We start from the raw sequence: 230,686 nt of genomic DNA, 5'->3' as shown, positions 1-230,686 counted from the left end.
GGTGGCGACTTTCTCGATCTGCCGCGCCACCACTTCGCTGTCGGAAGCCGCGGCCAGCAGCCGGTGAAAGCGGCCATTCGCTTCGACATAGCGGGAGAAGGTTTCTTCGCTCAGCTCGCCCACGAGCAGTTCGTCGATCTCGTCGATGCAGTCGTGCAGGTCGCGGAACATCGAATGGGTGATGCCGCGCTCGGCGGCAAGGCGCGCAGCCAGCCCTTCGAGCGTGCCGCGCAGTTCGATCGAGTCGCGTATTTCATTTTCCGAAAACGAGCGTACGGCATAGCCGCCGCTCGGAATCGGCTCGAGCAGCCCTTCCTCCTGCAGGCGCATGAGCGCCGCGCGCACCGGCGTGCGCGAGACGCCAAGGCGCTCGACCACGCCCAGTTCGGAAATGCGCTCGCCCGGCGCGAGTTCGCCGCCGAGTATCAGTTCTCGCAGCCCGAGCTGGGCCTTGACGGTCTGCGAAGCGGCGGAGCCGGCGCGCGTGCTGGCGGGGGTGTCGTCGATGCCGTTCATGCGTAAGGAAGTGGTGAAAAGCGAATGGAGAAGCGGCCAGAGACTGCACCACGATGTGTACAGATTGTATACAGCGAATCGATCTATTCAATACAACTGTCGCGAAATACAGGGTAAACGTGGAAAAGTAAGCGGAAAGTAAAGAGAAATTGTGTACAACGAGGGTCTTTTTTGATTGACATCACTAGGTCAGGTTTCCTACGATCTCGCTCGAAGTTCGATAAACGAAGCGTAGTTCGTAATGCGAACACGCAAGACAGCCAAGGAGACAAACATGACGAGGCAGGCCCAATCACACCATCCGCACGAAGCACACGATCTGAAAAACGAACGCAGGACGCTGGTCCTGCTCGCCATCGGCTTCGGTCTGGTCGGGCTCGATCGCTGGATGATCGCGCCGCTCTTTCCCCACATGATGAAAGACCTCAACCTGAGCTACCAGCAGCTCGGCCAGTTGATCGGCATTCTCAGCATTGCGTGGGGCGTGTTCTCGATCCTCATGGGCCGCCTGTCCGACCGCATCGGCCGGCGCAAGATCATGATCGCGGCGATGGTGATGTTCTCGCTGCTCTCCAGCTTCTCTGGTTTCGCGACCGGCTTCGCAAGCCTGCTGCTCATTCGCGCGCTGATGGGCGTCGCGGAGGGCGCATTCACGCCCACCAGCGTGGCCTCCGTGGGCGAGGCCTCGCATCCGTCGCGCCGCGGGCGCAACCAGGGGCTGCAGCTCAGCATGTTCGCGCTGATGGGCCTGGGCCTCGCGCCGATCATCGCGACGCAGTTGCTGCGCGTCGTGCCGTCGTGGCACTGGGTGTTCGCGGTTTCCGCGGTGCCGGGCCTCATCGTGGCCGTGCTGATCGCGACGATGTTGCGTGACGCGCCGCAAATCAAGCCGGTGCACGCGGCGGTTGCGCACGCAACGGGCGGCCCGCGCTGGAGCGCGCTCTTCGCCAGCCGCAATGTCGTGCTAGCCATGCTGGCCACGCTGTGCGCGATGGCGGGTATCTTCGTGATCGGCGCGATGGTGCCCAACTATCTCGTGGACTATCTGCATCTCGACACCGCGCAGATGGGCTTTGTCGTGTCGGCGATCGGCTTCGGCGGCTTTCTCGGTGAGTTCGGCCTTGCCAGTCTCTCCGACGTTGCAGGGCGGCGGCTGACTTCGGTCGTCTCGTTCGCGGGCGCGGCGATTTCGCTCTATGTATTCGCCCGCGTCGGCGCGAACCCGTGGATGCTCTTTGCCGTCCTGTTCGTCGTGTCGTTCTTCGCGCTTGGCATGCTGGGCGTCCTCACCGGTCCGATCGCGACTGAAGCTGCGCCGGCGGGTCTCGTCGCCTCGGCCATCGGCATTACTTCGGGTGCCGGCGAGATTTTTGGCGGCGGCATCGCGCCGGCCATTGCCGGTTATGTCGCGCAGCACGACGGCATTCAGTTCACGCTGCAGTTCGCGCTCGGCGGGCTCATTTGCGGCATCTTCGTTTCGATGTTCCTGATCGAAACCGCACCGCGCGCGCTGGCACGCCGGTCGGCTCCGGTCGCACTGCAATCCGACTGATGTCGCGGTGACGGCGCCCCGGCGCCGTTACGGTTTCCCGAAGTTCGACGATTATTTCAATTAATAAGGCATCCGTAATAAAAGGATGCCGACAAAGAGATCAAGGTAAAGGAGACGTCAATGAAGAGCCTCGCACTGTGGTGCACGGCGGTATCGGTCATGGCTTGCGCCCAGGCACATGCGGAAGGCGGCCCGGCGGGCGACAGCGTGTTGCTGTACGGCATGGTGGACGCGGGCGTGTCGTGGGTCAGCAACCAGGGCGGCCACTCGGTGGTGAAGTTCGACGACGGCATTTTCACGCCGAACCTGCTTGGGATACGCGGGCGCGAAGATCTGGGCGGCGGCTTGCACGCGGTGTTCGATCTCGTCGATCAATTTTCGATGGGGACGGGCTCGATCATCTCGGGACAAGGAATCTTCGGGCGCAACGCCTACGTTGGCCTCGACAGCGACCAGTACGGCAGGCTCACGATGGGCAATCAATACGACTTCATGACCGATTCGCTGTTTTTCGGGCACGACGATGCAGCGATGGAAGTCGGGGGCCTCTACAACTTCCGCGCGGGCCCGTTTGCGAAGATCGCGATTCCCGGCAACCCGCCCTTCGCGCAGCAGTTCGACTGGGACCGCATGGCCGGCGCCACGGTCGAGAACTCGGTCAAGTATCAATCGCCGAAGTTTGCCGGATTCAGCTTCGGCGGCCTGTACGGCTTCGGTGGCATTCCGGGCGCATTCGGACGCGGCAATACGGTCAGTGCCGGCGCGAATTACACCAACGGCGCGTTCGGCATGGCGGCCGCGTACACCGAAGCCAAATATGTGGAGACCGGCGAACCCGATGTCGGCATTCGCAACTGGGGCGTGGGCGCGCACTACGATTTCGGCAAGGTCATGGCGACGCTGCTGGTGACGACCGTGCGCAACACCTTCAACGGCGGCGCCATTGCCCAGGCCGAGGCCGGCGCGAACTGGCTGCTCGCGCCAGACTGGGCGATTGCCGCCGACTACATGTACATGAAGGGCAACGCGTATCTCGACAACAATCACGCGCACCAGATCACGGCCATCGTCGATCACTTCCTGTCCAAACGGACGGTCGTGTATGTGGAGACCGTGTATCAGCGCACGAACGCCGGGGCTCAGGCGCTGATCAGCGGCGTGCTCGACCCCAACGGTACGTCGAGCGGTCCTAACCAGTTCATCGCCCGCGTTGGCGTGCAGACGCGGTTTTGAACCCAGGCGCCTGCGAGCGCCTCGCTTGACTTGATGGACCGGTTTTCCAGCAATTCCTCACGGGGCGCTTTCCCGGCGCCCTTAGTCTCCTGTCCAGTGACCAGCAAAGCATCTATTCGATGCCTATATTGTCCCCAGAAAAATATCGTTTATTTTTCCGGCTCTGAAATGACATAATCACCGCCCCGCCGGCCCGCGCGAGGCAGGCCGCGTCACATTCCATTCATAACCCTTTTGTCGACCCCGCTAATCGCAGGGCCGCACGCGATGCTTTATTTGATGTTAATTTAAACGTCATTCCCGATTGACCATTTAAGCGGCGATTTTCCCCATTTTTGGTGCGAAATTGCCGAACAATGGCTTTTATTATTCGCCACACACAAAACAGTCATCGAAACATGAACGACCGTTCTCCCAATCTCGCGCCCGCGCCGCTCGAAGAGACGACACTACGCCAGTGGCTGTCAGTCTTTGCCGTGGCGATCAGCGCATTTGCGTTCGTGACGTCCGAATTTTTGCCGGTCGGTTTGCTCACCGAGATCGCCCGCGACCTCGGCGTGACGCCGGGTACTGCCGGACTCATGGTGACCACGCCGGGCGTGATGGCGGCGATCTTCGCGCCGGGCCTGATGATGTTTGCCGGCCGCATGGACCGGCGTCAAGTCTTTCTCCTGCTCACGGCCATGCTGCTCGCGTCGAATATCGTCTCCGCGCTTGCGACGAATTTCGCGTTCATGCTGGTTGGCCGCGCGATGCTCGGCGCGGCGCTCGGCGGATTCTGGACGCTTGCGACTGCAGCGGCGGGACGCCTCGTGCATACGAGCGACGCCCCGCGCGCAACGGCCATCATCCTGACCGGCGTGACCTTCGCGACGGTGATCGGCGTGCCGCTCGGCACCTTTATCGCGGGTTTCGCGTCGTGGCGCATGTCGTTCTTCGTGACGGGCGGCCTCGTCGCGCTCGCGCTCGTTGCGCAGGCGCTGCTGGTGCCAACGCTTCCTTCCGCCGCCGCATTGCGTCTTGCCGATTTCGCCACGCTGCTGCGTCGCCCGCAAGTGCGTCTGAGCATGCTGATGGTGGCGCTCGTGTTCGGCGCGCATTTCTCGACGTACACGTTCATCGCGCCGCTGCTCCAGCAGGACTTCTCGATGAGCGCCATCACGCTGCTGCTGCTCGCGTTCGGCGTGATCGGCTTTTTCTCGAACGCGCTGACTTCGGCGGTCGTTGCCACGCGCCTGAAGCTCGCCGTGGCGACGATGACGGCGCTGCTGTTGTGCGCGCTCGCAGCGATGATTCTGCTCGACCACGTGCGAATTGGCGAGATCGCGGCGATGCTGATGTGGGGCGTGGCGTTCGGCGCGATTCCGCTGTGCTTCTCCGTGTGGATTCAGCGCGGCACGGCCGATCTTGCCGAAGCGGGCTCGGCGATGTTCGTGAGCGTGATCCAGGTGGCGATTGCGCTTGGCTCGTCAGTGGGCGGCACGATCGTGGACCGCGCGGGCATACGTGCCGATCTGGTGCTCGGCTGCGCGCTCGCCGTGTTCGGACTCGTGACGCTGCATCGGCTTGCGGCAATGGAGCGGCCGGCGCGGGTCGCGGCGCTCGAATGCGAATGCAGCCCGTCGCTCGATTGAAACGATCGCAACGATTGATTCGAAAGCGACGCAAGGCGGCGAGCCATCGACCTCGCCGCGCCGCGCTCCGGGTCTGCGCAAAGAGACCCGCTGCCATTGCACCACGTTAGCGCATCGCGCCGCGCTAACGTTTGCGAACGGGCGTGATCGTTCGTCCGCAAGGCTCGCCAATTGTCGCGTGCCACGCTCACGCGCAACCCCCTCAAGTGACGCCCGGTTTCGGCCGATATGCAATGTGGTTCCCCTGCGTTCCGCGGGGTCCGCCATTCCCGAACTGAAAGCGAGCGTTACGTGCACGGAATCAAGTTTGCCTGGCTGTGGTCCGGTCTGATCGGCATGCTTTTGCTCCTGGGTTGCGATCAGCAGAACGGCGCCCAGAGCAGCAAGGCCGCGCCGGCACGGACCACCATCACCGCGCTGATCTGGGCGCCGGACTGGCCGGAGGAGATGCTCCAGATCGCCGCCGGGTTCGACAAGCTCAATCCCGATCTGCACGTGAACGTGCAGTTCATGGTCGGCAACTCGATCGAGGAGAACATCAAGCCGCGCGTGGCGGCGGGCACGCTGCCCGACCTCGTCAGCATCAATCCGAACGCCTATGCCGCCGAGCTGGCCGACCAGGGCGTCCTGACCGATGTCCGCCAGAGCGCCGCATGGAAGAACATGCTCGATCCACTCAAGGCTGACTGGACCAGTCGCGAAGGCAAGGGGTTCGGCATATCGGGCGGCGTGGCGACGACGATGATCTATTACAACCGCGCCATGTTCGCCAAGGCCGGCATCGACACGCTGCCGACGAATTTCGATGAGTTCCTGGCGGTGTGCGCGAGGCTCAAGCAGGCGGGCATGATTCCGGTGATGTGGAGCGGCGGCTTTCCGAACATGCTCGGCAACGGGCCATTCGCTTCAGGCTTTGCCAATGATGTGGTCGCGCGCGAGCCCAACTGGAAAGAGAAAATGGCGGACGGCACGCTGAACCTCGATACGCCGGAGGCGGCCGATATCTTCGCCAAAATCGCATTGATCCCGGAGCGCGGTTACGCGCAGCCGTCGTTCATGACGACGGGGTACGACGAGGGCATTCGCCTTTTCAAGGAAGGCAAGGTGGCGATGGCGTTCCAGGGCAGCTGGTCAGCAGGACTCATGCTGCATGGAAACGATTTCTCGGTGGGCGTGTTCGTGCCGCCCTGGAACGCGCGCGGCGAACGCGTCGTGCCGGTGCTCGGCAGCGAAACGGGCTTTGCCGTTTGCGAAACGCCCAACAAGGCCGCGGCCATGCGTTTTCTGGAATTCATCGCCGGCAAGGGGTTTCCGATTCTTCAGCGGAAACGCCACAACATTTCGCCGTTCCAGAAAGGCATGGGGACCGTGGTGAGCGACGTGGAGATCGTCGACTACACGAACGCGCTCAGCCGTTATCCCGTCACGGCAAGCCCCTATTATTCGTCGCTTCCTTCCAATACGATTGAGCTGGTGCATGAATTGATGCAGGATGTGCTGCTCAGGAAAATTACACCCAGGCAGGCTGCGCAGCGCCTGGGTAACTCGGTCAAGACTGAAGCGAAGATGCACTACAAATGAATGCAATCTCCGCACTGCTGCGACGCGCTTTCGACTACCTCTGCCAGGATTTGCTTCGACGCGTCGAGATTCGCTATCGACTGATTGCCGCTTTCATTCTGTTGGCGCTGTTGCCCATTATCATTTCGGGCTGCATTTCCTATGTGAAGTCGATCGCGGCGATCAAGGAAAATGCGGAGATATTTTCGAAAGAGGTGGTGAGGCAGGTTTCGAGAAATGTCGAGCTGCGCATGCACGAGATCGAAACGGAAAGCAATCTTCTCGTGCTTTCGGACCGGGTCCAGGGCGCACTGGCGAGAGCGGCGAGCGGCAGTGCGATGGAGCAGAGCGAGGCGCGCGAGGACATGACGCGTTTGCTGCTCGAGCATTATGGGTCGGTCGATTTCATCAACCAGAAATATTTGCTCGACCAGAAAGACCGGATTCTGGATACGCAGGCATTTGCGCAGTTGACTTCGGGTGTGACGGCGCTCGTCGGCATTGCGGAAGAATCGCATGAACGCACCTACTGGGGCAGCTACGACGATGGCGTGGGCCAGCAGAACCTGGGAATGGTGCGCGCCATCTACAACAAGAGCGACAACGCGAAGATCGGCAGTCTGGTTCTGGTCGTTCGCCCTGAATACTTCTCGACGATTTTCAACGACGTCGCCACGGGCAGCGGAACAGAGATTTACGTATTCGATGCGAGCGACAACAAGATCATCGTGGTTCCGAATCACGCCTCGTCGCCCAACCCGGGCGCCGCACCCGAGCCCGGCCTGATCGAGGATATCGCGCGCCACCGCGTATCGGGCGAGTCGAGCCGGTTCGTCAATTTCGCGGCAAAGCGCGGCGGGCATTATCTTGCCGCCTACGCGCGCATTCCCGGCACGAGCTGGTTCGTGGTCAGCACGATCGCCGAACGGAATCTCACCGCGGAGGCGCAGGCCGTACGCAACCAGATCGTGGTGGTCGGCATTTCCGGGTTTCTGCTTTCCATTTTCCTTGCCTACTTTATTTCGTACAGCATTTCGGCGCCGCTCCAGGATCTGGTGCGCCGCATGCACGACACTGGCGAGGATGCCGGCGCCGTCGAGGACGATGGCAAGGACGGGGAAGGCCCGCCTGGCGGACCGGACGAACTGGCCCGGCTGGCGCAGCGCTTCGAGCGGATGCGCACGGCGATCAGGCAGAAGATCCACAAGATCAACGAAATCAATGCGTCGCTCGAACAGACTGTCGTCGACCGGACGGCGGAACTCGTCGCCCGCGAACGGGAGTCGCGCACGCTGATCGAGAATTCGCCCGATACGATCACGCGATATGACCGCGAGCTGCGCCGCATCTTCGCCAATCCGGCCTTTTGCACGTCGGCGGGATGCGATCTCGCCAGCGTGCTCGGCAAGCGGCCTTCGGAGCTTCCCGGCGGCGCCAATGCGCTGGTCTACGAAAGGAAGATCGGCGAAGTCATCGCGACGGGAAAAAGCGCGCAGTTCGAACTGCGGTGGGCAGGAAAGGACGGGCAGGAGCAATGCACTCACATTCGCATCACGCCTGAGATCGATCGTTCCGGCCATGTCACTTCGGTGCTGGCAGTCGGTCGCGACCTCTCCGACCGGATGGCGTTCGAGGCGACCATCTGGAAGCAGGCCAATTTCGATGCGCTGACGGGTCTGCCTAACCGGCAGCTCTTTCACGATCGTCTTACCGAGGAGGCCGCGCTCGCGCGCCGTTCGCAAAGGCGCGTGGCCCTGATGTTGATCGACCTCGACCGCTTCAAGGAGGTCAACGACTCGCTGGGGCACGACCGCGGCGACGTGCTGTTGATCGAGGCTGGTCGCCGCATCAGCGCGTGCGTGCGCAATCTGGATACCGTCGCGCGACTGGGCGGCGACGAGTTCACGGTGATCTTGCCCGATCTCGAAGACATGGACGCGGTCGAGCAGACCGTGCGCAATATCAATCGCAAACTGACTGAACCGTTCAAACTCGGCGCGGACGAGGTCTACATTTCGGCGAGCATTGGCGTCACCGTTTTCCCCGACGACACCGTTGAACTCGACGCATTGTTCAAGAACGCAGACCAGGCCATGTACGCGGCCAAGAATGCCGGACGCAACCGCTTCAGCTACTTCACGCCCGACATGCAGCTGGAGGCGGAAACGCGCTTGCGCCTGACCAGCGACCTGCGTTCAGCGTTGCCTCGCAATCAGCTTCGGCTGGTTTATCAGCCGGTCGTCGACCTGGCAACGGGCCGGGTCTGCAAGGCGGAAGCCCTGTTACGCTGGCTGCATCCGGAGCGCGGCATGATCAGTCCGCTGGAATTCATTCCGCTGGCCGAAGATACCGGCCTGATCATTCCCATCGGCGACTGGGTGTTCAGGCAAGCCGTGCAGCAAGCGCGCATCTGGCGTGAGCAATACGATCCGTCGTTCCAGATCAGCGTGAACATGTCGCCGGTGCAGGTCCGCCAGGACAGCACGGTCGGCGTGCGGTGGCACGACTATCTCGATCGCGAGGGCATGCCGGGGCAAAGCGTGGTGGTGGAAATCACCGAGGGGCTGCTGCTGCAGGCCGAATCGAATATCGACGAGCGGTTGCTCGATTTCCGTCTCGCGGGCATCGGTATTTCAATCGACGACTTCGGCACCGGCTATTCCTCGCTGGCCTATCTCAAGCGCTTCGACATCGATTACCTGAAAATCGATCGCTCGTTTGTCCAGAACCTCAGCGTGGACGAAAACAATCAGGTGCTATGCGAGGCGATGGTGGTGCTCGCACACAAGCTGGGAATCCAGGTCATCGCCGAAGGCGTGGAAACCGTCGAGCAACGGGATTTTCTCAAGTCGATGGGCTGTGATTTCGCGCAGGGCTATTTGTACTCCAGACCGATCGAACCCGAGCAGTTCGAACAGGTGGTTTGGCCATTGATCGCGGAAGGCGCGGCGGCCGGGCAGGAGCGAAGCAATCGCAAATGAATCGATACGGCAGCATCGTATCGACTCACTGCGGAACGATACGAAATAATCAGCCAACACATAAATCGGCACGCTCAGGTGTTCTGTACGAAGACGTACGGAATACGCACGCCATGAAACTGCGGCGCATGGCGCGCGATTGACGCGTCGTACGTCGTTCGCGCGCCGCTGCCGTTTTTACTGCGCGAGCCAGCCGCCATCCACCTTGAGTTCGGCGCCGCGCATCTCGTTCGCCGCTTCCGAGCACAGGAAGGCCGCTACGCCACCGATTTGCTCGACCGTCGCAAAGCTTGCCGACGGTTGCTTTTCGCCGAGCAGTTTCAGCGTGGCGTCTTCGACGGAGATGGCCTCGCGGTGAGCCAGGTCATCGATCTGCTTCTGTACGAGCGGCGTGAGCACCCAGCCCGGACAGATCGCGTTGACGGTCACGCCGCTGCGCGCGGTTTCCAGTGCGGCGACCTTGGTGAGCCCGATCACGCCATGCTTGGCCGCGACATAGGCCGACTTGCCGACCGAGCCGACGAGCCCATGTACCGACGCGATATTGATCACGCGTCCCCAACCCGTTGCGCGCATGATGGGAAGCGCTGCGCGCGTCGCGTGAAACGTCGCGCTCAGATTGATCGCGATGATCTGGTCCCAGCGCTCCACCGGGAAGTTCTCGATCGTTTCGACGTACTGAATGCCCGCGTTGTTGACGAGAATATCGAGCCCGCCGAACGTGCTTGCCGCGAAAGTCACGAGGGCTTCGATCTCGGCAGGACGGCTCATGTCCGCGTTGTGATGCACGGCGCGCACGCCGGTCGCTTCGATTTGCGCGAGCGCGGCCGCCGGATCGCCGAAACCGTTCAGGACGATATTGGCGCCAGCGCGAGCCAGCGCCGTCGCAATGCCGAGACCGATGCCGCTGGTCGAACCGGTGACGACGGCGGTCTTTCCGGCGAGGGAGAGCGTGTTGGGGAGATGCATGGGTGGGCCTGGTGTAGTTGCCGGTTAGACGATGCCGGTCAGGTAGAACACGGCGATGACGAAGAAGACCGCGAGCGTTTTGATGATCGTCACCGCGAAAATGTCGCGATACGACTCGCGGTGCGTGAGGCCCGTAACCGCGAGCAGCGTGATGACCGCGCCGTTGTGCGGCAGCGTATCCATGCCGCCGCTCGCCATTGCCACCACGCGGTGCAGCACTTCCATCGGGATGTGCATGGCCTGCGCGGTCTTGATGAAGGTGTCCGACATGGCGGCGAGCGCGATGCTCATGCCGCCCGATGCGGAACCCGTGATACCCGCGAGCGCCGAAACCGACACGGCCGCATTCACGAGCGGATTCGGAATGGCCTTGAGCGCATTGCCGACCACGAGGAAGCCGGGCAGCGCCGAGATCACGCCGCCGAAGCCGTACTCGGATGCCGTATTGAGCGTGGCGAGCAGCGCGCCGCTCACTGCGGCCTTCGTGCCGGTCGCGAAGCGTTCCTTCACGCGGCCGAACGCCGTCACGATGACGAGCAGAATGCCGAGCAGCAGTGCGCCCTGCACGGCCCAGATGGCGACGACGCTCTTCACGGCCACCGTCACGGGCGCGTGCATGCCGGGCAGCACGTCGGGCGCGACGGTGAAGCTTTCGCCGTACCACTGCGGAATCCACTTCGTCAGCAGGAAGTTGGCGACGCCAACGAGCACGAGCGGCGCGATGGCCAGCGCCGGATGCGGCAGATTGCCGGTCTCGACGCGCTCCGGTTCGTTCACGAGCGACGTGCCATAGCCTTCGCCCTTCGCCATGGCGCTGCGGCGGCGCCATTCGAGGTACGTGAGACCGACCACGATGATGAAGATCGAGCCGATCAAGCCGAGCCAGGGCGCGGCCCACGCGGTGGTCTTGAAGAACGTCGTGGGAATGATGTTCTGGATCTGCGGCGTACCGGGCAGCGAATCCATCGTGAACGTGAACGCGCCGAGCGCGATCGCACCGGGCATGAGGCGCTTCGGAATGTTGCTCTGGCGATAGAGTTCGGCGGCGAAGGGATACACCGCGAACACCACGACGAAGAGCGAGACGCCGCCATACGTGAGCAGCGCGCAGACCGCGACGATCACGGCATTGGCGCGCGAGCGGCCAATGTAGCGGATCGCGGCGGCCACGATCGCCTCGGAGAAGCCGGATAGTTCGATGACCTTACCGAACACGGCGCCGAGCAGGAAGACGGGGAAGTAGAGCTTGACGAAGCCGACCATCTTTTCCATGAAAATGCCGGAAAACACGGGGGCGACGGCGGAGGGATCGATCAGCAGCACGGCGCCCAGTGCGGCGATGGGCGCAAAGAGAATGACGCTGTAGCCGCGGTAGGCCACGAACATCAGGAACGCCAAAGCGGCGATCACAATCACAAAGGACATCTTGTCTCCAGTTGGTTTATTCGTGCAGGTCTGTTTGTTGTTCGCGCGCGCCGAAGCCGGCGCGACCGCGCAATAGAGCACGATGTGTGCCAGCGGGCGGAGAGCCTTGCGCGAAGCGGCGGGCGAACCCGCTGCGCGGGGCGCAGGGGTGCGCCGGGATGCTTGCGGCGGCTGCGAGTCGCAAAACTGAGACGAGTTAGGCGAAGAAAGCGCGGCGCCGCTTGCCATCCCCGCGCGCCAAGCCGGGAAATTTCAGGGGACGTGGCGCAATCTCATTTCTGGGATAATGCGTCCCGCAAATGAGAATCCACTGGTCGTGACGGGCTACGTCAGGGCCGCGATCCAGGAAAAGCACCGAATGGAAATTGAAACGACCGCGCTGCTGGCCGACTACGACCACGTGCGCAAGCTGGCGATGCAATCGCTCTTTCGATCACTCGACAAGTTCAGCGAAGGCACCGTGATCGTCGATCGCAACGCGCGCGTGGTGTGGATCAACCGGGACTACGCGGCGCGCTTCGGCTTTGACGACCCCACAGCCGTGATCGGTCTCGATTGCGAAGCCGTCATTCCCAACAGCATGATGCGCGACGTCGTGAAGGGGGGCGAGCCCATTCTGCTCGACATTCTCGAGACCGATCGCGATCCGATCGTCGTCACGCGTTTGCCGATCAAGGACGACAACGGCGAGACGATCGGTGCTGTCGGCTTCGTGCTGTTCAACGAACTCAAGGGACTGTCGCCGCTCTTTAGCCAGTACGCACGGCTGCGAGCCGAACTGATCAGCACGCGTCAGTCGCTCGCGCAGGTGCGTCGCGCGAAGTACAGCTTTTCGAGCTTGATCGGCACGAGCGCCGCAAGCCTCGAAGTGAAGCGCCAGGCGCGCCGGGCCGCGCGTCTCGCCTCGCCGGTGCTGTTGCTTGGCGAAACGGGCACGGGGAAGGAGCTGCTCGCGCACGCCATCCACGGCGCGTCCGGACGCGCGGACAGTCCGCTCGTGACGGTGAACGTCGCGGCGATTCCCGACACGCTGCTGGAACTGGAGTTCTTCGGCGCGGAGGCGGGCGCGTACACCGGCGCGGAGCGCAAGGGGCGCATCGGCAAGTTCGAGCTGGCTCAGGGCGGCACACTCTTTCTCGACGAGATCGGCGACATGCCGCTCGCGCTGCAGGGCAAATTGCTGCGGGTCTTGCAGGAGCAGGAGTTCGAGCCGCTCGGCTCGAATCGCATCGTGCGCACCGACGTGCGCATCATCGCGGCGACCTCGGCGGATCTGCCCGCACTCGTGGCGCAGGGCCGGTTTCGTGCGGACCTCTACTACCGGCTCAACGTACTAATGATTCGTGTGCCGCCGCTGCGCGAGCGCCTGGCGGACATCGAGGCGATGGCGTATTCGATTCTCGACAAGCTCGCGGTGGAGAGCGGCGCGGGGCATCTCGAACTCGACAAAGACGCGCTCGCGGTGCTGTGTGCGTATGGCTGGCCAGGCAACGTGCGTGAGCTGCGCAATACGCTCGAGCGCGCGGTGTTGCTATCGGACAGCGAGCGCATCGATGCGCGCTCGCTCGCGCGCTTCATCGGCGATGGGCGTGGGCAGCGCCGCGACGAAGAGACGGGCACTCAGCACGATACGCAGGACGACACCGGCGTGCCGCAGTATCAGCAGTACGACGAAGCAATGCGCGATTACGATCGCCGCTTCCTGACCGAAGCGTTACGCGCGGCCGGCGGCCAGGTGACGAAAGCCGCCGCGCAAATCGGCATGGCGCGCGCGACGCTGTACCGGCGCATCGTCGCGCTAGGTATCGAGGCGTGATGCGCAAGAATCGCGTCGCGGGCCACCACCGCGCCGGATTCGTATAGAGCCGGTGCCCCACTACGGCCGGCCCCCAGTAATCGGGGCCATATTGTCCTGCGCATCCGGTTATACCCTGGGTCTATTTCACACGCGTGAGCACTCTGGTATAACTGCGCTCCCAAGCTGATTACGTTTTAGCACGGCAAAAAACCGCAGGCGCGGCAAGCCGTCGAAAGGGAGTGCAATGGCGCGCGTAGTGGTGGTGGGCAGCATCAACATGGACATGGTCGTCACGACCGACACGTTTCCCCGGCTCGGCGAGACGCTGTTCGGCACGCATTTTTCGACCCATCCGGGCGGCAAGGGCGCGAACCAGGCGGTCGCGGCGGCGCGCCTTGGCGCCGAGGTGACGATGATCGGCTGCGTCGGCGCCGATGCGTTCGGGGGCGAGATGAAAGCGACGCTGGCGCGCGAAGGCGTCGATATCGCGCATGTGAGCACGGGGCGCGAGGCGACCGGCATCGCGTCGATCACACTCTCGGGCGGCGATAACGCGATCATCGTCGTGCCCGGCGCGAACCACGAGCTTTCGCCCGAAGACATCGACCGTGCAAGCGCCGCGATCGCGCAGGCCGACGTCGTGCTCGCCCAACTCGAAGTGCCCTACGCAACGGTGCTGCATGCCGCGCGGCGTGCCCGCGAACACGGCAAGCCGTTCTTTCTCAATCCCGCGCCCGCAGTCGAACTGAGCGGCGAACTGCTCGAACTGACTACGCTGCTCACGCCCAACGAGCATGAACTCGCCACCGCGCTGCAAACGCCGGAAGGCGCGTGGGGCGAGGTCATCGCGCGCTCGCCAGTGCGCATCGCCATGACGCACGGTAAAGACGGCGCGTACTACGCTGACGCCAATGGCGCGCTCGTGCATCAGCCGGGATTCACCGTCGAAGCCGTCGATACGACCGGCGCCGGCGACACCTTCAACGGCGCACTCGCGGCGTTCTGGCATCTCGGCATTGGCGAGGCCGTGCGGCGCGCGAACGCGGCAGGCGCGCTCTCGGTGACGCGCGCCGGTGCGCAGGGCGGCATGCCCACGCTCGCCGAACTCGAAGCCTTTCTGAACACGCAAGCCCGAGATTCGCAGTGAAAAAACACGGACATCTGAATCGCGACATCGCACGCGTGCTCGCGCGCATGGGCCACACCGATAGCCTCGTGATCGCCGACTGCGGGCTGCCCGTTCCCGACGGCGTGGAATGCATCGACGTTTCGCTCGCGGTGGGCGTGCCCGACTTCTTCGCCGTGCTCGACAGCGTGCTCGCCGACTTCAAGGCCGAGCGCGCGGTGTTCGCGAGCGAGGCGCAGACGCATAACGCGGCCGTGGTGGCGCGCAGCCGCGAGATGGCCGCCACGCACATCGCCGTGGAAACCGTGCCGCACGAAGAATTCAAGCGCCGCTGCCGCGAGGCGAAGGCGGTGATCCGCACCGGCGAGTGCAGCCCCTACGCGAATGTGATTTTGCATTCGGGCGTGATCTTCTGAGAGGTCCAGGATGCAAGTGATGATGCAGGGGATCGGCAAGGCGTTCGGTCCGGTTCGGGTGCTCGAAGGCGTCGATTTCCGCATCGAGGCGGGTGAGATCCACGCGCTGATGGGCGAGAACGGCGCCGGCAAATCGACGCTCATGAAGATCCTGAGCGGCGTGTATCAAGCCGATGCAGGCGAGATCCTCGTCGATGGGCGCGCGGTGCAGATCCGCAGCACCGTCGAGGCCGAACGCGCGGGCATTGCCATCATTCACCAGGAATTGAACCTCATCGCGCAGTTGACGGTGATGGAGAATCTGTTCCTTGGCCGCGAGCCGAGCCGCTTCGGCATGGTCGATGTCGCGACGATGCGTAAAGAGGCGCGCAAGTGGCTCGACAAGGTCGGCGCGCAGCGTATCGATCCGCAGACCGAAGCAGGGCTGCTCTCCATCGGTCAGCAGCAACTCGTGGAAATCGCCAAGGCGCTGTCGCTGAACGCGCAAGTCCTCGTGATGGACGAGCCGACCGCCGCGCTCACGAACCGCGAAATCGAAACGCTCTTCGAGATCATGCAGTCGCTCAAGGCGAGCGGCGTGGCGATCGTCTACGTTTCTCACCGCATGGAAGAGATATTCCGCGTGTGCGACAAGATCAGCGTGCTCCGTGACGGCCATTTCGTCGGCGAACGCGCGATTCGCGACACCGGTTTCGACGAGATCGTGCGCCTGATGGTGGGCCGCGAGATCGGCGAGCGTTTTCCGAAACGCAGCCATGCACCGGGCGACGTGCGCATGCGCGTGGCCGGTCTGGCGGATGAAGGCCATATCGAAGGCATTACGTTCGACGTGCGCGCGGGCGAGGTGCTCGGTATCGCCGGACTCATGGGCGCCGGGCGCAGCGAGATCCTGCGCACGCTGTTCGGCGCGAACCGCAAGAGCGCGGGCACGGTCACGCTCGACGGCAAACTGCTCGAGGTGCGCGACGCGTCCAGCGCGATTGCGGCGGGCATTGGCTTCGTCACGGAAGACCGCAAGCGTCAGGGGCTCGTGCTCGGCATGTCGGTGCGCGAAAACGCGACGCTCGTGCATCTGGATCAGTACGCCACTCTCGGCTTCGTCAACGAGCGCGCGGAGCGCAGCGCCGTCGACGGTCTCATCGAGCAGTTGCGTGTGCGCACGCGCGACGCCGAACTCGACGTCAAGGCGCTTTCGGGCGGCAATCAGCAGAAGGTCGTGTTCGCGAAGTGGCTGGCGCAGCCGCCGAAGGTGCTGCTGCTCGACGAGCCCACGCGCGGCGTGGACGTGGGCGGCAAAGCCGAGATCTACACGATCATCAATCAGCTCGCGGCGCAGGGCGTCGCCATCGTGATGGTGTCGTCCGAGTTGCCCGAAGTGCTGGCCATGAGCGACCGCATTCTCGTCATGCATCAGGGACGCCAGAACGGCATCTTCGAGGCGGCCACGGCCACTCAGGAACTGATCATGACGGCGGCAGCCGGCGGCCAGGCGAGCGCTGCGCAAGCCGTGGCGGTCTGAGCGAAGGCGCTTACTCATACACTACAAACTAGCGAGACATGACATGTCGCAAGTGACCCTCACCCCCGGCAGCCGGGCGACGCTGCAAAAGCTCGGACCCTTCGTAGCACTGCTGATCATCTCCGTGGCGCTCTCGATCGTGAGCCGCGATTTCCTCACGCTCGACAACCTGCTCAACGTGATGCGCCAGGCGTCGATCAATGCGCTGATCGCGTTCGGCATGACGCTCGTGATTCTGCTCGGCGGCATCGATCTCTCGGCGGGCTCCGTGCTCGCGCTTTCCTCCGTGATCATCGCGACGCTGCTGAGCACGGGCACGCCCGCTATCGTCGCGACGCTCGCCGGCCTCGTGGCTGGCGGCCTGATGGGCTTCGCCAACGGACTCGTCATCAGCAAGGGCAAGGTCGCGCCGTTCATCGCCACGCTCGGTTCGATGACGGTGCTGCGCGGCCTCGCGCTCGTCGTGTCGAACGGCAGCCCGATCAGCAGCTTCAACAGCGACTTCTTCTCGCTGCTGGGCGGCGGCTATGTCGCGCGCCTCGTGCCGATTCCCGTCGTGCTGATGCTCGCGATGTTCGGCGTGTTCTGGGTCCTGCTGCGCAAGACCGTGTTCGGCCGCCATATTTACGCAACGGGCGGCAATGCGGAATCGGCGAAGCTTTCGGGCGTGAAGGTCGATCGCATCCAGCTGTGGGTGTACACGATCGCGGGCGTCATGTCGGCGCTCGCGGGCGTGGTGCTGACTTCGCGCCTGAACTCCGCGCAGCCGACCGCGGGCACGGGCTACGAGCTCGACGCCATCGCAGCGGTCGTGCTGGGCGGCACGAGCCTCACGGGCGGCCGCGGCTGGATCTTCGGCACGCTCGTGGGCGCGCTGCTGATCGGCGTGCTCAACAACGGCCTGAACCTGCTCGACGTGTCGTCGTTCTATCAGCAGGTCATCAAGGGCATCGTGATCCTGCTCGCCGTGCTGATCGATCGCGGCAACAAGAAGTCGTCGTAATCCCCAGGCTGCGCCACGCTCGAATCGCGTGGCGCGGCAGTTTGGCATCAATAGGTATCCTGAGATTTTATCTCCACACACTCCACATATAACGAGGAGGAAGACTATGCATAAGCACAATTCGCCGTCGATTTCGAAACTCTTTGCGGCGCTCGCCGCCGGTTCGCTCGTGCTGGGCCTCACGGCCTGCTCGAAGGAAGGTCCGGGCAGCACGGCCGATGCTGGCGCGTCGGCGGCGCCGGCTTCGGGCGGCGCGGTCACAGTCGGCCTGTCGATCTCGACGCTCAACAATCCGTTCTTCGTCTCGCTGAAGAAGGGCGCCGAAGACGAAGCGAAGAAGGATGGCGTGACGCTCATCACCGTCGACGCGCAGAACGATCCGGCGAAGCAGCAGGCGAGCGTGGAGGACCTGATCGAGAAGAAGGTCAACGTCATCCTCATCAACCCGACCGATTCTTCGGCCGTGGCCAACGTCGTGAAGGAAGCGACGAGCAAGGGCATCAAGGTGATTTCGCTCGACCGCAGCGTGAACGGCGCGGAAGTCAGCTCGCATATCGCTTCGGACAACAAGGCAGGCGGCAAGATGGCTGCCGGTTTCCTCGCCGACAAGTTGGGCGGCAAGGGCAACATCGTCGAGCTGCAAGGCATTCCGGGTTCGTCGGCGGCCAACGAGCGCGGCGCCGGTTTCGACGATGAAATCGCGGCAAAGGGCGGCGTGAAGATCGTCACGAAGCAGCCCGCCGACTTCGATCGCGCCAAGGGCCTTTCGGTGATGGAAAACATCATCCAGAGCAACAAGGACATTCAGGGCGTGTTCGCGCAGAACGACGAAATGGCGCTGGGCGCGGTCAAGGCGCTGCAGGCTGCGGGCCTGAAGAACGTGGCCGTGGTCGGCTTCGACGCCACCGACGACGCGATCGCCGCCGTCAAGTCCGGCCAGATGGCCGCGACCGTGCAGCAGCAGCCCGAACTGATCGGCCAGTATGGCGTGCAGGCCGCGAAGAAGGTGGTCGACGGTCAGCCGGTCGACAAGTTCATCCCGGTGCCGCTGAACCTGTACAAGCAGTAAGCACGTTTTCAGGCGCGCGCGAGCGTAGTACCATCGGACGCGAAGACTTCGCGACCGCGCGCACTTGAGAGTGACTGCGCGCCCCGTGCCACACGGGGCGCTTCGTTTTGGGCCTTGCCCTGGCTCGCAGCCGCGTCGCCCGCTCTTCGCTCCCGCGTTCACCCGATCCCCAACCCACATCCAGCAGGAACGCCGCGTGTCCCAGTTCGAGCGTCTGACTATCGACGACATTGCCCGCCTCGCGGAGGTTTCGCGCACCACGGCCAGCATGGTGCTCAACGGCAATGCCGAGCGCTACCGCATCTCGGCGGCCACGGTCGAGCGTGTGCTGCAGGTGGCGAGGGACCATCATTTCACGCCGTCGCAATCGGCGCGCGCGCTGCGCTCGCGGCGCAGCAACACGATCGGCCTCGTGATTCCCGATCTGACCAACTCGGCGCACGCCGCGCTCGCCCAGGCCATGGAATGGCAATGCCGCGAGCGCTACCGTTATCAGCTCGTGATCGTGACGAGCGACGAAGATCCGGTGCGCGAGACCGAGGGTCTTGCGCATCTGGTCGCGCAGCAGGTGGATGGCGTGGTGGTCGTCCCGTGCACGGCCGAAGCGCCGCGCTACGACAAGTGGGTGAAGCGTCTGCCGATCGTGTTCGCCGACCGCCGCGTGGCGACGAGCGCGATTCCCTATGTGATTACCGACGCCGCCGAAACGGTGGCGGCTCTGGTGGGCGAGACGATCGAACAGGGCGCGCGGGAAGTGGTGTTCTTTGGCGGCCAGCCGGAACTTTCACCGAGCCGCGACCGCCTGGCGGGCTATCGGCTCGCGCTCGAGCGGCACGGCATTGCCGAGCAGGCCGACTGGGTTTTTCAGCGCGACTACCAGCGAGAGTCGGGCTATGCGCTGATGAAGGCCTGGTTCGAAGCACATGGGCGCTACCCCGAGGCGCTGTTCGCCGGTTCGATCACGCTGCTCGAAGGCTTGCTGGAGTTCGTGAACGAAGCGCATCAACTGGCCCAGGCGCCGGGCCGCGTGATGACCTTCGACGATCATCAACTGCTCGACTGCCTGCCGCTTCGCATCGACGCCATCGTGCAGGACAGCGCGCAACTCGCGGAACATAGCCTGCGTTGCGTGTTTTCACTGCTCGAAGGCGAAGGCGCGCCCGAGTCCATTCAGGTGCCCGCGCAGATCCATTACCGGCAGCGGCGCGGGCGGCCCGAGCCCCGCTAACCCTGCACGCACGTAAACAATTTCGCGATGTTCACGTCGCCCGCGTCTTTCGACTCGCTTTCTGGCTGCTCCGCGCCGACGGGAGTATCGTTGCGCAGATGATCCACGAGGGTAGGACAACCGATGACGCGTCTTCACAGCCCCATCGATGCGCAGCGCGTCGACGACGAATGGCTCGAAGCGGACGGCGCCGGCGGATTTGCATCCGGCACAGTCGGCACCGCGCGTACGCGCCGCTACCACGCGCTGCTGCTCACAGCTATGCAGCCGCCCACGAACCGCGTGGTGCTCGTCAACGGCATCGAAGCCTGGCTCGAGGACGGGGAGCGCAAGACCGCGCTGACGATGCAGCGCTACGCCCCCGATCTGCTCTATCCCGATACCTCGGGGCGCATCGCGAGCTTCGACACCTCGCCGTGGCCCACGTGGCGCTACCGGCTGGACGGCGGCGCCGTGCTCACGGCGGAAGTGTTCGTGGCGAAGGCGAGCCGCGAAACCGTGCTGCGCTGGCGGCTCGATGCACCCTTCGGGGCTGGCGTTGCCGTGCTGAAAGTCCGCCTGCTGATCTCGGGCCGCGACTATCACGGGTTGCACCACGAGAACCCCGCGTTCGACTTCAACGCCCAGATCGACGGCGAGCACGTGCGCTGGCAACCGTACGGCGATCTGCCCGCCATCGTCGCGCGCTCCAACGGCTGCTATACGCATGCGCCGGACTGGTACCGCAACTTCTGCTACCCGCGCGAACGCGAGCGAGGGCTCGACTACATCGAGGATCTCGCGACGCCAGGCGTATTCACGTTTGACCTGGGCATAGGCGATGCGGTGATACTGTTGCACGCGCAACCATCTTCGGGTGTGCCGGATGCCTCGCTCGACAGCAACGATAGCGCCGCGAGCCGCGCGCAGCTGCTCGCCGGCATCGAAGAAGCGCGCCGGGCGTCGCTCGGCTCGCGTCTGCAGCGTTCGGCCAATGCCTATGCCGTTGCACGCGGCGAGGGCCGTACGATCGTCGCGGGCTATCCGTGGTTCACCGACTGGGGCCGCGACACGTTCATCGCCATGCGTGGCCTGCTGCTCGCGAACGAGCGCTGCGAGGAGGCGGGCGCGATCCTGCTCGAATGGGCGGCGACCGTTTCTGAGGGCATGCTGCCAAACCGTTTTCCCGACGCAGGCGGCGCGCCCGAATACAACTCCGTCGACGCATCGCTGTGGTTCGTCGTGGCGGTGCACGACTACTTTGCGGCCGGGAACGTGCCGCACGAAGCGCGGCATGCGCTCCAGGGCGCCGTCGACGCCATCCTCGAAGGCTATGCGCGCGGCACGCGCTACGGGATCGCAGCCGATCCGCGCGACGGCCTGCTGCGAGCGGGCGTGCCGGGCGTGCAGCTCACCTGGATGGATGCGAAGGCGGGCGACTGGGTGGTCACGCCGCGCATCGGCAAGCCGGTGGAAATACAGGCGCTGTGGATCAATGCGCTGCGCATTGCCGCGGCGTGGGATACGCGCTGGCGCGAATTGGAAGCGCGCGCAAGCGCCTCGTTTGCCGGGCGCTTTGTCGATCCGTCGACGGGCGCGCTGTTCGACGTGGTCGATCTCGATCACGTGGACGGTACGGTCGATTGCTCGATTCGGCCGAACCAGATCTTCGCGGCAGGCGGTCTGCCGTTCGCGCTGCTCGAAGGCGATGCGGCGCGCGCGGTCGTGGCGCAGGTCGAAGCCAACCTGCTCACGCCCATGGGGCTGCGCACGCTCGCGCCGTCTGACCGCGCGTATCGCGGGCAGTACCGTGGCGAGGTGCTGCAGCGCGACGGCGCCTATCATCAGGGCACCGTCTGGCCCTGGTTGCTCGGCCCCTTCGTGGATGCCTGGCTGCGCGTGAACGGCGATACCGCGGCGCAGTGCGCGCTCGCTCGCGAGCGGTTCGTCACGCCACTGCTCGCGCATCTCGACCGCGCCGGGCTCGACCATGTTTCCGAGGTCGCCGATGGCGATGCGCCGCACCAGCCTGGCGGCGCACCGTTCCAGGCATGGTCGCTCGGCGAATTGCTGCGCATCCTCAAACGGCTCGGCGATGGCGGCTAGCGCCTACCCGTAGCGCGGCGCATGCGCCCGGCGGGCAAACCGCGCTAGCATGGGAGATTCGCCGCGCCACGCTCCACCGTGGCGGCCCCAATTCAAGGAGATGCCCATGCTGCAGCGCGCCGCCGGCCTCATCCACACGGTTGAAGGTCAACGCCTGTACTCGGCCGATTACGCCCGCTGGCAGCGCTGGGGACCGTACCTCAGCGAGCGCCAGTGGGGCACCGTGCGCGAGGATTACAGCGAGCACGGCACCGCGTGGGATTATTTCCCGCATGACCACGCGCGCATGCGCGCCTATCGCTGGGGCGAAGACGGCCTGGCCGGATTCGGGGACGAGCGGCTGGACTGGTGTTGTTCGCTCGCGCTGTGGAACGGCCTCGACCCGATTTTGAAGGAGCGTCTGTTCGGTCTGACGAATCAGGAAGGCAATCATGGCGAGGACGTGAAGGAGCTGTACTTCTACCTCGACAGCACGCCGACGCATTCGTACATGCGCATGCTCTACAAGTACCCGCAGGCGGCGTTTCCCTACCAGGACCTGGTCGACGAAAACGCGCGGCGCGGTGCCGGCTTGCCCGAATACGAAATCCTCGACACGGGCGCATTCGATGATCAGCGTTATTTCGATGTGCAGATCGAATATGCCAAGCACACGCCGGAAGACATCGTTATGCGCGTGACAGTCGAGAACCGCGCCGGGCAGCACGCATCGATCGACGTGTTGCCGCAGTTCTGGGCGCGCAACACGTGGTCGTGGAAGGCCACAGGCAGCAAGCCGTCGCTCGCGCTCGTTTCGTCCGCCGAGGGCGAGCATGTCGTCGCGCACTGCGGCACGCACGAGCCGCTCGTCGTGACGGCTGCCGCACAAAGAGGCGAGCGCGTCGAGTGGCTGTTTTGCGAGAACGAGACCAACGTGAAGCGCCTGTTCGGCATGGACGGCGCCGGTCCATTCAAGGACGGCTTCGACGACTATGTCGTGCACGGCAATAACGACGCGATCCGGCGCGACGCGGGCACGAAGGCGGCCGCGCGCGTGCATCTCGAGATCGCGGCGCACGGGCGCGCGGTCGTCACGTTCCGCTGGCGTCCGCTATCCGCGCCGAAGGAGGACGTGGCGCTCGACATCGACGGCCTGTTCGCGCAGCGCATTGCCGAGGCGGATGCGTTCTACGACGCGCTGCAGCGCGACATCGAAAGTGCCGACGCGCGGCTCGTGCAGCGCCAGGCGCTGGCGGGCATGCTGTGGTCGAAGCAGTACTACCAGTACGACGTGAACCGCTGGATGACAGGCGACCCGCTGCAGCCGACACCGCCCGCCGCGCGCCAGCGCGGGCGCAACGCGGACTGGCGGCATCTATGCAACGCGGACATCCTCTCGATGCCGGACAAATGGGAGTACCCGTGGTACGCATCGTGGGACCTCGCGTTTCAGGCGGTCGCGTTCGCGCTGGTCGATCCGATGTTTGCAAAGAAGCAGATGCTGCTTCTCGTGAAGGACCGCTATCAGCATCCCAACGGCCAGTTGCCGGCCTACGAATGGGCATTCGGCGACGCGAATCCGCCCGTGCATGCATGGGCGGCATGGCGCGTGTACGAGATCGATCGCGCGATCACCGGCAAGGCTGACCGGGATTTCCTCGAACTTGTCTTCCACAAGCTGCTGCTGAATTTTTCCTGGTGGGTGAACCGCAAGGATGCGGACGGCCACAACATCTTCCAGGGCGGCTTCCTGGGACTCGACAACGTCGGCATCTTCGACCGTTCGTCGCCGCTGCCGACAGGCGGACATCTCGATCAGGCGGACGGCACCGCATGGATGGCGGCCTACGCCCTGGACCTGATGCGCATCGCGCTCGAACTCGCGTTCGCGAACCATGTGTTCGTCGATATCGGCGTGAAGTTCTTCGAGCACTTCCTGTATATCGCGGGCGCGGTGAGTTGCGACGACGGCTGCGAGACGGGCCTGTGGGACAGCGTCGACGAGTTCTTCTACGACAAGCTGAGGCTGCCGGACGGCACCAGCGTGCCGCTGCGCATGCGCTCGATCGTCGGGCTGATTCCCTTCTTCGCGGTGCGCGTGCTGGAGGAGCGGGTACACGGCGGCCTGCCGGGGCTGCGCGAGCGGCTGGTCTTTTTCCTCCAGCACCGGCCCGACCTTGCCCGCCTCGTGTCGCGCTGGAACGAACCCGGCAAGGGCAATTCCTTGCTGCTCTCGCTATTGCGCGGGCACCGGATGAAAGCGCTGCTTCGGCGTATGCTCGACGAAGCCGAATTTCTCTCGGATCACGGCGTGCGTGCGCTCTCTCGCGCCCATCTCGACGAGCCTTTTGTTTACCGGCACAACAGCTGCGACTTCCGCGTCAGATACCTGCCCGCCGAATCGGACTCGCGCGTATTCGGCGGCAATTCGAACTGGCGCGGCCCGGTGTGGATGCCGGTCAACTATCTGCTGATCGAGTCGCTGTATGAATTTCACCGCTACTACGGCGACGATTTTCGCGTCGAGTATCCGACCGGCTCGGGCAAGAAGCTTTCGCTCGCGCAGATCGCCGACGAGCTGGCGCGTCGCGTCACGACGCTCTTTCTGCTCGACCGCAACAACGAGCGCCCGGTGATGGGCGCGTACCCGCTGCTGCAGGCCGATCCGCGCTGCCGCGATCTCGTGCTGTTTCACGAGTACTTCCACGGCGACAACGGGCGCGGCGTCGGCGCATCGCATCAGACCGGCTGGACAGGCCTCGTCGCGCTGATGCTGCAGCCGCGCATGATGAGCCCCTCGGGCAACGTGCCCGTGGCGGGCGAGGTCGAAGACGCGGAGGCGGTGAAGTAAGCGCGCGTTCCCAGGTGTCCGGTGCGAACCGGCACTCCCCCTGTCGGAGCGTTGGCCCGGCGATAACACCTGCGACGCGCGAAATTCGCAAACATCGCCAAAACGCCCGGCAGTAAAGCGTTTGCGAGCGCTGGCATAGTCGATGCGTTCACGCCGATCGCCAGTTGGGCCCAGCCAACTGCAGCCGAATCGAGGTGCAACATGTCGAGCCTTCCGGATCGCAGACCTGCGGGTCTATCGCAAGTGTTGTTTCTGATCGGGTTGATCAGCCGCTTGCCAGGAGTGGCGTGGCCTTTTGTGCTCCCGTGGATCATCCTGGTCCTGGCCGGTCCCTTTTGCTGGCTCGTCATCTCCGGCGCGCTCACGCAACATGTGCTGGTGCCGCCGGTGGAAACACCGAAAGCGCTGGCCGACACCGGCTATACCCCGGAATTCCTGGCAGAACGAATTCTTGCGGCGATGCGCGGAATCAGCAGCGACAGCGACGCGGTTCCGCACGATGTATCGCTGGCCGATAACGACAGCCCCGACATCAAGCTGCCGGGTGAGGACATGTCCTATGCTTCGATCGTCGGCTTTCTGAAATCGACGCTGTTCAGGAACAAGCAGGACGTGGTCGTCCATATCGGCATTACACATGTGAACGGCAGCGCAGATGCCTATGTCGCGCATATTCAGATCGAAAACGGGCCATTCAACGCCATGCACGACGACGTTGCGTTCACCGGTACTGATTTCAACCAGTCGATGCGGGACATCGCGATCGAGGTCATGCGGCTCGTCGAACCGAATACGCTCGCGAGCCATGTCTTCGCAGCGGTGCAAAAGACACGGTGTTCGCCGGGCCAATGTGACTACAGCGAGGTCGAAGCCATCTATGACGATGTCCTCGGCCGGCCGGGCTCCATGCAACACCAATGGGCGCTCGCTGGAAAAGGCTGGCTGCTCCTGCGGCAAAACCGCTCCGAGGAGGCGGAGCAGCAGTCGCGCGACGCGCTGTTGCTGTATCCGCACTCGGCCGTCTTGCGGGCGAATCTCGGCATTGCGCTCGAGCAGGAGCGGAGAATCGACGCCGCCATCGAGGAGCTTCGTGCGGGCGCTCACGAGCGGTGGAGTACCGCAGAGAACCAGCGCTTGCTCGGCGACGTCCTGTTGCACGCGCACCGGTATGCCGAAGCCCTCAGCGCGTTCCATCGCGCAGATGAAATGCACCGCGACGATGTGAACATCCTGCACGACTGGGGCGAGGCGCTCATCGACAACGGACAATACGATGCGGCGATCGTCAAACTGGCGCACGCGGTGGAACTTCGTCCCGATTTCGCGCCCTCGTATGAACTGTGGGGGCAGGCGCTGGAAGGCAAAGGCGATTTCTCTCATGCCGCGCAAAAGTATGCCGAAGCGGACAAGCGCGACAGCGGCGCGCTGACGCCGCACGAGAAGCAACTTGCCATGCTCGGTACGCCGCGCAGGTTGCCGCCGGTATCGGCAAGTTTGCAGGCACCGGATCGTCACGCATAGCGCTCGTCGCCGCGGATTTTTCGCTAGCTAGTTCAGTCATTACGATCGCCCGCGGAACAAGCCCCGTTTCTTCGCTGGAATAAACGCCGCATCCTCCTCGTTCTTTGTCCGTTAGCCCTTTGGACTGAACGAGGAGTGCGGTCATGAAGTCTCTACTCGCCGTATTCGGCGTCGTAGCATGTGGCGCGGCCATCGCGACGCTCGTGTCGTGTGGCGGCAGTTCCGGTTCCAGCTCGGGCTCCAGCAGTGCGAGCGTGCCCGTCCAGTCGACGTTCACGGCGACGGCGCTCGTTTCCGATGGTGCGGTGGCGGCCGCGCACATCGACGGGAATCTGAAGAATCCGTGGGGTGTCGCCTTCAATCCGAATGGCTTTGCCTGGGTCGCGGACAACGGCACCAATGTCGCAACGCTCTATGACGGCAACGGCGTGCCGCAATCGCTGATCGTCGCGATACCCAACGGCAAGAACGGCACGGCATCACCCACGGGCATCGTCTTCAACGGCACACAAAGCTTTACCGTGACGGAAAACGGCAAGTCAGGCCTCGCGGCGTTCATCTTCGCGGGCGAGGGCGGCACCATCACCGCGTGGGCGCCGGCGGTCGGGCCAACCAACGCATTCGTCATGTACGACGACGGCACGGGCGGCGCAGTGTACAAGGGGCTCGCGCTCGCGACGATGAACAACGCGAACTTCCTCTACGCGACCGACTTCCATAACAACAAGATCGACGTCTTCAATACCTCATTCAACAAGGTGACGATGCCGGGCGGCTTCACGGACCCGGCGATGCCGGCCGGCTTCGCGCCGTTCGGCATCCAGGCGATCGGCTCGAATCTGTTCGTCACCTATGCGATGCAGGACGCGGCGAAGCACGACGATGTCGCAGGCGCGGGGCTCGGCATGGTCGACATGTACGACACGGCCGGTAACCTGAAGCAGCGCTTCGCGACGGGCAGTCCGCTCGACGCGCCATGGGGCATTGCACAAGCGCCCGCGAACTTCGGCTCGATGAGCGGCGCGATTCTGATCGGCAATTTCGGTAATGGCGCGATCAACGCGTTCAATGCATCGAACGGCCAGTCGATGGGGCCGCTCACCGGTTCGAACGGCAATGCACTTGTTGAGCCAGGCGTGTGGGGCATTGCGTTCGGCAACGACCTCGGCAATCAGCCTTCCAATACGCTGTTTTTCGCGGCGGGGCCGAATGACGAAGCCGATGGCGTGTATGGAAGAATCGATCTGAATGCGACTTCGAACCCAGCCACGACCACGGGCACGGGTACCGGCACAAGCACGGGAGCAGGGACGGGCATGGGCATGTAGCGCCCGGCCACACGACATCGTTGTCTGATTCGTCAATAGTGCGTCCCCAAAAGGGGGCTTGCGCGATTAAACTACGACTCATAGAATCCGAGTTATGCGTAGCGCGGGCGCGGCGCGAGTCCACCGATATCACGTATCCCTGCATTGGAGAGCCACACATGTCGAAGCGTATTCTTGTTATTGGGGCCGGCTTCGCCGGCATGTGGAGCGCGCTGAGCGCGGCGCGGCTGCTCGATCAGCAGGGGCGTACGGACGTGGAGATCACGCTGGTCGCTCCGGATCCGCATCTGCATGTCCGTCCGCGCCTGTACGAAGAAGGCCCCGCGAACTTCCGGGCGCCGCTCACAGAGATCTTCGATGCGACTGGCGTCAAGTTCATCCAGGGCACGGTGGAGCGCGTTTACGTGGAGCGCCGCGCCGTGGATCTGACCGATGTCGATGGCCGGTCCTCTACGCTCGGCTACGACCGCCTCGTGCTGGCTACTGGCAGCCGGCTGTTCCGCCCGTCGATCCTGGGCCTGGCCGATCACACCTTCAGCGTGGATCAGACCGACGAGGCGGTCGAACTCCAAGCGCACATCCGCAGTCTCGCCAGCCAGCCGGACACGCCCGCGCGCAATACCGTGGTGGTGGCGGGCGGCGGATTCACCGGCATCGAAACGGCCGCGGAAATGCCGGCACGCCTGCGCGCGGCGCTGGGCGAGCAGGTGAACGTGAAGGTGATCATCGTCGAGCGTAACGATGCGATCGGCCCCGACCTGGGCGCGGGCCCGCGTCCCGTTATCGAAGAGGCGCTGGGTTCGCTCGGCGTGACCTCGAAGCTTGGTTCGGGTGTGGCTTCAGTGGATGCCGGCGGCGTCACGACAACGGACGGCCAGCGTATCGAATCGCACACGGTGATCTGGACGGCCGGGCTGCGCGCGAGCGCGTTGGCCGCGCAGATTCCGGGCCGCCTCGACGCCTTGGGGCGTCTGTATGTCGATCGCAATCTAGCGGTGGAGGGCGTGCCCGGTGTCTACGCGACGGGCGACGTCGCCCGCGCAGCCACCGACGACGAAGGCAATCACACGATGATGTCGTGCCAGCACGCGATGAACCTGGGGCGCTCGGCAGGCCACAACGCGGCCGCCGATCTGCTCGGCCTCGCTCTGATTCCGTATAGCCAGCCGAAGTACGTGACCTGTCTGGATCTGGGCCCGTGGGGCGCGGTCTACACGGAAGGTTGGGAGCGCGAAGTGAAGTTGCAGGGCGCCGAGGCGAAGAAGCTCAAGCACCGGATCAACTCCGAATGGATCTATCCGCCTCGCGCGGACCGCGAGCAAGCGCTCGCCGCCGCAGATCCGCTGCGCATCGTGGTTGCCTGACCCTTCAGGATAACGACGGATCTGATTGGACGCGGAAGCCTCGATGGAGGCTCCGCGTTTTTTTGCATGCTGGAAGGGCTCGCAACGCGACGGTCGTTACCCGCGCCGATTGGCAGCGCGCTCGGTGAACCAGTCGACCACGTGATGGTGGTAGCTGGCAGGCGCCTTGGAATACGCGCGGGTGGCGAGATCGGCAAGCGAGTGTTGCTTGAGCTCCGCGCGCATGGCGCGCTCGGCGCCCTGCATCACGGCATGGATCGAGCAGGTGCCGCGTGTGGCCCATGCGGGCGGCTCGTCGTCGAAAACGGCACATTGCCGGCGTACTTCGCGACAGTCGAAGAGCGCTTTGTCGCCGTCGATGGCGTCGACGACATCCAGCACCGAAATATTGCGCGCGGGTTTCGCGAGTCTGAAGCCGCCGCGTATGCCTTCGGTCGACTCGACGATGCCGGCTTTGGCGAGGCGCGTGAAGAGCTTGGCCGCGTAATCGACGGGCACGCCCTGCATTTCCGCCAGGTCGCGTACGCTCGCCTCGCGCACGCCGGCGGACGTGCCGGCAAGATAGAGCAGGCAATGCAGCCCGTATTCGACGCCGGTGCTGATGTGTGACATGGTTATACGACGACTTTTTATATCGGAGTTGTTAGGGTAGCGCAGTGCGGCGCCGAAGTCATCCGCTGCATCAGCGTGTGCGCTCGGGCAGGCATCGGGGCGGGCCAGGCCATCGTGAACGCGACGCATGACTTCCTGTGCGAACATACGCTCAGAGGTGGCGCTTTTCCTCGGTTGACTCGACCCGATGGAGGCAGCATGAACAGAAACGGTGCGAATGGAACGATCGGCGCGATGGTGTTCGTGGCTATCGCGAGCTGCGCTGCCAATGCGAACGCGCAAACCGGCGTGAGCGAGCCGGCCGGTGCGGCCGTGCAAAGAGTCTCGGCATCGACGCCCGGAAGCCGGCCGGATACCTCAGTGGTGCGTGACGTTCGCCGTGCCATCAGGCGCGTGCCGGATCTCGACGATTCAGACATTCACATTCGGGTCAGCCATGGCGTCGTCACGCTCTCGGGCACAGTCCCGGAGACCTGGCAGATCTCGCGCGCGGGCAATGCGGCGAGGCCGGTGCTGGGCGTGACGGCCGTGAGGAACCGGTTGACGGCCCAGAAGGGGGACGCCGCGGCCAGCGAGTAGTGCCCCGCCCGCGCTTCCACCCGAGGCAACGCCCTTGGAAGGCGACTCCCGATCTGTCCTTCCCCATGCGAACGCTCCCCGGAGCCAGTTCAAACTTGGCTTGCGCTGACGCAAAATACTGTATAAATTCACAGTATGTGTTTACGTCCAGTAGGAGCGTCGCATGGAATCGCTAATTCGCATTGTGAATGACGAAGACCGTCAGGCGTTTGAATGGCTGGTGGCAAATGTAGGGGCGGATCGGGTCGCCGCTGCGACCCGGCGACTTGCTGGCGGAGGGAAGCGGCCGTTCGTTTCCGCGCTGTGCCGATACCTCGGTGCATGGCCACCTGCTGCGCGTCGTGCCCGCAAGGTCGAGCCGGTTCATACGGCCGTTGGCGATCTGCATCTGGCGCGCATACGCGAACTGCTTGCGCGACGCAATGCGGTGAAAGTCGCCGCGCATTGATATTCCCGCTCCCGTTGTTTGAGGGCGCAACAGCGCCGCACTCACAATCGCGCTTGCGATGAATCCTCATCGCAAGCCGTATCTTGTTTGACGTCTTGCGTCATCTGACTGCGCGACACCCGTGGTTCGTCTGTTCTTGTCTGACTGGCCGAGATCCAGGCTGACAAGTCAACGGGCGCATCTGCGTAATGAATTGGGGAAACTCCTGACTCAACTAGCATTCATGAGACGGATTTAACAAAGTTAGAATCAAGGCTCTAGTTCGACTCCGGCATTCACTTCCGCACGGGCAATGCCAATTGCGTTGAAAAGCCATACTTCAAACGCGGTCGATGCAGACATAACGATTAATGAAATGCACAGAGGTTAAATTAGTATGTCTAATCAAAAATTCGCGGCGGCGGGAAGCGAATCGTGGGCCGTAAAGTTGACTACGTTGACCGGTCATCTATTCGGTGGTGTTTGTGAACTCTCACGCCTGAATCTCGCGACTTGCAGGTCGATATTCGCTGGTTCGCAACAGCACTTCGAAGGCATGTTGTCCGTCCAGACGCCCGAGCAATTCGTCCGCAACCAGGTCGAGCTATTGCCGTGGGTTGCTTCACAGGCGGCCGGGTACACGCGCGCATGCATGGACATTGCTTCGGAGACTGCGGAGAAACTGCGGTAGCTCGCAGTCGCGAAGAAGCGTGATCAAAACAGGATCAAGCGGGAGGGAATAACATGTTGAGCCCCCACGAACTTGCCACGTTGATGCTGATAAAGAACGCACCAGGGCGGATCGAGCCCGACCGGGAGGAGCTCGGTGCGCTTCGCGATCTGCACCTCGTCATCGTCGATACGCCCGAATCCGGCTTCCCTACGCCCCGCGTGACGCCTCAAGGCGATGCGCTCCTGAGAGCGGTCGCCCGAGTGCGCTGATTGGCGGTCGAGACCGCATAGTCTGTCACACGGACGGGCTATATTCAGAGTGCGTTGCTCACAATTGGGTTGCGATCCGCATGGATCCGAGGAGGCTGACGTGGACCAGTCCTGGCTGGGTATGGCTGCCGGCACGATCGTGCTCGTAATAGCCGCAGTTGGTGTCGCCGCTCACTATCGGCGCGAACGGCGCAGGGCCGATTTGCTGCGCAATCTCGATCACCACGAGTGGTGTCGCTGGACCCGGGTTCGACGCTGAGAACCCGGGTGCTGCGCGCTGGCGGCGCGGGCGGATTTCGATATCCGCGGCTCGTTTGCTTAGGACAATTGATCGGTTGCCGGCTGGCGATCGTCATCGCACGCGCGGTGCGTCCGCGGACGACATGCTACGATCGACCGCATCTCACTTCCATTTGTGCGAGCCATGGCGACGTTGTATGACTTGCTGGGCGTAAGCGACGACGCGAGCGACGCGGAAATCAAGCGGGCCTACCGCAGGGCCGCGATGAAAGCGCATCCCGACCGTAATATGGGACGCGAAGCCGCTGCGCATGCGCAGTTCCAGGAGATCAAGGAGGCTTATGCGATTCTTTCCGATCCGGCGCAGCGCAGCGTCTATGACGCAGTCTATGCCAAGGAGATGGGGCGTATGGCCCGCGAGCGGGAAGAAGAGGCGCGCTTGCAGGAGGCGGCGCGTCAGGAGGCCTATGCGCGGCACGTGAGCGTGGCCATGCGCTTCGCGGAGCAGGGCTACAACCGCGACGTCGTATTCGGCGCACTGCTCGCCAGTGATTGCGATTCCCGACTCGCCGGGCGCATTGCCGACGGCGCTATCGCACTGCACCTGTCGCGTCAGGCGGACAGCGCCGCGCCGCGCAATGCCGGCGCGCCGGAAGAAGCCGTGCCGCCGTCTTCATCGCACGGCGCAGGCGACGAGGAATCGCAAAAGTCCGACGATCGTCGTCACGCGAACCTCTTTAGTGCGATCTGGCACGGTATGTTCGGGTTACATCCCTGAACGTGTGCCGCTGTCAAAATGCGCCGAACAGGCAGGAGCGGGGGTACGATAGTGATCGACATACTACTCAGCGTGGCCACCCTATGACTTCGAATTCACATGCCGCCCGCGATGTCGACACAGAGGCATTGGCAACCTTGTCCGAGTACCTGGAAATTGCACTCGACAAGGGAGGAAGCCTGATTCTCGTTCGAACGCCTGGCGGGAAAAGCGAGGTCTATCTGGGCGATCCCGCGCTGCTGCCGGAAGACTGGGCGCACCTCGGCGCGATTCCGGAGCCGGTGGCTCGCGCGATACTGGAAGGCACGCGCTCCGGGCTCAACGAACTGACTATCCAGGCGCAAAGCTATCGTTTCGTGCGGTTGTTCGCCCAGGTTGCCGATGCGGGGGCAATTGTCTTCGTCACGGCCTGAGCGATCTGCTGCGTGAGTTTGCTGTCGCTGCCGCGAATGCCTTGCGATCACGTTGGAAGGCGGTGTGAGCGAAAGCCACTATGATTAGCGAATGGTGTCCACGCGCAGGAGACGATTCGTGGCAACGTACAAGGAACTGAAGGCGCAACTCGCGGAACTCGAGCGTCAGGCGACCGTCGCCCGTCAGCAGGAGTTCGAGACGGTTCTCGCCGATATCCGCGCAAAGGTGGCCGAATTCGGGTACACGCAGCAAGACATATTTGGTAGTCGTCGCGGCAGGTCGGGGCTTTCGCATAGCGCGGCGCCCCCGAAATATCGCGATCCCGCAAGCGGTGCGACCTGGTCCGGCAGAGGACGCGCGCCGAACTGGATCAAGGACGCGAAGAATCGCGACAGGTTTCTGATAAGCGAATGAATTGCCCGGTATCTGCCGCCGGCGACCGACGTATTCCTCAAAAAAGATCGCGCAGTGGCAGGCGGCGCAAATCGTCGGTAACCGGGACGCTCGCGAGAATCACCAGCACCATCGACAAGGGAACGCCCGCGGCAAATCCAAAATACCGGAAAGCCACTGCGCCCAGCGTTCCGCCAAGCAAAAACATGCCGAGCAGGGAGCCGAGTACGCGTACCCGCTGCATGTCCGCCGCCACGTGATGCGACGCCGAGGACGGCACGCCCCAGTTCCAGTAGAGCGCCTTCCCAAGTTCGATTCCCAGATCTGTCACGATGCCGGTCACATGCGTCGTACGGATTTCGGCGTGCGAGATTTTCGTGATCATGGCGTTCTGCACGCCCATGATGTAACAGAGCACGGCCACCGTCAGCGGCACGAAGAGAACGCGATGGATGCCGAGATTCGCGCCGAGCGCGGCGAAGCAAAGGAGCAGGGCGGCTTCGAGCAGGAGCGGCAGCGCATAGACGCTGCGCGCGCAACGGCGGCGCCCCCAGTTGATCAGAATGGCGGAAGTCGCGGCGCCACTCGCAAAGGCAAGGATGGAACTGATGGCGGACAACGCGATGCCGCTATCGCCAAGCGCGGTGCTGTCGGCAAGCGACGAGACGATGCCCGACATATGCGACGTGTATTGCCCAACGGCGAGGAACCCGCCGGCATTGATGGCGCCTGCGACCCAGGCCAGTGCACGGCCAAGCCGCAGGTTGGCCTGCTCGGTGCGTTCGACAGAGGTGAAACTGCGCAGATAGTGAATGGGCACGACGGCGTTCCGGGCTACGAGCGTCGAAACGCACAGTGTACGACGCGGACCGATTGCACGGCCCAACGCCGTCTGGCGTTTGGGGTGCGGTTGTTTGCCGCAGGGCTCGCCACGTTGTCGTGAATTCGTGTAATCCGCTTGCATAGGCCTTTTTCGCGCGAGCCCCGGGTCTCGATCGAGCGTCGGCAAGGTCGAATGGGCGGCAATCCACGGTGCGCAGGCCGGTGAGGTCGTTCAGGTTTGCGCTTTGGGCATCGTCTGGACGATCAATCTGTAAAGATCGTTGAAATTGTCCTCGGTCTCCAGACTCTCGAACCGGATCGCGATTCGCGCCGAACGCCTCGTCGCGATCTCCACCCCGTCCCATACGGTCAAATAACGTTGCGCGCCGGGCAGGATGACGGACGCTTCCAGGTGCCGGTGATCGGCGTAGAAGTCGGCGTGGCCGTACCGGGAATTCGTTGATGTAGTAGGGCATCGCCCGCAGCAGCATCGCGCTGCTTGGGCCGAAGCCGGACGCCATGCCGTCAACCACGGCACGGCGATTCGTCACCGAGACCCATGCGAACTGTCCCGGCAGAGCATGAATACGATCAAGGCGTGCTCGTCGGCGTCAGGATCGGTGGTTCGTACCCGCCTGTGTCTACCGCGAAGCCCGCTTTGGTCGTGCCGCCTACGCCCGGCGAGCCAGAGTGGTTCGCAGCCCCAGCAGGACCGGCGCCGTGGCGCGCGCCGCTGCCCGTGCCGGACACGCCTGGCGGACCGTAATCGTTTGCAACCGGCTCGGCAGCCGGCCTTGCGACGGAAACGGGAGGTGGACGCGGTACGCTCTGCGGCGGCGCGTAGTTCGCAACCGGCGCACTGGGTGCCGGGGTGGTTGTGCCTCGGATCGACGTAGTCACACTCGGTGGCGGGGCATTGTCGGTCCTGGCTGGAGTGGGTATCACCAACGCATTCGGACGATAATCCGAATAGGGCGCGTGCGGCGGTGGGTTATATGCATTGGTAACCGGCGCGTTTACGATCGGCGCCGGCGGAGGAGGCGGCACGATTTCGACCATGGCCGTCGCCGCACTCATGCGTGGTGAGCCGCGGCCCAAAGGTCCACCCGGGCCGCCTGCGCTTGCGCTACCTGAAGAGCTACCCGCACTCGAGCTACCGCCGCCTGCACCGGCGCTACTTCCGCCGGCGCTACTGCCACCGGAACTGCCTGCGCCGGAGCTGCCTGCGCCGGAGCTGCCTGCGCCGGAGCTGCCTGCACCGGAACTGCCTGCACCGGAACTGCCTGCGCCGGAACTGCCTGCACCGGAGCTGCCTGCACCGGAGCTGCCTGCACCGGAGCTGCCTGCACCGGAGCTGCCTGCACCGGAGCTGCCTGAGCCCGAACTCGAACCAGAGCCTGAACTTGACCCAGAGCCCGAGCCCGAGCCCGAACCTGACCCGGACCCGGAGCCGTGGCCACCGCCCGCACCAGCACCGGCTCCTGCGCCACCGCCGTTGCCGCCGCCATTGCCGCCGCCGTTGCCTCCACCATTACCGCCGCCGTTTCCCCCGCCATTACCGCCGGCCGCACCATAAGCCGCACCCGACAGGGCCAAAGCGAGCACCCATACCACGGTCTGCTTCGTTGATCGGTTCATCGTTCCCCCTATTTCTCGTGCAAGCCACTTAAAACGCCCGACTTGCCCGCGCAAAACCGCTCCGCGCGTTGTTCAACAGGCGCGCAAGCGATGTACCTCGACGCGCTCCCCCGGTGCGTGTCGTCGGCATGGTTCAGAAGAACTATCTTCGTTGCGACTTCGCTTCTCATTAGCGGAACGCAATGATGTATCGCTGCAGAATACGGCGATTAGAAAGCTGCGCCTTCGCTGACTTGATTCGCATGACGAATCAATACCATTCATATGCCTTGAAGACTCGGTAAACGACGTCGCCTGTAGGTGGATTGTCCGGGCTGGCAGCTGGGATGGGCCAGGTTGGCGAAGAAATGCTAGCGAATGGCGTTGGTTCGGCCAAACAAAGCGCTTTCAATAAACGCTTTCAATTAAGCGAGAAATCGGCCGCGCGCAGATCAGAGCGGGGTCGTGAGACCGTGCAACCACGCTAATTGCGTTCCAGAACAGGCGTTACGGGTGCCAGCGATAGACCACGACGCTCGATCCGTTGTAGTTGTCTTTCGTGACGACGTACTCGCCGGTCGAGCGCAGGTATGCGCGAATGCCATACATCGAATCCACGTCGTTGCCGACATCCATCGCCGTCGGGTTCGAGTTCGTCAAGGTCGTGACGAGACTGCCGGTGTTCAGGTCGAACACGTCGATATTCGGCACCGTATGCACGTAGCCGACGAACAGGTAGTGGCCCGCTGCCGCGATCGATTTCGGATTCGCGCTCGTGAGATCGATCACCGGGCTCGGCGCGCTCGTGTTGCCCGCTTTCCAGCCGTGATAGATCTCGATGTGCCCGTTCATGGCTGTCCAGTCCCAGCTTCCCGCAATGCCCTGCGCGAGGATCATCGTGTCGCTGTCCGACTGATAAATGATGCGCGTGAGCGGGCGCACGGTTCGCGGGATCTGGATCGTGCTGGCGGCGCCCCATGATGGCTTGCCGTTCGCGTCGAAGCCGGTCAGCGGGTAATGGTAGATCTGGTTGGTTCGGTCGAGCCCGGCCCAGACGTCGCCATTGCCGTCGATCGCGAAGCCGCCCGTCACCTTCGTATTCGTATTGAACGCCTTACCGGGAATGGACCCGTCGGGAATGGCAATGTACCCGCTCGACGGCTGGAAATGAAAGAAGTTAAAGGTGTCGGGATTCTGCCCGGAGGCGACGAGAATGCGGTTGCCGCCCACCACCACGAGTTGCCCGAACAACTGGCCGCGCTGATAGTCGTTCATGTTCAGGCGCGGGTCGGCCGGCCAGCTGAACGGATCGATCGTATTCGCTACGAACGCGCCGCCTGCTGTACCCGTGTAGATGGTGTTCCCGCTGTAGAAGTCCGCGCCATCGGTTGCCGGGTCGGGCGCCGCGATCGCCTCGAAATTGAGCGCTTGCAAAGTCCACTGCAGCGTGCCCGATGAGTTGTACGAATGAATGTCGGTGCTGCCGTTGCGGCCGAGGTCCCAGTCGCCGCCCCATGCGTTATTGAGCACATACAGATTGCCCGCTGCATCCTTGCCGATACCGACGACGCGCGTGAAGCGCTTGTCGCCGACCTGCCCCTTGATGCCCGTCGTGGTGTCCAGATAGCCGCCCTGCACGCCGAGCGTGCCGACCAGCGCCGGCATGCCGGTCAGGGCATAACACTTGATGTTCATGTCGGGCCCCTCGTCGCCAACCAGTAGCCGGTTCGTCGGTGCGTCGAAATAGAGTGCAGAGGGCCGGGCGCCAGCGGCCATCTGGATCGTGCTCATCGGCGTGCCGGCTGGGCTGAACTGTGCGACTACACCTGCGTTTTCGCGCGCGACCCAGACGTTGCCTGCACCGTCGATTGCGAGTGCGCCGGGTTGCTGGACGCCGATGTCGCGCTGCCAGACGCCGTCGGTCGTGTAGACCCGCACGCGGTTGCCGTAGTAGTCGCTGGCGTAGAGGAGTGTGCCCGCTGTCGCAAGACCGGTAATCACATCCGCGTTCTGGATGCCGGTCCAGGTGCTCACGGCAATGCGAAGCTCGCGCGTGTTCGAGCTTCGGTTGTAGCGGCCTACCGATCCGCTGCCGTACGCCCGGCTATAACCGAGCGCGACGAAGATCGACGTCGCGTTGCCCGTGATCGCACTGCCCTGGAACTCGTCGTGCGCGCCGATGGTGCCGAGCGTTTCGCCGTTCTGATAGCGCGCGACCCCGCCCGCGTTTTCGTCCCAGCGCGATGACGTATAGATGACACCCTCGGGCGCGACCCACATCGAGCGCGCGCCGTTACCGACGTGTGCGACGAGCGTGCCAAAGCTGTTGGCGAGCCAGTCGGTCGTGTATTGCGCATGACTGGCGGGCGCAATGGCGGCGACGAAAAGACCCAGCCATGCTGCGCGAATCCGGTTGTTGAACATGCCTGGGCCTCCCATAGACATCGTGCCGCGATGGCGTGAATCGCGGCGCATAAAGTGACCGATGTAGAAGCTACGCCGCAATCGGGAGGTCGTGCTGTGTGAGCGCGTGTACCTGTTGATGCAAGGCGGCACGATCAGCAAAGGACGCGTTGCGTCATGTCGTGATTCCATGCTCCATCGGAGCCACGCAACGGCGCACCGTTGCCGCTTCGCTCAATGCCCAGGCGAGCGCGCGCCGCTCGCGCGCAAAATCAACCGCACCACTTCCTCGGTACTCGCTTCGAACCCCGCCGATGACAGCGCGCGCTTGCCCGAGAGCGCGCGAATTTGCGCCTCGAAATCGGCATAGTGCTGCGTGGTCGCCCAGATCATGAAAAGCAGCGTCTTCGGATCGACGGGGGCGAGCAAGCCTTCGGCAATCCAGCGGTCGATCAGCTTCACGCGTGTTTCCATCCACGGCTTCACACGTTTGAGCAGGATGTCCTGCATATGCGTCGCGCCGCTGATGATCTCGTTCGCCCACACTTTCGACCCGAGCGGTCTGCGCCGCGAGAGTTCCATCTTCGCGCGCACGTAGCCACCAATGGCCTCCACCGGATCGTCGCTCGCATCGAACGTGTTGGCGGCCGCGTTCCATTCCTCGAACAGATCATCGAGCACGCGCCAGTAGAGCGCGAGCTTGGTGGGGAAGTAGTAGTGCAGATTCGCCTTCGGCAGGCCCGCGCGCTCCGCGATCAGCGCCGTGCTTGCGCCTTCGAAGCCTCGCTCGGCGAACACGGCCTCCGCGCAGGCGAGCAGATGCGCTTCGTTCGACTCGCGAATGGCGGCTTTGCGTCGGCGCGGCTTGTGCGTTGCGTCAGCGGCTTCCCGTTCGTGAGCCGTGCCGCGCATCGCGTGAGTCGCGGCTTGCGTGGTGGGTTCGTCGTCGCGCATGATGGTCAGTCCGTTCAGTAGGGAAGAGGCGGCGCACGGCTGCCGCGCCCATGTCGGCTTCATTGTAGTCACGATGTAAGCGCCTCGTGCATTCACCGCTCTCGGGGAAAACGCGCGGAGTGCTGGCGCGTTTTTCGCGCACTGCAGCATCGATGGCACGCTTCTCGCTGGTAACACCGCATTGAATTCGCGAAGTTTATCGTCTACAACCTGTCCAATCGGACAGGATTCGCGGGGCGAGGTTTTGGAGCCGCGATGCGCCAATCGAGCGTGCACCGCCATGGCGCTTCCCGCCCCAGAAGGTGGCAAGAATGCACGTTTGACGAACACGGACAGGAGGACACGCATGAACGCAGTAAGCGAAGCCGCGCTGACGACCGCGATTCACGTGAACGGCCAGCGTTTGTGGGACAGCCTGATGGAGATGGCGAAAATCGGTGCCACGCCCAAGGGCGGCGTGTGCCGTCTCGCGCTCACCGATCTCGACAAGACAGGGCGCGATCTCATCGTCCAATGGGCGAAAGAGGCCGGCTGCACGGTGAGCGTCGACCAGATGGGCAACGTGTTCATGCGCCGCGCGGGGCGCAACAACGACCTGCCGCCGGTGATGACCGGTTCGCACGCCGACTCCCAGCCCACGGGAGGGCGCTTCGACGGCATCTATGGCGTGCTGGGCGGCCTCGAGGTGATTCGCTCGCTGAACGATCACGGCATTCAAACCGAGCGCCCCGTCGAAACCGTGATCTGGACCAACGAGGAAGGCTCGCGTTTCGCGCCGGCCATGGTCGCCTCCGGCGTGTTCGCGGGCGTCTTTACGCTCGACTACGGCCTCTCACGCAAGGATATCGATGGCAAGACCATCGGCGAGGAGCTGCAGCGCATCGGCTATGCAGGTGAACTGCCGTGCGGCGGCCGCAAGATACACGCGGCGTTCGAACTGCATATCGAACAGGGGCCGATACTCGAAGCCGAAAATAAAACGATCGGCGTCGTCACGGACGCGCAGGGCCAGCGCTGGTACGAAGTCGTGCTCACGGGGCAGGAGGCGCACGCGGGTCCGACGCCCATGCCGCGCCGCCGCGACGCACTGCTGGGCGCCTCGCGTGTCGTGCAACTCGTGAACGAAATTGGCCTGCGCCACGCGCCGCTGGCCTGCGCGACGGTCGGCATGATGCAGGTGCATCCGAATTCGCGCAACGTCATTCCGGGCCGCGTGTTCTTTACCATCGATTTCCGCCATCCCCAGGACGACGTGCTCGCGCAGATGGACGCCGAGCTGCGCGAAGGAATCGAAAGGATTGCAGAACAAGGAAAGCTCGAAACGCAGCTCGAGCAGATTTTCTATTACGCGCCGGTGCCGTTCGACAAGGCCTGCGTGAACTCCGTGCGCGCAGCGGCGGAGCGCTTTGGCTACTCGAACCGCGAGATCGTTTCGGGCGCGGGCCACGACGCGTGCTATCTCGCGACGGTCGCGCCGACTTCGATGGTGTTCGTGCCATGCATCGACGGCATCAGTCACAACGAGGTCGAGGACGCGACGATCGAATGGATCGAGGCGGGCGCGAACGTGCTGTTGCACGCCATGCTCGAACGCGCGAGCGAACCCGGCTGACGCCGTTGACGCCAAAGCAAGCGGCCTGAGAGCCGCGCTCTTTCACGCTTTCCCCACGTACCGGCTGCGCGAGCCATGCACAGCCGGCGGACCCGTGTTTTGCCTCGCAAGGAGCATCCGGATGTCCCAGTCCAACTCGAATGCCGCCGACGGCATCGCGCCTCGCCGCCTCACGGCCGAGCAACTCGGCTGCAACTTTGCCGATGTCGCGCCGCCACTGTCCCCCAATGCGGCCGTCATTGCCGCCGACCGCTGCCACTATTGTTACGACGCGCCGTGTGTGGCGGCTTGCCCGACTGGCATCGACATTCCGGGCTTTATCCGCAGGATCGGCAACGGCAATCTCAAGGGCGCGGCGCGCGACATATTGAGCGCGAATCCTCTAGGCGGCACGTGTGCGCGCGTGTGCCCGACTGAAATTCTCTGCGAAGGCGCGTGCGTCCGGAATCATCAGGATGGCGAACCGGTTAGGATCGGCGCTCTTCAGCGCCATGCCACCGACTTTCAGATGGCGCGCGAAGCCGCTGGTGCGCCGCCGCTCTTCAAACGCGCGAGTGAGACGGGACGGCGCGTTGCCGTGGTCGGGGCCGGACCGGCGGGGCTCGCCTGCGCGCATACGCTTGCGCTCGCGGGGCATCGCGTGAGCGTGTTCGACGCGGGCGAGAAGCCGGGCGGCCTCAACGAATACGGCATCGCGGCGTACAAGGTCGTCGACGATTTCGCGCAGCGCGAGGTGCAATGGCTGCTTTCCATCGGTGGGATCGAAATACGTCGGGGCCAGCGGCTTGGCCGCGACATCACGCTTACGGAATTGCGAGCCGCGTACGACGCCGTGTTCATCGGCGTGGGACTCGGCGGTACGCAAGCGCTTGCCATTGAAGGCGAAGCGCTCGACGGCGTGCGCGATGCCGTGGACTTTATCGCTCGCCTGCGCGAAGCCGACGATCTTTCCACGCTTGCGGTGGGCCGCAAGGTGGTGGTGATCGGCGGCGGTAATACTGCCATCGACGCCGCTGTGCAAAGCCACAAGCTGGGCGCGGAGCAGGTGATGCTTGCGTATCGCCGCGGCGCGGCGCAGATGAGCGCCACCTGGGCCGAGCAGGAATTCGCACGCGCACAGGGTGTGGTGCTGGTCGAATGGATGAAGCCGCTGCGCATCACTGGCGACACCCGCGTGCAGGCTGTGGAGTTCGAGCGCACGGCGCTCGATGCGGGCGGCGCGTTGCGCGGCACCGGCGAGATCGTGCGTGTGGAAGCCGACATGGTCCTGAAAGCCATTGGCCAAAAGCTCTTGCCCGAAGGCCTGGTTGGCCTCGACGCCCTGCAACTTACTGCAGGCGGCGCGCGTATTGCCGTGGATGCAGACGGTGCGACCTCCATCGAAGGCGTCTTCGCGGGCGGCGACTGTGCGGGCCATGGCGCAACCGATCTCACCGTGCAGGCCGTGCAGGACGGCAAGCTCGCCGCGCGTGCAATCGACCGCTACCTCGCGAATCAGTCCGCCAGAGCCGCTTGAACTGCGCAGTTCGATCCAGCCGAACGACACACCGAATCCAGACAATACGAAGGAGTCGCATCATGGCCGACCTGCGCTGCACGATTGCCGGCATTGAATCGCCGAACCCATTCTGGCTCGCCTCCGCGCCGCCGACCGACAAGGCCTATAACGTCAACCGCGCCTTCGAGGCGGGTTGGGGCGGCGTGGTCTGGAAGACACTCGGGCTCGACCCGCACGTGGTGAACGTGAGCTCGCGCTATGGCGCCACCACGTGGCGCGGCCAGCGCATTGCGGGGTTGAACAACATCGAGCTCATTACCGACCGCCCGCTCGACGTGAACCTCAAGGAAATCGCGCAGGTGAAACGCGACTGGCCAGACCGGGCGCTCATCGTCTCGCTGATGGTGCCGTGCACCGAGCAGGACTGGAAGTGGATCTTGCCGCAGGTGGAAGATACCGGCGCCGATGCGGTGGAGCTCAATTTCGGCTGCCCGCATGGCATGAGCGAGCGCGGCATGGGCGCGGCCGTGGGGCAGGTGCCCGAATACATCGAAATGGTCACGCGCTGGGTGAAGGAGGGCACGCGCCTGCCTTGCCTCGTGAAACTCACGCCCAACGTGACCGACATACGCCACGGCGCGCGCGCGGCGATGAAGGGCGGCGCGGACGGCGTCTCGCTCATCAATACGATCAACTCGATCGTGGGTGTCGATCTCGACGTGATGGCGCCGCTGCCGACTGTGGATGGAAAAGGCACGCACGGCGGCTACTGCGGCCCCGCGGCGAAGCCCATTGCGCTGCACATGGTCGCGGAAATCGCGCGCGACCCGCAAACGCACGGCTTGCCCATCTCCGGCATCGGCGGCATTTCCGACTGGCGCGACGCCGCCGAATTCATCGTGCTGGGCGCGGGGAGCGTGCAGGTTTGCACCGCCGCGATGCACTACGGATTCCGAATCGTCAGCGATATGATCGACGGCCTCTCCAACTGGATGGACGACAAGGGCTACGCGGATCTCGACGCCATTCGCGGCCGCGCCGTGCCCAACGTCACCGACTGGCAGTACCTGAACCTGAACTACGACATCAAGGCGCGCATCGATCAGGACCGCTGCATCCAGTGCGGGCTCTGCCATATCGCCTGCGAGGACACCTCGCATCAGGCCATCACCGCCACGCGCGACGGCAAGCGTCACTTCGAGGTGGTCGACGCCAACTGCGTCGGGTGCAATTTATGCATGCACGTCTGCCCGGTCGACCAATGCATCACGATGGAGCGCGTCGACTCGGGCCGCTACGCGAACTGGACCACGCATCCCAACAACCCCGCGCGCGTGGCCGATCCGAAAGCCGCCTGACCCATCGAAACAGAACTGAACCGAACCAGACCAACGACAAGTCACGGAGAACTGCAACCATGAGTCAGCCATTGACAGGCGACGCCAGCGCGCGCCGCGCCGAAAGCGAGTTATACAACGACGATCTCGCGCCAACCGGCGCAGCGCAGCGCACGTGGCGCTGGTATCACTTCGGGGCGCTCTGGGTGGGCATGGTGATGAACATCGCCTCGTACATGCTCGCGGCCGGACTCACCGAGCAGGGCATGTCGCCATGGCAGTCCGTGCTCACGGTGCTGCTCGGCAATCTCATCGTGCTCGTGCCGATGCTGCTGATCGGCCACGCAGGCACGAAATACGGCATCCCCTACGCGGTGCTGGTGCGTTCCTCGTTCGGCACGCAAGGCGCGAAGCTGCCCGCCATGCTGCGCGCCATCGTGGCGTGCGGCTGGTACGGTATCCAGTCGTGGCTCGGTGGCAGTGCCATCTATACGCTCGCCAATATCCTCACGCACAACGCACTGGTGGGCGACGCGCTGCCGTTTCTCGGCATCTCGATCGGCCAGGGCGCGTGCTTCCTCGTGTTCTGGGTGCTGCAACTCTATTTCATCCTGCACGGCACCGACTCGATCCGCTGGCTCGAAAGCTGGTCCGCGCCCATCAAGGTCGTGATGTGCGTGGTGCTCGTGTGGTGGGCCTGCTCGAAGGCGGGCGGCGTGGGTTCGATGCTCTCGCAGCCTTCCCAGTTCGCCGCTGGCGGCAAGAAGGCAGGTCTCTTCTGGGCGACGTTCTGGCCGAGCCTCACGGCCATGGTGGGCTTCTGGGCCACGCTCGCGCTCAACATTCCCGACTTCACGCGCTTCGCGAAAACGCAAAAGGACCAGTTCGTGGGGCAGGCCATCGGTCTGCCCATTCCGATGGCGCTGCTTTCGGTGGTCTCGGTCGTCGTGACTTCGGCCACGGTGGTGATCTACGGCAAGGCGATCTGGGACCCCATCGATCTCACGAGCCGCATGGAAGGCGTGGGCGTGGGCATCGCGCTCGTCATCCTCACGCTCGACACGATGTGCTGCAATCTCGCCGCGAATCTCGTCGGCCCGGCCTACGATTTTTCGAGCCTCTGGCCCAAGGCCATCTCGTACAAGGCGGGTGGGCTCATTACCGCGGGTATTGCCATCGTGATGATGCCGTGGAAGATTCTCGCCACCACTCAGGGCTACATTTTCACCTGGCTCGTTGGCTATTCGGCGCTGCTCGGACCCGTGGCGGGCATTCTCATCGTCGATTACTTCCTCGTTCGCGGCACGCGCCTGAATACGGCTGAGCTATTCGAAGAGAACGGCGAATACGCCTACTCGAACGGCTGGAATATGGCGGCCGTCATCGCGCTGGTCCTGGGTGTGCTGCCCAATCTGCCGGGCTTTCTCAACACCGCATTTCCGAGTGTGTTTCCGTCCGTGCCCGACGCGTTCAAAAGCATTTACACCTATGCGTGGTTCGTGGGGCTCGCGATTGCGGCGCTCGTCTACGGCGTGATGATGAAGCTCGGCAAGAGCCGGCGACCGAGCGTGGCGAGCGCGTGAGTCGTGGCAGTGTGAATTCGTTCAACTGAAGGAGACTGGGCATCATGGCGATCCTGATTCGAGGCGGCACCGTCGTCAATGCGGACAAGAGCTGGCGGGCGGACGTGCTCTGCGAAAACGGCGTGATCCAGACCGTGGGCGAAAACCTCGACGCGCCCGCGGGCGCGACCGTAGTCGACGCAGGCGGCCAGTATGTGATGCCGGGCGGCATCGACCCGCATACGCACATGGAGCTGCCGTTCATGGGCACGACGGCGAGCGACGACTTCTACACGGGCACGGCGGCGGGCCTCGCGGGCGGCACGACGTCGATCATCGATTTCGTGATTCCCAACCCGAAGCAGCCGCTCATGGATGCGTTTCGCGAGTGGCGCGGCTGGGCCGAAAAAGCCGCCACCGACTATGGCTTCCACGTGGCGGTCACGTGGTGGGACGACAGCGTGCATCGCGACATGGGCCTGCTCGTGAACGAACACGGCGTGTCGAGCTTCAAGCACTTCATGGCGTACAAGAACGCCATCATGGCCGACGACGAGATCCTCGTGAACAGCTTTGCGCGTTCGCTCGAACTGGGCGCGCTGCCTACTGTGCATGCCGAGAATGGCGAACTCGTCTTCCAGTTGCAGCGGCAACTGCTTGCACGTGGCTTCACGGGGCCCGAGGCGCATCCGCTCTCAAGGCCGCCCGAAGTCGAAGGCGAGGCGGCGAACCGCGCAATTCGCATTGCGCAGGTGCTGGGCGTGCCCGTGTATATCGTGCATGTTTCAGCGAAAGACGCGCTCGAAGCCATCGCTCGCGCGCGCAGCGAAGGGCAACGCGTGTTCGGCGAGGTGCTCGCCGGGCATCTGGTGATCGACGAGTCCGTATATCGCGACCCGGACTGGACGCGTGCCGCTGCCCATGTGATGAGCCCGCCGTTCCGCACGAAAGAACATCGCGACGCGCTCTGGCGCGGGCTGCAAGGCGGGCTGCTGCACACCACGGCGACCGACCACTGCGTGTTCTGTGCTTCGCAGAAGGCAATGGGCCGCAACGATTTCACGAGGATTCCGAACGGATGCGGCGGCGTGGAGGATCGCATGGCCGTGCTGTGGGATCAGGGCGTGAACACGGGCCGGCTCACGCCGAACGAGTTCGTGCGGGTGACCTCCACGAACGCCGCGCAGATCTTCAATCTGTATCCGCGCAAGGGCACGGTGGCTGTCGGCGCCGATGCCGACCTCGTCGTGTGGGACCCGCAGGCCACGCGCACGATCTCGGTGAAGACCCATCATCAGAACGTCGACTTCAACGTCTTCGAAGGCATGACCGTGCGGGGCGTCCCCACGCATACGGTCTCACAAGGCGAACTCGTGTGGGCGAACGGCGATCTGCGGGCGCGGCGCGGTGCCGGGCGGTATCTGAAGCGGCCTGCGAATCCCGGCTATCTGCAGGCTTCGCGGCTTGCGAAGAGCTTGAAGGAGACGCAGCCGGTGCATCGGGAGGGGGATGCGACCAGCCAGGCGAGAGGGCTCGGTTAGTCTGATCGACGGCAGCGTGCCGTTTCAGGGGACCAGACTTCTCACGTAGTTGATCGGGGCGTGATCCGCGAGGTCCCGCACCATGACGTCACCGATGCGCCACGCGTATTGGAGCAGATAGTCCTCCCGGGCGGCGGCGCGGTCCGCTTGCACGAAAGCATCGTCGGCGTGCGGAGCGAGTTTGCCTTCGCGCGTGATGTAGTTCGACGCTCCCGCGTGAACGTATCCTCCAATGGGCGGTGGCAAGTCGGTGACGAGATCGCAGCAATCGACATAGCGCCTGATGCCGACCGGGCCAAGGGTGGCGACAAACGTCGCGTCGCCTACGCGTGGCGAACCGAATGTCACGAGGGCATTGGGCGTGCAAAGGCTGGCAAAGAGCGTCGCGATGGCCGCACCGAGGCTATGACCTGTCAAGATGAGCTGTTTTCTCGTCGGCGCGGTCTCGTTCAACCAGTTGCCGACTGCTTCGCGCAAGCCGCGGGCGGCGCCTGCAAATCCAGCATGAACCTGACAGGCGCTTTCCGTCCACTTTGTCATGCTGATCTCCAGGTCTGTTGCGATATCGGTGAGCGATTGCGGTTCCGTTCCCCGGAACGCGAGCACGGCGAGGCCATCGGAGCGCCTCACGGCGCCGAAGCCATGCGTGTCGTCGTCGGCATTGTTGAAGGGAACAGCGCTTTCGAAACCCACGAGGGCGAGCGCTTGTTCGAGCCGCTGAAGTTCAGCGCCGCCTTGTTCGTAGCGTATATAGGCAAGCCGCGCGAACTCCGCGCACAGCCCGTCGATTTCGTATTTGCTACCGGCAGTGAACACTGTAGGCCTGAGCTGCGGTGAGTTGAGCGCGTCGCGTGATGCGTCGTAGGGGATAGAACACATGTGCATCTCCGTGTGCAACCGCTAATCAAAAGCGCTGATTCTGTATCGCTTGTTGTTAATTGTTTTATACACAATGGAAAACGGAAATTTACTCAGAATGAGGCCTATCAGAAATTCGTTGTTGCAGTAGATCTCCTCTGGCCCAACGGCCTGGATGGTATCCAATAGCAAGTGCTGATCACCCTTGAATTCCACATGGCAATCCACCTTCCATTCCGGTTTCAGATTCAACGGGCAGGCGGAGTCGTCGATTGCCAAAGTCTTCTTATACCGCTGCTCTTCCAGCAGTGCCGCTTCCGCCTTCACGAAATCATCGAGGCACTGGCGGCTGGTGACATACCGTTCCCATGGCAATACTGCGCGCACCGAAGAGCAGTCTTTGTAGTGGTCCGCCTCCGTTCGACTATCGGCGTGGTGCACCAGCGTCAGCACTTTGATCAAAGACTTGTCTCCAACAAAGGAGAGCAAATACTCGTAGCAATTGGCCAGCGTATATCCCACGCCGGCAACATCGTCCACCAGCAGGATTCTCTTGCCTTCCTTGACGCAGGCATCGACAAGATCAAACACTTTCTTGTTGTTGATTTCAGCTTTCGCTTCCCCACGATCGTAGTGTACGAAGTCGACGGGCAGGCCCAACATCTGCGAAAGCATCAGGGCCGGGATGGCGCCTCCGCGCAAGATGCCGAGTATCAAACCGATGTTTTCCCGAACCAGTTGCTCTCTTTTCGACAGGCAAAAGGTCTCTATGTCGTCGTAGCCATAAAAGTAGACGGGAAGTCGGGCAAATTCTGTGTTCACCTGATTTCGTTCCTTTCACCTACAGTGTTACGCCAGGCGCTTTACTGCGTGTGCGATCCGCTGACCTGCTTGAGCGTCGGATCGAGCAGCGCAGCCTTGACGTCGAGCGAAGACGTTTGCCCGAGATTCGCATAGTTCGTTTTGAGCCACACGTCCGCTACCTCGCGTCCACGATCGAACAGCGTTTTGAACAGCGACCAGGACGTGCTGCTCTTGGAGACGAAGCCGAACTGCGCGAGAAAGTCGTCGTCGCGAATCAGGTGAAACCGGACGGTCTTGAAGCGGCTTTGGCTAGCGGCTTCCTCGCCAACCGAGTCGAGCACGCGGTTGACGGCTTCGATCGCGTTGATCTCCAGCACCACGGAAGCATTGAAACCGATTTCGTTGAGCCGGTTCAGAATGCCGCGCGCATTTTTCGGCGGCATGTCGTGGCGCCTGAACGGATTCACGAGGATCAGGATCAGGTCCTGGGCATGGGCGATCAACGGCGCCAAAGGCGGATTGCCCAGATAGCCGCCGTCCCAGTACGGCACACCGTGGAGGTTCACGGTGCGGAATTCGCTTGGCAGGCATGCGGAAGCGCGCAGCACGTCGACGGAAATTTCGGGTTGCGTAAAGAGGGTGCGCTCGTTGGTTCGCACGTTCGTCGCGCAGATGAAAACCTGCGGGCTCCCGTTCTTCGCGTTGAGCGTGGAGAGATCCGTTTCCGTGAGCGAGGAGCGGATCACCGGGCCGAGCGGATCGCGATAGAAGGGATTGTTGTAAGGCGAAGCAACGAGTCCCACGATCTCCGAGAAGATGGCGCCAGGACTCCAGTCGATATTCCAGCCGCCAAACGGCCCCGGCTCGGAAAAGCCGAAGAGCGCATTGCCGACCCGCTCCCCGGCGCGCGACACCGCTTCCCAGAAAGTGCGCAGTTTCTCGCGCGCTTGCGTGACTCCCCCGCTGGCCAGGCCCGCCGCGCAGAGCGTCGCGTTGATTCCGCCCGCGCTCGCGCCGCTGATCGCCTCGACACTGAACGGCGTGCCTTGCGATGTCGATTCCAGCAATCGATCGAGCACGCCCCACGTGAAGGCGCCATGCGAGCCGCCGCCTTGCAGGGCAAGCGCGACTTTGGGGCCGGACTGCTGCACGCCGCTCGTGGATTCCGCTGTCGCCATGGCTCCTCTCTCGTCGTCATCGCGTTGCCGGCAATCGTACGCGCGAGGGGGAATGCGCGTGCTGCAAATGCCGCCTCAGGAACCGGCGAGGGCGGGCGGCGCGGCCTTGAGCGCGTGGGTTATCAGCGCGATCGCCGCACGCTCACCGGCCGGATCGGCCGGAATTCTTCCGTCGAGCGCAAGCGTCGCCAGACCGTGAACCAGCCCCCAGCAGGCGAGCACCCCCGCCTCGACGCAATGCGGCGCGAGCTCCGCCACGTTGCGTGCCATCAGCGTATAGGCGCCCCGGCAATCCTCATGGGGCAAGGCGAGTCCTGCCCCGTCCGCGAACATCAGCCGGAACAGTGCTGGATGCGCGCGGGCGAAGCCAACGTAGGCCACGCCCTGCGCCTCGAGCGCTTCGCGCGCGTCGTGGGCCTCGTTGGCGCGCGCGGCGCCTGCCTCGAGCATGGCAAAGCCCTTGAGCGCGACGGCGCCCATCAGCGCCGCCTTGTCCTCGAAATGGCGATAGGGCGCCATCGCCGAGACGCCTGCGGCCCGCGCCACGGCACGCAGGCTGACATCGCTTTCGCCCTGTTCGAGCAAGGCCAGCGCGCAATCGACCAGACGGTCGCGCAGGGACAAATTCGAATCGCTCATTTGTTGTTTACACTGTAATCAATCGGGATTATGCTTACAGCGTAAACAAACGGGAGCCGCCATGCAAGCCTCTGTTACCCGCAGGTCCGTCGACCTCAGCACGTACCCGAATCTCGTTGTCATCATCCTGGGCTTTCGCGTGCGCCGGATGCGGGGGATCGCGACGTTGTTCGGCATCGGCAAAGGCTTGCGGCAAATCGATTTGAATCCGCCAGACGGATTGCTCTCCAGCGAGCAGTTCCTGTTCGCCCTCAACCATGTCGGTATCCGCCAGTATTGGCGCGACCTCGAAAGCCTCGAAGCGTTTACCCGCAGCGCGCCGCATTCGCGCTGGTGGGGCGAGTTTCTGCGCGACAGCGGCGGCGCGGGCTTCTGGCATGAAAGCTATAGCCGTCAGGGGATGGAGGCGGTTTATATCGACATGCCCGGCCCCGTGGGCTTCGATCGCTTTGCGCCGGCACGCCAGCCGACCGGCCCTTTTATGAGCGCGCGAAAGCGCATGGCGGCGGACTAGATCAGGGCGCCATTCACTGCGTCGTCTCATGTACCGCGACGGGCCTGCCGCAAGCGCCTTCATGTGCGCCCTGGTTATCGAACACCTCGATATCCTCGTGCAGAATGCGCCGGATTTCAAAAATCGCCTCGGGGGTTTCCTGAACGCTGTGCCCCGAAACGATCACTTTTTCGGAGAGAGCGCCGTCGAGATGCGCGCTGCGATAGGGGACGACCCCGTCATCGGAATCTTCGAGCGGGCCCGTCTCGCGGCGTCGCGCAATGATCGAGTGAAAGCACACATCGGGGCTGATCGGCAGGCGTGAAATCGACTGGATGATCGGATCGGTCTCGCGCAACTGCTCGATGCTGTTGGGAACCATGATGGTCTTTCCCGCGCGCTGGGTGCTATCCGCATTAGTGGCGCTCTGCAGCATCTCGTCGATCTCCTTCAGCAGCGCAATCGGCAAGCGCACGAGGTTTGCAACCCAGCGAGACAGGCGATTGCTCGCGAACGGCGTGCCGCGGTGTGGCGTGGCGATGAAGATCGCGCGCTCGACCTGCGGCATCGGCGTAAAGCGCAGCAGGCGATTGAGTCGCTCATCCTCGCGGATGATGTCGACCCCTTCGGGCAGGTACTTGTTCTGGACGGTTACCCACAGAACGTCGTCGGAGGAAGAGACGAGCAACCGCGCGAGGACGCCGCCCATGCTGTGCCCGATCAGCACCATGCCGTTCGAAGCCGGCAGCTTGCCTGCGGGATCGAAATGCGCGAGCGTCAGTTGCACCGCCTGCCTTATCCTCGCAAGGTTCACGAGAATGGGCACGTTGGTCGGGTAATAGACCTGCCAGACCTGGAAATGCTGGCGCAGCATGTCGTCGCCCTGAATGTCGTTGGCGACGTTGACCCATGCCTCGGGGCTGCTGGCCAGGCCGTGCAGCATCAGAACGATGCGCCGGTCCGGATCGAACGGTTGCATCATGTAAATGCGCGGACGATCGATGCCCCTCGTGCGGCCGAGCAACGAACGCAAGGACTGCCTGGCAAAGCCGGAGCGAGCGAGCCAGATGCCGTAGCCCGCGCTGAAGTTGGCCGCGAGCGGCACGGTCTCGCCATTGATCTCTACGCTTTTTACGCGAAACGGATCGTAGGCGGAGAACACCACGTCGTGCGAAGCGAGCAGCTGCTCGAGCGTGCCATTGCCAAACAGCAGCAGTGCGGTGACGTTCGGTGAAGGCATTTCATTGAACGGACGCGAGCCGGGCGCGAACCAGAAGGTTGAGCCTGCGTTCGCATTCGCATCGTCTTCAGCCGTTGTCGCTGCGCTGTTGGTCGTGGCGCTATCCGGGTCGGGCTGGGCGGGCTGTGTGACCGCAACCAGATCCGCGCCGAGGCCGTCACGCCGATAGGTATTGTGGAGTCCCGCGAACGACAGGCCCGTGGCGGGAATGACTTCGCTGAGTTCGCGTACGCCCTCGGGCAGCCGGACCTCTCTCAGGTCGATATGAATGGTCCAGCCTGCGATGAATTGATTTGCCGGATCGCGATGGCCGTTGGTCGTTTCAGTGGTGCCGCGCAGAAACAGCGCGCCGGCAAGCTCCTGGACCGCATAGTTGTAGTAGTCGCGAACCTGCGTCTGGCGGTCCTCGAAGGCCCGTTCGCCAGCCGTGCGCTGGCCGAGGAACAGAAACGCGTACGCGTATCGCGCTGTCTTGAGCCACGAATCGAATTGAGTGTCGGTCCAGGGGGTGCCGGCAGGCGGCGTCTGCTCGAGCGCCATCTGCAGCGATAACTCGGCGAGGCAGGCGAGGCGCTGTCCGGTACTGAGTCCGCCGACGGTTGCGATCGTATCGATACACGCTTGCGGCGCGCTCTGGCACGAACTTTCGTCGAGGGCCGCGACCCGCAACGTGGCCTGTGTCGCCGCGCTCAGCTGGCCGGTCGAGAGAATGTCTCCGCGACGCATGGCAAAGTACTGCTGCGGGCCGAGCGAGTTCACGCGCACCATCGCGCAGCCGCAGAGCAGCGCGGCAGCGAGGAGGGCCGACAGATTGGCCAACACATGGGCTAACGGCGGGCAACGCGGCATGCGGGATGGATAATTGCGCGTCATGAAGGATCCAGGCCGTTCGCGCGGTCCCGCACGTGCGTGTGGCGAAATGAGGGACGGCGCAGCGCGGTGGCCGGCAGACCGATGTATACCAGCCTGATATGGATCGCGTCCGCACGGTGATCCACGGCCGACGCCCATGCGCTCGCCCGGGTTGACTCGCGCCGCCGGCATCAACAGACTCTAGTCATCACCGATCCTGACGGGAGCGAACTTGGCCAACCCGGATCTTGTTGCAAGCGAGCCGCAGGGCGCGCACGTCGTCGCCGCGCAGGCGAGCCCGTGCGACGCGCTCGTGATCTGCGCGCAGCCCACCTCAGTCGACCGTCCGTGCCGGCGCAAGCGTCTCGCGCTCGCGGCGACGATCCTGGGGTCGAGCATGGCGTTCATCGACGGCTCGGTCGTCAACGTCGCACTGCCGTCCATTCAGAGCGAACTCGGTGCGAGCGTCGCGGCGATCCAATGGGTCGTCAACGCGTATCTGCTGTTTCTCGGCTCCCTCGTGCTGGTCGGCGGGTCGATGGGGGACAAGCTTGGCCGCCGCACGGTGTTCATCGCGGGCATCGCGCTGTTTACGCTGGCGTCGGCGGCCTGTGGCCTCGCGCCGAATGCGGCTGCGCTGATCGCCGCACGCGCGGTTCAGGGCATCGGCGCGGCGCTGCTCGTACCCGGCAGCCTCGCGATCATCGGCGCGGTGTTCGACGGCGAAGCGCGTGGCCGGGCGATCGGCACCTGGGCGGGCGTCGGCGCGATCACGTCGGCGGTGGGGCCCGTGGCGGGCGGCTGGCTCGTCGATGCATTTTCCTGGCGCGCGATCTTCTTCCTGAATGTCCCGCTCGCCGCGCTCACGATCGCGCTCGCCATGTCATCGGTGCCCAACAGCCAAAGGCTCGATGCGCCCGGGCAACTCGACTGGCCGGGCGCGCTGGCCGCGGCGGCAGGCCTCGCCAGTCTGACTTTCGGGCTGACCCAGGCGTCGGCGCGAGGCTTCCAGCATCCTTTCGTGCTGGTTGCAATCGGCGCCGGTGTGCTCGTGCTCGCCGCGTTCGTGATGATCGAAGCGCGCAGCGCCAATCCCATGATGCCGCTCGATGTGTTCCGTTCGCGCGACTTCACGGGCGCGAATCTCGTCACACTGCTGGTTTACTTCGGGCTCGGCGGCGCGTTCTTCTTCCTGCCGTTCACGTTGATCCGCGCGCATGGTTTTACCGCGACCGAAGCCGGCGCGGCGCTGTTGCCGGTGCCCGTCATCATCGGTTTGCTGTCGCGCTTCACCGGTGGACTGACGAGCCGCTTTGGCTCGCGCGCGCTGTTGACCGTTGGCCCGGGCGTCGCCGGGCTAGGGTTCACGCTATTGGCGCTGCCGCTCGTGCACGGCAGCTACTGGAGCGGATTCTTCCCTGCGCTCGCGGTGCTCGGCCTCGGCATGACGATCACCGTCGCGCCGCTCACCACGACCGTGATGGGCGCGGTGTCGAGCGAGCGCACCGGCGTCGCCTCCGGCATCAACAACGCCGTTGCGCGCGTGGCGAGCCTGCTGGCGGTAGCGGTGCTCGGCATCGTGTTCGTGTGGTCGCATCACGCCGCGCTAGCCGCGCGCCTCGACGCATCGCACGTGACGGTGGACGCACGCCAGATCGGACAACTGCTCGAGCCGGACGGACAAGATAGGCCCGCATCGGACGGCGCCGGCACGCCGCACGCAACGTTGGTGGCGCGTGCGCAAGCGGAGGCCATGCTAGACGCGCTGCGTGCCGTCGCCGTTGTGTCCGCCGCGTGCGCGTTCGCTGGAGCGGCTATTGCGGCGGCAGCCATACAGCCGCGGAAATGAATTGCGAACGTTTGCAATCGAGCTAATGCGTGGAGATGACGCTTCAGCCCTCTTTCCGGCACGAAATCGGACGTCGTCGAATACGAGGTGCCGATGATCGCGATACTCGGCAGACCGGCATCGCGGGAACTGGACGAACGGGATTTGCAGGCGCCGCTCGAAGCGGAAGACGACGTGGTCGTGCCGAAAGCCCATCCGTTCGGCACGATGGCTTCGCGTTGAGGCTTTCGGTCCGGGTAATCAATCCTGCGGGTGCCTGCGATCAGGCCTTCAGCAGTTCGGACGCGAAGGTATTCGCATGCGCTACGGCCTCGTGCGCATTCGGGAACACGCCGAGCTGCTCCCAGCGTTCCTCGACCGCGTAGGTGCCTTTTATCGCGAGCGCCCTCTGCACGCGCAATTGCGCTGCGTACCCGCCGTCCTCGAGGGGGCGAGCCGTCGCGATGATCCTGTGCGGGGGGCCGGATCGTTCCGGTTGAACCAACTGGGCAGGACCGCCGGGTATGCCGACATCCTTCAACTCGTTCCGGGCGTTGCAGTCCGGGCAGTAGAAGCACCACCCGTCGTCCTCGTGACTGGCTCTGACCTGACCGCGAGCCAGCACGGCACGGCATTCAACGTTTTCGCAGATGAACGGCATCGCAGTCTCCGAAGTTGTTTGAAGGGAGCCTAGCACGTCCTCCGTCGGTCAACCATTGGCGATGTTGCCGGCCCGGCGTCAAGGAAAACCATCAAGCACGGGCCCGACGCCGGGTCGGCTCTTGTGCTGCGTCTACGCGACCCTGCGAGTCAGATCTACCTGTCCCGAGGCGCCCGCGCTCAGCTCGGCGCGATCCGATTCGGGCACTTCGCCCGCGCGCCGGTGGATATCGTGCGTGACGAAGCCTTGCTCCCGGCTCGGGATCGCGAACCAGTCGGGATGCGCAAACGACGCGCGAATGTCTTCGACGCCACTCGACCAGTGCTCTTGCATGGTGTCGGCACTGAATTCGTAGTCCTTGTAATGCCCTTCGTAAGGCTTGTTCTTGTAGATCAGATGGACCACGTTGATCGACGACCCATCGGCCACCTGCTCGGCGAGCCGAAAGAGGGGATCGTTGCGCCGCGCCTCGGCGGGTACGTGCTCGAGGAGTTCCTTGATAAAGCGCGCGTGCTTTTGCCGATCGGCAAGCATGTTGGTGATGGCGCGCGTGCGGCTCGAATATTGAATGTCCTTGGCGCGTTCGGCCACGTCCAGGAAATCGGCGGGTACGTTGCCGCTCGCGCTCCATAGATCGACCTGGAATACGAGCGTGTCCTTGTGGTCGGCGTCACGCAGCACCTCCGTGAGCGGTGTGTTCGACACGAGGCCGCCGTCCCAGTAATACTCGCCGTCGATTTCCACGGCCGGAAAACCCGGCGGCAGCGCGCCCGATGCCATGAAGTGCTCCGGCTCGAGCCGCATTTTGGCGTTGTCGAAATAGACGAGATTACCGCTGCGCACGTTCACCGCGCCCACGGACACGCGGATCGGGCCGTCGTTGATACGGTCGAAATCGGCGAAGCGTTGCAGCGTCGACTTCAGTGCGGCCGTGTCGTAGTAGCTCACCGCATTCGGCGTCGCCTTCTGCCAGCCCGCGACGGGCAGCGGGCGGCGCGGCGCGAAAAAGCCGGGCTGGCCTTCAGTGAGTGCGCGACCCGCGGCCCACATGCTGGCCCAGCGGCGCGAAAAATCCTGCTGGCTGAACATCGGCATGGCGAGCGCGCCGAGGTTGCCGAACCAGTCGAGCGGATGGCAGATCGACTCCCAGAACCCACGCAGCGCTTCGACGCGCCGCGCGGGTTCGTTGCCCGCAATAATCGCCGTGTTGAGCGCGCCGATCGACACGCCCGCAATGCGATGCGGTTCGACGCCGGCCTGCGCGAGCCCTTCGAACACGCCGGCCTGATAGGACCCGAGCGCGCCGCCGCCCTGCAAAACAAGGGCGATTTCGTCGTAGCGCGGCAGCTCAAACGGCTTGCGCTCCCTGCGGGCGGTTAGATTGCTGCTGCGCATACGTTCTCCCTTTTTTCGTTGGTTGTTCAGTGCATCGACCAGCCGTGCGTGACGAGCACCGACTGGCCCGTCAGCGCCTGCGACCCGAAGCCCGCGAGGAACGCAACCGTGTTGGCCACGTCGTCGAGCGAGGTGAACTCGCCGTCCACGGTGTCCTTGAGCATCACGTTCTTGACGACGTCCGCTTCCGAAATGCCGAGCGCCCTGGCCTGCTCGGGAATTTGCTTGTCGACGAGCGGCGTACGCACGAAACCCGGGCATACGACGTTGGCGCGCACGCCGCGCGGACCGCCTTCCTTCGCCACGACGCGGGCAAGGCCGAGCAAACCATGCTTCGCCGTGACATAGGCCGCCTTGAGCTTCGACGCCTCGTGCGAGTGCACCGAACCCATGTAGACGATCGAGCCGCCTTTGCCGCTGCCGTACATATGCTTGAGCGCGGCCTTGGTGGTGAGAAACGCGCCGTCGAGATGGATCGCGAGCATCTTCTTCCAGTCGGCAAACGGGAACTCGTCTACCGGGCTGATGATCTGGATGCCCGCGTTCGACACGAGCACGTCGATCCCGCCGAAGGCTTTCGCTGCTTCGTCGATCCCGGCATTCACGGCTTCTTCGTTGGTGACATCCATCGCCACGGCGAGGGCCTTGCCGCCCGCTGCCACGATGCTGTCCGCCACCTTGCCGGCGTTCGCGAGATTGAGGTCGGCGATCACGACCGCCGCACCCTGGCTCGCGAACGTGCGCGCGCAATGTTCGCCAATACCGCTTGCGGCGCCCGTGATGACTGCAACCTTGTCTTTCAACGACATATGTATTCCTTACTAAAAAGCGATAGATAAACAGATCAGGCGAGCTCGACTTCGGGTTCGCCCAAGGCGGCGTCCTGGCTCGACGTCGCGGCGAGATAGTCGAAGGCGACCTCGCCGATATCGAGCGTGAGATCCGCAATGACGTGGCGTGCACCCACCACGCGGCGCACCGGCAGATCGGCAACGGGAGCGAGCGCGTGCGGATGTAGTTCGATCGCGGCCGGGCCGCTCCATGCGCCGCGCACCGTCACGTCGCGCAGATAGAAGCGCACGAGTTCGCAGATGCGCGCCGTGCCGTCCACATGCGGAATGATCTTGAGGAGATAGTTGGGCGTGTCGGCGAGCTTGCGGCGCTCGTCTTCGCTGTTGAGCACGTGGTGCTTGTAGCCCATCGTGCCGGTCGCGATGCGCTGCGTGCCGTAATCGAGCGTGCCGAGCAGCGTGTCGTTGCCATCGACGGCGAGCACGGGGCGCGCGAGTTTCTTCGGGAAGCCCCAGATTTCACGACCGCCGGCAATCGGGCCTTCGTCGTCGAGATACATCGAATGCGTGTAATTCGCGAGGCGGCCTTGCGGGTCGCGTACGGAAATCACCTGGCCGCTTTCCGTGTAATCGCCAAATCCCGACGAGTCGGGCATGCGGATGAATTCGTAATGAACGAGATTGTTTTCCGGCTTCAGCGGCTCCGGCACGATGGCGCGCAGCGCATCGGGATCGGTCTCGTACGTGATGATGAAATATTCGCGGTTGACGAAGCGAAACGGCGGCCGCGGGTACGCGGGGTTGTGCATGGGCATCGCGAATGCATCGCGGCGGATTCTTGCCAGATCCATACTGTTCTCCAGGCTAGGCTGCGTGAAAACGTCGCGACAGATGTTAGATGGAAAACATGACACGATCGCATTGATGGCGATAAAACACCGTTTCAGTTTCGTTAAATAAAAAGGAAATTGAAAGTTTATTGGCCATCCCGGCGTCATTTCCGTGTGATTGGTTCGACTTCGCGTATGCCGATTTTTTCAGCCTAATCATGGTATTAGGTTCGTTGCGAAGGAAACATATGACGAATGCTGATCGAAACAGGAAATAGATTAGTGCGTGGATTGGGGGAGAAGGCCGGCCACTTCGCACCGTGAAGGAACGCCTCGGTCCGGCACCGAGTGTTTCGGAGAAATTCGGAAGGAATGCGAAGTATCTGGGCAGCCTGAAGTGATCCGCCACGATACCGGATCGTTGCGCGCCGAACACCATGTTATATGACATCTCTTGTGGTCCGCTGGCGTAAGATATCCTCGCTTCCAGCGGGGAAGCGGCAGGGCAGTCTGTGACCGACTAGAATGGATTGGCACGCCTAAGCACGAGACGTGCTTCCTGCTTCGTCAGCCAGCGAGCATACCGGCGAGATGCGATGAGCATATTCAGGTTTCAATCGGCGACCGAATCGGCATTCCTCAAACGCTCGCATGCGCCCAGCGCGGTTCGCGCATGGCTGGTCGATATGCTGTGCTGGCCCGGCCGGTTCGAGGATCCACAGGTCGAACGCGAATTTACGGAGGAGTATGGCCGGCGCTTCGCCGACTTTCGCCGTGCGGCGCTGGTGCTCGGAACGCTGATCTGGGTGTGCTTCGGCTTTTGGGAAATCAGCCTTGCGCAGACCAGTCCGGTGTTCCGGCCGTACTTCCCGGAGGTTTTCGCGTTCCGTTGCGCCGGTGCGATTGGCGCGACCATCGGCATCGTGCTGGCTTTCAGGCTCGAATTTCATCGAGACAAGGTTGCGCACTGGATCCTGCTTTCGGGCCTGGCGTTCATGTGCTTTTGCCTGTTGATGCAAACCGTCCTTGCTCCACGCCCATTCAATTTCACCCATTTTTTTGTCGGCTTCTATTTAATTCTCTTTTATCTGTTCGGCTTTCTGCGCCTGCGGGCCAAGGCGACGCTCATGCTGACCGCATGCGTGATCGCCGTGATCGTGATGGCGCAACTGGTCACTCAGGCGGTCGAGCCGGACAACTTCGCCGCGGGCATGTTCTATCTGTTGAACGTCGCCGTGCTCGGGCACAGCGTCAACGTGAATGCCGAGCGGCACGTGCGCGACCGGTATGTTGCCGTCCAGGCACTTGCGCAGAGCAACGCTGCGCTGCAGAGCGCCAACGCCGAACTCGCGCAAAAGCATCATGACCTCGAGCGCGCACGGCGCGACCAGCAGACCAAGTCGGAAGCCCTGATCGCCTTGCGCGAGCAGCAGCGCGAAGCGGCAGAGCAGGCGAGCCGGGCGAAGTCGCGCTTTCTGGCCGCGGCCGCGCACGACCTGCGCCAGCCCATGCATGCGCTGAACCTGTTTCTTGCGGCGGCAGACGAAGCGCTGGAAGCGCGCGACATCGAAGCATCGGGCAAGCTGATCGGCGAAGCGCGCAAGGCGTCGGTATTGACGGCGCGTCTTTTCAACGCGGTGCTCGACTTGTCGAAGCTCGAATCGGGGCACGTCAACCCGACCTATACGAGCGTCGACCTCAGCCGCGTGACCGAGGAGACGGTCGGGCAGCTCGCGTCGTTCGCGGCGACCCGCGGCGTCGTGCTGCGCTATGCCAAGGCGCTGCAAAAGCCCGCATGGGTACGCACCGACGCCGACTGGATTCCCCGCGTGCTGAGCAACCTCATTGCGAACGGCATCAAATATTCGGATCCCGCGAAAGCGGGGCGCTCCACGGTGCTCGTGGGTTTGGTTCGTATGCCTAATTATGTTCGCCTCGATGTGCTGGATAACGGCATCGGTATCGCGTCGGAGCATTGGGACGCGATTTTCCAGCCGTTCGTCCAGCTCGGCAATCCGGAGCGGGACCGCGAGAAAGGGCTCGGGCTCGGTTTGTCGATCGTGAATGCGGTGGTGTCCCTGCTCGAGGGACATCGTCTCGAACTCAAGTCGATCGAGGGTCACGGGTCGCGCTTCTCGGTGCGCATGCCGGTGGCGGATCCATTCGCGCATGAGGATGCGGCGATATCGCCCGCCGATGCGGCCTCGTCGCTGTCACCGTCGTCGCTTCGTGGTCTCTACGTGTTGCTGGTCGAGGACGACAGCCTCGTGCGCGCGTCGATGGAGGCGCTGTTCGCGCGATGGGGGGTGTTGTCCGATTCGGTGCGTTCCGTAGCCGAACTCGACGAACTGTTGCAGTCGATCGAGCGCGTCCCTGACCTGGTGATCAGCGACTACCGGTTGCCGGAGAATTCGACCGCACACGACGTCATCCGGCTCCTCGGCGAGCACGTTGCGCGGCCCGTGCCGTGTCTCGTGGTGACGGGGGAAGCCGTGGCAAGCACGCAGGGCGTGTTGCCGGAGCGCTGCGTGCTCAGCAAGCCATTGGCTCCCGACCTGCTGATTGCGCGCATGCTCGAATTGACGGAGGCATCGGCCCGGGCGACCTAGACCGCCGGGGCGTGCGCAACGGTGGGAATCTCGATGCCGCGGCGTGCCATTTCGACGATCAGGAACGTGCGCCGCGACACGTTGAACCGGCTCAGCAGATCGCTGATGTACTCCTTTGCGGTGTTCTCCGAGATATTCATCTTTCGCGCGATGGCCTTGTTCGACATGCCCTGCAGCAGAAAACCCAGGGTTTGCGCGAGACGCGGCGGCAGGTTCAGCGAATCGATCGGAATGGCCTTGCTCGGCCCCGGGGACTGCGGGGTATGGCCGCCCTTGCCGAGCACACTGTTGGGCAGATAGACCCGTCCGTTCAGGATGGTCTGCAGGGCTTCCCGGAACACCGCGCCGCCTTCCTCGCTGGCCTTCGAGATGAAGCCGCCGGCGCCATTCTTGATGCAGTCCAGCACGGTTTCGCGGTCGTCCTGCGCGGACAGCATGACCACATGCGCCGCGCGCTCGTTCTCCTGCAGCCAGCGCAGCAAATCAAGTCCGGTGTGATTGTCGCCGATCTGGTAGTCGAGAAAGACCAGGTCGTAAGCCTTGTTCTGCAGCCGTTCGACAGCAGCGTCGTACGAGCCGGCCTCGTCGATGTCGAGCGTCGGCTCCGAAGTCAGGATCAGGCTCTTCATCGCTATACGCGTCAAGCCCTCGTCTTCGACGAGCAGTACGTGCCGGAAATACAGGTTGTCCATCGAGCGCCTCTCTAGTCGTCCCCACTGTACCCGCAATCCTGCAGGTTGCGATCCCCCCAAAGCGGGGGACGCTCGTGGGGCCGCCTTCTGGAGGCGCTTTTCCCCCGCCATGGCCGGTTTTGCCAGAATCCCGGCACGCGCACGATGGAGTCGCTGCAGTTCGGACGATGAGGGACACCATCATGCATACGCCGCATCCCGACTTCAAAAGCCTGTTGAATATTTTCCGCTTTGCGTCGGACGACGAAACCCGCGTACGCCCTTGCAAGCCGGAGCCTGAACCGGCGACCCAGCCGGACGCGACGATCCTGGCCGAGCTGCTTCGGGCAAGGGCGCTCATGGTCCGCATCGAGTCGAGCGGTGTGACTTTTCCCGACCAGATCTACGACGTCTTCGTGCAGGCCCTGGCCGCCTATGACCAGAAGTGCTGGACGGAGCAGATCGACCGCAGTTTCTGCATCACGTTGAGCCTGCTGGAGTCGGTCGCACGCCACCGCCGTGGCGCCAAAGCGGCCCGCACCGTTTGCACCGATGCAACCCTGGTTAATCACGACAATCCGGGCCCGACGGTCATCGTCAGCGAGCGTCGGAACAGGCTCGACGATAATTGGTGAGCGATCGTCGACGAGGAGACGGTGCGATGCGAGACAACTCCATCCGGTATGACGGGCTCGATGAGCAGCGCCTGCAGTCCCTGCTTGCGCAGGAGTGCGATAGCCAGGCGGGAGGCAAGCGGGCAGGGCGCGAGAAAACGATTCAGATAAAGCCAGAGACAGAAAGGCGGCCGCAGAGTCCCTACACTGTCCACACGCTCGACACGGCGATTGCGCACCTCGAAAGCGCGATCAGCGCGGACAAGGCGATGGCGATATTCAGCGCGAGCTATTGGCACTCCCGCGTGCTCGAGCTCCGTTCCACACCGGGGATTCTGCACATTCAGGAGCGTCGGCTGCAGTGTTTGCTGGATCGGTTCGCGGCCAGAGCCGGGGGACGCGAAATAGACTGAGTCATGCCTGATTCGGGGGAGCAGAGGAGATCAAACAAGTTGGGTAGCGTGAGAGACCACCAAACAATCAGTGACAAAGGAGCTGTTAATTTGCACTAGCCGCAACGCGTGGCTGAAACCGGACCCGGCAACGCGCGGCGTTCCTAAAGCAGGCCCATTGCCGATGCCTTGAGTGTCGCCGCCGCGCGGGTGGAGCATTCGAACTTGCGAAACACGCTTTCGACATGCGTGCGCACTGTGCTCGGACTCAGCGCCAGTTCTCGCGCGGCTTCCTTGTTGCTCGCGCCGCGCGAGATGGCACGCAGCACGTCGATTTCGCGCGGCGTGAGAGGCGCGCGCTGCGCCGTGGGGCTCGCGGGGCGCCTGACCGCAACCGCACCTTCGGCCAGCAGCGCATCGACCGCTTCGCCGCTCAGGCGGCCGCTCATGACCTCGTCGCGCAGCTGTTGCGCGGCGGCGGCGTCGGAGAGCGCGGCTCGCCACGGACGCACCGAGCGCAACGCGACCCACGCGACCGACGCAGCCAGTACGCGCGCCTCCAGCGTCATGGCCTCGCCGCGTGCGCCGCGAAAATAACCCGAGCCGTCCAGCCGCTCATAGGCATACGATGCGAGTTCGGCCGCATCGCCGAGCGCGCCGGCTTGCCTGCCTGCGCGCGACGTCCAGTAAGGCACGAGGCGCACTTTCTCCCAGGCGCTTTCGGGCAAACGCGCGCTCAGATTCCAGATGCCGTTGGGCACCGCCGCCCGACCAATTCCGTGAATCAATCCTGCGCGATAGACGCGTTCGTGCGCGGCCTTGTCCGTCGTGAGACGTTCGCAACAGCGGGCGGCCGTCGCCGCGACCGCGCGCGAGAAGCCGGTCATCCAGGGCAGTTTGAGGTCGATGACGTCGGCGATCAGTTCCGCCGACGTTGCCTGCTGCATACGCGATGTCGTCAACGCGGCGTCGAGATCGGCGGCCGACGCACGCTCCAGTTCCGCGAGCCAAACGGGCGCACCGCGCTGCGCGGTCTCGACCAGCCGCAGTGGATAGCGCGTGTCGGCGCGTTGCGCAATGAGACCGAGCGCCTGCTCGACACCATACGTGCGACTGAAAATCTCCAGATCTCCGGCAAGCGCGACGACGAACACGGGCACCGGCACGGCGTCGCGTGCAAGATGCGCAGGCACACCGCTGCCATCCCACATTTCGAAGATATGACGCAACGCCGTTTCGGTTGCGAGGGGGAGACCCAGCATGCGCGCCACTTCGCCCGCCACTTCGCAGTGCGTCTGCGCGAGCGGCGTGAGCACCGCGGCGGCACCGCCACGCGATTCAAGTGGCGCGAACCAGTCTGTGCGGCCGTCGAGCATCGAGACGCGGCTTTGGATGTCGTCGCCGAAAACGTCGGCGAAGCCCGCCGCGTTTGCCGTGCATCCCGACCAACGCAACAGCGACGTCTCCCGCACGGTATCGATCGTCGACGCGTCGAGCCGGGCGGCTTGCGCGAGGCGAGCCGCGAGCCATGCGGTGCGCGGCGAATGATCGGTGGGCTGGCCCATGCTCAGATCGCCGATGAAGGCGAGGGCTTTCACGGCATCGAACACGCGCAGCGGGAAAAGGCCAGCTTTGTCGTCGGTCATCGGCATGGGAGGCAGAGCGCACGTCAGGCGTTCGATCACTATACGTCACAACGCCATTCGACCCCGCGAGGGTCGGTCATTCGACCGATGCCGCAGAAGTGAGGCGAGTGCGATCCTTTGCACCGTTGTCACGAACTGTTCAGGAGTTGCCATGGCTGATCGACACTCAGATATCACGCTCACTCGCGAAGAGAGCTGGCTCAGGCAGTATTACTTTGTGCGGACCGCGTTTTCCGCGGCCTGGGTCGCACTGGCTTTCTCACTCGCGCAGCATTCGCCGGCCAGAATCGCTGCACTGCTCGTCGTCTATCCGGCATGGGATGCCCTGGCCAACTACCTCGACATGTCGCGCAGCGGCGGGGCGGATGAAAACCGTACGCAAGTCGTCAACGTCGGCATCAGTATCTTGACGACGGTCGCCGTGATCGTGGCGTTGAAGCTGGGCGCGCATGGCGTGCTGGGCGTGTTTGGCGTGTGGGCCATCCTGTCCGGGCTGCTTCAGCTCGGCACCGCCGTGCGTCGCTGGAAGCGCTTCGGTGCGCAATGGGCGATGATACTTAGCGGTGCTCAATCGGCTTTGGCCGGGGTGCTTTTCATCGTGCAGGGCGGTGCGCCGATGGCCTCTGCGATCGAGAAGGTGGCGGGCTATGCAGCGGTCGGCGCCGTCTACTTTCTGCTCTCTGCCCTGTGGCTTTCGGCTGGCCAGCTGCGAAGCAAGATGGCCAGAACGTCTTGATGCACCGGCGCAGGTGGCGTGTCGCCTGACTAGATCATCGGCGCGTTCTCCTGCAGGCAGGCCCACAATCGCTGTGCAACCGGGCCATGCGAGGCGTCGCGGCGCCTCGCTGCAACCAGCGTTTCCGTATGTCCCGGGAGCGACCGGCTCGCAAGGGATTTCAAGGCGCCACTACGCAGCTCCGCTTCGATCAGGAAGTCCGGCAGATGCCCCCACGCGAGGGCCTGCATGATGACGTCCTTTTTCATGCCCTGGTCGGGCACCGTGATCTGCCTCGCACCCTCGACGACCAGAAAGTTCGAGTCGCCGGGCTGCTGGGCGGAATCGCGCATCACGGATTGCGCGTAGTCGCGCAAGTGCTTCGCACGCAGCGTCCCGGTTTGATGCGCCGGTAGCAGGCCAGGCGCCGCCACCGGAACCAGGCGCACTTTGCCGAGCACGAGCCACTCCAGTGACAGGTCGGTCGTATCGACTCGATGCAGGATCAGATCGGCTTGGCCGGCCTTTAGCCGCTCTACGGGCCCGCCAACCGATTCGAAATGCAGATTCAGCCGCGTGCGCGGACACGTGACGAAAAAGCGCGCGAGCAGATTCAGCGCAACCGGGCGCGGACACAGATCGCCAAGAACCACGTTCAGTTCGCTTTCTTCACCGCCGGCCAGTTGCGCTGCGTGCTGACGCAAGCCTTCCGCTTCGCTCAGGAGTGGCTGCATGCGCTCATAAAACGAACGGCCCATGGCGCTCAGTTTCACGCGATAGCCACTGCGGTCGAGCAAGGCGAGCCCCGTTTGGCTTTCGAGCCGAGCCACCGCAGCAAAGACGGCAGGATGGGATCGATGGAGTGCGCTCGCGGCAGCCTGGAAGCTCCCGGTCCGGATGACGGCGTCGAAGCATTGCACGTCGTGAAGCGTGAAATCTGCCATGTCGATTTATATGACAATTTTTGTCCAATCTTTGTAATTTTATTTGAATTCTGAGCGACCCATACTCGGCCTGCCAACTGGCGTTGCACAAGGTGTTCGGCGAACGGCGCCGCGCCCGACAGCGCCTTCTTTGCAGGAGATGTCATGGCGCGCTTTTCCTTCCTCACGACGACCGACGGCGCGCGTATCGCGTATCGGCTCGACGGTCGCGACGACAATCCCACAATCGTGCTGTCGAACTCGATCGGCACCACGCTGCGCATGTGGGACGGGCAGATCTCCGCATTGACGCAGCACTTTCGCGTGCTGCGCTACGATGCGCGCGGGCACGGCGCGTCGAGCGTTCCCGCGGGGCCGTATCCGCTCGCGCGTCTGGGGCAGGACGTCCTCGAACTGATGGACGCGCTCGACCTGGCGCGCGCGCATTTTCTTGGACTCTCGCTGGGCGGAATTGTCGGCCAATGGCTGGGCGTGCATGCGCCGGACCGGATCGACAGGCTGGTGCTGAGCAATACTGCGCCATGGCTCGGGCCGGCGGCCAGGTGGGATGCACCGATTGCGGCGGTCCTGCAGGCCGAAGACATGATCGACACCGCCGAAACCTTCCTGCGCAACTGGTTCCCGGCGCACATGCTCGAGGCAGCAGATCCGGTGGTCGACGCGTTCCGTGCGATGTTGACCACGACGAACCGGCATGGCCTCGCCGGTTCGTGGGGCGCCGTGCAGGAAGCGGATATGCGGGAGTCGCTTGCGGGCATCGCACGGCCGACACTGGTGATTGCGGGAGAGCACGATACGGTGACGGCAGCGAGTTATAGCGTGCAAATGGCGAAGACGATTGCGGGCGCGAGGCTGCTGATGCTCCCGGCGGTGCACCTCTCCAACATCGAGTTTCCCGAGAGATTCAACGACGAAGTCGTGCGATTTCTGCGCGCGCCGAGCTGACGCTGGACACGCATGAAGCAAGCAAGGCGGCTAGAGATCGAGCGTCACGCCGCCCGCCGCCGGATGCCCGACGCAGATCAGCGCGAACTCCGGCTCGGTGTCGAACTCCGGCGGTTCGTCGTATTCCACGCTGCCATCGAGCACGCGCGTGGCGCAGGTCCCGCACATGCCCGAGCGGCAACTTGACATCGCGTGGGCGCCGCAGCGCTCGGCGGTTTCGAGCAGCGAGCCGTGCTGCGGCTGCCATTGCACTGTTTGCCCTTTGCGGGCAAATGTCACCGGTCTGACTGTCGTTGCCTCGCTCGCAACGGGAGCGTGCTTGGGCACACGCTTCAGGCTGGACGGGCCGAACGCCTCGAAACGAATCCGCTCGTCCGCAATATTCAGCGCGCGCAGGCCGTCGTACAGATCGCGCATGAACGCTTCGGGGCCGCACAGATAGAAGTCGTAGTCGTCGAACGGCAGGAAGCGACGCAGCGCATCGATGTTCACGCGGCCCGCGAGCCGGTCGCCGTCGGGCGAGTCGTGCTGCGCGGCGCTGCAGTACAGATGCACCGAGACGTTCGGATGCGCGCGTTCGATCTTCCGCAGCACCGCTGCGAACGGCCTTTCGTGCTCGCCGCGCGTCCCGTGGAACACGTGGATGCGGCGTTGAGGCTCGAGCGTGAGTGCCGCGTCGAGCATCGCCAGCGTCGGCGTGATGCCAATGCCTGCCGCCGCCAGCACGATCGCGCGCGGGCTGCGTGCATCGAGCGTGAACGAGCCGCGCGGCGCCAGGGTCTCGATCAGCGAGCCCATGCGTGCGTGCTCATGCAGCCAGCGCGACACCGCGCCTTCGCGTTTCACGCTGATCCGGTAGCGCGCCGGACGTGCGGCGTCGTGCGCAGCGGAGAGCGTATAGGTGCGCATGAGCGGCTTGTCCGCTCCGGGCATGACGACGCGCAGCGGAAGGTACTGCCCAGCTTCGAACGGCGCGAGTGGCTCGCCGTCGATTGCTTCGAAGTGGAACGAGCGGATCGTCTGGGATTCGTCGCGCACCTCGGCCACGCGCAGCGTGCGCCACGTGCGCGCGTCGGTTTTCTTCGGAGCAGCCGCTGGCGAGGATTCCGTTGCAGCCTGCGCGAACTGCGGCGCATAGTCGACCGCCGACCATCGCAACGGCAAGGCTTCCCGCACGCGGCGCACTTCTGCCACATGAAACCGCACCAGCCGCTGTGCCAGCGGCAATAGTGCGATCTCGGGGCCGTCCCAGATCACTTCGGCGCGCACGGCCAGATACAACAGATCGCCGCGCGCAAAGTCGACGAACAGAAGCCCCGCGCGCGGATCGCGCAGCAGGTTGCCGATCGTGTTGAAAAACTTGTTGCCGCTGAAGTCGGGCGCGGTCAGCGTGCTCGCGTCGTCGATCCGCACGAAGCCCGGCATGCCGCCGCGATGCGACACGTCGGCGCCGCCCGCCGCTCCCGCTGCATCATCGAGGTTGGCGGTGGCGATGAAAAATACGTCCGCGCGCGCGATCAGTGCACGGTCTTCTTCCGAGAGTGCCTGCGCATGTTCGACTGTGGCGCGCGCCGGCGTATCGCCGACGAAAGCCGGTTCCCGTCCATTGATGTACTTCGCGCAGTTGCCGAAACTCTGCTCGACGGCGAGCGTCACTACGCCGCCATCGACCGCTTCGATCACGCCATTCACGCGGTTGCGCCGCCGTGTGTGCGGCTGGATGCCGAGCCCGCCGATACGCGCGCCCGGCACCCAGCTCCCTTCGAGCGGATCGCCTGGCAGCGCGCCGCCGTCGATGCGCAGCGTGCGGCTGTCCGGCGTCGACACGAAGCCCGCCGTGTTCGCACGCAGCGTCGCCCACGGCTGACCGGCTGCATCGACGCCGCCGAACACCATGAACGGCAGCATCGCGAAGAACGCGCGATGCTGGTCCGGCATGTAATCGCGGATGCCGCGCGAGCCGTTTTCGAGTGCGACGTCGGCTACGCCCGCGCGCAATTGCGCCTCGCGCTCGCCGTCGTGAAACGGCCCCGCAGTGCGGTACGGATTCAGGTCGGGGAGAGCGGTCATGACGGCCTCGGGGTGACGGCGTGCGAGTTTCGTTCAGGCGGCGAGCAGGCCCGCTTTCGTCGATGGCATCGGCACGAAGCCCGGCAACGCGGCGACGCGCTCGAGCCATGCGCGCAGATGAGGATACGGCTCCAGCGACACGCCGCCTTCAGGTGCATGCGCAATGTAGGTATGCGCGGCAATATCGGCGATCGTCACGTGATCGCCCGCGGCGAACGGCTTGTGTGCGAGTTCGGCATCGAGCAACGGCAGCAGCGTCTGCGCGATTTGCTGGGCGTGCGCCAGATCGAGATCGCGCTTGAATACGTTGACGAGACGCGCGGCGCACGGGCCGAACGCGATCGGACCGGCTGCGAGCGACAACCAGCGTTGCACGGCTGCCGCGCCAGGCGGATCGTCCGGCAGCCACGACGGCTCGCCGTAGCGCTTCGCCAGATAGACGAGGATCGCGTTCGAATCGAACAACACCGTGTCGCCATCGACGATGGTCGGCACCTGGCCGAAGGGGTTCAGCTTCAAATACTCGGGCTGGCGGTGCTCGCCCGCGGCGAGATCCACCGGCACGATCTCGAACGGCAGATCCAGCATCGAAAGGAACAGCCGGACGCGGTGTCCGTGGCCGGAAAGCAAGGCCGTATACAGGCGAATCGGCGTGGCGGGACGGGCGGTTGGCATCTTGTTCTCCACAACGAAAGCGCTTCGGGATGAAGCGACAGGGAGTGTTCACATTAGACAATGGCTGCGCGCGCGAGAAGACTGCTAAGCTTGCATTCATTTTCTATCGAAAGTGGACAATCGCCGATGACGGATGTACGCGACGTGAATCTGAACCGGCTGGCGGTGTTCGTCGCCGTGGTCGAAGCGGGATCGCTTACGGCGGCGGCCGAGCGGCTCGGCATCGCCAAGACGATGGTCAGTGCGCATATGCAGCGCCTCGAACGCGAGATCGGCGCGAGCCTGATCACGCGCACCACGCGGCAGCTATCCGTGACCGATACAGGCCGTGCGTTTTACGACGCCAGTTGCCGCATCCTGCAGATGACGGAAGAGGCACTAGCGGCCGTCTCGGAGGAAGCCGCGCCCCCTCGCGGCACGCTGCGAGTGAGCGCGCCTGTCGACTACGGCGCGCAGATCGTCGCGCCCGCGCTCGTCGATCTGCGTGACGTGTATCCGGAACTCGACATCGAACTGGTTTGCGCCGATCACTATGTCGACCTGATCGGCGAGGGGATCGATCTGGCTGTGCGGCTGGGCAATCTGCCCGACTCGAACTACCGCTCGGTGAAGCTAGGAAGCTACGTGCGTTGGCTGGTCGCGAGCCCCGCGTTCGTTGAGCGCCACGGCATGCCGAAGTCGCTGAACGCATTGGCGTCTTTGCCACACATTGCGATGAGCGTGCTGCGGCATCCGTCGACGCTCGAGTTGACGCGCGATGCCGGGCGGCCCGCGGTGGGCCGCGTCAGCCACGACAAAGCCGTGCGCCGGGTGCGCTGCGCGAATGCTCTGAGCGTGAATACGGCGACGTCGGCGCGCGCGGCGGTCCTCGCGGGTGGCGGGTTTGCCGCGCTGACCGACTTCTCGACGCGCGCGGATCTTGCGTCCGGCGCGCTCGTGCGCTTGCTGCCCGAATGGTCTGGCGTACCTTTGAATGTGCAGGCCGTGTTTGCACCGACGAGCTATCCGTCGGGCAAGGTGCGGGCGGTCATCGAAGCACTGAAGGCGACGATCGCGAAGAGTGCCGCGTAGGCGTGCCAGGCCGCTCACGCCCGTGGCGTTGAACATGCGCCGCGCGATCAGCCCGGAGGCAGAAAACGATCCTCGACGAAGAACCGTCGGCGAGCCTCTTCATCCGATGGCGTCTCCGGGCCGAGCCCTGGCAGATCGGGCGCGCGATCGGGCTCCATGGCGAAACACGGCAGGATGCGGGCGCGGCGCTCGTCAGCGCTCGCGCCGCGTTCGTACAGCAGCTGGGTGAGCCAGTCCAGTACGCGGTGCAGAGCGCCGTAATACCGGTCGTGCTCGAAGGCATACGCATGCGCGGCGGCTTCCCAGTCGTCGTTTGCGAGCAGACGGTCGAGCAGCACCCTGACGTCGCGCAGCGTCAACGACAACCCGCATCCCCATGACGGGTCGCTGGCCGCCGCCGCGTCGCCGATCAGCACCACGCTGCCGTTGCAGGGATGCTCGACCCAGATGTCCGCGCCGGGATAAGCCGCGAGCGGGCCAACCACACTCGCGCGTTCGAACCAGTCGCGCGGCACGCCCGTGTCGACACAGGCGTCGAGGAACTCGCGGATATGCCCGCTGCCGCTGATGGGGTGCGCGCGCTGCCCGACCCATGAGACGAAGTACGTCCTGAACCGCTGATGCCCGATGGGAAAAACCAATGCGGCCTGTCCCAGCGCTGGGCACTGGAAGTGGTGTACCGAATCTTCCGGCGTGTCGAGCCCTTCGTAGAGCACACCCGCCACGATCAGCCGCCCGGGATCCTGGTTGAGCGTGAAGCCGGCGATTCTGCGCACCGTCGACCTGCGTCCGTCCGCGCCCACCACGAGCCGGGCTTTTACCCGATGTGTGCCGCCATCCGTGCGAATCTCGGCGACAGGCGGCTTGCCTGGCGCATCACCCTGATCGACGCGCACGACCTCGGCGCCGCGCAGCACGATGGCCCCCGATGACTCGGCCGCGTCGAGCAGCGTGCGCTGCATCGACGGATGATAAAAGTCCAGACACGGGGTGTGCCCGGGAGTGGTATCCGCGAGGTTGCGCGATTCGGCTGGCACCAGTCCGCTGTATCGCCTCCAGAACGGAACCACGTGCGCCCCGTCATCACGGAGCAGCCGATCGATGCCGAGCGCGCGGGCTTCGACGACACCCCAGGGCATCATGCCCTCGCCGCGCACGCGGTCCCTAAACGACGTCTCGCGTTCGACGATGAGCGTGCGCACGCCGGCGCCTGCGAGTGCACGGCCAAGCGTTGCGCCGCCAAGACCGCCGCCTGCGATCACGATGTCGTAGCTGCCCTGAGTCATTTGAAAACCTCCATGCCATGGCGGCGACGCGAACCCGGACGTCAGCAAACCGACGGCGCATGAGGCGCTTGAGCGTGCGTGCCGCGAGGCGTGCGGATAGCGCTATTATGCGACTCGCATACGCTGTGGAGGCAAGATTCGATGGTCGGGATGCGAAGCATCTGGACGACGAGGTCGAGCGTCGGGAGGCTGCCTCAATTCACGCCGGTGGCATAGCGGCGGCAATGTTCGAGATAGCCGGCTTCGTGGCTGCTCGCCAGTTGCACGATGCTTGTCCAGAGCCACAGGGGCGCATCGATCGTCTTCGAGCGAGCGCGCCGGAGTTCGGCGAGCCAGCTGCGCCGTGTCGGCGGGTCCATCTGGCGTGCGTGCGCGTTGCCGACCACCGCCGCGAGATAGAACGCGACCTTGCGCGCCTCGCTCTCTTCGAGCTCATCGATTTCGAGCTTGAGATCCTGCGGCAGCAATTCGCGAATCACCACGGCGCGATCGAGCAGGCGGGACGCCCGCATGCGCTCGCCGAGAAAGGGCGAGAGATGGCGCGCGCCTTCCACCACGCGCTCGGCGTTGTCGCGCGGCATCGATGCGTCTTCGTAACGCGGTGCAGCGGCTTTCACACCCTCCTTGATGTCCATGAGACACAGATCGTCGCCATCGATCATGCCGCCGTCGACATCGAGCAGGACTGCATAGCGAAGCCTGCCGAGCGAACTGCAGCCCTTGACCCAATACGCCGCGTCGATCACCTCGACCTTGCCGGCATCGTTGCGGCCGCGCAGGCCCGTGGGCAGACTCGCGATGGCATCGTCGCGAAAGAGCGTGTCGATTGCCCTGCGCTCGGCGCGCGTGAGCGGCCAGAAGCGCTTGCCAAGTGGAATGGAGGGTTCGAGATCCTCAATGCGCTCCTCGGCCAGATGCTGCCATGAGCGGCGTACGGCCGCTTTCATCGCCAGATGCACGGGCTCGGGGCGCCCGGACATCTGGACCTTCGCGCGCTTTGGCACGAACGCCGATTCGTAGCCCGCTGCGAGCGCCTCCATCATGTGCACGATGGTGAGACCGGAAAGCGAGGAGCCGCGTGCCGCGGTCGCCAGCGAGAGGCCAAGGCGGATGAGGTCGTGCGCGGGGTTGCCGATCACGGTCTGATCGAGATCGCGGATATGGACTTCGACCTTGCCTTCCTGATTCGCGACGGGGCCGAGGTTGCCGGTATGGCAATCGCCGCAAATCCAGATCGCCGGGCCGTGTGGCAGCGAGTCGCCGTTCGTCTCGACGATCCATTCGTAGAATCGGGCCGTATTGCCACGCACGTAGGCATGAGGCGAGCGCGCCATTTTCAGGCGGCGCTGTCCGGTCAGGATGGCCGCGCGCTCGCGGGGCTTGGGCAGCGCCTTTGACGGCCCGGCGCCTTTCGAAACTTTCGGCTTTGTCCCTTTCGGCAGTTTGTCGCGGCTCTTTTTGCTGGACATGTTCGTCATCCCCTTTTTGCAGGCGTTGATTTGCGTCGACGCCGAAATTAGCGTTTGTGGGGCGAGAGCAAGCAGTGTGCCGCCAGTGTCGTTACGGGCTGAAGATCGATGCGCGATCGCCGTCACGAACGCGGCGGGACACGAAACCAGGTGGCTGCCACGACCACCAGGAATCCTGCATAGGCCGTCGCGAACACCCAGCCGGGCAAGTCGTAGTACAGCAAGTCGCTGACCCAGTACTGGATGAAGCCCTGCGGTCCGGCGTGCCCGGTACGCAGCCAGTCCTCGAGCACCGTGAGCGGACACGGGAGGTCGAGGACCGCAAGAAGGGCGACGACACCGATCGCAAGCAGATGCGTGAGACGGAACACGCGGTTGCGTACCCAGGCGCGCCCGAGCCAGGCGCCCACCCAGATCGCGAGCAAGCCGCCGACGATGAAGAGTACGACCAGTGCATGTAGCACGAGAACGATATTGGCCAGCCAGTTCATGACGATGCTCGCAATTGCCCTCGCCCTGCGTTCTGGCTTCGATGATACGTCTTCAAAGATCGATGGGTCGGGGGAGGGCTCCCGCGTTTGGCGTCGTCGCGGTTGCCGTGAACGGCGAGTCGAAAGGCGCGTCTTCGATTTCAGGCATCACCAGGTCGTGGTCGCGCCTGGCCTGTTCGGTCCAGATCTGGCTATCGGGAAACCAGAATGCGTTGTTGCGGGGAGGCACGACGAGCCTCACCCGCAGCGACGGATTGAAGATCTTCGACCATCCCGAGAGATAGGAGGGCGTCTTGATCAAATGGCCGCAGTTTGCGAGTAGCAGGCTCGCGACGAGTGCTTCGCGGCCAATTGCGAGTCCGGAATGTCCGCTGAAGTGCACGGGCTTCTCGCCGCTCGCGAGCAGCGTCGCAGGCGCGACGTTGACGGGCACAGTGAAGCCCCACTTCCGGAAGAAGTCGAGGAACGCCTGCTCGTCGCTGGAGACGAAGATGTTCGTGAGCCGGTGATCGTCTGCAAGGGTTTTCTCGACCATGCGGCAAAACGCACTCCGGTCGATCGTATGGGCTTCGAACTTTTTATCTGTGCCACGAAAATGGACGCCCAGCGTCGAGGCGCCGATATCGAGCCGCTCGCTGATGCGCGCGACTTCCTGCCGGATCGATTCGCGTGGCCGATAGTTCGACAGGAATAGCGCACTCGCCCGTTCCAGCCGGAGGCCGGCTTCGTAACGGCGAAAGCCCAAATCGCCGAGATCGCGCACGATCGACGTTCGCAAACCAGCCCTCGCGGCATCCGGCAGGGCGGACGGTGCGAGGTCTTCGAAGTATTCGGCTAGCCAGTCGATTTTGCCTTGCGCGTCGCCATAGCTTCCACCGCGCGCCGAGATAACGGGCGTCAGACGCTTCTCGTCGCAATACAGGAGGATGCACAGGACGATCTGCATAACGGAAAAGAAGCCGGAATTTGCGCGAATCTCTATGACGAAGTGGCCGCGGTTGAGGCGTTGCTTCGCATGCAGGGACAGGCGGCCCGGCGTATTGAGCGCATTCTTGAAGTCTTCGCTGCGCCGCACCTGTCTTGCGAACTCGATAACGTTTCTGAACATGCCATGTCCCTTCGATCCAGCGAACGGGAATACCTTTCGGGCAGAGCGACACCGCTTCCTGTTCGCAGGCGAGCGGGCCGCTCAGGGTAGATTCCGTCGACGGAATCGCGATTAACTGCGTTAGCAACGATTGGGGGAGCAGACGTATATTTCCGACGATAGCTGGCTCGTCGCGCACGCTTGGGCTGGCTGGTTATTTGGCATCCTAAGCGGTTGAGGCATTTTAGGATGTCATGTTTACGCCTTGATTAACCTGAGGATTCAGTGGCATCCCCAATGCCAGTGATCGCTTGCGCGACTAGCCGAACGGCCTGAGCTGCGAATCCGGCACGTCGATGCGCAGGTTTTCCATCAGCACCGTTTCGATCGGCTCGCATGACTCGCCCTCGCTCACGACCTTGATGGGCAAACCATGGCTCGAGTCGAACCATAACTCATAGCGGAACACGCCGCTTACGAAGTGTCCGGGCAGGCACGTCACGATCACGTGCGCCGCCTCGTGCGTGCCGATCGCTTCGGTGCCGACGACCTGGGTGTCGCCATGCTCCTGCAGCGCACGGACATTGACTAGCAGTGCGCCGAGATCGGACTCGTCGACGCGATGACCCTGCGGGCTCTGAATCATGTGATTGTCGGGAGCCAGCGTGAGCTGCGGAAACGTGTCGATACCGAACGGCCAGAGCTTGACCTTGCCCGATTCCGGGTTGAAGGTGAGCGTCGCGCCGCCATGCGGCCGGATGAAGTCCATCCGAACGAAGCCGGGCTTTCGGTAGCCATAGAGGACCTCGACCGTTTCCGCTCGCGCCGATGTCGATTTCAACGTGACCTCGTAGTTTGCGAGCGCATCGAAGCGTGCCTGTGCGACGGCCACGAAATCCCGGTCTGTGAGCGTCATTGGCCCCTCCTATACTCGAAGGTGGAAGATGGGTCATTCTGGAGCACGGCTTCGCATCGCGCAACGCACACCCGGCCCTGGCGCAGACAAGGAGGAAACGAACAATGGCGGAATTCCGTCTGACGACCTCGTGGTGCATCGAGGCGCCGGTGCAGCCGGTATGGGACGCGATCCACGATTCGATGAACTGGCCGAGCTGGTGGAAGAACGTCGAAGCGGTGCGCGAGTTGCGGGCGGGCGAGACCGACGGGCTCGGGGCGGTGCATCGTTACACGTGGAAAGGCGTGCTGCCTTATCGCGTGATCATCGACGTTCGCGTCACGCGCGTCGCGCCGCTCCTCGCGCTCGAGGGAGAGGCCAGCGGCGCGCTGGAGGGCGTGGGGCGCTGGCATTTCGCGGCCGACGGCAGCCGCACGATGGTGCGCTACGATTGGCATGTCAGGACGGCCAGTGCGTGGATGAGCGCGCTCGCATTCGCGCCCCTCGTGCGGTTGATATTCCGCTGGAATCACGATTCGATCATGCGCGAAGGCGGCCTGGCGCTTGCGCGCCTGCTCGAGGCTCGTTTGATCGATTGCAGCGGCGAACCGCGATAAGTGCAACAATCGAATTCGTCAGTGCGCTTGCACACGCTTTCTGCGAGATTTCCGCGAGACGGAGGTGTTATGAACATTGCACACCGCTTACTTGCCGTGCATGGGAGGCAACATGACTGAGATCGAGAAGGAGCCCGTCGTCGCCGTGCTGAACAAGATCCTCGAATCCGAGCTGGCGGGCGTTGTGCGGTACACGCACTATTCGTTCCTGGTCTTCGGCTTCGGCCGCATTCCGATCGTCTCGTGGCTGCGGCAGCAGGCGGACGAGTCGCTCCTGCATGCGCAGCAGGCCGGCGAATGGATCACGACGCTCGGCGCGTATCCGTCGCTCGCCATCGGTCCGCTGCTCGATTCCCATACCTTCGATATCGGGGCCATCCTGCGCGAATCGCTCGAGGCCGAACAGATCGCGCTCGGTCTTTACCGCGAGCTGCTTTCGCTCGTGGCAGACCGCTCGGTTGCGCTCGAAGAGTACGCGCGCCAGATGATCCAGGTCGAGGAGCTGCACGCGGGCGAGGTCGACAAGATGCTGCGCCGGCCGGGCACGACCGCGACGTCGCCGCGGCAGGACATGGGGCCCGCCTGACAGGCGCTGCGTTAGGTTCGACATGATGCTGACGCTCGCCAACGTATCGAAGCACTATGACGGCACCACGCCGCGCAACGTGCTGCGCGGCGTGAATCTCGAATTGCGCTCGGGTGAATGCGTCGCCATCATGGGCGAATCGGGCGCCGGAAAATCGACGCTGCTCAATCTCGCGGCCGGTCTCGACCGGCCGGACGCGGGACAGATCGTCTTCGACGGACACGACCTCGGCGCACTCGACGACGACGCGGCCACCCTGCAGCGCCGACAGAAGATGGGCTTCGTGTTCCAGGCCTTCCATGTGCTGCCGAACCTCTCGGCGGCGCAGAACATCGCGCTGCCGCTGCTCCTGAACGGCATGCGGGCGAAAGACGTGCCGGTGCGCGTCTCGTCCGTGCTGCATGCAGTCGGGCTCGGCGGGCGCGAGCGCGCGCTGCCGCGTGAATTGTCGGGCGGCGAGTTGCAGCGGGTAGCGATCGCGCGCGCGCTCGTGCATCAGCCGCGTCTCGTGCTGGCCGACGAGCCCACCGGCAATCTCGATCACGACACGGCGATGCGCATCCTCGCGCTGCTGCGCGAACTGGCGCAAAAGAACGGCGCGGGCGTGCTGCTCGCGACGCATTCGGTCGCCGTGGCGGCTGCCGCCGACCGCGTGCTGCGGCTCACGCCCGCTGGGCTCGAGCCGTACTCGCCCGGCCCAGGCGGCGCGTAGGCGATGCGCTGGTTCGGTGCCGTGGGTTCATCGCGCGACGCTGCCGCATCGCGTTGCCGGGGCGATCGCACGCCTGCTGGCGGCGTCGGCGCGGCGCTCATCGCCGGGGAAATGCGCGCGCATCCGCTGCGCACGCTGATCGGCATTCTCGCGATTGCCGCGGGCGTCGCGATGGGCTACGCGGTGCAGCTGATCAATCGCGCGGCGCTCAACGAGCTGTCGGCCACTGTCAACTCGCTGATGGGCAATGCGGATATCGAGCTGCGCGGGCCGCGTGCCGGTTTCGATGAAGCGCTGTACCCGCGCATTGCCAGCTTGCCCGAGGTCGCCGCGGTCAGCCCGGTGGTGGAGGTCGATGCGCGCGTCGCGGGACGCGACGAGTCGCTGAAACTTCTCGGCGTCGATGTGTTTCGCGCAGGGTATGTCACGCCGAATCTCGTCGGACGCGTGGAACTGGCCGATCGTACGAATGGCACGCATGGCACGAACGGTACGAAGGCCAGCACGCTCGATCTGCTCGACCCGGACACCGTATTTCTTTCGCCAGCCGCGCTGAGCTGGCTCGCGCTCAAGCCTGGCGATTCGCTCACGGTGCAGGTCGGGCTCGCTTCGGTCGCCCTGCGCATCGCGGGTGTGTTGCCCGCCTCGGGCGATGCGGTGCGTGTCGGCGTGATGGACATCGGCGCCGCGCAATGGCGCCTGCAGCGGCTCGGCACACTCGAGCGCATCGACATCAAGCTCAAGCCGGGTGTCGATGCCGAAGTGTTCGCGCATTCGCTCGCGCCGCACTTGCCCGCGGGAGTCGCCGCCTTCACACCGGGCGACAACGCCCAGCGCACCTCGATGCTCTCGCGTGCGTATCGCGCGAATCTCAACGTGCTCGCGCTCGTTGCGCTGTTCACCGGGGCGTTCCTCGTCTTCACGATGCAGGCCCTGGCCGTACTGCGGCGTCGTGCGCAGTTTGCGCTGTTGCGCGCGATCGGCGTGACGCAGCGTGGCGTGCTGTGGCTCGTCGTCACCGAGGGCGCGATCCTCGGCGTGCTCGGCGCGGCGGTGGGGCTCGCCATCGGCTTCGCGCTCGCGGCGGCCGTGCTCCGCTATGCGGGCGGCGATCTGGGCGGCGGCTATTTCGAAGGCGTGCAGCCGCGCGTGCATTTCGATGCCATGCCGGCGGCAATATTCTTTGCGCTGGGGATGGCCGCGTCGGTGCTCGGCAGTCTCGCGCCGGCGCTCGAAGCCGCGAGGGCGCGACCCGCGCGGGCGCTGAAGGCGGGCGACGAGGAAGCGCCGGCCGCCCGGCTGCGTACGAAGCGCACGGTCACGGCGGCGCTGCTCGCGATCGCCGCCGGGCTCGTCACCGCGTTATTGCCGCCCGTGGCGGGCTTGCCGGTGTTCGGCTATCTGTCCATCGCGCTGTTGTTGCTGGGCGGCGTGCTGGCGATGCCGGCGCTCGCGCGCGCCGTGTTCGCCGTGCTGCCGCGCTCGAATCATGTCTTGCCGCAGCTCGTGCTGGCGCAGCTCGCCAATGCCCCCGGCCGCGCGACGATCGGGCTCGCGGGCATCGTCACGAGCTTCAGCCTGATGACGGCGATGGCGATCATGGTGTCGAGCTTTCGCGTCGCCGTCGACGACTGGCTGCAGTTGCTGCTGCCCGCGCCGCTCTATCTGCGCGCTTCGCCGGGCGGCGACAGCGCATTCCTTTCGCCGGGCGATCAGGCAGTCATCGCAGCGACACCCGGTATCGCGCGCGCCGAGTTTCTGCGCGCGACGCAAATCTCGCTCGATGCTCGCCTGCCGCCCGTGAGCCTGCTCGCGCGACCCATCGATGCGCGCAACCCCGCCGCGCGCCTGCCGCTGACGACTGCGCCTCGCGTACCGCAAGCGGGCGAGCCGCCGCCGGTGTGGATCAGCGAGGCGGCCGCCGATCTGTACGGGATGCACACAGGCCAACGCATCACGCTGCCGCTGGCGGGCCAGCGCTTGCCGTTTACGGTGGCCGGCATCTGGCGCGACTATGCACGCCAGTTCGGGGCCATCGTGATCGACGCGAGCGACTATCGACGGCTGACCCGCGACACGCGCGTAACCGATGCCGCCTTGTGGCTCGACGCGGGCGTGGCGCCGGCGCAAGCGATCGCACGCTTGCACGAGAGCGTGCATGGCGGGCAGCGTCTCGAGTTCGCGCAGCCCGGCGAGATCCGCGCGGCGAGCCTGCGGATCTTCGACCGCAGCTTCGCCGTGACGTATCTGCTGGAAGCGGTGGCGGTGATCATCGGCTTGTTCGGCGTCGGCGCGAGCTTCGGGTCGCAAGCGCTCGCCCGCACGCGCGAGTTCGGCATGCTGCGGCATATCGGCGTGACGCGTCGCCAGATCGGGCTCATGCTCGCGATGGAGGGTGCGCTCGTTGCGCTGCTCGGCGTGCTTGCCGGCTTGACGCTGGGCCTGAGTCTCGCGATGGTGCTCGTGCATGTCGTCAACCCGCAATCGTTTCACTGGACGATGAGTGTGCATATGCCATGGGGATTGCTGGCGGCGCTGGCCTCGGCGGTCGTCGTGGCCGCCGCGCTCACGGCGCTCCTGAGTTCGCGCGCCGCGATGTCGGTCGATGCGGTGCGCGCTGTGCGCGACGATTGGTGACGCGATGAGACGGCGCACGTTTCTCTTATCGTCGCTCGCCGCGCTGTCGCAAGGCGTTGCATGGGCGCGCATGCCGGATTTTCCGGCGGTGACGAGCGGACAGCCGCTCGTGTTCCCGCGCGACTATGGCGCGCATTCGAGCTACCGCACCGAATGGTGGTACGTGACCGGCTGGCTGCAACCGGACGCCGACGCGGCTGCCGATGCATCGCTGGGCTTCGAAGCGACATTCTTCCGCTCGCGCCCCGCGCTCGACGAAGCGAATCCGAGCCGCTTCGCGCCGAATCAGTTGCTGTTCGCCAACGTGGCGCTGAGCGATCCGCACGCGGGCAAGCTGCAGCACGACCAGCGGATTGCGCGCCGCGGCTTTGGTCTCGCGCAAGCGAGCGAGACGGACACGGCAGTCCGCATCGACGACTGGTCGATCGAGCGCAACACGGATGGCCGCTACCGCCTGAACGTCGCTACGCCCGACTTCACGTTCGCCTTGACTCTGGCGCCGACGCAGCCGGTGCTCGTCAACGGGCAGGGCGGGTACAGCCGCAAAGGCCCGCTGCCGGACGAGGCGAGCTACTACTACAGCGTGCCGTGGCTGCAAGTCGACGGCATGCTCAAGCGCGGTGGTCAATCGACTGGCCATGCCGGGCACGTGCGAGGGCAGGCGTGGCTCGATCACGAATGGTCGTCGGCGCCGCTCGCAGACGGCGCGGTCGGCTGGGACTGGATCGGCATCAACTTCGATGACGGCGGCGCACTCATGGCTTTGCAGATTCGCGACAAGGCAGGCCACAAGTTCTGGGCTGGCGGCACGCTGCGCGCCGCCGATGGCAGCACGCATACGCTATCGCCCGATAGCATCCGCTTCACGCCGCTGCGCCAGTGGCGTTCGCCGCATACCGGTGCACAGTATCCGGTGGCGATGCGCGTCGATGCGCAGGACGTGCATCTGACGCTTGCGCCGCTCATGGACGATCAGGAGTTCGACAGCCGCGCGAGCACCGGCGCGGTGTATTGGGAGGGGGCGGTGACGGCGTTTCAGGCGGACGCGGCGAGCACCGATGCTGAGAAAACCGCGACGAAACCCGCAGGAAGACCGCTGGGACGCGGCTATCTCGAACTCACGGGCTATGTTCAGCGGCTCGAGCTTTAGATCTGTCAACCCAGCTCGAACGACGTCACGCCGAAGACGCGATCGATCGCAATCGCGGGCGCGTTTTTCGTGTACATCCGCGCGGTTTCGAAGACGCTCGTCATACCGTGCCGTTCTGCCAGCGCGACGGCCGCAGGGTTCGTCTCCGGCACGTCGAGCACGATGACCTCGCCCGGCATGCTCGCCGCCAGCGCGCGAAAGAGGCCCGTGGCGACGTCCGCATCGTCGGCGAAGAGCGGCCCGATCTTGCAGCCCGCCTCGCAGCGACGCACGACGCCGTATCCGGCAACGCGGCCCGCCTCGACCGTTGCGAGCGCAACGGCATCCGGCTGGGCGATCCAGGCGCGGAGGAAACGCTCGCGCCCCGCGGGAAAACAGGCGCGATCGTAGGCAAGCAACTGCTCGAACGGCACGTCCGCGGCTGGCACGACACACGCGCACCCGATGCCGCTCACGCGCCCCTGATAGCGGATGTTGCGGTACGCGAGCCGGAATCCGGACTTCCCGTAGTTCGCCTGTTGGGCGACGACGCCATCGAGACCGATGTTACGGTCTCCCAGGTAACGCATGCCGTGCTGCCAGATGCGCATGCCGAAGCCCTTGCCGCGAAATCCGGGTTTCACGATGTAGAGGCCGATGAAGCCAAAGCTGTCGTCGTACGCAACGGCACAGAGGCTCGCGACGGGCTCACCGCGCAAAACGCCGACGAGGAAACCGTCCGGGTCCGCTTCACGGAAGCAGCGCGGGTCGTGCCACCCGGGGTTCCAGCCCTCAGCGGCTGCCCATTCGACCGCCAGTGCCGCCTCGTCGGTCGACATGGTGCGTACGATGAAGTCGCCGGTTCGATCCATGACGTTCATCCAATGCGCAAGGTCGTGTCGATGCGCGTGCCGCGCTTGATGAAGAGCGTGACGGGCGTCTTTTCGCAAATTTCGGCCAGGCGCGCGCGCTGCGCCTCTTCAAGCGGTCCGTCGACTGCGACGCCGCGCCGGATGTACTGGGTCCCGTCGTGATCCGCATGCAGGCTGACCTCGACGGCGATCGCGGCGGCGGGCCAGGTCTTGCGCTGCATGTACATGCGCAGCGTGGCGGCCGTGCATGCGGCCAGGCCGGACAGCACGAACGCGAATGGCGCGGGGCCGCGGTCTTCGCCGCCTTCGTGCGGGCCTTCGTCGCCGGTCAGCGGGTGACGGCCGGCCTCGATGGCCACGACGTAGTTGGGCGCGTCGGCGGCGAGGCTGGCAGTAGCGGTAGCGAGCGGCATGGGTAACTCCTCGGTGGTTGGGTCTCGCGGGCGATCACATTAGCGAAGCGGGGGAGAGTAGCTTACTCGATCGGCTTCCATGGCCAGCCCGTCTTCATCGCAGGCGTAGGTGAAGTTCCGCCGTTCTCCTCGTCATCATCGTTCACCGCTGTCGAGGCGTGCGCCGACTTATCGAGTTCGAGTCCGAACCAGCTGACCTTCTGCCTGATGTAGGCGGCGTACGATGCCCAACCTTGCGGATCGTCCGCGAAGAGTTCGCGCTGCACCGTCGAGGCAAGCTCGACGCGATCGAGTTCGGTCTCCAGAAGCGCCCTTGGCCAGCTCGCGTAGGCGCTTGCGGCCCGTTCAAGAAAATCTCTTGCGCGCAAGCGAGGCGACATGTGCTGCAGAAAGGGCAACGCCTGCAAGGAAGGCTCGCGCGAAGCAAGGAGCGCAACGGGCGAAAAGGCTTGAGTCGCGCCGACGTTGCGCATCGCTTCCAGAACATCTCCAAGGTGCAGCAACAGTTCGCGCCGGTCGAATCGGTCGTCCACAATACGTTCCAGGTCATATTCCCCGGCGCGGGCGTACCGCCGCGTGCCGGGGAAAGGGTGATGAGGGGTAACAGCAGGTGCGTTTTGGCAAGCCATTGGCATGCCCGCACGAGAAGTTTACCGACTCATCGTGCACAGAACGTTTCGAGTTGTATCAGGGAACTGAGAGCCTGTCCCTCAATGAGGTCGAGCTACTGGCCGACGAATTCGACTATGTAATTCCGCGCAGGTCAGTGCTTGTGCACCTTTTCCAGTCCATCGGCGGGTTGCACCGCGTGCTGACCGTCTTTTTCGCTTTCGACCTCGTAATACGGGTCGTCCTTCGACGCGGCGACAGTGTGGCCTTCCAGTTCCGTATCCCTGATGATACGGCGGACGACCGTGCCCGTCGTCATGCCTTCCGGGGTGTTCCACGTGACGCGATCGCCTGTTTTGAGTCGATGGGACATGATTGTGCGCTCCGGTGGTTGAATCCCCCTCCGGAGTCGCATTCTTCGTTCCTGCGGCTGAGGTCCCGGCGACGCATAAAAACGCCAACCCGATTGAGTTGGCGTTTTTACGTCGGGAATGACAGCTATCAGAACTGATTCATCGTGTTGTCTTTACCCGCCGCCTTCAGCGCCGCTTCGCCGCTGAAATATTCCTTGTGGTCGTCGCCGATATCCGAGCCGGACATGTTCTGGTGCTTGACGCAGGCGATGCCCTGACGGATTTCCTTGCGCTGCACGCCAGCGACATAACCCAGCATGCCCTGGTCGCCGAAGTATTCGCGGGCGAGGTTGTCGGTCGACAGCGCAGCGGTGTGATACGTCGGCAGTGTGATGAGGTGATGGAAGATACCGGCTTCGCGCGACGCGTCGGCCTGGAAGGTGCGGATCTTTTCGTCCGCGGCCTTCGCCAGTTCGCTCTCGTCGTACTCCACGCTCATCAGCTGGGCGCGGTCGTATGCCGACACATCCTTGCCCGCGGCCTTCATCGCGTCATACGCCTGCTGGCGGAAGTTCAGCGTCCAGTTGAACGACGGGCTGTTGTTGTACACCAGCTTGGCGTTCGGGATGACCTTGCGAATCTCGTTGACCATGCCGGCGATCTGGGCGATATGCGGCTTTTCGGTTTCGATCCACAGCAGGTCGGCACCGTTTTGCAGCGAGGTGATGCAATCGAGGACGCAGCGTGCTTCGCCCGTGCCGGCGCGGAACTGGAACAGGTTGCTCGGCAGGCGCTTCGGACGCAACAGCTTGCCGTCGCGCTTGATGACGACGTCACCGTTGCCCAGCGCGTCGGCCGCGATTTCGTCGCAGTCGAGGAACGAATTGTATTGGTCGCCCAGGTCGCCCGGCGTGTGGGTCACGGCGATCTGCTTGGTCAGGCCGGCGCCCAGCGAGTCGGTACGGCACACGATGATGCCGTCGTCCACGCCCAGTTCGAGGAAGGCGTAGCGGATCGCGCGGACCTTGGCCAGGAAGTCCTCGTGCGGCACGGTGACCTTGCCGTCCTGGTGGCCGCACTGCTTCTCGTCGGACACCTGATTTTCGATCTGGATGCAGCATGCGCCCGCTTCGATGAACTGCTTGGCCAGCAGGTAGGTGGCTTCCGCGTTGCCGAAGCCCGCGTCGATGTCGGCGATGATCGGCACGACGTGGGTGACGTGGTTGTCGATCTTCTCCTGGATGGCCGCCTTGGCCGGGCCAACAGCGGCGTCCAGCTGGCGGAACAGGCCGCCCAGTTCACGGGCGTCGGCCTGGCGCAGGAAAGTGTACAGCTCGCGGATCAGCGCGCTGACGGAGGTCTTCTCGTGCATCGACTGGTCCGGCAGCGGGCCGAACTCGGAGCGCAGCGCGGCCACCATCCAGCCCGACAGGTAAAGGTAGCGGCGCTCGGTGCTGTTGAAGTGCTTCTTAATGGAGATCATCTTCTGCTGGCCAATGAAGCCGTGCCAGCAGCCCAGCGACTGCGTGTACTTCGATGGATCGGCATCGTAGGCGGCCATATCGGCGCGCATGATCTTCGCCGTGTACTTCGCGATGTCGAGGCCCGTCTTGAACTTGTTCTGGGCCCGCATGCGTGCGGCCGATTCGGGGTTGATGGCATTCCAGGCGCTGCCTTGTTTCTCCTTCAAAGCAGCCACTGCCTTGATGTCGTCCTGATATTGAGCCATGTGTATCTCCTAAGTCTCCGAAGAGCAAAGCGCGATTGAATGAATGGGGTTCAGCGTGCCGCCACGTACGTCGAAGCGAACTGCATGGCTCAATTGTAGGGGCTTCCTGATGCGTCGCAGCAAAGTCTTATATAAGACATATGAGTTATTTATTCGTTATTTATCAAAGAGATAGCTAACAATTTTTGCGCTGTAGAACATGTTTTCACAAAGCGAAACGGCGCCGCTTCGGGAATTCAAGCTGAATTTCACGATGTGAAGTGCGCTTTCGGTGGCCGGGGCGGCCGAGCGCGGATGGCTCGAGCAAAGAGAGGCGGGGGTTTGGGTAGACGTCCGTTCTCACGAACGGACGTCTCAGCGCGCGTCACTGCTTCAGATAGCGATGCGCCAGGGCTTCATACAGCGGCGGCGCGAACAGCTTCGAGACCTGGCTCGACACGAGCGCCGTTGCCATCAACGAGATCACGAGTGCGTGCCCGTCGATCATTTCGATGACGATGACGAATGCCGTGATCGGGCTTTGCGTGACGGCGGCCAGATAGCCGACCATGCCGAGCGCGATCAGCATTGGCAGTTGCATCTGCCCGAACACCATGTGCAGTGCATTGCCGATGCCGGCGCCGATCGCCAGCGACGGCGCAAAAAGGCCGCCCGGCGTGCCCGGCAGGTACGAGCCCACCATCGAGGCCATTTTCAGCACAGGATAAGCGGCGCCGAGCTGCGAGTGGCCTTCGAGCATGCCGCGCGCTTCCGAATAGCCGCTGCCGAACAGGTGGCCGCCGCTCGCCACGCCGATCACGGCGATGAACAAACCGCACAGCGCGCCGAACGTCACGGGCCGTTCCTTTCGGAGAGCGAACAAACGGGCCGGCATCCATCGTTCGGTGTTGAGCAGCAGCCAGCAAAACACGCCGCCTGCGAGGCCGGTGATCACGCCGACGAGGATGACGGCGACGGCGAGCAGATCGGGAAAATGGCCGCCGATGGCGATCGTGCCGAAATAGACATAGTTGCCTTGCAGCGCGAGTGAGACGATGCCCGCAAAGATGATGGCCGTGATGATCACGCCGCTCGTTCGTGCTTCGAAGCTGCGCGTGAGTTCCTCGATGGCGAAGACCACGCCCGCGAGCGGTGCATTGAACGCGGCGGAAAGGCCGGCGGCCGCGCCCGCGAGCGCGAGCTTGTATTCGAGGCCGACGCCGTACATGCTGCGCAGGCGCGCCGGGTAGAAGCGCCGCAGACTGTACATGAGCGCCGCGCCCACGTGGATGGTCGGCCCTTCGCGGCCAATCGTGAATCCGCCGAGAATCGCGAGAAACGACAGGGCGATCTTGCCGATCAGGATGCGCAGCGTAAGAAGGCGCGGGCCGAGTCCGCGCACATCGTGCAACGTCGCGATGACCTGCGGGATGCCGCTGCCCTCGGAACCCGGAAACCAGCGGCGCGTGGCCCAGACGCTGAACGCGGCGATGGCCGGCGTGATGACAAGCGGCAACCACCCGTTATGGGCGGTCATCTTCACAAAGACGTCGAAGCCGAAGTCGATGAGCCGCGCGTACATGACTGCGATGAGCCCTGTCGCGATGGCGCCGGCCCAGAAGACGCCGAAATAGCGCCAGCGCCGATGGCTTCGCACAATCGTGCGCCGATCAAAAATGTTCGAAAATCGCATGGATGGCCGGAGAAAATGGCATTTAAGGCACATTGTGACATAAATTGCCTTTTCCCCCGCGCCAGACCAATAGATCCGCTGCGGGAAGGGCTAGCTGCCGGCCTCGTCGAACACCCAGCCGAACGCGCCATAGACCGCCTTGTGCTCGGCCGCGAGTTCGAGCAGGAACATCTCGCCCTTCGCCGTGAGATGGACCTGCACCTGGCGCCGGTCGGCGGGATCGGGTTTGCGCGTCACGAGCCCGGCCGATTCGCAGCGCGAGACGAGCGCTGCAGTGCCATTCGGGGCCGCCTGTAACCGCTCCGCGAGTTCGCCGACGGTCGCCCAGTTGCGATCGGGAAAGCCGCATACGTGCAGCAGCAACTGGTACTGGAGCGTCGTGATGCCCGCGGCGTTGGCAATTTCTTCGGACGCCCGCAGAAACTTGCGCAGGTCATACCGGAACGCCGACATCGCTTCGAGTTCGCGCTTGCCTGGCAGCCCGCGTCTGGTTGATTTGCCTGAATTCATGTGCGGTTCCTGATGCGTTGCCGGTCGTGCGGAGTGCCTCGCCGGGCGAAGGGGGTGCTGCGGACCGGTCGTCGGGGAGGTTGTGTCGTACTCAATGCGCAGTTCGCGCAAATCCAGCCAGGAGTGCAAGCAGCGTGAAAAAGGAGGTTCCTTGACGCTAACGTCAAGTCACGATCACAACGGAAGCGGCCGGTCCTGAAAGATGCTCTTCATCACGAGCGTCGACGTCAGCCGCAGTACCGACGGCAGCGGCAGAAGCCGGCGATCATAGAGGGTTTGGAACGCCTTCAGATCCCGCGTGACGACATGCAGCATGTAGTCGGGTTCGCCGAACAGACGCTCCGCGCGCGTGATTTCGGGAATGTCGATGAGCGCGTCCTCGAACGATTGCACGTTCTCACTGCTGCCTTCGCGCAAGGTCGCGAAGACGATCGCGGAAAAATTCAGGCCGACTGCCGAAGCGTCGATCGTGGCGCGGTAACCGCTGATCACCTGCTCGCTCTCCAGCGCGCGCAGCCGCCGCTGGCATGGGGAGACGCTCAAGCCAACCCGCTCGCTCAGCTCGGTGAGGGAAATTCGTCCATCCTGCTGGATCTCAGCAAGAATTTTTCGATCGATCGCGTCCATGCGCTAAATATTAGCGTTCAGCGCCCGCAACACGCAAGACATAGGGAGCACTTTTCGCGTCCCAGGGCCTACCATTTGCGCCTTCGGGCGGTGGCGCCGGCTTGACAGGAAGCGAGTGTAGAAGTGGAAGCCAGTTTGTTGACGGCGTTCTGGATCGTATCGATCTCGCTGGTGATGGTCCCCGGCGCGGATTGGGCGTACGTGATTTCGGCGGGACTGCGCGGCGGCGCGGTCGCACCCGCCGTTGGCGGCATGCTGGCCGGCTATCTCGCGATCACGCTGATCGTGGCAGCAGGTGTGGGAACGCTGGTGATGAGCGTCCCCGGCGTGCTTCCCGTACTGACTGCCGTTGGCGGGGCCTACCTGGTTTGGCTCGGTATCAGGACATTCATGCGGCCTTCGGAACTCCCGGCTGGACGGGCGCAGGACGAGAGAAGCCGGTGGCGATGGACGTTGCGCGGCTTCGCGATCAGCGGTCTCAATCCGAAGGCCATTCTGTTGTTCGTCGCGCTCCTGCCGCAGTTCACGCGGCGCGATGCCTTGTGGCCGGTCTCCACGCAGATCGTGGCGCTGGGTCTGCTGCACATGATCAATTGCGCGTCGGTGTACTCCGTCGTCGGCGTGGGATCGAAGGCCATTCTGACGACCCGGCCAACGGCTGCCCGCAGGGTGAGCCAGCTGTCCGGCGCGACGATGATCGTGGTTGCGGTCATTCTGTTTGCCGAGCAGGCTTTTGCTTTCATACATTGACGGCCGCAGGCGGCTCAACGCCGCTTGCCGAACTACGCCGTTTTCATGGCCGCCGCTTCCGGTCCGCTCAAATAGTAGTCGCGGAATCGTTCGTCCACCCGCTCCCACATCAGTGCCGAAAATAGCAGCGCAGCCTCGAGCGGTCGATGGTTGATGACGACCGAGTCCGTTTCACCGTTCTCGTTTAAATGCGCGACGACTACGGTCTCGATGGGTTGTCCGTGGATCTGCGACCGGTAGGACTCCAGATAGAGGCTGTCGCCGATTTCCCCTTTGTAGCTGTGATGCTGGAACTCATAGAGAGAAACGGCATGTCTGATCACGGAAAAGATGTCCGCGCGGCCCTCTATCGGACGCTTCAGGACGGTCGCTTCCAGCGTTGCATTGTTTGCCAGTCTCGCCAGCCAGAGCGGCGGCGTGTTTTCGGGCGCCAATACAGGCGCAGTGTCGTTGAATTTCATGTCGGATGTTCCTTCGGTTTCAGGTCGGCGCCGGAAGTCGCGTCCCGGCGCCTCGGAGAGATGGCAGCGCGTTATTGCTGCCGCAGCGGCCGCAAGCCCGCTCGCACCTCTTGCGCGAACAGTTGCGGCTGTTCCCACGCCGCAAAGTGGCCGCCCTTGTCGGGCCGGTTGTAATAGATGAGGTCGTGGTAGGCGCGCTCGGTCCAGCTGCGCGGCGCCTGATAGTTCTCGCGTGGGAAGACGCTCACCGCGGCCGGCACCGATACATCGGCGGCGGCCAGGAAATTGAAGTGCGACTCCCAGTAGAAGCGAGCGGCCGAGATGCCCGTGTTCGTCAGCCAGTAGAGCGTGATGTCGTCGAGGACGTCGTCGCGCGTCATCGCGCCCGCCGATTCGCCGTTGACGTCGCGCCCGTATACGGCCGAGGTGAGCGCCGCGGCCGGCTGGATATAGCCGTCGCCGTGATCGAGCAGCCAGCTGGCCAGCGCGATCGGCGAATCCGAGAGCCCGTAGAGCGTTTGCGGGCGCGTGCCCTGTTCGAGCGCGTAGGCGCGCCGCGATTTGGCTGCGCTCGCGAGCTGCTCATAGGCGTGCTTTTCGTCGTCGCCGAGATTGGCTGGCGGGGGCGAGCCGGCTTGCAGCGCCTTGGCGATTTCGGGCGGAATCGTCGCCGGGAAATTCACGTGAATGCCGAGCAGTTCAGGCGGCGCCTGCTTGGCCATCACGTTCGCGACGATACCGCCCAGGTCGCCGCCTTGCGCCGCGAACTTGTCGTAGCCAAGGCGCTTCATCAGCACGACCCACGCGCGCGCGGTCCGCTCGGGGCCCCAGCCCACTTCGGTCGGCCTGGCCGAGAAGCCATAGCCCGGCAGCGACGGAATCACCAGATGAAAGGCGTCTGAGGCGCTCGCGCCGTAAGCCGTGGGATTGGTCAGTGGATCGATGATCTTGAACTGCTCGATGACCGAGCCAGGCCAACCGTGCGTGACGATGAGCGGCATCGCATTCTCGTGCTTCGAGCGCACATGAATGAAGTGAATATCGAGTCCGTCGATTTCGGTCACGTAATTCGGCAGCGCGTTCAGCTTCGCTTCACAGCGGCGCCAGTCATAGTCGGTCGACCAGTGGCGGGCGACCTCCTGCATCATTGCGAGCGGCACGCCTTGCGAATCGTCGTTCACGGTTTCCTTGTCGGGCCAGCGCGTGGCCTTGATGCGGCGTCGCAGATCGACGAGCTGCGCTTCGGGCACATGCACGCGCAGCGGGCGAATCGCGGTCTTGTCGCCGTTCGGTGCGGACTTGACTTCGGTGATGCCTTGCAGGGTTTGCGAGAACGCCAGTTGGCTCAGCGAGGCTGCGGCCACGGCGGCCGCGGTCGCGCCCATGAAGCGGCGGCGCGATGGCGACGGGATGAGAAAATCGTCAGACATAGGTACTCCGTTTTCTGATATTGGAGGCAGAGCGTATGGGGATGCTTCGCAATACCAGGCGTAGTGGTGCTGGCGCGCGCATGTGCTGCAGTTTTGCATCGCTCGCCAACGGAATTCGCGCCGGATTTCCCGGCACGCAAACGCACATCGCATCAGGCCGATGTCGTGCCGCCCGAAAATGCAGCGGCGTGGTGCGTCACGAACTCGCGCATGCCGATCGGCGCCTGACCCGTGAGCTTGCGCAGGTCGTCGGTCATGCGGTCGTAGCGGCCTTGCGCATGCAGGTCGGCGATGACCGCGAGATGCTTGACGACGTGCGCGGTTATCCCGAGCTCGCCCAGCTTCGCAGCCCATGCCTCGACGGGCACGTCGCGGTAGCGGATCGTGCGGCCCAGGACCTCGGAGAAGAGGCGGGCATAGTGCTCCATATCGCGGGACTCGAGGCCCGTGAGGTGATAGACCTGGCCGATATGCGGCGCCGGATTGTCGAGGATCTCCGCGATGGCACGCGCCACGTCGAGCGACGAGATCGGCGAGGTCCGGCCTTGGCCGAGCGGCAGCACGAGTTCGTCGTGCTTGCGCACGCCCTCTGCCGCAAGAAGCAGGAAGAAGCTCTCCAGAAACACCGTGGGCCGCACGGTGACGACGGGCAGGCCCGACCAGGCGAGCGCCTGCTCGGCGAGCCAGTGCTGCTTTTGCTGCACGCTGTCGGTGGTTTCGGTGATGCTCATCTGCGAGACGGTCATCTGCGACATGTTCACGAACGCTTCCACGCCGTGATGGCGTGCAACGGCCGCTGTATTGATCGTCGCTTCGAGATACGCAGGCGACACCGACATGCCGAAGTACAGGCGCGAGACGCCTTCCATGGCGCGGTGCATCGAATCGAGATCGGTCAGATCGCCGAGCACGACCTGCGCGCCGAGACGGCGCAGTTCGTCGGCGCGTGCGTCCTCGCGGCGCACCAAGGCGCGCACGCGATGTCCCTTCGCAAGCAGGTTTTCGGTGATGCTGCGGCCGACGGCGCCGATTGCGCCTGCCGCACCCGTGACGAGAATCGGACGGTCATGCTGGCTTTGAGTGGTCATTTCGCTTACCTGTTTCGTAACACTAAAGAGTGTATATACACATTTAGAAAAGAAAGAAGCCTGCGCATCAGTGCGCGCTCAGGCAACGATCGTGCGCGGCTCCTCGCCTTCGTTTGCGGTCGCCGTAGCGGCGTGTTGCACACGTTCATGAACGTTCGCCGCCGGTGTGCGGTCGATCTGCAGACTGAGCAGTTCCGGGCGGTTGTAGTGGCCGGCCGCATCCATCAGCATCTTGCGACGGTCGATCAGCGAGAAGTCGAGATCGGCGATGACTTCGCCTTCGCCCTCGCGCAGCGGTTCGCCGATCAGCGTGCCGTCCGGCGCGACGATGGTGGTGAAGCAGCCGCCCGAGATCGGCCCGATCGCGCAGCCCGTGTCGTTCATGATCTGCGCCTGCTGGTCGGCGTCGAGCCACGCGGTTGCGTTCACGACGAAGGCGCCGGATTCCAGCGCGTGCTGGCGGATATTGATTTCCATGCGTTGCGCGAAGCCTTCGCCGAAAGCCGAGCCGGGATACATGGCCGAATGGATCTGCTCGCCGTCGGCGATCATTGCGTAGCGCGCGAGCGGGTTGTTGTGCTCGAAGCAGGCGAGCTGGCCAATGCGGCCCACCTTGCTGTCCACGGCGCGCAGGCCCGAGCCGTCGCCCTGGCCCCAGATCATGCGCTCGAAATGCGTGGGCGTGATCTTGCGGCGGCGCTGGATCAGCGTGCCGTCGGCGTCGAAGAGCAGTTGCGTGTTGTAGATGGTGCCGCCGTCGCGCTCGTTCACGCCGATCGAGACCACCATGCCCGCTTGCCGTGCGGCCTCGCCGATCGCGTCGGTGGCGGGCGAGGGCACCGTCACGGACTGTTCGAGCAGGCGCAGATGCTCGGTGCCCGCGAGCAATTGCATGGGCGTTTGCACCGCGGAAAAGTACGGATAATACGGCACCACGGTCTCGGGGAACGTGGCGAACTGCACGCCTTTGCGGCCGAGTTCGAGAATCTTCTGCACGACCTTGGCAACCGTTGCCTCGCGGCTGTAGAGCACGGGGCTGATCTGGACGGCGGCGGCTTTGACGACTTTCATTGCAGGCTCCTGATGGTGTTGCATATGCAACATTGACGATGAAGAAAGATTAGACGGTGGCTGACGGGAGATCCGCCGCGATGTTCATGAGCGCGCTCGCGCCCTCGAGGCCAAGCACGCTGGCGGCGCGCTGTTGCGCGGTCGACCACGCAGATCCTGCGGTCTGAAGCAGGGCGCGGCCCGCTTGCGTCACCGAGAGCGCACGGCTGCGGCCATCGCCACCGGGCTCGCCATCGGCGACCCAGCCGTGCGCGATGAGCGGCTGCAGGTTGCGCGTGAGCGTCGTGCGGTCGTGATGATTCTTGCGCCCGAGCGCGGCGCGGCTCAACGGGCCGTACTCCGCGACGAGCACGAGCAGCGAAAGCTGGGATGAGCTGATGCCGAGCGGGCGTAGCGCGTCGTCGTAAAGGCCGGTCAGTACGCGTGCGATCTGCCGGGTGCGCGTCAGCAGGCAGTGGCGGGCGATCTGCGCGCTCACGCCGCCCGATGCTTCAGTGGTATGCGGAACGGTTTCGGTGCAGGACATGTTTCGCGACTCCAGGGTTCGTGCGGGGCGGTTTGCCCGGTTGACGTATTGAAGCGTGCCGATGTATCCCGAACGTGTCGGGAGGGTCGGCTTTGTGTATGTCCATGTTTCCACGCGGCGGCCAGATACATGGCGATACAAAAGCGGTGCGGGGCGGCGAGGAACGGCGTGCCACACTCACTAGCCCGGCATCCGCAACATTCAGACGATTGGGACAGGCGCGCCCGCCCGAACGGCGCGGTGGCTTCAGGGTATGGCGGCGTGGCGGACGGCTCGTCGGCGGCAGGCGCCGGTGCGGCTACGGTTTCGTCCCGGCAGGACACGCCCGGGCTCGGTCCGGTCTACGCGCATTAACGCGGGATGTATCGGTGTACTGACCTTCCGGCGCCGAAGGAACGATGCGGTAGCGCGGCAGCGCCGAGGGCTCCCCGGCGATATAGACGGCGGCCGGCCGGTGCAGATAGAGCACAGTCACGCCCTGCGCAATCCGGTTGCCGGGATCGTAGCCTTCCGCGTGGATCAGAACGTTGGTGAGTTCCTTGACGAGGCCGGCTTCCGCTTCGGGTGTCAGGGCATCTTCGGGCCATAGTGACACAGCATCGCGCCGTGCCGCGATACGCGTCACCACGACGCCGGTTCGGCGACCACGCATCGGTTTTTGCCTTGCCGTTTCGCTTCGTAGAGCGCACGGTCGGCGAGCCGAAACGTTTCGGGTACACCGATTAGCTCCGAGATGCTCGAGACCCCAATACTGACCGTTACCCTGTGTCCGGAAATTCGCGCCGCCGCTACGGTGCCGCAGATTTCACGTGCGAGGGTTTTGGCGCTTTGCTGGTTGCCCGGGAAGATCACGCCGAACTCTTCGCCGCCAAGGCGACCGCAAAGGTGCGGGCTGGCGCTTTCCTCGATGGTGCGCGCCACGGCGGCCAGGACCTCGTCGCCGGCGTGGTGCCCCGCGGTGTCGTTGATTTGCTTGAAGTCGTCGACATCGATGAGCAACAGCCAGAATTCCTCACTGGACCGGCGGTCCTGGCATTCATTGACCTCCAGCATGAAGCTACGGCGATTCGCAATGCCGGTGAGTGTGTCCCTGAATGCGAGTCGTACCAGTTCGCGCTGTACCAGAAATGTCTTTTTCCGCTCCTGTGTAAACAGGAGATTGAGCAGGAGACCGAGCGCAAGGGCGGCGAGCGCAAACAGCAAAATCCAGTTGCGGTCCTGTGAGGACATCAGCGCGACCACCTCGCCGTGGGAGATGATCAGCCAGACAGTCAGTGCACTTGCGAGATAGTTGAAATACCCGGAGATCACCGGGGCCATGCCCACGTTGATCGCCACGCCGATCGGCAGGACCCAGAACGCAGGATTGCCGGTGCCGGGCATATTGGAGTGAAACGCCAGTGCCACGAACGCTGCGCATGCGAACCGGCCCAGCGCGTCCATTCGCAGTCCCCGTGAGGCGTACGTCATGCCCATCGCGAGGAGGATGCCGCTGGCGGCTACCAGCGTGCCCGGCACATCGAAGCGCGCATGGGGATTCGCGAATGCCCGGGACATGAGCCACGACACCAGCCCGAAGAGTTGGACCGCCACAGCGAGAAGGCGCGAACTTTCCGCCGCACTCTCCAGGAAAAGACGCAGCTCTGTGGCGTCCCGAAAACTGCGTCGTTTCTCGAGAAACCGGGTTCTTCCCGCGTACGGCATGCCAGCGACCATCACCATTCAGGAACATTTGGATTCGCCCCCGGTATAACGACACGGCTGCGATTTCCTTTAGCCTGGCATGGCCCCATCCCGAGCAGGCCGCGGCGCGGCAATTGCGCGGAGCAACCGATGGGACACCCTAGCCAAAGCGGGCATCCAGCCATCGCTTCGCCCAATTTTCTGCGTAGGCAATCGCATCCTCGCGCGCGTCGAATCCCGCGAGATCGCCGCTGGAATGGACTTCGCACTCGCTCCCATCGATTCGCCTGGTGCTGATGCGCACGTGCGCCATGTATTCCCCATCCGCCCGGCGTGGCGTTGGGTCGATATGAAAGCGGTCTGGATCTGAACGCATAGGTCTCTCCCTGAATCCCAGTGAGGAATCCGCAAGCCGTCCGAATCTTCGGCCGGCGGTACTCGTGGTCTGCGATGGAGGGGAGCGGCGCGATCCCTGAGAAGTGGCAGCAGGAGGAGCGGCGGGATCGGTCGCAGTCGACGGATGTTTTCATACTACGCCGCCGCCTTCATTTGTACAGCGATAGTTTCGACCGGCATCCTCACGCGTTCCGGACCCGCGTGCGCGTCGAGAGCAGGCCATTGCGTCGCGGATCGTAGGTCGACAACAGCGATCCTGAACGCGGCTGCGTCAGGTGCAGCAACATCCCAGCCGGCGTCAGCGGCAAACCTGTGCGAGGCATATACTGGGCTGGTCGCGGTGCCAGCCTTGCCATTCGTTGCGGCCGATTGCGGCGAATCCGGAGAGGGGCATCATGAACGACCCATCGACCGAGGAACTCGAGCTTCTGACCGCAGACCTTCACCTCGCGGAAGCTCGACGGCGGCTGGCGGCGCTCACGGTGTGCGTCCAGCGTCAGCGGGAATGCGGCACCGCCAGCGTGGCAGGAGAAGACTTGCTTTGCGTGATGCGCGACATCATGCAGACCATGACGCTGCACCGCGAACTGCTCAGACGCGAGGTCGAGCATCAGCGCAGGCTTTCATGCGATGGGCGCGCACGGTGGCCGATGAGCTGAACAGTCATTCCTGCGTCAGTGCTGGCAAGCGCCTGACATGAGCCGCGAATCGGGGACGTGTGCTGTGTTTTAGGATGCCGTTCGCTTTCAGGGGCGATGTATCGCGCAACGGTCGATTGCGTTAGCAAACCTGGCCTAGTGGCGCGCGAACGGCGTCAAAGCACGCGGGACGTCTCGCCTGCCGAAATGCCGATGTTTCATTGCGCACGCAATCATTGTTGACAGAAATCGAGGGAAACCTGCGATTCGTTCACGAGATAGTTTTTTGTTTTATTCGACTGTCGGTAATCGATTGAGAACGACGTTAAATAACAAATTTTCGAAGAATGGATAAGCCACTCAAATCGGAAAAATGTTGCACAACGAAATAAGTCACTGGATTTTTAGCTTGCGGCTTAAACAAAAGCGACTATCATCAGTTAAATCGATTTCCGAGCCGAATCTCCCAACGTCAGCGGAGACTGTGTCGGTATGAGGGAAGGAGATGACTGACACATCAATTCCGGTCAATCTGATTCACTGGATTCTGGCAACACTTTCGATCGTCGCGCTGCTCGTCTTTCTCGTGCCGCTTCGCTGGCGCGCGCCTGAGGCCGGTCCGGGTGCAATGTTCGTGGCGGGTTTGATCGCCTTTTTCGCATTCCGCACTCCACTTGGGACATTGACTGTCGCAAGCGCCAAGGGCGTATGGGACGCCATATTCATCCTCTACGTTATGTGGCCGGCATTGTTGCTCTATCAGATCACCAAACAGGCTGGCGGATACGACGCCCTCCGGCAAGGGATTTCCCGCTTTAGCCGGAATGAATTGTTCGTCATTCTCGGGCTCGGCTGGGTCTTTTCATCGTTTCTTCAGGGTATCGCGGGCTTCGGCGCGCCGATTGCCGTTGTGGCTCCGCTTCTGCTCGCAATTGGCGTCAGGCCGGTTTATGCAGCCGCCATTTCGATCATTGCGCATGCATGGGCCCGGTTCTTCGGCACGCTTGGCGTCGGCTGGCTGGCGACCTTGCAGGTGGCGGATGTACAGGACGTGACGCGGGCCGCATTCGAATCCTCGCTACTGCTGTTGATTCCCACCTATTTTGGTGGACTGCTGATCGTATGGTTGTACGGACGCTGGGCCGCAGTGCGTCATGCATGGCCGCTTGTCCTGATTCTTGGCACGATACTCGGCTTTGGGCAACTGATTTTCGCGTTCCTGAGCCCGGAACTCTCGACGTTCCTCGCGGCGGCCATTGCGATGATCGCACTGTACCCGCTCTCCCGCTGGCGCCGTTTCAGCGAGCCGGTTCCGCAAGCCGATGTGCCGGAGCGGCCCGCAATGGACGAAACGGCGGTCCGTACCGAGTCGGACGCGAGCGAGCCGGTGATGAGCATCGGCATGGCTTTTCTGCCGTATGTCGTGCTCACGGTCGTCACGCTGGGTATTTTGCTGATCGATCCGCTGAATAACGCCTTGCGGCAGTTCCGTATCGGTCTGCCGTTTCCCGAAGTGACCACAGGGTTCGGCGTGACGAACGCGGCGGTCACACGTTATGCGCCGTTTGCGCCGTTCACCCATCCGGGCACGATGCTGCTGATATCGGCCATCATCGTGTGGATCGTGTATCGCGCGAATGGCTACTACGGGGCGTGGCAGTCGCGTCATGGCAAGGAGAACCTCGGGCGCTCGCTCATCGTGGATGGCGTGCCCGCGTCGCTGCCGGTCATCGCGTTCCTCGTGACGAGCCGGGTTCTCGATCACAGCGGACAGACCATGGTGCTCGCGCACGGTATTGCCGACGCCTCGCCCCCGCTCGTCTACGCGGGCATCGCCAGTGTGATTGGCGCGCTTGGCGCGTTCATGACGTCGAGCAGCACCGCATCGAACGTCCTGTTCGGCGGCTTGCAGAGCGACGTCGCGCATTTGCATTCGCTGCCCGTGGAGGCGATCGTGGCGGCGCAGGCCGCAGGCAGCGCCTACGGCAACGCCATCGGCCCCGCGAATATCGTGCTGGGCACCAGCATCACCGGTATCAAGGGGCAGGAAGGCGCGGTCATGAAACTCGCCATCCCGTGGACGATCATCGTGGCCATCCTCACCGGGATAGGCACGATTGTTCTCGTCATGCTCGCGTGAGGTGATCGGCATGGACAAGCTCGTGGCAGAAACGGTGGCGCTGATCCTGATGTTCCTCGCCTTTCCGCTCACCAGCAGGGGCGCGACCACCGGTAACACGCTGCTGCTGAGCCTCGGCCTGCTATGCGTGATTGCCGGCGGCGCGCTGCCGATCATCACGCGGTTCATGGATCACTCCAAAGACAAGGTCAGGGACGCGGGCGTCGAGTTCGACGATCGAGCTTCCTGATCGACTCGCCGCTTTCGCGCGTTGGAGCGTGTCGCTTTGCCGGATCAACATCACGGGAGCGCATTCATCATGAGTCATCCAAACGGCCCTCGCACCGGTCGGCCGCCCACCCGCGCACCCCAAGGGATGGTGTCGACTCCTCACTATCTCGCCAGCCAGGCTGGCCTTACCATGCTGCAACGCGGCGGCACGGCAGTCGATGCCGCGATTGCCGCGAACGCCGTGCTGTGCGTCGCGTACCCGCACATGGCGGGACTGGGCGGCGACGGATTCTGGCTGATCGCCGACGGCAAGAGCGAGCAGGTGTACGCCATCAATGCGAGCGGACCCGCTGCGCAGCAAGCCACACTGGCCCGCTATCGGGGCAGCGCCGGCGCCGACGAAATCGCGGCGCGCGGGCCACAGGCCGTGCTCACCGTGCCGGGCGCGATTGACGGGTGGCGTCTTGCCCACGAGCGCTTCGGGCGGTTGACATGGGCGGACCTGTTTGGGCCGGCGTTCGGCTACGCTCGCGACGGCGTGCCGGTGAGCCGCTCGCTCGCGGACTGGACTGCGCAGGACGTGCCGATCCTCACGAAATATCCCGAAACCGCGGCGGTGTTCCTGCCGGGCGGCCGCGTGCCGGCGGACGGCGAACGGCTCGTGCAAAGTGCACTCGCACGCTCGCTGCAGCATCTCACCGATCACGGCGCGCGGGCGGGATTTTACGAAGGCGATCTTGCTGCACGGATCTGCGGCGCGATCGGTCAGGCGGGCTCGCCGCTGCAGGCGGACGACTTCGCCGCGTATCACGCGCAGTGGGTGACGCCGATCAGCACGACGTACCGGGGCAATACGGTGTATGAGCTGCCCCCGAACACCCAAGGCTTCACGCCGCTGCAAATCCTGAATCTGATCGAAGGCTACGACGTCACCGCGTGGGGCGACGGCACGGCAGACTACTATCACCACCTCGCCGAAGCGGTGAAGATCGCGTTTGCCGACCGCGAGGAGTGGCTGACCGACCCGGATTTCGTCGCGATACCGGTGGACGAACTCATCTCCAAGGCGTATTGCGACGAGCGCCGCAAACTGCTGGACCCCGAACGCGCGCTCGACATCGCAACCGTGCCCGCGGGCATTGCGTATCAGCATCCGCACGAGCGCCGCGCGCCGGACGGCGACACCTGCTACTTCTGCGCCTCGGACAAGGACGGGATGGTCGTGTCGCTGATCCAGTCGATTTATCACGACTTCGGCAGCGCGGTGATGGGTGGCGACACCGGCATCATCATGCAGAATCGCGGCGCGTTCTTCTCGCTGGACGAGCATCATCCGAATAGTCTGCAGCCGGGCAAGCGAACCTTCCATACGTTGATCCCGGCGCTGATGTCACGCGACGGCAAGCCTTGCCTCGCGTTCGGTTCGATGGGCGGGGAAGGGCAGCCGCAGACGCAGGCGGCGCTCGTCACGCGGATCGTGGACTTCGGCTACGACGTGCAGCAGGCCATCGAAGCGCCGCGCTGGCTGATGGGCCGCACCTGGGGCACCAAATCGCGCAACATGTCGCTCGAGGGACGCATCTCCGACGAAGTCGTGCGCGAACTGAAACGCCGGGGTCAGCCCGTGCAGATGGTCACGCACTGGAACGACAACATGGGACATGCGCACGCGATCCGGGTCGATCGCGAACAGGGCTTTTATGAAGGCGGCGCCGATCCGCGCGGAGACGGCGCGGCGCTGGGCTACTAGCTTTCGCGGCTGCTGACGGCGGACTAGTGCACTGTGAAGTCGCACGAAGGGTCGAACACATGAACCCGATGATCGTTACCTCGCTCATCCTCGCTGTAACGATGGTGCTGTTCATCTGGAACAAGCTGCCGGCGGCGGTGGTCGCCGTCATGTCGCTGCTCGCGCTCTACCTTACCGGCGTGCTGACGATGCACGAGGCGTTGGGCGGATTCGGCGATCCGCTCATCGTCTTCATCGCCGCGCTGCTCGGCGTCGGGATCGGCCTCGAGACGACCGGCGTGGGCACGTGGGCGGGCCAGTGGCTCATTCGTCATGCCGGCCAGAGCCAGAAACGGCTCATCGCTTCGCTGCTGATCCTGTCCGCGATCTCGACGGCATTGATCGGCATGAACGGCGCCGTTGTCGCGATGTTGCCGATCGCGGTCATCGTCTGCGTACGCACCCGGCTCGAGCCTTCCCAACTGATGATGCCGGTGTCGATTGCGTGCCTGACCGGCGCCAAGCTCACACTGCTAGGCAGTCCTGTGAATGTCATCGCGGCGAGCGCGGCCGATGCGGCAGGCGGCGCGCCGATCCGTTTCTTCGAATGGTCGATTGTCGGCCTGCCGCTTTTCGCGGGCAGCCTCGTCATCATTCTGGTGCTGGGGCCGCTCTTGCTGCCCAAACGCAGTTCGGGATCGCTGCCAGCCGATTTCAGCCAGCATGCGCATACGCTCGTCGAACAGTACCGCATGGCCGAGGACGTGTGCCGGCTGCGCGTGCGAGCGGGCTCGCCGTTCGTCGGCAAGACGGTGGGCGATATCGATCTTTCGCAATACCCGGGCCTCAGCGTCCTCGGGCTCATGGACGAAGAGGATGCGGAGCTGGGCGGCCAAGCCGCGCTCGAGGGACAGCACCTTCTGGTGCGCGGTGACGCGCAGGTTGTCGCCCGGCTGGCAAACGACCTGCACCTCGCCATTCGCGAGCCGTACCGGGAATCGCAGGCCGTGACCAACGCGTTGTTCAACCGTACGTCAGGCCTTGCCGAAGTGGTGATTCCGCAGCGCTCCGCGTTGATCGGTCAAGCCGTGTTTCCGGGTATGGCGACGCACGAAGGAGACCTGATCGTCCTTGCCGTCCAGCGGGGTGGGGAAGACGTGCCGGGACCCTCCACGCATCTGCTCGCCGGCGACCATCTGCTGTTTCGTGGCACATGGGAGGCGCTGGACAAGCACTTCTCCGACCCGCAGATCCTGATGGTCGATGCGCCGCAGGCCGTCCGGCGCCAGACTGTCGCGCTCAGTCGCGGCGCTCGCGAGGCGCTCGTCATTCTCGCCGTGCTGGTCGTGCTGCTTGCGACCAATGTCGTGCCGGCCGCCGTGGCCACGCTGATCTGCGTGACGGCGATGGTGCTGACACGCGTGATCAAGCTGAGCCAGCTGTATTCCATCGACTGGAACACCTGCGTGCTGGTCGGTGCACTGATCCCGCTCGCCACTGCCATGTCGAAGACCGGACTCGCGTATCTGCTTGGCGACTACGTGATCCAGATCGTCGGCTCCGGCGGTCCACGCGCCGTGATGGCGGGGCTGTTCGTCGTTGCCGCCGTGCTGACCCAGGTCATCTCCAATAACTCTTCCGCGCTCGTGACCGTGCCGATTGCGGTTGCCACAGCGCGGGAACTTGGGGTATCCGCGACGCCGTTCCTGATCGCGGTCGCGCTGGGCGCGGGCGCAGCCCACCTCACGCCAATGAGCACGCCGGTGAACATCGTCACGTACGGGCCGGGTGCCTACGCGTTCGGCGACTACTGGAAGATCGGTGCGCTGATCGTGTTGTGGTCGATGGCGGTGGTCGTGTTCATTGCGCCGTTGTACTGGCGCTTCTAGTCAGGCATGGGTTGGGGCGCTATTCGGCGTCCGCCTTCATTTCGCGCAGATGCTTGTAGACCGTCGCGCGCCCCATGCCCAGCACCTTCGCCACATAGTTGGCGGAACTCTTGCCCTTGAACGCGCCTTCGGCGTGCAGCGCCTCGACCAGTTCGCGGCGGTGTTCGCGCGTGAGCGAGTTGAGCGCGATCTGCCGCTCGCGCAGCCAGCCGTGCAGAAAGGTGTTGATGCGCTCCTGCCAGTCGTCCCTGAATAGCTCCTCGGGCTGTGCGATTACGCCTGCGCCGCGCAGGAAGAGGTTGAGCGTGGCCTGCATGTCGTCGAACGCGGCGATGTTGAAGTTGATGCACATGACACCCGCCGCGTGCCCTTCGTCGTCGAACAGCGCCGTGCTCACGCAACGCATGCGCCGCCCGTCCCAGTTCACCTTCTCGTAGGGGCCGAGCAGCTTGTTGCGCGTGGTTTCCTCGACGTCTTCGAGTGCGGAGTCGTCGCCGACCTCGCGCTTCGAGAGATTGTTCGAGAGATACGCCACGGTCTGGTCCGAGAGGTCGTGAATCACGACCTCCGCGAACGGAAAGAACAGCGTGGTGATGCTGTCCGCCACGTGCGCGTAGCGCGCGAGCAGCAGGTCGCGCGCGGACTTCGGGCTGGCGGTCTTCTTCACGCGGGTTTTCTCGTCTTCTCGTTTCGGCATCGGCGTGGAACCGGGTTGCGGCAGAAAGGACATCGATGATACTGCGTTCGCTCGACGCCGCGCATCAACGGGCATCAGCTTGCGCTTTGCAGATGCTCGTACAGCGCGTTCGCGACGGCGATGTCTTCGAGGCCAAGGCCGATCGAGCGGAAGAACGCGTGGCGCGCGTACGCCGGGCGCGGGCAGGCGTCGTTGGCGAGTTCCGCGAGATCGCCCGCGATCGCATCGGGCGACCAGCCGTGCTCGCGCGCGGCCAGCACCATTTCGCCCGCGCTTTGCGGCGTGGTGTGGCGATAGTCGCAGTACACGTCGAGCGAGGGCAGCGCGGCCGGATCGATTTCATGCGCGTGTGCGACGTTCGTGCTGATCGAGGTGATGAGCGCGGGTTTCGTGAGCGTGTCCAGCGCGAGCACGGGCTTGCCGGACGAGGTGCACAGCATCACTACGTCGGCGTCGTGCACGCAGGCATCGGGCGTTTGCGCCACGCTTGCCCGTGCGTCCAGCGCACGCAGTTCGGCCTGGCGTTGTGCGTCGCCGGCGAGCTTCGGCGAAAACACGCGAATGCTCTCCCACGCGCGAAGCGGCGCAACGTGACGAAGATGCGCCAGCGCGACCGCGCCCGAGCCGATCACGGCCAGGCGTTTCGCCTCGCGCGACGCAAGGTGGTCGACGGCGAGCGCCGTGGTGCCCGCGGTGCGCTCGGTAGTGAGCAGCGCCGAGTCGCACCACATGAGCGGCTGGCCCGTTTTCATCGACATCAGCGCGGTCCAAGCCGTAATGATGGGCGGCTGGCCCTCGGCGCCCACGATGTACGGCGAGAGCTTCGCGCCGAACACGCCCGCTTCGGCGAGCACGCCGAGATAGGTGATGAAGTCGCCGGCCTGCTTCGGGAACAGCGTCAGGGTTTGCGGCGGCTGCACGGCATCGCCGCGGCCGAGCGAGGCGAACAGGCGGGCGAGTTCGCCTCGCACGTCGAGGCTCGGCAGGGCGGCGCGCACCTGGGCGGCGTCGACGACGAGCGGCGCGGCGAAGGCTGGGGACATCTCGTTCATGTTGGGGCTCCGGAGTCGCGGTTTAGACATTTTTGTCCATTCTAGACTTTATTTTTATTTTTCGTCTATATTCCTCCTGCGGCCGCGGCCCTCGTGAAAGGGCGCCGCACGAAGCGCAGCACACTTGAACAGACACTTATTACGAATTGGGTGACGACGATGAACAGGAAGATGATTCGCTTTGCGGCTGCGGCCAGCCTTGCGTGCCTCGCGGGCATGACGGCGGGCGCGGCGCACGCGCAGGACCCGAAAACGCTGCGCTTCGGCGTGGAGGCCGCCTATCCGCCGTTCGAGAGCAAGACGCCTTCGGGCGATCTGCAAGGCTTCGACATCGATATCGGCAACGCGGTGTGCCAGAAACTGCAGATGAAGTGCGTATGGGTGGAGAACAGCTTCGACGGCCTGATCGCCGCGCTCGAGGCGCGCAAGTTCGACGTCATCAATTCGGCCATGAACATCACCGAGAAGCGGCGTCAGCAGATCGCCTTCACGCCCGCCATCTACGTGATGCCGATTCAGATGGTCGCAAAGAGCGGCTCGGGTCTGCAGCCCACGCCCGCGAGCCTGAAGGGCAAGTCTGTTGGCGTGCTGCAAGGCTCGACGCAGGAAGACTATGTCCGCAAGCACTGGGGCACGCAGGGCGTGAACGTCGTCACCTACGAGAACCAGGACCAGATTTTCGCGGACCTCGCGGCCGGGCGCCTGGACGGCGCGGTGCAGGAAGTGCAGACTGCCACGGACGGCTTCCTCTCGAAACCGCAGGGCAAGGGCTTCGAATTTGCGGGCGCGCCGCTCAAGGACCCGGCCACGCTCGGCGAAGGCACGGGCTTCGGCATGCGCAAGGACGACGCGGCGCTCAAGGCGAAGGTGGTGGCCGCGATCGATTCGCTGCGCCAGGACGGTACGCTCACGAAGCTGTCGATGAAGTATTTCGGCCGCGATATCGTCGCGAAGTGATGTCGATCACTTTGGAATCCAGAGCAGATTCATGAGAAAAAGCGCGATCGTTCTCGGTGCGGGCATCGTGGGCGTGAGCGTCGCGCTGCATCTGCAGGCGCGCGGCGTGCAGGTCACGCTCGTCGACCGGCGCGGGCCCGGCGAGGAAACGAGCCATGGCAATGCGGGGTTGATCGAGTCGTCGTCTGTGGTGCCGTATGGCTTTCCACGCGATTGGCGCACGCTGCTGCGCCTCGTGCGCAACGACTCGACCGTGCTGCGCTACGACGTGCGCTCGTTGCCCGCCTACGCGCGCTGGCTCGCGTCGTTCTGGCGCGAGTCTTCGCCGGCGCGCCTCGCGCACGCTGCGCGGGACATGCTGCCGCTCATCGAGCGCAGCGTAGCCGAGCACGACGCGCTGATCGCGCGCGCGGGCTTGCGCGATATCGTGCGGCCCATCGGCTGGCTCGAAGCGTGGCGCTCGCCCGCCGGCTTCGAGCGCGAAATGCGCGCGGCGCAGGGCATGGCCGACGCACACGGCTTGCATGTGCAGATGTTCGACGCGCCGGGCCTCATCGCACTGGAGCCTTCTCTGAGCGCGGGCTATGCGGGCGCGATTCACTGGATCGATCCCGCGAGCGTGGCGGATCCTGGCGCGCTGACGAAGGGTTATGCGCAACTGTTCCTGCGTGAAGGCGGTGCCTTTGCACAGGGCGACGCGCGCACGCTGATGCCCGACGGCAAGGGCTGGCGAGTGCAGACCGACGAAGGACCGGTGAGCGCCGAGCTTGCGGTCGTGGCGCTCGGCCCCTGGTCGGATCTCGTGACGCAGCCGCTCGGCTACCGCGTGCCGCTCATGGTCAAGCGCGGCTATCACATGCACTACGCGAGCGAGGCGCGTACGCCGCTCGTGCGTCCGGTGGTGGATATCGAAGGCGGTTATGTGGTCGCGCCGATGCGCCGCGGCCTGCGTCTGACCACGGGCGTAGAGCTTGCCACGCGCGAGCGTCCGCCCAACTACGCGCAGCTCGACGCCGCCGAGCGCGAGGCGCGCCCCGTGTTCGGCCTCGGCGCGCGGCTGGACGAAACGCCGTGGATGGGCCTGCGCCCCTGCACGCCCGACATGCGCCCGCTGCTTGGGCCTGCCCCGCGCCATGCGGGACTGTGGTTCGCATTCGGTCACAATCATCATGGGCTTACGCTCGGGCCCGTCACGGCGCGCCTCGTCGCCGAGCAGATCGTCGGCGAAACGCCGTTCATCGATCCCACGCCGTATTTGCCCGCGCGATTCGGCTAAAGCGCGCGTTGGACCGATAGCCACCCGGACCGCGGCGACCAGATAGTCGCCGCGCTCGATCGCCTCCAGTTACACGAGTGGAATGTCAATGTCGGTCTGTCACTCGTCCTGCGGCGTTTCCGGAAACTCACTCAAATTTTGAAAGACAGCGGGTGGGCGCGCAGTTCTTGTCCGCTTGCAGGATCTCGACTCTCAAGTTTCACTCACTGTTGCCGATAATCCGTCCGGGGTGACTCCCGCAAAGTAAGCATCGAACATGATCTGCGAAGCCTGAGCCATGGCCGAATGGCGCCGGCAGTTGGAAGATGAATTGAAAGGATTGGAGAGCGGCGGGCACGCTCCTGAACGTATGGGTACAAGCCCCAGGCAATCGAGGCCCGGCCGCTGAAAGTCAACGCGTAGGGAAGGGGGGGAATTCGTGATAAACGGTGGGGGCGCTAACGTACGGGGGCCGTCCGGCCGGATATCTGGTGTCCAGGTATCCGCGTGCCACACGCGCGAGACCTTTACCCATCCATCTTTTCGCGATTCACGGATTCTCTATGCTTATCAAGAACGTCGCAGTCAGTCTCCCTTCGAGGGTCGTCACGAACGAAGAAGTCGTCGATATGATCCGGTCCCACTCTACCGCTTTCGATGGCGACATCGACAGGACCGTGCGAACCATCAAGACGCTGCTTGACCGCAGCGGCCTGGTCCATCGTCGCTGGTGCGACAGCCATGAGTCGCCCATCGATCACGTTGCGATGGCGACGCGCAAGGTGTTATCGGAAACCTATCTGAGGCCGGAGCACATCGAGCTGTTCATCTTCGTCGGCATCGGTCGCGGGTTTCTCGAGCCGGGCAACAGCCACATGATGGCGAGCACGCTCGGCTTTGGAAACGCCGAATGCTTCGATGTGGTCGATGCCTGCATGAGCTGGACGCGGGCCATGTCGATCGTCGACAGTCTCTTCAAGACTGGCCAGTATAAGAACGCGATGATCGTGAATGCCGAATTCAATATGCTCGCTGGGGGGCCGCTCTATCCTTCGAATTTTGCGCTCAAGCATCACGCCCAGGTCGAATATACCTTGCCGTCGTTTACGATAGGCGAAGCGGCGACGGCCACGCTGGTGGTGGCGAAGGAGCCGGATAACTTCAGCTTTGCGTTTCGCGGCAAGCCGGATGTTTCGGACCTGTGCACGATTCCGATTCCTGGTTACGAGGGGTATTGCCACCCCACCGACCGTATCGGCAAGAACGGCGAAATGCGGTTTACCTCGTTCGGCCACGAACTGCACAAAAATTCAGATGAGCTTACCGAAGTCTTCTCCAGACTCTCTGTTCCCAAAAAAGACATCGACATCGTGTTTACGCATGCCTCCTCCAAGGCCGCGTGGCACGGTTACGGCGTGAAGGCAGGCATCGACGATAAGATGTATCACATCTATCCGGATACCGGGAATCTCGTTTCCGCGTCGATTCCGGCTGCGATTTCAATGGCCAAGGAGACGGGGAAGCTGAAGCGCGGAGACAGGGCGTTGTGCTGGGTCGGCAGCGCCGGCATGTCGTTCAACGTGAGCAGCTTCCTGTTCTGAGGCTCGGTATCAGTCTAACGAGAACGATATGAAAGGCATGGCAGGAGGCGTTCGCTATCTGATGCAGCGGGTCCGCGACGCGTATGGATTGTCGGACCTTAGCGTGCTGGCGGTGGGCGTCATCGGGACCATCGGGCATCCGCTGTACTGGTTGTGGTGGACGTACATCGACCCCCAGCCCAATGAAAGCACGCTGATGCGCGTTATCGGCGCGCTCGCCTGTCTGCTGTTGCTGCTGCGCCGCTTCTGGCCCGCAGCAGCAGTGCCTTTCCTGCCGTGGTATTACTTCCTGACGGTAGCTTATACGCTACCGTTCTTTTTCACCTACTACCTGATCACCGGCCACTATTCGATGATCTGGTCGATGGCGGAAGTCGGGATGATGTTTTTCCTGATCGCGATTTTTCCGTCGTTCGTCGCGCTGGCGCTGAACCTCGCGCTCGGGGTTGGCCTCGCCATCCTCTGCGCGTGGATCGTCACTCCGGAGTCCCTCCACGTCGACGGCCACTTGCTGCTCTACACCTACCTGCCGGTTTTCGCGTTCGGCATCTGCGCGGGCCTTACGTTCAGCTACAGCAACATGCGGGGGATTACGGCGCAGGCCAAGAACGGCGCACTTCGGGCGCTTGCGGGCACGATCGCCCATGAAATGAGGAATCCGCTCAGCCAGCTCAGGTACGTGCTCGATCGCGTCGAGGAGGCGCTGCCCGCGATGGCCGAGTCGAAGCCCTCGCCGGCGTTGCCCGTCGACGCAGTGGCTTCGCTTTCGCAGCACGTCGCGCACGGACAGCTGGCGATCGACCGCGGGCTCAGAATCATTGCGATGACGCTCGATGAAGTCAGCGCCAAGCCCATGCAGTCGGACAATCTCAACTATGCGAGCGCGGCGGAGGCGACACGCAAGGCGATCGACGAGTACGGTTTTGGCGGCAGAAAAGAGCGCAGCCGCGTCAAACTGATGGTCCTCGAAGACTTCACCTTCAAGGTGGACGAGACCGTCTATCTGTTTACCTTGTTCAATCTGATCAAGAATGCGCTGCATCACATGGCGGCGCATCCCACGGCAACGCTCACGCTGACTGTCGACCGGAACAAGGTGATCGTTCACGACACGGGACCGGGCATTGCAGCCGAGATGATGTCCCATCTGTTCGAGCCTTTCCGCACCCAGGGAAACTCTGCCGGCACGGGTTTGGGGCTTGCTTACTGCCAGCGTGCGATGCGCTCGTTCGGCGGCACGATCGAGTGCCGTTCGGAACCCGGCAAATTCACCCAGTTTACGCTCGAGTTTCCGGCTATACCCGAGAGCGAAATCGCGGCTTACCGGCAGACGCTTCTCGCGCGCGCCACGGCGTTCTTCAGCGGGAAGACGATACTGTTTGTCGATGATGACGCGGTGATACGCGAGAAAGTCTGCCATGCGTTTTCAGGGGTGGGCGCCCGGGTGGTCGAAGCGCAGAGCGGTGAACGCGCGCTGACGCTCCTTCGAGAGCGTTCCGCCTACGATCTCGTGCTGATGGACATCAATATGCCGGGTCTCGACGGCTACACGACCACGGAGAAGATCCGTTCCGATGCCGACCTGGCTGGCGGCGGCCTTCTTGTGGTCGGTTATACGGCCGAAGCTCACAACCTGGCTCGCGTGCTCGCGAAGGGCGCCGGCATGGACGCAACGATCAGCAAGTCCATACGCATGGTGGAGCTGGTGAGTACGCTGCAAAAGCTCATGGAAAGCGGCGATCGCCATTTGCGCCACCCGCGCTTCGATGGATTCGCGGGCAAGACGATTCTCGTCGCGGACGACGACACCTACAGCCGGATGGTCGCGAAGAGCTATCTGGAGCGATGTGGCGCCAGCGTCGTGGAGGCGGAAAACGGACAGGGCGTGATCGCGCGTCTGCAGGGCGGTGGCAATGTCGACGCCATCGTGATGGACATGAACATGCCCGGCATGAATGGCGTGGAGGCGGCGGGGTGGATTCGCGCCCGCGTGGACGAGTATGGCGAGATGCCTATCGTGGCCCTGACCGGCCAGTCCGATATGGCGGCAGTCAGGACCTGTCTCGCAGCGGGCATGAATGAGGTCATGACGAAACCGGTGCAGGTCGGCGTGCTCTATGCGTGTCTCGCGCGACAGTTTGCACACTCGCGCGTGGCGAGCGCCCCGGAGAAACGCGAGCGGCCGGCGGTGCCGGTCATGCAGGTTGCCAATCGAGCTGCAACTCGGGCCGCAACTCGGGCAGCGATCGCGGAAAGCGACCTGCTCGATGAGGCGCATCTCGACGAACTGGCTTCGCTCGACATGCTGGATCAGACCTTCCTCAAGGGCATTGCGCAAATTCGCTCGCTTCTCGCGCAGCTTGCAACTAGCGTTGAGGCCGGTGACATCCGGGCGGTGCACGCGACGCTGCACGTTCTGCTAGGTATCAGCGGGAATATCGGCGCGAAAGCGCTGCACCTGTATGCGAAGCAGATCTATCCGCGGGTCCTCGATGGCCAATGGCCGGACGAGACCGACTGGTTCGAACAGACCACCGCGCTGGGAAACCGCTCGGCCGACGCGCTGCATCGATATTTTGTGGCTGCGATCAGCCCGGCCGATCAGCCGGGTGTATCGAGCGAGGACTGAGGTTCTAGCGGCCGTTGCGTGTCAGTGGCTTTCGCGCGTTCCTTGCGGGTGCCGAAACGCATGGTGACGATTGTGGTTTGCGCAATCAGTGCGATCGTCGCCAAAGGCGTGTTCAACTCGTGCGCGAGGAACGCGAGCGTTTCATCCATCGCCAGCAATTCATGCTGACGCGTTTCACGCTCGGTCCACTGCGCAATCGCCTCGCGCAGCGTCTCGCGTACCGTGTCGATCCGCAGCGGCTTTTCGATGATGCGAAATACGCCTCCCGTATTCACGGTCCGCAACAGCATGTCCTTGTCGGCGTAAGCGGTCACCAGCATCCGCACGATCCGGGGATAGCGTTGGGCGGCTTCGCGCAGCAGTTGATCGCCGTTGCTGACCGGCATGCGGAAGTCGGTCACCAGGACTGCGATGTCCGCGCCGTGCTCCTCGAGTATCTCGATGGCTTCGTCCGCGTCGCGTCGCGTCGCTCAGACGATGACGTTTTCGCCGAGCGTGGCAAGCGATGGCCGCGGTAGCGGGCTGCCGTCGGCGAGTACACGGGTGATGCTTTCTGCATCGAGCGGCCTGCTGAAGCGGAATCCCTGCGCCTCCACGCAACCGAGCGCGAGCAGAAACTCCTGTTGCGCGAGCGTCTCCACACCTTCTGCGATGACGGATAAACCGAGCGCTTGCGCAAGCGTAACCATCGCCTTCACGATCGCACCCGTGTCCGTTTCCCCGATGCCTTGCACGAACGCACGGTCGATCTTGATGCGATCGACCGGCAGCGCGCGCAACTGACTCAGGCTCGAGTAGCCCATGCCGAAATCGTCGATGGCAATACGGATACCCGCGCGGCGAAATTCGTGAAGGCGGCGCGCGGCGATCTCCGGTTGCTTCATCAATGCAGTCTCGGTGACCTCGAGCTCGAGCATCGTCGGATCGACGCCTGTCTCCTGCAGAATGGTTTGAAAAGTCTCGACCATGTCCGTGCGTTGCAACTGAAGCGGCGACAGATTGACCGACAGGCGCACGGGCGCAATCCCCATGTGCCTCCAAAGCGCCGACTGCCGGCAGGCCTCATGCAGCACCCACTCGCCGAGTATCGCGACAAATCCCGATGCTTCCGCCATCGAGACGAATTCGGCCGGGGCGACGTCGCCGTATATCTCATCGTGCCAACGTACCAGTGCTTCGACGCCGAGCACGCGGCCGTTGCGCATGTCGACCTGTGGCTGGTAGTACACGCGCAGCGTCCCTGTTTCGATCGCCTTTCTGAGACGCGCCGAAAGGATGAGCTTTGCGTCGGCGTTCTCGCCCATTTCAGGCCGATAGCGATCCCAGCAATTGCGGCCATGACTCTTGGCCGCGTACATCGCCATGTCCGCGCACGAGATCAGCGTTTCCACATTGTCTCCGTCCGCGGGAAACACGCTGATGCCGACGCTGGCGCTCACCACGAGCTCGTTCCCGCCGACGAGCATTGGTTTCGCAATTGCCGCGAGTACGGCATCGGGAAGATCGAAGCGCGCGTCGTCCCGCCCGCGCGGCGCAACGATCATGAACTCGTCGCCGCCGTAACGACCAAGCATGTCGCCCGGTTGGGCGCAGGCCCGCAGACGACCGGCGACTTCGACGAGCAGCTGATCGCCGACGCTGTGCCCGAGCGCATCATTGACGGTCTTGAACGTGTCCAGGTCAAGGAAAACAACGTATACGGATTCGCCGTGGCGGGCGGGGTCAGTCAGGACTGCCTGCAATCGTGCGCTGAGCGCCGAACGATTCGCGAGCCGGGTCAGGCTGTCGCACTCGCTGAGTTCGCGCAAACGGCGCGAACGATCGAGAAGCCTGGTCGACACGTCATGGGTCGTTTTGGCGAACAGGAGTGGATAGATGAAGATGATGGGCAGCCACACCGGCGCGATCCGTACGTCCAGCGGCGTGGTGGCGATACCGAAGATTGCGGCCCCGGCGATCAGGCCCGCCGCACTCGCACCCACACCGGCCACGAAGAGCGGCCAACCACCCACGGCCATGGTGTCGAGCGCAAACATCAGCAGGATGACGACGGTTGCAACCGGTTCGAAATGAACCGCCGCGGCCAGCCAGCCGCCGAACGCCGAATCGAACAGCAGGTTCCATTTCTCTTTGCGGAGGGCGTCGTCAGTGTTGTTGCGTACCCGCGAATAAGCGACATGCGGCCAGACGAGACAGATGACAAGGACGCCAACGAAGAGCTGCGCTGGCGCACGTTGCACGTGCAGCAACGCCAGGACGGGTATGGAGCCGATCGCGTAGCCGAGGACCCTGAGAACATAAATGCGGCGCAAAATGCCGGCGGTCCAGAACTTGTCGCCCCTGGCGGACGTAAGCACGTCGTCTCCCCGATTCAAATCATATGATTTCGTGAGCATAGACCAGATCGGACTCCGGGATGCGGAGAACTGATTCCGACCCCTGGGCGAACCGCAGCTGCGCCGACGTCTTCGGGTCCCAGCCTGGCCTTCGCGTTATGTGCGTATCCGCACCACGGAGTTTTCCCAATATATGGAAAATCCGCTTGCGTTCCATCGCGGAACTCCTAGACTGACAACTTGCGATTCGAGCCGCGATCCCACTCACTAGCCGCACTGCACGGAGTGCCCATGCGACTGACCATCCTGATCAATGGTTCTGACCCGGCAGTCAATCACGAATTCGCCCTTGTGTGGATCGATCTCGACCAGAAACGCTGGTCGCGCGAGTCACATGAAGGCGTCGACCTGCCTTCGTGGGGCGACGTCCGCGCCGGCGGCGACGAGACGGTCTTATGCGCTCCGCAAACCGATGCACCCCTTTGCATCATGCGCGGTCTGAGCCTGAACGAACGGCAGGAAGTTCACTCGGGCCATGGCGATGCGAGCTGGCCGGACAACAGCGCGTGCAACGAAACGGCTTGGCAGTGGCGCTTGCAGGCTGTTGACCGTAAATCGGTGCGCGCCGCGAATTCGCTTTTTGCCTGCTAGTCGTTGGCAAGACGGCTCTGTGAGCCATCGCCGATGCCGTGTGCCATTACTCCTTCAATGTCGCGAGTAGCCGGTCGATTTCGTCGAACTGGCTTTTCGACAATTGATGGCTTTGCATGATTTCCTGCAAGCGCTTTCGCCAATAAGCCGGCGGCAAACGCGACTCGTTCAGGTCCTCTGCAGACAATCGCTGAATCACGGATTTGATGTGGAGGATATCGCTGTGAGCGGCTTGCGACGACCAGGTACCCGACTTTCTCGGTTGGCCGCCACCGTCCAAACCCCTTTCTGACACTGTTCCCATCTTTATTTGCCGTCGGAATATGGCGCCGCGCATACATGCCCCGAGCGCGTCACCGGCCCTACGGCCTCCTGTTGTCATTTACCTGGGTGAGGCACGCCACGAATCAGGCGTCCTGTATGCCGAATAGATATTTTGTTCGGCCAGGCCGAACGTCGTTCGGCGCGTTATTTATGGTAGTTTCCACCTTGATGACTGTCAATATTGGCAGCGCTAAGCTGGCTGAAACGCTCGACCGCCCGCTAGCGGATAAAAGACGAAATACAAATGACACAAACGGACCAAACCATTGGCGAGCGCAACGCGCTTCGCAGCGTCAGCCGGGCGCTCGATGTCCTGGAGACACTGGGGGCCAGCGATAACGAGGGGCTTACCGTTGCCGAAATTGCGATGGCAATCGGCGTGTCGAAGAGCACGGCGTTCGAGTTATTGCAGACGTTGCTCGCCCGTCATTACGTCACCGATGTACGCCTTGGCGGCTCACGGCGCTATCGGCTCGGCTTTGCGCTCGTGCACCTCGGCGACCGGGCGGCGGCAGACGTCGGCATCTCCCAGCTTGCGATGCCGGTTCTGCGCGAGCTGACCGACACGACCGGTCTCACGTCGCGGCTCGCGGTGCTCGACGACAACGGCTATGCCGTCGCAATCAACCGGGTGGAGGCGCCCGGCATCGTGCGGATCGCGTCCGCGCTCGGACAACGCGAACTCCCGCATTGCTCGGCGCTCGGCAAATCCCTGCTTGCGTTATTGCCGCCGGCGCGCGTTGTCAAGCTGCTCGCGCATACCGGCATGCCCCGCCGCACCGAGTACACCCGCCTGACACCCGCTGAGCTGATGAAGGATCTGATTCTCGTCGCCGAGCGCGGCTACGCATTCGATGACGAAGAAGACAATCTGGGCGTGGTTTGCGTCGGCGCGGCAATCACGAACCGAGACGGCGAAGGCGTGGCTGCAATCAGCGTGACGACGCTCAAGAACGGGCTGGATGACGACGACCTGCACGCGCTGGGGCGCACGCTGCGCGCTCATGCCGAGCGCATCAGCCGGATGCTCGGCGCCCAGATTGTCCCGCAACGCGGCGCGGCGAGCTAGCGCGCATCTATCTCCCTGGCGGATCACCGGTGCCCCCGCGACGGGGCGAGGACCTCATGCTGACCACCTTTTTCGATCTGTTCGATCTGCACGACGCGAACAGCTATCTGCCCGATCTGCTCAGGGGGGCGCTCACGAGCATCGAGCTGACCTTCAGCATCCTGACGCTCAGCCTGCCGTTCGGCCTGCTGCTCGCTATCGCCAGAATCAGCCGCGCGCGGCTGCCGAGAGCCATTGCGTCGGTCTATATCGAGGTCATTCGCGGCACGCCCGCGCTGCTGCAACTGTTCTACATCTACTTCGTGCTGCCTTCGTTCGGGATTCGCTTCGCTCCGTTCACGGCGGGTGTCATCGGGCTGTCGATCAACTACTCAGCGTATCTCGCCGAGGTGTATCGCGCGGGCATCGAAGCCGTGCCGAAGAGTCAGACGCAAGCCGCGAAGGCGCTCGGCATGTCCGGCCGCCAGACGATGCGCCTGATCGTGCTTCCCCAGGCCATCCGTATCGTCGTGCCGCCGCTCGGCAACTATGCGATTTCGCTCTTCAAGGACACCTCGCTCGTGTCGATCGTGACGGTCAAGGAGCTGATGTTCACCGGCCAGATCATCTCGTCGACGAACTTCCAGTACGTCACGATATTCACGCTGGTCGGCGCGCTTTACCTGGCGTTTTCCTGGCCGAGTGCCCTGGCCGTGCATTGGCTCGAGCGCAAGATGGGCACCACGCGGCCGGCGAACGCCGCAGTGCGTGCGCGATGACCGGCGCCCTCGAGCGAGAGGCAGCAACGCGATTGACGCGATCGATTCGCCACATGTGGATAACTAACTCATTCGGGGTGCTTCATGCGCAAGGCTATGCAGGTTTTTGCATCGATATTGATAGGCGTTGCAACGTCGCTGTCCAATGCCCATGCGACTGATAGCGGCGCAATCAGCGATGTGCGCTTCGAAGGCGGAGACGGCTCGTACGCGCGCGCAATCAGGAACGGCATCACGCTCGTGATCGCCGCCGACCCGCCGTCGACCTTCCGCGACGAGAAAACACACACGTTCGACGGCGCGGACGTGCGCATCTTCCGCGAAATCACGAAGCGGCTCAAGATCACGAAGGTCACGTGGGACATCGTGCCGTTCGACGCGATGATTCCGGCACTGCTCGCCGGCCGTGCCGACGTGATCGTCGACAACCTGCACGAGAACGAGCAGCGGCTGCGCGTCGTCGCATTCACGAGCCCGGCATACTGGTACGGATCGGGCATCGCGGTGCAGCGTGGCAATCCGTCGAAGATTCATGGGTGGGACGACTTTGCCGGGCATACCGTCGGCACGGTGCGCGGAAGCTTCAATCACCAGTTGCTCGAAGGACGCAAGGACCTCAAGGAGCTCAAGCTCTACACGAGCAGCGAGGCGGAGTTCTCCGATCTGATCGCTGGGCGCATCGACGTTGCGATGGAAGACGACGTCAAGATCGGGCAATTCCTGAAGCAGCATCCAGCTGCCGCAATGCAAATGGTGGCTGATTACAGGCCGCTGCCGCAGGAGTATGGATACGCGCGCTACGCGTTGCGCAAGGGCGACATCGATCTGAATAACGCGGTGTCGCGAACGCTCGACGAACTTCGCGCCGACGGAACGCTGGGATCGATCATCAGGCAGTTCGGCTATACCGACCGCAATCTCTGGTATTTCCCGGTGAAGAACTGATTTCGTCGCGTACCACGCTGCCTGTCGGTTTCAGGCAGCAAATGCGCGGTCGCAGATCTCGACGCGGTTACGGCCGAGATGCTTGGCGTGATAGAGCGCCGTGTCGGCATCGCGCGCCAGCTGCTGGATCGTTGCTTCGGCAGCGGCGAGACAGGCCACGCCGATGCTGCATGTGTATCGAATGACGGGCGCGGTGAAGCCGGGCTCAGCGATTCGCGTGCGGACCACTTCGGCCAGTTCGTGAGCCTGTTGCAGGGAGAGTGCGGGCAGCAACACGGCGAACTCTTCGCCTCCCCAGCGCGCGAGACAGGCTGACGCCGGTATTGCCGCACTGGCGCGTTCCGCGAAGTCGATCAGGACGTTGTCTCCCATATCGTGCCCATGCTCGTCGTTGACCCGCTTGAAGTGGTCGAGGTCGATCAGGAGCATGGAGAGCACGGCCCCGTTGCGCTTCGCCAGTTCGCGTTCCTCTTCGAATGCGAGCGCGAGCGCGCGGCGGTTCAGCAAACCTGTCAGCGGATCGCGGTAAGACTGCCGCTCGAGCTGGATACGTAAGCGCTCCATGGCAATCAGCAGAAGACCCACTGTCACGAGCAGGGAAAACGCGGCGCCCGCGGTGAGATAGAACGTCTGCATCCATTCAGGATGGAAGAGATCGGGTAGGCCCTTCGTAGCAAGACCGATGGAGATGCAGCGTGCGGCTGCGACTGCGCATTCGGCAAGAAGCAGTGCGCCAACGGCAAGCGCCGTGCGGCTGGGGCGGCCAAGGCGCAGCATCACCACGCCGTGCGTGCCGTAGAGCACCGCGAGCACCCCGGTGATCACGATCATGCGGCCCGCAATCGATGGATGGACCAACCACAGCCAGGTCATGCCGGCCGCGGCAACGGAAACGAGCAACGAGACGAAGCGCCAGCTGGGCTGGCACCCATAGAGGAGCTGGGTGCCAACGAGTCCCAGCCCCGCGCCAAAAACGATTCCGCAGTTCGCAACCAGAATCGAAAGCCAGTCCGGCACGCTGCCACGAAACGCGAGGAGGAGTACCGATACGCTGACCACCAGCGCACCCGATGCCCAATGACGGACGCCGCGTATGTTCTGAGGAAAGCTTCGGGCCAGCGAGAACAGCGCGATTGCCATGAGTCCCGGCATGACCGAAGACATCAGGATGACCGTGCGCAGATCGAAGAGCGGCATGCGGGTTCGGCGAGAGTAGGCACTGCGCCTATATAACATATCGATGTCGTCGAGCGCGATGCCAGAGTGAGGCGTGATCGATAACACACGCAAGCGTTGCATAAATTCGCGGGCAATGCCCGTCATGCGCGTGCCGGAAATTCATCGGCTCCCATTTTTACGCCCTTCAGAATTTCCGTATCCTGCCGTTACCGCATGGATGGCATGCCGTGTTGCGCGTTGTTGAAGTTGCCGGTTCCGGGAACGCGTGCGTAGATGGCGTTGTACGAGCACACATTCTCTTTGACAGCATGAGAAACCCTGGAATGGACGCAGAAAGCGAGTACGGCGAGCCGCTCAGCAACCTGCCTATGCCGGTCATCCGTTACGACGCGCAGGGCCAACGGCGCTACATGAATGGCGCAGCCGTGGCGATGATGAGGGCTGCATCCGAAGGCGCCTGCGCGACGAATGCCGAAGCCGGGGTGTTTTCGTCCGAGGCATTGCAGCAGTACCTCGATACCATTCGCGAAGTCGCGATCACCGGCGTTGCGCGCGAGCTGGAACTCCCATTCGCCGGCCTGCCGCAGACGCACGGTGAGCATTACCTCGTGCAGTTCGTAAGCCATCCGACACCGGACTCGGCTCCTGCGGTACTCGCGATCTATTTCAACATCACGGCGCGCAAACGTGCGGAGGCAAAGCTCCGTGAACGCGAGTCGTTTCTCGAATCGTTGCTCGATACGATGCCCATTCCTGTGTTTTCGAAAGACAGGGAAGGGCGGTACCTTCATCTCAATCGGGCGTTCGAAGAATTTCTTGGCGTCCCCAAGGAGCGATTCATCGGCAAGACCGTCTTTGAGACGAGTCCGCACGAGCTGGCGCAAACCTATTTCGCCATGGACGAGGAGCTGTTCGCGAAAGGCGGCATCCAGCGCTACGAATTCAAGGTCCAGAACGCCACGAAAGCGGTGCGCGACGTGGAATTCAGCAAGGCGGTCTTCCACGACGATGAGGGCCACCAGGCCGGCTTGATCGGTGCGATTCTGGACATCACCGAACGCAAGCGGGCGGAGTCCGAGCAGCGGGCTCAATACGAGAAGATCCTTCAACTCAACGGCCGCCTCGAAGACAAGGCGCGTGAACTGTCCGACGCGCGCGCCCAGTTGATGACCGTGCTCCATACCATTCCGGATCTGGTGTGGCTGAAGGACACCGCCGGCAACTTTCTGCTTTGCAATTACAGCTTCGAGCAGTTTGTCGGCAGGCCGAAAGCTGAAATTCTCGGGAAAACCGATTACGACATCTTCGATGCCGAGCTGGCGGACTACTTCCGGGGACGCGACAAGGCAGCAATCGATGCGCTGCATGTTTGCGTGAACGACGATTGGGTGGTCGCTCCGTCGACCCGCGAACGGACCTTGCTCGAAACTCGGCGTCTGCCGGTGTTCGGTGCAGGGGGGACGGTGGCGGGTGTCCTCGGCGTGGCACGCGACATGAGTGAGCGGCGCCGTTTCGAAGAAAAGCTGGCCCGCCGGGAACGCGAGTTTCGAACCCTCGTTGAAAACTCGCCCGATACGGTCGCCCGTTACGGACGGGATTGCCGGCGCCTCTACGTCAATCCAACGTTCGCAGCGCTCGCCACTGGAGGAGCGCAAGCGCTGCTGGGCAGGACACCGGCTGAATACCCAGGCGGGCCAGGGTCCGTCCTCTATGAGCAGCAGCTCAGGGAAGTATTCGCCACGGCAAGCGACAGGGAATTCGAATTGGTCTGGGGGCCTGACGAAAACAAGGAACTGTGCCAGCTGATCCGCTTGACAGCGGAACTGGGTGCGGACGGCAAGGTGGAAACCGTCCTTGCCGTAGGGCGGGATATCTCGGAACTGCACGCTTCCAGAGGAAAGATCCATCGGATGGCGTATTTCGATGCGCTAACGGCGCTGCCGAATCGCGTCCTGTTCAACGAGCAATTGCGTCAGGCAATCTCGAACAGCAAGCACGGCCACTATACGGCCGTCATGATGATCGACATGGACCGCTTCAAGGGTGTCAACGACACGATGGGTCATGCGGTCGGTGACGAGTTGCTGCGTGAGGCCGCGCGTCGACTGGCTGCCTGCGTGCGTGTGGGGGACACGGTGGCCCGCTTTGGTGGTGACGAGTTCGCCGTTCTGCTGCCGGAGACTGCCGATCGCTGCATCCTCGAGGAAATTTCCGCGAGGATCATCCGGCGGCTCGACGAACCTTTCCTGCTCGACGGCAGAGAAGTCTTCATATCGTGCAGCGTCGGGATCGCGCTGCATCCGCTCGACAGCACCGACGCGAAAGATTTGTTGAGATACGCAGACTCCGCGATGTACCTTGCGAAGCGCTCAGGGCGCCGCGGCTTTCGCTTTTACACAAAGGACCTGACCGTCGAGGCCACGGCACGTCTTTCGCTCGAATCAGAGCTGCGGCGCGCAGTCGATCTGGGCGAGTTCGAGTTGTATTACCAGCCCCAGGTGACGCTTCGCGGTGCGCAAGTCATCGGCTCGGAAGCGCTGTTGAGATGGAATCGCCCCGGAGAAGGCTTCATTCGCCCGGATCAGTTCGTGCCGCTTGCGGAGGAAACCGGTCTTATCGTCGATCTTGGGCGGTGGGTGCTTCGCGAGGCTTGTTGCTCGGCCGTCGAATGGAATACCGGGCGTGGCGCGCGCCACAGGGTGTCGATCAATCTTTCCGCGCGACAGTTTCAGTCGCGCGACCTCGCACTGACGGTCAAGGATGTCCTCGATGAAACCGGTTGTCGACCGGAATGGCTGGAGTTCGAGATTACGGAAAGTCTGCTGCTGGAAGAGGACGACTCGGTTCTGAACGCGCTTCGCGAATTTGAAAGCATGGGTCTATCGATCGCGATCGATGATTTTGGCACCGGCTATTCCGCACTCAGCTATTTGACCCGATTCCCGATTGATACGCTCAAGATCGATCGTACGTTCGTGCAGCGAGTCACGACGGATCGGCGCCATGCCGAACTCGTGAAAGCGATCCTTTCCATCGCACGTTGCCTCGGGCAGCGGGTCGTTGCCGAAGGCGTCGAAACCATAGAGCAGGCCGCCTTTCTCGATGCCCATGGATGCGAGATTGCGCAGGGCTTTCTCTACAGCGTGCCGCTGCCAAAGCCTGCCATTGCATCGCTTCCGCGCCATCTCGATCCAGGCGCTGCGTACACGGTGAATCCGTAAGGGCGTGCGAGGCCCGACGAAATAAATTCCTTCCAGCTGTAACCGGGAAGCGCAACCGAGCGAACTAAGAGGCAGTCCTGTCGTTCTGGAGACAGATCATGTCCGTTCGGCTCGTTGCTATTGCGTTCTTTTTTCTCGTCGCGCCCGTCGTGGCCTCAGCCAGGCCGGTCGTGGTCGAGCTGTTCACCTCGGAAGGGTGCTCCTCGTGTCCGCCCGCGGATGCCTACCTGTCTGAGCTATCTCGCGAGCGCCGGGAGGTGCTTCCCCTCGCATTTCATGTGACGTACTGGGACGGCCTGGGCTGGCGCGACCCCTACTCGCTGGAAGCCGCCACGCAGCGCCAGGCCGAGTACAGCGCGCGTTTTGGTGAGAGCGCCTACACGCCCGAAATGGTGATCGACGGCCAGAAGGGACTGGTGGGTTCGAATCGACGTGCAGCCGAGGCGGCGATCGCGATCGCGCAGAAAGCGGATGAAGCAGGGGTGGATGTGAGTGGTGTGCGCCACGGCGGGACGTTATCAGTCATGGTGGGACGCGGCACCGGCCACGGTCGGGTCTTGCTGGTTGGCTATGACACCGGGCATGTCACCGAGGTCGGGCGAGGCGAAAACACGGGGCGTACGCTCAGGGAGGCCAACGTCGTTCGCTCGATACAGGCCGTCGGCGAATGGACCGGCGCGCCGTTGAAACTCGAGCCTCCTTCGCCGGCCGGTGAACAGGCGGCAATCCTGATCCAGTCGACGGATGGTGCGATCATCGGCGCGGCGCGAGTGACCAACGGTGCGCCTTGAGCCGCCGGGAATGGTGCTATCAGGTCTTTCCATCGCCATTACTAAGGTGTGCTTTGTATATCGTCGAACGACGCTATGAGGGCAGAAGGAGTGCGCAGTGCAGTGGCAGTTCCCCTAACGAAGTCGTGTCTACCAGGCAAGGAGTTCGTCATGTCATTTGTCACGTTCGCTTCATCGTTTCCTTTGCGGACCATCGCGTTCGCCGCGGCGCTGGGATTCGCTTCAAGCAGCTTTGCGCAAGCCGCTTCCGAGGCCGATCCGCCCGGGGCCGTCTACGTCATGTCGAACCAGCCTTCCGGAAACTCGGTTCTCGTCTATGCTCGAGCCACAAACGGAACCCTGACCTACGCGGCCACCTACCAAACCGGCGGAAAAGGAGCGGGCACGGGCGCCGATCCGTTGGGCTCGCAGGGCGCGCTGACGTTGGACTCGGGCTTTCTGCTTGCGGTGAATGCCGGCAGCAATGATGTTTCGCTTTTCGCAATCGATGGCAGCAAACTGACGCTGCTCGACAGAAAGCCGTCGGGCGGTCAGATGCCCGTCAGCGTGACGGTCAAGGGGCCGATCGCGTATGTGCTCAACGCCGGCGGCACGCCGAACATTAGCGGCTATTTTGTCGACGCACTCGGCAAGCGCCTCGTTGCGTTACCCGGCTCGCAACGGCCGCTGGCCGGTGGAACCGCCGCCCAGCCGGCGCAAGTCAGGTTCGCACCGGAAGGCAACGAATTGCTGGTGACCGAAAAGGGCACGCAACTCATTGACACGTATTCTGTCGGCTTTACCGGCTACGCCTCGACATCGACCCCTCATGCCTCGAACGGCGTTACGCCGTTCGGCTTTTCCATCACGACACGCGGATATGCAATCGTCTCCGAGGCCGGGTCCGGTTCCGTTTCCTCATACGAAGTCGAAGACGGCAAACATCTCGAGTCGATCAGCGCGGCGATCCCGCTGGGCCAGGCCGCTCCTTGCTGGCTTGTCACGACCGGCGACGGACGTTTCGCCTTTACTGCCAATGCCGGTAGCGGCACGATCAGCAGTCTGCGCATTGCCGCGGACGGGAAGATCAACCTGCTCAATGCCGCTGCTGGTACGCTCAGCGCTCCGCTCGACATGGCGCTCAGCAGTCGGAGCAAATTCCTCTATGTGCGGGAAGGCAACGGCGCCGTAAGCGGCTTTCGCGTGATGCCCGACGGCACGCTCGAACCGATTGGTTCGGTGACCGGCGTACCGCCCGGAGCCCAGGGGATCGCGGCGCGCTAGCAGCGCGCAAGTCACGTCTGATCAAAGAGACGTTATAGAGGAGGTTTTCGAAATCCTCGCATTCGCTTGATTCTCTATGCAACTGGTTGCATTATCGACCTCGCCGTCATACAACCAGTTGCATAAACATGACCAATCACTATCCCCATCTTCTGCGCCCACTCGACCTGGGCTTCACGACCTTGAAGAACCGCGTGCTGATGGGCTCCATGCACGTCGGTCTGGAGGAAGCGCCGAACGGCTTCGAACGTATGGCCGCGTTCTATGCGGAGCGCGCGCGTGGCGAAGTTGGGTTGATCGTGACCGGCGGCATCGCGCCGAACGAACGCGCGCGCCCCATGCATGGCGGCGCGATGTTGACGACAGAGCGGGAAGCCGAGCGGCACCGTACGATTACGCGCGCCGTCCACGCGGAAGGCGGCAAGATTGCGATGCAGATCCTGCATTTCGGTCGCTACTCGTACCAGCCGATGCTGGTCGCACCCAGCGCGCTGCAAGCCCCCATCAATCCGTTCACCCCTCACGCGCTGAGTGACGACGAGGTTGATGAAACCATCGACGATTTCGTCCGCTGCGCAGCCCTCGCGCAACATGCCGGCTACGACGGCGTGGAGATCATGGGCTCCGAGGGCTACCTCATCAACGAATTCATCGCGATGCGTACCAATCATCGCACTGACCGCTGGGGCGGCAGTTACGAGAACCGCATACGTTTCGCGGTGGAGATCGTGCGCCGCGTGCGCGAGCGTGTGGGCCGCAATTTCATCATCATCTACCGGCTTTCGATGCTCGATCTGGTCGAGGGCGGCTCGACGCTGGAGGAAGTCATCCAGCTCGCACAGGCTGTCGAGCAGGCGGGCGCCAGCATCATCAATACGGGCATCGGCTGGCACGAGGCGCGCATTCCCACCATCGCCACCAAGGTGCCGCGCGGCGCCTGGGCCTGGGTCACGCAGCAACTAATGGGGAAGGTCGCGGTGCCGCTCGTCGCCACCAATCGCATCAACACGCCCGAGCTCGCCGAACAGCTGCTCGCCGACGGCGCGTGCGACATGGTGTCGATGGCGCGCCCATTCCTCGCCGATGCCGAATTCGTGCGCAAGGCTCGCGAGGGCCGCGCCGACGAGATCAATACCTGCATCGGCTGCAATCAGGCTTGTCTCGACCATACTTTTGCTGGCAAGGTCACGTCCTGCCTCGTCAATCCGCGGGCCTGTCACGAGACGGAAATCGTCATCCGGCCTGCTGCGCAGCCAAAGCGTGTGGCGATCGTGGGTGCGGGTCCGGCCGGTCTCGCCTGCGCAGTGACCGCGGCCAGCCGCGGGCATGCCGTTACGCTCTTCGAGGCCAGCACCGAGATCGGCGGCCAGTTCAATATCGCGAAAAAAGTGCCGGGCAAGGAAGAGTTCCATGAAACGCTGCGTTACTTCCGCCGCCAGATCGAATTGACGGGCGTCGAGCTTCGCCTCGGCACGCGTGCGAGCGCCGAAGCGCTGATGCAGGAGGGCTTCGATGAGGTGGTCGTGGCAACCGGCGTTCTGCCGCGCGAGCTGCGCATCGAAGGCGCCAGCCATGCCAAGGTGCTGGGCTATCTGGACGTGCTGCGCGACGGCAAGCCGGTGGGATCTGACGTCGCCATTGTGGGGGCTGGCGGAATCGGCTTCGACGTGGCCGAGTACCTCGTGCATGAAGGCGAGTCCGCGAGTCTCGATCCGCAAAAATTCTTCGCCGAATGGGGCGTCGATACGAACTATGCCGAACGCGGTGGATTGCGTCGGGCGGTCGTGAGTCCGGCGGCTCGCAGCGTGCATCTGCTGCAACGCAGGCGCTCGAAGGTTGGCGAGAACCTTGGCAAGACGACGGGATGGATTCACCGGACGGCCTTGAAGGCGCGCGGCGTCGGCATGTCCTCCTCGGTGGAATACCAGCGCATCGACGACGATGGGCTGCACGTGAGCATCGACGGTGTGCCGCAAACCCTCGCTGTCGAGAACGTCGTGGTTTGCGCAGGACAGGAGCCGCTGCGCGAGCTGGCGGACCAGTTGCTGGCCGCCGGCCGCAAGGTGCACGTGATCGGCGGTGCTGCCGAGGCTGCCGAACTCGACGCCAAGCGGGCCATCCATGAGGGCACCACGCTTGCCGCTTGGTTGTGAGCGCGCTGCGTTTTCCCCGGACCTGAAAACGGACCCGATATGACTGACGCCATACTCAATCTGTCTCCCGCTGTCGCGCGGTCCCTCGCGATCTGGCATGAACTCGTGGACAGCAAGGATCTCAGCGGGCTGGAGTCCATCGTGCATCCCGAGGCCGTTTTTCGCTCGCCGATGGCGTTCAAGCCCTACGGTCCCGCGCCCGCCTTGCTGATGGCGCTGCGTACGGTGATCACCATTTTCGGGGACTTTACCTATCATAGGCAGTTCAGCAGTGCCGACGGGCTGAACGTCGTGCTCGAGTTCGGCGCGACCGTGCAGGGCAAGCAGCTCAAAGGCATCGACATGATCCGCTTCGATGAGGCGGGCCTCATCGTCGAGTTCGAAGTGATGATCCGGCCGTTCAATGCATTGCAGGTACTGGGTGCCGAGATGGGCGCGCGTCTGGCTCATGTTCTCCCCGCGTATAAAGCCGCGAGCCATCCATGAACGATCAATACTTTCGCCTCAGTAACGAAGCCGGCATCGCGCATCTTCAATTGAACCGTCCCGACCGGCTCAATGTAATGGACCTCGCGTTTTATACGGGCCTGCGCGAAATGGTGCAGGCACTCGATGCGAGTGGCGAGGTCCGCGTGCTCGTCATCAGTTCGACGGGCAAGCACTTTTCGGCCGGTATGGATTTCGAGGTGTTCGCCAACATAGCGAACGACTTCGACACCCGCAGTCCACGCAAACGCCTCGGTTTTCAGCGCGCTCTCGCAGATCTGATGGACTGCTTCGACGTGCTCGACAAGGCACGTTTCCCCGTTATCTGCGCCGTGCAGGGCGGGTGCATCGGAGGCGGCCTCGACCTTGCCGCTGCTTGCGACATTCGCGTGTGCACGGCGGACGCCTTCTTCTTCTGCCTGCAGGAAACGCAGATCGGCATGGTGGCCGATCTGGGCGTGCTGCAACGCCTGCCCAAACTCATTCCTGCGGGCGTCGCGCGCCAGATGGCGTACACCAGCGAGCGTTTGAGCGCCGAACGGGCGCTCGCCGTGGGGCTCGTCAATGCCGTGCTGCCCGACGCCGATGCGCTCCAGCACCATGCGATGGAGCTGGCCCGCAGCATCGCATCGAAATCGCCGCTGGCTGTGGCGGGGAGCAAGACGGCGATGAACTTCGCCCGCGACCACGCAACCGCGGAGTCGCTGCAGCACATGGCCCTGCTTCAGAGCGCCATATTCGATACCGCGGACCTCTCCGAAGCCATCGCAGGCTGGCAGGCCAGGCGTGACCCGCGCTTCGATGGCTTGCCGCCGTTGCCTGACTGATCTCCCGCTCTCGCACTACGTCTGCCTATACTGGACTTCGTAAGTCAGTCACGCGAACCAGTACTGAAGAAGAGGCGCGTCATGTCGAGAACAAGCAAAACTCTGCTCGTCCGAATCGCATTGATCTGCGTGTGCAGCTGCCTCGCGAACGCCTCACGCGCGCAGGTGACGCGAATGGAGGTCATCCCGATTCCGTCCGTGACGCTCACGGACCAGGAATTTCTGAGCGGGCGCGAGGATGGCAAACCTGTTACGGTGGCTGGCGAACTTCGGCTTCCCCGAAACGGTACTGACCGGCTTCCGCTCGTCATCCTGCTGCATGCGTCCGGCGGAATCGGCAGCAGCATCACCGACTGGGAGGAGTATTTTCTATCGCTCGGTGTCGCGACTTTCGTAATCGACAGCTTCTCCGGCCGAGGTATCGTCAACACGATCAACGATCAAGCGCAACTCGGCCGCCTGGCACAGACCGAGGATGCCTATCGCGCCATTGCGACGCTTTCGAAGCACCCGAGAATCGACCCGAACCGGATCATGCTCATGGGCTTCTCGCGTGGAGGGCAAAACGCGCTCTATGCAAGCCTGAGCCGGTTCCAGAAGATGCACGCCCAACCCGGCACCCAGTTCGCGGCGTTCGTCGCTTTCTATCCCGACTGTACCTCCACGTATCTCGAAGACGAGGATGTCGTTGGCAAACCAGTGCGTATTTTCCAGGGGACTGCAGACAACTACAATCCCGTCGCGCCATGCCGTGCCTATGTGGAACGTCTGAGAACGAAACTGCATGACGTCCAGTTGACCGAGTACGTCGGCGCCAGTCACTTCTTTGACGCGCGAGCGCTCAGGCAACCCCAGCAGCTATCGCAGGCGCAGACCACACGAAACTGCCGGACGATCGAGGTCGAAAACGGACTGCTCGTCGACGCCACGACGAAGCAACCGTTTAGTTATAGCGATGCGTGTATCGAGCGCGGGACAACCATCGCATACGACGAGAACGCGGCGGCCAGTGCCAAAGAAGCCGTCGGCGGAATCGTCAGGGCCGTGCTGAAGCCATAGGTTCACTGTGACCGGGTCGAAGGCCGGGAGCTTCGCCAGTCCCGAAACGGCATTTCACATCGGGCGCCGAAAGGCCGTGGCGCAAGCCCGTACTGCCGTCGGCCGCATAGAATTCGCGCGGTTTGGGTTCGAACCGCGATACGAATGGCCCGTCTCAGTGCCCGAAACGGGTGCGCCGCGACGCATATTAGTGCACGTTGTTACCGGCGCAGGGCGAAGAAACGCCTTCCACGCCACAAAGCCGTGCCTGGGTTCATTGGCACGCTTCTCGCTTTAAGGAGTGGGCAAGGAGCCGGCGCAGCATCCGGTTCAGACAATCTGGAAATGGACAGCTAGGGTTCCGGCCTGCTTCTCGCAGGTGCTGGTCCGAGAGCTGGCGACCTCAGGCGAGGTTACACGGCGGGATAAAAGCCCGGGAGAGAACGCGATGTTTGCGCTGCTCCCTGCCGTTGCTAACCGTCCCTTTCGAGGTCAACCTCATGCGCAAGCTCGTTCGCTGTCTTGGCATCGCCGCCGTCTCCCTCGCCACCTTCGCTTCAAGTTCCGTGTTCGCTGCGGGCCGCAGCGACTTCAAGGTTTGCTGGACCATCTACGCCGGCTGGATGCCGTGGGGCCAGGCAAAAACCCAGGGCATCATCTCTAAGTGGGCCACGAAGTACGGCATCAAGATCGATGTCGTCCAGCTGAACGACTACGTCGAATCCATCAATCAGTACACGGCTGGCAAGTTCGACGGCTGCGCAATGACCAACATGGACGCGCTCACCATCCCGGCTTCGGGCGGCGTCGATTCGACTGCGCTGATCGTGAGCGACTACTCGAACGGCAACGACGGCGTGCTCATGAAGGGCAAGGGCAGGCAGATCGCCGACCTGAAAGGCCAGCAGGTCAATCTCGTGCAGTTCTCGGTCTCTCACTACCTGCTCGCACGCGCTTTGGAAAGCGCCCATATGAGCGAGCGCGATCTCAAGGTCGTGAACACATCCGACGCCGATATCTCGGGCGCATTCGCGACGCCGACTGTTCACAACGCGGTGACGTGGAACCCGATGCTCGCCGATCTGAAGGCGCAGCCGAACGTTACCGAAGTCTTCGATTCGAGCAAGATTCCCGGCGAAATCATGGACATGATGGTCGTCAACACGAAGACGCTGCAGGAGAACCCGGCGCTCGGCAAGGCACTGACCGGCGCATGGTTCGAGATGGTCGCGCTGATGCACAGCAATTCGGCGGCGAGCACCAGCGCGCTGACGTCGATGGCGAAGGCCTCCGGTACCGACCTTGCGAACTTCAAGGGGCAGCTGTCGACCACCGCGCTCTTTTACACACCTCAGGCGGCAGTCGCTTTCGTCACGAGCCCGGACATGCCGAAGATCATGACGCGCGTCGCGAAGTTCTCCTTTGACCACGGTCTGCTCGGCCAGGATGCAAAGAGCGCGGATTCCGTGGGCATGGCATTCGACAAGAATGTGATCGTCGGCGACAAGAACAACGTCAAGCTGCGTTTCGACCCGAGCTACGTCGAGATGGCGGCCGCGGGCAAGCTCTGAGACTGATTTCGAAGCCACAACCAGGCGGTCACCATGCGACTCATCAATCGACATCCGAGCCGGATCGGCAGCATGATGCTGCTCCTGCTGCCGTTCGTCGTGCTGTTTGCCGTGTATTTCACGGGATCTGCGCAGCGGCTCAAGCTCAATCCCGACGACAAGCTGCTTCCGAGCGCGGCGCAAATGAGCGATGCCGTGAGATTGGTCGCATTCACCGAAGACAAGCGCACGGGTGAATATCTGTTGTGGGACGACACGCTGTCGAGCTTGCGACGACTGGGTATCGGTCTCGTCGTGAGCGCGGTAATCGCGCTGGTGGCCGCTATCGCGACCGGCTCGTTTCCGCTCGTCAGCGCAACGCTCTCGCCATTCATCACCGTCGTCTCGATGGTGCCGCCGCTGGCCGTGCTGCCGATTCTTTTCATCGTCTTCGGGCTCGATGAGCTATCGAAGGTCGTGCTCATCGTTTTCGGCATCACGCCGATGATCATTCGGGACCTGCATGCCCGTGCCCGCGAGATTCCCGCCGAGCTGTGGGTCAAGGCGCAGACGTTGGGGGCTACGAGCTGGACGGTGATTCTGCGTCTGGTTTTGCCCCAACTCCTGCCGCGCCTGCTGGTGGCGATGCGTCTCTCGCTCGGAGCTGCATGGCTCTTTCTCATCGCCGCCGAAGCGATCGCGTCGACGGACGGCCTGGGCTATCGCATCTTCCTCGTGCGCCGCTACCTCTCCATGGATCTGATTCTGCCGTACGTCGCCTGGATCACGCTGCTCGCGTGGCTCACCGATGAACTGCTTCGCCGCATCACGCAGTGGTCCTTCCCCTGGTACGGCGGAGGTGGGCGATGATCGAAGTCCGTAATGTATGGAAAGAGTACGGCGGCCAGGTAGTTCTGGAACGTTTGAATCTGACGATCCAGGAGGGCGAGTTCTGTTCGATGGTCGGCGCGTCCGGCTGCGGAAAGTCGACGTTTTTGCGGCTGCTGCTGGGTCAGGAGCAAGTGACGCGCGGCGAGATCCTGCTGGACGGTCAACCGCTGCCGGGCGAGCCGGATGCCCATCGTGGCGTGGTGTTTCAACGCTACTCGGTGTTCGAGCACCTGAGCGTATTGCGCAACGTGATGCTGGGACTGGAGCTTCCGAAAGCGAAGCTCACGGGCAGACTCTTCGGGGCGCAGCGGCGCGCCGCGCGAGACGAGGCGGCCGCCATGCTCGAGCGGGTGGGGCTAGGTGCGGCCCTGAACAAGTACCCGCAGCAACTCTCCGGCGGTATGCAGCAACGCCTCGCCATTGCACAGGCCCTGATGATGAAGCCGCGCGTCCTGCTGCTCGACGAGCCGTTTGGCGCACTCGACCCCGGTATCCGCAAGGACATGCACACGCTGCTCTCGGACCTGTGGCGCGAAGCGAAGCTGACCATTTTCATGGTTACGCATGACCTCAAAGAGGGCTTCACGTTGGGAAGCCGTGTGCTGGTTTTCGACAAGGTCCGCGTGGACCCCCAGGCGCCGGGTGCCTACGGAGCCCGTGTCACCTACAACATTCCACTCGACCGCAGCCGCGAATCGGTGTCCGCGGTGCATCTGGCGCGCGCGGCCGTTCAAGGCGCGTCCAGCATCGAAGCGGTCTCATGAAGGGAACTCGAACATGAAGTTATTGCTTGAAGAAACCGTACCGGGCGGGGGCCATACCTCGCTCATCGTGAAGCGCGGGCAATCGCTGCGCGTGACCGACCTGCACGGTGGCGCCAATGTCAGCGTCATGATGGTCAATGCAACGGAGAAGAGCGAGCGACTGAATCTCCCGGATTCGCTGAAGTGCCAGCACACTGCAAAGCTCACGACGGGGCACTGCCTGTACTCCGATATGGGGCGTGTTCTCGCTGCCATCGTCGACGACACATGCGGGTGGCACGACAGCATCGGTGGCGTCACGAACGCCGACGAGGTCACGGCGCGGTACGGTGCTGGCCGTTATCAGGAACTGCGCAACGCGTTCTACCGGAATGGCACGGACAACTTGCTCGTCGAGATGGGCAAGTGGGGCCTCGAGATCTCAGACCTGCTGATGACGCTCAATCTTTTCAGCCGCGTTGATGTCACGAGCGAAGGAGAGCTGAATTTCGTGAGCCACAACTCGAAGGCCGGCGACTACGTCGAACTGTATGCGCCGATGAACACGCTTGTCGTGCTCACCGCGATTCAGCACCCGCTCGACCCGAACCCTGAATATGCGCCCAAAGCGGTGAAACTCGAATTGAGCGAGGCGCAGCCTGGCGTGGCTGAAGTGTGCCGTACCGCATGCGAGGAAAACGTGCGCGGGTTTATCAACACAGAGCGATTCTTTCTTTGAGCGGAGGCCACTTCATGATGAGCACGCTTGTCGTCAGCGACAAACAGCCCGAGAGCGCGGTCTACCGCGAGACGGTGGCCGCGGGTGAGCCCTGGCTTCACGAAGTGAAGGCGGGCCAGACACTGCGCATCGTCGATCTGGAGGGCAACCAGGCGGTCGATACGCTGTTCTACAGCCTCGCCGACCCGCGCGAGCGCTTCGACCCACAACGCACGCTGCGTCGGCAGAAGAGGCTCTACCTGACGGCCGGCTCGGTGTTGTACTCGAATCTCGGCAATCCGATGCTGACCGTCGTTGCCGATACCTGTGGACGCCACGATACGCTCGGCGGCGCCTGCGCACAGGAGAGCAACACCGTGCGCTATGCGCTGGGAAAGCGCTATATGCACAGCTGCCGCGACAACTTCCTGCGCGCTTGCGCGCATGACGGCCGCCTCTCGAAGCAGGACATCGGCGCGAACGTCAACTTCTTCATGAATGTGCCCGTGACGGCGGAAGGGGGCCTCACCTTCGAAGACGGCATTTCCGCACCGGGGAAGTACGTCGAGCTGCGTGCCGAGATGGACGTGATCGTGCTGATTTCCAACTGCCCCCAGTTGAACAATCCGTGCAACGCCTACAACCCGACGCCCGCGGAGCTGCTGATATGGGACTGAAGCATCTCCGCAGCTGGATCTCGTTCGCCATGCTCGTGCGCGCGGGACGTCATTTCACGCTCACGCGCGAAGCGCTGACTCAGGCAGATCGCTGACGCGAATACGGCCGTGGACGACCGCGGCTCGCATCTCCCACGGCGGGACGGCCCGCCTCTGAATCAAGATTCCTTCCATGTTCGAGAAGATTCTTATCGCCAATCGTGGCGCTATCGCGTGCCGGATTCTCAGAACGCTGCGCGAACTCGATGTCACCGGAGTCTCCGTTTTTGCGGAGGCGGATAGAGCGAGCCGTCATGTAAGCGAGGCTCCCGTCGCGCACTGCCTGGGCGACGGGCCCGCGGCAATGACCTATCTCGACACGAAAAAAATCCTCGAGATCGCTCGCCGCGAGGGCGTGCAGGCCATTCATCCCGGGTATGGATTCCTCTCCGAGAACGCCGCCTTTGGCGAGGCTTGCGAAGCGGCAGGGATTGCATTCATCGGGCCCACGCCCGCGCAGTTGCGCGCCTTCGGCCTGAAGCACACGGCGCGCGAAATCGCGGAGAAGGAGGGCGTGCCGATGCTCAGGGGCACCGGCTTGCTCGGTGACCTGATGGCGGGGCTGGAAGCGGCGGAAGTCATCGGCTATCCGGTGATGTTGAAGAGCACGGCCGGCGGCGGCGGTATCGGCATGCGTGTGTGCTGGGATGCAGCCGAACTCAGTGCGCATTTCGATGCCGTGAAGCGCCTCGGTGAAAACAATTTCAGCGACTCCGGCGTTTTCCTCGAAAAGTACATCGAGCGGGCGCGACATCTTGAAGTGCAGGTCTTCGGAGACGGCAAGGGCGATGCCATCGCACTCGGCGTGCGCGACTGCTCTGTGCAGCGGCGCAACCAGAAAGTGCTCGAGGAAACGCCCGCGCCGTGCTTGCCGGACGGGGTTTCCGAGGCACTCTGTGCGGCTGCCGTGAAGCTCGCGAAGGCGGTGGACTATCGCTCCGCCGGCACCGTCGAGTTCGTGTACGACAGCGCCGCCGAGCAGTTCTACTTCCTCGAAGTCAACACGCGCCTGCAGGTGGAGCACGGCGTAACGGAGCAGGTGTGGGGTGTCGACCTCGTGCGCTGGATGATCGAGCTGGCAGCGGGCACGCTCGAGCCGTTGCATGAACTCGCAGCGAAGCTGACGCCGCGCGGCCATGCGATTCAGGCGCGGCTCTATGCAGAAGACCCCGGCCGGGACTTCAAGCCCAGCCCCGGCCTGCTGACCGACGTCGCGTTCCCGCCAGCCGACGGTCGCCCGCTACGTATCGACACGTGGATCGAAGCCGGCTGCGAAGTGCCGCCGTACTTCGACCCCATGCTCGCCAAGGTGATTGCCTGGTCCCCGACTCGCGACGAGGCGCGCAGCGCGCTCAAGGACGCGCTCGAAAGCACGCGCATTTACGGCGTGGAGACGAACCGCGACTATCTGCGTCAGATCCTGGACGACAAGCCGTTTGCATCGGGCGAACCATGGACCCGGTGCCTCGAGGGACTCAAGTACGAGGCCAGTACGGTCGAAGTCGTCAGCGGCGGTACGCAGACGACGGTCCAGGATTTCCCCGGCCGTCTCGGATACTGGGCAGTCGGCATTCCGCCTTCGGGGCCGATGGATGATCGCGCCATGCGGCTGGGCAACCGCCTGCTTGGCAACGCCCCCGATGCCGCCGCGCTCGAAATCACGATGAGCGGCCCGACGCTGCGTTTCAATACCGACGCGGTCGTCGCCATCACGGGGGCAGACATTCCCGTGCTGCTCGGCGACGTCAAGCAACCGTTGAATATGAGCCTCTTTGTCCCGGCAGGCTCGACGTTGTCGCTCGGCACCATTCGCGGCGCCGGCGCACGCGCTTATCTGTGCGTACGCGGCGGCCTGGACGTCGGCGTGTATCTCGGCAGCCGCAGCACCTTCACGCTCGGTCAGTTCGGCGGGCATGGCGGGCGCGCAATACGCGCAGGTGACGTACTTCACCTCTATCCGCTCGAGAATCCGCAGTTTGGCAAGACGCTGAATGCCGTGCCGAAGCTCGAAGACGTGCGGAGCCTCCGCGTGATCTATGGTCCGCATGGCGCGCCAGAGTACTTCAGCTCGCGCTACATCGAAAGGTTTCTGGAGACGGATTGGGAAGTTCACTTCAACTCGAGCCGCACCGGAGTGCGCCTGATCGGGCCGAAGCCGGAATGGGCACGCGAAGACGGCGGCGAGGCCGGGCTGCACCCGTCGAATATTCACGATAATCCCTATGCGGTCGGCGCCATCGATTTCACGGGCGACATGCCCGTGATTCTCGGCCCCGATGGACCGAGTCTTGGCGGCTTCGTCTGTCCGGTGACCATCATCGAGGCCGACCTCTGGCACATCGGGCAACTGAAGGCCGGCGACAAGATCCGCTTCGTTCCGGTGGAGGTAGAAGAGGCGCGTGAAGCCGCACGTCAACGCGCCCGCGAACTGGAAAGCCTGGAGGTCGAGTCGAACGCGCCGACTAGCAGACGGTCGTCACTGACCTCACCCATCGTGCTCGACCTGGGTTCGGGCGGCGAGCGGCTCGTTGCGCGCGTGTCCGGTGACACGCATCTGCTGCTCGAGATTGGGCCCGCCGAGCTGGACCTCGTCTCGCGCTTTCGTGGACACGCGCTCATGCAGTCTCTCGAGGCCATGGCGCTTCCCGGCGTCGTCGATCTGACGCCTGGCATCCGTTCCCTCCAGATTCACTATCGACCGGAGCAACTGGCGCTCGCGCAATTGCTGGATGTCGTACGTCAGGCGTGGGAGCAGGTCTTGCTGAAGAAGGATTTGCGCGTGCCGTCGCGGATCGTGCACATTCCGCTCTCCTGGGATGACCCGGCGTGCCAGCTTGCGATTGAAAAATACATGACCACGGTGCGCAAAGACGCGCCGTGGTGCCCGAGCAACCTCGAGTTCATTCGCCGGATCAACGACCTCGAATCCATCGATGCCGTCAAAGAGATCGTGTTCGACGCGAGCTATCTCGTGATGGGTCTCGGTGACGTCTACCTGGGTGCACCCGTTGCGACCCCGCTCGATCCGCGTCATCGCCTCGTGACGACCAAATACAACCCGGCCCGTACGTGGACCGCGGAGAACTCGGTCGGCATCGGCGGCGCGTATCTGTGCGTGTACGGCATGGAAGGGCCCGGCGGCTATCAATTCGTCGGCCGCACGCTGCAGATGTGGAATCGCTATCGCAAGGTCGCGGATTTCGCCGGTCAGCACTATTTGCTGCGCTTCTTCGACCAGATTCGCTTCTACGAAGTGTCGGCCGACGAACTGCTTCGCATCCGCGCCGATTTTCCGCTTGGGCGTTATCCGTTGAAGATTGAAGAGTCGGAACTCTCGCTGCCGGATTATCAAGCGTTTCTCGAGAGCGAAGCCGACAGCATCGGCAAGTTTCGTTCGCGACAGCAGGCGGCCTTCCAGGCCGAGCGCGAGCGTTGGCGCGAAGCGGGCACCCCTGAAGAGGCAATCGAGGCACCGAACGCGGAGGACGCCCAACTGGCTCCGTTGGAAGACGGGCAGATCTCCGTGGACTGTGAAATCGCCGGCAGCCTCTGGCAGGTGAAGGTGAAGACGGGAGACGTCGTTGCCGCGGGCGACGTATTGCTCATTGTCGAGTCGATGAAGATGGAGATTTCGGTGTTCGCCTCCTGTGCGGGGACCGTCGGCGATATTTACGTGGCCCCCGGCTCGCCCGTGCGCGCGGGGCAGCGAGTCGCAGTCATTGAACGCCACTAATTACAAGGACAGAAAACCATGCCGACATTCGATCTGCGGCTTTCCACGCTTCGCAGCGCGTATCGTGACGGGCGCCTCACGCCGCGCACGCTCGTGACTGAACTGCTCGGAAAAGCGAGCGCGCTGAATCCGGAGTTCAATCTCTTCATTCATCTACTGACCGAAAGCGAAGTCGCGCCATACCTCGACTGGCTCGAGAAGCAGGACTTCGAGCGTCTGCCGTTGTACGGCGTCCCGTTCGCGATCAAGGACAACATCGACCTTGCAGGAGTCCAAACGACCGCCGCGTGCCCCGCCTTCGCGTACATGCCAAAGGAGTCCGCGACGCTCGTCAGCCAGCTGATTTCGCTTGGCGCCATCCCGATCGGGAAGACCAATCTCGACCAGTTCGCGACGGGTCTGAACGGCACGCGTTCGCCATACGGCAAATGCCGCAACAGCGTGCATCCTGACTACCCGTCGGGTGGTTCCAGCGCGGGTTCATCGCTTGCCGTTGCATTGGGCGTGGCGAGTTTCGCGCTCGGTACCGACACGGCGGGGTCGGGACGTGTGCCTGCCGGCCTGAACAATCTCATCGGACTCAAGCCGACCAAAGGCATCCTGTCGACGGCGGGTGTCGTCCCGGCCTGCCGCACACTCGATTGCGTGACCTACTTCACGGCAACGGCCGGCGAGGCCAGTGAGCTTCTCTCATTGACCGCACAAACCGACGTTCGCGATGCATACAGTCGCAGAAACCCGCAATGGAACTCGGCAAGCGGGTTCGGCAAGCCTACGTCGTTCCGGTTTGGGATTCCGGCGCGTCTTGAATTCGCGGGATGCGCTGAGAGTCCGGAATTGTTCGCAAGCGCGCGTGCGCGTCTGGAAGCAGCAGGCGGCGAGGCAGTGGAGATTGATTTCGAGCCCTTTGTCGAGGCCGCGAATCTCCTTTATCAGGGCCCGTGGGTTGCGGAGCGCTACAGCGTGGCCGGAGAGTTGATGTCAGCGACGCCAGACGCCGTGCTTCCCGTTATTCGGAACGTGCTGGCCAAGGCGCCGGGCGCGACGGCGGTCGAACTGTTTCGCGCGCAGTATCGTCTGCAGGCGTTGAAGGCGATCTGCGATGCGGTGCTCGATTCATTGGACTTCGTGCTGACGCCGACGTATCCGCGCCCTGTGACGCTCGCTGAACTGGAGAAGGACCCGATTGGGCCGAACTCATTGCTCGGCTACTACACGAACTTCATGAATCTGCTCGATTACGCGGCCGTCGCCACGCCGACAGCGTTCATGAAGAACGGGCTCCCGTGGGGCGTGACGGTCTTTGGCCGCGCGTTCACCGACCAGTATCTGCTGGGGGTTGCCGATGTGTTGCAGACGGCGAGTGGCATCGAATGTGTTGGCGGAAGCCGCCCGGAGCCTTCCGCCAGGCGAGTCGCGGCCAACGACCGGATTCGCGTCGCGGTGTGCGGTGCTCACATGCAAGGGCTGCCGTTGAACAAGGACCTGGTTTCGCGAGGCGCGCGACGCATGCAGGTAACGCATACGGCTGCCCATTATCGGCTGGCCGCGCTGCCGCCTTCCGCGGACGGCACCCGACGCCCGGGATTGTGGCGAGTTGCCGGGAACGGCTCCGAGATCGCGGTCGAAGTCTGGGACATGCCGAGCGTCGAGTTGGGCTCGTTCATGGCAACCGTGCCGTCTCCGCTGGTGCTGGGGAAGGTCGAATTGTCGGACGGCTCGTGGGTGACCGGCTTCTTGTGCGAACCCTATGGCGTGAAGTCGGGAACCGATATCTCCGGATTCGGCGGATGGCGTGCATGGCTCGCGAGCGAGCGCTAGCCCGATTGACCCTGCGAGATGGAACGCTCGTCGCGACATCCAGTGCACAACCTGTGTGCCAACGCCAGCGCCAGTCGTGCCCCGACCTCGGCGTTGTGTTTCACGATCGCGATGTTCGTCGCCAGACTGCGTCCACCCGTGAGTGCCGTGATGCGAGACAGAAGGAAGGGCGTCACGGCCTTACCTGTGATGCCTTGTGCCCTGGCCTCAGTCAGCGCCTGCTGAGTCAGCGCGTCGATCTCTGCGGACTGCATCGCTGATGCCTCCGGCACCGGCGTGCTCAACACTACGCCGCCCTCGAGGCCCAGGTTCCACTTGGTGCGGATGAAGCGCGCCTGGTCCGCTGCGTCGTCCAGCCGGAAGTCCGCGCGAAAGCCGCTATCGCGCGTGTAGAACGCCGCGAAATTGTCCTGCCCGCAACTGAGCACCGGCACGCCGTAAGTCTCCAGGTATTCCAGTGTGAGCCCGATGTCCAGGACGGACTTCGCACCGGCACACACCACCGCCACCGAGGTCTTTGCCAATTCCTGCAGGTCGGCCGAGATGTCGAAGGTTTCCTGCGCGCCCCGGTGCACGCCGCCAATGCCTCCCGTGACGAAGACCTCGATGCCGGCCAGCGCGGCACATATCATCGTGCCAGCCACTGTCGTGGCACCGAGCCCGCCGGCGGCCAGCACGGCCGGCAGGTCGCGGCGGCTAACCTTGTGTACATGCTCAGAGCGGCCGAGCAGTTCCAGTTCGTCGTCAGCAAGTCCGATGTGAATTCGCCCCCCGATCAGTGCAATCGTCGCGGGTTCGGCTCCCATCGCGCGGACCAGGGCCTCCACTTCGCGCGCAGTGCGAATATTCTCCGGATAGGGCATGCCGTGAGCGATGATGCTCGACTCGAGCGCGACAAGCGGGCGGCCAGCGGCCTTTGCAGCGGCTACAGCCGCGCTGAACGTCAACCAGGAGCGTGCGAGGTCGGCAACCATGTCTTTGGGCCTTCGGGTATCGTGGACTCGAGTATGCCGCATGGGGACGCTTCACAGCGCATCGCTCGCCCGATCCACGTGCTCCAGACGAACGATCGGGCAGTCCGGGTTGCGGACAGATCCTGACCGGCGCATTGTTCACGGGAATCGAACCGAGGCTCGCTTTCGCGCGCCGATCCATTTGACAGGCGTCGCCATGTTGCAGGAACGTTTTCTCTACTTTCCCAGGCGGCTGAGCATAACGACTGGCCTGGCCACGTCGACGATAGCCGGTGGCGGGAGGCGATCGGCTTCCTGCTCGCACCTTCCGGATCGGAATAGATGAGAACCCGCCCGATCCCGCCCCAGTGCGAACGCTTCTACATCCTCGACGCGAAGAACAGGCCTGTTGAGGTGTTCGACCGCAGCGAGTGGTCGCGCTGGATGGCCGAAAACGAATTGATCTTTCGCCGCACGCTGCTCGAAGAGTCCGGCGTGACGGTCACGACGCGATTTCGCGGTGTGACTGACGCGCGGACCGCCGAGCCCGCGCTCTTCGTGACGCGCATCGCCGGAATGCAAGCGCGAAAAGACAACGAGAGCTTTGGCGCAAGCACGCTCGGTGAGGCGCTCGAGTTGCACGAACGCATCGTGCAGAAGATCCTTCGGCTACTGACCGGGCGGTGATCGGCGTGCCCTGATCGTTGGCAAGCTTTTTGCAAGTGAGTCGGCGTATCCACTTCCCGGTCATCTTCACCGACTGCCCTCAAACGTCGGGAAGTGCGCCGGATCTTTGCCTATGCTTCCAGTGTGAGAGTGGCCTGATGCCAGGCTTGCGATTGCAGGGGAAAGGATATGCATGTTCGGACGGGTTTTGTCGGGTGCGTAGGCGACACGCCGCTGATCAGGCTCGCTCGTCTTAGCGACGAAACCGGCTGCGAGATTCTCGGTAAGGCCGAATTCATGAACCCGGGTGGTTCGGTGAAGGACCGGGCGGCGCTGTCCATTATTCTGGACGCCGAGCAACGTGGCGAACTTAGGCCCGGCGGCACGGTAGTGGAAGGGACTGCGGGCAATACCGGCATCGGCCTTGCCCATATTTGCGCGGCTCGCGGCTATCGGTGTGTCATCGTTATTCCCGAGACCCAGTCTCCCGCGAAAATGGAACTGTTGCGCGTCCTGGGTGCGGAAGTCCACCCGGTACCGGCCGCCCCCTACAAGGACCCGAACAACTACCAGAAGATCGCCGGAAGGCTCGCGGAGGAACTGGACGACGCGATCTGGGCGAACCAGTTCGACAACCTTGCCAATCGCAAGGCTCACTACGAGACCACCGGCCCAGAAATCTGGCGCGATACCGCTGGCACGGTCGATGCGTTCGTCAGCGCGACCGGTACTGGCGGCACCCTCGCCGGGGTGGCCCGCTTCCTGAAGGAGAAGAACCGCGATCTGTGGATCGTTCTCGCCGACCCGTACGGCAGCGGCTTGTACAGTTACGTGAAGACGGGGGAGATTCACGCGGAAGGCAGCTCGATTACCGAGGGGATCGGCTCCAGCCGCCTTACCGCGAACCTCGACGGCACGCCGATCGATGACGCTTATCAGATCGACGACCAGTCATGCGTCACCATGGTCTACCGATTGCTGCGCGAAGAAGGGCTCTATGTCGGCGGTTCGACAGGCATCAACGTCGCGGCTGCTGTCAGGCTTTCCCGGGAGATGGGGCCGGGGCATACGATCGTCACACTGCTGTGCGACGGCGGCGAGTTGTACCGCTCCCGCCTTTTCAATCTGGACTGGTTGAAACAAAGGGGCCTGGTCCCGGCGTAGACTGCCCGTCAAGTCTGGCGTCACCCATGTTCCCCTTGTGTTTATCTCGTGAGGAGGTCAAATGAGCACCAAGGACAAAGGCAACGTGCGCGCATTCGTGCAGACGGCCGAGCAGATCGGCGGTTGGGTGTGGGTTATCTCGCTCGTCGATTTCGATGCGCGCGAAGTGCGGCGCTCGCTCGTCGCCGAAGAGCCCTTTGCGACGGAGCGCGCGGCGAAAGACGCGGGCTACGCCCGTCTCGAAGCGCTCGCACACGATCAGTAGCTGCGCAGGGAGAGTCCCCATGGCCAGTCCACGAGGTGCGCCGGCGTTCGATGTAACCGTCGACGCCGGCAGTTATCGTGTCGCGCGTCCTGATAACCCGCAACAGGTTATCGAACTACTGCGCGAACACAAGATTCAGATCGTCGACCTCAAATTCACGGATCTGCCCGGTCTCTGGCAGCACTTTTCGATCACGCTGCCCGAGGTGCACGAAGACCTCTTTGCCAACGGGATCGGTTTCGACGGCTCGTCGATCCGCGGATTTCAGGAAATTCAGGAATCCGATATGCTTCTCAAGCCGGATCCCACGACCACGTTCATCGATCACGTGAGCGAAACGCCCACACTCTCGATGATCTGCGACGTGATCGATCCGGTGTTGCATCAGCCGTACTCGCGCGACCCGCGCTACATCGCGAAGAAGGCCGAAGCCTACCTGAAGCAGACCGGCATGGCGACGACGTGCTATTTCGGGCCCGAGCTCGAGTTCTTCATATTCGATTCGATCCGTTTTGGCCAGGATGCCCATAGCGGCTACTTCTTTGTCGAATCTGCCGAAGGGGACTGGAATTCGGGCCGCGACGAAGGCGCGTATGGCGGCGGCAACCTCGGTTACAAGCCTCGCTTCAAGGAAGGATATTTCCCGGCGCCGCCGCACGACACACTGCAGGACATCCGCTCGACGATCGTGTTGTTGCTTCAACAGGCCGGCGTGCAGGTGGAAGTGCATCACCACGAGGTGGCGACAGCGGGGCAGAACGAAATCGACATGCGGTTTTCCACGCTTACGCGGATGGCCGACAACGTCATGATCTACAAGTACATCTGCAAGAACGTCGCGCGCCAGAACGGCAAGGTGGCGACGTTTATGCCGAAGCCGCTCTTCGCCGACAATGCGAGCGGCATGCACTGCCATCAAAGCCTGTGGAAGGACGACGAGAATCTGTTCTACGATGCGCATGGCTGGGCGCTTACGTCTGACATGTGTCGATGGTATATCGGCGGCCTGCTTAAGCATGCGCCAGCGCTGATGGCGTTCTGCGCTCCGACCACGAACTCCTACAAGCGCCTCGTGCCCGGATATGAAGCGCCGGTGAATCTGGCGATGTCACAACGCAACCGCTCGGCGGCCGCGCGCATTCCGATGTACTCCGATTCGCCGAACGCGCGGCGCGTCGAGTTCCGGTGTCCCGATCCGTCGGCCAATGCGTATCTCGCCTTCTCAGCGATGCTGATGGCCGGGCTCGACGGCATCGAAAACAGGACAGACCCAGGCGATCCGCTTGACGTCAACATTTACGACCTGCCGCCCGAGAAAGCGAAGGACGTCCGTCAGGTGCCGGGTTCGCTCGACGAATCGCTGAATGCGCTCGAGGCCGACAACGAGTTTTTGCGCAGAGGCGATGTCTTCACTGAAGATGTCATCGATACGTGGCTTGAGTACAAGCGCAAGCATGAGATCGACGCAATCAGGCTGCGTCCGCATCCGTGGGAGTTTTATTTGTACTTCGACGTCTGATCACACGTGCAACGCTGAGGGGAAGGGTGGGCGCAATAACTATAATGAATTGGGCGGCGCCCGCCTCGCGTGACGCGTTTTGTACTGCGGGGCATCGAGGTGGCTGCTTCGTTCCCCTTTGCGCGAGGCAAATCATGCAACGCCCTGATGCGATCCTCAAGCAGGTGATGGCGGCGTTCGAACACGAATCGCACCTGAAACTCCACAATTGCCCCATTCACATCAGCCGCGATAGCGGTGCCTTGACGGTTGCAGGCGAAGTGCCGGACATAGCGTCCAAGAAGCGGTTTATTCAGTTGACCCGGACTTACAGCGACGGCGAACCCCTCATTGACCGACTGCGCGTCAGCGCTGAGCCGCCGATTGGCGACGGCGAGTTGCGCACGCGGATCTGCGAACGGATTTTGCGAACGGTGGAGTTCCGCAACTGTGTGATATGTGCGCGCGTGAAAGACCAGCTCGAAATGCTGCGCGGCACCATGGACCAGGCCGGCGAGGAGGGCGGCGGCGTTGTGGAGGTCACCGTGGAAGGTGGCCTCGTGACGTTGACGGGCCAGGTGATGAGCCTGTCGCATCGACGGCTCGCAAGTGTGATCGCGTGGTGGGTCGGCGGGTGCCGGGACGTGACGAATCTGCTGGAGTTGGTGCCGGCCGAAGCGGACGGCGACGAAGAGATTCACGAGGCCCTCGCTCTCGTGCTCGAATCCGATCCGCGCGTTCACGCTGAACAAATCACAATCAACGTGGAGAGCAAGCGGATTACGCTTGCGGGGCGTGTAGCGACCGAAGCTGAGAGGCGCCGGGCAGAGATGGATGCGTGGTGTCTGGACACCGTAGGAGGTGTGGTCAACCGGATCGAGGTGCGCGCCTGAGTGTGAGTCGTCGCCATCGCGAATTTCCCCGGCATCGGGCGATCACAGGATCTGATAGCCGCATGGTGGCTGTGCGCGTACCTGCCGGTTATGGCGCCGCTCTCACTGCTGGGCAGCAAGCAGTTCGGCGGCAGCGGTCGGCTTCCCGAGGAAGCACCCAAAACCCAATGGCGCGTTCCGGGCTGTCCGCCATGCACCCCTCAGGCATCGCTGGGCGAGCGCTCAAATGCCCGAGCGAGTCGCAGGCGGTAGCACGGCTGCCGCATGGCGGACTTCCACCGCGATCGACCGCAACGGAGCTTCGGCAATGAAACGGTCGAGCAGTTCGCGCACATCGTAATCGATGTAATCGGCGCGCGAGGTGTCGACAATCACTGTCGCGCGATCCGGGATATGAGCGAGCATCTGCTTGAGCGGCACCTTGCCTAAAAATGATACGTCCTTGCGAAAGGAGACCAGGAAATGATCGTCGTGCCGCGCGAGCGCGATCGGCCGATGCAGATTCGCCCACAGCGCGAGCCCCGCGCTGCACAGCACGCCGAGCATGATCCCCGTGAGGAGGTCGGTGGCGAGCACGCTGGCGATCGTAACGATGAATGGCGCGAACGGCGCCGCGCCTTGTTTCGCGAGCGCGACGAACAACGAAGGTTTGGCGAGCTTGAGGCCGGTGTGAATGAGGATGGCCGCAAGACTCGCGAGCGGAATCATGTTGATCACGTCGGTGAGTGCAAACACGCTGACGAGTAGCAGCACGCCGTGCACGATCGCAGAGAGCCGGCTTTGCGCGCCGGCATGCACGTTGGCCGAGCTGCGCACGATGACCGAAGTAATGGGTAGTCCGCCGATCGCCCCGGCGACGATATTGCCGACCCCTTGCGCCTTGAGTTCACGGTTGGGCGGCGCAGCGCGCCGCTGCGGGTCGATCTGTTCGACCGCTTCGAGGCTCAGCAGCGTCTCGAGACTTGCAACGACGGCGAGGGTCAGGGCGACGATCCAGATCTCCGGGTCGGCAAAGCGCGCGACGCTCAGCTCGAATTCACCGAACTGAAGAGCGTCGCCGAGGGCCGCGAATGATTCGATGGCAGGCAGTGCCACGCGCTGTTCGACCGGCAACGCGAATGTCGAGCCGAGCGAGCCACAAACCAGCGTCGCGCTCACGCCCGCAAGCACGACGACGAGCGGTGCGGGCACGAGCCGCACCAATGTGAAGCGTCGCAAGGCGCGTGTTTCCCAACCCGCGAGAATGGCGAGCGAGATCACAGTGACCATGCATACGATGGGCGAGATCGACTCGAGCGCGTGAGTGAGAGACCCGGTCTCGTTGCCCGACGTCAGTCCGAGCGCGAGCGGGATCTGCTTGATGACCAGCATCAGGCCAATGGCGGCGAGCATGCCCTTGATGACGGGTGTGGGCACATACGAGGCGAGCCGCCCGGCTTTGAGCATGCCAAAGCCGAACTGCAGCACACCGGCGAGCAGCACGGCAATCAGGAATGCAGAGAAACTGCCGAGGCGCGCGATGCCATCCACGACGATCACGACGAGGCCAGCGGCGGGGCCGCTCACGCTCAGGCGCGAGCCGCTGAGCGCGGCGACGACGATGCCGCCGACAATACCGGAAACGAGGCCGGCCAACGGCTCGGCCCCAGAAGCCCTTGCAATGCCGAGGCATAGCGGCAGAGCGACGAGAAAGACGACGGTGCCGGCGGCGAGGTCACGCGCAAGCGCGGACAGGGAAGCTCTCGAAGTCATGATGGAAGCGGGTAGAAAAGAAGGGTGGAGGACTCGACGGCGGCGGTCCTGACGCGACTTGAGGCGTGCGCCTCAAGCGTGCGTGGGCTGTGCAATGCGCAATGGATTAGCACAGGCCGCGGCGGTTGCTTTCGCTGATTCAACGTCGTAGCCCGACGCGAGTTCACGCAGCTGGCCGTCGTTCAGCGAAAAGATCCAGCCGTGCACGAGCGGCGCAGGTTCGCCCTCACGTACGAGCGGATGCTCGCGCAGCAGGCGCACCTGTTCGATCACGTTCAGTTCGGCAAGGCGGTTGATGCGTGCCTCTTCCGATGGCAGGCGCGCCAGCGTCGAGCGGTGCGTTTGCGCGAGCGCGCAAAGCGGCTCGATGCGACGGTTCACATGGGGCAGGGCGTCGGCGGGCGGTAGCAGCGAGGCGCGTACGCCGCCGCAGCCGTAGTGCCCGCAAACGATGATGTGCGCGACTCGCAGCACACGCAGCGCGTATTCGAGCACGCTCATGTTGTTGTCATCGTCGGGATGGAAAAGGTTCGCGATATTGCGGTGAACGAACAAGTCTCCGGGCGCGCAGTGCGTGACGCTTTCGGCGGGCACGCGGCTGTCGGAGCAGCCGATCCACAGCACCTGGGGCTTTTGCCCTGTGGCAAGCGTGCTGAAGAATTGTGGATCGCGCCGGGCGATTTCCTGTGCCCAGGCGACGTTGGCAACGAGAATACGTTTCGGCAGATTCATGGGTCAAGGCTCCGTTGAAGGTGGCGGCTTCGCTCAATCCTTACGTATACCTTTCTATCAGAAATCAGCCTGTCGGTTTCGAAAAATAAATCGGAACAATGCGCGGCGAATATAAAAAAACAGCCCCGCAACGCTCGAGATCCCGCTCGTCGAGTCGAATGTTCGGCAGCCTGCTGGGACGGAGGAGCCACTCACGTCACCCCTACGCCTCGCGCAGGCAACGCTTGCCGATGAAGAATCGCCTGGATGGGTCATGTCGCCGCCCCGTCGCGTGGCCCAGTATCCATTTTCTCCATGCGGAACATGAAAATGTTTGACATCGAAGGCGCGTTAAGGACAACGACGCGGTCTATCAAGTGGGCAATGAAGCGAAGTCGGCGCGGAAAAAACGTATCCCACTGGACGTTCGGGATCAGGAAGAAGTCGATTTTCGATACTGGAAGATCAAGCTTTTCGATTGCTTTTAGGACTTTCGTAGCGTTGCAAAGCCGGTAATAGGCGGGATAATCGTTTGCCTGTGGAGCGATTGACCGGCGGTAGAGATACTTTATCCCGAGCGCCTGCATGATCCGCACGATGACAGTGAACGGGTGTCTCGCGTTAGGCGACATTGACCAATACACGCCGCCGGGTTTGAGCACCTCGATCGTTTTGGCGAGAAACGAAGTCTCGTTGACGACATGCTCTACAACGTTATAGGAATAGGCGAGGTCGTATGTGTTCGACGGAACGGGGATTTCCTCCATGGCACAGGTCCACCGCTGCCTGATCAATGGATGGGGTTGAACAACGGGGAACGGATCGACGCCATCAACTTCCCCAAGGACATGCTGGATCCTGCTGATGGTTGGATTGGTGCCGTGACCGCATCCGATGTCGAGTACATGGCAGGATATTCCGGGCTCCGCTGCGAGACGAGTGGCGTAGTACTCCTGAAAGAACGCTCGATTAGCGTCGTAATGTTCGAATTTACGATTGCAATCAACATAATGATATGAAATCGTAATATGGCTCATTTCGACCTCTGAATGGCGGAATGACGTGTTGGCGACGAAGATGTCGGCAAACTTTCCGGGCGGAAGGGATTTAAATCACGATCTCAACAATAGGACATGTATGCGAAAACGGCGGTGATATTTATTTATTTTCGTGGGCGAGTTCGAAAACCGTGGATAGAAAGCTGATTTGGCTGGTTTGCGAAGGTCTATATTTCGCTGGAAAACCGACGATCAAATGTCCGTGCAACGGTGTAGATCATTGGCCGTTGTGGCTCGTCGCGACGACGGTTGCGACCGCTGGCCGATTGAGCGCATGATGGGTGACCGCGGCTTGAGGCTGTGCTCGTACCGCAGGAGGCAGCACGCCTGGCGCGGCGGCGATATCCGGAGCGGTGAAAAAACGCACGGCAGCGACACAAGGAGCTGGCGATGAAATTCTATGCGCGTGAGTATGAAGGGCGGCTGGAAGTGTTTAGCTTCGACGGTGTGTATAGAATTCGCATCGCTCAGTTGTGCGGCGCGGCAAAAACAGCGTTCGCCGACACCGTCCAGCTATGGATAGGTGACGGCGTATCAGCAGACGAAGCCGTTGCGCGAGAAGCCGAGTCGTTGGCTCGATTAATTAACGAATATTAGAAAACGACACGTTGCGGTGGGCCTGGGAACGAGCGGTCGCTCATGACGCTTTCATGGGCGCATCCAGCACGACTTGCAAGCCCGATGGCAAGCAATGCTCAGAGATCTCCGCGGACCTCACCGGTTCCCAACTCGCTCCGCTGCCGGTTGACCTCCGCCCAAAGCTCATCGCTGTCGTCATTGCGCAGCAGGACTACCCAGTTCAGTTGTTCCTCGGCCACGCCGAAGTATTCCTGGATTTCCCGGCGAACGGCATCGACGAACTGCGCGTATTCCGGAGTTGCCTGGGCCTGCGCGTGCAAGGCATCGTATGCCGCATCGTCCGCGCCGCCGCCATGCTCGTCGATGTAGCGCGAGATCCACTGGTCCCGCTCGCGGTCGTAGTCGGCTTCGGCACGCATCGCCTGCACCGCCGTGTAGAAGTCCAGTTGGGCAAACGCGGCGATCGCCGCCGTTGTTGCCTCGTCGAATGTAGATGTCATCGCCTATCTCATGGTTGCCGTGGCGCATCATCGCACAGGCCGCACCCGGGCGTGTGCCGCGAACTCGTCAACCATGCCGTCCCAGGAAGACGACGGGAGGGCAAGTCACTTGAGGGGGCATCCGTTTGCGATTCGCTCCCGCGTCAACGGAAATCGTGCTCCATCTCGACCTCTGCCCGCAGACTCTCTGTATCGCGATAAATAGAGGCTACGGCGACGACGCGCCCGTCTCGCTTGTAGCGCAGGAAGCAGTCGCGCGCTGCAATATCGCCGTCAACTGAAATCTCGTCCCAACTGTCCGCGTGCCCGAGATAGTTGATCGGGACATCGTAGTGCTGGCTCCAGAAGAATGGCACGGCGTCGAACGTCTCACGTCCGCCAATCAAGTTCATCGCCGCCGTTTGTCCCTGGCGCTCCGCGACGACCCAGTGCTCCACGCGAATTGCCGTGCCACTGTGCGGGTCGGGCCAGCGTGCGATGTCGCCGGCAGCGAAGACGCCAGGCGCGCTGGTCTGCAGGCAGGCATCGACCACCACGCCGCGGTCGATCGCGAGGCCGGCTTGCTCGGCCAATGCCAGTCGCGGCCGCACGCCGACGCCGACCACCACCAGATCGGCCTCCAGGCTGCCGCCCGCTTTGAGCGATACCTGCCGCGCGTCGATCGCGCTGGCGGTGTTCCCGAGGTGGAAGACGACGCCGTGTTCTTCATGCAACCGCTGCACGAATTCACCCATCTGTGGCCCCAGCACACGTTCCATCGGACGCTGCTCCGGCGCCACGACATGGACTTCGAGTCCACGCGCGCGCAATGACGCCGCCACTTCCAGTCCGATGAAGCTGGCTCCGATGACAACCGCGCGCCGCGAGTTCTCCGCGCGAGCGATGATGGCGCGGGAATCGGCCAATGTGCGAAGGGTATGCACATGCGGCAAATCCATGCCGGGAATAGGCAAGCGAACCGCTTCGGCCCCGGTGGCTAAAAGCAGACGGTCGTAGGGGACCTTGCTCCCATCCGCAAGCTCCACTTTCTGCGCGGCGATGTGAAGACGCGAGACACCGGTGTTCAGCCGCAGATCGATGCGTTGGTCTGCGTAAAAAGCATCGTCTCGAAGCGGCACCCACTCCTCAGGCGCGCTGCCGGCCAAATAGTCTTTGGAGAGGTTGGGCCGGTCCACCGGCGGCGCCGCGTCGTCGCTCAGCATCGTGAGACTGCCCGCGTAGCCGAGGCGCCGCAGACGCTCGGCCGCAGCAAAGCCTGCGGCCCCTGCACCGACGATCACGATCTTCTGTGGCGCTCCGGCCGGCGAGGGCACGGAACCCGCGGGCGGCGCTTTTTTGTGCAGTACAACAACCTTGTCGCCCCGGATCTCGGTAGACCAGCACGCGACAGGGCTGAGCGCAGGCGCTCGCACTGCTTCCCCTGTACGCAGGCTGAAACACGCGTGGTGCCACGGGCACCGTACCGTGTCCCCGACGGTCAAGCCTTCGGCGAGTGGGCCGTGGTAGTGAGTACAGGCAGCGTCGATAGCGAAGAATTCATCACCGAGCCGCGCAATCAGCACCGCATCATTACCGACGTGTCCTGACAACAGGCCAGCTTCACCGAGGGATTCGATGGGCACGCCTTTTGCCAGATCAGGACCGCTTTCATTCGATGCCTCACCACTCATGGCGACCTCCACGGGCACGTGACCCAGCTAATGCATCACTACCGGCGTCCTCGGCAGAGGCCGCCAGTTTCAATGTTAGTCCACGTTGAACAGAACACCGCCGCAGGCAGGACCCGGCATTGGCAGAGACCAATCCGCTTTCGGAACTCTTTCAGTCATCCGAAAGCTTCGTGATTCCCGATTTCAGCTGGCATCTGCGGTGAGGCGTGGGTCCCGTGGGAAAACCGTTCGCGGGTCGCGTCAACTTGTTGTGGCATGATTTCAAACTCTGCATCTGCCGTTTCGTTCGTTTTGCGCGCAGTGAAACAAGGTGGATCGATGATCGATGACGTCAACCACGGTTTCAGTCGCAGCCGGTCGCACTGGCATTCTCGCAGTGCGTCTCACCGCCATGCAGCCGGCGACACGCTCACGCGTGCTGCATGGGGCATCGTCCTGATCGCGTTGTCCGGCTGCACGGTTGGCCCCAATTACCATACGCCCGCGCCGCCCGCTACCGGCACCTACACGTCCACGCCGCTACCCGATCAAACGGCCTCGGCGCCGGGCGCTTCGGGTGTCCCGCAACAGTTCGTGGCCGGCCTCGACATTCCCGCACAGTGGTGGACGCTCTATCATTGCGAGCCGCTCGACGCGCTGATACGCGAGGCGCTCGCCAACAGCCCCAACGTTGCCGCGGCGCAAGCGGCGCTCAGGCAGGCCGGCGAAAATCTTCGCGCGCAAATGGGCACCACGCTCTATCCGTCAGTCGATGCAAAGGCCAATGCCACGCGTGAGAAGTTCAACGGCGTCACGTTCGGCGAGCCGCAGCTCACGGAACTGCTGAACCTCTATAACGCATCGGTGAACGTGTCGTATAACCTCGATGTGTTCGGCGGCGGAAGGCGCGAGCTCGAGTCGTTGCGCTCGCAGGTCGATTACCAGGGCTTTCAGTTGCAAGCGGCGTATCTCGCGTTGTCCGCGAACATCGTGACGGCGGCCATCAAGGAAGCGTCGCTGCGGGAGCAGATCGAAGCGACCGCGCGCATCGCCGACGACGAAGACGCGCAGCTCGGCATCATGCGCAAGCAGCTCGAACTGGGCGGCGTGAGCCGCGCAACGGTGCTTGCACAGGAAACGCTGGTGGCGCAGACGCGCGCGACATTGCCGCCGTTGCATCAGTCGCTCGACCAGACGCGTCATCAGCTCGCGGTCCTGGCGGGCAAGCCGCCGAGCGATGCGGACGTGCCCGAGTTCCGGATGTCGATGTTCACGCTGCCGCAAACGTTGCCCGTCAGCGTGCCGTCTTCGCTCGTGCGGCAGCGCCCCGATATTCTCGCCGCCGACGCCACGCTGCATCAGGCGAGCGCCCAGGTCGGCGTGGCGACGGCGAACATGTATCCGCAGCTCACGCTCTCCGCGAGTTACGGCCCCGAGGCGCTGACGCCCGCGGGCCTTCTTAAGTACGCCGACATGATCTGGAGCATCGGCGCAGGCATCACACAGCCGATCTTTCACGGCGGCCAGTTGAGTGCGCAAAAGCGCGCGGCAGAAGCGGCATTCGACGAGGCCAACGCGCAATACCGCCAAACGGTGCTGCTCGCATTCCAGAACGTCGCCGATACGTTACGCGCGCTGGAGCACGATGCGACCGGCCTGAGCGCGCAGACGCAAGCATGGCGCGCTGCCAGCGATTCGCTCGACCTGACGCGCGGTCAGTTTCGTATCGGCGGCGTCAGCTATCTGGCGCTGCTCGATGCACAGCGCCAATACCAGCAGACGGTTGTGAATCTCGCGCAGGCGCGGGCCGCGCGCTATGCAGACACGGCAGCGCTGTTTCAGGCGCTCGGCGGCGGCTGGTGGAACGACACGGCGACGAGCCAGGCAGCCCAGCCGAGTCCGGCTGCGCCGAAATGAATCCTTTTGCAGTGGCCACCCCGGCCAGGACATGACGATGACGACGAAGAAGCCGATGGCAAAGCGGATGATCATCATGCTGATCTGCGTGGGCATACTGCTCGCCGCGCTGGTCGGCTTCAATCTGTTCAGGGCGCACATGATCCAGAAGTTCATGGCGAGCAACGCCGCACCGCCCGCCACCGTCACGGCCGCTATTGCAGGCTATCAAACATGGCAGCCGCAGCTTGTCGCCGTGGGCAGCCTGCGCGCGGTGCGCGGCGTCGACGTGACGACGGAAGTGGCCGGGCTTGTGCGCGAGATCGCGTTCAACTCGGGGCAGGAGGTGAAGACGGGCCAGGTGCTCGTGCGCCTGAACGACGATTCGGACCGCGCGCAGCTCGCGTCGTTGCAGGCAGCGGCGGACCTTGCGCAAACGGTCTACAAGCGCGACAAGGCGCAGTTCGACATCCAGGCGATTGCCAGGGCGCAGCTCGACGCCGACGCCGCCGACCTCAAGAGTAAGAGAGCCCAGGTCGAGCAACAGGCCGCCCTCGTCGTAAAGAAGACGATACGCGCGCCGTTCGCGGGACGCGTCGGCATCACGACGGTCAACCCCGGCCAGTACCTCAATCCGGGTGACGCCATCGTCACGCTGCAAGCCATCGACCCGATCTACGCCGACTTCTTTCTGCCGCAGCAGCAGCTCGGCCAATTGCAGGTTGGCCAGACCATCGTCGTCGATACGGATGCGTTCGGCAACCGCACGTTCGACGGCAAGATCCGCTCGATCAATCCGCGTGTGGACAGCACCACGCGCAACGTCCAGATCGAGGCGACCGTCGACAATCGCGAGCGCAAGCTGCTGCCCGGCATGTACGCGAACGTGAAGATCGATGCGGGTGGCGCGCAGCGCTATCTGACCTTGCCGCAAACGGCGATTACCTATAACCCATATGGCGCGACCGTGTTCATCGTGAAGCCCGGCGAACATAAGAACGCACAAGGCAAGGTCATGCCCGTCGCGCAGCAGGTGTTCGTCACGCCGGGGCCGACGCGCGGCGACCAGGTTGCGATTCTCAAGGGCATCGGCGAAGGCACGCAGGTCGTGACGAGCGGCCAGCTGAAACTGAAAAACGGCACGCCCCTCGTGATCGACAACCGCGTGCTGCCTGCGAACAGCCCGAACCCGACGCCCCAGGAACAATAGAAGAGCGCGCGATGAAATTCACCGACATCTTCATTGAACGGCCGGTCCTCGCATCGGTGGTGAGCCTGCTGATACTCGTGCTCGGCTTGCGCTCGCTTGCCGCGCTGAAGGTCAGCGAGTATCCGCAAACCGAAAACGGCGTGGTGACGATCACGACCGCATACTATGGCGCGAGCGCCGACACGATGGCGGGCTTCATCACGCAACCGCTCGAAGCCGCGATCGCACAGGCACAGGGTATCGACTACATGTCGTCGACGAGCACCACGGGTGTCTCGACGATCACCGCGACGCTGCGCCTCAACTACGACTCCAACCGCGCGCTCACGGAGATCAACACGCAGATCGCATCGGTGCGCAACCAGTTGCCGCCGCAGGCGCAACAGCCCGTGCTGACCGTGCAAGTGGGTCAAACCACCGACGCGATGTACATGGGTTTTTACAGCAACGTGCTGCCGAGCAACAACGTTACGGATTATCTGCTGCGCGTCGTGAAGCCGAAGCTCGATTCGGTCCAGGGCGTGCAGACGGCGGAAGTGCTCGGCGGCCGTCAGTTCGCGCTGCGCGCATGGCTCGACTCGAGCAGGCTCGCCGCGCACAACGTGACGGCCGCTGACGTATTCACGGCGCTCGGCAACAACAACTATCTGGCGACGCTTGGCACAACGAAAGGCCAGATGATAAGCGTCGATCTCAACGCGGGCACCGACCTGCATTCCGTCGAGGACTTCAAGAAACTCGTCGTCACGCAGAAGAACGGCGCGATCGTGCGCCTTGAAGACGTGGGAAACGTCGTGCTCGGTGCTGACAATTACGACTTCAACGTCGCGTTCAGCGGCAAGCGATCGGTGTTCATCGGCATCAAGGTGGCGCCCGATGCGAACGTGCTCGACGTCGCGAAGCGCGTGAAAACGATCTTTCCGGATCTGCAGAGGCAGTTCCCGACGGGCATGACGGGCGACATCGTCTACGACGCGACCGACTTCATCAACACGGCGATCACGGAAGTAGTGAAGACGCTCGTCGAGGCGCTGTTGATCGTGACGGTCGTGATCTTCCTTTTCCTCGGCAGTCTGCGCGCGGTGATCGTGCCGGTGATTGCGATGCCGCTCTCGCTGATCGGCACGTTCTTCGTGATGCAGGTGCTCGGCTATTCGATCAATCTGCTGACACTGCTTGCGCTCGTGCTCGCCATCGGCCTCGTCGTCGACGATGCGATCATCGTGGTCGAGAACGTCGACCGGCATATGAAGGAGGAGGGCAGGCGGCCTTTCGAAGCCGCACTGATCGCGGCGCGCGAACTCGGCGGCCCGATTCTCGCGATGACGGTCGTGCTGATCGCCGTGTACGTGCCCATCGGCTTTCAGGGCGGACTGACTGGCGCGCTGTTCACCGAGTTCGCGTTCACGCTCGCGGGCGCCGTCACGGTGTCGGGCGTGATCGCGCTGACGCTTTCGCCGATGATGTGCTCGCGTTTTTTCCGCATGGACCAGCAGTCGGGGCGCTTCCCGCGCTTCGTCGACCGGCAGTTCGAACGTGTGCATCACGGCTACCGGCGTCTGTTGCATGCGATGCTCGACACGTGGCCCGTGTTCGTCGTGATGGGCGCGCTGCTCCTGTGCGGCACCGTCTATCTCTTCATGACGTCGCAAACGGAACTCGCACCTCAGGAGGACCAGGGCATCGTTCTGTCCCAGGTCCAGGGGCCGCCGAACGCGACGATCCAGCAAATGCAGACCTACGCGGATCAGGTCTTCGACATCTCGAATCAGTTGCCCGAATACGCGCAGATGTTCCAGCTCACGGGCGTACCGACGCTGAACCAGGGTATCGGCGGCGTGCTCTTCAAGACGTGGGACAAGCGCAAGAAGGGCGCGACGCAATTACAGCAGGAATTGCAGCAGAAGTGGAACGGCATCGCGGGCGCGCGTGTCGCCGCATTTCAGTTTCCGCCCCTGCCGGGCGCGCAAGGATTGCCCGTGCAATTCGTCATCAGCACGACGGAGCCGTTCGAGAACCTCAACGAAGTCTCGCAAGCCGTGCTGCAAAAGGCGCGCGCAAGCGGCATGTTCTTCTTCGTCGACAGCGATCTGAAGATCGACAAGCCCGAAAGCGTGTTGCTCGTGGACCGCGACAAAGTCGCTTCGCTCGGGCTGACGCAAAGCGATGTCGGGCAGACGCTGGGCGCGGCGCTCGGCGGGAACTTCGTCAACTACTTTTCGATCGCTGGCCGCTCGTACAAGGTGATTCCGCAGGTGCTGCAAACGGACCGGCTGAACCCGTCGCAAGTGCTCGACTATTACTTGCGCACAGCCAATGGCAGCGTGATACCCGCATCGACGGTCACGCATCTGCAGCGCAACGTTGTGCCCGAGTCGATCAATCACTTCCAGCAACTCAATTCGGCCACGATTTCCGGCGTGCTCGCGCCGGGCATCTCGCAGGGCGAAGTGCTCGACTTCCTGCGCAAGGCCACGACCGACGTCGCGCCGGCGGGATACACGGCCGATTATTCGGGTCTGTCGCGACAGTTCGTGCAGGAGTCCGGCGGCTTCGTGACCACGCTGCTATTGGCGACGATCATCGTGTTTCTCGCGCTCGCCGCTCAATTCGAGAGCTTTCGCGATCCGGTCGTGATTCTCGTATCGGTCCCGATGGCGCTGTTCGGCGCGCTGATCTTCATCAACGTGGGACTCACCACGCTCAACATTTACACGCAGGTGGGCCTCGTCACGCTGATGGGCCTCGTGAGCAAGCACGGCATTCTGATCGTGCAGTTCGCGAATGAACTGCAACGCGCGGGGCGCGGCAAGCGCGAGGCACTCGAAGAAGCGGCTGGCGTGCGCTTGCGGCCGATCCTGATGACGACAGCCGCGATGGTGCTGGGCGTCGTGCCGCTCGTGATCGCGTCGGGTGCGGGTGCGGCCGGCCGCAACGCAATGGGACTCGTGATCTTCACGGGGATGTCGATCGGCACGCTGTTTACGCTGTTCGTCGTGCCCGCCATGTATATGTTCCTCGCCGCGGACCACCATCGAGACAGCGAGCATCCGGAGCAGACCTGAGCAACCGAAGAGATTTCACGATTTTCTGGATGTTTTCGCCACGAATGGTGTGGGGATGTGCTGAACTTTCTCGCTGCCACACTTCGGGCAAGGCGGATGAGCGGATTGATGTTCAGCAAGATGCTCGGCATGCTCGAACATCTCACCACATTTCTCGCACCGGTACTGGTAAGTCGGCATGGTATTCCTCTAACGAGAAACCGGGCGACAACCCATTCCAGTGCAGGAAATGGGCGCGCTCTCCGGTGTCGGTCCGGTCGCAAGCTAGTGCTTGCGATGCATCCAGCTCATATGGTGCGTGTCGAGCCACTGGCTCAGGCTCTCTCCCTGGTGTTCGCGCCTGTAGCGACGGGACAGGGCCATGGCAACGACAACGAGAACCACAAGGCCAACCCAAAAACTGATCATTGACTGAGTCATGGCAGCCTCCTTCGGGAATGCGACCATGCACTGAATTCTAGTGCCGAGGCGGCGGAATTCGCCCTGAAAGTTACCGCGGCGATCACTTCCGGCCAGAGCTCGAAGCAGGGATCACGTTCACGGGACCCAATGGTATGTCTATTCCTGTTGCCTAAATGAAGCGTTTGCGAGGGCAGGGCAGCAGGGCCGTACCCCAGCCGCTCTCCCGAACGTTGTCTCGTAACGGAAGCCGTGATAGCGAGTTATGTAGTGCTTGCACCATTCAAAGGAACGGCCAACGCTTGCGTCAAGCGCTGTCACGGCGCAAGTGAATAAGCACTTAGTTCGGAAGTACGGGACAGCAGCGCCTGGTGATCGAGATACAACACGTAATCCGACTTGATGACCTTTTTAACGCTTGGCGCGTACCAGTAGGTTTCGGTGAACGGCGCATCGTACAAGCGATCAAGCTGCCTGGCGTTCACCCCATGGCTGACTATCTTGTAGGCGTCAAATGAACCAGCGGGTACCTGTATCCTCTCGAACGCAACGATCTCGTCGTGGCCGCTGACATCAATGGTTCCGATCGTGAAACGCCGGACATGATGAAAGTCCCAGTTCTTTCCCACAGTCATTGGGAAACTCAGGGTTCCATTGCTAGGCTCATACGTTGTTCCGTTGCCATCCCGCGTCAGGTTGCCCTGACTGTCGTAGTGGTTTTCCTTTTGGCGCCCACCGTTCCACGAGGACGACATCGTCGTCTGCGTCTCTGTTACCGCGACTACCGTCACAACAAGAGGAACGCCGGGCGTGGAGCCGGTTCGCCCCCATATAAAGGTCCACGTATCACCGACCTTGTAGCTCGGCGCGTCAGCCGTGGGTGTGCCGGGTGGACTTGCTGGCGGCTGCGCTGTGCACGGATTCGTCAGACACCCGAGCAACAGTGCGGCATGGCAAGAGTGCCTCGTGAGCAACGAGAGGGTTGGCGTCGCGTTGCGGACTTTCACGAGTGGCTCCCGACCGCGATGACACACGAAGAACTGGCGTCGTGAGTTGGAGATTCCTTTCATTATTGTTCTTTGTTGCATTTGTGCAGACGAAATGTTGCTATCTGCCGCTCGCGCAATGCCCTGGGCAACGATCGTCACGGTTCGGAGTCGATGACGGATTGAAAATCCATCCCGCCGGGCTAGTCTCCGGGCCGCCGCCATATTCCAGCCGGGCGCTGGGCGCCGATTCCGGGTTGAACTCAGCGGCCACATGAACAGGAACGGCACCGGGCTGCGAGGGCGGGTCCCGTTCGTCAGTGTGCCCCAGTAAACCATCGAGGGTTTTGGCGTGCATCGCCCAGATTTCGCAGAAGACCCCGAAAGCCTTCTGCATTGAATCGAGCGTGTCAACAGCTGTGGACTCTTGAATGCGGTGACGCCGGAGCTGGCTGACGAGCGTCTGTTGCCTGGCGAGGGCGACGGCGCTTCGGGCGACCGTGTTGCGGGCGAGCCGCTCCCATTTCCACGCGTGCAGCAATGCGGGTACGTCTGGCACGTGTTCGTAGAGCCAGTACTGACACACGGCGGCGTGCGATGCGAAATCGGCACCGCGATGGCGCAGGATTTCCATCCAGCCGAGTACCTGAAATACGGGGATAAGAGTTCCCTCGGGGCCCCATAGCGTCGAGAGCAGAAAGTAGTCTGCCTGCGCTGGTGCGCCGTCCAGAAGTACCTGCGGTTCCATCGAATCAGGCAGAAATGTGTCTGTGACCATGTTTGCCCGCGTTGCGCAACGTTGAGGGTCCATTGTGTCCGAAAAAATGCGCCGTGGTGAAGTCGCCCACGGTTCAAGAAGGCCTGGCAGCCGCTCAGCTGCTGGCCTCATGCTCGAGTTGAGCCGCAGGTACATGCCGCACGTCGGTACCTTTGACGACATAGACGACGAATTCGGCGATGTTTTTAGCATGGTCCCCAATGCGCTCTATGGCTTTGGCGATGACCATGTAATCGAGCCCAGTCGAAACGACGCGCGGGTCCGCCGTCATTTCGGCAATCAGTCCGCGCGTAAACGCCCGAAACTCGTTATCGATGGCCACATCGTCCCGCACCAGATGCGCGGCTGCGGCACTATCCATTCGTGCGAACGCATCCAGCGCTCCATGAAGGAGACTCATGGCCATCTCTGCCGAGGTTTTGATTTCGACGATTCCGATGACCGGAGCTTCGCTATTGGCCTGGATGCGACGGATGCGCTTGGCCACCTTCCGTGCTTCATCGCCAGCGCGCTCAAGATTGGTGGTGCACTTCGAGATGGCCAGCAGAAGTCGAAGATCGCGGGCTGCAGGCTGTCTGCGAGCGATGACGTTACTCACCTCTTCATCGATTTCCAGCTCCATCAGATTCAGTCGTTGCTCGCTCTCGAGCACCGCGTAGACGACGTCGGGGTCGAACGCATGCAGTAACGAAAGGGCGCGAGCGATCTGCAACTCTACGAGGCCGCCCATCTCAAGGAGCCTCGTCGAAGCCAGGGTGAGGTCAGCGTCAAAACCGCTGGATAGATGTTTTTCCGGCATCATCGTCCCCTTGATGAGCCACGCGCGCGGAACTGCCAATCAAATGGACCATCCCGTGGACGCAGCGCAGACAGACATGATAGGTCCGGTCCTTGCATGCATGCCTGTCCGGAATCCACGACTTATGGATCGCCTTAGCCGCTGAGGCGCGACGGCGTGACTGGCAAATGCAGGTCGTAGCGAGAGTTGGTTGACGGTTGTTTGCGCGTGCGATCGGTAAGGCGACGCGCCGCGCCAGGTGGGACAGCTGCAGCTTGTGCACGAATGACATGGGCATCGAGGCATAAGATTGCCAGACTTGCCGGGGCCAAAAGTGGCTAAACTTCCAGGCGGTACTGCGGCATACGGGTGACCCGCCAATGCAGCAGAAGAATACGAAGGTTGCGTGTTGTGGGGTCACGCCATCGGGCAGCAAGATTGAGCCGCGGCGCTAGATCTCACTGACGCAATGCTCTTCGACCCAGCCCATTGCGCGTTCGCGCGCATAGCTCAGCGCTTCGTTCTCGTCGATGAAGTTGTCGTCCAGACAGATGTCATGGACGTCATCTTCGAATGAGCCGTCTGACGCCGGGACGAAGATTCTCGCGTTCGCCACAATTCTCCCGTCATCGATGCTTGCGCTCGTGCTGATCAGGCAAGACTGAAACATGAATTGCATGGCTCGCTCCGGTAGCTTGTCGCGTGATGAAAAGCGCCTGCGCAAATGTCATGCCGCCAGTCGTCCCAGCGAGTTGGAGGTGACTTCGCCTTGCATGCGACGCATGTTCCTTTTGAAGAGAAGGGCGCCGACCGCAGCGGAGGGGCGCTCTCGCTCCCGCCTCGGAAGCCTGTCCATAAAGATGCACATACGAACACCCATACATCGTGTACTTTCGGGTCGGCCCTGAATATGCTCGTACAAGCCATCTTTAAGCTTTTCTTCGCCAGGTAGACGCGACTCGAAGGAGGCGGTCGCGATCTGAAGTCGGTCAGGCTGGCAACACATGCGGCGGTAAAGACCCGCCGGTCCGGGATTCCAGGAGACACAAGTGCTGAGCCCTCACGAATTTGCGACGCTCATGCTGGTCAAGTCATCGCCCGACCAGATCGACATGGGCCGCGAGGAACTCGATACGCTGCTCGAGCAACAACTCGTAGCACTCGAGAGCCTCGCAACCGGTGCACGCTTCGCGCACGTGACGGATGAAGGCGAATCCCTGCTTCAGGCCATGACGCGAAAACGTTGACAGGCACCCGGTCGCCCGGCTTCGAACCGGGCGCGGGATGACCGGTCGATCAACACCCCATTTTTTTTCATTCCGCGCTGGCGACGCGCGGGGTCGCAGCATTTCCGCCCATTAAGGAGACTATTGATCATGCACACCCAGGAACTGGTCGCAGGCGCTCAACGTGGCAATCTCGACGCCGTTTATGGTCTGATCAGCACGATGGTCGATGGGATCGGCAAACTCACTGAACTCAACGCACAATACATACGAGCGACACTCAAGGAGGCGTCGGAGTTGTCGCAGACCACGGTGGAAAAGCCACAGGACTGGATCGCGCTCCATGGCACGCTCGGAGCGCCAATGGCTGAGAAGGTTCAGTCCTACACTCGCGAGCTTTTGGGGATCGTGTCGTCGACGCACGCTGAACTTCTCAGCGTCGCACGGGCGGAAGGCGAAGCACGTATGCGCCGGGCGCAGACATTCGTCGAGGAAGCGACCAGAAACGCGCCTGCGGGCTCAGAGGCGGCTGTGGCTGCGTTCAACTCCGCGATTACCGCGGCCAATACGCTCTACCAGACGCTCGGGAATACGGGGCAGCAGGCGGTCGAAGTCGCGCGAAGCAACTTTAACGTGGTCGCCAATGCCGCGTCGAAGAGTGCCAGGCGCGCGAGCGCGCAGTAACAGCGACCGGCATGGCGTGAGTTGGTCTCATGGGGTGCGTGTCGATCCATGCCTGTCGGGCCTTTGATCATCGTGGCGACGTGAGTGCCAATCTATTCGTTCTGGCGCAACGGCGACGCCTTGGCCAGTCCGCAATCGACCAAATAGCTCGCGAGCATCAGAATCGCCAGAAGAGGAAATGATGGCGCGGGCGCGCATGACCTGCGTGCGACGGATTGCTCAGAGGCGCAAGCTGTGCGTGCGCGTCAACGACACGCGCGCGCAGTGCCATGTCATAGAAAGCCCCCACCATCGGCAATGCGCCATGCGCACCTTCGCCCCAGTAGTCGTTGCGCAATGTCACGCGTGCGTCGTCGAAGCCCACCCACGCGCCGGCGACCAGTTGCGGATGGATCAGGATGAACCAGCTATCCGTGTTGTCCTGCGTCGTTCCGGTTTTGCCGGCCACGTCGGCGTGAATGCCGAAACGCGTCCTGATGTCGGAGCCAGTGCCGCGGTTGACGACGTCACGCATCGCATCGACCAGCTTGAGCGCAGCAGCGGCCGGCAGCGCCTGCTCCGGTCGTGCAGCAGGGAATTCGGCGAGCATGTTGCCGTTGCGATCCTCGATACGTGTCACCATGCGCGGTTCGACATAGGCTCCCCGGTTCGCGATCGTGCAATACGCCGAGACCATCTCCTTGAGCGTGACCGGGCTCGTGCCCAGGGCAAGCGAGGGCACGGCATCAAGGGGACTTTCGCGCACGCCCATTTCACGCGCGAGCGCCGCAACCTTTGTCGGTCCCTCCCGCTGCATGAGCTGTGCAGTCACGCGATTGCGTGAGAAGGCAAGCGCATTGCGCAGTGTCATCGGGCGGCCGGTAGGGGGCTCGGGGTCAGTCGGCCGCCATACCGCATTGCCCTTCAATGCAATGGCAACGTTGCGGTCGACGATCGTGTCACCCGGTTGTGCACCATCGGCAAATGCCGCACCGTACACAAAAGCCTTGAAGGTGGAGCCGGGTTGCCGGCGCGCCTGCTGCACGTGATCGAACGGCTCGTCGCGATAGTCCCGGCTGCCGACCCATGCCTTGATGTCTCCATTGCGTGGATCGATGGCGACGAATCCGGCCTGAATCTGGGTTTTGCTGTGGCAGAGCGCATCCACAAACGCCGCATCCTGCGCAAGTTTCCTGATTGCGGCCTGGTCGGAAAGGCCGGTGTCCCGTGCGGTCCGGTACTCCGCTGTCTGTCTGATGAAGGACTGGAACAGTTCGTTCCCCGGCCAGCAGCCTGTGCGCTCGTTCCATGTGCCGCTCGCGATCCACTGCAGCTGGCCGGCCTGCCAGGCAACGGCCTGTGTCGCCATTGCCTGAAGTCGGGAGTCGATTGTGGTGTGCACCACGAGCCCGTCCGAATAGATGTTATAGCCGTTGCGATCAGCCCACGCGGTCAACCACCTGCGCAGCTGTACTGCGAAATGCGGTGCAGTGCCAATGGGCTCGGCCTGCGGTTCGAAATCGACATTGAGCGGTTGCCGGTTCAGCCGGGCATACTCAGGAGGACTGAGCTTGCCGTATTTCAACATCTGCGCAAGTACCGTATTGCGGCGTTCCAGTGCGCGCTCAGGATTGAGCACGGGGTTGTACGTGCTATTCGCCTTCAGCATGCCAACGAGCGTTGCACTCTCGAGGACATCGAGGTCTGCTGCGCGCTTTCCGAAGTAGGTGCGCGCGGCCATCTCGACGCCGTAGGCGTTGTAGAGGAACGGCACGGTGTTGAGGTACGTCTCGAGGATCTGGTCCTTGCTATAGACAGATTCGATCTTGAGCGCCGTGATCGCTTCCTTGAGTTTGCGGCTCAACGTCGGTGCGCGGCCGATTTCGTCGGGATACAGGTTGCGTGCCAGTTGCTGCGTGATGGTGGAGCCACCCTGCCGGGCCCCGGCAAACGTGCGCAATGCCGCCGACGGAATGCGCCTCAGGTCAATACCGTGATGCTGATAGAAGCGGCGGTCCTCGGTCGCGATCAGGGCATCCACCACATGCGGTGAGATCTGGCTTAGCGTGACCCACTCGCGATTGACCGGCTTGAATTCCGCGAGCACGGTGCCGTCGGCGGAGAGGATTAGCGCGGGACGGTCGACGCGTGCCTTGCGGATGTCACCGAGGCGGGGTGTGAATGGAACAAGGGCCAGCGTATACGCGAGCGACAGCGCAGGCACAGCGGCAATTGTCAGTGCAATGCCGCGACGTGTCGGATGGCGCATGCTGTGCCACGTCGCAGCGATAAGGCGCGCGGTCATTGCACCGGCGCCGGCAGCAGCTGCCCGACCGGATTTCGCCCAGCGTGCGCAGCGTTCACGAAAGAGCGACACATAGGGGTGAGTCACGGTGGTTGAGCCATACACGAAACGCCGGATCGTACCAAAGCCCAGGCGGTATTCCGGCAGAAAAATGGCTCTGCAGGTGTACTGCTAACAGACGATTACACTTGTTTCGATTCTGCGGCACGAGGTCGGCGGTATCGCGCGTTCAGGGGAGGCGCGTTCAGGGGGCGACCCAGCTATCGACCCAGGTATCGCCTCGACGGACATACAGCGCGCGTCGGTGAAGGTCCGCTGCCGAGAGGTCCAGCCAGTCCAGGCGTGTGGGGCGCACCTCAACGACGCCGAAATGCCGCAAACCTTCGCCCGGTCCAGGAACGTGCGTCTCATCGAGCGCATCATCAGCGTGGATCATGGGAGTCCCGGGCGGCAAGCGCGTCCGGTAGACGACCAGGTCATGGTCGGGACTGGACCTCCACGCATCGAGCCGGGCCTGCCCGTCGCAAAGTATTCGGGTTTCGCCGGACACGCGGACCTGCAGGTTGTGAACAGGGTCGACGCCGACGAGCGCGATTCGCGGCTCCCGTCTGAGTTCGGCAATCTTCGGCGAGCGCAGGTCGGTATGAAAAGTAAGCACGTTCTGCGGTTCAATGGCACTCCGAAGCAGCACGGTGCGGACGTTCGGTGCACCATCGAGGCTAACGGTTGCTGCCTGCATGACCTTGAAGGGATGTTTATCTTCACGTACAGCGGCAGCGAGGCAATCCCAGATGCGGTTGTAGATTTGTTCGAGGTTCATCGGCGCGACCCCTTCAGCGTTTGCGCGCCTCGTGCCGGCTCGTGCGGTGATGCCACGGGTCGGCATCATGGGCGAACTGGGCATCGAAGTGGTCGGCGTGCGAAAGAGGGCGTTCCATGTTGCCAAGGCAGGCTCAGAGTGTCCAGTCTTCGTCCGCCGCGGCTCGCTTCGCGAGCGCAGCGAGATCGTGCTCCGCGTGGCTCTGACGGACGAACACGGGCAGATCCGCTGCCATGCGAGCGAACCAGCGGTCGCGGCACAGCGGGCCGGCGCCCAGGCCGCGCGCACAGGCATGCAGTGTGGCCTCGACGGCGCTTTCCGCAGCGGCGCGAGCACGCAGCGCAAGCGCCATGGCGTCGGCGTGTGGCGCGGAGTCGATCTTATGTGCGGCGTCGCGCAGCAAGGCGCGCGCAGCGCTCAACGCGGCGTCGGCCGCTCCGAGATGCGCATTCAGGTGCGGATCATCGCGGCGTCTCGCCGCGTCGCGCAGGCGGACGGCCAGCGCCGCGGCCGCGCCGTACCAGCACGCGGCGATGCCCGCGCCGCCGTGCCAGAAGCCAGGACGCCGCAAGTAGCCGTCCACTGGACCCACGAGCGTGGCGTGTGCGTTGAGCACATCGATTTCGACGCTTTGCGTCGCCGCCATGCCGACGGCTTCCCAGCCACGTGCCGTGACCGTCACGCCTGGTTGGTCCATGGGCAGTGCGGCGAGCCAATCGCGATCGTCGCTATCGATGCAGGTCACCAGCGCGTGCGTGACGAATGCCGCACCTGAACACCACGGCTTGACGCCTGAAAGCAGGATCTGCCCGCTGCGGCTTGAGGCGTAACGCAGCTCGTTGCGCGGAGAACGGGCTGCCCATACACCCCATATTTCTGGTTCCAATCTGCGGGGCACCGCTACATGCGGCAGGCACGGCATTTCAAGCTCCGACTGAATGGCGAGTGCGTCGGCATGCGCCTCGTAGATCTTGAGGAGCGAGAGATCCTGTCCGGCGAGCCCGGCGAGAAATTGCCAGCGCGCGAGCGTGCGCCCGCCTCCCGGCAGCGGCAGCGCGGGGCCCACGGCGACGAGCTGGCGTGCGGCGCCCGCGAGCGACTGCGCGTCGAGTGGCAGCGTGCAGCCTTCGAGCAGTGCCGCAAAGTCGAACGGGCCGCACCCGCCGTCGCCAGACAACGTACGGACCTGCCGTGGAGTCGCGCTCTCCATCACAGCCCCGGATTCGTGCGCGCGGTGCGGGCGCCAACCGCGATGCTGGCATTGCCGGCGGCGACGCGGCTGCCTGGTGTCTTCGGCGCTCTTGCCATTGCGATTGACTCCTCGGTTCTGAAGGCCTCGATATACCACCGACGGAAAAAATTGCTTGCGTGCCATGGCGATACAGCAAACGCGGTGCCGCGTCATGCAGGTCCGCCACGAACGCGGGAATGCCGCCTGCGCGAGCAGGCGCGTGCGTCCCGCACGAGTCACTTCACTCTAGTCAGGAAGGTATGAAAGCCGGCGAGCGCGACCGGTCGCGACGCTTTCTCGTGAACCGAAACAATCGAAGCAGGGAAAATCCGGCGCACGGCTGGGCGGCGGACATCGGACCGGGCCTGGGTACGATCGCAACCGACAACGATCCCGGCGGCATCCTGACGTATTCGCTGGCAGGCGCGCAGTATGGCTTCGATCTCCTGTGGGTCTGCGTGCTTTCCTGGCCGTCGATGGTGGCACTGCAGATGGTGTCTGCGCGCGTCGCGGCCGTCACGGGGCAAGGGCCTGACCGAGAACATGCGGGAACACTATTCCCGCTGGTTGTTTCTGCTGGCGGTCGCCCGTTTTCTCGGAGCCAATACCGTGAACATGGCCGCCGACATGCTGGCGATGGGCGAAGCCGCGCAGTTGATATTCAGGGGATCGGTCCCGCTCTTCACGGTTTTCTTTGCCGGCATGTCGCTCGCGCTGCAGTGGTGGGTGCCTTATGCGCGCTATGCAAACTACCTCAAGTGGCTAGCTTTGTCGCTGTTCTGTTATGCAGGCGTCATGCTGGTGGCGGACGTGCCGTGGCGCACTTTGGCGTGGCGCGCTTTCGTGCCGCACATCAGCTGGTCGGAAGACTATCTGGGGATGCTGCTCGCGGTGCTCGGTACCACGGTCAGCCCGTATCTGCTGTTCTCGCAAGCCGAGCAGGAAGTCGAAGAGGGCTCGCACGACGGCACTCAGGACAGCAGCCGCGTACAGCAGAAAGACGTCCGGCAGCAGCTAAAGAAAATACGAAGCGACATACTGGTGCGCACCTCGATGTCCAACGTATGCGGAGCACTCATCCTTTGCGCCGCGGCCGCGACATTACACGCGACCCATGCATCGCTCACTCCCTCTGGCTCGACTCGCGAGGCCGCGCAAGCGATCGCGCCGGTCGCGGGTGCCTACGCGCAGCCGCTGCTCGGCCTCGCGCTGCTTGGCACAGCGCTGCTCGCACTCCCGCCGCTGGCCGGCTCGGCCGCGCACGCCGCCGCCAGTTCGTTCGGCTGGCAGCGGGGCACGCAGCGGGATCGCCGGATAGCTGCAATCCTGGTGTTGCTTATGGCGGTGAGCACTATCGTCGCACTGCTGTTTGGCGCATTCGGCGTCGATCCGCTCCGGGCCTGCTACTGGAGTGCGCTGACCAACGGGATGACAGTGTCGCCGGTGTTGATCCTGCTCGTGCTCCTGAGTGCCCGGCGTGAAGCGGTGGGCGAGATGAAAGCGCACTGGTTCACGCGCGCCTTGTGCTGGCTTGCAACCATCACTACCTGCGCGGCCCTGGCCGCTCATGTCGTCCTTCAGCTTCCCTAGCTGTGCATGGCGCAGAGGCGCTCGTCTGCGTCGGCAGGAGGGCTGCGAAGCCCGGCAGCGGCGCTCGCGTGGTTGGCACGCCCGTTGCGCATGGGCTCTTGTCGATAGCGATTTGCGCGGTTTCGCGCATTGTGCAGGCAGGCTGACTGGGAGAGAGACATGAAAATGGGAACCACGAAAACCGAAGGCAGGGTCCGTGAACTTGCGGGCGACGCGCAAGAGGCGGTCGGCGAAATGCTGGGCGACGCGAGTACCAGATTGTCGGGCAAGGCAAAGGCGCTATGCGGCAAGTCACAACAGCTGGCGACCGACGCGGCGGTCGTGACGCGCGAGACGATTGCGGACAATCCCCTGGCGACCGTGGGTATCGCCGTGGGCATCGGCTTCGCGCTCGGAGCGTTATGGGGAGCGCGCCGCGAATAAGCGGACCTGAACCTGACGGATGTTGCCGGCACGCCGCATGTGCGAGGTGGACCATGACAATTCACGCGAAGCTCGACCGCTGGCACAACGTGTTGCGATTTCTCGCGGTCCGCACAACGGACTATGGGCAACTGCTGTCACTCGAACTGTCCGAGGCACGCACATCCATGACGCGCGAAATCCTCGCGCTCGTGGCTCTCGCCGTAAGTGGGTTATTCACGCTCTCATTTTTCTGCGTCGCGCTGATCGCATCCGCGTGGAATACACGCTATTTCCTCACTGTCGTGTGGAGCATAGCGGTGCTCTGGCTATTCGCCTCGATCACCGCATTGCTGGTATTGCGCGCACAAAAGCCGGCGCGTTCGTTCGCGGTACTCAAGAGCGAATTGCAAGCGGACCTTGAAACGCTCAACGAGGCGCTTAAATGAGTCATCGCTCCCGATTGAATCGTCAGGCATCTGAAGCCGTCCTGCTTACTCATATGGAATTGACGCGCGTGCGATTGCTTGCGGCCAACGTTCGCTCGCGGGCAGCCGGGCACGCTGCCGCCCGTGCACATTCGCGTAGCCTGGCGAGCGTCGGCCGCCCGGTGTCCGCCGCGCCGCTCCTCGCCATGCTCGGATGCTTCACGCTGGGCGCACTGCTTATCGGCCCGAGACGCGTCTTGCCCGTCGTGATGCGCACCGGTCTGGCTGGCTGGATCGTGCGCAATGTCCGGTTGCGTCTTGCACGCTGAGCGGACCGCACTTCGGCGACGATCATGTGTTGCTCGACGCGAAGCTCGACCCATTGCGCCACGACAATGAGACGCGGGTTAAATTCATGTGCGAACGGCAGCGTGGCACGCGGCGTGCGCTAGAGCGAGCGCAACTCTTAACCGAAAGGAGCGCAACATGACTATCCTTGATCCCCAGGCAGGGGGCACTGGCGCACAGATCGTCGGCGGGGGCGTCGGCGAAGGCCCGGGGCCCGAAATCATGGCCGCGGCCACGCTCGACGGCGACAAGGTGATTTCTGCTGACGGTGAACACGTCGGCAAGATCTCCGACATCATGCTCGATGTACGTAGCGGGCGCGTCGCGTACGCAGTCCTGGCTGAGGGCGGATTCCTCGGCATGGGTAATACGCTTCACGCCATTCCGTGGAACGCACTAACGCTGGACACCAATGAGAAGTGCTTCCGTGTCGACATCCAGGCTCAACGAATCAAGGACGATCCCGGATTCGATAAGGATCACTGGCCATCGATGGCTGATTCGACGTGGGGGACGCAACTGCATGACTACTACAACCGCCGTCCATACTGGCTGGCGACTGGGGAGCTTCCGGGACGTGATCCCGGAATGAATAACCCGACGGACTTGTGAGAGCAACCCGACCTCCGTGGGACGAATAGTCCCACGGGTGAGCCTGAACGGAGCTGCTGTAAAACTTCCTCCAGAGCGGCAAATGGGGCATCGGCTTTTAGCGGCCGGTGCCATTTTTTTTGCAAAGGCGGTGTTCGCTGGTCAATACCCTGACCGGCGCCGCGCCGACCGCCATTTACGGTGTTTGCTAAATGAAAGATACGGGCGCGTTTCTTGCTCCCCATCCACCGCGCTTCATGCAGCATCAATACCGGTTCTCCGACTTTTGCCAGGCTGACTACCGCCTCAGCGCGTCGGCGCATTGCATCGACTAGAACAAAACAGATGACTCGGCTGCATCGGGTTCCGCTCGGCTTTCCCGGCCACGAGGTGAAAATGGACGCTCCTACGGTTATGACGACGGTGGCGGAGGAAAACAACCTTGGGCGAATCGCTCGTACGTTGGGCGCTTTCCGGCGCGGCGACGCCGCAGCGCGATTGCCGGACGACTGGGAGGGCCTGTACGGTGAAGTTGCGGCCGAATACAACCTGCTTGCCGCGCAATGCGGCAGGATGTCTGTCCAGCTGCGGGATGTGGCGAGCGATCTGACTGTGCGCACACCCGGCGATATCGGAAGGCGCCTGTCCGCCGAAGCACTCGAAGGCTTCTGGCTCGATCACGCCGCCAATATCAATGCAATCATCCTGCGAGGCGAACCTGACACGGACCGTGCGAAAACAGTGCTTCTCGCGCTGAGTGCGCTTAAGGACGGCGAAACGGCGGAACTGCCGCCCGATTGGTCGGGTCTGCACGGCAGGTTGGCCCAGGTGTTCAATGAACTCGTCGACCAGAACGTACGCATGTCGGAAGAGCTCGCGCGTCTGAGCCGGGTCGTCGGAAAAGAAGGGCGTCTCAACGAACGTGCCGCGTTGCCGGCTGCCCGCGGGTTCTGGCGCGACTCGGTGGATGCCATTAACTCGCTGATCGGCGATCTGGTACACCCCACGAGTGAGGTCGCTCGCGTAATCGGCGCGGTGGCCCAGGGCGACCTCTCCAAAAACATGGCGTTCGAAGCCGATGGCCGCGCATTGCAGGGCGAATTTCTCCGCACGGCACGCACGATCAACACCATGGTTGATCAGCTGGGCACCTTCGCGGCCGAAGTCACACGTGTGGCGCGCGAAGTGGGCACCGAAGGCAAGCTCGGTGGCCAGGCCGACGTCCAGGGTGTTGCAGGAACCTGGAAGGACTTGACCGACTCCGTCAACTCCATGGCCGGCAACCTGACCAGCCAGGTGCGCAATATCGCGGAAGTGACCATGGCTGTCGCCGCCGGCGATCTTTCGAAGAAAATCACGGTCGACGTGAAAGGCGAAATTCTCGAACTGAAGAACGCCATCAACACGATGGTGGACCAGCTTCGCTCATTCGCTTCGGAAGTGACACGGGTCGCCCGCGAAGTCGGCACGGAAGGCCGGCTCGGTGGACAGGCGGATGTCCAGGGGGTTGCCGGCACATGGAAGGATCTCACCGACAATGTCAACTTCATGGCAGGCAACCTGACGAGTCAGGTTCGCAATATCGCGGAGGTCACGAAGGCCGTCGCTGCCGGCGATCTTTCCAAGAAGATTACGGTTGATGTGAAAGGGGAGATTCTCGAGCTGAAGAACACCATCAACACGATGGTGGATCAGTTGCGGTCGTTTGCCTCGGAGGTGACCCGTGTGGCCCGCGAAGTGGGCACCGAAGGCAAGCTCGGTGGCCAGGCCGACGTGCAGGGCGTGGCCGGCACGTGGAAGGATCTGACCGACTCGGTCAATTCGATGGGTAGCAACCTCACCGCGCAGGTGCGCAACATTGCCGGGGTGACCACCGCCGTCGCCGCGGGCGATCTGTCGAAAAAGATCACCGTCGACGTAAAGGGCGAAATCCTGGAACTGAAAAACACCATCAATACGATGGTGGATCAGTTGCGTTCGTTTGCTTCCGAGGTGACGCGAGTTGCCCGCGAAGTCGGCACGGAAGGCAAGCTCGGCGGCCAGGCGGACGTGCAGGGCGTGGCCGGCACGTGGAAGGATTTGACCGACTCGGTCAATTCAATGGGCAGCAATCTCACCGCGCAGGTGCGCAATATCGCCGAAGTGACCACAGCCGTTGCGGCCGGGGATCTTTCAAAGAAGATTACCGTGGACGTGAAAGGCGAGATCCTGGAACTCAAGAACACCATCAATACCATGGTGGACCAGCTCGGCTCTTTCGCATCCGAAGTCACCCGGGTGGCGCGCGAGGTGGGCACCGATGGCAAACTCGGCGGCCAGGCGAATGTGCAGGGCGTAGCGGGCACATGGAAGGACCTGACCGACTCGGTCAATTCGATGGGCAGCAACCTGACCGCACAGGTTCGCAACATCGCGGACGTCACGACGGCAGTCGCGGCGGGTGACTTGTCAAAGAAGATCACCGTTGACGTAAAAGGCGAGATTCTGGAACTGAAGGACACCATCAATACGATGGTGGACCAGCTCCGCTCGTTTGCCTCGGAGGTTACGCGCGTGGCCCGCGAGGTGGGCACGGAAGGCAAGCTCGGCGGGCAGGCCGACGTGCAGGGCGTTGCCGGCACCTGGAAGGATCTGACCGACAACGTCAATTTCATGGCGGGGAATCTCACGAGCCAGGTGCGCAACATTGCGGACGTGACCAAGGCTGTGGCTGCCGGTGACTTGTCAAAGAAAATCACGGTGGACGTGAAGGGCGAAATCCTCGAACTGAAAAACACCATCAACACCATGGTCGACCAGCTCGGCTCATTCGCCTCTGAAGTCACGCGGGTGGCGCGCGAAGTCGGCACGCTCGGCAAGCTCGGCGGCCAGGCCGATGTGCGGGGCGTGGCAGGAACGTGGAAAGACCTGACCGACAACGTGAACTTCATGGCGGGCAACCTCACGAGCCAGGTACGCAATATCGCGGATGTGACCAAGGCAGTGGCAGCCGGCGATCTCTCGAAGAAAATCACGGTCGATGTGAAAGGCGAGATCCTCGAGCTCAAAAATACCATCAATACGATGGTCGACCAGTTGCGTTCGTTTGCCTCCGAGGTGACCCGTGTAGCCCGGGAGGTCGGCACTGAAGGCAAGCTCGGTGGTCAGGCCGATGTGCAAGGGGTGGCCGGGACCTGGAAGGATCTGACCGACAACGTGAACTTCATGGCCGGCAATCTGACGAGCCAGGTGCGCGGCATTGCCAGGGTAGTGACGGCTGTGGCGGACGGCGATCTCGATCGCAAGCTGACCGTCGAAGCAAAAGGCGAGATCGCAGCGCTCGCCGACACCATCAACAGCATGACCGACACGCTGGCAACCTTCGCGGACCAGGTGACCACGGTGGCTCGCGAGGTGGGCGTCGAGGGCAAGCTGGGTGGGCAGGCCAAGGTGCCAGGCGCCTCGGGAACGTGGAAGGGGCTTACCGAAAACGTGAACCAGCTCGCCGCAAACCTGACCACCCAGGTGCGCGCGATTGCCGAAGTCGCGACCGCGGTGACCCAAGGCGATCTGACACGCTCCATCACCGTTGAGGCCCAGGGTGAGGTTGCAGCGCTCAAAGACACGATCAACGAAATGATCCGTAACCTGAAGGACACTACCCAGGTCAATACGGAGCAGGACTGGCTGAAAACCAATCTCGCCAAATTCAGCCGGATGTTGCAGGGCCAGAAAGATCTCGTTGCGGTCGGCGAGCTGATTCTTTCCGAACTCGCCCCGGTAGTTGGCGTGCAACGCGCCGAATTTTATGTGCTGGATACCGCTTCCAGCCCGGCATCCCTTCGTCTTACCGCGAGCTACGCTTCGGGCGGGCACGCTACGCACGGCAAGCAGATTCATCTCGGCGAGGGATTGATCGGCCAGTGCGCAGTCGAAAGACGCAAGATTCTGCTTGAGTCGCCCGCAACCGAGCCCTTCCGTATTATGTCCGGACTCCTTGACGCAACGCCTCACAACGTGCTCGTTCTGCCCGTCGTGTTCGAGGCGAAGGTCAAGGGTGTCATCGAACTCGCATCGGTTGAGCGGCTCAATCCCACGCACCAGGCGTTTCTCGATCAGTTGACGGAGAGTATCGGCATCGTGATCAACACGATCGAGGCAAATTCCCGCACCGAGGACCTGTTGAAACAGTCCCAGACGCTAGCCAACGAGTTGCAGAGCCGGCAGGAGGAACTCGAGCAGACCAACCAGCAGTTGCAGGAGAAAGCGCACCTCCTTGCGCACCAGAACGAAGAGGTCGAACGCAAGAACGCCGAAGTCGAGCAGGCGCGACAGGCGCTCGAAGAAAAGGCAACACAACTGGCGTTGACCTCGAAGTACAAGTCCGAGTTTCTCGCCAATATGTCTCACGAACTGCGCACACCGCTGAACAGTCTGCTGATTCTCTCAGACAACCTGTGCAAGAACGCGGACGGCAACCTCTCGCCGAAACAGGTCGATTTCGCGAAAGCGATTCATTCGTCGGGTAACGATCTGTTGATGCTCATTAACGACATCCTCGATCTTTCGAAGATCGAGTCGGGCACGGTAGTCGTGGACATCACCGAGCATCGAATTGAGGATCTCACCGTATACGTTGAACGCACGTTCCGTCATGTGGCCGAAGCCCGCAAGGTCGACTTCATGATTCACACGGAAGCACAACTTCCCGCGTCCCTCCATACCGATCCGAAGCGCCTTCAGCAGATCCTCAAGAACCTGCTTTCCAACGCGTTCAAGTTCACCCACGAAGGGCATGTCACGTTATCGATCGAAGAGGCCTTCGACGGCTGGACAGCGGATAACGAGAGCCTGAATCGTGCGCACCAGGTCATTGCGTTTTCCGTGTCCGACACCGGCATTGGTATCTCGGCGGAGAAACAGCAAATTATCTTTGAGGCATTCCAGCAGGCCGACGGCAGCACGAGCCGCAAGTACGGGGGTACCGGCCTTGGTCTTGCAATCAGTCGCGAACTGTCCAAGCTGCTGGGAGGGGAAATCAGGCTCATCAGTTCGCCAAACAAGGGCAGCACTTTCACCCTGTATCTCCCGTACGGCAACGAACCCGGCAAGGCGCTGCGCAGGACGGCCACCCATGACGAGCCACGCGGTTCGGTAGCCGTATTGAATTCTCGAGCGCGGTTGGAGTCGGTCACTGGCCCCGCGGTGCGTGAACCTGTAACCGCCGTAGTGGAAGAAGTCGCAAGCTTCGCTGATGAAGCGCAAGACGATCGAAGCAACATCGCGCGGGGCGATCGTGTGCTGCTGATCGTCGAGAACGATCGCCCGTTTGCGGGCTTTCTGCTTGACGCGGCGCGTGAAAAGGGCTTCAAAGGGCTCGTGACGTCATTGGGTTCCGTGGCGTTGACGCTTGCGGACCAGTTCAAGCCCGCTGCCGTTACCTTGGACCTGTTTCTGCCCGATATGGAAGGGTGGCGCGTTTTGTCCCGCTTGAAGCACGATCTGACGACGCGTCATGTACCGGTTTGCGTGGTCTCCACAGACGAGTCACGCGAGCGCGCGTTCAGTTCGGGCGCTTTCGGCTTTCTGCCCAAGCCGATCCAGTCGCGCGAGCAATTGGACGAAGCGTTGGGCCGGCTGATGAAATACGTGGAAACCGATGCTCGCCGGGTACTGGTTACGCTAGCGCCAACGCCGCAGCGCGAAACGCTTATTCAGCGTCTGGCAGGCGAGCGCATCGCGTTGCAGTTGGCCGTGCCCGGTCACGAAACGTTTAGGTGCCTCGCTTCACAGTCGGTGGACGCGCTGGTCATGGACGTCGACGGATTGAGTAGCATGTCGCCCGACGAACTGCACGAGGCGCTGCCCGGGCGTACAGCTTTTTCGCCGCTGCCGGTGGTCCTGATCGGGGAACGGGGAGCGTTACCGGCGCGTTGGCTGGGCGCGGCCGAGCGGTACGTCGTCATGCCGGTCTCTACACCGGCGCATCTGCTCGATACGACAGTCGCCGCGATGCATGTCGGCTCCGGTCGACTCGGCAAGCAGGCGCAGGCGGAACTGGAGAGCTTGCGGGAGTCGGAAATCGCGCTAACAGGCAAGAAGGTGCTGATCGTCGACGATGACATGCGCAACATCTTCGCTCTCGCGACCGTTGTCGAAGACTACGGCATGCGTCACGTCTGGGCCGACAATGGACGCGACGCGATCCGTCTGGTCGCAACTGACCCTGCAATCGACGCCGTGCTGATGGATATCATGATGCCCGAGATGGATGGCCTCATGACGATTCGCGAGATCCGCAAGCTGTCTGCCGGTCGAACCTTGCCGATCGTTGCCGTAACCGCCAAGGCAATGAAAGGCGACCGCGAACGGTGCATCGCCGCAGGCGCGTGGGACTACCTCTCAAAGCCCGTGGACCGCGCCGATCTGCTTGCCGTCCTCAACGCGTGGCTTCATGCGTAGGAACTACCATGGAAACGTATTCGCGGGAAGAGGGCGATCAGGTCAACATTCTTGTCGTCGACGATGTGCCTGAGCAGCACCTCGTTCTTCGCAGCGTTCTCGAAGAACTCCGCGAGAACATTGTGGAGGTTTCATCCGGGCGGGCCGCACTTGCGGCCGTGCTCGAACAGGAATTCGCAGTCATCCTGCTGGATGTGAACATGCCAGGCATGGACGGACTGGAGACGGCGTCGATGATGCGCGCGTACCGGCGAACCAGGCAAACGCCCATTATCTTTGTCACCGCTTATGTGGATGAAAAGGAAATGTCGCGCGGTTATTCACTGGGCGCTGTCGACTATATATCTTCGCCTGTCGTTCCGGAGATACTGCGGGCGAAGGTCCGCGTTTTTGTCGACATGTACCGGATGCGCAACCAGCTACTCGCGCGCGCGGCCGAGCGCGAAGAACTTGCAAAGGTCGAGGCGCAGCGCGCGGCTGCCGAACAGGCGCGATACCGAGCCGACTTTCTCGCCCGCGCGAGTCAGGCGCTGACCCGCTCGCTGGAGGTCGACGATACCGTTGCGAGGATCGTTGAACTGCCCGTGCCCGCGCTCGCCGACCTCGCGGTTCTGGTGTTCACCGCCGGGGAAGGAGTGGCGCCGAAAACCGTTGCGTACATTTCGAACGCTGCGTACGCAGGCGCTCAAACCGAGGCGGCTGGTATCCTGCTGCCGCGGACTTTGCCTTTGCAGGCACTCGACGATCTGGTCAAAGAGTGCCTCTCGAAGGGCCTCCCGGCAACGCGCCAGATCGACGGGAGCCCGGTGCTGGCGTCCAGCCACGACGACGGCAGCGTTACCGGGATGCCCCTCGAACTGGACGCAATGACGGCCTGGCCGTTACTGGTCGACGCCGCCCAACCCTGCGTCATCGTGCTGGGCGTGCGCCACTCGATCGAACGCATCGACGAAGGGCCCGTGACGCGCGAGTTTGTGAGCCGTGCGGCAATCGCGCTCGAAAACGCCTTGCTTTTCTCGGCGATCCGCGATGGCGACCGGCGCAAAAATGAATTTCTGGCGATGCTTGCGCACGAACTGCGCAATCCCCTTGCGCCTATCGTCAATGCCGTGGCGGTGATGCGAAGTGCCAAGTCGACGGATCCCCACGTGCTGCGATGGGGTAGCGACATTATCGGAACGCAGGCGGAGCATCTCGTGCGCATTGTGGACGACCTCCTCGACGTCTCGCGAATTGCGCGCGGCGTGGTCACCCTTCGTACGGAATTCGTGCTCCTGTCGAGCGTCATCGACCGGGCAATCGAGGCGAGCGGACCGCACTACAGCAGGCGTTCGCAAACCCTGATACGCGAAACTCCGGATGTCGACGTCGTGATCGAGGGTGACATCGTCAGGCTCTCGCAGATCGTGACAAACCTGCTCAACAACGCGTCCAAATTTACGTCGCCCGGGGAGCGCGTGTACATCTCGACAAAATATGACGGCGCGACAGCCTCGATTGTCGTCTCCGACGAAGGCGTTGGTATCGATCCCGCGTTTTTGCCACACGTTTTTGAACTCTTTGCACAGGGGCAGACTTCGCTGGACCGCAGCCAGGGAGGCCTCGGCATCGGCCTGACGCTCGTGCGCCATCTCACGGAAATGCATGGAGGCACGGTTCAGTGCGAGAGTGAGGGCCAGGGAAAAGGAAGCCGGTTTACCGTCCGCTTGCCGGCGCGCGCGGTTCAGCAGTTGACCAAAACACAGACGAATGTGGTTCCGATACGGCGCACTCAAGGCGCGCGCGTCCTGATCGTCGACGATATGACCGCGACAGCAGAAAGCCTTGAAGCATTTCTGCGCATACATGGGCATCAGGTTCAGCGTGCCTCTGATGGCCCCACAGCGCTCTTGCAAGCACGTGCATTTCTGCCGGAAGTCATTCTGCTAGATATCGGACTGCCTGGTATGTCAGGCTTCGAAGTCGCGCAGCATCTTCGCGCCGACGAAGCGTTGCCGCGCAGCCTGATTATTGCCATAAGCGGCTACAGCCAGGAGGACCATCGAAACCGCGCTTCCGATGCCGGTATCGATCATTACCTGGTCAAGCCGGCCGATCTCAACGTTCTGATCGGCATCATCGAAGACTACGGACAGTCGAAGACGCCTGGTAACGGCGCTTTCGCCTAAGCAATTGCAGGCGGCTGCCGAGTGATCCACGTGCCAGCCATGCAGGCAGAAGGTCCCGGCGCAGCAGCAGCGCGCGGCAAGCCCCTACGGTCGCGCCTGTTGGCGCCGGTATTCTTCCTGTTTCATCTCCATGTACTGCTGCCGGTCAATTTCGTGCAGTTGCCGTGGATATTGCTCGCTGGCACTGAACCAGTTACTCAGGCGCTGCTGCACGCGATTGTCCGGTAGGCTCGTCGGTTCGCCGAGATAGGCATCGATGGCCAGGTAGTAACGCATGGTATTGCGTTCCACCAGACCGCGCACCCCGTCGACGAATTTCGGCTCTGCCGCGGACGGTTCCGCGAGGTTGGTGAAGCCGACCTTGCCATGACCGAAAGTCGCGAGATAGCCTTTCATGGCGAGACGCCCGATTGCCCCGTAACTATACGCATAGGTCAGGTGCAGGAACGTGCGACCACTCCCGAGCGACACCGCTTCCAGAACGATCTGATAATCGCGGGTGTTCAGCGGCCCGCTATCGGAGTGCAGTTTTAGCCGGAAGTATCCCGGGCTGGTGGTTGCCGGTTCGTAATCGAATTGCAGACGGTAGGTGGACGCGAGTTCTTCAGCGACTTCCTCCTGACTGACGTATACGGTCAGCGTGTCGCCGCTGCTGTTGGCAGAGGCGTGGCAGTACTTGATATTGGGATGCAGGATCAACACATCGCACCAGTTTTTCGGGCTCTGCGTCGGGTCATTAAATACATCACTGACGGTCCCGAATGGGTAGTCCAGCACAGCGTAGATTTCGCCCGTGACGGTTGAGGGGGACTCGCGGGAATCGAGATACAGCCTGCGATGAAACGCGGCATGATCGAGTTGTGGTTTCAGGCTCTCGTAGGTGGCGCGCAAGCTGGTGGCATTGTCAGCTGGCTGAGCAGACAGCCCCGCGCACGGCAAATAGCTTGCCGCAAGAATGGTCAGCGTGCGCACTATCGTTCGCACCAGCGCCGTGACGCGGTCTCTGCGAGACCAATGAATTTCGGATTCGATAAAATCGGACATAAGGGTCCTGGATCGGGATGGCCCACCATCCACGAATGTATGCTTGTTCGTCTGGTTCCGCGCAAGGGACATGCCTCGCGGGCGGTTGATAAAGGCTCGGATGTGGCCGGTCCGATGCGCCGCGCGATCGAGAACTATCTTGCGGCGAACGATCTCGCCATCGAGCCGGCACAACATCGCCCTGGCGCTCGATGAAACGGACTGCGAAGCCGTCGCCGCGCTCAACCTGTCCCGGTGAATGCGTTTTGCATAAACGTAGACTGGGTTCGTCGTATGGATCTACAGACTCGTGCGTAGATGCCGATAAAGAAGGGTTGGGCGAGAGATGGCAACGGAGTTCGGCGATTGGCCAGTGGTACTTTTTGTATCGACCCACCGCGGAAAGAGGAAGAAAACAAGGAGAAGACGAGAATGGATCGGGCGACTTTATCGCGGCTGCGTCAAACTATTGACGACCTGGAACGCCTATCAGCGACGCTTCCCCATAAGAGTGAGGGAGTCATATTCCTCGCTCGGATCATTCATCAGTTGCAGATCCTTCAGGACACGGTCATTGCGGGAGATGCCCGCGAAACTGTATTTGTGTGCTCGGAGCAGATTGCGTCGATCGCGCGCTCGCGTGAGACGTTCGTTCGTGTTGCTGGCCTCGTGCTGTATGCCCAGGCCGTTGAGATTCTGACGGCGCTACAGAAGGAGGCGCACGTTTTCGCCGCCATTCAGCCGCAACATCACGGGCCTGGCAAGATGATTCACGGGTAATCGACGCGCTTCCAACGGACAACGAGACGCAGCAGCTCGGCCATAGCGGACGGTCGGTGACCCGCGGCCGTGGGGCGGCTGCACGTTCCATTGCGGACATTCGCATCGCCACGCGTCCCTAGCTGCCCGCCGATGCAAGTTCCAGTTTCTTGCGCTGCAGGAACCGCCGCACGGCCGGATCGCGCTCGAGGCCGATGGCGAGATCGTAGGCGTCAAGCGCTTCGGTCGTAGCGCCGGCACGCGCGAGCAGATTGGCACGTGCGGCCCAGTATGGCTGGTAGTCAGTCAGCCGCGGATCGTCCGCATACGGCGCGAGCGCGTCGAGCGCCGCCTGTGGGCCGTCGCGTTCCGCCAGTGCCAGTGCGCGGTTCACCGCGATGACGGGCGAAGCTGCAATGGCGAGCAGCCCATCGTAAAGTTGAACGATCTCGTCCCAGTTCGGGCAATGCGATCGGCAGCGATGCACATGCGCCGACTGCAGCGCGGCCTCGAGTTGAAAGCGACCGATTGAATTTAACGCGTTCGCGCGCCGCAGCAGTACGTTGGCTGCGTCGATCATCGGTGCGTTCCATGTTGCCGGGTCCTGAGCCGATAGTGGCACGTAATCGCCGGCCGCATCGCGTCGGGCATCTCGCCGCGCCTGCGCAAACAGCATCAGCGCAAGCAGACCCAGCGTCTCCGGTTCCTCGGGCAGCAGTTCGACGAGCAATTGTGCAAGATACAGCGCCTCGTCGGCTAGATCGCGCCGTTCGGTATCACCGCCGACCGGGTCCGTCCAACCTTCCGCATACGCTGCATAGACAGCTTCAAGCACTGAGTCGAGCCGGCCGGGCAGTTCCTCACGCTCGGGCACGCTGAACGGAATGCCCGCTTCGCGGATCTTGGTCTTCGCGCGCACGAGGCGCTTGCTCATGGCGGCGGGAGACATCAGAAACGCGGATGCAATCGTCTTCGCTTCCCGGCCCAGCACGACCTGCAGCATCAGCGGCGTGCGAATTGCGGCCTCGAGTGCAGGGTGAGTGCACGCGAAGAGCAGCGCGAGCCGCCGGTCGGGCAACGCGCCGGGTTCACACTCGTCGATCTCTTCCGCGAGGATCGCGAGCTGGTTCACCACTGCGTCGCCGACATGGCGATGGCGTGCGCCATCTATCGCCCGGCGGCGCGCAACGGTCATCAGCCAGGCTTCGGGGCTCGCGGGGCAGCCGCGCTCCGGCCAGTCCGTGAGCGCCGCCGCAAACGCGTCGGCGAGTGCGTCCTCGGCCGCGGCGACGTCGCGCGTGCGCATCGCCAACAGTGCGACGAGCTTGCCATAACTGCGGCGCGCGACGGCCTCGGCAATGGGATGTGCGGCGGCGTCAGCGTGACGGCCGCCGCCGGACTGGCTCATGCAGCAGATGGCGCATCGTACGGAGCGGTCCAGACCGGGCGCACTTCCATGATGCCGTGCGCCGCGCCCGGACACCGCGACGCCCACGCCATTGCCGCGTCCAGGTTGGGTACGTCGATCAGGTAGTAGCCCGCGAGCTGCTCCTTCGAATCGGAGTACGGTCCGTCGAGCACCTGCGGCTTGCCGTCGACCAGCCGCACGGTCGTGGCCGTATTCGTGTGCTGCAGCCGGTTGGCACCCACCAGCGCTCCCGCTTTCTGGAGCGATTCCGTGTATGCGTGATAGGCGGCGACGCCTTGCTGTCGCTCGCTGTCGGTCATCTGGTTCCAGCTGTTTTCTTCCGAATAGATCATCAACAGGTATTCCATTTGAGCCTCCGTCATGGGGTTGAGGCGGATGAATTCCATCGTCCCGCCATCATAATGACGCTCTCGCGTCATGCTGACGGACAAGGCGCATCAAAAAATCGCGGAGGGCAGATGTCAAGCGGCAGCAGCAAGAGGTCGATGAATCAATGCAACTAACGGCCCGTCAGCTTCGATTGCACGCAGCACGCAGAACGCCAGGTGAGCTCTCGATGCGTCATGCCGTGACCAGATCGAGCGATTGGCGGGAATGTCGCACGACGTGCCGCTGCGCGAAACGAAGCGCAGAGAGCGAATCTCTGCGCAGTTTATATGCAGTATCAACTGAGAATGGGTGGCAATTCCCGTCGTGGCGAGTTTGGCAGGACCTTCGGTTGCATCGGTTTCGTCTCGACGATGAGGCGATGATGCGGCACCGGATGAGCGGCGGCAGTTGCGAGCGAACGTCGCGAGCCGTCACTGTGCGGCGGTATCTTTGCCGCCAGGCGCACGCCAGCGACCGGCTTGTGCCGGGTGTTGTCCTTACTGTTGCCGGTTGAAGCGCGATGCGGCGGCGCGTCCGTTGTCGTTCGCGCGACAGTACTCGGCGCATGCCAAACGTTTGCGTGACGGCCATAGCTGAACGCGTGATGCGATCCACCCTCCGGCGCGTGTGCGGCAGCAACCGGCTCGTGCCGAACGTTGCGGACAATCTGCCCGGTCACGACGTGACCTGTATGGTTCCCGGAGTCTTTCGGCCAAAGCCCGAGCATCGCTGCCCCCGCCTTGAGTGCTCCGTCGTCATCCTGGTCTTTATGATCGCCCGACGGCGGCGCAGGGCGGGCTGCCGCGGCGCGCGGTCCGGCGCCCGCAGGCTGGCAAACACATGCGTTGCCCGCAGCCGCACCGACCGAGATCTGACCTGTTGCCTCGGTCCGTTTCGCGACGATGCCGTGACACACATCCGGCGGCATCGATTGTTCGCGATACTCGACGGAGGCCGCGGCCGCCGTCGTCACACTCATTACCGCAACTGCCATTACCACTGCCATTGTCGCGCGCACGACATGTCCCCTTGTTTGATTTTTGCGCCACCCGGGCGGCGATTATACCTATCTGGCATCAGAGGCCGGCAAGCGCTTTTGAAGCAAAAAAAAGGGCGCATTCCCTGTCGACTTGCCTGAACGGGAAAGCGCCCAGATTGCCGGCGCGCGCGGCAGTGCTGATGGGCGCCAACCATCGAAGGCCTTGCTTCCGCCCACCGTGCAACTAACGGTTCCCTCCACCAACCCCCCTAACCGCAGGTTCCCGGCGCGTTACTTCAGCCGGCAGGGCAGGTGGCGCGCACGGTCGCTTGCCTCTGGCTGTCATGGGCGTCTCGAGCGTCGATGGTCGACGTCCTTGCATTTTTCCGAGGAAGGTACAGCTGGCAGGTGTTGCCGCGTGATTTTGCGTCTCATGCGCTCCAATGTACTCGTCGGAGGAAGCTGGCGATGCGTGCAGCAGGATATGTACAAGTACTTGTACATGAATGAGGCGCGTGGTAGACTTGTACGATATTTGGTACAAATCTGCCTCGAAGGAGGATGCATGCGCACGATTCCCTTTTCGGACGCCCGCGCGAATCTGAAGCGCGTCATTGACCAGGTAGTGGATGACGTAGACGTTACGCTCATTACCCGGCGGGACGCACCCAACGCGATCGTCATGTCTCAGGAGCATTACGACAGTTTGATGGAAACGGTCCACCTGCTGCGCTCCCCGGCCAACGTAGCCCATTTGGAGCGCTCAATCGCGCAGGCAAGGTCGGGCAAGGTCAAGTCCCGCAAGCTGGTCGAAGACAGCGAATGAGCGCGCCTTGAACATCATGTGGACCGCCGAGGCATGGGACGACTATGTCTACTGGCAGGGGCAGGATAGAAAGACGTTAAAGCGGATCAATCAACTCATCAAGGATACGCAGCGCTCCCCGTTTGAGGGCATTGGCAAGCCCGAGCCATTGAAGGAAAACCTGACGGGTTTCTGGTCACGCCGGATCGATGAGACGAATCGTCTGGTCTACGAAATAGACCGCGCGCAGATCAACATCATTTCGTGTCGCTACCACTACTGATCGACGCCATCGTCCAGCTGCATTGCGAGGCTGCCCGAATTCTCCAGGCATGCCTGCCGGCCCATCCCGGACGCGAACCGGTAAGCGGTAGATCGGAGCGCATTTGACCTGCAAGCTGTCTTTTTGCTGATCTGGGGCACTTCTGCTGGGGAGCGTCGCTTCGCTTTGCGGTCGAAGCATTCGCGTCCAGGAAAGGGCAGCCGCCCATCAGTACGCGCATGCGCCTGCGTGCCGTTGACCAGGACCGGTCACCTGACGGCGCGATGCCTGCATGCAGGCATGCTGAAGGCGAGGCCGGTCAGTGCTTGAGGCGACATTCCCATGCATGACGAGCCCCAGCCGGGACTCATCGGATCGACACCACATCGCCGTCTCCCGGCTATCACCTGCGTGGCGAAAGCGGCGATCCCTGCGCTTCAATTTACAGGCTGCCGGGCGCGCACATATGCCAGCAGCGCGAGACGGTTCCGGCGTTTTGGAAGAGCTGGGGGCGCGTTAATGCTCCTTCGGTTGACAGTCGATCTGTAGTGTCGAAAGTAGCGAGACTATATCGCTGGAGGTTTGCAGAATGCCTGCAAGGTCGTAGATCAACCAGCAGAGTGGTATCTATGCCGGCGATGGTGGCTTTAACGTCCAGGTGGGCAACCATACGCAGCTCGACGGCGGCGTGATTGCGAGCACGGCGACGCAGGACAAAAATACGCTGTCGACCCAGACCTTCGGGTACACGAATCTCCAGAACACCGCGGATTATTCGGGTTCGACGGTGGGCCTGAGCGTCAGTGGATCGATGGGCAAGAGTACGCCGCAGGGCACGGGCTTTAGCGCACCAGTCTCTCCCAATGGTGTGGCCGGAGCGAGTCCGAACCAGCTCGGGCCCGCGGGCCTGGGCGTGGCGGGTGTGAGCAGCAGCCAGTCCGGGACGACGTATGCAGCGGTGAGCCCTGGCACGATCACCGTGCGCGGCGACGCGGGTACGGGCCACGACAGTACCGCTGGACTGAGCCGTGACGCCGCGAGCGCGAACGACGGTGCGGTGAAGAACACGTTCGATGCGCAGAAGGTGCAGAACGACATGAGCGTCCAGCAGGGGGCGGTGCAGGTCGGGATGCAGGTGGTGGGGGACGTTGCGACGGCGCTGGAAGACCAGGCGAATGCGAAGCTCACAAAGGCAACAGAAGCCAAAGACGCTGCGCAAAAGGCAGGAGATACGCAGGCCGAAGCGCAGGCACAGGCCGATATCGATTCGGCGAAGCAGCAGCTCGCGCTGTGGGGCAACGACGGGGCGGCGCGCATCGGGTCTCACGCGATTGTGGCGGGCGTGGGCGCCGCGCTGGGTGGCGGCAGTGTCGCGGGCGCGGTTGGCGGAACGATTGCGGGGGACATTGCGGGCAACGCGGCAGCGCAGGCGCTCGATAACACCCCCGGAGGCAGGCTGCTATCGAACGTGATTTCGGGCGTCGCAGGCGCGGTGGCGGGCGGTGCGCTGGGGGGTACTGCCGGCGTGATGAGCGGGGCGAATGGGGCGCTGGGAGCGGATCTGTACAACCGGCAGTTGCATCCAGATGAGCGCGCACTGATCAAGAAGCTGGCGCAGCAGAAAGCCGAGCAGACCTGCAATGGTGACGCTACCTGTATATCGACAGCGACAACCCTGTGGTCCGACTTGCTTGAGCGTGTGGCCGAAGGACAAGTCGACGATGCCGCCAACGCCAAGAACATGGGGTATCTCCAGAATATCTTGCAGACAGCGACTGTGCAGAATAGCCAAGGGGCGCTGGGCGGTGTTGACGCGTATCTTAAGAACTTGCAAACCGCGCAAGATATGCTGGCTCCGTACATGGGCAAGCCGATTATGGTCGGCGGCGCTCCGATCATGGCTGACGGAGGTGTGGAAACCTACTTCAGTGCCACGCCAGCGCAGCGCGCGGATCAGTACACCAACTACATCCTCCGGACACAGGCTCCTGGACCTGTCGTGCCGGGGATGGACTTGCGCGATCAAAACCGGCTCGATTACCTTGCTACCCTGAACGGTTCAGCGCAGCCCGAATACACCTTGGAGCAATTGGTGTTTGGGGGCGCACTGACCAACAAAGTGATCGGTACGGTTGGGCGCGCTCTAGGGGCACTCGACGCGACGCTCGCTGGCGATGTGGTTGCCTCGCAGGGAGGTAACATCGCGGCCAGCCAGGTCACGAACCAGGGTATGACACTGCCGCTGTCGGCTGCGGAACGTGCAATGCTTTCTCAACTCGACAACTTGCCGAACACGACCTTGCAGGGTGACGCGCGCGAATTTGTCGTGAACAACTATTTCGCACGCAATGGTTACACGCAGCTCGACGGAAAATGTGGCGTCAATTGCTTTGACGGAGTCTATGTGAAGGGCGACACGGTCTACATCAACGAGGTCAAGCCACTCAATTCGAACGGGTCGATCAAGCTCAATGGGCCTTCCGGATCCTTGCCAACGCAGATGACAGATGATTGGGTGACCGGCGCAATCGATCGCCTGCGGCAAACAGGTGATGCTGCTGCGACGCAAACCGCAGATATTATTCAAGCGGCAAAAGATAACGGTAAGCTTGTTAAGTTGGTTACCGGCGTTGATAGCCAAGGGGCAACCGTTGTCAAGCTCGGGGGAGCAAAATGATTGAATTAAGCCGTGAGCAAAAGCTTCTCAATGTCCTCGGCGCAGAGGAGAAGGCAAGCCATCGTCAAATCGAGTGGTTCATGCATCGTCGAAAGACAGCCAGCTTAGGCAGCATTCTTTGCGGCCTTGCGGGGTACGCGCGAAACAGCGCTATTCATGCCTATTTCATCGAGCGTGACCTCGAGAAATGTAAGCAGAACTTCTATCTGGCGTCCAAGCTCGTTCTAGCGAGCGTGGGGCAGAATGGAGGCGCTTCTTTCGAGGTTGGAAGAGACATTCAGATTGCACTGCTATCTGACTGCGAGGAGATAGTTAAAGAAATCGCTTGCCTAGAAACGGCGGATTTGGTAAGAGACCGCAATAATCCGCTCAACAGCCGGTTCCATGTTTACATGTTGCAAATGGCTATCCGCGGCGAGGACCAAACGGTTCATGCCATGATCGAGAAGATCGCAAAGCATGGCCGAAATCCGCTGCGAGCAGAATGTGCCCAAGGCCGTGATTTCTTTTCACTTTTGCTCAAGGGCGATAGGGAAGGGCTAGGAGATCTAATCCAGAAGAAGCACGCCTTTATTAAAGGAAGTGGCGATGTGGCAGAGGAGTTCATGTCATACCGCGGCACCTTGGAGAGCAAACTGTGCTGGTATCGCGGCGTCCGTGTGGAGATCGAACATCCTTTAGTTCCCGTGGAGTTGATGCCCGTCCGTCCGCTAGCTCACTACGACAACGTCTACGATTTTCTCAAGCCAGGGTGGGTGCCGCCACCGCAAGGCTTCCTCGGCAAGCTATCTCGGCTGTTCAGCAACAACACTTGACCTGTACAACCGGCAGCTGTATCCGAACGAGCAGCAAAAACTCGCGCGAAGGGACAGACGCCCGAGGAGCCGCAACGTCTGGCGGATGCGGCGTGCTATCTGTTGCAGTGCGCGGCGGGGCTGTCTGACGTTAACCCGGCCAAAGCGAATGCACTGATGTCGCAGCAGCGCTGGCGGGTTACATCTCCGAGCAGCACCAGTTGCAGGCCACGGGCTTGTTCCCGCAGTACAGCAGCGCGGATGCGTTGGGCGACGCGCTGAGCCGGGCCTGGGACTGGGGTCCGGCCGGTGCGGCCGTGGCGCGGCGAACATGGAGATTCCAGGCGACGTGCTTGAGGGTGACTTGAATCCACAAACTGACATTGCGGGCGCAGAGGCAAAAAGACGCTGCTTGCTGAACATTGCGGTGTTCGGGCGAGAACCCTGAACCACTACGAAAGAACGATGAAATCAATCAAAAATAACCTTTCGCTGTTCCTAACTCTTGCATTTCTGACAGGCTGCACTACCGTAGGCCATCCCTATCCATTCCCGAATGACTCGGAGCCCTCAGCAGCACTACAGATCGAGGGTAAGGCCGTCTACCTCCTGACGTTAAACGAAAAGGGCTGCTACACGGGCAAGACCTACGTCGATGGCAGCCCGGGCGCGATGCCAGTCAAGGTCGTTCCGGACAAACCGCTCGTGATCTCCTACGAGGAAAATGTGTGCATGTTGCCCGCATCGTTCACGCCGCAGAAAGACGGACGTTACCGCCTGGTCGCCTGGGAGGGACATAAGCCCTCCGATCCAGATATGTCCTTCTTCCAGTCGATGATGCGTGTGCACGACCGGCAATGTATCGTCGGTGTCATGGAGATCAGTCCTGCGGGAGAACCCGTGAAGGCCGTGAAGGTCACGGAGCTTCGCCCCAGACAGACCGCCCTTACCTGTATCAAGTTCCGTTGATGCCGGTGGCGTATCCCAATCAGGGCCCATAGGTCTAGGCGGGTCAAAGTACGTCGCAGAGCAGACGATGGAAATACAAGCTTCGCCAGCTCCGCATGCATGATGGAGATCGCAACAAGAAGTGCCGCACCGATGATCGGCGCGATGAACAATGAACCCGTCGCACTTGCCACAGCGTTTGATGCCGTAACTCATGTTACGCGTCGAGGCCAGTGCATTGTCGACGCTGCTCATACCGTCGCACAGCAATTTCGTCGCACAAAGCACGTTCGCGCGGGCCGGGCGGCTTGCTGGATGATGGTCTATGCGGGATGCAACTAACCGCCTGTCCCGTTCGCAACCCCGCATCCGCCGGTGCCCGGCGCACCTCGCCAGCGAGCAAGGTGACAGGGATCTTTCCGAGGAAGTGAGGCTTTTTGCGGCTTACACTTGAAAGGAGCGCCCAACGCTTTCTCTCTCGTAACAGAGTTCGAAAACGAGCGTATTACGAGGAAGGAAAGCATGGAACCCAGACACGCCAAAGTGCTCACCCCCGCGAAATTCCGCCACCTTTTGCGCGTCACTGAAGCGACGAGCCGCTTCCCCGAACGTGACACGTTGATCCTGCTACTCGGCGTCACCTGTGGTATGCGGGTGACCGAGATCGCCCGGCTGGAGGTTAATCACGTGCTCACACGTTTGGGCGCGCGTCGCGAAGAAATCGCCTTGCCGGGATCTATCACCAAGGGCTGCCGGCCGCGCTGCATTTTCCTCTCACATCAGAGGGCGCTCGAGGCCTTCGATCGATATGTTGAGTGGAGGTACATACGTGCTGATGGCGTCTTGCTGGACAAGTGCGAGTATCGCGGCCTCATGCCTCACACACGACTCATCCTCACGCAGAGGGGGGGCCGTTCGAGCTGAGTGTGAAGCGTCGTGTCAATTTCGAGGGCGAAGCTGTCGAGTATCTGGCTGCCGACAGCCTGCAGAGCTACGTGACGAGTCTGTACCGCGCCGCAGGCCTCGGGGCAGGGTACAGCAGCCATTCAGGGAGACGGACATTTGCCAGTCGACTCGTCGCGCAAGGGCACTCGCTTGAAACTGTTCGGGTTCTCCTGGGGCATGCGCATCTTGATCACGTTGCGCCATACTTGGACGTAACCGCGCGTGAGCACCGGGATGCCGTCGAAGCGATTGATCTCGGGGATTGAACAAACCACTAAAGATACGGCGGTCGGCGGCCGATAACCATGTCGTAGACCTGTCTCGTTGGAATGAAATCACCGCCGGCCAAAGATTGCTACGAAAGAGATCCGTTCGACTTTCACACCAGATGGTGCGACCAAGTGCGGACTGCACGGTGTGGTTCACCGCAGGACATTTCAATATCCATTTCGCATAGAAGAAGTTAAGCGTGTCCACAAAAATTATCGCGCTGTGTAGCATTGCTTTGACGCTCACGGCTTGCACCGACACCGGGCCGATCAAGATTGGCCCTGACACTTACGCCATCTCGACGCGCGTGCCGCTCGGTGGGCCGGCGTCCGCAAAGGGTCAAGCGCTGCAGGAAGCAAACGCATTCTGCTCGACGCAAAACAGAGAGATACTGCTCCAACATGAGCAATCGAGTGAATGCGCGCTGCATGGCGGTTGCGGTGAGGCAGAGATCGAGTTCTATTGTCTCCAGCCCGGCGATCCTATGCTCAAGCGCCCGGAATTGAGGGCTGAGCCCACTCAGCGGATCGAGGTCGAGCAAAAGTAGAGCGTCTGAAGCAAGGAAAACGGTCATCGGGTATCAATACGACGGCACGACGCGTGAGGTGACATTTGAATCTGAGCGGGTTGTAAACTTCCATGCTTTGCCGTTTACTCATGCTTTTTACGTGGCGAGCGAAATGGCAACGGCGACGGAGAGTTGGGCGGCAATGGAATTCTAGGGTACCGAAACCCTTGCGCAAGGCAATCGCGATGTCAGCCGACATCGTCTCCAAAATGCTAATTCCGAGGTTCCTCTCTATGTGTCCGATACATCACTTTGCGCCAGTTTCTCACTGCCCTTTGTGTGGAGCCTCTTCTGGAGGATTTCTCGGCGGGTTCGTGAATGGATTCGTAAACACGCCGAGAAAATGGTACCGAGGTGTACAGCGGATCAAGTCGCAAGGCGGTGTTATCCTGGCTTCGAAGGGGAGGCCAGAAGAGGAGGAGAACCGTACTCTGGGTCAAGAGATTCGCGCGGTATCGCGCTTGGCATCCCAGGAAAACGTTCAAACAGCCTCCGAAGCCTGGGGTCGACTTCCGCCGGAGGTCAGGGATCGTTTGACAACATCAGGGTTCGAAGCTGCCGGCGGCCTGGCTGGCGGCTTTGTCGGCGGTTACGCCGCCACAGGTTTACTAACGTTCTGCTTGAGCTATCTTGGCGGTCGAGTGACCTCCAGGCACCTCACACTGCGGGCGTACGGACCGCCCGCCACGATTGGGTTCGGGCTAATCATTGCAACCCTTTCTGTGCAAGGGACATTTGCCGTGCTGATTGAGCGGCAAAGGCAAATATGGCGTGAGTACCCCGGGACAGAAGACATATTCAAAGATGTACTCGATAAAGCAACGAAGGACGAAGAAAGGCAGTAACAGGCAACCCCGGCGTGAAGCGTTCATATCGTTCCTGTTTGAACGACTCGACCGCACGCCTAACTGACCGGAACGGAAAACATATGAGCACGTTCTCGGAAGCGGACTTGGCAGATGCACTGAGCGATTACTGGTCCGCAGTGTCCGAGGCGGTAGAAGTCGCGAAAGCTTGGCACGAGAAACTCGAGGCCGGTGCCGCACCCTCAGCAGCGGAGGTTTCGGAATTTCACGCTTGCGGCGATACACTCAACAAAAGGGTTGCGCAAGCTTGGGACCGCTACTGCCACATCAGTGCGCTGATGTATCGACTCTGAATTTCGCCAAAGCAACGGAAAAACCATTTCGATTTGCGAGGATGGAATGATGGAAAAGCTGGTGGTTTCTCAGGGTTTATTCTATGAGGGGAATGCTAATGACCTACGTGCCATTCATCCAATTCCTGTCGTGAGCAATGTTTCGTGCGAGTTTATTGCATCGCCAGCGGAGGTTGCCTTTCGAGAGGACAGCTTTGACCCAGTTACCCGCATAAGGCGTGGGCGTTTCTATGTCAAAAGCTCCAACATATCTCGATGGCATATCGGTCGCGTGGATTCAGGCAGCTTCGATCCATATCACATCGGCAAGCATAATGGCATGGCCGACAAAATGTGGACGCCTGACGTGTCTTACGACGCGTGGCAGCCTAACTTGAGGCCGGAAAGTATCGAATCTCGCATCGTCCGGATCGGCGACTCTGGATTTGAAACGGCTTGGCGCGTTGTAGGCTCGGAGAAAATCTCCATCGGACATGTTTTGGTTACGCTTCGGGCGGTTTCGCTCGTGGGAGTCCTTCCTGATCTTATCAAGCCGATTGTTGATAAGGATGGTGCCAAGGTCGATACCGGTGCCGTGCATGCTGCGCTGGAATCATTGGTTGATGCATTTCATAAACAGCAGCCGACTCCCATTGTGGACGTAGCTCGCGAGACAACAAAGGTAATCTTGACAACGTGGATCGGCACACACGCTCAGGGGAAAGACTTGGGGGATGTTGTCAAGGAGATCCCCAAGGGCAAGAATATTGCCTGCTGGGCGGCGTCTGTCGTAAACCGACTGCATCCGCGCGGAAAGTCTTCGGAGCGGGAGTCTAGAGAAGAAAAAGGCTTGCCCCTTCGGCCACTTACCACAGAAGATGCCGAAACCAGTGTCCATCTTGTTGGAATGCTCTTGCGTGAAATCGGATGGTCAACACCATAAAATGCACGGAAAACTGTTGTGTGCCGTCGCGCTTCAAATTTTCCGCGTGGATGCCGTAAACCAGCGATTCACCGTCGGTTCACAGCGTTTCGACGTAACGAAGTCACCTGATCGGTCGAGCGTGCTCCTCCGACCTGGACGATTGCAGACCAGAAAAACTCAAGCACCACAACGACAATGGAAAAGCCGATCTCGCTGGAACGCCTGTTCACGCAAAAGATATTCCGCATCCCTGATTTTCAGCGGGGCTATGCGTGGCGGCACGAGCAGTTGAGGGCGTTCTGGGAGGATCTGGTCAATCTCAATACAACCCGGTCGCACTACACTGGGGTTGTGACGCTGACAGAGGTCTCCGGCTCTTCGGTCCGTGAGGATTCGAAAGAGCACTGGCTCGTCGATGACCACTCCTATCGCCTATATCACGTAGTCGACGGTCAGCAGCGCCTGACGACCTTCGTGATCTTTATTCAAGCGTTCGTGAACTTCTTTCGCAAGCTTCCCGTACACCAGGGGATGCCGGGGAAGGAAATCTACGTCACTGATAGCATGACGCTTGCAGACATCGAGGAACGCTACCTCTTTAGAACAAACCCGAGAGGCGGATTCCGGACGTATCTGTTTGGTTACACCGAGGACAATCCGAGTGAGGAATTCCTCCGCTTTCGCATTTTGGGTGAACCTGACGGGAAGCAAGTGCAGGAAACGTTCTATACGTTGAATCTCGACAACGCGAGCAAGTACTTTTCCGGGCAGATTGCCGAATTCCATCGAATCAATGGTCACCAGGGTCTAGCCGATTTGTTCAAGAGGCTGACCAAGCGCCTCCTCGTCAACGAGTACGCGATCGACGACGAGTTTGACGTATTCGTGGCTTTCGAGACGATGAACAATCGTGGGAAAAAGCTTTCCGACCTCGAGTTGCTGAAGAACCGGCTCATCTATCTCACGACCTTGTATGGGGACGAGCAGGTTGACGGGGCAGGCAAAAAGGCGCTTCGCGATGACATCAACGACGCGTGGAAAGAGGTCTATTACCAGCTCGGCCGCAACAAGACGCGTCCGCTGAATGACGACGACTTCCTTCGAGCCCACTGGATCAGCTACTTCAAGTACTCACGCGATACCGGCCGCGACTACGCACGCTTCCTGCTCGACGAATATTTCACATCCCAGAACGTCCACGACTTGGTCGAGAGAACTGTAATACTCGAAACTGTCGAAGAACAGCGCTCGGAAGCCGACTTTGACGACGCAGATGAAGCGATGACCGAGGCGCTGGAAAAGCCAGCTACGTCGCGCGGAAGCAAGCTTGCGCCAAAGCACATCAGGGATTACGTTGGTAGCTTACGTCAGTCCGCTCAACATTGGTTCAATTCGTTCTATCCGCATCTCGCGATCGGCATGTCGGAGGTCGAGCGGATTGCAGTGGATCGCCTGAATCGAATCGGGATGGGGTACTTCCGTCCGCTGGTCATGGTGGTGCTGAAGTCCGTGGACGAGGAAGCGCAAAGGCTCCGAATCTTCGAAAGGATAGAACGCTTCATCTTCATTGCGTTCCGGATCGGCACCGCGCGCTCAAATTACCGCAGCAGTGTGTTCTATAGAGCCGCGCGCGACCTCAATCGTCGCGAGGCTACGCTCTCGGAGATAACGCAACACCTAGATAGCTCGCTGGCGTATGCCTTCGACCAGGATGGTAAGCTCCGCATCGATGAGTTTCACAGCATTCTCTTCAAGAAATTCGAAGAAGGTACAGGCTATTATGGCTGGTCGAGTTTGCGGCACTTCCTTTACGAATACGAGCAGCACCTCTGCAGCCGTAGCCGGCAACAGAAGGTCGACTGGGATGACTTGCTGAAGTCAGGAAGCGACCGCATTTCGATTGAGCATATCTATCCACAGACGCCAGGGGCAGCCTGGGAGGCTGCCTTCGCAGACCTTTCCGAAAAGGACAAAATCCGCTACGCCGGATCAATCGGTAATCTCCTCCTGCTTTCCATGTCGATCAATGCTTCGCTTCAGAATGACGCGTTCTACGACAAGAAGCAGCCCAGGTACGACGCGTCGGGCGCCAAGATTCGCAACGGTTATTCCGATGGTTCACATTCGGAAATCCAAGTGGCGGAGAACGATGATTGGGGACGGGAGCAGATCCGCGCGCGCGGTGAAGGTCTGCTGATGTTCATGGAGAAAAGGTGGGGATTTGCCCTCAGGGATGACGATCGCGAAAAGCTGCTGTTCCTCAGCAGTGAAAGGCAGGCGGAGACGGTCTCTGACTAACCTCTTGGTGACATTGAAGTTCCCTGAGTCGACGCCGTTCGACGTGGTCGCCGTATGGGTGGCAAGTCTGCCTGGTCGTACGGTCGTCTCACGGCTGTCCGCTGAACATCGGCAAAGGTCAAACGTTGGAGATCAAAAAATTGACGCCTGAATCTTCCTCGCGACGAGGATTCATCAAGTGGATCGTTTCAAGCTTCTTGCTTGCGCAGGCTGCGCCAAACGGGAAACTGCTCGGAACGCTGGCACGGCCGAAGCCATCGATTGAACATGAATGGTCAAATCTGTCGGTCGAGCAACAATCGAGAGCGCTCTTTGGCAGGCAAGTCCCGCAGGACGCACGCCTCATCGCGTCAGCGAGAAACGGCGGCGTCACCGCGGCTGTATTCGAGGCGGACCTTCGCGAATCGAGTTTCGCGTCTGTCGCTCGGTGGCTCTGTATCGCACCTGAGCGCTCGTCTGGAATATTCGCGATCCAGGTGACGGGCGACGCCATGGCAATATCGAGTTCATTCCATCCGGTCGTCGTCACCCTCCAGGTTCTCGGAGATGGGGCGGTCGAGGTTAGCGAGCAGCATCTTCGTGCGCACGACCAGCACGTTTGGAAAGAACTGGGCGGCAAGTGGTGCTTGACTAGGAAGTCTTTCGCAGGCAACGTCGCGCACCGGTTTGTCACTGAGGAATATGACCTCGCGACAGAGCAATTTGTTGCGACTGAAGGCTTTATTGAAAACGATGAACCATACGCAAGTCACTGCGTAAGCACAAATGTGCTGGTCGAGCTGGGGACGTACTACAAAGGCCAAGCAATCGCTTAAACGTGCACTGAGGAATGGCTGGCACGTCTCAGCGCAACTGCTATGACGACCGTATAGGCCCCGAATTGATGGAAATTTGCGGAGTAGGAGTGGACCTGCTCCGAGTTTAGCTCGTAATCGCGTGTCCGCCGGAATATGAACCGAACAAAGAAAAACGATGAAACAAAGGAATGGCCAACTTTTCTGAAGGACGAGCCTGCCGGCGAGGATCGGCTTGATTCTTTCGAGAAGCTAGCGGAGGCTACCTCCGATATGGTCCGCGAAATTGAAGGCGGGATAACCGTATGTGTCAGTGGCGCATGGGGGGCGGGGAAGTCCACGTTCATTAGAATCCTCGATGGCAAGCTCCGTTCGCAGAAGGGCCGGCCTCTTTCGGGAGCGTCGGGTCGTATCGCCGGTGAAAATGTGGAGGAGATCAAATTTAACCCGCATGTGTTCGTCTACGACGCATGGGCGCATTCCGGCGACCCATTGCGACGCGCATTTCTGTCCAGCCTTCTGCAGAGTCTGTGGCAGCGGGCTGGATGGCTCGAAGAGCCACGGAAGTTTTCACGAAGGAGCCTGTGTGAAATCCTGCAGGGCGTCGCGAAGCCATCGAAAGCTGAACGCGAGCCATGGGCGACGCTGCAAGAGAGACTTGCCGGTCGGTACAAAGAGGTTACGAAGACATCGCAGGTTCAGATTGGTATCTGGGGCCGTCTATTCCTGTTCGCAGGGTTTGCTTGGACGGTTAAAGACTCGCTCTTGAAGTATGCCATGGCGCCGGTGATTGCCCCCCTTCCTTCCATTGGCTCCGAGGTGGCCGTCGCTGTTGCAGCATGGCTTGCGTTCGTCGCGATTGGCTGGACCATCATATGGTCTGGTGGTTTGTCTGCGGTGTTGGCGAACAAGGGGAGCGTGTCGGAGACCGTAAATACTTCAGAAGAGCCGGTGCCGTCCAGCATTGAGTTCGCGGAGCATTTCAAGCAAATCGGTGCCGCAGCGCTCGGTGCGAATGCTGGCCGGCGACTCATAGTCGTACTGGATAACCTGGATCGCTTGGAAAAGAAAGAAAGGGAAGATGCCTGGGCCTTTTTGCGTTCATTCATCGACAATAGTTTCGTTGCGACGGAGGACTGGTACAAGCAGATTTGGGTTGTAGTGCCATGGGCAACACCGGTCGCAGAATCCGGAGAGGAAACGGGTGTAGACATCGACACTGGACTCTCGGAAAAGCTCTTTCAAATCAGATTGGATTTGCCTCCGCCAACGCTCTTCCATTGGGAAAAAAGCTTGGTCGATATGCTTGTCGAAGCATTCGGAGGGCCACGCGAGCGGTTCAGCCCTGTAGTGCGGGTGTTTCATCAGCTTTACAGCAGCGAAGCGGATCTTACGATGCGGCGCATCGTGCGATTTGTGAATGACCTCGTCGTCCTTGAGTACCGATGGAGAGGCGTGCCGCTTGCGATATTGAGTGCTTATTTGCTGTTGGGCAGCAACGGCGGGGTTGTTAGGGCCCTCCTCGACAATGAGCGGATCAATGAACTACGCAGAAAGATCGGAATAACGGATCTCGGTGGTGCGAATGCGCCAGTCGTCGGTGAGGCGAAAGCTGATGAGGTAACACTCGCGGAGCAATTCGCGATGATGTACTACGGATTGTCCGACCCGGGAATGGCGATGAACAGAGCTCTTGTTCCCGCGTGGACGGAAGTCCTGCAGAAGGGGGAGCTAAAGGAGGCACTCAAACTGCTGCGTAACAGAAGTAGTGTCAACGCGTTGAGAATCTTGGCCTCAGATTTTTGGAGCTGGGCTGATGAAGCCTTGAAAACGAAGAACACCTTTTACGTTTTATCCGTTCTGGGCCGCCTCGCAGGCCATAGAGCCGCCAATGAGAATCTTGTTCGCCTTAAGGATTCGGAGACCTGGTCTGCGATAGCGCAGGGGGTGCGCGACGCTATGGCGGTTTTCGCGCTATCGCCATTGGGCAACGAAGGGCTGAGAAGGGCGTATGCCTCATATCTGAGGATCGTCCCGAAAAGCGATGAGGCGGGGATAGTCGCACTTAATTCAATCGAGATGTATGCCGGATCATCATCGCTTGATGAGCACACATCCCCGCAGATCGCCTCGTTACTATTTCTGCCGGCACTGCAAGCTGCAATGTCGGCGACAGCGATACCGCTGGTCATACCATTTAGAGGCGCTCAATATCTTAGATTCTGCGAAGATGTCGCCGAGCAGGTGGCAACGAGGAGCATCCACTCGATTGAGGACTTGTACAAACGTGGCTTCGGCAAATGGGAGTCGAACGGAGGATGGACCTCCGTAACGGGGGAGCTGCCGAAATGGAAAATCGGTCGCTCGTTTAGTCGGGCACTGCCGATCACGATGCGCGTTGCCAATACTGATGTGCTTGTCGAGGCGTTCGACTCATTTGTCTTCGCGTTCTGCAATACGGTGGATCCTGCGATTCAGCCGTCGCCGGATTTAAGCGAGCATGAAGCTGCGTTCGAGTACTTCATTATCCGCATGGGGGCTACCCGATGGATCGATGTGCTTGCGCGGGACGCGAACCGCCGCAGAATGTTCGATGTGGTCGCTATTAATGTACCAAGCTTGCCACCGTCAGACGTGCATCTCGTCGTATTCCTGTTGCTTTTGATAGGCGGTGCACATCAAGTCGCGACGGAAACTAGTGCGCTCGAAGAGGAACCGGCTTGGAAGGCGACTCACGTGGGCCAAGGTCGGTTCAGATCCGTAATGACGACACCCATAATCGCCAATAGATACGCAGACGCATTGGCGCGTTTTGAGTGGCTCGCCCGCCTTACGGGAACGAATTTCCGAGACCGTGCCGGTGATGACACTGACGTTATCCACTATTGGAAAGGGATGGCGGCCGCAGTGCGTGCTGCACTAGACAAGCGGTACCCGGGTCCAACGGGCGATGATGAAGAGGCGATTGAGGCAATATTCGCTGTCCACGATGTCGCGCAGCATCCGAAAGCGATAGATTCAAACGACAGCGTCCGCAAGGTGCCGCCGCCAGCGGATTCCACAGAGGTCAAGGAGAACGAGCCTGCCTGACTAATGCCTATAGACTGGCGACTCGGAGCCTAGCTACGCCGCGTTTGACGCTCACCTCACTGGAAGAATGGAATGGCTGAAACAAAAGAAGAGACTCCAAAGCGACAACGGCGGACGCCGAGGCCAGTTGTCCCCGAGACCTACGCTGACGCCTATGCACTTGCACAACAGATCTCGCAGGGGGCGCTAACCCAGCCAGAAGCTGAACAGATTCTGACGGCACGCTATGACCTTGGCGACCGCGTTGCCCTTGGCTACATCGGCAATTATCTCTCGATGAAGCACGGCGCACCGAAGGTGAGATCAACGATTGCATCGGATGGTTGGCGCTTCTTCCTTGATCACATTGAGAAGGAAGGACCGTTAGCGTTGCAACGTGCGCTGTCTGTACTTTGGGAGCACGTCGAATATCTTCATGGGCCTGAGTCGAAGTTGCGCCAGGTTCACGCTGACTATATTGGCAAGGTGTAAGCGTGGCATCAGCAACATCTTGACTGGAGGTCGTGATCTTCAGACTGCGGTGCGGATCTGACCGGCGACGACCCATGGTGCGAGTTCGTCGATGCGGTTGATTGCATGGTCGGCGATGCGTGCGAGCACGTAACGCAGATATGCTTCAGGATCGATGCCGTTGAGTTTTGCGCTGCCAACGAGGCTGTAGATTGCGGCGGCACGCTCGCCGCCGGAGTCTGCACCGGCAAACAGATAGTTGCGGCGACCGATGGCTACTCCGCGCAGCGCGCGTTCGACGGGTAGATTGTCGATCTCCAATTGCCCGTCATCGCAATAGCGTGTGAGCGCTTCCCACCGGTTCAGCGCATAGAGGATCGCCCGACTCGTGTCCGATTTGCGCGAAAGCGCCTCCAGCGTCGTTGTGAGCCACGCATGGAATTGATCGAGTAGCGGCCGCGCGTACTCCTGTCGATGCGCACGGCGCTCGTCGGGCGGTTTGCCCCGGATCGTTTCCTCGATCCTGTATAGCGCGCCAATACGCTCGAGCGCTTCAGTGTTCAACGCATTGGGGCGCGCTGCGTGTAGTTCATAGAACTGTCGTCGAGCGTGCGCCCAGCAAGCCGCCTCCCTGACGCGCCTGGTTTCGTAGATGGCCTGGTAGCCACCGTACGCGTCGGCTTGCAGCGTACCGTTGAACGACTCGAGGTGCTGCTGTGGATGGATGCCCTTGCGATCCGGCGTATAGGCGAACCACACCGCCGGCGGCGTCACGTCGGCCGATGCACGATCATCGCGCACGTACACCCACAGGCGACCGGTCTTCGTCTTGCCGTTCCCCGGTGCAAGCACTGGAACCGGCGTGTCGTCGGCGTGCAGTTTCGTCGCTGACATCACGTGACGACGCAGTGTTTCAACGAGCGGCTGCAGCAACGTCGCCGCGTGACCGACCCACTTCGCAAGCAGCGAGCGATCAAGCTCGACGCCTTCTCTCGCGTACATGACCGACTGCCGGTAAAGCGGCACGTGGTCTGCGAACTTCGAGACGAGCACGTGTGCCAGCAGCCCTGGGCCGGCGAGACCGCGTTCGATGGGACGACTCGGTGCAGGCGCCTGAGCGATGTGGTCGCAACACACGCACGCAAACTTCGGGCGCACATGACGGATGACCCGGAAGCTGGCCGGCACGTACTCAAGCTGTTCGGCGACGTCTTCGCCCAGCGGCTTCATCTCGCTGCCACACTCCGCGCACCTCCCTGCAGATTCGGGCAAGTGCGTCCGGATCTCGCGCGGCAGATGTTCAGGCAGTGGCTTGCGCGGCGCCTGTTCCACAGCGGTGCGCGGCGTCTTCTGGATTTCGACCGGCGCCGCGCCTTCGTCGGCCTCAAGCTCTTCGAGGCGCAGCTCGAGTTGCTCGATCTGATGGTCCAGTTTCTCCGACTTGCGACCGAACTGCATACGGCGCAGCTTGGCAATGAGCAGCTTCAGGTGTTCGACTTCGGCGACGCGCGAAGCCAGCGCGGCTTGTTGCGAGTCGACCAGTTCTTGAAGCTTGAGCATTTGCGCGTCGCGCTCGCGCAGCGCCGCCTCCTGGCTGAGCAGCATGGCCTTCAGCGTTTCGACATCGTCGGGAAGTGGGCTCGCGCGCGTCATGCAGGCAGTTTACGCGCCGGCAGCGACGTTTACAACGCTGAGGTCGGTCGAGCCGTTCTCGCCGGTTGCCGCCAGTCGATGCCTTCCAGCAGCATTGATAGTTGTGCCGGGCTCAGGCAAATGACGCCACCATCGGCTTGAGGCCATACGAAGCGCCCCTTCTCGAGTCGCTTCATCAGCAGGCACATGCCATCGCCGCTCCACCACAGCACCTTAAGCAGGTCGCCACGTTTGCCGCGAAACACGAAGAGGTGTCCGCAGAATGGATCGCGTTCAAGCACCGTCTGCACCTTGGCGGCGAGACTGTTGAATCCGGCCCGCATGTCGGTCACGCCGGCAGCCAGCCACACACGCGTACCGACTGGAAGACCAATCACGTCTCGGCCTCGGCAGCGGCACGCAACGTACGTAACACGACACGCAGCGTGGCTGCGTCGGGCGTGCCCTCGATACGCACGCGTGCGATGCCGACGCAAATCTCAATCACTCCCGCGACGACCGGCTGCGCCTTGTTCTGCGACTGAACGGGCAATGCAGCCGCCGCGCTCTCAATCGTGCGTTCCTCGTGAGTCACTTCAACCGGCAACAGTGTCGGCGGCTCATACTGCCCAGCCTGATAGGCTCGGCGCCATTTGAACAAAAGATTCGTATTGAGCCCGTGTTCCAGAGCGAGTCGTGCGACCGAGACACCCGGTTCACATGCCAGCTTTGCGAGTTCTCGCCGAAACCCAATGGGGTGGTTGGGGGTGCCTTTACGCGTCCGTCTTGCCGCTGTCGCTATCTCAGGTGACAAAGTAGTCTCCACCACTCGTTTGGTGGGGCCTACTTTGTCCACTTTGGCGCCATCGGTCTAGACGGTGCTCAAGCAACGCTTACGGCGACCTCGGGATACAGACGGTGAAGCTTGTCCCGTGCTCGGTCGATTCAACACCGATAGTTCCGTCATGCGCTGTGGCAATGCGCCTGCAGATGTAGAGGCCAAGGCCCATGCCTGCAGCAGTCCCCTCCCGATTGTGAAGGCTCGCCCTTGTCATCGGATCAAACAGCGTAGGCAGGGCGCTTTCCGGTATCGGATTGCCTTCGTTCGAGACAACGACAGTCACGTGTCCATCGTGACCGGCAGCTTCGACGGCCACCTCGCCCGATCCATAGCGCACGCCGTTCACCAGCAGGTTGACGACCAGTTGCCCGATACGGGTTCCATCCCACGTGCCTCGCAGGTCGCCTGCGAAACGCGGCCGAATGACTGCGTTGGGGTAGGAGGCGCGCACCTCATCCACCGCATCGCTGCAGATGCGCCCCATATCCTGTGGAGAGATACTGACCGGCAACATGCCACCCAGCCTGCCGCGTGTGAAAACGAGAAGGTCGTCAATCATCTCTTTCATGCGCATTGAGCTGCGTTGTACGTTCGCCGCAGCTCTCAGACTGGTTGGAGACAATTCGTTGTCATGCAGCAGAAGTTGCGCTGAGTTCAGGATCGCGCCAAGGGGTGAGCGCAGGTCGTGTGCAAGCACGCCGGCAAAAAGGTCCCCAATGCGCCTCGTCTGTTGCGCATACCGCCGTACCGATTCGCTGAGCATCTGATCAATGGCCTCATTGAACCGGATCATTTCCTGAAAAGCCTCGGCACCGCCGGGCGAATTTATCTGCCAGCGGCGCAGCACTGTGGCGCGCAGCGCACGGAACTCCGCCACCACGTCGTTGATCCCGAATCCGTGTGCAAGGCGCTCTTCCGCGTGCAGATAAGCCACTTGATCGAACCCGGATTCCGAGCTGCCTCCACTATGACGCGACTTGGCTTCCTGCTGCGCCGCACTTTGCATGCTGCGCATATCGGCCGCAATGCCTGCCAGGATTTGGGCGGCTGAATCACGTAACTGGCTCTCGGACAGGTGAGTGCCCTCATGGCTGATCGCAAGGGCGTATGTGGCCCAGTCGTCTATCAGTCCCTCCAGATCGGTTTCAATGAAGTCCGCCAGGCTCATTTGACCTCCATTGGGTACGCGAGTTGCTATTTCCTCTATGGCATTAGAGGCGACGCGGCCAGCTCAATGGTCACGTTGTCGACCCTATTGAGCTCAATGCATCAACCATGCCCGCTTTGAATGCCTTCGCAACTTGAAACCGCGCGCTGGACAGTGCGCAACCTCCCCCCCCCCCCGACGACTGCGTGCGTCGCGTTCTGGTCGTGGATGATTACGGTCCCGGTGCCGAGGCCGTTTCCGCCTCGCTCACGGAGGCAGGATACGAGGTTCGATTTGTGCTTGATGGTCTGGCCGCACTGGAAACCGTCAGGTCGTGGATCCCCCAGATTGCGTTGTTGGACATCAACATGCCTGAGATGGACGGGTACGCGGTTGCGCGACGCCTGCGCGCGGAAGATCTGACGCGGCAAACGATCATTGTAGCTTTTACTGCCTTGGACGAACCTACCACGCGTCGGTCGGGCGTCGGTGCGGGCTTCGATGCATACTGCCAGAAAGGCGCCGCGCCAGGCCCTCTGTTGCGCCTGCTTGAGACGCTCGCTCACTAGACCGGTGTCGACCTTGTAATCGTCGGCCACCGGGTATGCCAGGGAGAACTTCTGACACCTTTGTATAAAACCACGTTGACACCCTGTCAGCGACGTCCCGGCTGCCGTATGCTTAGCCGCGAACAGGAGAGGGCCATGACTCAAAAGGCGCGAGAGCTTTACCGGAGCGCGAACGGTGACCGTTGGTCGCTCGTCCACGAATACGATTCTGGCCGGGTTTTCGTCCGACATGAGCCCAACCTCTCGTCAGGTGGCCGGCCGTCAGACATCTCAATTGGCGACTTCCTTGTTCGAGATGGCGAAGGGCCGGAGCATAGCGAACTTCTGCGCCTGATCGGGAAACTGGTGGAGACGCCAGCCGATTACTAGCGCTTACTGAGAACGAGGCGTTCTCGAATGGCCAATTCGCGGCGCATGCGTCAAACTGCTGGAGACTATCGAGTCGATATTCGGTGCTGATGCGCAAGACGGGGCCCAGGAATAGCTCTGTCTGAATCCGGTCTACACGGACAGCGGCGCACATAAAATGAAACGATGCATGAATCGCCCGCTGAGTATCATCGGTGTCTCGCTGTGCTCCTGACAACCGCTTTTGCTGCTTACGGACCTGATGCTCGACTAATGACCGTACTCAACATCAACATCACGAGCGCTGAGTGCATTGGGTCGGGAAACAAATATGGAATCAGTCCACGGGACCGAGTAACACGTCGATTGCAGCTTGACCGGCGATTTCGGCTACCAGATAGGCCCATCGCTCAGTAAAAGGGCCATTGCGCAACGGGATGCGGCCTCCCCGCGCGCCGAGCACTTCGAGGTTTGTGGCGCCTTTTATCTGAAAGGTCACGTCAAAGGTGTCCTCATCAGCAGCCGGAGTCAGTTCGACCTGAATCTCGAAGCCGCGGTACGCGATCGTTCGGTGCATGAAAGCCTCCCTTTCGTCATCGGAGCCTAACATGAGTCACCATTGGACGGCTTATGCAACTATTGGGCTAGGTAGTCACGCATGCGCCACCATACGCTCGTCAAAATCTGCTTATCGGGACGTTCAGGACCGCAACTACCAATATGGTCAATCAATGCGCCCCGATTGTCGGTGATCGACGCGAATGTGCCGAACCTCCGCAAGTGGCCGTTACTGCCTTGGCAATGAGCGTATGCTTTCCACGCCTCACGAGGGACCCATCGGCAGCGCGCGACCCGAAAGGGAATTTCACATTTCTCCTGTAGCTGCCACTCCCAACCGGCCAACTCTGTCAGCTTTCCGCGTGGCGACACTCCACATCAGTTGATTTTCACGCCGGGACCAAGCTAGGCGCGTATGCTGGGAATGCCAACTTGTCACGTAACGCACCAGGAGCAATACCATGGCCAAGAGTCAATTACGCAGCACTCGCGAAGCGAAAAAGCCCAAGCAGCCCAGGAAGCCGTCAGTGCCGGCAAAGCCGTTCAGCACGGTTCATTCGCCGGCTGCGAACGAAGTTGTCGCCAAGTAAAGGACGTAATCGCTGGGCCGCGGACAGGTGGTCCAGTGGACACACGTAACTTGTAACGTTCAACGCTGACATCTGCGCGTTGAAAGCGCAAACCGCTTCGGGAGGCGCATCATGATCCATCACAACGCAGACCCCACTTTTCGCGGGCTTCCGCTCACGGCCGAGCAAGATTCGGAAATCCGTCATTACGTGAACAGGAAGGCCAAGCTGGGCAAGCCATGGAATACTCCCGAACTGCGCGGGATGCTTGAGGACATGCTGCTGCCGCCAAGTACCGACGACGACAGCCAGAGCGATATCTCGGGCGACGCGTCGACCGCCGCAGAGCGCGCAGCCGCGTTCGTCGATCAGGACATGGAACCAATTGAGGCGTATGAGGAATTGCATGCCGCGATGGAAGCCGAAAGCATGAAAGGCGATCGGCACTAGAGGGAGCGCTCCGCGCAGGTTGAGCGGTTAAATCGGTCCATCAAAGGCGTTGAGCGAAGGACGACACATGGCACTCAGCCTTTCCAACCGCAGCCGCAGCAATGATGTGGGCCGGCATGGCGTGTGGTTCTCGGGATAAGCAAGTGCAGAGGCAGATCTTACGGCTGTGGCGGCCAGGACCTTTTCAATTGTTTCCGTGACGCGCCCCGTTGAGCAGATCGGTTACGGGACTCAGAAGCTGTCCCGGCCCTCGCCATTGCCTGCCGTTCGGGTCGCGCCCGCCGAAGCAAGCTTTCATCCTCGCGGTCAATGGCGGTTGTCGGACGCGAAGCCGACATCCACACGTCCGCCTAACAATGGTTGCGAGTGACGCCTACTGGCCGGCTAGCGCCCGACGGCAGAGTGCGACGATCGTATCGGATGCGCGCTTCATGCAAACCGCACAACTCGACCCATCGGAGCCATTCGGGCCGGGCGTCATAGCAATGGCCGTTCTTACAGGCAACGGACGTTGGCGTAGCGAGCGTGACCTCGCCGCCGCTCTTGAATTTACGGGGGAGACCCGCGAGGGCACGACCGGCGTCACACCGACTTCGACCTATCTGCCTTGGCTTTACGTCCGCGCGCCGTTGGCTTGACTGGTACGCTTCTCCCATACTCGCACCACCACGCCGTTAGAGCCTCCATTGTCGGACCCAATCCACGTGCCTTCGGCGTGATTTCGTATTCGACACGCGGCGGCACTTCTGCGAACACCGTGCGAGACACCAAGCCATCAGCCTCCAGCTCGCGCAGTTGAGCCGTCAGCATGTGCTGAGTGATGCCGGGAATCGCCTTTCGTAACTCTCCGAAGCGATATACCCGCTGATTGAGCAGCCACATAATCTCCAGCTTCCACTTGCCCGAAAGCAGCGCAAATGCGCGCCGCATTTCGTCGTGCATGTTGACTTCATCGGTTGCATTAGTCATCTTTTCCATACTAAGAGGCGCTAAATCATCCTACTTGCGGGCTTTCATATTAGACGACATTCTTGAGTCAAGTCGATAACCGACTAACTCAAGGAACCCCGCAGAATGGCTGCAAACTACGCATACTGGATCAGCACGGCGTTGCTGTCGCTGCTGTATCTCGCGTCCGCGACGCTCTACATAGTCAAAAGGGATTGGGTTCGCAAGAACCTTGCCGAGTTTGGCTATCCCACGTATCTGGTATCGATCCTCATCGTTGTGAAGTTGCTGGCGGTGATCGCCATTCTGGCGCGCGTCAGCGTGCCGCTGAGCGATCTCGCTTACGTCGGCATCTTCTATCACCTGCTGCTTTCTGCAATTGCACACATTGGTGTTCGCAAGCCCAACGGTGCGCTACCAGCAGTGGTGGGCCTCGTGCTTCTGATTGCTTCATTCACCACGCAAAATACCGTCCGCGATGCTCCGTCGCCCTATGGCTTGATCGCGGCGACGCAGAAAGCAACCGTCAGCTGAAAGGAGAAGGTCATGGCCCGACTCAACGGGAAAGTTGCAATCGTCACTGGCGCTGGTCGGGGTATCGGCCGAGCCACCGCCAAGCTGTTCGCGGCGGAGGGAGCAAAGGTCGCCGTTCTTTCTCTCACACCCGCGAACGTGGATGCTGTCGTTGCCGACATCAGCGCCACCGGCGGTTCGGCGTTTGGTGTGCCTTGTGATATCAGCGATGCTGATCAAATCGGGATGGCTGTGGATAAGGTAGTCGGGACCTACGGCGGAATCGACATCCTCGTCAACAATGCATTCGATCCATCGGCTCCGTTCTCGTCCATTATTGACCTCTCAGTGGAGCAGTTGCAGCGCAACTTTGAGCTCGGACCCATTGCGTACCTGAGAATGATGCAGGCGGTCTACCCTCACCTCAAGGCCAGAGGTGAGGGGCGCGTCATCAACTTCGGCTCGATGGCCGGTGTCATGGGTTTGGTCGGTTACGGTCCCTACAATATGGCTAAAGAGGCAGTGCGTGCCCTTACGAGAACCGCGGCGCGCGAATGGGCCGCCGATAAGATCACTGTCAACAACGTCCTGCCGTTGGCAGAGACCTGGAGCAAGGATGCGAACGTCCCTCCGCCGACCAACCCGCTCGGTCGATTCGGAACGCCAGAGGAAGACATCGCTCCCGTCGTGCTGTTCTTGGCGAGCAAGGATGCGCAGTTCCTCACGGGCTACAGCCTCACCCCCGATGGCGGCTCAATTATCGACAGCGCACGCTGAGTGGCGAGAACGGCAGGCGCCACCATGGGCAGCGCTTCCCGGTGGCTTTCGCAGAGCCGCGAGCGGCCGCTTGCGGGAGGAAGGCGGACTTCCGGCTGTCTGGCTAACTGTGGTAGCGGATAGCGCTTGATGGCCGAGCAGAGCCCGACGGCGCTGCGGCAGCCGCCGCGCAATCGGGGCAACCCTCTGCCCCCGTGGAGACATGCTTTCGAGACTCGCGCTGCCATAACAAGGAAGCGGCGGAGGTTTCCGGCGCTCGAAAAAAATCGTTGCTCAACTATCCCGGTGCTGTTTCACCGACCATCTCACCAGGGAAGCGGACCCGCGGCGTTCGAGAAACTGCCAGTCGGCCCGTTTGCATCAAGAAGCGCCAGGCGGACCGGTTCTCGTGCCGCATCCTCAACCGGTCCAGCTCCGGGGGCATAGTTGCTCAAATCAGTTGCAGTAAGCCCCGGACAGACTGCATTGACCTTGATGCTGGTTCCCTCCAGCTCAATGGCGAATGCCTGCGTCACCGCATTGAGTGCGGTCTTAGAGGTCTGATAAACCCCCACATACAGTCGCGAGTAATCCGACGGGTTGTCCTTGAGCGTGAGGGAGCCACCCGCGCTTGAAACATTGACGATGCGGCCGGCCGATGCTTTTCGAAGAAGCGGTAGCAGAGCCTGCGTAACGGCGACAACGCCAAACACGTTTGTTTCGAACACGAAACGCATGTCGTCAACCGATACACGGCTGACTTTGTCCGCGTCCTGCATTTCTTCGATAGGCGTCCCCGGTTTGATAGGACGTGAGATCCCCGCGTTGTTGACCAGCACATCGAGACGTCCCAACGTGTCCTCGATCTGCCTCGCCGCGGCGGCAATCGACGCCTGATCCGTCACATCGAGCTGGATTGGCTGGGCGTCTGCACCAACGCTTTTCGCGGCCGCCACGCCCAGGTCCAGCTTGCGTGCACCGATGAGTACCTTGAAGCCTTTGATGGCAAGGTCCTTGGCGATCTGAAGGCCAATTCCTTTGTTTGCGCCGGTAACGAGCGCGACGGGTGTGCTGTGCATGTTTGCTCCGTTCGAAAATGATGGGCGAGCGCGATTCGCTCACGTTAGAATGCAAGTGGAACGTCGCTCCGGTTCTGACTATACGGAACCTTGTTCCGCTTATCAAGAGGAAAATGAGTTGAGTAGTAAGACGAACAAGTCCGCAAACGAAAGTGCACCGCGCCCCATACGCGCAGACGCGCGACGGAACATGGAAACGCTCCTCCGAACGGCGCTGGCTGTTTTCGAATCCTCGGGAATCGATGCTCCGGTGCGCGAGATTGCGCAAAAGGCTGGGGTGGGCATCGGCACGATCTATCGCCACTTCCCGCAACGTTCCGACCTTGTCGTGGCCGCGTTGTGCAGCGAAGTGGACGCATGCGCTGATGCTGGTGTTGAATTTGCTGCCACGCTAGGTGCCGGCGAGGCGTTAGTCGGATGGGTCGAGCACTACGTGGAATTCGTGACAAGGAGACGCGGTCTTGCTGCCGCCCTAAATTCAGGCGATCCCGCCTTCAAGGCTTTGCCTGTTTATTTCCTCCAACGGCTCCGCCCGATAGTTCAGGGTCTCCTTGACGCTGCGATAGCTGCGGGCGAAATTCGTAAAGGTGTCCAACCGGACGAGCTCCTGTGCGCGGTGGGCGCCCTGTGCGCCCCGTTTGAATGTCCCGAGCCACCAGACCCACGGAGGCTGGTGACCCTGTTTCTCGACGGATTGCGCTATGGCGCCGGCCCACAGACTTCCAAAGCACTACTGAAGTGAGGCTGCGAGCGAAGGAACGTCCGAGGAAGGCATATGGCCGCTTTCGATTACGAAGTGACGTCCGAATGCCAGAGCTAGTGTCGTGGCGAACGACTCTTCCTGGCCCCGAGAGCACTAGCTCGATGAAGGTTCGGCGGAGCTCCCGCTAAAATCTTCAATGGCAGCTTTCGAGCGGCTTCTTTGAATGAGTAAAGTCGGCCAGAATCGGCCGCTCAACATCTTGCCCAAGATTGTCGACAATCCGTAAGCTTCATACCCAATTTTCACCTTTGACTCGTCGCTTCCGTAACATGCAGCGATTTTCCGTTTGAATCTATTCGACGGCGGATCAGTTGCCGCCATTAAGGAGCAGCAAGCGAGTTTGAAAGTAGGCAAGAAGAGCCCAACGGCATACCGGAATTGCGACGAGTAACAGTATTAGTGCCGATGCAATCTTGAGAAAACTGGAAGGGGGGCGAGCTGGACCAAAATCGTTTGTCCAGCGCTGCCCCGACAAGAAGCACAGTAGAGGGAGTACGACGACACCGATGATCGGGAACGCAAGTACCTTGACAGTCCAGCCTGGAAAGTTAAGGTCCATCAGACGCCTTGCCGATGCGCTGTAAAAAACACTGCCCATCGCTACACCCAGCGCAGAGACAAAGAAGTTCAGTTCACTAAGTCCGACGCGCCCTTTGGCGGCGAATTCGGTGCACGCGAGCGCGGTAAGCAGCGACCACACGATGACACTGAGCGACATGCACAGAAGATAGCTACCAGCGCCGAGACGACGGTTCATTTGGTCTAACGTCAATTATTGGAGATTCGCAGAGCACGTGTGCACTCAGCGCCACCCGGAATATCGGCTGGCTTTCGGAAATCTATAGGTTTGCCCCGGGGTGCTCCATGCCTGTTGCATGAGATGCGCACTGGCGACGATCATCATCGTACTCGTCCGAGGGCGCCGGCAGGTTGAATCCACAGTCAGTTACGGGCATTCGAGGCTGATACTGGAATTGCCAACAAAAAAGGGCGACCTACCCGGGGGTCGCGGGCGTCATTTCCACTGGAAGGATGCTGCTCGCACGAACTGCGCGCGCGCATCGTGAGGCAACCATGAAAATCCGTTCCTAAGTCCGCGATCGCACGCATCGCAGCACTTGGAGATGTCGACGTCTCGCCAGTATTCGGGGCGACACGCTTCGGCCCAGACATGCTCTAAAGCGGCCCTGTCATCGGATTCTAGCGAGAGGTGGTTCAATACAGCCGAATAAAATGTCCATGGCTTTTCCCAATCCGCGAACTCAATCGCAGCCCCTATGAGGTCAGACTTGGCCATGATGCAGGTGGTCTAGAAGTGTGGAGAACCGACGATACCACCCCCAATGGCTGCTTTCGGGTAGCGCGAAGGTCGCTTCAGGGTCGGTTATGCCTGTTGCATAAGATGAGGACCGGGGACGAGAGGCGTGCCCGGTTGGGACGCAGTGCGGCCCACAAGCGACCGTTCGACAGCGCGGTCTGGATCGTCGACAATTGTAAGCGCCAAACGACGGCCACGCCCTGTCAACTCCGACCGATGGCGACGGTTTTCCTCTCCTGACATGGTGTTGTGAAGATGAGCATCAGCAAGTGGATCACGCACATTCGGCAAGATACTCAAAAGGCCGAAGCGTTCGACATGGTGACCTTAGAAGCTGCGCATCGCATTATCTCTCCTGTTGTCGATGCGGCATTGGACGGGCGAGGATTCGAGACGGTAGCGCCGCTAAAGTGGGTACGATGCGACGGGTCGCCCATTCGGCAAATATTTGCATTCCCGGCATGGAAGGGCGGTGTAATAGCGCCTAGCTGGGGTCTGTCCTTTGACTTTGTTCCGCACGTATCGGGTAGTTCTGTTCGATGGCACCGAACCAATAAATCTGCAATGTTTGATCTCACTGTCGATGCGCGCGACAGGGCCTTAGATCTAAGCCTGATTCGCGGAGAGCAGATGGTCGCTCAAAAATCGGCACCGGTTGTGAAAACCGCGATCGTGCGAGCAGATGAATTTTGGCGACGGGTCAATTCGGTAGAGGACGTCGTCCCGGCGTTCGAATGGCTGCGAGACTATCTGTCGAATGGAGGCTTGGGTTTCTACAACTATGTTCAGCATCCGATCGCGCTCGCATTTGTGCTCGCGAAGACAGGCGACGCAGTTGGCGCACGTCGAGAACTGGACCGCTTTCTAGTACGGCATTCGCCGGAAGACCCGGTTTCAAGACGGCTCGGCGAGTTGCTCATTAAAGCCACCTCCGTAGCATGATCGCGGCCGGGATAGAAATGTTTCCCGCGCAACGGGGAACGACAGTGCCGATGAACACGCGTTTAACGTCCGCTTGCGGGTGGCGCGACTGTCCCCTCCGGGTCGGTTTGGCGCATTCGCCGACGGGACGGCGGCGGCCATGACGTTCGCCAGCAGGCCGGACCTGATCTTACCCACGAACCGTGAATATCGGTGTTCCCGGTGATCAAGGCGGCCACCTTGTCGGCTACAGATTCTTGCCCGAGCAGGGTGAAATCAATCTCTTTCCGCAAGGTGGCAACTCTAATATGGCAGCCTACAAGGCTCTCGAGAACGACTGCGCGCGATACGTTAATCGGGGTTATCAAGTAGATTTTGAACACACTTTAAGCGATTTCGATCCAGTGAACGGACGGCCTGCTTCAATCAGCGTCGACTATGCTGTCAAGGATTCAACGGGGAACGTTTTGCGATCTTTCAATCAGAAATTTGATAATGCAGCAGGGCAAACTTACGTCAGAGGTGCGTATAGATGACAAATGACACGACAACTCCATTGGTCCTGGATGTGGCAAAGAGCGTTGTTTTGCTTATGCGTCAAATCGCACCAGCCTGGACGACAGCTTACTTGCGATTTTCGCTGCGAGACTATGTATCGCGGGTTGAAAGCTCTTACGCGACTGCAGACGCGATCACGATCGTCGAGGCCGGCAGGAACAAGGAAGCTTTTCGTGTCATCGGAGATCAAGGGCGACGGTTGCTGGAGTCGCTGGGGAAGGATCAGGGCACTTTCTTGGTCGTTGTTGATGCAAATCTCAACTACGACATCAAATTCGATTATGTCGATGAAAATCGATGGGAGATCAGCAAACTGGATGGCGGAACTGGCATTCCAGAAGGGCTCTAGAAAACAGACTTGCGACTTCTGATTGGCTGCAAACTTTGTACGGACAACGTGATAGTCGCGGCTGTCCATGACAGGCTGGGTCATCGCTTGGAACCTTATCGCCAAACGGTTGCGCGCACTTCTTTGTCCTCAATGCCGGCAGCCGGCGATAAAACAACCATACTTCTTCATGCGAGATGCGAAGTGCAAACATTGCAGTCTTGCGTACCGCCTGCGATAGGAGTGCCTGCCGCCCGAATGTCCACTAAGGATTAATCTGAATGTCGCTTCCGGGTCGAGCTGAGCCGTCCACGGCCGGCGGCGGTCGGCCATGAAGCGACGCTCGCCCGACAGTGACAGGTGGCAGAAACTCGCCGCGTTTCGGCCATTTGCCCCTTTCGACGACGGTCCGCAAATTGAGTTCATGTGCGGCGGCCATTATCGACCGTCGCGACCTCGCTACGCCGGCTTGCCGTGACCCTGGAAAAAACCACGTCGACGTTTCATAACGCTCGAGTCTCGTCATTTTCGGCGTCCTTCGCTCAACCTGCGGCTCCAACGCAAAAATAGGCGCGATGAACTAAAACGTAGACGTGGTTGCTCAGGCGGCGTTGTTGACCCAACGTTGAAGTTCCGCTCCGACAAAGCCGTTCTGACGCACGCGTCCCGTCATCCGTTCACTGGAGTGCGCATTATGAACTACGATCCCGCCGACACCGCGGTGGTGTTCACCGATCCACAAAACGACGTACTCAGCCCAAACGGGAAGAACTGGGGCGTCCTGGGCACAAGCGTGACGGAAAACCGGACCGTCGAAAATATGCTGGCAATCTTCAAGGCGGCGAAAGCGGGAAAGTTCAGTGTTTTCATCTCCCCCCATTACTTCTATCCGACTGACCGTCGATGGCAATTTAATGGCCCGCTCGAGGCGGGCGAGTTCGAGACGGGAACGTTCGCACGCACAGGAGCGCTAAACCTGAGCGGGTTCGAAAAATCGGGTGCCGACTGGCTGGAAGAATTCAAGCCGTTCATCGACGATGGCGAAACTATCGTCGTGAGCCCACACAAGGTTTTCGGTCCACAGACCAACGACCTTACGCTGCAACTTCGGAAGCACAATGTGCAGAAAGTCGTACTGGGCGGCATGCTGGCCAACATGTGTGTCGAGGCTCATCTGCGCGATCTGATCGAGCAGGGTTTCGAGGTAGCCGTCGTCGCCGATGCCACAGCTGGGCCCCGCCATCCGACCTGGGGCGACGGTTATAGAGCCGCGCTGGTCAACTACGCGTTTCTCGCACATGCCGTCGTCACGACGCAGGACGTCGTGAAAGCCATGACGCAAAAATAGTTTCGATAGCGTTCTGGCCCTGCTGACATCGGCCTTTCCGACGGCACATTTAATCGCAGCCACCGGTCACCTGGGCGAACGAAAGGGGCGGTCAGGCTGAAGCAACCAAACTCCGACCAGATTCGCGAGGCGTTCCATGGACTAATATCGACTGAACCCCCGATTAGAGCTATTCGAGGGGCCATTCTCGAAAGAGCAGGTTTTTGTCGAGTATCCAGCCGGAACAGACCGTTTGAGAGCGTTTTGGTGGAACTGGTTGAATCCCGTCCGGCCTATCTTGAACGGGTCATTTCTTGGCTTGTCACCTTGGCGTCTGAGCAACGGTTGGGTGACTGCGATGAAGCTATACGGACAGCTGGGTTGCGAAGAAGTAGATTTAGCAGCGAGCAACGAGAGCGAATTCGGGGAATCGAATTCATGAACTCTGTTGATGGTTAGTCCATACGAGCTGCACCTGCAAGGGAGCAACGTGCGAACGGGAGACGTTCGCGTTGCGCTTTGCTCCCTAGTGAAACAGTTCACACGGCGCGCATCGAGTTTGTTGTCGTTTTAATAGTTATTGGCGATTGACTGGTGAAATCGATTGCGTGGAGGTATTTAGAAGAGTGTCGGGGACCTGGTTGCGGACGCAATGGTTTATGACGGAGATCGAAAACCGGCTCCAATCGGATACATCCCATACTTGACTTGGACGCATAGTGAGTTCTTGCGATGCAGCGCAAGCACTATTTGACCCATTTGCAATGGTGCTGGTGTAACGCCCACGGGGCGGGCTTTCCGCACACTCAGAGTGGCTGCATCCGTTCGAGCAGTATTGGGAGCAGCGCCTCGATGCACTCACTGAAATACTCGGCAAGGACACGCAATGACAGAACCCGGACTCATCCAGCTCACTCGCTTCATTCCGCACTCGCCGGCCAAGGTCTGGACTGCACTGACCGACCCTGCGATTCACGCCAGATGGTGGGCTGCTGGCGATGTGCGCGGTTGTCGGGCATCGCTTCATGCTGGATATGGGACCGTGGGGCCTGCAGCCCTGCGAGGTCGTCGCCGTCGAGCATGAGCGGCTGTTGTGCTATTCGTTCGCACCCGGCACGCTGAACACGACGGTCACCTGGCGGCTCGAACCCGAAGGAAGCGGTACCCGCCTGTCACTCGAGCACAAGGGCTTCGACCTCGATTCGCCGCTCGGCAAGGCAGCCTTCCAGGGCATGGGCAAAGGATGGCCGGAGGTGATTCAGCGGCTTCAGGACGTTCTGGGCGTATGAGGCGCGATGGCGCGGGCGTTTGCCGCTAGCGCAGCGCCCATTATTGCTGCTGCGTATTACCTGGTAGTCCTACCAGCGACTTCGATTTGCCGGACAGGCCTGAGGCATCGATTGCCCCGCCGTTCGAACGGCAATGAAGTCACCCTTCGCGGGGTGCGTCACAGCGGATCGTCTTGGCATTGGCCCTTTCCACCGTCAAGTTGATCGAGCGTGCACCGCCCGGGCGCGTGCGGTGGCGCACGCCTGCGGGGATGGTCAGCAACTGACCCGCGCGCAACTCCGTTGTCCCTTCTTCAAAGTCAATGAGCAATACGCCCTCGATTCCGATGAACGTCTCATCGGAGTCGGGATGAAAATGCCAGAAGTACGGCACCTCCATCACGCTGACGTGAATGTCGTGATCGTTGACCGTCGTGACGACCTCATTGCGATAACCGTCGCGTAGTGCAGTCGTCATGGCCAGAAAGTCAGTAGGTTCAATCATGCTCTCGCTCCTGCCTTTGGGGTTGATGAGAACGCCGCGCATCGAGTGTTCCTGCCACCGTTCGGGCACTTTTAGCGAAAATGCGCGGTTGCGTGAAAATATGACACGACTGAACTCAGTCGTCGTCGCATGTGAACACATGCTCCTGCATGTTGGACCGATTATGCGCAGCGACTAACACGTGAAGTTGCGTCATGAAATCACTTGTTTAGTAATTTCTGATAAACACAAAACGCCAACGGATAATCAATTGACGCGATTCAAATGTCTCGTATAGCATGACTTCCAGCCAGATACCACATGCCACATGGATAAACAGGATAACTAAAGAAAGCCAGATACGCGTAGTGATACTCAGGAGACAGCCATGATAGATTTACGCCGTCTTGCGGCCGCCACGATCATCATTGGTTCTTTGGCGGGTTGTGGAGGAGATAGTCCAGGCCAGTCCGGCTCTGCCGCTGTCGCGGCTGACCAGCTTAAGGCAGCAGCTCAGGTTAGTTCCAGTACCGGTTCCCGCAGTGCGAACGCGGCTGTCGCTGCCGCCGAGCAAATTCCCGTTTCCGATCATGGCACCCTGCAATTGACGCGGTATGTCAACCCGCTGATCGGCACGTTGGCCAGCAACTCTCCCAACCCCGTGCCAGCAGGGCAGGCTGGCAGTGTCGTACCCGCGGCGGGCCTGCCGAACGGCATGGTGCAGTGGGCACCCGATACGAATACCACCTCGGCTCCCTCGAACAGCGCGGAGCCCGGTTCGCCGGCCGGTTACTACTACGACATCGGCTCGATCCAGAGTTTCAGTCTCACACATATGAGCGGTGCCGGTTGTTCGGGAAATGACGGCGAATTCCCCGTCATGCCGACGCTCGATGCCACCAGGCCGCTCGCGCAGACGTTTAGCCATACCAACGAGAAGTCGGTAGCGGGCGCCTATGCGGTACTGCTCGATAACCAGGTGAAGGTCGAGTTGACTGCAACCCTGCGTACCGGCTTTGGACGCTTCACGTATCCTGACAATCAGCCTTCGACGCTCGTGCTCAACACGACGTATACAAACACGCAGACGAACGTGGCCGGTTCGGTCGCGCAGGTCGACGCGAGAACCATTTCGGGCAGTACCACGGGGGGCCACTTTTGCGGTAATTCAACGAATGTTCCGGTGTACTTCTATGCGGAGTTCAGTCAGCCATTTGTAAAGACATCATCCTTTAACAATGGCGTTGCCGTGATGAATTTCGGAAAAGGCGCCACAGTATTGATGAAAATCGGCATTTCATATGTGAGCGTCGCAAACGCCAAAAATAATCTCCAGGCAGAAAATCCTTCATGGGATTTTGATGGCGTCAAGAAGGTTGCCGATGCGATATGGAATCAGCGCCTCAACACCATTCAGGTGAGCAGTAGCGATACCACGGCGTTGACGAAGTTCTACACGGCCTTCTATCACGCATCATGGGCACCGAGCGTATTCAGCGATGTGAATGGCCAATACATCGGCTTCGACCAGAAGGTCCATCAGGTCAGCGCTGGCCATGCTGCGCAGTACACCAGCTTTTCGGGTTGGGACATCTATCGTTCGCTGATACCGCTCAACGCCACGCTGTTTCCTGAGGAAACGAGCGATATGGCGCAGTCGCTCGTCAACGATGCGGATCAGTGCGGGGCCATTCCACATTGGGTGAATGACAACGTCGAAGACGGCGTGATGCCGGGCGACGCCGGCTCGATTATCGTGGCGGGCGCGTATGCCTTCGGTGCGCGCAAGTTCGATACGGCGGGCGCCTTGAGGCATATGATCCAGATGGCCAACATTCCCGGCACCGCCTGCAACGGCGTGACGACCAACGGCGGGCGCGCCAGCTATCTACAGTTCGGCTACATCACGAACGGTGAATGGGGGCAGGCTTCGTCCACGCTGGAGTACGGCAGCAGCGATTTCGCGATCTCACAGTTTGCCGGAGCACTGGGCAACACGGCGATCCAGAAAATGCTGCGTAGCCGCTCGGGCTACTGGCAGAACCTGCTCAACACTTCCCTGACGCCGCCTCTTATTGCCGGACGCAACTCCGACGGCACGTGGATTCCGGAGAACCAGGGCAGCACCGACAACTACGTGGAGGGCAACGCTGAGCAGTACACATGGATGGTGCCGTTCAACCCGACTGGCTTGTTCGCGCAATTGGGCGGAAATACGCCGGTGGTCTCGCGGCTGAACACGTTCTTTACCGTGCTGAATGCGGGGACGACGCTGCCCAACTTCTATATGGGCAACGAGCCGACCTTCGAGGTGCCCTGGTTGTATAACTGGGCAGGTTCGCCATCGGGCACGCAGAATGTCGTCCAGCAGATCATGGCGAGCGCCTTTGGCACGGGGCCGAACGGTTTGCCCGGGAATGACGACCTGGGCGCCGTGTCGGGCTGGTATGTGTGGGGCGCGCTGGGCCTTTATCCGGAGATCCCGGGCGCCGGGGGCTTTGCGATCGGCAGCCCGCAATTCTCCTCGATCGTCGTTCATCTCGGCAACGGCAAGACGTTGCGCATCAATGCACCCGGCGCGCCCAGCGCGAATTATGTGCAGGGGCTCACCGTCAATGGCAGCGCTCACAATCGTTCCTGGCTGGAAGTTGACGCACTCGCCAATGGCGCGACGCTGAACTTTGCGATGGGTTCGTCACCTTCGCAGTGGGGCGCGAACCCGGCCGATGCGCCTCCGTCCTACGGGGTGCCGGTCGCGCGCAACGTGGCGGATGCTTTCAACAACCACGGCATCAGCGCCGACGGCAGCACCGACACCGACGGCCTCGGTTCGGACTTCGACGGCTCTCTGTTCAGCTACTCGTCGACTGCATTGGCTGCGGCCGGCGCGGCGCCGGGCAAGCCGTTCGTTGTCGGCGGAGCAAGCTTCGTTCTGTCGAATGGACCGCTCGATAACGCGGTGGCGGTAGGACAGACGATTGCGATGCCGCCCGGGACGACCGGTCACTCGCTGGTTCTGCTGGGTTCGGCCAACAACGGCCCAGGCTCGGGAGCCGCGCTCGTGACCTATACCGATGGGACGACCACGCCGTTCACGCTCGCCTTTGACGACTGGACTCTCAATGGAGGCAGCGCGGCTCCGGTGGACCCGATCGCGTTGACCACCGGGTATCGCAATGGCGGCAACGGTTCGACCGACGGCGTCAAGACTTATCTGTTTGCGCAGTCGGTGCCGCTGACACCAGGCAAGCTGGTGGCGAGCGTGACATTGCCAAGGCAGTCCAGCGAAGGCAAGTTGCATGTGTTCGGTATCGCGGCAGCGCCTTGAATACGTTGGGCGCCGCGCAGGCGGCGCCCAACGTGAATCTTCCAGATGTCTGGTCGCCGTTCGGTGCGTTACAGGTGCGCAAGGTTCTCGAGAATATTCGCGACGTGCTGGCGGCGATGGGTGGGCAAATGACTGACGTGATTTCGCTCGTTTACTACGCGACGGCTACTGACGCTTTCGTGGCAGGCGCAGCGAAGAATTCATTTCGAATGTCTCCAGCCCGCGGAGACCGCAATGTGGCGGCTCGTGCAACGCTATACAGGGCGAGGTCCTTTCGCCAGACGCACGCACGAGACGGGCAACTACATCGGAATCCGCGAACGAGGGCAGCTCATCGCGATGGCAGGCGAGCGCATGCACATCGATGGTTACGTCGAGATTGTCACACGCCTTCGACAAGAACGGCGCGATAGCGCGCGCCCTTGAAGCGGTGCTGCGCGGCTTCCTGATACGCCGGGCTGTCGTACCACGCACGCGCAGCCTCAGTCGACGGAAACTCTACTATCACGACACCCTCGGGCGCTTCGCCCTCGAGAACCTGCTGTGGTCCGTAGGCAGCGAGAATCTTGACCGGATGACCTTTGAAGGTCGCACCCACATTGCTTTGGTAGATATCGAGCTCACTCTGATCCTGCGTGCTTTCCTTCGTGAAGACAATATAGGTCGCCATCGTGTCGCTCCTCAGGTTGTGTGAAGGTCCGCACGATGATTCCATGAAATCGCATCGGGCCTCGATACGCCGTGTCGGCGCAGATGTCGTCCCGTCACGGGTCGAGAGAGCTGCCGGATCGACGGCGCCTTAGTGTCATTTTCACGGCGACACTCCAAACAGCTGAAGGACCACGCCACGCAGCCAGCGATTCCCGGCCTCGTGATGATACCGGGCATGCCAATGTTGTCGGACGGCGAAACCATCCACGGGAATCGGGCACGAATGGACTGCCAGATCGTTGGCCTGCGCCAGGGTTTCGCCAATGTGGCGAGGCAGCGTGGCAATCAGATCGGTTGTCTGGACGATCGTGCCGAGCCCCAGGAACCCGGGCAGCTGCAGCACGACGTCACGCTCGATCCGCTCGCGCGCCAGCGCCTGTTCGAGCAATTGCGCACCCGTGCCCGATTCGATCGCGACGTGTCCCTCCGAGCGGTACTGCTTCAAACCGAGCCGCGCGCGAACGCGCGGATGGTGCCGATTCGTCAGACACACCCAATTCTGTTGATAAAGCTGTTGCTGGTAGATGCCGCCGCTTAGCCAGGGCACATAGCCGATAGCCAGATCGGCTTCGCCCGACTCCAGCGCCCGTTCCGTGTTGCCGTCGATTCCCGCTGCCTCGAGCCGGATGCCGGGCGCCTGGGCGCGTACGTGCGCGAGCAGTCTCGGCAGCAGCGTGATGTGGCTCGCGTCCGTCATGCAGATGCGAAAGCGCCGCTGCGCGGTCGCCGGATCGAACGTGATCTCCCACGCGGCGAAGCGCCTGAGCGATTCGAGAATCTCGCGGCAAGGCCCGATCAGCGCATCGGCCTGCGGGGTCGGCGCCATGCCGCCGGGGGTGCGGATGAAAAGCGGGTCCTGCAGATACTCACGCAGGCGCCCGAGCCAGATGCTGATGGTGGGTTGGCTTTGCCCCAGTTGCCCGGCAACGCGCGTGACGCTGCGCGCGTCATACAGAAGGTCGAACAGCTGTAGCAGCTTCAGATCAGGCAAATCGGTCGGCATCATGGCGTAGCGAGCATTATTGTCTGGCGCAATGACGTCATTGTAGTCATTGCATTGTCGATATGAGCGGCGACTCCTATCGTGTGCCTATACGTCAAGGAGAAACCCTGTGAAGATTGCAATTCTCGGCGCCGGTGCACTAGGTTGCGCGATCGGCGCCGCACTCACGGAAGGTGGCCACGAAACCTGGCTGCTGGACCGTTCGCCCGTCCATGTCGAAACGATGCTCCGCGACGGTCTGCAGGTCGACGACGACAAAGGCACGCGGCGCATCGCAGTGCGCGCCGCGACCCAGGCGAGCGAAATCGGCGCAGCCGACGTGGTGATCGTGCTGGTCAAGTCCTTCCACACCGACGCGGCGATGCGCGGCGCACTCGCGCTGATCGGGCCCGATACGCTCGTGCTGTCGCTGCAGAACGGCCTCGGGCATGAAGACGTGCTCGCCGATATCGTGGGCCGCGAGCGCGTGCTGGCGGGCAAGACGTATGTGGGCGGCGTGTTGCGCGGTCCGGGGCGTATCCAGTCGGGTGTCACCGGCAAGGCGACGTATATCGGCGAACTGGATGGCCAACTCACGCGCCGTGCGAAGACGATCGCCGAGGCCTTCAACGCAGCGGGGCTGCTGACCATCGTCAGCGACAACATCATGGGCACGATGTGGGACAAGCTGCTCGTCAACGTCGCTACGGGCGCGATTACCGGCATTACGCGCCTCACTTACGGCCAGCTCTATGACGAGCCGCTGCTGAAAGCGACGGCCCTCGCGGCCGTATCCGAGGCAATCGCGGCGGCACAGGCGGCCGGCATCAGGCTCTCGATGACGGACCCCGAGCAGGCCTGGACACTCGCGGCCGCAGGTCTGTCTCCGGCGTTCAAGACGTCGATGCTGCAAAGCCTCGAAAAAGCCTCGGTCACCGAGATCGATTTCATCAACGGTTCGGTGGTGCGCTGGGGACAACGGCTCGGCGTGCCGACGCCCGTCAACGCGACGCTGGTGGCCTGCATCAAGGGCATCGAGCGCGCGATGGCCGATGAAGCGCGCAAGGAGACGACGGCATGAGCGGCTCGAAGGCTTACCTGGAGCATGTCGCGATCTGGGTGAACGACATCCGTTGGCATATCCGCTTCTTCGAAGACGTGCTCGGCATGACCATGCGCGAAGTCGACGGCACCGTCGACGCGCCGCGCCAGTATTGGACGCTCGGCGGTCTTCAGTTCATTCATGCGCCGCAACACGATGGCCCCGAAGGGCGCCTCGCGCATCTGGGCGTCATGTGCGAAGACCTCGAAGCCGCTTTGGCGGCGGCCCATGCCTTTGACGTCAGCGAAATGCCGCAAGGGCGCAACTGGCTGCGTCTGCCCGGCGGCCTCGCCGTCGAACTGATTCAAGCCAAACCCGCGTCCTGTGTCGCGCAGGCGCTGACCATCAACCCGCGCGCGGAGGCGTAAGCATGACGATCATCGAGAAGTACTGGGACGACGCCCGCGAAGGCGACGAGTGCGTGAGCCCCAGCTACACCGTGACGAAGGAACGCATCCTCGCCTACGCCGACCTCACGGGCGACCATACGCCCGTGCATGTGGACGAGGCATACGCCAAAGCGAGCCACTTCGGCTGCCTGGTCTCGCACGGGCTTTTCGGTCTGTCGATTGCCGACGGCCTCAAGACACAGAGCGACTATCGCTTTCTGCCCGGTATGTCGCTCGGGTGGACGTGGGATTTTCTGCTGCCAATCAAGGTCGACGATGTGTTGCACGTGAAATTTCGCGTCGGCGCCATGCGGCCGAGCAACAGCCGCCCTGGCTGGGGCATCGTCGTGCTGCCCTCCGAACTGATCAATCAGGACGACCAGGTGGTTCAGCGCGGCGAACATCGTCTGATGGTGCCGCGTCGGCCGGGAGCGTACTGATGCAGGGCCGTCCTCTCGAAGGCATTCGCGTGGTCGACTACAGCCACTTCCTCGCCGGTCCCTACGTCGGCCGCTGTCTCGCTGCGCTCGGCGCCGAAGTCATCAAGGTCGAGCGTCCGGGCAGCGGTGACCCAGGACGCCAGCACGCGACCGTGCTGGACGGCCAGCAAAGCGGCTATTTCCTGCAACTGAACATGGGCAAGCGCGGCGTCAGCGTCAACATGAAAGATGCGCGCGGCAAGGAGTTCATGCGCCGCTTGTGCGATTCGGCGGATGTGTTCGTCGAGAATTACCGTCCCGGCGCGCTGGACAAGCTCGGACTGGGCTACGCCGAGTTATCCGCACGCAATCCGCGCCTCGTCTATTGCTCGATCTCGGCATACGGCCATACCGGCCCCGACGCGCATCGCGCCGGATTCGGGCTGATCGCGGAGGCGAAGAGCGGCATCATGCAGATGGTGGGCACGCCGGGCGAGCCGCCGCCGTTGCTGCGCATTTCGCTCGGCGACATGTACACGGGCATTCACGCGGTGGCGGCGATCAACGCGGCGCTGCTCGGACGCGCGAAGAGCGGCCGCGGCCAGCATATCGACATGGCGCTCTACGACACGCTCGTCTCGATGCACGAATACGCGGTGCAGTGCTACACGCTTCGAGGCGTGCTGCCGGAGCAGACGGGGCACGACATGCCGACCTCGACGCTCTATGGCGTGTTTCGCGCCGCGGACGGCGACCTCGTGATCGCGGCACAGGTGGACGACGCGTGGAAGCGCCTCGCCGCGCTGATCGAAACGCACGGCGGGCCCGCCGGATTCGGCAGCGATATGCGCTTCTACGATAGCGTCGGCCGCAACACGCACCGGCAGGCGATTCTGTCTGTCGTGCAGCCGTGGGTCGCCGCGCGGCCCGTCGCGCAGGTGCTCGAACTGATGGATGGCATCGATGTGCCTTGCGCAAAGGTGCAGCGCATCGACGAGGTGCTCGACGATCCGCAGATCCAGGCGCGCGGCATGGTGGTCGAGCAGCATCACCCGCGCTATGGAACGCTGCGTTTGCCCAACCTGCCTTTCCGCTTTTCTGATTGCGACACGACCATTCGCGACGTCGCGCCGGATCTCGGGCAGCACAACACGGAGGTCGCGCAATCGCTCGGCTTTTCCGCTGCCGAGATCGACGCGATGCAATGCGAAGGCGTTCTCTACGCGAAGTGAGACACCATGACTGACCCGTATGCAGTGATCGGCCACCCGATCGGACACACGAAATCACCCTTGATTCACCGCCTGTTTGCCGAAGCGACGCAACAGGCGATGTCCTACGTCGCAATCGAAGGTCCGCTCGACCCTGACGATGGCTTCGCGAGGGCCGTGCGCCAGTTCGCTGCGGATGGCGGCAAGGGCATGAACGTCACCGCACCGTTCAAGCTCAAGGCCTTCGCGCTCGCCGACGCGCGCAGCGAGCGTGCGACACTGGCGGGTGCCGCCAATGCGCTCAAGTTCGAGAGCGGCCGGATCGTTGCCGAGAATTTCGATGGCATTGGCTTGTTGCGCGATATCGAAGTCAATCTTGGCGTCCCGCTTGCCGGCAAACGCGTGCTGATGCTCGGCGCGGGCGGCGCAGCGCGCGGCGCGCTGCTGCCGTTTCTCGCCGCGGGGCCCGCCGAACTGGTCGTCGCCAACCGCGATGTGTCCAAAGGCTGCGCGCTGGTCGCCCAGGTCGGCTCGCGCGGTACGGGCTTACGCGCGTGCGGCTATAGTGATCTCGCGACGCGAGGCCGCTTCGACCTTGTGGTCAACGCGACGTCCGCAAGCTTGACGGGCGACCTGCCACCCGTCCCTCCGGGCGTGTTCAGCCCGGAGGGCACTGCCTACGAACTTGCGTACGGAAAGCGGCTCACGCCGTTCCTGCGGCTCGCGCGCAACGCCGGCGTACACGGTGTCGCCGACGGCGTGGGCATGCTGGTCGAACAGGCGGCCGAAGCCTTTGCATGGTGGCGCGGCGTGCGGCCGTTGACGGCCGCGGTCATCGACCGCCTCACCGTGCCGCTCGACTGAGTGCCCTGTAATCCGCCGGATTCGCAACATCTGGGGGAAGAGAATCCAGCGGGGACAGCTTGGTGCCGTTGGGGAGGATGCCCCTGGCGATCACGCGTTGCAGCACCCGGGAGCGGTAGGGCTCGTCACCATCGTCGAACTTGCCTGCGCGGTTGTGGTGGATTGCGCAGGACTAGCCCGACTGATCCGGGTGGGATGCCGGTGGTGAAAGGCCGAGTGCTGAAACTGACGGGTCGGGAAAGCTAGTTCTCCACCTTTTCCGATTCAACCACTATGTCCAGCACGTACGCAATCGCTGGTCCGTCGGCGGGCGGGTTCTTGATGGTATAGCGCTTGACGCGCAGTACATCGCGCATTCCAGGCGTATGGGCATAGCCTTCGATTTCCTGATACAGCGGTTGCCATGCGCCAGGTGTTCCGGTTGGCAAACCGTGCTCGTCGAAGTGGCGCTCACGCACCAGCAGACATTGCTTGTCCGGAATGAGCGGATGGTGGCACTGCACCGATTGCGCGGCCACTTCGAGGAAGGTCGTTTCACCCGCGCCGCCGAAACGGGTCTGAGCAGTGGGCACGCCGATAAATGTCAGCGTGTCGCCGCTATCCGTAACCAGTTGCATGCGGGGGGTGTCGCCACGGGCCAGCAGGCTCACGTCGAGGCTGCCATGCAGGCGCCTGGCAATGGCGTCGTCGAGGGCGGCGCGAGCGGCGTCAGGGCAAGCCATCATGGTGCTCACCATCTGGCCAATCTGCAGCCGTCCTTTCTTGACACTGTAACTGGCGCCCATATTGTTGCAGCTATTGACTACGTTTAGCCGGTCGGCGCTGAAGTCCAGTTGCACGGGCTTTTCTGCACTGGCAAACAACGCATCAATGCGCATGCCTTTGCTGTCAAACGCGTCGCTGAGTTGCCAGTGATACTGACTGAGGATCCCAGGTTCGATCGCCGGTACCGCGCTCGCGCCGGCAGCAGTCGACGCGCTCGTTGAAGGCGCCGGGCTTTGCGCGTCGGGTATTTGCGAGCATGCGGCAAGGGCGAGGAGCAGAAATAGCAGGTTGCATTTCACGGCGGTACCTCAGCTGGTTCGGTGGATGTTTCAGGCAGCTTGTCGCGTTGAAAAAGCTAGCGACGTAGTCCGATTGCCAATGGGGAGACCAGAAGAGCTAGTGAATGATACAACCACGGGGCATGGCGCATTGGATCGGGCGTGGCTCGCCACGCCCGGGCGAACGCGGCGACGGTCAGTGCATGACGGGCGCGTTTCGTGGCTGTTGACGGTGGCGCGAACGTCGGCCCGATCAACTCAACGATGCCAGCAAGATCGACAGCTTGCGGATATGCGCCTTGAACGCTTCGGTCATCTCGCGGTGATGGCCGTCACTCAGATGCGGCGCTTCGGCTAGCTCGACCTGGCGGTGGAACTCCTCGGAAACTTTGCGCCGCTCGTCGGGCGGGAGTACGCGGATGAGGGACACCATCAGTAGTTCCTGCGCATGGATGATACCGAGCACGGATTGTTCGTTCATGTCGACCTCCGTCTGAACGCGGCGATGCTAGCGGCTGAATAGCAGGGCAAAGCGGGCAGGTGACGTCAGCACCGGGCCGGCGCGCTGTCTTCGATGCATCTTTTTGCCCTTCCATACTAGCGCAAGGATCGAGTCATCTGCACGCCGGCTGACCCGATGAGCCGCGAATCCGGCAAGGGCGTTTCCATCCCCGGTTTTGCCTGTCTGAACCCTCTCGGTGAGATATCGCACCGACAGTCAGCCACCGCTATTCCATTCCATTTTCTGCACGCTGATGCCGGGCTGATTGGCTAGCGCTTCTCGTTCGGGCAAGAACCGGAAACCATGTCGGCGATAGAGACCTACAGCGCGGGCGTTGTCTGGCGAGACTCTCAACACGACTCTTCGCTGTCCGCGTTCAATCGCGCGCGCCTGGATTGCGTTGACCAGGCGACTTGCAATTCCCAAACCCCGGCACTTCGAATGAACCCACATGGCAATCAGGTTGTATTCGCGCGTGCGGCTTATCGCATCGCCGATAAGACCGACTGCTTGCCCTTGCACCATGGCTACCAGATATTGCGGCTGCGTCTGACCTGAAGCGCATTCGCGCCATTGCTGCTCGCTATACGCAGCCGCGGTGGCGTAATTCAGACCGAACGCCGTTGGGCTGTCAAGCAGCGCGGCAAGGAGGACCGTCTTCAAGATTTGCCAGTCTTCTTCCGAGGTCGGGCGAATTAGAACGGGGCTCGACTTTGTGGCCATCAGGATGCTCGGGAGTGGGAGCCCGCGCGGCGCGAAAGTATGAAGCCATGCCGGCTCAACACTGCTGATGATTGTCTGCGGTTTACTCACGTCCGGCCCCGTTTCTTGCGCGAGCCGTACTGGCTGCTGGCTGACGCTTGAGTGCGTCGACATGACCCTGAAAGAAGAAGGGGCCGTGCCCTTCGGTTTGCTGCACCCTTATAACGGCAGGCTCGCCCGGAAGTTGATGGTGACCGGGCAAGCAGGCGTCCTCGTCGCCCGCAACCGCTACGCTATCCTGTTTCGGATGCAGAATGCCAAAAAGCCCGCAACACCGGTGGGCAAGATCGAGGAGTTCATCGGCATGCTGAATCGCAGCGAAACCATTTATCCTCAGACCGGGAAGTTCGACAGCCTCGGATAATGCCGCGCTCTCGACCTGGATGGCGATCGATGCTGACCGACGCCCTGATGGTCGTCGTAATCGAACTGTTTTGGCATGGAGGTTCCAGATGGGATCCGATGAACGCGCTATTCGTGAGGTGCACACAACCTGGATTGATGCAGTCAACGCGGGCGATCTTGTCCGCTTGCTCACCTTGATGGCGGACGATGTCGTGTTTTTGAATCCGGGTCGAGCGCCCATCGGTCGGGAGCGATTCCACGTCGGCTTCTCGACCGCCCACCAACAATCCCGGATCCGCTGCATCAGCGAGTTGGAAGAGGTCGTGATCGCCGGCGAATTCGCCTACACACTGTGCCGGGATTCCTTATCTGTGACACCGCGCGCCGGCGGAGAAGCAACGGAGCTGGCCGGTCATCGGATGACCCTATACCGCAAACAGCCCGATGGCCGCTGGCTTCTGGCCCGCGACGCCAACACGCTGTCCCCGGTGGCACGCTGAGGTCGCAGGAATCGTCTCACTGGATCTGGCAATTCCATCGAGCAGGCAGTGCAACGGTCGCTGAGCGACTCTGTGCCGCCGCTCATTCGTCGGGCGATGGCCAAAGATTGGCAAAGCCAGTAAGTCCAACCGGAATCGGGGCATCGGCTTAAGGCGACCAGGCGTACTATCATGATCGGGAGATGTATTCATCAGCGCAGGGGCACATCATGACGTCGAATCCATCCAGTGAGCCGACCGGCACCCCCCTCAACCCCGCGCCAACCTCCGCCGGCACAACGCGGCAGCCCGATCCAAAGGGCCTGAAAAATCCGGCCCCAGACGACCTTCCTGACGCCGACGCGGCAGAGCCCGAGCCTCACGAGCATCTTCCGTCCAGAAGCGACGACAACTGATTCAACACCTCAGGTACCGGCACTTCGAAAGCGGGCCGGGAGCGATGGCACTCCCGACAGACGCCGGCCCCTCGCTTGCTCGGGCTCTCAACGCCCGCTCGCAAGGTATTACCTCCGCGTCACGGATAGTCCTGACACTGTCTGCAAATTGTCGGGGTCCACGGCCGCGGGTGTGCCGCACGACGACCGTCACGCCTGAGCTGCGGCGGGTAGCGGAGATCCGCCAGGAGCGGACACTGAAAGTCGCGACAGAAATCCTGCGACAATCAGCCAATATTCGAATATTGAGAGCGTCGAAAATGCTGATTGCCTTCGGGGGACTACCGGGCACCGGAAAAACAACCATAGCGCAAACACTTGCTCGCAAACTGGCCGCGGTCTATCTGCGCATCGATACGTTGGAACAGGCATTCATCGAGGCCGCGGGCGCAGCGGCGGATATCGGACCTGCCGGATATCTGGCCGGATATGGAGTTGCGAAAGATAATTTGCGCCTTGGTTTGACCGTCGTCGCCGACTCGGTCAACGCGTTGCATATGACGCGTAGCGCCTGGCGAAGTGTCGCGCTCGAAGCCGGTGTTCAAATCTTCGAGATTGAGTTGGTTTGTTCTGATACGACGACGCACCGTTTGAGGGTCGAGGGACGGCGAGCCGATATTCCGGGCCACAAGCTGCCGACGTGGAAGAGCGTGCTTGAACGCCAATATGAAGCATGGGAATCTGAGCATCTCGTTGTCGACACAGCTAACGTTTCTGTCGAGCAGGCCGTCGACGCCATCATCCACCGCCTTTCGATGTCATCTCCAGAGGGGCGATTGCTTTAGCGTTCGAGAAAATACATTTCTCCTGGACATCAGGGGATCGCACGAGGGCTTCAAAGACCGCTTGGGCGCAACGCAGCTGTTTTTTGTGCGTCGAGACTACGCATGCGCGAGCAGCGCGGGGAATGCGCACATCTTCATCTTCCGTGCACCGCACTATCAGTTTCCTTAATGATAGCCCGTGCCTGATTTGATTTCCTGAATGTGTCACTACACTCGTCTTCAGCGATACGCCAATCTCGATGGCTATCCAGAGTTTCACTCTTCCAATCTGGAGACATCCCGTGAAACACAACCGCGCTCATATGAGCAACGACTTAGGCCGGCTTCTAGCCGGGCTTGCACTCTGCCTGTTCTCAGTGGCCCCGGCCATGGCGCAATCCACATCCCCCGATAAACTGCCCCACGTAGCGGTGCTGGCAACCGGCGGCACGATCGCAGGTACCGCGGGCAGTGAGACGCAGACGACGGGCTACAAGCCCGGCGTCCTGACGGCCGATGCGCTTCTCAAATCAGTCCCGTCACTGGGCAAGATTGCACAGGTGTCCGGCGAACAGATTTCGAATGTCGGGAGTGAGAACATCACCAACGATATCCTCCTGAAACTGGCGAAGCGCGTGAATCAGCTTCTCGCTCAGCCGGACATCGCAGGTGTCGTGGTGACTCACGGCACCGATACCCTCGAGGAAACGGCCTATTTTCTCGATCTCGTCGTCAAGAGCGACAAGCCCGTGGTAGTCACCGGATCGATGCGTCCGTCGACGGCCATCAGCGCCGATGGTCCGAGCAACCTCCTGCAGGCAGTCACGGTTGCGGCCTCGCCGGAGGCGCGCGGCCACGGCGTCATGATCGTGCTGAACGACCGGATCGGCTCGGCTCGCTACACCACGAAGACCAACGGCACGACACCGGATACGTTCAAGGGAAACGACGCCGGCTACCTGGGCACGCTGGTGGACGAGGTTCCCCACTTCGAGACGTCCGTGCTGAAACGCAATACCACTGCAACGCCATTTGACGTGTCGAAACTCGATTCTCTGCCGGAAGTCGATATTGTCTACGGCTATCAGAATGACGGCGGCTACATCTACGACGCCGCAGTCGCGCACGGAGCAAAGGGCATTGTCGTCGCAGGCGTTGGAGCAGGCAGCGAATCGCTTCTCACTCTTCCGTCCATCAAGAAGGCGATCGCCCAGGGGGTGATTGTGGTCCGCTCTTCCCGCACAGGGGGCGGCTTCATACCGGAAGATCCGGCCTATGTGGGTCTTCTCGGTGACGATCTGAACCCCCAAAAGGCCCGCATTCTGCTGATGCTCGCGCTGACGACGACCAAAGATCCGGCGAGTATCCAGGCAATGCTCCACGAGTTTTGAATCGCTTTTGCCGGCTCAGGGCCGGTGAAGATGATTCGTTCAGGCGCGACGGTGCTGCCCAAGCACACCGCCGCGCCGCATGTCGTTCCATGAGGCCCGAAGCCGCACCCGGCTCGAGCCTCGACCGGTTGGCGTACGTTGAACTGCTCCACTTCAACCTCCGCGTGACATAGTATTAGAGTTGCTGATACTGACACCGGATATGCTGTTTTCTTGAATCCGAGTCCCTACACTGGTTTCAGAAGGCGCAGGCAGGCGCCTCGCTGACAACCAGAGTCCAGGAGACGAAAGTGAGCAAGCCGATATTGATGGAGGACGTTCCGTTGCGCGGTTTCCACTTGCGCGTGGCGTTCAGCGGCACAGGCGGACAGTTCAGCGACGGTTTCGTGCTGGGCATCATCGGCATCGCGGTGAGCATGGCGGCGGGAGCGCTGCACCTGAACGCGCTCTGGATGGGCGCACTCGGTGCGGCGTCCCTTGCCGGCTTGTTTTTTGGCAGCATGTTTGCCGGGCCCGTGGCGGACAGATATGGTCGGCGCACCATTTTCGCCTTCGACATGCTGCTGTTTGCGGCGATTTCTGCAGCGCAATTCTTTGTGACGTCGCCGACCCAGCTGCTGGTATTGCGCGTGCTGCTTGGTTTGATTCTCGGCGCCGACTACGTCGTAAGCAAATCGCTCGTCACCGAGTTTTCCCCACGCCGCTATCGCGGCCGTCTCCTGAGTGTGCTCGCAGCAGCCTGGGCAGCGGGTTACGTCTGCGCGTATCTCGCGGGCTTTGCCATTCGCGATATCGGCCCCGACGCCTGGCGGATCATGCTGGCTGCGAGTGGACTGCCGGCACTGCTCATTCTCCCGTTCCGGCTCGGCGTACCCGAGTCGCCCATGTGGCTGATGAAGCGCGGCCGGAAGGACGAGGCACTGAAGATCATCCGTGCAAAGTTCGGTGCGGAGACCATTCTGCCCGCACCGACAGCCGCGCCCGAGCAACGTCGTGGTGCGTGGTCGGAACTGCTCTCGGCCCGTTGGAGAAAGAACACCCTGGTCGGCTGCGTGTTCTACACGTGCCAGGTCATTCCATACTTTGCGCTCGGTACCTTTTCGCCGAAGGTACTGCAAGCCTTGCAGGTCAAGGACGGCTTTGTCGGCGGACTCGTTTATAACGTGCTGCTGTTCGCCGGAGCAATCTTTGGATTGCTAATCGTCGACAGACTCTCGCGCCGCGCGTTTCTCATTGGTAGCTTCTATCTCGCAGCGATCGGACTGGCGGTGCTCGCCTACGCCGGATTCGGTCCGCTCGGCACAATCCTCGCATTTGGCATTTTCGCCTGTATTCTCTCGGCCGCCGCGAACCTCGAATTCGTCTATCCGCCAGAGCTTTTCCCGACCCACCTGCGCGCGTCAGGCGTCGGGCTCGCCGTTGCCTCCAGCCGCTTCGGTTCCGCGATCAGTACGTTTCTTCTGCCCGTGGCCGCGCAACAGGTTGGCATTCACGCAGCGCTCGGCGTGTGCGTGGCCGTATTGGTGTTCGGCGGCGTGTTCTGTCATTTGTTCGCACCGGAAACCGGCAAAGAGAGTCTTTCGGATATGGGTTCTGGTCAGGGCAGCAACGAGCCGGCGGCGGACGGCGCACCGAACGTGAGCCTGCATACAGCGGGACATCGCCACTGAAGGCCTGGCGTGTGACGCTCCCACGTTGGCGCACTCGTGGCAACGTCTGCTGACAGTAACTATGGGAGAGTCCATCGTGTCGTTCACCAAGCCGATCGATATGTATGCGGTGCAGGTCTTCGTCGCAGTGGCGGAGGAAGGCAGCATGTCCGGGGCGGCCGCACGCATGGGCATTTCCCAATCGGGTGTCTCGCAGATCGTCCGCCAGCTGGAAGACGAACTGGGGGTCGTGCTGGTCAATCGTACGACCCGTCCGCTCGCATTGACGCCATACGGCATCGCATTGAGGAACCGCGGAGCGGTACTTAGCGAGGAGATCGCCAATCTGAAGGCCCAGGTCGTCGAAGCGGGGCGCGGCATCAAGCCTGATCTTCGCATCGGATTTGTCGACTCGTTCGCGGCTACCTGCGGCTCGGCTCTTACGAAGCGGCTGCTGGA

General features: G+C 62.2%; 208 protein-coding genes, 3 pseudogenes and 1 riboswitch (2 of these 212 cut by a window edge). Of the genes and pseudogenes, 130 read left to right on the top strand and 81 right to left on the bottom strand.

The features are described from left to right. A protein-coding gene (locus BFD71_RS05120; protein WP_069262188.1) for a GntR family transcriptional regulator crosses the window boundary here: on the bottom strand, positions 1-516 show its 5' portion. 255 nt of this gene lie to the left of the window's left edge; 516 of the gene's 771 nt are visible here — the first part of the coding sequence; it begins with the start codon at positions 514-516; the stop codon falls past the left edge of the window. A gap of 274 nt (positions 517-790) precedes the next feature. On the opposite strand from BFD71_RS05120, the gene BFD71_RS05115 reads away from it, so the two are divergent. From BFD71_RS05115 to BFD71_RS05095, 5 genes are all read left to right on the top strand, one after another. Beyond that, positions 791-2,068: an MFS transporter gene (locus BFD71_RS05115; protein ID WP_069262187.1), complete on the top strand. Its 1,278-nt coding sequence runs from the start codon at positions 791-793 to the stop codon at positions 2,066-2,068. A gap of 120 nt (positions 2,069-2,188) precedes the next feature. Beyond that, on the top strand, positions 2,189-3,301 hold the full coding sequence (locus BFD71_RS05110; RefSeq protein ID WP_069262186.1) for a porin: 1,113 nt from the start codon (positions 2,189-2,191) through the stop codon (positions 3,299-3,301). Positions 3,302-3,699: 398 nt separating this feature from the next. After that, complete coding sequence (locus BFD71_RS05105) at positions 3,700-4,935, top strand: MFS transporter (RefSeq protein WP_069262185.1); 1,236 nt, start codon at positions 3,700-3,702, stop codon at positions 4,933-4,935. 336 nt (positions 4,936-5,271) lie between these two features. Continuing rightward, complete coding sequence (locus BFD71_RS05100; RefSeq protein ID WP_256094512.1) at positions 5,272-6,516, top strand: ABC transporter substrate-binding protein; 1,245 nt, start codon at positions 5,272-5,274, stop codon at positions 6,514-6,516. After that, a complete protein-coding gene (locus BFD71_RS05095; protein WP_069262183.1) occupies positions 6,513-9,476 on the top strand; it encodes a bifunctional diguanylate cyclase/phosphodiesterase in 2,964 nt (987 codons plus the stop codon). The genes BFD71_RS05100 and BFD71_RS05095 overlap by 4 nt, the downstream gene beginning before the upstream one ends. A 177-nt stretch (positions 9,477-9,653) precedes the next feature. Here BFD71_RS05095 and BFD71_RS05090 read toward each other — a convergent pair whose 3' ends face one another. Both BFD71_RS05090 and BFD71_RS05085 read right to left on the bottom strand, forming a co-directional pair. Then, entirely contained in the window at positions 9,654-10,445 is a 792-nt protein-coding gene (locus BFD71_RS05090) for a 3-hydroxybutyrate dehydrogenase (RefSeq protein WP_069262182.1), read from the bottom strand. A gap of 24 nt (positions 10,446-10,469) precedes the next feature. Beyond that, positions 10,470-11,870, bottom strand: a complete 1,401-nt coding sequence (locus BFD71_RS05085) for a GntP family permease (RefSeq protein WP_069262181.1) — start codon at positions 11,868-11,870, stop codon at positions 10,470-10,472. A gap of 358 nt (positions 11,871-12,228) precedes the next feature. Here BFD71_RS05085 and BFD71_RS05080 point away from each other — a divergent pair, with 358 nt between their 5' ends. The 12 genes from BFD71_RS05080 (at position 12,229) to BFD71_RS05025 (ending at position 29,157) form a co-directional block, all read left to right on the top strand. Beyond that, a complete protein-coding gene (locus BFD71_RS05080; protein WP_069262180.1) occupies positions 12,229-13,686 on the top strand; it encodes a sigma-54 interaction domain-containing protein in 1,458 nt (485 codons plus the stop codon). 226 nt (positions 13,687-13,912) lie between these two features. Continuing rightward, positions 13,913-14,815 carry a ribokinase gene (rbsK, locus tag BFD71_RS05075; protein ID WP_069262179.1) on the top strand — a complete coding sequence of 301 codons (903 nt, stop codon included), beginning with the start codon at positions 13,913-13,915 and terminating at the stop codon, positions 14,813-14,815. Further along, positions 14,812-15,210, top strand: a complete 399-nt coding sequence (gene rbsD, locus BFD71_RS05070; protein WP_069262178.1) for a D-ribose pyranase — start codon at positions 14,812-14,814, stop codon at positions 15,208-15,210. The genes rbsK and rbsD overlap by 4 nt, the downstream gene beginning before the upstream one ends. A gap of 19 nt (positions 15,211-15,229) precedes the next feature. Then, the gene (locus BFD71_RS05065) at positions 15,230-16,729 is read left to right on the top strand and encodes a sugar ABC transporter ATP-binding protein (RefSeq protein ID WP_305120720.1); all 1,500 of its coding nucleotides are present in this window, start codon (positions 15,230-15,232) and stop codon (positions 16,727-16,729) included. A gap of 43 nt (positions 16,730-16,772) precedes the next feature. Continuing rightward, positions 16,773-17,732 (top strand): ABC transporter permease, encoded by a 960-nt coding sequence (locus BFD71_RS05060; protein WP_069262176.1) that lies wholly within the window; start codon positions 16,773-16,775, stop codon positions 17,730-17,732. A gap of 106 nt (positions 17,733-17,838) precedes the next feature. Beyond that, positions 17,839-18,801 (top strand): ribose ABC transporter substrate-binding protein RbsB, encoded by a 963-nt coding sequence (gene rbsB / locus BFD71_RS05055; RefSeq protein ID WP_069262175.1) that lies wholly within the window; start codon positions 17,839-17,841, stop codon positions 18,799-18,801. A gap of 196 nt (positions 18,802-18,997) precedes the next feature. Then, positions 18,998-20,029 (top strand): substrate-binding domain-containing protein, encoded by a 1,032-nt coding sequence (locus tag BFD71_RS05050; RefSeq protein ID WP_069262174.1) that lies wholly within the window; start codon positions 18,998-19,000, stop codon positions 20,027-20,029. Between the two features lie 123 nt (positions 20,030-20,152). Continuing rightward, the gene (locus BFD71_RS05045; protein WP_069262173.1) at positions 20,153-22,114 is read left to right on the top strand and encodes an amylo-alpha-1,6-glucosidase; all 1,962 of its coding nucleotides are present in this window, start codon (positions 20,153-20,155) and stop codon (positions 22,112-22,114) included. Between the two features lie 100 nt (positions 22,115-22,214). Then, positions 22,215-24,944, top strand: a complete 2,730-nt coding sequence (locus BFD71_RS05040) for an MGH1-like glycoside hydrolase domain-containing protein (RefSeq protein ID WP_069262172.1) — start codon at positions 22,215-22,217, stop codon at positions 24,942-24,944. A gap of 201 nt (positions 24,945-25,145) precedes the next feature. After that, a complete protein-coding gene (locus tag BFD71_RS05035; protein WP_141710575.1) occupies positions 25,146-26,465 on the top strand; it encodes a tetratricopeptide repeat protein in 1,320 nt (439 codons plus the stop codon). A gap of 143 nt (positions 26,466-26,608) precedes the next feature. After that, positions 26,609-27,793, top strand: a complete 1,185-nt coding sequence (locus BFD71_RS05030) for a TIGR03118 family protein (protein WP_069262170.1) — start codon at positions 26,609-26,611, stop codon at positions 27,791-27,793. Positions 27,794-27,951: 158 nt separating this feature from the next. Next, positions 27,952-29,157: an NAD(P)/FAD-dependent oxidoreductase gene (locus BFD71_RS05025; protein WP_069262169.1), complete on the top strand. Its 1,206-nt coding sequence runs from the start codon at positions 27,952-27,954 to the stop codon at positions 29,155-29,157. 96 nt (positions 29,158-29,253) lie between these two features. Here the strand turns inward: BFD71_RS05025 and BFD71_RS05020 are convergent, their stop codons facing one another. Beyond that, positions 29,254-29,769 (bottom strand): RrF2 family transcriptional regulator, encoded by a 516-nt coding sequence (locus BFD71_RS05020; protein WP_069262168.1) that lies wholly within the window; start codon positions 29,767-29,769, stop codon positions 29,254-29,256. A 198-nt stretch (positions 29,770-29,967) separates the two neighbouring features. On the opposite strand from BFD71_RS05020, the gene BFD71_RS05015 reads away from it, so the two are divergent. Then, positions 29,968-30,348, top strand: a complete 381-nt coding sequence (locus tag BFD71_RS05015) for a BON domain-containing protein (RefSeq protein ID WP_069262167.1) — start codon at positions 29,968-29,970, stop codon at positions 30,346-30,348. 172 nt (positions 30,349-30,520) lie between these two features. On the opposite strand, the gene BFD71_RS41300 is transcribed toward BFD71_RS05015, so the two are convergent. Further along, positions 30,521-30,793, bottom strand: a complete 273-nt coding sequence (locus BFD71_RS41300; RefSeq protein WP_069262166.1) for a hypothetical protein — start codon at positions 30,791-30,793, stop codon at positions 30,521-30,523. Between the two features lie 379 nt (positions 30,794-31,172). On the opposite strand from BFD71_RS41300, the gene BFD71_RS42790 reads away from it, so the two are divergent. Beyond that, positions 31,173-31,466 (top strand): phasin family protein, encoded by a 294-nt coding sequence (locus BFD71_RS42790; RefSeq protein ID WP_069262165.1) that lies wholly within the window; start codon positions 31,173-31,175, stop codon positions 31,464-31,466. Positions 31,467-31,519: 53 nt separating this feature from the next. Further along, complete coding sequence (locus BFD71_RS05000) at positions 31,520-31,717, top strand: hypothetical protein (protein ID WP_028204658.1); 198 nt, start codon at positions 31,520-31,522, stop codon at positions 31,715-31,717. Between the two features lie 58 nt (positions 31,718-31,775). On the opposite strand, the gene BFD71_RS41295 is transcribed toward BFD71_RS05000, so the two are convergent. Continuing rightward, positions 31,776-31,943: a hypothetical protein gene (locus tag BFD71_RS41295; RefSeq protein ID WP_176732827.1), complete on the bottom strand. Its 168-nt coding sequence runs from the start codon at positions 31,941-31,943 to the stop codon at positions 31,776-31,778. Between the two features lie 198 nt (positions 31,944-32,141). Between BFD71_RS41295 and BFD71_RS04995 the strand changes: the two genes are divergently transcribed. The 3 genes from BFD71_RS04995 to BFD71_RS04985 all read left to right on the top strand — a co-directional run bounded on the left by BFD71_RS04995 (position 32,142) and on the right by BFD71_RS04985 (position 33,563). Continuing rightward, the gene (locus tag BFD71_RS04995) at positions 32,142-32,735 is read left to right on the top strand and encodes a DnaJ domain-containing protein (protein ID WP_069262164.1); all 594 of its coding nucleotides are present in this window, start codon (positions 32,142-32,144) and stop codon (positions 32,733-32,735) included. Positions 32,736-32,818: 83 nt separating this feature from the next. Then, positions 32,819-33,148: a hypothetical protein gene (locus tag BFD71_RS04990; RefSeq protein WP_069262163.1), complete on the top strand. Its 330-nt coding sequence runs from the start codon at positions 32,819-32,821 to the stop codon at positions 33,146-33,148. 118 nt (positions 33,149-33,266) lie between these two features. Continuing rightward, complete coding sequence (locus BFD71_RS04985; RefSeq protein ID WP_069262162.1) at positions 33,267-33,563, top strand: H-NS histone family protein; 297 nt, start codon at positions 33,267-33,269, stop codon at positions 33,561-33,563. Between the two features lie 37 nt (positions 33,564-33,600). Here BFD71_RS04985 and BFD71_RS04980 read toward each other — a convergent pair whose 3' ends face one another. From BFD71_RS04980 to BFD71_RS04965, 3 genes are all read right to left on the bottom strand, one after another. After that, positions 33,601-34,362 (bottom strand): YoaK family protein, encoded by a 762-nt coding sequence (locus BFD71_RS04980; RefSeq protein WP_069262161.1) that lies wholly within the window; start codon positions 34,360-34,362, stop codon positions 33,601-33,603. A 2,126-nt stretch (positions 34,363-36,488) separates the two neighbouring features. Then, positions 36,489-38,405 (bottom strand): SMP-30/gluconolactonase/LRE family protein, encoded by a 1,917-nt coding sequence (locus tag BFD71_RS04970; protein WP_069262159.1) that lies wholly within the window; start codon positions 38,403-38,405, stop codon positions 36,489-36,491. A gap of 213 nt (positions 38,406-38,618) precedes the next feature. After that, a complete protein-coding gene (locus BFD71_RS04965; protein ID WP_069262158.1) occupies positions 38,619-39,338 on the bottom strand; it encodes a TetR/AcrR family transcriptional regulator in 720 nt (239 codons plus the stop codon). Positions 39,339-39,684: 346 nt separating this feature from the next. On the opposite strand from BFD71_RS04965, the gene BFD71_RS04960 reads away from it, so the two are divergent. The 5 genes from BFD71_RS04960 (at position 39,685) to hydA (ending at position 46,888) form a co-directional block, all read left to right on the top strand. Beyond that, positions 39,685-40,950, top strand: a complete 1,266-nt coding sequence (locus BFD71_RS04960) for a Zn-dependent hydrolase (protein ID WP_069262157.1) — start codon at positions 39,685-39,687, stop codon at positions 40,948-40,950. 121 nt (positions 40,951-41,071) lie between these two features. Further along, a complete protein-coding gene (locus BFD71_RS04955) occupies positions 41,072-42,466 on the top strand; it encodes an NAD(P)-dependent oxidoreductase (RefSeq protein ID WP_069262156.1) in 1,395 nt (464 codons plus the stop codon). A 62-nt stretch (positions 42,467-42,528) separates the two neighbouring features. Further along, a complete protein-coding gene (gene preA, locus BFD71_RS04950) occupies positions 42,529-43,806 on the top strand; it encodes an NAD-dependent dihydropyrimidine dehydrogenase subunit PreA (RefSeq protein ID WP_069262155.1) in 1,278 nt (425 codons plus the stop codon). A 59-nt stretch (positions 43,807-43,865) separates the two neighbouring features. Beyond that, the gene (locus BFD71_RS04945) at positions 43,866-45,368 is read left to right on the top strand and encodes an NCS1 family nucleobase:cation symporter-1 (protein ID WP_069262154.1); all 1,503 of its coding nucleotides are present in this window, start codon (positions 43,866-43,868) and stop codon (positions 45,366-45,368) included. 44 nt (positions 45,369-45,412) lie between these two features. After that, entirely contained in the window at positions 45,413-46,888 is a 1,476-nt protein-coding gene (hydA, locus tag BFD71_RS04940; RefSeq protein ID WP_069262153.1) for a dihydropyrimidinase, read from the top strand. Positions 46,889-46,912: 24 nt separating this feature from the next. Here hydA and BFD71_RS04935 read toward each other — a convergent pair whose 3' ends face one another. From BFD71_RS04935 to BFD71_RS04920, 4 genes are all read right to left on the bottom strand, one after another. Then, the gene (locus BFD71_RS04935; RefSeq protein WP_176732826.1) at positions 46,913-47,785 is read right to left on the bottom strand and encodes a lipase family protein; all 873 of its coding nucleotides are present in this window, start codon (positions 47,783-47,785) and stop codon (positions 46,913-46,915) included. 3 nt (positions 47,786-47,788) lie between these two features. Further along, positions 47,789-48,568, bottom strand: a complete 780-nt coding sequence (locus BFD71_RS04930) for a phosphoribosyltransferase (protein WP_069262151.1) — start codon at positions 48,566-48,568, stop codon at positions 47,789-47,791. 41 nt (positions 48,569-48,609) lie between these two features. Further along, the gene (locus tag BFD71_RS04925; protein WP_069262150.1) at positions 48,610-49,728 is read right to left on the bottom strand and encodes a patatin-like phospholipase family protein; all 1,119 of its coding nucleotides are present in this window, start codon (positions 49,726-49,728) and stop codon (positions 48,610-48,612) included. Positions 49,729-49,803: 75 nt separating this feature from the next. Continuing rightward, positions 49,804-50,367: a TetR/AcrR family transcriptional regulator gene (locus BFD71_RS04920; protein ID WP_069262149.1), complete on the bottom strand. Its 564-nt coding sequence runs from the start codon at positions 50,365-50,367 to the stop codon at positions 49,804-49,806. 61 nt (positions 50,368-50,428) lie between these two features. On the opposite strand from BFD71_RS04920, the gene BFD71_RS04915 reads away from it, so the two are divergent. Next, on the top strand, positions 50,429-50,881 hold the full coding sequence (locus tag BFD71_RS04915) for a monooxygenase family protein (RefSeq protein ID WP_069262148.1): 453 nt from the start codon (positions 50,429-50,431) through the stop codon (positions 50,879-50,881). Between the two features lie 13 nt (positions 50,882-50,894). On the opposite strand, the gene BFD71_RS04910 is transcribed toward BFD71_RS04915, so the two are convergent. Then, on the bottom strand, positions 50,895-52,973 hold the full coding sequence (locus tag BFD71_RS04910; RefSeq protein ID WP_256094493.1) for an esterase/lipase family protein: 2,079 nt from the start codon (positions 52,971-52,973) through the stop codon (positions 50,895-50,897). A 211-nt stretch (positions 52,974-53,184) separates the two neighbouring features. Between BFD71_RS04910 and BFD71_RS04905 the strand changes: the two genes are divergently transcribed. Beyond that, complete coding sequence (locus BFD71_RS04905) at positions 53,185-54,801, top strand: MFS transporter (RefSeq protein WP_069262147.1); 1,617 nt, start codon at positions 53,185-53,187, stop codon at positions 54,799-54,801. Positions 54,802-54,894: 93 nt separating this feature from the next. Beyond that, entirely contained in the window at positions 54,895-55,023 is a 129-nt protein-coding gene (locus BFD71_RS42015; RefSeq protein WP_256094492.1) for a hypothetical protein, read from the top strand. A gap of 40 nt (positions 55,024-55,063) precedes the next feature. On the opposite strand, the gene BFD71_RS04900 is transcribed toward BFD71_RS42015, so the two are convergent. The 4 genes from BFD71_RS04900 to BFD71_RS04885 form a co-directional block, all read right to left on the bottom strand. After that, on the bottom strand, positions 55,064-55,441 hold the full coding sequence (locus tag BFD71_RS04900; protein ID WP_069262146.1) for a hypothetical protein: 378 nt from the start codon (positions 55,439-55,441) through the stop codon (positions 55,064-55,066). Between the two features lie 132 nt (positions 55,442-55,573). After that, positions 55,574-56,836, bottom strand: a complete 1,263-nt coding sequence (locus BFD71_RS04895) for a DUF3734 domain-containing protein (protein WP_069262145.1) — start codon at positions 56,834-56,836, stop codon at positions 55,574-55,576. 26 nt (positions 56,837-56,862) lie between these two features. After that, positions 56,863-57,645, bottom strand: a complete 783-nt coding sequence (locus BFD71_RS04890; protein ID WP_028204627.1) for a 3-hydroxybutyrate dehydrogenase — start codon at positions 57,643-57,645, stop codon at positions 56,863-56,865. Between the two features lie 35 nt (positions 57,646-57,680). Continuing rightward, positions 57,681-58,478 (bottom strand): acetoacetate decarboxylase, encoded by a 798-nt coding sequence (locus BFD71_RS04885; RefSeq protein WP_069262144.1) that lies wholly within the window; start codon positions 58,476-58,478, stop codon positions 57,681-57,683. Positions 58,479-59,053: 575 nt separating this feature from the next. On the opposite strand from BFD71_RS04885, the gene BFD71_RS04880 reads away from it, so the two are divergent. After that, on the top strand, positions 59,054-61,066 hold the full coding sequence (locus BFD71_RS04880) for an ATP-binding response regulator (protein WP_069262143.1): 2,013 nt from the start codon (positions 59,054-59,056) through the stop codon (positions 61,064-61,066). Here the strand turns inward: BFD71_RS04880 and BFD71_RS04875 are convergent. Beyond that, on the bottom strand, positions 61,063-61,758 hold the full coding sequence (locus BFD71_RS04875) for a response regulator (protein WP_028204625.1): 696 nt from the start codon (positions 61,756-61,758) through the stop codon (positions 61,063-61,065). The two genes, BFD71_RS04880 and BFD71_RS04875, sit on opposite strands and share 4 nt — an antisense overlap. A gap of 182 nt (positions 61,759-61,940) precedes the next feature. Here BFD71_RS04875 and BFD71_RS04870 point away from each other — a divergent pair, with 182 nt between their 5' ends. After that, positions 61,941-62,372 (top strand): hypothetical protein, encoded by a 432-nt coding sequence (locus BFD71_RS04870; protein ID WP_176732825.1) that lies wholly within the window; start codon positions 61,941-61,943, stop codon positions 62,370-62,372. Between the two features lie 26 nt (positions 62,373-62,398). Further along, positions 62,399-62,764: a hypothetical protein gene (locus BFD71_RS04865; protein ID WP_256094491.1), complete on the top strand. Its 366-nt coding sequence runs from the start codon at positions 62,399-62,401 to the stop codon at positions 62,762-62,764. A 143-nt stretch (positions 62,765-62,907) separates the two neighbouring features. Here BFD71_RS04865 and BFD71_RS04860 read toward each other — a convergent pair whose 3' ends face one another. After that, a complete protein-coding gene (locus BFD71_RS04860) occupies positions 62,908-64,389 on the bottom strand; it encodes an HD domain-containing phosphohydrolase (protein ID WP_069262426.1) in 1,482 nt (493 codons plus the stop codon). Between the two features lie 151 nt (positions 64,390-64,540). Here BFD71_RS04860 and BFD71_RS04855 point away from each other — a divergent pair, with 151 nt between their 5' ends. Continuing rightward, entirely contained in the window at positions 64,541-65,125 is a 585-nt protein-coding gene (locus BFD71_RS04855; RefSeq protein ID WP_069262141.1) for a DUF308 domain-containing protein, read from the top strand. A gap of 29 nt (positions 65,126-65,154) precedes the next feature. Here BFD71_RS04855 and BFD71_RS04850 read toward each other — a convergent pair whose 3' ends face one another. Continuing rightward, positions 65,155-66,048, bottom strand: a complete 894-nt coding sequence (locus BFD71_RS04850) for a LysR family transcriptional regulator (protein ID WP_069262140.1) — start codon at positions 66,046-66,048, stop codon at positions 65,155-65,157. 144 nt (positions 66,049-66,192) lie between these two features. Here BFD71_RS04850 and BFD71_RS04845 point away from each other — a divergent pair, with 144 nt between their 5' ends. Next, on the top strand, positions 66,193-66,993 hold the full coding sequence (locus BFD71_RS04845) for an alpha/beta fold hydrolase (RefSeq protein WP_069262139.1): 801 nt from the start codon (positions 66,193-66,195) through the stop codon (positions 66,991-66,993). 30 nt (positions 66,994-67,023) lie between these two features. Here BFD71_RS04845 and BFD71_RS04840 read toward each other — a convergent pair whose 3' ends face one another. Together BFD71_RS04840 and BFD71_RS04835 are read right to left on the bottom strand one after the other, a co-directional pair. Further along, the gene (locus tag BFD71_RS04840) at positions 67,024-69,063 is read right to left on the bottom strand and encodes a 2Fe-2S iron-sulfur cluster-binding protein (protein WP_069262138.1); all 2,040 of its coding nucleotides are present in this window, start codon (positions 69,061-69,063) and stop codon (positions 67,024-67,026) included. 33 nt (positions 69,064-69,096) lie between these two features. After that, positions 69,097-69,738, bottom strand: coding sequence for a glutathione S-transferase family protein (locus BFD71_RS04835; protein ID WP_069262425.1), 642 nt, complete (start codon positions 69,736-69,738; stop codon positions 69,097-69,099). A 126-nt stretch (positions 69,739-69,864) separates the two neighbouring features. Here BFD71_RS04835 and BFD71_RS04830 point away from each other — a divergent pair, with 126 nt between their 5' ends. Continuing rightward, positions 69,865-70,809, top strand: coding sequence for a LysR family transcriptional regulator (locus BFD71_RS04830; protein WP_069262137.1), 945 nt, complete (start codon positions 69,865-69,867; stop codon positions 70,807-70,809). Positions 70,810-70,856: 47 nt separating this feature from the next. Here BFD71_RS04830 and BFD71_RS04825 read toward each other — a convergent pair whose 3' ends face one another. From BFD71_RS04825 to BFD71_RS04805, 5 genes are all read right to left on the bottom strand, one after another. Next, positions 70,857-72,095 (bottom strand): FAD-dependent oxidoreductase, encoded by a 1,239-nt coding sequence (locus BFD71_RS04825; RefSeq protein WP_069262136.1) that lies wholly within the window; start codon positions 72,093-72,095, stop codon positions 70,857-70,859. 194 nt (positions 72,096-72,289) lie between these two features. Continuing rightward, a complete protein-coding gene (locus BFD71_RS04820; protein ID WP_083245091.1) occupies positions 72,290-73,564 on the bottom strand; it encodes a DUF2252 family protein in 1,275 nt (424 codons plus the stop codon). A gap of 122 nt (positions 73,565-73,686) precedes the next feature. Then, the gene (locus BFD71_RS04815; RefSeq protein ID WP_069262135.1) at positions 73,687-74,055 is read right to left on the bottom strand and encodes a DUF2784 domain-containing protein; all 369 of its coding nucleotides are present in this window, start codon (positions 74,053-74,055) and stop codon (positions 73,687-73,689) included. A 52-nt stretch (positions 74,056-74,107) separates the two neighbouring features. Next, positions 74,108-75,163 carry a hypothetical protein gene (locus BFD71_RS04810; RefSeq protein WP_069262134.1) on the bottom strand — a complete coding sequence of 352 codons (1,056 nt, stop codon included), beginning with the start codon at positions 75,161-75,163 and terminating at the stop codon, positions 74,108-74,110. Between the two features lie 298 nt (positions 75,164-75,461). Further along, complete coding sequence (locus tag BFD71_RS04805) at positions 75,462-76,058, bottom strand: hypothetical protein (RefSeq protein ID WP_069262133.1); 597 nt, start codon at positions 76,056-76,058, stop codon at positions 75,462-75,464. A gap of 104 nt (positions 76,059-76,162) precedes the next feature. Here BFD71_RS04805 and BFD71_RS04800 point away from each other — a divergent pair, with 104 nt between their 5' ends. From BFD71_RS04800 to BFD71_RS04780, 5 genes are all read left to right on the top strand, one after another. Next, positions 76,163-76,654, top strand: a complete 492-nt coding sequence (locus tag BFD71_RS04800) for an SRPBCC family protein (RefSeq protein WP_069262132.1) — start codon at positions 76,163-76,165, stop codon at positions 76,652-76,654. Between the two features lie 112 nt (positions 76,655-76,766). Next, positions 76,767-77,240: a ferritin-like domain-containing protein gene (locus BFD71_RS04795; RefSeq protein WP_069262423.1), complete on the top strand. Its 474-nt coding sequence runs from the start codon at positions 76,767-76,769 to the stop codon at positions 77,238-77,240. Positions 77,241-77,265: 25 nt separating this feature from the next. Next, complete coding sequence (locus tag BFD71_RS04790; RefSeq protein WP_069262422.1) at positions 77,266-77,952, top strand: ABC transporter ATP-binding protein; 687 nt, start codon at positions 77,266-77,268, stop codon at positions 77,950-77,952. Between the two features lie 3 nt (positions 77,953-77,955). After that, positions 77,956-80,589, top strand: a complete 2,634-nt coding sequence (locus BFD71_RS04785) for an FtsX-like permease family protein (protein ID WP_083245062.1) — start codon at positions 77,956-77,958, stop codon at positions 80,587-80,589. A 4-nt stretch (positions 80,590-80,593) separates the two neighbouring features. After that, the gene (locus BFD71_RS04780) at positions 80,594-81,739 is read left to right on the top strand and encodes a lipocalin-like domain-containing protein (RefSeq protein WP_069262420.1); all 1,146 of its coding nucleotides are present in this window, start codon (positions 80,594-80,596) and stop codon (positions 81,737-81,739) included. A gap of 5 nt (positions 81,740-81,744) precedes the next feature. On the opposite strand, the gene BFD71_RS04775 is transcribed toward BFD71_RS04780, so the two are convergent. The 8 genes from BFD71_RS04775 to BFD71_RS04740 form a co-directional block, all read right to left on the bottom strand. Then, positions 81,745-82,590: a GNAT family N-acetyltransferase gene (locus BFD71_RS04775; protein ID WP_069262419.1), complete on the bottom strand. Its 846-nt coding sequence runs from the start codon at positions 82,588-82,590 to the stop codon at positions 81,745-81,747. A gap of 5 nt (positions 82,591-82,595) precedes the next feature. Next, positions 82,596-83,003 (bottom strand): OsmC family protein, encoded by a 408-nt coding sequence (locus BFD71_RS04770; protein ID WP_069262131.1) that lies wholly within the window; start codon positions 83,001-83,003, stop codon positions 82,596-82,598. 62 nt (positions 83,004-83,065) lie between these two features. Then, positions 83,066-83,632, bottom strand: coding sequence for a hypothetical protein (locus BFD71_RS04765; RefSeq protein ID WP_141710574.1), 567 nt, complete (start codon positions 83,630-83,632; stop codon positions 83,066-83,068). Positions 83,633-83,766: 134 nt separating this feature from the next. Then, complete coding sequence (locus BFD71_RS04760) at positions 83,767-83,985, bottom strand: DUF2945 domain-containing protein (RefSeq protein ID WP_069262129.1); 219 nt, start codon at positions 83,983-83,985, stop codon at positions 83,767-83,769. A 128-nt stretch (positions 83,986-84,113) separates the two neighbouring features. Next, on the bottom strand, positions 84,114-85,694 hold the full coding sequence (locus BFD71_RS04755; protein ID WP_069262128.1) for an isocitrate lyase: 1,581 nt from the start codon (positions 85,692-85,694) through the stop codon (positions 84,114-84,116). Positions 85,695-86,058: 364 nt separating this feature from the next. After that, positions 86,059-87,366 carry a chloride channel protein gene (locus tag BFD71_RS04750; protein WP_069262127.1) on the bottom strand — a complete coding sequence of 436 codons (1,308 nt, stop codon included), beginning with the start codon at positions 87,364-87,366 and terminating at the stop codon, positions 86,059-86,061. Between the two features lie 90 nt (positions 87,367-87,456). Then, positions 87,457-87,876 carry a MarR family winged helix-turn-helix transcriptional regulator gene (locus BFD71_RS04745; RefSeq protein ID WP_069262126.1) on the bottom strand — a complete coding sequence of 140 codons (420 nt, stop codon included), beginning with the start codon at positions 87,874-87,876 and terminating at the stop codon, positions 87,457-87,459. Positions 87,877-88,050: 174 nt separating this feature from the next. After that, a complete protein-coding gene (locus BFD71_RS04740) occupies positions 88,051-88,503 on the bottom strand; it encodes an Lrp/AsnC family transcriptional regulator (protein WP_069262125.1) in 453 nt (150 codons plus the stop codon). Between the two features lie 123 nt (positions 88,504-88,626). Here BFD71_RS04740 and BFD71_RS04735 point away from each other — a divergent pair, with 123 nt between their 5' ends. Continuing rightward, complete coding sequence (locus BFD71_RS04735; RefSeq protein WP_141710573.1) at positions 88,627-89,253, top strand: LysE family translocator; 627 nt, start codon at positions 88,627-88,629, stop codon at positions 89,251-89,253. A gap of 32 nt (positions 89,254-89,285) precedes the next feature. On the opposite strand, the gene BFD71_RS04730 is transcribed toward BFD71_RS04735, so the two are convergent. From BFD71_RS04730 to BFD71_RS42010, 8 genes are all read right to left on the bottom strand, one after another. Next, positions 89,286-89,714 (bottom strand): hypothetical protein, encoded by a 429-nt coding sequence (locus tag BFD71_RS04730; protein WP_069262124.1) that lies wholly within the window; start codon positions 89,712-89,714, stop codon positions 89,286-89,288. 71 nt (positions 89,715-89,785) lie between these two features. Next, positions 89,786-91,144: an epoxide hydrolase family protein gene (locus BFD71_RS04725; RefSeq protein WP_069262123.1), complete on the bottom strand. Its 1,359-nt coding sequence runs from the start codon at positions 91,142-91,144 to the stop codon at positions 89,786-89,788. A 152-nt stretch (positions 91,145-91,296) separates the two neighbouring features. Beyond that, on the bottom strand, positions 91,297-92,232 hold the full coding sequence (locus BFD71_RS04720) for an NAD(P)H-binding protein (protein WP_069262122.1): 936 nt from the start codon (positions 92,230-92,232) through the stop codon (positions 91,297-91,299). Positions 92,233-92,310: 78 nt separating this feature from the next. Beyond that, complete coding sequence (locus BFD71_RS04715) at positions 92,311-93,303, bottom strand: carbon-nitrogen hydrolase family protein (RefSeq protein WP_069262121.1); 993 nt, start codon at positions 93,301-93,303, stop codon at positions 92,311-92,313. 49 nt (positions 93,304-93,352) lie between these two features. Continuing rightward, complete coding sequence (locus BFD71_RS04710) at positions 93,353-93,829, bottom strand: MarR family winged helix-turn-helix transcriptional regulator (RefSeq protein WP_069262120.1); 477 nt, start codon at positions 93,827-93,829, stop codon at positions 93,353-93,355. Positions 93,830-94,127: 298 nt separating this feature from the next. Then, positions 94,128-94,457 carry a hypothetical protein gene (locus BFD71_RS04705; protein WP_256094490.1) on the bottom strand — a complete coding sequence of 110 codons (330 nt, stop codon included), beginning with the start codon at positions 94,455-94,457 and terminating at the stop codon, positions 94,128-94,130. Beyond that, a complete protein-coding gene (locus BFD71_RS04700) occupies positions 94,451-95,551 on the bottom strand; it encodes a GGDEF domain-containing protein (protein WP_083245061.1) in 1,101 nt (366 codons plus the stop codon). The genes BFD71_RS04705 and BFD71_RS04700 overlap by 7 nt, the downstream gene beginning before the upstream one ends. Before the next feature lie 121 nt (positions 95,552-95,672). Then, a complete protein-coding gene (locus BFD71_RS42010) occupies positions 95,673-95,888 on the bottom strand; it encodes a hypothetical protein (RefSeq protein ID WP_069262118.1) in 216 nt (71 codons plus the stop codon). Between the two features lie 415 nt (positions 95,889-96,303). Between BFD71_RS42010 and BFD71_RS04690 the strand changes: the two genes are divergently transcribed. From BFD71_RS04690 to BFD71_RS04670, 5 genes are all read left to right on the top strand, one after another. Continuing rightward, positions 96,304-96,567 (top strand): hypothetical protein, encoded by a 264-nt coding sequence (locus BFD71_RS04690; RefSeq protein ID WP_069262117.1) that lies wholly within the window; start codon positions 96,304-96,306, stop codon positions 96,565-96,567. Between the two features lie 484 nt (positions 96,568-97,051). Then, the gene (locus tag BFD71_RS04685; RefSeq protein ID WP_069262116.1) at positions 97,052-98,686 is read left to right on the top strand and encodes an L-lactate permease; all 1,635 of its coding nucleotides are present in this window, start codon (positions 97,052-97,054) and stop codon (positions 98,684-98,686) included. Positions 98,687-98,696: 10 nt separating this feature from the next. Further along, on the top strand, positions 98,697-98,915 hold the full coding sequence (locus BFD71_RS04680) for an EmrB/QacA subfamily drug resistance transporter (RefSeq protein ID WP_069262417.1): 219 nt from the start codon (positions 98,697-98,699) through the stop codon (positions 98,913-98,915). 69 nt (positions 98,916-98,984) lie between these two features. Beyond that, the gene (gene ggt, locus BFD71_RS04675) at positions 98,985-100,646 is read left to right on the top strand and encodes a gamma-glutamyltransferase (protein ID WP_069262416.1); all 1,662 of its coding nucleotides are present in this window, start codon (positions 98,985-98,987) and stop codon (positions 100,644-100,646) included. A 59-nt stretch (positions 100,647-100,705) separates the two neighbouring features. Beyond that, entirely contained in the window at positions 100,706-102,514 is a 1,809-nt protein-coding gene (locus tag BFD71_RS04670) for an SLC13 family permease (protein ID WP_069262115.1), read from the top strand. A gap of 19 nt (positions 102,515-102,533) precedes the next feature. On the opposite strand, the gene BFD71_RS04665 is transcribed toward BFD71_RS04670, so the two are convergent. Both BFD71_RS04665 and BFD71_RS04660 read right to left on the bottom strand, forming a co-directional pair. Beyond that, complete coding sequence (locus BFD71_RS04665; RefSeq protein ID WP_069262415.1) at positions 102,534-103,181, bottom strand: helix-turn-helix transcriptional regulator; 648 nt, start codon at positions 103,179-103,181, stop codon at positions 102,534-102,536. 104 nt (positions 103,182-103,285) lie between these two features. Beyond that, positions 103,286-104,254, bottom strand: coding sequence for an ornithine cyclodeaminase family protein (locus tag BFD71_RS04660; protein ID WP_370684251.1), 969 nt, complete (start codon positions 104,252-104,254; stop codon positions 103,286-103,288). A 168-nt stretch (positions 104,255-104,422) separates the two neighbouring features. Here BFD71_RS04660 and BFD71_RS04655 point away from each other — a divergent pair, with 168 nt between their 5' ends. The 4 genes from BFD71_RS04655 to BFD71_RS04640 all read left to right on the top strand — a co-directional run bounded on the left by BFD71_RS04655 (position 104,423) and on the right by BFD71_RS04640 (position 110,705). Further along, positions 104,423-105,220: an ABC transporter substrate-binding protein gene (locus BFD71_RS04655; RefSeq protein WP_069262113.1), complete on the top strand. Its 798-nt coding sequence runs from the start codon at positions 104,423-104,425 to the stop codon at positions 105,218-105,220. Between the two features lie 31 nt (positions 105,221-105,251). Continuing rightward, positions 105,252-106,496, top strand: coding sequence for an NAD(P)/FAD-dependent oxidoreductase (locus BFD71_RS04650; RefSeq protein ID WP_069262112.1), 1,245 nt, complete (start codon positions 105,252-105,254; stop codon positions 106,494-106,496). A 542-nt stretch (positions 106,497-107,038) separates the two neighbouring features. Further along, complete coding sequence (locus BFD71_RS04645) at positions 107,039-108,076, top strand: 3-oxoacyl-[acyl-carrier-protein] synthase III C-terminal domain-containing protein (RefSeq protein ID WP_069262111.1); 1,038 nt, start codon at positions 107,039-107,041, stop codon at positions 108,074-108,076. A gap of 28 nt (positions 108,077-108,104) precedes the next feature. Next, on the top strand, positions 108,105-110,705 hold the full coding sequence (locus BFD71_RS04640) for an ATP-binding response regulator (protein ID WP_069262110.1): 2,601 nt from the start codon (positions 108,105-108,107) through the stop codon (positions 110,703-110,705). Positions 110,706-110,779: 74 nt separating this feature from the next. On the opposite strand, the pseudogene BFD71_RS04635 reads toward BFD71_RS04640, so the two are convergent. Further along, positions 110,780-111,160: pseudogene (locus BFD71_RS04635) on the bottom strand (response regulator); the annotation flags it as partial. Positions 111,161-111,175: 15 nt separating this feature from the next. Further along, positions 111,176-113,101: a putative bifunctional diguanylate cyclase/phosphodiesterase gene (locus BFD71_RS04630; RefSeq protein WP_083245059.1), complete on the bottom strand. Its 1,926-nt coding sequence runs from the start codon at positions 113,099-113,101 to the stop codon at positions 111,176-111,178. Between the two features lie 231 nt (positions 113,102-113,332). On the opposite strand from BFD71_RS04630, the gene BFD71_RS04625 reads away from it, so the two are divergent. The 4 genes from BFD71_RS04625 (at position 113,333) to BFD71_RS04605 (ending at position 116,788) form a co-directional block, all read left to right on the top strand. Further along, entirely contained in the window at positions 113,333-113,692 is a 360-nt protein-coding gene (locus BFD71_RS04625) for a DUF3564 family protein (protein WP_069262107.1), read from the top strand. Positions 113,693-114,260: 568 nt separating this feature from the next. After that, positions 114,261-115,085 (top strand): IclR family transcriptional regulator, encoded by an 825-nt coding sequence (locus BFD71_RS04615; RefSeq protein WP_083245058.1) that lies wholly within the window; start codon positions 114,261-114,263, stop codon positions 115,083-115,085. A 56-nt stretch (positions 115,086-115,141) separates the two neighbouring features. Then, complete coding sequence (gene ehuD, locus BFD71_RS04610) at positions 115,142-115,843, top strand: ectoine/hydroxyectoine ABC transporter permease subunit EhuD (protein WP_069262105.1); 702 nt, start codon at positions 115,142-115,144, stop codon at positions 115,841-115,843. Between the two features lie 84 nt (positions 115,844-115,927). Next, positions 115,928-116,788 carry a substrate-binding periplasmic protein gene (locus BFD71_RS04605; RefSeq protein ID WP_083245057.1) on the top strand — a complete coding sequence of 287 codons (861 nt, stop codon included), beginning with the start codon at positions 115,928-115,930 and terminating at the stop codon, positions 116,786-116,788. Positions 116,789-116,818: 30 nt separating this feature from the next. On the opposite strand, the gene BFD71_RS04600 is transcribed toward BFD71_RS04605, so the two are convergent. Next, complete coding sequence (locus tag BFD71_RS04600; RefSeq protein WP_069262103.1) at positions 116,819-117,985, bottom strand: GGDEF domain-containing protein; 1,167 nt, start codon at positions 117,983-117,985, stop codon at positions 116,819-116,821. Positions 117,986-118,290: 305 nt separating this feature from the next. Between BFD71_RS04600 and BFD71_RS04595 the strand changes: the two genes are divergently transcribed. The 14 genes from BFD71_RS04595 (at position 118,291) to atzF (ending at position 137,918) form a co-directional block, all read left to right on the top strand. After that, entirely contained in the window at positions 118,291-121,188 is a 2,898-nt protein-coding gene (locus BFD71_RS04595) for a bifunctional diguanylate cyclase/phosphodiesterase (protein WP_069262102.1), read from the top strand. Positions 121,189-121,286: 98 nt separating this feature from the next. Beyond that, positions 121,287-121,979, top strand: coding sequence for a DUF1223 domain-containing protein (locus BFD71_RS04590; protein WP_069262101.1), 693 nt, complete (start codon positions 121,287-121,289; stop codon positions 121,977-121,979). A gap of 150 nt (positions 121,980-122,129) precedes the next feature. Beyond that, positions 122,130-123,242 (top strand): lactonase family protein, encoded by a 1,113-nt coding sequence (locus tag BFD71_RS04585; RefSeq protein ID WP_069262100.1) that lies wholly within the window; start codon positions 122,130-122,132, stop codon positions 123,240-123,242. A gap of 128 nt (positions 123,243-123,370) precedes the next feature. Then, on the top strand, positions 123,371-125,395 hold the full coding sequence (locus tag BFD71_RS04580) for an NADPH-dependent 2,4-dienoyl-CoA reductase (RefSeq protein WP_069262099.1): 2,025 nt from the start codon (positions 123,371-123,373) through the stop codon (positions 125,393-125,395). A gap of 39 nt (positions 125,396-125,434) precedes the next feature. Further along, complete coding sequence (locus BFD71_RS04575; RefSeq protein WP_069262098.1) at positions 125,435-125,881, top strand: nuclear transport factor 2 family protein; 447 nt, start codon at positions 125,435-125,437, stop codon at positions 125,879-125,881. Continuing rightward, positions 125,878-126,708: an enoyl-CoA hydratase-related protein gene (locus tag BFD71_RS04570; RefSeq protein WP_069262097.1), complete on the top strand. Its 831-nt coding sequence runs from the start codon at positions 125,878-125,880 to the stop codon at positions 126,706-126,708. The genes BFD71_RS04575 and BFD71_RS04570 overlap by 4 nt, the downstream gene beginning before the upstream one ends. 174 nt (positions 126,709-126,882) lie before the next feature. Beyond that, on the top strand, positions 126,883-127,767 hold the full coding sequence (locus BFD71_RS04565; RefSeq protein ID WP_256094489.1) for a dienelactone hydrolase family protein: 885 nt from the start codon (positions 126,883-126,885) through the stop codon (positions 127,765-127,767). 321 nt (positions 127,768-128,088) lie between these two features. Next, positions 128,089-128,188: riboswitch (guanidine-I (ykkC/yxkD leader) on the top strand. Positions 128,189-128,246: 58 nt separating this feature from the next. After that, positions 128,247-129,317: a putative urea ABC transporter substrate-binding protein gene (locus BFD71_RS04560; RefSeq protein ID WP_069262095.1), complete on the top strand. Its 1,071-nt coding sequence runs from the start codon at positions 128,247-128,249 to the stop codon at positions 129,315-129,317. Positions 129,318-129,350: 33 nt separating this feature from the next. Beyond that, positions 129,351-130,166, top strand: coding sequence for an ABC transporter permease (locus BFD71_RS04555; RefSeq protein ID WP_069262094.1), 816 nt, complete (start codon positions 129,351-129,353; stop codon positions 130,164-130,166). Then, a complete protein-coding gene (locus BFD71_RS04550) occupies positions 130,163-130,951 on the top strand; it encodes an ABC transporter ATP-binding protein (protein ID WP_069262093.1) in 789 nt (262 codons plus the stop codon). Before BFD71_RS04555 ends, BFD71_RS04550 begins: the two co-directional genes overlap by 4 nt. A gap of 13 nt (positions 130,952-130,964) precedes the next feature. Next, the gene (locus BFD71_RS04545; RefSeq protein WP_069262092.1) at positions 130,965-131,669 is read left to right on the top strand and encodes an urea amidolyase associated protein UAAP1; all 705 of its coding nucleotides are present in this window, start codon (positions 130,965-130,967) and stop codon (positions 131,667-131,669) included. A gap of 14 nt (positions 131,670-131,683) precedes the next feature. Further along, a complete protein-coding gene (locus tag BFD71_RS04540; protein ID WP_069262091.1) occupies positions 131,684-132,325 on the top strand; it encodes an urea amidolyase associated protein UAAP2 in 642 nt (213 codons plus the stop codon). A 172-nt stretch (positions 132,326-132,497) separates the two neighbouring features. Further along, a complete protein-coding gene (gene uca, locus BFD71_RS04535) occupies positions 132,498-136,097 on the top strand; it encodes an urea carboxylase (protein ID WP_069262090.1) in 3,600 nt (1,199 codons plus the stop codon). Between the two features lie 18 nt (positions 136,098-136,115). Further along, positions 136,116-137,918, top strand: a complete 1,803-nt coding sequence (gene atzF / locus BFD71_RS04530) for an allophanate hydrolase (protein ID WP_069262089.1) — start codon at positions 136,116-136,118, stop codon at positions 137,916-137,918. Here atzF and BFD71_RS04525 read toward each other — a convergent pair. Further along, on the bottom strand, positions 137,915-138,892 hold the full coding sequence (locus tag BFD71_RS04525; RefSeq protein ID WP_069262088.1) for a pseudouridine-5'-phosphate glycosidase: 978 nt from the start codon (positions 138,890-138,892) through the stop codon (positions 137,915-137,917). The two genes, atzF and BFD71_RS04525, sit on opposite strands and share 4 nt — an antisense overlap. Positions 138,893-139,213: 321 nt before the next feature. Here BFD71_RS04525 and BFD71_RS04520 point away from each other — a divergent pair, with 321 nt between their 5' ends. The 5 genes from BFD71_RS04520 to BFD71_RS04500 all read left to right on the top strand — a co-directional run bounded on the left by BFD71_RS04520 (position 139,214) and on the right by BFD71_RS04500 (position 143,357). Further along, entirely contained in the window at positions 139,214-139,558 is a 345-nt protein-coding gene (locus tag BFD71_RS04520) for a hypothetical protein (protein ID WP_069262087.1), read from the top strand. 168 nt (positions 139,559-139,726) lie between these two features. Further along, positions 139,727-140,701, top strand: coding sequence for a cysteine synthase A (locus BFD71_RS04515; protein WP_069262086.1), 975 nt, complete (start codon positions 139,727-139,729; stop codon positions 140,699-140,701). A 61-nt stretch (positions 140,702-140,762) separates the two neighbouring features. Then, positions 140,763-140,966 carry a hypothetical protein gene (locus BFD71_RS04510; protein ID WP_069262085.1) on the top strand — a complete coding sequence of 68 codons (204 nt, stop codon included), beginning with the start codon at positions 140,763-140,765 and terminating at the stop codon, positions 140,964-140,966. Positions 140,967-140,985: 19 nt separating this feature from the next. Beyond that, positions 140,986-142,485 (top strand): type I glutamate--ammonia ligase, encoded by a 1,500-nt coding sequence (gene glnA, locus BFD71_RS04505; protein ID WP_069262084.1) that lies wholly within the window; start codon positions 140,986-140,988, stop codon positions 142,483-142,485. Positions 142,486-142,619: 134 nt separating this feature from the next. After that, a complete protein-coding gene (locus BFD71_RS04500) occupies positions 142,620-143,357 on the top strand; it encodes a BON domain-containing protein (protein WP_069262083.1) in 738 nt (245 codons plus the stop codon). Between the two features lie 222 nt (positions 143,358-143,579). On the opposite strand, the gene BFD71_RS04495 is transcribed toward BFD71_RS04500, so the two are convergent. The 3 genes from BFD71_RS04495 to BFD71_RS38890 all read right to left on the bottom strand — a co-directional run bounded on the left by BFD71_RS04495 (position 143,580) and on the right by BFD71_RS38890 (position 146,857). Next, positions 143,580-145,109: a SulP family inorganic anion transporter gene (locus BFD71_RS04495; protein WP_069262082.1), complete on the bottom strand. Its 1,530-nt coding sequence runs from the start codon at positions 145,107-145,109 to the stop codon at positions 143,580-143,582. A gap of 72 nt (positions 145,110-145,181) precedes the next feature. Next, positions 145,182-145,841: a carbonic anhydrase gene (locus tag BFD71_RS04490; RefSeq protein WP_069262081.1), complete on the bottom strand. Its 660-nt coding sequence runs from the start codon at positions 145,839-145,841 to the stop codon at positions 145,182-145,184. 251 nt (positions 145,842-146,092) lie between these two features. Next, the gene (locus BFD71_RS38890; RefSeq protein WP_083245054.1) at positions 146,093-146,857 is read right to left on the bottom strand and encodes a class I SAM-dependent methyltransferase; all 765 of its coding nucleotides are present in this window, start codon (positions 146,855-146,857) and stop codon (positions 146,093-146,095) included. Positions 146,858-147,268: 411 nt separating this feature from the next. Between BFD71_RS38890 and BFD71_RS04475 the strand changes: the two genes are divergently transcribed. Continuing rightward, positions 147,269-147,475: a hypothetical protein gene (locus BFD71_RS04475; RefSeq protein ID WP_028204535.1), complete on the top strand. Its 207-nt coding sequence runs from the start codon at positions 147,269-147,271 to the stop codon at positions 147,473-147,475. Positions 147,476-147,573: 98 nt separating this feature from the next. Here the strand turns inward: BFD71_RS04475 and BFD71_RS04470 are convergent, their stop codons facing one another. Together BFD71_RS04470 and BFD71_RS04465 are read right to left on the bottom strand one after the other, a co-directional pair. Next, positions 147,574-147,957: an ATP-dependent protease gene (locus tag BFD71_RS04470; protein WP_069262078.1), complete on the bottom strand. Its 384-nt coding sequence runs from the start codon at positions 147,955-147,957 to the stop codon at positions 147,574-147,576. 143 nt (positions 147,958-148,100) lie between these two features. Beyond that, positions 148,101-149,627: an FAD-dependent oxidoreductase gene (locus BFD71_RS04465; RefSeq protein WP_069262077.1), complete on the bottom strand. Its 1,527-nt coding sequence runs from the start codon at positions 149,625-149,627 to the stop codon at positions 148,101-148,103. Between the two features lie 318 nt (positions 149,628-149,945). Between BFD71_RS04465 and BFD71_RS04460 the strand changes: the two genes are divergently transcribed. From BFD71_RS04460 to BFD71_RS04450, 3 genes are read left to right on the top strand one after another with little or no spacing between them, the layout of a single operon-like run. Next, positions 149,946-151,523: an efflux transporter outer membrane subunit gene (locus tag BFD71_RS04460; protein ID WP_069262076.1), complete on the top strand. Its 1,578-nt coding sequence runs from the start codon at positions 149,946-149,948 to the stop codon at positions 151,521-151,523. A gap of 37 nt (positions 151,524-151,560) precedes the next feature. Next, entirely contained in the window at positions 151,561-152,712 is a 1,152-nt protein-coding gene (locus tag BFD71_RS04455; protein ID WP_069262413.1) for an efflux RND transporter periplasmic adaptor subunit, read from the top strand. Positions 152,713-152,723: 11 nt separating this feature from the next. Further along, positions 152,724-155,777 carry an efflux RND transporter permease subunit gene (locus tag BFD71_RS04450; RefSeq protein WP_069262075.1) on the top strand — a complete coding sequence of 1,018 codons (3,054 nt, stop codon included), beginning with the start codon at positions 152,724-152,726 and terminating at the stop codon, positions 155,775-155,777. 15 nt (positions 155,778-155,792) lie between these two features. Here the strand turns inward: BFD71_RS04450 and BFD71_RS38885 are convergent, their stop codons facing one another. From BFD71_RS38885 to BFD71_RS04430, 5 genes are all read right to left on the bottom strand, one after another. Continuing rightward, the gene (locus tag BFD71_RS38885) at positions 155,793-155,957 is read right to left on the bottom strand and encodes an FmdB family zinc ribbon protein (RefSeq protein ID WP_083245053.1); all 165 of its coding nucleotides are present in this window, start codon (positions 155,955-155,957) and stop codon (positions 155,793-155,795) included. Between the two features lie 536 nt (positions 155,958-156,493). After that, positions 156,494-157,183: a hypothetical protein gene (locus BFD71_RS40300; RefSeq protein ID WP_141710570.1), complete on the bottom strand. Its 690-nt coding sequence runs from the start codon at positions 157,181-157,183 to the stop codon at positions 156,494-156,496. A gap of 100 nt (positions 157,184-157,283) precedes the next feature. Then, positions 157,284-157,940, bottom strand: a complete 657-nt coding sequence (locus BFD71_RS04440; protein WP_069262073.1) for a hypothetical protein — start codon at positions 157,938-157,940, stop codon at positions 157,284-157,286. Between the two features lie 94 nt (positions 157,941-158,034). After that, the gene (phoU, locus tag BFD71_RS04435) at positions 158,035-158,739 is read right to left on the bottom strand and encodes a phosphate signaling complex protein PhoU (RefSeq protein WP_069262412.1); all 705 of its coding nucleotides are present in this window, start codon (positions 158,737-158,739) and stop codon (positions 158,035-158,037) included. Positions 158,740-159,169: 430 nt separating this feature from the next. Then, the gene (locus tag BFD71_RS04430; protein ID WP_069262072.1) at positions 159,170-159,397 is read right to left on the bottom strand and encodes a hypothetical protein; all 228 of its coding nucleotides are present in this window, start codon (positions 159,395-159,397) and stop codon (positions 159,170-159,172) included. A 370-nt stretch (positions 159,398-159,767) separates the two neighbouring features. On the opposite strand from BFD71_RS04430, the gene BFD71_RS04425 reads away from it, so the two are divergent. Together BFD71_RS04425 and phaP are read left to right on the top strand one after the other, a co-directional pair. After that, positions 159,768-159,965, top strand: a complete 198-nt coding sequence (locus BFD71_RS04425) for a hypothetical protein (protein WP_069262071.1) — start codon at positions 159,768-159,770, stop codon at positions 159,963-159,965. A 129-nt stretch (positions 159,966-160,094) separates the two neighbouring features. After that, positions 160,095-160,628, top strand: a complete 534-nt coding sequence (phaP, locus tag BFD71_RS04420; RefSeq protein ID WP_083245052.1) for a TIGR01841 family phasin — start codon at positions 160,095-160,097, stop codon at positions 160,626-160,628. Between the two features lie 157 nt (positions 160,629-160,785). Here the strand turns inward: phaP and BFD71_RS04415 are convergent, their stop codons facing one another. The 3 genes from BFD71_RS04415 to BFD71_RS04405 form a co-directional block, all read right to left on the bottom strand. Next, on the bottom strand, positions 160,786-162,912 hold the full coding sequence (locus BFD71_RS04415) for a penicillin-binding protein 1A (RefSeq protein WP_083245051.1): 2,127 nt from the start codon (positions 162,910-162,912) through the stop codon (positions 160,786-160,788). 244 nt (positions 162,913-163,156) lie between these two features. Further along, the gene (locus tag BFD71_RS04410; protein ID WP_069262068.1) at positions 163,157-163,732 is read right to left on the bottom strand and encodes a pyridoxamine 5'-phosphate oxidase family protein; all 576 of its coding nucleotides are present in this window, start codon (positions 163,730-163,732) and stop codon (positions 163,157-163,159) included. Positions 163,733-163,865: 133 nt separating this feature from the next. Then, positions 163,866-164,909, bottom strand: coding sequence for an acyl-CoA dehydrogenase (locus BFD71_RS04405; RefSeq protein WP_141710569.1), 1,044 nt, complete (start codon positions 164,907-164,909; stop codon positions 163,866-163,868). A gap of 251 nt (positions 164,910-165,160) precedes the next feature. On the opposite strand from BFD71_RS04405, the pseudogene BFD71_RS42005 reads away from it, so the two are divergent. The 8 genes and pseudogenes from BFD71_RS42005 to BFD71_RS04370 form a co-directional block, all read left to right on the top strand. Then, positions 165,161-165,433: pseudogene (locus tag BFD71_RS42005) on the top strand (hypothetical protein); the annotation flags it as partial. Positions 165,434-165,506: 73 nt separating this feature from the next. After that, positions 165,507-166,553, top strand: a complete 1,047-nt coding sequence (locus tag BFD71_RS04400) for an NRAMP family divalent metal transporter (protein WP_256094488.1) — start codon at positions 165,507-165,509, stop codon at positions 166,551-166,553. 159 nt (positions 166,554-166,712) lie between these two features. Beyond that, entirely contained in the window at positions 166,713-166,976 is a 264-nt protein-coding gene (locus BFD71_RS04395; RefSeq protein WP_256094487.1) for a glycine zipper domain-containing protein, read from the top strand. A gap of 53 nt (positions 166,977-167,029) precedes the next feature. After that, on the top strand, positions 167,030-167,404 hold the full coding sequence (locus BFD71_RS04390; RefSeq protein WP_069262066.1) for a hypothetical protein: 375 nt from the start codon (positions 167,030-167,032) through the stop codon (positions 167,402-167,404). Further along, positions 167,401-167,712: a hypothetical protein gene (locus BFD71_RS41290; RefSeq protein WP_176732823.1), complete on the top strand. Its 312-nt coding sequence runs from the start codon at positions 167,401-167,403 to the stop codon at positions 167,710-167,712. Before BFD71_RS04390 ends, BFD71_RS41290 begins: the two co-directional genes overlap by 4 nt. A 157-nt stretch (positions 167,713-167,869) precedes the next feature. Continuing rightward, positions 167,870-168,343, top strand: a complete 474-nt coding sequence (locus tag BFD71_RS04380; protein WP_069262064.1) for a PRC-barrel domain-containing protein — start codon at positions 167,870-167,872, stop codon at positions 168,341-168,343. Between the two features lie 375 nt (positions 168,344-168,718). Further along, complete coding sequence (locus BFD71_RS04375; protein WP_083245050.1) at positions 168,719-174,763, top strand: HAMP domain-containing protein; 6,045 nt, start codon at positions 168,719-168,721, stop codon at positions 174,761-174,763. Positions 174,764-174,771: 8 nt separating this feature from the next. Beyond that, positions 174,772-176,931, top strand: coding sequence for an ATP-binding response regulator (locus BFD71_RS04370; RefSeq protein ID WP_069262063.1), 2,160 nt, complete (start codon positions 174,772-174,774; stop codon positions 176,929-176,931). An 84-nt stretch (positions 176,932-177,015) separates the two neighbouring features. Here the strand turns inward: BFD71_RS04370 and BFD71_RS04365 are convergent, their stop codons facing one another. Next, positions 177,016-177,975, bottom strand: a complete 960-nt coding sequence (locus tag BFD71_RS04365) for a hypothetical protein (protein ID WP_069262409.1) — start codon at positions 177,973-177,975, stop codon at positions 177,016-177,018. 345 nt (positions 177,976-178,320) lie between these two features. Here BFD71_RS04365 and BFD71_RS04360 point away from each other — a divergent pair, with 345 nt between their 5' ends. Continuing rightward, complete coding sequence (locus BFD71_RS04360; protein WP_176732822.1) at positions 178,321-178,734, top strand: hypothetical protein; 414 nt, start codon at positions 178,321-178,323, stop codon at positions 178,732-178,734. 118 nt (positions 178,735-178,852) lie between these two features. On the opposite strand, the gene BFD71_RS04355 is transcribed toward BFD71_RS04360, so the two are convergent. The 3 genes from BFD71_RS04355 to BFD71_RS04345 form a co-directional block, all read right to left on the bottom strand. Then, positions 178,853-180,121: an RNA polymerase sigma factor gene (locus BFD71_RS04355; protein WP_069262061.1), complete on the bottom strand. Its 1,269-nt coding sequence runs from the start codon at positions 180,119-180,121 to the stop codon at positions 178,853-178,855. Beyond that, the gene (locus BFD71_RS04350; RefSeq protein ID WP_069262408.1) at positions 180,118-180,489 is read right to left on the bottom strand and encodes a YciI family protein; all 372 of its coding nucleotides are present in this window, start codon (positions 180,487-180,489) and stop codon (positions 180,118-180,120) included. The genes BFD71_RS04355 and BFD71_RS04350 overlap by 4 nt, the downstream gene beginning before the upstream one ends. A 317-nt stretch (positions 180,490-180,806) precedes the next feature. Continuing rightward, positions 180,807-181,490, bottom strand: coding sequence for a hypothetical protein (locus BFD71_RS04345; RefSeq protein WP_069262060.1), 684 nt, complete (start codon positions 181,488-181,490; stop codon positions 180,807-180,809). Positions 181,491-182,055: 565 nt separating this feature from the next. Here BFD71_RS04345 and BFD71_RS04340 point away from each other — a divergent pair. From BFD71_RS04340 to BFD71_RS04275, 15 genes are all read left to right on the top strand, one after another. Beyond that, a complete protein-coding gene (locus BFD71_RS04340) occupies positions 182,056-182,316 on the top strand; it encodes a type II toxin-antitoxin system Phd/YefM family antitoxin (protein ID WP_069262059.1) in 261 nt (86 codons plus the stop codon). A 16-nt stretch (positions 182,317-182,332) separates the two neighbouring features. After that, the gene (locus BFD71_RS04335) at positions 182,333-182,578 is read left to right on the top strand and encodes a Txe/YoeB family addiction module toxin (RefSeq protein ID WP_069262407.1); all 246 of its coding nucleotides are present in this window, start codon (positions 182,333-182,335) and stop codon (positions 182,576-182,578) included. A 637-nt stretch (positions 182,579-183,215) separates the two neighbouring features. Beyond that, entirely contained in the window at positions 183,216-185,234 is a 2,019-nt protein-coding gene (locus BFD71_RS04330; protein WP_141710568.1) for a hypothetical protein, read from the top strand. Then, a complete protein-coding gene (locus BFD71_RS04325; RefSeq protein WP_083245049.1) occupies positions 185,231-186,049 on the top strand; it encodes a hypothetical protein in 819 nt (272 codons plus the stop codon). The genes BFD71_RS04330 and BFD71_RS04325 overlap by 4 nt, the downstream gene beginning before the upstream one ends. A gap of 444 nt (positions 186,050-186,493) precedes the next feature. Beyond that, complete coding sequence (locus BFD71_RS04320; protein ID WP_069262058.1) at positions 186,494-186,997, top strand: hypothetical protein; 504 nt, start codon at positions 186,494-186,496, stop codon at positions 186,995-186,997. Positions 186,998-187,498: 501 nt separating this feature from the next. Next, positions 187,499-187,900, top strand: coding sequence for a hypothetical protein (locus BFD71_RS42000; RefSeq protein ID WP_256094486.1), 402 nt, complete (start codon positions 187,499-187,501; stop codon positions 187,898-187,900). After that, positions 187,831-188,187, top strand: coding sequence for a tyrosine-type recombinase/integrase (locus BFD71_RS42785; protein WP_370684247.1), 357 nt, complete (start codon positions 187,831-187,833; stop codon positions 188,185-188,187). Before BFD71_RS42000 ends, BFD71_RS42785 begins: the two co-directional genes overlap by 70 nt. Before the next feature lie 203 nt (positions 188,188-188,390). Further along, a complete protein-coding gene (locus tag BFD71_RS04310) occupies positions 188,391-188,738 on the top strand; it encodes a hypothetical protein (protein WP_218108648.1) in 348 nt (115 codons plus the stop codon). Positions 188,739-188,944: 206 nt separating this feature from the next. Continuing rightward, complete coding sequence (locus BFD71_RS40295) at positions 188,945-189,604, top strand: hypothetical protein (RefSeq protein ID WP_141710567.1); 660 nt, start codon at positions 188,945-188,947, stop codon at positions 189,602-189,604. 83 nt (positions 189,605-189,687) lie between these two features. Beyond that, positions 189,688-189,918, top strand: a complete 231-nt coding sequence (locus tag BFD71_RS04300) for a hypothetical protein (RefSeq protein ID WP_069262056.1) — start codon at positions 189,688-189,690, stop codon at positions 189,916-189,918. A 46-nt stretch (positions 189,919-189,964) separates the two neighbouring features. Further along, positions 189,965-190,840: a hypothetical protein gene (locus BFD71_RS04295; protein ID WP_069262055.1), complete on the top strand. Its 876-nt coding sequence runs from the start codon at positions 189,965-189,967 to the stop codon at positions 190,838-190,840. Positions 190,841-191,017: 177 nt separating this feature from the next. Further along, positions 191,018-193,120, top strand: coding sequence for a DUF262 domain-containing protein (locus tag BFD71_RS04290; protein ID WP_069262054.1), 2,103 nt, complete (start codon positions 191,018-191,020; stop codon positions 193,118-193,120). Positions 193,121-193,245: 125 nt separating this feature from the next. Beyond that, positions 193,246-193,935 (top strand): hypothetical protein, encoded by a 690-nt coding sequence (locus tag BFD71_RS04285; RefSeq protein WP_141710565.1) that lies wholly within the window; start codon positions 193,246-193,248, stop codon positions 193,933-193,935. 135 nt (positions 193,936-194,070) lie between these two features. Beyond that, complete coding sequence (locus BFD71_RS04280; RefSeq protein WP_069262052.1) at positions 194,071-197,004, top strand: P-loop NTPase fold protein; 2,934 nt, start codon at positions 194,071-194,073, stop codon at positions 197,002-197,004. A gap of 72 nt (positions 197,005-197,076) precedes the next feature. Beyond that, on the top strand, positions 197,077-197,475 hold the full coding sequence (locus BFD71_RS04275) for a hypothetical protein (protein ID WP_069262051.1): 399 nt from the start codon (positions 197,077-197,079) through the stop codon (positions 197,473-197,475). A 39-nt stretch (positions 197,476-197,514) separates the two neighbouring features. On the opposite strand, the gene tnpC is transcribed toward BFD71_RS04275, so the two are convergent. The 4 genes from tnpC to BFD71_RS04255 all read right to left on the bottom strand — a co-directional run bounded on the left by tnpC (position 197,515) and on the right by BFD71_RS04255 (position 201,095). Then, positions 197,515-199,107, bottom strand: coding sequence for an IS66 family transposase (tnpC, locus tag BFD71_RS04270; protein WP_069262050.1), 1,593 nt, complete (start codon positions 199,105-199,107; stop codon positions 197,515-197,517). A 29-nt stretch (positions 199,108-199,136) separates the two neighbouring features. After that, the gene (gene tnpB, locus BFD71_RS04265) at positions 199,137-199,457 is read right to left on the bottom strand and encodes an IS66 family insertion sequence element accessory protein TnpB (RefSeq protein WP_368685613.1); all 321 of its coding nucleotides are present in this window, start codon (positions 199,455-199,457) and stop codon (positions 199,137-199,139) included. 23 nt (positions 199,458-199,480) lie between these two features. Next, a complete protein-coding gene (gene tnpA, locus BFD71_RS04260; RefSeq protein WP_256094509.1) occupies positions 199,481-199,912 on the bottom strand; it encodes an IS66-like element accessory protein TnpA in 432 nt (143 codons plus the stop codon). 67 nt (positions 199,913-199,979) lie between these two features. Next, entirely contained in the window at positions 199,980-201,095 is a 1,116-nt protein-coding gene (locus BFD71_RS04255) for a sensor histidine kinase (protein WP_069262048.1), read from the bottom strand. A 203-nt stretch (positions 201,096-201,298) separates the two neighbouring features. Between BFD71_RS04255 and BFD71_RS04250 the strand changes: the two genes are divergently transcribed. Both BFD71_RS04250 and BFD71_RS04245 read left to right on the top strand, forming a co-directional pair. Next, complete coding sequence (locus BFD71_RS04250; protein ID WP_256094485.1) at positions 201,299-201,643, top strand: response regulator; 345 nt, start codon at positions 201,299-201,301, stop codon at positions 201,641-201,643. A 135-nt stretch (positions 201,644-201,778) separates the two neighbouring features. Next, on the top strand, positions 201,779-202,012 hold the full coding sequence (locus tag BFD71_RS04245; RefSeq protein WP_069262046.1) for a hypothetical protein: 234 nt from the start codon (positions 201,779-201,781) through the stop codon (positions 202,010-202,012). Between the two features lie 316 nt (positions 202,013-202,328). On the opposite strand, the gene BFD71_RS04240 is transcribed toward BFD71_RS04245, so the two are convergent. Next, on the bottom strand, positions 202,329-202,568 hold the full coding sequence (locus tag BFD71_RS04240; RefSeq protein ID WP_069262402.1) for a hypothetical protein: 240 nt from the start codon (positions 202,566-202,568) through the stop codon (positions 202,329-202,331). A 442-nt stretch (positions 202,569-203,010) separates the two neighbouring features. Between BFD71_RS04240 and BFD71_RS41990 the strand changes: the two genes are divergently transcribed. Both BFD71_RS41990 and BFD71_RS04235 read left to right on the top strand, forming a co-directional pair. Then, positions 203,011-203,139 (top strand): hypothetical protein, encoded by a 129-nt coding sequence (locus BFD71_RS41990; RefSeq protein WP_256094484.1) that lies wholly within the window; start codon positions 203,011-203,013, stop codon positions 203,137-203,139. A gap of 111 nt (positions 203,140-203,250) precedes the next feature. Next, positions 203,251-203,568 (top strand): hypothetical protein, encoded by a 318-nt coding sequence (locus BFD71_RS04235; RefSeq protein WP_069262045.1) that lies wholly within the window; start codon positions 203,251-203,253, stop codon positions 203,566-203,568. A gap of 582 nt (positions 203,569-204,150) precedes the next feature. On the opposite strand, the gene BFD71_RS04230 is transcribed toward BFD71_RS04235, so the two are convergent. Beyond that, the gene (locus BFD71_RS04230; protein ID WP_069262044.1) at positions 204,151-204,546 is read right to left on the bottom strand and encodes a winged helix-turn-helix transcriptional regulator; all 396 of its coding nucleotides are present in this window, start codon (positions 204,544-204,546) and stop codon (positions 204,151-204,153) included. A gap of 96 nt (positions 204,547-204,642) precedes the next feature. Here BFD71_RS04230 and BFD71_RS04225 point away from each other — a divergent pair, with 96 nt between their 5' ends. Together BFD71_RS04225 and BFD71_RS04220 are read left to right on the top strand one after the other, a co-directional pair. Further along, positions 204,643-205,050, top strand: a complete 408-nt coding sequence (locus BFD71_RS04225; protein WP_069262043.1) for a DoxX family protein — start codon at positions 204,643-204,645, stop codon at positions 205,048-205,050. A 12-nt stretch (positions 205,051-205,062) separates the two neighbouring features. Further along, complete coding sequence (locus BFD71_RS04220; protein WP_069262042.1) at positions 205,063-205,806, top strand: SDR family NAD(P)-dependent oxidoreductase; 744 nt, start codon at positions 205,063-205,065, stop codon at positions 205,804-205,806. A 305-nt stretch (positions 205,807-206,111) separates the two neighbouring features. On the opposite strand, the gene BFD71_RS04215 is transcribed toward BFD71_RS04220, so the two are convergent. Continuing rightward, entirely contained in the window at positions 206,112-206,864 is a 753-nt protein-coding gene (locus BFD71_RS04215) for an SDR family NAD(P)-dependent oxidoreductase (RefSeq protein ID WP_069262041.1), read from the bottom strand. A 190-nt stretch (positions 206,865-207,054) separates the two neighbouring features. Between BFD71_RS04215 and BFD71_RS04210 the strand changes: the two genes are divergently transcribed. Next, positions 207,055-207,606: a TetR/AcrR family transcriptional regulator gene (locus BFD71_RS04210; RefSeq protein WP_256094483.1), complete on the top strand. Its 552-nt coding sequence runs from the start codon at positions 207,055-207,057 to the stop codon at positions 207,604-207,606. A gap of 328 nt (positions 207,607-207,934) precedes the next feature. Here BFD71_RS04210 and BFD71_RS04205 read toward each other — a convergent pair whose 3' ends face one another. Continuing rightward, on the bottom strand, positions 207,935-208,384 hold the full coding sequence (locus BFD71_RS04205) for a DUF805 domain-containing protein (protein ID WP_083245048.1): 450 nt from the start codon (positions 208,382-208,384) through the stop codon (positions 207,935-207,937). Between the two features lie 816 nt (positions 208,385-209,200). Between BFD71_RS04205 and BFD71_RS40290 the strand changes: the two genes are divergently transcribed. The 5 genes from BFD71_RS40290 to BFD71_RS04185 all read left to right on the top strand — a co-directional run bounded on the left by BFD71_RS40290 (position 209,201) and on the right by BFD71_RS04185 (position 213,368). Continuing rightward, positions 209,201-209,887, top strand: a complete 687-nt coding sequence (locus BFD71_RS40290) for a hypothetical protein (protein ID WP_069262039.1) — start codon at positions 209,201-209,203, stop codon at positions 209,885-209,887. 182 nt (positions 209,888-210,069) lie between these two features. Continuing rightward, complete coding sequence (locus tag BFD71_RS42780) at positions 210,070-210,402, top strand: DNA/RNA non-specific endonuclease (protein WP_083245045.1); 333 nt, start codon at positions 210,070-210,072, stop codon at positions 210,400-210,402. Beyond that, entirely contained in the window at positions 210,399-210,773 is a 375-nt protein-coding gene (locus BFD71_RS04195; RefSeq protein ID WP_069262038.1) for a hypothetical protein, read from the top strand. Before BFD71_RS42780 ends, BFD71_RS04195 begins: the two co-directional genes overlap by 4 nt. Positions 210,774-211,446: 673 nt before the next feature. Next, positions 211,447-212,100, top strand: a complete 654-nt coding sequence (locus tag BFD71_RS04190) for an isochorismatase family protein (RefSeq protein WP_069262037.1) — start codon at positions 211,447-211,449, stop codon at positions 212,098-212,100. 1,004 nt (positions 212,101-213,104) lie between these two features. Beyond that, positions 213,105-213,368 (top strand): SRPBCC family protein, encoded by a 264-nt coding sequence (locus BFD71_RS04185; RefSeq protein WP_256094482.1) that lies wholly within the window; start codon positions 213,105-213,107, stop codon positions 213,366-213,368. Between the two features lie 139 nt (positions 213,369-213,507). Here BFD71_RS04185 and BFD71_RS04180 read toward each other — a convergent pair whose 3' ends face one another. Continuing rightward, complete coding sequence (locus BFD71_RS04180) at positions 213,508-213,852, bottom strand: cupin domain-containing protein (RefSeq protein ID WP_069262400.1); 345 nt, start codon at positions 213,850-213,852, stop codon at positions 213,508-213,510. Positions 213,853-214,219: 367 nt separating this feature from the next. Between BFD71_RS04180 and BFD71_RS04175 the strand changes: the two genes are divergently transcribed. Together BFD71_RS04175 and BFD71_RS41980 are read left to right on the top strand one after the other, a co-directional pair. Beyond that, positions 214,220-217,159 (top strand): GH92 family glycosyl hydrolase, encoded by a 2,940-nt coding sequence (locus BFD71_RS04175; RefSeq protein ID WP_069262036.1) that lies wholly within the window; start codon positions 214,220-214,222, stop codon positions 217,157-217,159. Between the two features lie 258 nt (positions 217,160-217,417). Beyond that, positions 217,418-217,540 (top strand): annotated as a pseudogene (locus tag BFD71_RS41980) (GNAT family N-acetyltransferase); the annotation flags it as partial. Position 217,541: 1 nt separating this feature from the next. Here the strand turns inward: BFD71_RS41980 and BFD71_RS04170 are convergent. Both BFD71_RS04170 and BFD71_RS04165 read right to left on the bottom strand, forming a co-directional pair. Next, a complete protein-coding gene (locus BFD71_RS04170; protein ID WP_069262035.1) occupies positions 217,542-217,829 on the bottom strand; it encodes a DUF1330 domain-containing protein in 288 nt (95 codons plus the stop codon). A 141-nt stretch (positions 217,830-217,970) separates the two neighbouring features. After that, the gene (locus tag BFD71_RS04165) at positions 217,971-218,876 is read right to left on the bottom strand and encodes a LysR family transcriptional regulator (RefSeq protein ID WP_069262034.1); all 906 of its coding nucleotides are present in this window, start codon (positions 218,874-218,876) and stop codon (positions 217,971-217,973) included. 106 nt (positions 218,877-218,982) lie between these two features. On the opposite strand from BFD71_RS04165, the gene BFD71_RS04160 reads away from it, so the two are divergent. The 5 genes from BFD71_RS04160 to aroE are packed head-to-tail and all read left to right on the top strand — an operon-like array spanning position 218,983 to position 222,837. Next, a complete protein-coding gene (locus BFD71_RS04160) occupies positions 218,983-219,933 on the top strand; it encodes a ketopantoate reductase family protein (RefSeq protein ID WP_069262033.1) in 951 nt (316 codons plus the stop codon). Further along, positions 219,930-220,322 (top strand): VOC family protein, encoded by a 393-nt coding sequence (locus BFD71_RS04155; protein ID WP_069262032.1) that lies wholly within the window; start codon positions 219,930-219,932, stop codon positions 220,320-220,322. The genes BFD71_RS04160 and BFD71_RS04155 overlap by 4 nt, the downstream gene beginning before the upstream one ends. A 2-nt stretch (positions 220,323-220,324) precedes the next feature. Next, on the top strand, positions 220,325-220,783 hold the full coding sequence (locus BFD71_RS04150; RefSeq protein WP_069262031.1) for a MaoC family dehydratase: 459 nt from the start codon (positions 220,325-220,327) through the stop codon (positions 220,781-220,783). Next, positions 220,783-221,994, top strand: coding sequence for a CaiB/BaiF CoA transferase family protein (locus BFD71_RS04145; RefSeq protein ID WP_069262030.1), 1,212 nt, complete (start codon positions 220,783-220,785; stop codon positions 221,992-221,994). Before BFD71_RS04150 ends, BFD71_RS04145 begins: the two co-directional genes overlap by 1 nt. A gap of 6 nt (positions 221,995-222,000) precedes the next feature. After that, on the top strand, positions 222,001-222,837 hold the full coding sequence (aroE, locus tag BFD71_RS04140; protein WP_069262029.1) for a shikimate dehydrogenase: 837 nt from the start codon (positions 222,001-222,003) through the stop codon (positions 222,835-222,837). A gap of 242 nt (positions 222,838-223,079) precedes the next feature. On the opposite strand, the gene BFD71_RS04135 is transcribed toward aroE, so the two are convergent. The 3 genes from BFD71_RS04135 to BFD71_RS04125 all read right to left on the bottom strand — a co-directional run bounded on the left by BFD71_RS04135 (position 223,080) and on the right by BFD71_RS04125 (position 225,105). Then, a complete protein-coding gene (locus BFD71_RS04135) occupies positions 223,080-223,901 on the bottom strand; it encodes a DUF4377 domain-containing protein (RefSeq protein WP_069262028.1) in 822 nt (273 codons plus the stop codon). 232 nt (positions 223,902-224,133) lie between these two features. Further along, positions 224,134-224,361 (bottom strand): hypothetical protein, encoded by a 228-nt coding sequence (locus tag BFD71_RS04130; protein ID WP_069262027.1) that lies wholly within the window; start codon positions 224,359-224,361, stop codon positions 224,134-224,136. A 237-nt stretch (positions 224,362-224,598) separates the two neighbouring features. Next, positions 224,599-225,105 (bottom strand): GNAT family N-acetyltransferase, encoded by a 507-nt coding sequence (locus tag BFD71_RS04125; RefSeq protein ID WP_069262399.1) that lies wholly within the window; start codon positions 225,103-225,105, stop codon positions 224,599-224,601. A gap of 151 nt (positions 225,106-225,256) precedes the next feature. On the opposite strand from BFD71_RS04125, the gene BFD71_RS04120 reads away from it, so the two are divergent. From BFD71_RS04120 to BFD71_RS04095, 6 genes are all read left to right on the top strand, one after another. Beyond that, on the top strand, positions 225,257-225,508 hold the full coding sequence (locus BFD71_RS04120) for a hypothetical protein (protein ID WP_069262026.1): 252 nt from the start codon (positions 225,257-225,259) through the stop codon (positions 225,506-225,508). Between the two features lie 88 nt (positions 225,509-225,596). Beyond that, positions 225,597-225,989, top strand: coding sequence for a YybH family protein (locus BFD71_RS04115; protein ID WP_069262025.1), 393 nt, complete (start codon positions 225,597-225,599; stop codon positions 225,987-225,989). A 694-nt stretch (positions 225,990-226,683) separates the two neighbouring features. Next, positions 226,684-227,208, top strand: coding sequence for an AAA family ATPase (locus tag BFD71_RS04110; RefSeq protein WP_069262024.1), 525 nt, complete (start codon positions 226,684-226,686; stop codon positions 227,206-227,208). Positions 227,209-227,489: 281 nt separating this feature from the next. Continuing rightward, entirely contained in the window at positions 227,490-228,578 is a 1,089-nt protein-coding gene (locus BFD71_RS04105; protein WP_305120709.1) for an asparaginase, read from the top strand. Between the two features lie 290 nt (positions 228,579-228,868). Beyond that, positions 228,869-230,248: an MFS transporter gene (locus BFD71_RS04100; protein WP_218108647.1), complete on the top strand. Its 1,380-nt coding sequence runs from the start codon at positions 228,869-228,871 to the stop codon at positions 230,246-230,248. Positions 230,249-230,324: 76 nt separating this feature from the next. After that, a protein-coding gene (locus BFD71_RS04095; protein ID WP_218108646.1) for a LysR family transcriptional regulator crosses the window boundary here: on the top strand, positions 230,325-230,686 show its start. It continues 640 nt past the right edge of the window; only the first 362 of its 1,002 coding nucleotides appear in the window; the start codon lies at positions 230,325-230,327; the stop codon falls past the right edge of the window.

Source organism: Paraburkholderia nodosa (genome assembly GCF_001718195.1).
Classification (GTDB): Bacteria; Pseudomonadota; Gammaproteobacteria; order Burkholderiales; family Burkholderiaceae; genus Paraburkholderia; species Paraburkholderia nodosa_A.
This window is presented reverse-complemented; position numbering and strand designations above follow the sequence as displayed.

Coding starts and splice junctions, on each gene's coding strand:
- BFD71_RS04710 (WP_069262120.1), bottom strand. CDS start 93,829: ATGTCCTGCACCGAAACCGTTCCGCATACCACTGAAGCATCGGGCGGC.
- BFD71_RS04240 (WP_069262402.1), bottom strand. CDS start 202,568: ATGCACCGAACGATCGCGTACCGCGGCTTCGAGATTCAGGTCGAACTG.
- BFD71_RS04520 (WP_069262087.1), top strand. CDS start 139,214: ATGAGAACCCGCCCGATCCCGCCCCAGTGCGAACGCTTCTACATCCTC.
- BFD71_RS04970 (WP_069262159.1), bottom strand. CDS start 38,405: ATGTTCAACAACCGGATTCGCGCAGCATGGCTGGGTCTTTTCGTCGCC.
- BFD71_RS04280 (WP_069262052.1), top strand. CDS start 194,071: ATGAACCGAACAAAGAAAAACGATGAAACAAAGGAATGGCCAACTTTT.
- BFD71_RS04185 (WP_256094482.1), top strand. CDS start 213,105: ATGCTGGATATGGGACCGTGGGGCCTGCAGCCCTGCGAGGTCGTCGCC.
- BFD71_RS04845 (WP_069262139.1), top strand. CDS start 66,193: ATGGCGCGCTTTTCCTTCCTCACGACGACCGACGGCGCGCGTATCGCG.
- BFD71_RS04365 (WP_069262409.1), bottom strand. CDS start 177,975: ATGTCCGATTTTATCGAATCCGAAATTCATTGGTCTCGCAGAGACCGC.
- BFD71_RS04145 (WP_069262030.1), top strand. CDS start 220,783: ATGCAGGGCCGTCCTCTCGAAGGCATTCGCGTGGTCGACTACAGCCAC.
- BFD71_RS05020 (WP_069262168.1), bottom strand. CDS start 29,769: ATGTCACACATCAGCACCGGCGTCGAATACGGGCTGCATTGCCTGCTC.
- BFD71_RS04720 (WP_069262122.1), bottom strand. CDS start 92,232: ATGACCACTCAAAGCCAGCATGACCGTCCGATTCTCGTCACGGGTGCG.
- BFD71_RS04570 (WP_069262097.1), top strand. CDS start 125,878: ATGAACGATCAATACTTTCGCCTCAGTAACGAAGCCGGCATCGCGCAT.
- BFD71_RS04785 (WP_083245062.1), top strand. CDS start 77,956: ATGCGCTGGTTCGGTGCCGTGGGTTCATCGCGCGACGCTGCCGCATCG.
- BFD71_RS04375 (WP_083245050.1), top strand. CDS start 168,719: ATGGACGCTCCTACGGTTATGACGACGGTGGCGGAGGAAAACAACCTT.
- BFD71_RS04515 (WP_069262086.1), top strand. CDS start 139,727: ATGCATGTTCGGACGGGTTTTGTCGGGTGCGTAGGCGACACGCCGCTG.
- ggt (WP_069262416.1), top strand. CDS start 98,985: ATGAGTCATCCAAACGGCCCTCGCACCGGTCGGCCGCCCACCCGCGCA.
- BFD71_RS42010 (WP_069262118.1), bottom strand. CDS start 95,888: ATGCGTTCAGATCCAGACCGCTTTCATATCGACCCAACGCCACGCCGG.
- BFD71_RS04795 (WP_069262423.1), top strand. CDS start 76,767: ATGACTGAGATCGAGAAGGAGCCCGTCGTCGCCGTGCTGAACAAGATC.
- BFD71_RS04580 (WP_069262099.1), top strand. CDS start 123,371: ATGACCAATCACTATCCCCATCTTCTGCGCCCACTCGACCTGGGCTTC.
- BFD71_RS04680 (WP_069262417.1), top strand. CDS start 98,697: ATGGACAAGCTCGTGGCAGAAACGGTGGCGCTGATCCTGATGTTCCTC.
- BFD71_RS04290 (WP_069262054.1), top strand. CDS start 191,018: ATGGAAAAGCCGATCTCGCTGGAACGCCTGTTCACGCAAAAGATATTC.
- BFD71_RS05060 (WP_069262176.1), top strand. CDS start 16,773: ATGTCGCAAGTGACCCTCACCCCCGGCAGCCGGGCGACGCTGCAAAAG.
- preA (WP_069262155.1), top strand. CDS start 42,529: ATGGCCGACCTGCGCTGCACGATTGCCGGCATTGAATCGCCGAACCCA.
- BFD71_RS04415 (WP_083245051.1), bottom strand. CDS start 162,912: ATGACCGCGCGCCTTATCGCTGCGACGTGGCACAGCATGCGCCATCCG.
- BFD71_RS05100 (WP_256094512.1), top strand. CDS start 5,272: ATGCTTTTGCTCCTGGGTTGCGATCAGCAGAACGGCGCCCAGAGCAGC.
- rbsB (WP_069262175.1), top strand. CDS start 17,839: ATGCATAAGCACAATTCGCCGTCGATTTCGAAACTCTTTGCGGCGCTC.
- BFD71_RS05035 (WP_141710575.1), top strand. CDS start 25,146: ATGTCGAGCCTTCCGGATCGCAGACCTGCGGGTCTATCGCAAGTGTTG.
- BFD71_RS04590 (WP_069262101.1), top strand. CDS start 121,287: ATGTCCGTTCGGCTCGTTGCTATTGCGTTCTTTTTTCTCGTCGCGCCC.
- BFD71_RS04805 (WP_069262133.1), bottom strand. CDS start 76,058: ATGACGCTCACAGACCGGGATTTCGTGGCCGTCGCACAGGCACGCTTC.
- BFD71_RS04740 (WP_069262125.1), bottom strand. CDS start 88,503: ATGGACGCGATCGATCGAAAAATTCTTGCTGAGATCCAGCAGGATGGA.
- BFD71_RS04885 (WP_069262144.1), bottom strand. CDS start 58,478: ATGGATCTGGCAAGAATCCGCCGCGATGCATTCGCGATGCCCATGCAC.
- BFD71_RS42015 (WP_256094492.1), top strand. CDS start 54,895: ATGATCGCGATACTCGGCAGACCGGCATCGCGGGAACTGGACGAACGG.
- BFD71_RS04130 (WP_069262027.1), bottom strand. CDS start 224,361: ATGAACGAACAATCCGTGCTCGGTATCATCCATGCGCAGGAACTACTG.
- BFD71_RS41300 (WP_069262166.1), bottom strand. CDS start 30,793: ATGCGCGGCGACTTTCACCGCATTGCGTCGCGCAAGCAGTTCGCGTAT.
- BFD71_RS04180 (WP_069262400.1), bottom strand. CDS start 213,852: ATGATTGAACCTACTGACTTTCTGGCCATGACGACTGCACTACGCGAC.
- BFD71_RS04770 (WP_069262131.1), bottom strand. CDS start 83,003: ATGCCGCTCGCTACCGCTACTGCCAGCCTCGCCGCCGACGCGCCCAAC.
- BFD71_RS04855 (WP_069262141.1), top strand. CDS start 64,541: ATGGCTGATCGACACTCAGATATCACGCTCACTCGCGAAGAGAGCTGG.
- atzF (WP_069262089.1), top strand. CDS start 136,116: ATGCCGACATTCGATCTGCGGCTTTCCACGCTTCGCAGCGCGTATCGT.
- BFD71_RS05110 (WP_069262186.1), top strand. CDS start 2,189: ATGAAGAGCCTCGCACTGTGGTGCACGGCGGTATCGGTCATGGCTTGC.
- phoU (WP_069262412.1), bottom strand. CDS start 158,739: ATGCCGGAAAAACATCTATCCAGCGGTTTTGACGCTGACCTCACCCTG.
- BFD71_RS05080 (WP_069262180.1), top strand. CDS start 12,229: ATGGAAATTGAAACGACCGCGCTGCTGGCCGACTACGACCACGTGCGC.
- BFD71_RS04820 (WP_083245091.1), bottom strand. CDS start 73,564: ATGTCCAGCAAAAAGAGCCGCGACAAACTGCCGAAAGGGACAAAGCCG.
- BFD71_RS04255 (WP_069262048.1), bottom strand. CDS start 201,095: ATGAGCCTGGCGGACTTCATTGAAACCGATCTGGAGGGACTGATAGAC.
- BFD71_RS04205 (WP_083245048.1), bottom strand. CDS start 208,384: ATGAACCGTCGTCTCGGCGCTGGTAGCTATCTTCTGTGCATGTCGCTC.
- BFD71_RS04395 (WP_256094487.1), top strand. CDS start 166,713: ATGAAAATGGGAACCACGAAAACCGAAGGCAGGGTCCGTGAACTTGCG.
- BFD71_RS40295 (WP_141710567.1), top strand. CDS start 188,945: ATGTCAGCCGACATCGTCTCCAAAATGCTAATTCCGAGGTTCCTCTCT.
- BFD71_RS04925 (WP_069262150.1), bottom strand. CDS start 49,728: ATGGCGACAGCGGAATCCACGAGCGGCGTGCAGCAGTCCGGCCCCAAA.
- BFD71_RS04345 (WP_069262060.1), bottom strand. CDS start 181,490: ATGAGTGTGACGACGGCGGCCGCGGCCTCCGTCGAGTATCGCGAACAA.
- aroE (WP_069262029.1), top strand. CDS start 222,001: ATGACTGACCCGTATGCAGTGATCGGCCACCCGATCGGACACACGAAA.
- BFD71_RS04640 (WP_069262110.1), top strand. CDS start 108,105: ATGAAAGGCATGGCAGGAGGCGTTCGCTATCTGATGCAGCGGGTCCGC.
- BFD71_RS04840 (WP_069262138.1), bottom strand. CDS start 69,063: ATGACCGCTCTCCCCGACCTGAATCCGTACCGCACTGCGGGGCCGTTT.
- BFD71_RS04750 (WP_069262127.1), bottom strand. CDS start 87,366: ATGCGATTTTCGAACATTTTTGATCGGCGCACGATTGTGCGAAGCCAT.
- BFD71_RS04335 (WP_069262407.1), top strand. CDS start 182,333: ATGTGGACCGCCGAGGCATGGGACGACTATGTCTACTGGCAGGGGCAG.
- BFD71_RS04815 (WP_069262135.1), bottom strand. CDS start 74,055: ATGAACTGGCTGGCCAATATCGTTCTCGTGCTACATGCACTGGTCGTA.
- BFD71_RS04860 (WP_069262426.1), bottom strand. CDS start 64,389: ATGACCGACGACAAAGCTGGCCTTTTCCCGCTGCGCGTGTTCGATGCC.
- BFD71_RS05040 (WP_069262172.1), top strand. CDS start 22,215: ATGCCCATGCTGCAGCGCGCCGCCGGCCTCATCCACACGGTTGAAGGT.
- BFD71_RS05115 (WP_069262187.1), top strand. CDS start 791: ATGACGAGGCAGGCCCAATCACACCATCCGCACGAAGCACACGATCTG.
- BFD71_RS04915 (WP_069262148.1), top strand. CDS start 50,429: ATGCAAGCCTCTGTTACCCGCAGGTCCGTCGACCTCAGCACGTACCCG.
- BFD71_RS04655 (WP_069262113.1), top strand. CDS start 104,423: ATGAACAGGAAGATGATTCGCTTTGCGGCTGCGGCCAGCCTTGCGTGC.
- BFD71_RS04495 (WP_069262082.1), bottom strand. CDS start 145,109: ATGACTTCGAGAGCTTCCCTGTCCGCGCTTGCGCGTGACCTCGCCGCC.
- BFD71_RS04120 (WP_069262026.1), top strand. CDS start 225,257: ATGACCCTGAAAGAAGAAGGGGCCGTGCCCTTCGGTTTGCTGCACCCT.
- BFD71_RS04410 (WP_069262068.1), bottom strand. CDS start 163,732: ATGAACCTCGAACAAATCTACAACCGCATCTGGGATTGCCTCGCTGCC.
- BFD71_RS04460 (WP_069262076.1), top strand. CDS start 149,946: ATGATCGATGACGTCAACCACGGTTTCAGTCGCAGCCGGTCGCACTGG.
- BFD71_RS04995 (WP_069262164.1), top strand. CDS start 32,142: ATGGCGACGTTGTATGACTTGCTGGGCGTAAGCGACGACGCGAGCGAC.
- glnA (WP_069262084.1), top strand. CDS start 140,986: ATGGCCAGTCCACGAGGTGCGCCGGCGTTCGATGTAACCGTCGACGCC.
- BFD71_RS04810 (WP_069262134.1), bottom strand. CDS start 75,163: ATGTTCAGAAACGTTATCGAGTTCGCAAGACAGGTGCGGCGCAGCGAA.
- uca (WP_069262090.1), top strand. CDS start 132,498: ATGTTCGAGAAGATTCTTATCGCCAATCGTGGCGCTATCGCGTGCCGG.
- BFD71_RS04830 (WP_069262137.1), top strand. CDS start 69,865: ATGACGGATGTACGCGACGTGAATCTGAACCGGCTGGCGGTGTTCGTC.
- BFD71_RS04955 (WP_069262156.1), top strand. CDS start 41,072: ATGTCCCAGTCCAACTCGAATGCCGCCGACGGCATCGCGCCTCGCCGC.
- BFD71_RS05065 (WP_305120720.1), top strand. CDS start 15,230: ATGATGCAGGGGATCGGCAAGGCGTTCGGTCCGGTTCGGGTGCTCGAA.
- BFD71_RS05000 (WP_028204658.1), top strand. CDS start 31,520: ATGTTGAGCCCCCACGAACTTGCCACGTTGATGCTGATAAAGAACGCA.
- BFD71_RS04370 (WP_069262063.1), top strand. CDS start 174,772: ATGGAAACGTATTCGCGGGAAGAGGGCGATCAGGTCAACATTCTTGTC.
- BFD71_RS04900 (WP_069262146.1), bottom strand. CDS start 55,441: ATGCCGTTCATCTGCGAAAACGTTGAATGCCGTGCCGTGCTGGCTCGC.
- BFD71_RS04990 (WP_069262163.1), top strand. CDS start 32,819: ATGACTTCGAATTCACATGCCGCCCGCGATGTCGACACAGAGGCATTG.
- BFD71_RS04175 (WP_069262036.1), top strand. CDS start 214,220: ATGATAGATTTACGCCGTCTTGCGGCCGCCACGATCATCATTGGTTCT.
- BFD71_RS04380 (WP_069262064.1), top strand. CDS start 167,870: ATGACTATCCTTGATCCCCAGGCAGGGGGCACTGGCGCACAGATCGTC.
- BFD71_RS04355 (WP_069262061.1), bottom strand. CDS start 180,121: ATGAGCCAGTCCGGCGGCGGCCGTCACGCTGACGCCGCCGCACATCCC.
- BFD71_RS04230 (WP_069262044.1), bottom strand. CDS start 204,546: ATGGAAAAGATGACTAATGCAACCGATGAAGTCAACATGCACGACGAA.
- BFD71_RS04825 (WP_069262136.1), bottom strand. CDS start 72,095: ATGACTCAGGGCAGCTACGACATCGTGATCGCAGGCGGCGGTCTTGGC.
- BFD71_RS04775 (WP_069262419.1), bottom strand. CDS start 82,590: ATGGATCGAACCGGCGACTTCATCGTACGCACCATGTCGACCGACGAG.
- BFD71_RS04430 (WP_069262072.1), bottom strand. CDS start 159,397: ATGCAATTCATGTTTCAGTCTTGCCTGATCAGCACGAGCGCAAGCATC.
- BFD71_RS04960 (WP_069262157.1), top strand. CDS start 39,685: ATGAACGCAGTAAGCGAAGCCGCGCTGACGACCGCGATTCACGTGAAC.
- BFD71_RS04275 (WP_069262051.1), top strand. CDS start 197,077: ATGGCTGAAACAAAAGAAGAGACTCCAAAGCGACAACGGCGGACGCCG.
- BFD71_RS04455 (WP_069262413.1), top strand. CDS start 151,561: ATGACGACGAAGAAGCCGATGGCAAAGCGGATGATCATCATGCTGATC.
- BFD71_RS04685 (WP_069262116.1), top strand. CDS start 97,052: ATGACTGACACATCAATTCCGGTCAATCTGATTCACTGGATTCTGGCA.
- BFD71_RS04895 (WP_069262145.1), bottom strand. CDS start 56,836: ATGCGCAGCAGCAATCTAACCGCCCGCAGGGAGCGCAAGCCGTTTGAG.
- BFD71_RS04755 (WP_069262128.1), bottom strand. CDS start 85,694: ATGGCTCAATATCAGGACGACATCAAGGCAGTGGCTGCTTTGAAGGAG.
- BFD71_RS04400 (WP_256094488.1), top strand. CDS start 165,507: ATGCGGGAACACTATTCCCGCTGGTTGTTTCTGCTGGCGGTCGCCCGT.
- BFD71_RS04300 (WP_069262056.1), top strand. CDS start 189,688: ATGAGCACGTTCTCGGAAGCGGACTTGGCAGATGCACTGAGCGATTAC.
- BFD71_RS04245 (WP_069262046.1), top strand. CDS start 201,779: ATGACTCAAAAGGCGCGAGAGCTTTACCGGAGCGCGAACGGTGACCGT.
- BFD71_RS05045 (WP_069262173.1), top strand. CDS start 20,153: ATGACGCGTCTTCACAGCCCCATCGATGCGCAGCGCGTCGACGACGAA.
- BFD71_RS04725 (WP_069262123.1), bottom strand. CDS start 91,144: ATGTCTGACGATTTTCTCATCCCGTCGCCATCGCGCCGCCGCTTCATG.
- BFD71_RS04715 (WP_069262121.1), bottom strand. CDS start 93,303: ATGAAAGTCGTCAAAGCCGCCGCCGTCCAGATCAGCCCCGTGCTCTAC.
- BFD71_RS05030 (WP_069262170.1), top strand. CDS start 26,609: ATGAAGTCTCTACTCGCCGTATTCGGCGTCGTAGCATGTGGCGCGGCC.
- BFD71_RS05090 (WP_069262182.1), bottom strand. CDS start 10,445: ATGCATCTCCCCAACACGCTCTCCCTCGCCGGAAAGACCGCCGTCGTC.
- BFD71_RS42790 (WP_069262165.1), top strand. CDS start 31,173: ATGTCTAATCAAAAATTCGCGGCGGCGGGAAGCGAATCGTGGGCCGTA.
- BFD71_RS04525 (WP_069262088.1), bottom strand. CDS start 138,892: ATGGTTGCCGACCTCGCACGCTCCTGGTTGACGTTCAGCGCGGCTGTA.
- BFD71_RS04320 (WP_069262058.1), top strand. CDS start 186,494: ATGAAATCAATCAAAAATAACCTTTCGCTGTTCCTAACTCTTGCATTT.
- BFD71_RS04780 (WP_069262420.1), top strand. CDS start 80,594: ATGAGACGGCGCACGTTTCTCTTATCGTCGCTCGCCGCGCTGTCGCAA.
- BFD71_RS04875 (WP_028204625.1), bottom strand. CDS start 61,758: ATGGACAACCTGTATTTCCGGCACGTACTGCTCGTCGAAGACGAGGGC.
- BFD71_RS04500 (WP_069262083.1), top strand. CDS start 142,620: ATGCAACGCCCTGATGCGATCCTCAAGCAGGTGATGGCGGCGTTCGAA.
- BFD71_RS04700 (WP_083245061.1), bottom strand. CDS start 95,551: ATGGTGATGGTCGCTGGCATGCCGTACGCGGGAAGAACCCGGTTTCTC.
- BFD71_RS04220 (WP_069262042.1), top strand. CDS start 205,063: ATGGCCCGACTCAACGGGAAAGTTGCAATCGTCACTGGCGCTGGTCGG.
- BFD71_RS04540 (WP_069262091.1), top strand. CDS start 131,684: ATGATGAGCACGCTTGTCGTCAGCGACAAACAGCCCGAGAGCGCGGTC.
- BFD71_RS04475 (WP_028204535.1), top strand. CDS start 147,269: ATGAAATTCTATGCGCGTGAGTATGAAGGGCGGCTGGAAGTGTTTAGC.
- ehuD (WP_069262105.1), top strand. CDS start 115,142: ATGCTGACCACCTTTTTCGATCTGTTCGATCTGCACGACGCGAACAGC.
- BFD71_RS04390 (WP_069262066.1), top strand. CDS start 167,030: ATGACAATTCACGCGAAGCTCGACCGCTGGCACAACGTGTTGCGATTT.
- BFD71_RS40290 (WP_069262039.1), top strand. CDS start 209,201: ATGAGCATCAGCAAGTGGATCACGCACATTCGGCAAGATACTCAAAAG.
- BFD71_RS04625 (WP_069262107.1), top strand. CDS start 113,333: ATGCGACTGACCATCCTGATCAATGGTTCTGACCCGGCAGTCAATCAC.
- BFD71_RS04560 (WP_069262095.1), top strand. CDS start 128,247: ATGCGCAAGCTCGTTCGCTGTCTTGGCATCGCCGCCGTCTCCCTCGCC.
- BFD71_RS04195 (WP_069262038.1), top strand. CDS start 210,399: ATGACAAATGACACGACAACTCCATTGGTCCTGGATGTGGCAAAGAGC.
- BFD71_RS04615 (WP_083245058.1), top strand. CDS start 114,261: ATGACACAAACGGACCAAACCATTGGCGAGCGCAACGCGCTTCGCAGC.
- BFD71_RS04440 (WP_069262073.1), bottom strand. CDS start 157,940: ATGGTCACAGACACATTTCTGCCTGATTCGATGGAACCGCAGGTACTT.
- BFD71_RS04645 (WP_069262111.1), top strand. CDS start 107,039: ATGCTTATCAAGAACGTCGCAGTCAGTCTCCCTTCGAGGGTCGTCACG.
- BFD71_RS04150 (WP_069262031.1), top strand. CDS start 220,325: ATGACGATCATCGAGAAGTACTGGGACGACGCCCGCGAAGGCGACGAG.
- BFD71_RS04790 (WP_069262422.1), top strand. CDS start 77,266: ATGCTGACGCTCGCCAACGTATCGAAGCACTATGACGGCACCACGCCG.
- BFD71_RS04550 (WP_069262093.1), top strand. CDS start 130,163: ATGATCGAAGTCCGTAATGTATGGAAAGAGTACGGCGGCCAGGTAGTT.
- BFD71_RS04595 (WP_069262102.1), top strand. CDS start 118,291: ATGGACGCAGAAAGCGAGTACGGCGAGCCGCTCAGCAACCTGCCTATG.
- BFD71_RS04340 (WP_069262059.1), top strand. CDS start 182,056: ATGCGCACGATTCCCTTTTCGGACGCCCGCGCGAATCTGAAGCGCGTC.
- BFD71_RS05105 (WP_069262185.1), top strand. CDS start 3,700: ATGAACGACCGTTCTCCCAATCTCGCGCCCGCGCCGCTCGAAGAGACG.
- BFD71_RS05095 (WP_069262183.1), top strand. CDS start 6,513: ATGAATGCAATCTCCGCACTGCTGCGACGCGCTTTCGACTACCTCTGC.
- BFD71_RS04215 (WP_069262041.1), bottom strand. CDS start 206,864: ATGCACAGCACACCCGTCGCGCTCGTTACCGGCGCAAACAAAGGAATT.
- BFD71_RS04745 (WP_069262126.1), bottom strand. CDS start 87,876: ATGAATTCAGGCAAATCAACCAGACGCGGGCTGCCAGGCAAGCGCGAA.
- BFD71_RS04510 (WP_069262085.1), top strand. CDS start 140,763: ATGAGCACCAAGGACAAAGGCAACGTGCGCGCATTCGTGCAGACGGCC.
- BFD71_RS04470 (WP_069262078.1), bottom strand. CDS start 147,957: ATGACATCTACATTCGACGAGGCAACAACGGCGGCGATCGCCGCGTTT.
- BFD71_RS04110 (WP_069262024.1), top strand. CDS start 226,684: ATGCTGATTGCCTTCGGGGGACTACCGGGCACCGGAAAAACAACCATA.
- BFD71_RS38890 (WP_083245054.1), bottom strand. CDS start 146,857: ATGAGCCATATTACGATTTCATATCATTATGTTGATTGCAATCGTAAA.
- BFD71_RS04600 (WP_069262103.1), bottom strand. CDS start 117,985: ATGCCGCTCTTCGATCTGCGCACGGTCATCCTGATGTCTTCGGTCATG.
- BFD71_RS04575 (WP_069262098.1), top strand. CDS start 125,435: ATGACTGACGCCATACTCAATCTGTCTCCCGCTGTCGCGCGGTCCCTC.
- BFD71_RS04210 (WP_256094483.1), top strand. CDS start 207,055: ATGGAAACGCTCCTCCGAACGGCGCTGGCTGTTTTCGAATCCTCGGGA.
- tnpC (WP_069262050.1), bottom strand. CDS start 199,107: ATGACGCGCGCGAGCCCACTTCCCGACGATGTCGAAACGCTGAAGGCC.
- BFD71_RS04945 (WP_069262154.1), top strand. CDS start 43,866: ATGAGTCAGCCATTGACAGGCGACGCCAGCGCGCGCCGCGCCGAAAGC.
- BFD71_RS04295 (WP_069262055.1), top strand. CDS start 189,965: ATGATGGAAAAGCTGGTGGTTTCTCAGGGTTTATTCTATGAGGGGAAT.
- BFD71_RS04650 (WP_069262112.1), top strand. CDS start 105,252: ATGAGAAAAAGCGCGATCGTTCTCGGTGCGGGCATCGTGGGCGTGAGC.
- BFD71_RS04920 (WP_069262149.1), bottom strand. CDS start 50,367: ATGAGCGATTCGAATTTGTCCCTGCGCGACCGTCTGGTCGATTGCGCG.
- BFD71_RS04760 (WP_069262129.1), bottom strand. CDS start 83,985: ATGTCCCATCGACTCAAAACAGGCGATCGCGTCACGTGGAACACCCCG.
- BFD71_RS04465 (WP_069262077.1), bottom strand. CDS start 149,627: ATGAGTGGTGAGGCATCGAATGAAAGCGGTCCTGATCTGGCAAAAGGC.
- BFD71_RS04850 (WP_069262140.1), bottom strand. CDS start 66,048: ATGGCAGATTTCACGCTTCACGACGTGCAATGCTTCGACGCCGTCATC.
- BFD71_RS05015 (WP_069262167.1), top strand. CDS start 29,968: ATGAACAGAAACGGTGCGAATGGAACGATCGGCGCGATGGTGTTCGTG.
- BFD71_RS04555 (WP_069262094.1), top strand. CDS start 129,351: ATGCGACTCATCAATCGACATCCGAGCCGGATCGGCAGCATGATGCTG.
- BFD71_RS04800 (WP_069262132.1), top strand. CDS start 76,163: ATGGCGGAATTCCGTCTGACGACCTCGTGGTGCATCGAGGCGCCGGTG.
- BFD71_RS04890 (WP_028204627.1), bottom strand. CDS start 57,645: ATGTCGTTGAAAGACAAGGTTGCAGTCATCACGGGCGCCGCAAGCGGT.
- BFD71_RS04115 (WP_069262025.1), top strand. CDS start 225,597: ATGGGATCCGATGAACGCGCTATTCGTGAGGTGCACACAACCTGGATT.
- BFD71_RS04450 (WP_069262075.1), top strand. CDS start 152,724: ATGAAATTCACCGACATCTTCATTGAACGGCCGGTCCTCGCATCGGTG.
- BFD71_RS05085 (WP_069262181.1), bottom strand. CDS start 11,870: ATGTCCTTTGTGATTGTGATCGCCGCTTTGGCGTTCCTGATGTTCGTG.
- BFD71_RS42000 (WP_256094486.1), top strand. CDS start 187,499: ATGGAACCCAGACACGCCAAAGTGCTCACCCCCGCGAAATTCCGCCAC.
- BFD71_RS04765 (WP_141710574.1), bottom strand. CDS start 83,632: ATGGCTTGCCAAAACGCACCTGCTGTTACCCCTCATCACCCTTTCCCC.
- BFD71_RS04325 (WP_083245049.1), top strand. CDS start 185,231: ATGATTGAATTAAGCCGTGAGCAAAAGCTTCTCAATGTCCTCGGCGCA.
- rbsK (WP_069262179.1), top strand. CDS start 13,913: ATGGCGCGCGTAGTGGTGGTGGGCAGCATCAACATGGACATGGTCGTC.
- BFD71_RS04565 (WP_256094489.1), top strand. CDS start 126,883: ATGGAGGTCATCCCGATTCCGTCCGTGACGCTCACGGACCAGGAATTT.
- BFD71_RS38885 (WP_083245053.1), bottom strand. CDS start 155,957: ATGCCGACTTACCAGTACCGGTGCGAGAAATGTGGTGAGATGTTCGAG.
- BFD71_RS04225 (WP_069262043.1), top strand. CDS start 204,643: ATGGCTGCAAACTACGCATACTGGATCAGCACGGCGTTGCTGTCGCTG.
- BFD71_RS04170 (WP_069262035.1), bottom strand. CDS start 217,829: ATGGCGACCTATATTGTCTTCACGAAGGAAAGCACGCAGGATCAGAGT.
- BFD71_RS04165 (WP_069262034.1), bottom strand. CDS start 218,876: ATGATGCCGACCGATTTGCCTGATCTGAAGCTGCTACAGCTGTTCGAC.
- BFD71_RS04190 (WP_069262037.1), top strand. CDS start 211,447: ATGAACTACGATCCCGCCGACACCGCGGTGGTGTTCACCGATCCACAA.
- BFD71_RS04965 (WP_069262158.1), bottom strand. CDS start 39,338: ATGCGCGACGACGAACCCACCACGCAAGCCGCGACTCACGCGATGCGC.
- BFD71_RS04125 (WP_069262399.1), bottom strand. CDS start 225,105: ATGGCCACAAAGTCGAGCCCCGTTCTAATTCGCCCGACCTCGGAAGAA.
- BFD71_RS04910 (WP_256094493.1), bottom strand. CDS start 52,973: ATGACGCGCAATTATCCATCCCGCATGCCGCGTTGCCCGCCGTTAGCC.
- BFD71_RS41990 (WP_256094484.1), top strand. CDS start 203,011: ATGGCCAAGAGTCAATTACGCAGCACTCGCGAAGCGAAAAAGCCCAAG.
- BFD71_RS04660 (WP_370684251.1), bottom strand. CDS start 104,254: ATGTCCCCAGCCTTCGCCGCGCCGCTCGTCGTCGACGCCGCCCAGGTG.
- BFD71_RS04865 (WP_256094491.1), top strand. CDS start 62,399: ATGCGAGACAACTCCATCCGGTATGACGGGCTCGATGAGCAGCGCCTG.
- BFD71_RS04545 (WP_069262092.1), top strand. CDS start 130,965: ATGAAGTTATTGCTTGAAGAAACCGTACCGGGCGGGGGCCATACCTCG.
- BFD71_RS04235 (WP_069262045.1), top strand. CDS start 203,251: ATGATCCATCACAACGCAGACCCCACTTTTCGCGGGCTTCCGCTCACG.
- BFD71_RS41290 (WP_176732823.1), top strand. CDS start 167,401: ATGAGTCATCGCTCCCGATTGAATCGTCAGGCATCTGAAGCCGTCCTG.
- BFD71_RS04585 (WP_069262100.1), top strand. CDS start 122,130: ATGTCATTTGTCACGTTCGCTTCATCGTTTCCTTTGCGGACCATCGCG.
- BFD71_RS04730 (WP_069262124.1), bottom strand. CDS start 89,714: ATGAAATTCAACGACACTGCGCCTGTATTGGCGCCCGAAAACACGCCG.
- BFD71_RS04690 (WP_069262117.1), top strand. CDS start 96,304: ATGAACGACCCATCGACCGAGGAACTCGAGCTTCTGACCGCAGACCTT.
- BFD71_RS04490 (WP_069262081.1), bottom strand. CDS start 145,841: ATGAATCTGCCGAAACGTATTCTCGTTGCCAACGTCGCCTGGGCACAG.
- BFD71_RS04350 (WP_069262408.1), bottom strand. CDS start 180,489: ATGGAATACCTGTTGATGATCTATTCGGAAGAAAACAGCTGGAACCAG.
- hydA (WP_069262153.1), top strand. CDS start 45,413: ATGGCGATCCTGATTCGAGGCGGCACCGTCGTCAATGCGGACAAGAGC.
- BFD71_RS04870 (WP_176732825.1), top strand. CDS start 61,941: ATGCATACGCCGCATCCCGACTTCAAAAGCCTGTTGAATATTTTCCGC.
- BFD71_RS04880 (WP_069262143.1), top strand. CDS start 59,054: ATGAGCATATTCAGGTTTCAATCGGCGACCGAATCGGCATTCCTCAAA.
- BFD71_RS04605 (WP_083245057.1), top strand. CDS start 115,928: ATGCGCAAGGCTATGCAGGTTTTTGCATCGATATTGATAGGCGTTGCA.
- BFD71_RS04835 (WP_069262425.1), bottom strand. CDS start 69,738: ATGCCAACCGCCCGTCCCGCCACGCCGATTCGCCTGTATACGGCCTTG.
- BFD71_RS04630 (WP_083245059.1), bottom strand. CDS start 113,101: ATGCTCACGAAATCATATGATTTGAATCGGGGAGACGACGTGCTTACG.
- BFD71_RS04670 (WP_069262115.1), top strand. CDS start 100,706: ATGAACCCGATGATCGTTACCTCGCTCATCCTCGCTGTAACGATGGTG.
- BFD71_RS04155 (WP_069262032.1), top strand. CDS start 219,930: ATGAGCGGCTCGAAGGCTTACCTGGAGCATGTCGCGATCTGGGTGAAC.
- phaP (WP_083245052.1), top strand. CDS start 160,095: ATGCACACCCAGGAACTGGTCGCAGGCGCTCAACGTGGCAATCTCGAC.
- BFD71_RS05025 (WP_069262169.1), top strand. CDS start 27,952: ATGTCGAAGCGTATTCTTGTTATTGGGGCCGGCTTCGCCGGCATGTGG.